Origin of the sequence: Streptomyces sp. NPDC051136, from assembly GCF_044455745.1 — a bacterium.
In the GTDB taxonomy this organism is placed as follows: Bacteria; Actinomycetota; Actinomycetes; order Streptomycetales; family Streptomycetaceae; genus Streptomyces.
Genome location: NZ_JBITFE010000003.1, coordinates 491,964 through 718,022 on the forward strand (window position 1 = coordinate 491,964; position 226,059 = coordinate 718,022).

The window sequence follows — 226,059 nt, forward strand, 5'->3', positions numbered from 1 at the left end:
GGGCTGGGGACGGGAGGGCGGGGTCTGGGGTGCCTGCGGGGCGGGTCCCGCGGGTTCGCCCACGGTGTCGTCGACGGTGATCGCGATGCGGATCGGGCGGCCGCATTCGCGGCTCAGGGTCTCGCTGACGACGGGGGCGAGACGGCCCTCCAGTACGCCCTTCGCAAATTCGTTCGGTACGGCGAGCAGGGCGGTGTCGGCGACCAGCGCGAGCGGCTGACAGCGCCGGATCCAGTGCTCGTCCTTCGACTCGACGCCCTGCCCGCGTCCGTCTCCGAGGAGTTGCTCCAGTACGCGTGGCCACACTGCGGCAAGATCGGCAGGTACGTCAGCCACAGGGCACGCTCTCTCACGAGTCCCTCGAAGGTGTGATTCGGGGACGGGTCGGGATGAAACTCGGGTGGGGCAGGGATAAGGGAACGAATCGGAGTCCAGTCACGGTAGTCAGCGCGACGGGTAGGGTTCAAGTTGTTGTCCCCAGCCTGTGGACAAGTGTCTCCCGGTCACCGCTGGTTTGACCGAATGGCGCAGTCGCACGTACCGTAACCAGGTCGAGTTGTCGATGGCTGCTGCCGCCTGCCTCCGATGGGCACAGGTCACGTCCAAGGTGATCGAAAAGCGGTGCACTCGGGCGTAACGCGAGCTACTCGTGGGCGCACGGTGACAGCCAGGACGGCACCCCGCCAACACCCGAATCTTTCTGGAGCCCCCGAGTGAGCAAGCGCACCTTCCAGCCGAACAACCGTCGCCGCGCGAAGACCCACGGCTTCCGGCTGCGTATGCGTACCCGTGCCGGCCGCGCGATTCTCGCGACCCGCCGCAGCAAGGGTCGCGCCCGTCTGTCCGCCTGATCCCGGTCAGGTCATGACATCGTGCTGCCCACCGAGAACCGGCTGAGGCGGCGCGAAGACTTCGCGACCGCGGTACGACGGGGCCGCCGGGCAGGCCGCCCGGCCCTCGTCGTCCACCTTCGAAGCGGTGCCACGGACCCGCACGCGCCTGGGGAGAGCGCTCCCCGGACACGTGCGGGTTTCGTCGTGAGCAAAGCCGTCGGTGGCGCGGTCGTGCGCAACAAGGTGAAGCGCAGACTTCGTCACCTGATGCGCGACCGGATCGACCTGTTGCCCCCCGGTAGCCTGGTAGTCGTACGAGCGCTGCCCGGTGCGGGTGACGCCGACCATGCACAGCTGGCCCGAGACCTGGACGCCGCCCTGGCGCGGCTACTGGGAGGGGGCGCGCGATGAAGTACCCGCTGCTGGCTCTGATCAAGCTCTACCAGTGGACGATCAGTCCGCTGCTGGGGCCGGTGTGCAAGTACTACCCGTCGTGTTCCCACTACGGCTACACGGCCATCGACCGGCACGGAGCCATCAAGGGCACGGCACTCACCGCCTGGCGCATCCTGCGGTGCAATCCGTGGTCGCTGGGCGGTGTGGACCATGTTCCGTCGCGCAAGCGCCCGCGGTGGCACGAAATGCTGCGGGCCGCCTGGCGGGCACGCAAGGGCGGGACCTCCGCCGCCGAACCGGCCACCGAAGGACGGCCTGCTCATCCGAGCCCGTCCGAGCCTTCGGGCCCGGCCGCAGAGACCTCGCCCCATGCCCAAGGAGCATGATTAGTGGACACGATTGCCAGCCTCTTCAGCTTCATCACCTGGCCCGTCTCCTGGGTCATCGTCCAGTTCCACACGGTGTACGGGGCGATCTTCGGACCTGACACCGGATGGGCCTGGGGCCTGTCCATCGTGTCCCTGGTGATCCTCATCCGTATCTGCCTGATCCCGCTCTTCGTGAAGCAGATCAAGGCGACGCGCGGGATGCAGACGCTCCAGCCGGAGATGAAGAAGATCCAGGAGCGCTACAAGAACGACAAGCAGCGTCAGTCCGAAGAGATGATGAAGCTGTACAAGGAGACGGGTACCAACCCGCTCTCCTCGTGCCTTCCCATCCTGGCGCAGTCCCCGTTCTTCTTCGCCCTGTACCACGTGCTCAACGGCATCGCCTCCGGCGACACCATCGGCGCGGTCAACCAGGACCTGCTGGAAAGCGCCCAGAAGGCGCACATCTTCGGGGCCCCGCTGGCCTCCAAGTTCTTCAGCAGCGAGAGCGAGGTCGCCGCCCTCAGCGCCTCCCTGACCGACGTCCGGGTCGTCACCGCGATCATGATCGTGCTGATGTCGGCCTCGCAGTTCTTCACCCAGCGCCAGCTGATGACGAAGAACGTCGACACCACGGTGAAGACGCCGTTCATGCAGCAGCAGAAGATGCTGATGTACGTCTTCCCCGTCATGTTCGCCGTCTTCGGTGTGAACTTCCCCGTCGGTGTCCTCGTCTACTGGCTGACCACGAACGTGTGGACCATGGGCCAGCAGATGTACGTCATCCGGAACAACCCGACGCCCGGCTCCAAGGCGCAGGCCGCCTACCTGGAGCGTCTGCACAAGAGCGTCACCGAGCACGGCAGGACTCGCCGCCGGGGCGAGAAGGCCATCGTGAAGGCCATCGTCGCCAAGGGCCGGGACCGCAACGAGGCCGAGCGCAAGTTCATCAACGGTCTGAACAAGGCGGGCATGGCGGCGCAGGCCGACGGCACCGTGGTCAAGAACGACGCCGCGGTCGCCGCCCAGAGCGCGGACGGCTCGACCGTGACGACCACGGGCCAGCCCAAGCGCCAGCAGCCGAAGCGGCAGAGCAAGTCCCAGCGCCAGGCCAAGCCCGCGGGTGAGGCCGAGCCGAAGACGTCGCTGACCAAGTCGGACGAGCCGGACCAGCCGGAGGACGCCAAGCCGGCCGGCAAGCAGGACACCAAGCCTGCCGCCGGTGCCAAGAAGCCGCCTCAGAAGTCCGGTGGCGGCGGCCGCAGCAAGGCCCAGTCCGGACAGCGCAAGGGCCCGCAGCGGCCCAAGTCCCCGTCGAAGAAGTAAGAAGGAGTCCATCCCGTGACGGAAGGCACCACCTCCGCCGCTGCCGAGGGTGCAGACACCCTCACTCGCCTCGAGCAGGAGGGCGAGATCGCCGCGGACTACCTGGAGGGTCTGCTCGACATCGCCGACCTCGACGGCGACATCGACATGGACGTCGAGGCCGACCGTGCCTCCGTCTCGATCATCAGCGACAGCAAGAGCAGGGACCTGCAGAAGCTGGTCGGCCGGGACGGCGAGGTGCTGGAGGCTCTGCAGGAGCTGACGCGCCTGGCCGTGCACCGGGAGACCGGCGACCGCAGCCGGCTGATGCTCGACATCGCGGGTTACCGGGCGAGCAAGCGCGCCGAGCTGTCCGAGCTGGGTGCCAAGGCCGCGGCCGAGGTCAGGAGCAGCGGCGAGTCCGTGCGCCTGAAGCCCATGACGCCCTTCGAGCGCAAGGTCGTGCACGACGCGGTCAAGGCCGCTGGACTGCGCAGCGAGTCCGAGGGCGAGGAGCCGGAGCGCTTCGTCGTCGTACTTCCCGCCTGATCGGTCCCCTCTCGTTCTCCGGCCCCGTCTGTTGCGCAGGCGGGGCCGAGTTTTTGTCAGCCTGATAGTTCTGGTGGTTCTGGTACCGGCGCCCGGTGCGCCGGCGCCGTACGGAAGGACGGTCCCCCGTGTCGGAGGCAGCGGAGCTCCCCCCTGTACCCGAGCAGGCGCGTGATGTGTTCGGTGATCGCTACGCGGACGCGGTCCGCTATGCGGAACTGCTCGCCGATGCGGGGGTGAAGCGCGGTCTGATCGGCCCGCGCGAAGTGCCCCGGCTCTGGGAGCGGCACCTGCTGAACTGCGCGGTGCTCTCGGAGGTCGTGCCCGAGGGAGTGACGGTGTGCGACGTCGGCTCGGGAGCCGGCCTGCCCGGCATCCCGCTCGCGCTGGTGCGGGAAGACCTGAAGATCACTCTCCTTGAGCCGCTGCTGCGCCGCACCAATTTCCTGACCGAGGTCGTGGAGCTGCTGGGGCTGGACCATGTCACCGTGGTGCGTGGTCGGGCCGAGGAGGTCATGGGCAAGCTGCCACCGGTGCACGTGGTGACGGCGCGCGCCGTGGCGCCGCTGGACCGTCTCGCCACCTGGGGCATCCCGCTGCTGCGCCCGTACGGGGAGATGCTCGCACTCAAGGGGGACGCGGCCGAGGAAGAGCTGAAGGGCGCGACCGCGGCGCTGAGCAAGCTCGGGGCCGAGGAGACGTCCATCCTCCACGTCGGCGAGGGTGTGGTGGACCCCATGTCCACTGTGGTGCGGGTCGAGGTCGGTGAGAGCCCCGGTGGCGTGCGCTTCGCTGCCAAGCGGGCCAAGGCCGCGCGGACCGGACGGACGCGCCGGCGTCGCGGATAGCGGTCCGAGACGGTTCACGGCGGCGGTGATGGTCCGTCGTGCTTCGGGCCGTCGTGCTTCGGGTCGTCGTACTCCACACAAGCTGCCCTGCCTGTGCGTGCCGGAGTGTCGCGGCAGTTCGGCATAGGCTGCTGTGCATCGTGTTTCACGTGAAACGTCGCTCACTGCTGCACGGCATCATCAGCCGCGGCCGCGCCGCGGCCGATCCCCGCGACCGAAAGCCTCTCGGGTCGCTCGGAGAGGGAACGGAGTTGTCCACAGAGGTGGATTTCTCCACAGAAGACCAGGCCTCACTGGTTCATGACCCCGAAGGCATGGGAGGCTCTGTTCATAGCGAGCCTGAAGTCGAGGAGAGTGAATCCTTGCGGTCCGACGCCAATATCGCGGGACCGATGACCGATCCGGTCCCCGGCCCCCGTACCGAGTCGATGGGGGCGGATGTTTCACGTGAAACACCGCCTCCGATGGACGACACTCCGATCGGTCGAGCTGCTCAACTGGCGGTGGAGGCTCTGGGCCGCGCCGGCGAGGGGCTGCCACGGCCCGAGCAGACCCGGGTCATGGTCGTGGCGAACCAGAAGGGCGGTGTGGGCAAGACGACGACGACCGTCAACCTTGCCGCATCACTCGCACTGCACGGTGCGAGAGTCCTGGTCGTCGACCTCGACCCGCAGGGCAACGCCTCCACCGCTCTCGGTATCGACCATCACGCCGATGTTCCCTCCATCTACGACGTGCTGGTCGAAAGCCGCCCGCTCTCGGAAGTGGTCCAGCCGGTTCCCGACGTCGAGGGACTGTTCTGCGCGCCCGCCACGATCGATCTCGCCGGTGCGGAGATCGAGCTGGTCTCCCTGGTGGCGCGCGAGAGTCGGCTCCAGCGGGCGATCGCGGCATACGAACAGCCGCTGGACTACATCCTCATCGACTGCCCGCCCTCTCTCGGTCTGCTGACGGTCAACGCGCTCGTCGCGGGCCAGGAGGTACTGATCCCGATCCAGTGCGAGTACTACGCGCTGGAAGGACTGGGACAGCTGCTGCGTAACGTCGACCTGGTTCGGGGACACCTCAACCCCACGCTGCATGTCTCGACGATCCTGCTCACCATGTACGACGGCCGGACGCGGCTCGCGTCGCAGGTCGCGGACGAGGTGCGCAGCCACTTCGGCGAGGAGGTGCTGCGGACGAGTATTCCTCGCTCCGTCCGTATCTCCGAGGCCCCGAGTTACGGGCAGACGGTACTGACCTACGATCCAGGATCAAGTGGAGCCCTCTCCTACCTGGAGGCGGCCCGTGAGATCGCGCTGAAGGGCGTGGGCGTCGCCTACGACGCGACCCATGCCCATATCGGCGCTCAGAATGATCCGAGCATGGTGGAGGGGATCCAGTGAGTGAGCGACGGAGGGGGCTGGGTCGTGGACTGGGCGCACTGATCCCCAACGCCCCGACGGAGAAGTCGGTTGCCTCGGCGGCATTGGGAAGTGCGGCCGCCGCGTCCACTGCGGCAGTGCCCCCGCTGCCGAGCGAGCGAGGAGTGGCGGCCGCGAAGGTGGCCACGCTGCCGCATGTTTCACGTGAAACAGAAGCGTCGGCGACCTCTCACGGTGCTGAAGGGCTTCGACCCCCCATGGGGGCGCACTTCGCCGAGGTGCCTCTCGACGCCATCACGCCGAACCCGAAGCAGCCGCGCAAGGACTTCGACGACGACGCACTGGCCGAGCTTGTCACGTCCATCAGGGAGGTCGGCCTCCTCCAGCCTGTGGTCGTGCGGCCGACGGAGCCCGGGCGCTATGAGCTCATCATGGGTGAGCGCCGCTTCCGTGCCTGCCGAGAGCTGGAACTGGACGTCATTCCGGCGATCGTGCGGGCGACGGAGGACGAGAAGCTCCTCCTCGACGCACTCCTGGAGAACCTGCACCGCGCACAGCTGAACCCGCTGGAGGAGGCGTTCGCCTACGACCAGCTGCTGAAGGACTTCAACTGCACGCACGACCAGCTGGCGGATCGCATCGGTCGCTCCCGTCCGCAGGTGTCCAACACGCTGCGGCTGCTGAAGCTTTCCCCGAAGGTGCAGAACCGCGTAGCGGCGGGAGTGCTCTCCGCGGGGCACGCGCGGGCGCTGCTGTCCGTGGACGACCCGGAGGAGCAGGACCGCCTGGCCCATCGCATCGTGGCCGAAGGGCTCTCGGTGCGGTCGGTCGAGGAGATTGTGACCCTGATGGGTTCCCGGCCCCAGAAGCCGCAGCGAGCCAAGGGGCCGCGAGCCGGATCGCTGGTGTCCCCGGCGCTGTCGGACCTCGCGACGCGACTCTCGGACCGCTTCGAGACGCGGGTGAAAGTCGATCTGGGACAGAAGAAGGGCAAGATCACCGTGGAGTTCGCCTCCATGGAGGACCTGGAGCGGATCCTCGGCAGCCTCGCCCCCGGTGAGGGCCCCGTGCTGCAGAAGAGCCTCGTCGAGGACGAAGACGAGGACGTCACGTCCTGATGCCCAGCTAGCGAAACCTCGGGGTGTGCTTTGGCTCCCTTCAGGGCGGGCCGTGTTCCGGTGCTTACCGGAACACGGCCCGCCCTTTGCTTTGCGCCGGTGTCTAGGCCACGGCATCGTGGATACGATGCGGTCAGGCTTTGTCACCTGGCAGTACCTCTGAGAGGAAGGCAGGGGCCATGCGCATGATGAGCCGCACCGAACTGGTGAGCGCCGGCTTGGGGCTGGGCGCGGTCGGCGGCTTCATCGGCAGTCTGCTCAGGGAACGGAGCGCTCTGACAGCCGCCCGAGATGCGGCAGGCGAAGGAAGCGAGGAACAGCCTTCATGGGGCGCCGGCTCGTACCGCTCACGCTGGACAACCTTCAGGACCTTCCCCAGCGCTGTCGCTCGTGCGTCTTCTGGGAGCTGGACCCCGTCAGCGGCGAGGCCGCGGTAGAGGCGGGCAGGCCCGCCCTGGAGAAGGAGTCCTGGATCTCCGCCGTCCTGCTGGACTGGGGGTCGTGCGGCCGGGTGGTCTACGTCGACGATGTGCCGGTGGGCTTTGTGCTCTACGCCCCGCCCGCGTATGTGCCGCGTTCGGCGGCATTCCCCACCAGCCCGGTCTCACCGGACGCGGTCCAGTTGATGACCGCGATGGTGATGCCGGGGTATCAGGGTCAGGGTTTGGGCCGGGTGATGGTCCAGACGGTCGCCAAGGATCTGCTGCGGCGGGGCTTCAAGGCGATCGAGGCGTTCGGGGACGCCCGCTGGAAGGAGCCCGCCTGTGTTCTGCCGGCGGAGCATCTGCTGGCGGTGGGCTTCAAGACGGTCCGGCCGCATCCCAGACATCCGCGCCTGAGACTGGATCTCCGGTCCACGCTGTCCTGGAAGGAAGACGTGGAGATGGCACTGGACCGCCTGCTCGGCGCGGTGCCGAAAGAACCGGTGTTGCGTCCGCTGTAGCGGCGGACCGGAAGCGGTGCACATATGAAGGGGCCGACCCGTTCGGGTCGGCCCCTTCATGTTTCACGTGAAACGTCAGTCGCGCTCGTCAGTCGGCGATGAAGGCCTCGAGGTCGCGGACGATCGCGGCCTTCGGCTTGGCGCCGACGATGGTCTTGGCGACCTCGCCGCCCTGGTAGACGTTCAGGGTCGGGATGGACATGACGCCGTACTTGGCAGCCGTACCCGGGTTCTCGTCGATGTTCAGCTTGACGATCTCGATCTTGTCGCCGTACTCGGCGGCGATCGCCTCGAGGGACGGCGCGATCTGGCGGCACGGACCGCACCAGGCGGCCCAGAAGTCCACCAGGACGGGCTTGTCGTTCTTGAGGACGTCCTGCTCGAAGGAGTCGTCGGTCACATGCTTCAGGGTGCCGGCCACGGCGGGCTCCTTAAGTGGTTGGTGCGGGGGATGGATGGTCAGACGGCGGTCTTCTCGGGCTCCGCCTTGTCCTCGTCGCTGAGGGCGGCGAGGAAGCGCTCGGCGTCGAGAGCGGCGGAGCAGCCGGTGCCCGCGGCGGTGATCGCCTGGCGGTAGGTGTGGTCGACCACGTCACCGGCGCCGAAGACTCCCGTCAGGTTGGTGCGGGTCGAGGGCGCGTCGACCTTCAGGTAGCCCTCCGGGTCCAGGTCGAGCTGCCCCTTGAAGAGCTCGGTGCGCGGGTCGTGGCCGATCGCAATGAACAGGCCGGTCACCGGCAGGTCCGAGAGTTCGCCGGTCTTCACGTTGCGCAGCTTCAGACCGGCGAGCTTCTGGTCACCCTGGACCTCGGCGACCTCGCTGTCCCAGACGAACGTGATCTTGGGGTCGGCGAAGGCGCGCTCCTGCATCGCCTTCGAAGCCCGCAGGGTGTCCCGGCGGTGGACGATCGTCACGGACTTCGCGAAGCGGGAGAGGAACGTCGCCTCCTCCATCGCGGTGTCGCCGCCGCCGATCACGGCGATGTCCTGGTCCTTGAAGAAGAAGCCGTCACAGGTCGCGCACCAGGAGACACCGCGGCCGGACAGGGCGTCCTCGTTGGGCAGCCCGAGCTTGCGGTGCTGGGAGCCCGTGGTGACGATGACGGCCTTGGCCCGGTGGACCGTTCCCGCGGTGTCGGTGACGGTCTTGATCTCGCCGCCGAGGTCGACGGCCACGACGTCGTCCGGGATCAGCTCGGCACCGAAGCGCTCGGCCTGGGCTCGCATGTTGTCCATGAGCTCGGGGCCCATGATGCCGTCCTGGAAGCCGGGGAAGTTCTCCACCTCGGTGGTGTTCATCAGGGCTCCGCCCGCGGTGACGGCACCCTCGAACACCAGCGGCTTCAGCGACGCGCGCGCGGTGTAGAGCGCCGCCGTGTAGCCGGCGGGCCCGGAGCCGATGATGATCACGTTACGGACGTCGCTCACGGCTTCATTCCTCGTCTCTGGACTGCTTCTTCAAGGCCGGGTGGAGCTGCACTCGGAACTCTCACCCCACCTAACGGATCCTACGGGGCTCGCATTCCCACTGTGCCCGGGCACACGGGGCCAGGGCCGCTCCCCCTGGCAGGGGAGAAGGCAGGGCCGCTACGAACGCGCGTAGGAGTGCTTCAGGAGGATCTTGGCCTTGCCGACCGAGGGGTCCTCCACGCATGCGGAATCGACGATGTAGGCGGTGACCTTGGTGTCGTCGGCGGCGTCGGGCAGGACAACCAGCATCGCTTCCTTGCCCTGGTACACGCCCGGCTCCGTGGCGATCGCCGCGTCGCCGCGGCCGATGCCCCGCTGAATGCACTCGGGGACGGTCGGCTGCTTGAAGACGTGGTTCTCGGGGGTCTCGCCACCGTTCTCGGACTCCAGGTCGAAGCTGCGCGGCGTACGGGACCCGTTCTGAGCGCCGCCGTCCTCGACGAGGCCGGTGACCTTCGCCTTGAGCTGTCCCTCGGAAAAGGTGTCCGCGAGCGCGGTCTGCTGCTCGTGAGCCGTGTCGTCGGACGGGCTTCCCCCGGCCAGGGAGGACACGACGACCGATCCGAGTCCGATGGCGGCGGCAGCCACGGCTCCGAGTACGGCGATCCTTCGCCGTCCGCCTCGACGGCGGTCCTTGCGCCCGGGGCCGGTGGAGGAGGACCGGGCATGTCCTGCGGGCCGGTCGGCCGGGGTCGATGTTTCACGTGAAACAGGCGTGCCATCGGCGGTGCCGACCACGGACTCGGCTGCCAGGGCGGCCTCGATACGAGCGGCCACGTCATCCGGCATGGGGCCCGGGGCAGGAAGGGTACCGAGCAGACCGCGGATCTCCTCCAACGAGGCGCGGACGTCGGCGCAGGAAGCGCAGATCTCCAGATGCCGTCCTACGTCCGAGGCCCGGGTGGACGGCAGGACGCCCTCGGCGAGGTCGGAGATCTCCGCGACGTCCGGGTGCCCGGTCATGTCTGTCGTCGACGACGTCACGTTCGTCCACCTCCGCCCTTCACTACGGCTGGATCGCTCGGTCCCGATTCCGGCGGGCCCGCTCGCTGCGGTCCCGCTGCGGGTGGGACGGATGCCCCCTGCGTCCGGTTCCGCCCCGCGGCCGGTTCCGTCTTTCCCACGCTGCCGTCGGGCCGGAGGTGGGTGAGCAGCGGCAGGAGCCTGGCTCGGCCCCGGGCGCATCTGCTCTTGATCGTCCCGGCCGGTACGTCCAGGACGCGAGCGGCCTCCGCGACGGGGTAGCCCTGCATGTCCACCAGCACGAGAGCGGCCCGCTGGTCGGCGGGCAGGGTGCCCAGGGCTTCCAGGAGCTGGCGGTGCAGATCGTTGCGCTCGGCGGGAGCGGAGGCCGACTCGTGCGGCTCGAGCAGTTGCTCCAGGCGCTCCGTGTCGTCGACGGGTGCGGTCTTGTGCGAGGCGGCCTTGCGGGCACGGTCCAGGCAGGCGTTCACCGTGATCCGGTGCAGCCAGGTCGTGACGGCTGCCTGGCCGCGGAAGGTGTGGGCGGCCCGGTAGGCGGAGACGAGTGCGTCCTGGACGGCGTCGGCGGCCTCCTCACGGTCCCCCAGCGTCCGCAGGGCCACCGCCCAGAGCCGGTCGCGGTGACGCCGCACGAGCTCGCCGAAGGCATCGGGGTCGCCCTCGACGTGGCGGGCGAGGAGGTCCTGGTCGGTCACTCCGTCGTACCCGGCGCCCTCCGCCATCGGACCCTCCCCTCTGCGGCAGACGACCTCAGCTGGTCACCTTGATGTCGGCGACGCGGCCCCGGAACTGCCCCTCCGTCAGCGGAAGCTCGGTCAACCAGACCAGAAGGTAGCGGGTCCGCAGCTCCTTGTCCGGCTTGAGCTCCACAGTCGTGCCGTTTCCGCCGGCGACCTTCGTGTAGCCCTCGAACGACTGCGGTTCCGAGCCCGAGGCCCCGCCGGAACGGAGCTCCACCGAGGTGTCCCCGCCGAACGTGACGGTCACCTTGCCGACCTGCTGGACCTTGCCCAGGTCGACCACGAGGCCGACGCCCTGCTTCAGCCGCCCGAAGTCGGCGCTCGCGTAGTGGCTCGTCTGCCAGTAGGTGCCGGGGTCACCGTCGTAGGCCTTGCCGACGTTCTCCGGGTATTCGGACCCGTCGGAGCCGAACGGGTCGTAGTCGTGCGCCCCCGCGATGGCGATCGGCTGGCTGGCCGGCTTCTTCGGACCCTTGTCGTTGTCTCCGTCCACCGTCTGGGTCTGGTTCGGGTCGTCCGCCTTGCCACCGCGCTCCATGAGGGCGTCCGCGAGCTGCCAGCTGCCGAGACCGAGGGCGGCGATCAGCAGAGCCGAGACGCTCCACTTCAGGGCCTTGCCGGTACGGCTCTGCAACGGGGGCGGCGGAGCGGGCAGGGGCTGGGTGACACCGGGGTGCGGTGCCGGCCGCCCGTACGCGCCCTGCTGGTAGGCCGTGCGCTGGTACTGGGGCGGGGCGGTGTACGCGGGCTCCGGCGGGCGGATGCGCGGCATCTCGCCGATCGCCTTCACCAGTTCCTCCGGCGTGGTGCACGGGGACTCGTGACGGGACGCGGTGGCGCCGTCGTTGGCCAGTGCCCGCATCGCCAGCTCGGACAGGCCGCGGTGGACGCCGGCCCGTACCTGGTCCGGCGGGATCAGCCCGATGTCCTTGGGCAGCCCGGCCAGGCCGTGGGCGTCGCTCTCGTACGGCCAGCGCTGGGTGAGCGTGGCGTACAGAAGCGCGCCGATGGCCTCGGTGTCGGTGCGCTGCGGAGTGTCGGAACTGATGCCGCGCAGCGCGGCGTTCACGGCGAGCCCGCGGATCCGCCACTGGCCCGTGGACGTACGCAGGACCGCGTTGGGGTTCAGGCGCAGATGGGCGAGGCCCTCACGGTGGGCGGCAGCCATCGCCGAGGCGACCTGGCTGACCATCTGGTAGGCGTCGTAGACCTCCAGCGGCCCGGAGGCGAGGAGGGCGGTCAGCTCGGTGGCGTCGGGGAGCCATTCGTGCACGACGTAGACGAGGTCGTTGTCCTCGACGGCGTCCAGGACCTGGACGAACCGGGGGTCGCCGAGCAGGGCGGAGGAGCGTGCCGAGGCCAGAACGGAACGGGCCCTCGGGTGGTTCGCCGGGAGGAGGTGGACTCCCACGGCCCGGCGCAGCTTCTCGTCCACGGCCCGCCAACTGCTGAAACCGTCCAGGCGGGTGACGCACTCCTCGAGGCGGTAGCGTCTGGCGAGCTTGTGCCCGCTGTGCAGTTCGGGAGGCGAGGTCGTGCCGGCTTCCTCGCTCGTGGGGCTCCCCTGTGCCTCGTCGCTGTCCGTGTCCCGCTCCCGGTTGTTGGCCACCCCGTCGGCCGTGGACTGGTCCGCCTCCGCGGTCAGCGGCTCTTCACCGCTGTTGTCTGCCACGTCGACGGCAGCTGTGCTCCGTTCCGCCACCGTCGTTCCTGCCTCCCCAATCCGTGCGCGTCGGCCGACCCCGATCCGCGCGTCCGACGCCGAACCCCAATTGTGCCCACAGTCCGCCGCTATGCACGACACACGGCAGCGGGCGATGGTTGTGCGCCTACCCCGGGTCTCAACGTCCCAGGCGTCCGCGCACCATGCCGACCAGAGAGTTGACCTCCTCGATGCGCATGCGACGGGCGGCGACGAAGAAGACACCGAACAGGAGGAACCCGCCGGCCAGCAGCGCGGCGAACGATCCCACGACGCCCTGGCCGAGGGTGCGGCTGATCGCGTAGCAGGCGGCGCCACCGACCAGGGCGGCCGGTACGGACGCGATGCACAGCCGAGCGTACGTGCGCAGCACCCGGGCGCCGTCCAGGTCACCGCCCAGCCGTTTGCGCAGCCTGCGCCAGGCGACACCCACGCCGATCACGTAGGCCAGACCGTAGGAGGCCGCCATGCCGACGACGGCCCAGCGGGACGGAAGCAGGAGGTAACACAGGCCCGAGGCGGCGGCATTGACCACGGCCACGATGACGGTGTTGTAGAAGGGCGTCCGGGTGTCCTCGTAGGCGTAGAACGCGCGCAGGACGACGTACTGCACGGAGTACGGGATGAGACCGAGGCCGAAGGCCATCAGCATGTAGCCCATGTTGGTGGCCTCGCTGGTGCCGGAGGAGCCGAACATGAGCGTGCACATCGGGATGCCGAGCGCGACGAACGCGAAGGACACGGGAACGATGGCCACGGCAGTGGTGCGCAGCCCCTGGGAGATGTCGTCCCTGACTGCTCCCCCGTCCTCCTCGGCGGCCGAGCGGGAGATGCGGGGCAGCAGGGCGGCCATCAGGGAGACGGTGATGATGGCCTGCGGCAGACCCCAGATGAGCTGGGCGTTGGCGTAGGCGGCGAAGCCTGTGCCGTCGACGGGTGATGCCTTGCCCGCCGCGGTCGACAGCTGAATGACGATCATGGCGCCCGCCTGGTTGGCGAGGACGAACAGGACCGTCCACTTGGCGAGGGTGATGGCCTTGCCGAGGCCGTGACCTCTCCAGTCGAAGCGCAGCCGCAGCCGGAAACCCGTCTCCCGCAGGTACGGAATCATGGCCAGCGACTGCACGATGAGTCCGAGCAGCACCCCGATGCCGAGCAGGCGCTCGCCCTCCGGGGGGATGCTCGTGACCTTCATCCCCGAGCTTTCCGCGGTGCCGTAGACCCAGATGAACATGCCCAGGGTCACGATGATGACGATGTTGTTCAGGACCGGGGTCCACATCATCGCGCCGAACCGGCCACGGGCGTTGAGGACCTGCCCCATCACCACGTGCAGACCCATGAAGAAGATGGATGGCAGGAAGTAGCGGACGAAGGTGATTCCGACCTCGTTCGCCGCGGGGTCACTGGCGACGGGGTTGGACAGGAGCCGGATCAGCAGGGGCGCGGCCAGGACCGTGATCAACGTCAGCGCGCCCAGCGCCACCATGACGAGGGTCAGCAGGCGGTTGGCGTACGCCTCGCCACCGTCCTCGTCGTCCTTCATGGCGCGCACGAGCTGCGGTACGAACACCGAGTTGAGACCGCCGCCGACGGTGAGGATGTAGATCATCGTGGGCAGCTGGTAGGCGACCTGGAACGTGTCGCCGAGCAGGCCGACACCCAATGCCGAGACGATCAGCGCCGAGCGGACGAACCCGGTCAGCCGCGACACCATCGTGCCCGCCGCCATCACGGCGCTCGACTTCAGCAGGCCCCCGGCGCGCCCGCCCTTCTTGGGCGCGGCGGCCGACGGAGCCGCAGCGGCCGGCTCGGCCTCCTGGACGGGTGCCTCGGCCGCTTCGGGGGTGGGTGCCACCGCGTACTGGCCAGGTGCGGGCGCCGCGTACTGGCCGGGCGCCGGCGCGGGGCCGCCGTACGGACCGGGTGCCGGAGCGTTCCCGTAGGGCTGGGGCCCCTGGTGCCCGCCGTACTGTCCCGGAGCCGGTGGCGTGCCGTACTGGTCCGGTCCAGCCGCCGACCCGCCGTACGGGCCGGGCGCCGGGGCGGGCACGGCCGCCTGGTCGTCGTAGGAGGGGTGGCCCCCGCCCTGCTGCTGGTCGCGGAACAGGTGGGCGAACGCGTCCGGCTCGTGACGCTGGTCACCGGCCTGGCCGACCAGGTCGTCCACACCGACGAACTGGGTCGTCCGGGGATCGTCGCCGTACGGCAGGTACTGCGTCGGGCCCTCCGGCTCGGGGGCCGGGGTCTGGGCCCAGATGCGGGGGTCGGGGGCGTAGGGCGACTGCGCGGGCTGGGAGTACAGCGGCTGCTGCGGCGGGTACGTCCCCGGAGGCGGAGGCGGGTGGGCGGCGCGGTCGTAGAGCGCCTCGGAGACCGGGTCCTGGGCGGAGAGGTCCTGCGCCCGGTAGGGGTCCTGGTCGTAGGCGTCCTGGAGGTACATGTCCGCGGGTGGCTGCGGCGGCGTCCGGTCGGAGTCCGGCGGCGGACCCTCGGGGTGACCCGAGCCGTCCACGGCCTGACCGCGGTCACCGTCGTACGGCGCGTTCATGGTTACCCCACCTCATCGTCCCGGGCCGACCGGCCACGACATCCTCAACGGTCCACTCTCTCACCCGTGCCGGACGGGTCGGCGCTTTCCGCTGCGGTGTCCGGTGTCGGGTCACTCGGCTGCTCCGGGTCGCCTGTCCGGGCCTGTGCGCCGGACTCCTGGGTGAGACGTCCTCCGGGGGCTTCGGGGTTCTCCGGGTCGCCCTCGGAGTTCTCCGACGCCTCCGACTCCCCGGAGCCGCTCTCCTCGCCCGCCTCGGCCTGCTCGGCGGCACGCGCCGCGGCGCGCTTGCGCTGCGTGTACATCCGGAAACCGGCGAGAACGAGCAGCAGGACGCCACCACCGATGACCAGCATCACGGTGGCCGTGATCTCGGTGACCTTCACGTCGAAGGTGACGGGCTGGCCGTAGGGCCGCCCGTCCTTCGTGTAGAGCTGGGCGATCACCGTCGCCCGGCCGTTGGCCTTCGCGGACGTGGTGAACTTCACCGACTGGCTGTGGCCGCCGGAGACCGAGATCGGCTGCTCCTCGTAGTCCGCGCCGTCGATCTCGAGTCGCGTCGGGTTCGTGGAGGAGAGCCGCAGGACCAGGGGGCCGACGTCCTGCACCAGGTTGTTCTGCACCGTCACCGGGATCGTGGCGCTGCGGCCGGAGAGTTTCGTCTCCGACTTGTCGATCAGTCGGACCCGGCCGGACAGCCCGTCGAGGTATTTCTTCACTCCGTCACGGAAGGACTGTGCCTCGGCGGCCCGGCCCCGCCACGACACGGACATCTCCCGGTTCAGGGCGCGTCCGAACGGGGTCACCACCCGGGACGGGTCCGAGAGCACGACCTTGAAGCTGTCCAGGGCGTCCTGCGTCCGCGCGCTCTCCACGAAGGCCGACCGGGGCAGTTCCTTCCTGCGCAGGGCCGACGGGTAGGAGGAGGTTCCGGGAACCGCTGTGGCGGCGTCCGGGTCCGGCTTGGCGGCGGAGGCCTGCGTCAGCTTCTGGGACTCGGACCAGGTGCCGCCCTGGAGGGCCCGCAGCGCCTCGGCCATCGCACGGGCCTGACTGCCGGAGGGCATCCGCTGGGGAGCGATGACGACACTGCGCTGCTTGTCGGTCTGGAGTCCCAGGCCGAGACTCTGGGCGAGGAAACGCTGCACGGCGAGGGTGGAGGCGGAGGCCGTCGCCAGGTCGCCCTCGAACGCCGTCGACAGCCGGTCGTCCGCCACGACGGCCGTGGTGCCGCCCCCGATGGGGCGGGCTGCGGACGGCGTGTAGGGCAGACCGTTGGTCTCCTGGAGGCTGTCGCTGCGCGCGATCACCTTGTCGGCACCCGCGGAGGTGGCGACCTTGACGATCGAGCGGTCGACGGCACCTTCCACGGGCCACGCGAAGTCGGTGTTCGGCTTCACGTGGAGGATCGTCTCGACGGTGTTGTCGACGACGTCCGTGGCCTCCTTGAGCTGACTCAGGGAACCGGCGACGTCCGTGCCGTTGTGGGCCAGGGAAGCCACGTCGGGGTCGGCGAAGGGGAGGGCGACGACCTCCTTGTCGGCGACCGCGTCCTGCAGGTCGGCGAGCCACTGCTTCGCGATCGCCTGGTGGGTGCCCGCGGTGGTCCGGTCCCCGTCCCGGACGCGGTAGCTGCCCGTCATCGCGTCGACGGAGGCCAGCAGGTCCGGATCGACCACCCAGGTGACGTCGAGGTCCTTTCCGAGCGTCACCATCTGGTTCAGGCGGCCACCGGGGGAGATCTCCTTCGCCAGGTCGTCGTTGAGAAAGACCGGCGTCTGCTCCTCGTTCGGCCCCGTCTCGGCGGCCATGTGCGTCGTCGACACGAGCGGCCACAGCGCCGTGGTCCTGGTGCTGGTGCCGGCCTCGTCGGGCTGCCACGGCAGGAAGGTCCGCTGGATGCCGAGCATCCGCTCCCAGGGCTGTGCGGAGGTCTCCCCGGACAACGAGACGGCGAATTCGTAGACGCCGTCGTCGCCGAGGTGCAGGTCGTCGACCGGGACGGAGATGTTGAAGTGCTCGGCGACGCCCGGAGTGAGCTTGGAGAACTTCTCGGTGTACTTGTCGTCGATCTCCGGGGAGACGGACCCCTGGAGATCGTCGCTGTCCTTGGCGATCGCGTCGACGGAGGAGCGGGTGTCGAGCTGCGGGCCCACCCGCAGACCCACGTGAGCGTCGGTGACGGCCTGCCGGCCGTTGTTGGTCACGGTGCCCGACACGGTCACCGTGTCGCCGTCCGTGGGCGCGGACGGGGTGAGCGAGTCCACGGCCACGGCCACCGGACCCGCGCCGGTGTCGGCCCGGGCGGCGGCTTCCTCCGCGTGCGCCGTACCGGCAGCGGGCAGCTGGACCAGGCCGGCCAGCAGCGGCGCCCCGGCGAGCAGTGCCGCGGTGCGCCGGAGCCACCGGCGGGCAGGTGAGGCACTGGTCCCCTGGAAGTCTGCCGCCTCGGCCACGCGCTCGCCCGTCCCTCGTCGTGATCAGTGGTCGTCGGAATGTGCGTCCACGCATGGTAACGATGCGCGCCGAGGGGAAGTGCCGCGGTGTACGCCACAAGATCCGCGACCGGGCCGGGCTTCCCCGTATGTGCGCCTATAGAGGGAACGAGCCGGAAGTGGGGGTTTCTGGGCGTGATCAATGGAGGCGCCTGTCTCCGCCCGGGCCACGTACCCTGTTCTGTTGTGCCGAACGCCAACGAAGCCAGCCCCAGTGTCCTGCGTCAGGAGCAGCACCGCGCGGTGAGTGAGCCGCTGCGGATCGCCCCTGCCGCCGACGATCTCGCCCGACGATTCCAGGAGGCCGGGTTCTCGCTCGCCCTGGTCGGCGGCTCGGTCCGGGACGCCTTGCTCGGGCGGCTCGGAAACGACCTGGACTTCACGACGGACGCCCGCCCTCAGGACGTACTGAAGATCATGCGTCCCTGGGCGGACGCGATCTGGGAGGTCGGGATCGCCTTCGGCACCGTCGGGGGGCAGAAGGACGGCTGGCAGATCGAGGTGACCACCTACCGGTCGGAGGCGTACGACCGCACCTCGCGCAAGCCCGAGGTGTCCTACGGCGACTCCATCGAGGAGGATCTCGTCCGCCGTGACTTCACGGTGAACGCGATGGCCGTAGCGCTCCCGGAGAAGGTGTTCATCGACCCGCACGGCGGGCTCGACGACCTCGCGGCCGGCGTGCTGCGCACTCCGGGGACTCCTGAGGACTCCTTCTCGGACGACCCGCTCCGGATGATGAGGGCGGCACGCTTCGCCGCGCAGCTCGACTTCGAGGTGGCTCCCGAGGTCGTCAAGGCCATGCAGGACATGGCCGGGCGCATCGACATCGTCTCGGCCGAACGGGTCAGGGACGAGCTGAACAAGCTCGTCCTGTCCTCCCACCCGCGCAAGGGACTGACGCTGCTGGTGGAGACCGGTCTGGCCGATCGGGTCCTGCCCGAGCTGCCGGCCCTGCGGCTGGAGCGTGACGAGCACCACCGGCACAAGGATGTCTACGACCACACGCTCATCGTTCTGGAGCAGGCGATGGCGTTGGAGAAGGAGGGGCCCGACCTGACCCTCCGCCTGGCCGCCCTGCTGCACGACATCGGCAAGCCGCGCACGCGTCGCTTCGAACAGGACGGCAGGGTCTCCTTCCACCACCACGAGGTGGTGGGGGCCAAGATGACGAAGAAGCGCATGATCGCGCTCAAGTACTCCAACGATCTGGTGAGGGACGTCTCACGCCTGGTCGAACTGCACCTGCGCTTCCACGGCTACGGCACGGGCGAGTGGACGGACTCCGCCGTCCGCCGCTATGTCCGGGACGCCGGACCGCTGCTCGACCGGCTCCACAAGCTGACGCGGTCGGACTGCACGACGCGCAACAAGCGCAAGGCGTCGGCCCTCTCCCGGGCCTATGACGGCCTGGAGGAGCGGATCGCGCAGCTTCAGGAGCAGGAGGAGCTGGACGCCATCCGGCCGGATCTGGACGGCAACCAGATCATGGAGATCCTCGGAGTCCGGCCCGGTCCGGCCGTCGGGCAGGCGTACAAGCATCTGCTGGAGCTTCGCCTGGAGAACGGGCCGATGGAACACGACGCGGCGGTGGCGGCCCTGCGGGAGTGGTGGGCCCGGCACCCGGAGAACTCATGAGAACGGGCGGCACGTTTCACGTGAAACGTGCCGCCCGTCGGGTCATGTTTCACGTGAAACATGACCCGTGCAGCAAACGCGGAGGGGGAGATCCCGCTCAGACGTCACCGAGGCAGAGCAGGAACTCCTCGCCGTCACCGGTCTCGGCGTAGAAGCCGGTGGCTCCGTCGACCTTCCGGCACTCCGTCTCGGCGGTCACCGACGTGAAGTGGCCCTTCACCTTGGACAGAACCTTGCCCTCGGCGTCCGTGGCGGAGCAGTCCACGACCTCCATGCGGTCCGAGGACGACGACGCGGACTTCAGGCAGTCGCCCACGCCGGCCTGGTCGGCGTCGTCCCGGCTGGCGATGTAACCACCGACCGCCACACCCACCACGACCACCGCGATGACGATGTTCTTGATCGTCTTGAAGCTCATCTTGCGACGGGCCGGCTGCGGCGGGACCGGGGCGTACGGCACACCCTGCTGCGGGAAACCGGGCTGACCGGGCTGGCCGGCCTGCTGCGGGAAGCCCTGCTGCCCCTGGGCGTAGGGGTTCTGCCCCTGGGGCTGCTGCGGAGCCTGCGGCTGGTTCTGCGCGAACGGGTTGCCCTGAGGCGGCGGCTGGGTGGTCACTGGGGGTCCCCCTGAAATAGGTGCGTGTCGCGAACATGGCGCGAGATAAGACGCACGTAAGCTACCGGGTCGCACTGACAACTCTGTAGTCCGGTAGGGCTCTGTGTCACTGATGTGACACTGACCGGCTCTCAAACCGGGCCATAGCTGCCGCAACCCCTCCGTAGATGAGGGACACCGTCACCACCAGCGGCACCGATCGGCCGTCCGGCGGCAGCATGAGCGCGGCCACCCCCGCCGCGCCGACGAAGGCAACGTTGAAGAGCACGTCGTAGACGGAGAAGATCCGGCCGCGGAAGGTGTCCTCGACCGAGGACTGCACGACCGTGTCGGTGGCGATCTTCGCCCCCTGTGTGATCAGACCCAGCACGAACGCGACAGCGAGCAGGGGGGCCGTGGCGAACGGCAGACCCAGGGCGGGCACCAGCACGGTGGCGACCGTCGCACAGACGGCCATCCAGCGACCGGGGCCCAGTCCTCCCGCCGCCCAGGGCGTGACCACCGCGGCCGCGAAGAAGCCCGCCCCGGAGACCCCGAGCGCCAGTCCCAGCAGGGCGAGACCTTCGTCCGTGTCCGAACTCAGGGAGTACCGGCACAGCATCAGCAGCATGACCAGCAGGGCGCCGTAGCAGAACCGCATCAGTGTCATGCCCGCGAGCGCCCAGGCCGCCTCGCGGCGGGCCGGGGCGGCGAGATGGCGTACGCCCGCCACCAGGTCCCGGGCAGTGCCGGTGAGCGCCGAACTCAGCCTCGGCCGTACGAGTGCCAGGTCGGGGCCCAGCAGTTCCACTGCGATGCGCAGCGACGCCAGCGCCCCGCACAGGTAGAGGCCGGCGCCGAGCAGCACCACCGCGGCGTCGGAGTCCGAGACCACGAGACGGACGGCGAACGCGAGGCCACCGCCGGCCGTGGCGGCCAGGGTGCCGGCCGTCGGGGAGAGCGAGTTGGCGATCACCAGACGCTCGGCGTCGACGACCCGGGGCAGGGCGGCGGACAGCCCCGCGAGAACGAAGCGGTTGACCGCCGTGACGCAGAGCGCTGAGACATAGAAGAGCCAGTCGGGGACGGAGGCGATCATCAGCGCCGCCGTCACCGAGGCCAGCGCGGCGCGCAGCAGATTGCCGTACAGGAAGACCTGGCGGCGGCGCCAGCGGTCCAGGAGGACACCGGCGAAGGGGCCCACCAGGGAGTACGGGAGCAGCAGGACCGCCATCGCGGAGGCGATCGCGGCGGCCGAGGTCTGCTTCTCCGGGGAGAAGACGACATAGGTGGCGAGCGCGACCTGGTAGACGCCGTCGGCCCCCTGGGAGAGAAGGCGAACGGCGAGCAGGCGCCGGAACCCCTTCAGGCGCAGGAGGACGCGCAGGTCACGGACGACGGCCATGGGGCACAGCCTCACATACGGGAAGGGTCCCCGGGTCATGCGACCCGGGGACCCTCGGCAGACCGGGGTCAGCGGCTTCTCAGCGCTCGACCTCGCCCGCGATGAACTTCTCGACGTTGGCGCGGGCCTCGTCGTCGAAGTACTGGACCGGCGGGGACTTCATGAAGTAGCTCGACGCCGACAGGATCGGGCCGCCGATGCCGCGGTCCTTGGCGATCTTCGCGGCGCGCAGGGCGTCGATGATGACACCGGCCGAGTTCGGGGAGTCCCAGACCTCGAGCTTGTACTCCAGGTTCAGCGGGACGTCACCGAAGGCGCGGCCCTCGAGGCGGACGTAGGCCCACTTGCGGTCGTCCAGCCAGGCGACGTAGTCGGACGGGCCGATGTGGACGTTGTCCGCACCCAGGTCGCGGTCGGGGATCTGGGAGGTCACGGCCTGCGTCTTGGAGATCTTCTTGGACTCCAGGCGCTCGCGCTCGAGCATGTTCTTGAAGTCCATGTTGCCGCCGACGTTCAGCTGCATCGTGCGGTCCAGGACGACGCCGCGGTCCTCGAACAGCTTCGCCATGACGCGGTGCGTGATGGTGGCGCCGACCTGCGACTTGATGTCGTCACCGACGATCGGGACGCCCGCCTCGGTGAACTTGTCCGCCCACTCCTTGGTGCCGGCGATGAAGACCGGGAGGGCGTTGACGAACGCGACCTTGGCGTCGATGGCGCACTGGGCGTAGTACTTCGCCGCGTCCTCGGAACCGACGGGCAGGTAGCAGACGAGGACGTCGACCTGCTTGTCCTTGAGGACCTGGACGATGTCGACCGGCGCCTCGGCGGACTCCTCGATGGTCTGGCGGTAGTACTTGCCGAGACCGTCGTACGTGTGGCCGCGCTGGACCTGGACGCCGCTGTTCGGCACGTCGCAGATCTTGATGGTGTTGTTCTCGGAGGCGCCGATGGCGTCCGCCAGGTCCAGACCGACCTTCTTGGCGTCCACGTCGAAGGCGGCGACGAACTCGATGTCGCTGACGTGGTAGTCGCCGAACTGGACGTGCATCAGGCCGGGGACCTTGGCCGCCGGGTCGGCGTCCTTGTAGTACTCGACGCCCTGCACCAGCGATGCGGCGCAGTTGCCCACACCGACGATGGCTACGCGAACCGAACCCATTCCGGTTGCTCCCTGTGTGTACGAGTGAGGCCCTGACTGGGCGCTCACGTGGCGGTGTCGCCGGGCGTATCCGGCCGGGAGTCGTCTCCCGGCCGGGGCAGGCCGCCCGTCGCTCCAGATGTCGTGTCCTGTTGAGCGGTCCCCTCGGCGGCGGAACCCCTCAGGTCCCGTCCCGCCCGCTCACTCTCGATGAGCTCGTTCAGCCAGCGCACTTCGCGCTCCACGGACTCCATTCCGTGGCGCTGGAGCTCAAGCGTGTAGTCGTCGAGTCGCTCCCGGGTGCGGGCCAGGGAGGCCCCCATCTTCTCCAGGCGCTCCTCCAGCCGGCTGCGCCGGCCCTCGAGCACGCGCATGCGCACGTCACGCGACGTCTGCCCGAAGAACGCGAACCGAGCGGCGAAGGTCTCGTCGTCGTACGCGTCCGGGCCCGTCTGGGAGAGGAGCTGCTCGAAATGTTCCTTACCATCGGCCGTCAACCGGTAGACGATCTTGGCGCGGCGTCCGGTGAGGGACGCGGCGGCCTCGTCGACGTTACCGGGCTCCTCGATCAACCAGCCGTTGGTGACCAGCGTCTTGAGGCAGGGGTAGAGCGTCCCGTAGCTGAAGGCCCGGAACACTCCCAGTGACGTGTTGAGCCGTTTACGCAGCTCGTAGCCGTGCATCGGGGACTCGCGGAGCAGGCCGAGTACGGCGAACTCGAGGATGCCGGATCTCCGGCTCATCGTCGCCTCCTCTCGCCTTTATGCCGCGCTGATGTATCGACTCGATACATCAGCACGATAGAACGAGCTTCGGCGTGCGACAAGAGGTGAACTGGTGAACGGGATCACATCAGGGATTCATCGCGAGCAAGTTGCCTGATTTGAGGTGAACTTCGAGCCTCGGGGGTTTTGACGGTGCGTAGTGTGTGCGCCATGCGAACCACCGGGAACCGAGTGACGTCTGGGAGCGTCCCTGTCCCCGGTGCAGTACGGGTGAATGCGGAAGGGGCCGCATCCGTACTTCGGGGGGACCGGAAACCAGCCGCCTTTACCAGGCGCGCAAAGGTGCGCCTGCCCGAGGAGTAGTCGTTCGATGAGCGAGCACCGTCGCAAACCGCCGCCGCCGCAGGGAGGCGGACGTGCCGCGGCCCGACGCGGTCAGTCCGGCTCGTCCTCCGGCCGCCGTGCGGCACCGCGAGGCGCCACAGAGTCTCCGTCTGCCTCCTACGGTGCGCAGGACGAGGAGCGTCCGTACGGCAGCCGCGCCGAAGCGCGGCGCGCGGCGCAGCGGAGCGGGGGCGGCCGTCGCAGAGCGGCCGAGCCGGGCCGCGGTGGCCGGCGAGGGGCCCCCGGAGGCGCGACGGGGCCGGGGCGCGGCCGGGCGGCCTCGCCCGGCAAGAAGCGGATGATCGACTACCCGCGCCACGACAAGGACGGGTGGCGCCGCTGGATGCCCTCCTGGAGGCTCGCCTCCGGGCTGTGCATCGCGTTCTTCGGTTGCCTGGTCGGCGCCGCAGGCCTCGCGTACGCCATGGTGAGCGTCCCCGTCGTCGACGATTCCGCCGTGGCGCAGAACAACGTCTACTACTGGGCCGACAACACCCAGATGGTGGCCACGGGCGGTGACCGCAACCGCCAGAACGTCAACCTCTCGCAGATCCCCAAGGAGATGCGTTACGCCGTCATCTCCCAGGAGAACAAGACGTTCTACTCGGACAGCGGCATCGACCCCAAGGGCATCGCCCGCGCCGTGTTCAACATGGCCAAGGGCGGAGAGACCCAAGGTGGGTCCACCATCACCCAGCAGTACGTGAAGAACGCGATGCTGAACGACCAGTCGCAGACGGTCTCCCGCAAGGTCAAGGAGATCTTCGTCTCGATCAAGGTCGGGGCCGAAGAGCCCAAGGACAAGATCCTCGCGGGCTACCTGAACTCCGCCTACTACGGCCGCGGCGCCTACGGCATCCAGGCCGCCGCCCGCGCGTACTTCAACGTCGACGCCGTCGACCTCAACCCGGGGCAGTGCGCCTTCCTCTCGGCGATGCTCAAGGGCGCCACCTACTTCGACCCGGCGGGTTCGGTCTCGATCGACCCGGTGGGGGCCACGCCCCAGGCCAACCAGAAGCGGGCTCACTCCCAGATGCAGGACACCCTCGACAAGATGGTGGAGTACGGGCATCTGAGTCAGTCGGAACGGGCCAAGTACACCGAACTCCCCAGCACGCAGAACCCGCAGTCGAACGCGAAGCTGGGCGGCCAGATCGGCTACCTCGTCAGGCTCGCCAAGGCCTCCGTGCTCAAGAGCGGCAAGGTGTCGGAGCAGCAGCTGGAGAAGGGCGGCTACTCGATCTACACGACCTTCGACAAGAAGAAGGTCGACGAGCTCGAGAAGTCGGTGCAGAAGGTCTACAAGGACAAGATCGACCCCAAGAAGCGTCCCGAGAAGGACACGCACGTCCAGTTCGGCGGGGCGTCCATCGACACCAAGACCGGGGCGATCAAGGCCATCTACGGTGGCGAGGACGCCACCAAGCACTTCACCAACAACGCCGATGTCACCGGCGCCCAGGTCGGTTCCACGTTCAAGCCGTTCGTGCTCGCCGCGGCGATGAAGTGGGGTGTGCGCGACCCGGACCTCGGTGAGGTCCAGGCCCAGGACGAGCGCACCGTCGTCTCCCCGAAGAGCCTCTACAGCGGCAAGAACAACCTCAAGATCAACAACTATGACGGGTCGATCTGGGAGAACGAGAAGGGCGAGCAGTGGCGCCAGGAGAATGACGGCAAGGACAGCGTCGGTTCCCCGCCGGACTACAAGATCGATCTCCGTGAGGCGATGCGGGAGTCGGTGAACTCCGCCTTCGTGCAGCTCGGCATGGATGTCGGCCTGGACAAGGTGAAAGAGTCCGCCGTCGACGCGGGGCTTCTGGAGGACAGCCTGGCCGGCTCCGGCTACCCGTCCTTCTCCATCGGTGTCTCGGACCCGAGCGCCATCCGCATGGCGGGCGCGTACGCCACCTTCGCCGACAGCGGCAAGCAGCGCGAGCCGTACTCCGTCACGAAGGTGACGAACAAGGACGGTCCGATCTACACGCACAAGGTCGAGGAGAAGCAGGCCTTCACCGCGAAGGTCGCGGACAACGTCACGGACGTCCTGAAGACCGTCGTCGAGAAGGGAACGGGCACCAACGCCCAGCTGCCCGGCCGGGAGGTGGCCGGCAAGACCGGTACCACGGACGGCAACAAGTCCGCCTGGTTCGTCGGGTACACCCCGCAGCTGTCGACCGCGATCAGCATGTACCGGTACCCGGACGACGAGACCATCAAGAACCGCACGTTCCTGGAGATGTACGGAACGGGTGGTGAGGAGAAGATCCACGGCGCCTCGTTCCCGTCCACGATCTGGCAGGACTACATGTCGGACGCGATGAAGGGCATGAAGGTGGAGAAGTTCCCGGAGCCGGAGCCCATCGGCGAGGTCATCAACGACACCCCGTCGCCGACTCCCACGCCCTCCCCCTCCCCCTCGGCTTCCGAGACCGAAGAGGCCAGCCCGTCGCCGACGCCGACGCCGAGCGACACGCAGACCGCTCCCTCGCCTTCCGCGCCGACCAATACGTGCGGGGTCTTCGAGTGGAACTGCGACGACGGGGAGAACGCCGGCAACGGCAACGGGGGCAACGGCCCAGGCGGCTCGGAGGGCAGCGGATCACCCTCACCCACAACCAGCGAAACAGGGGAAGAGGGCGACAACGGAACAAGTCGCGGAAACAGCATCTGGGGCGCGAACGGTTAGCCGCACCGCCGCAAGCAGGGGTGTTTCACGTGAAACACCCGCAAGTTTCACGTGAAACAGGGGCCGCCGTATCCACGAGGGTGCGGCGGCCCCGGCCTGTCCCCAGGTGCGTACGGCAGGATGTGCCCCATGCCCAGTGCAGAATCGACGCCAGCGAGCGTGCACGAGCCGGACCCGGTGCGGCCGACCAGAGAGGACTCGGTCGCCGCGGCCGGCAGCGAGCTGATCGGCGGCCCGGTGGGTCGGCGTGCCCTGCTGGGCACGTCCTGGTGGACCCCCGTGCGGGTGATCGCACTCGTGGCGATCGGCATGTTCGTCCTCGGACTGGTCCAGAAGGCCCCGTGTTACAACGGTGCCTGGTTCTTCGGCGCCAGCTCCCAGTACACGCACGCGTGCTACTCGGACATCCCGCACCTCTATCAGGGACGCGGATTCGTCGACGGGCTCGTGCCGTACTTCGAGAAGCTCCCCGGCGACATGGAGTACCTGGAGTACCCCGTGCTGACCGGCCTGTTCATGGAGATCGCGTCCTGGCTCACGCCGGGCAGCGGCACCATCCAGGACCAGGAGCAGTGGTACTGGATGGTCAATGCCGGAATGCTGATGGTCTGTGCGGCCGTCATCGCCGTCTGCGTGGCCCGTACGCATACCCGGCGCCCCTGGGACGGTCTGCTGGTCGCCCTGGCGCCCGCCTTCGCGTTGACGGCCACCGTCAACTGGGACCTGCTGGCGGTCGCCCTGACGGCCGCCGCCCTCCTCATGTGGTCCCGGGAGCGCCCGCTGGCCTTCGGCGTGCTGCTGGGCCTGGCCACGGCCGCCAAGCTCTACCCCTTCCTGATCCTCGGCCCCCTCCTCGTCCTGTGCTGGCGTGCGGGCAAGTGGCGGGCGTTCGGAACGGCACTGGTAGGCGCGGTCGTCGCCTGGCTCGTGGTGAACCTTCCGGTGATGCTCTACGCCTTCGACGGCTGGTCGAAGTTCTACACGTTCAGCCAGGAGAGGGGCGTGGACTTCGGGTCCCTCTGGCTGCTCCTGGCCCAGAACTCCGACAACCCGCTCAGCACCGAAACCGTCAACACCCTCGCCACGCTTCTGATGCTGCTGTGCTGCGGTGCCGTCGCGGCGCTGACGCTGACCGCTCCGCGGCGGCCGCGGCTCGCGCAGCTCGCCTTCCTGATCGTCGCGGCGTTCATCCTCACCAACAAGGTCTACTCACCGCAGTACGTGCTCTGGCTGGTGCCGCTCGCCGCCCTGGCCCGGCCCAAGTGGCGGGACTTCCTGATCTGGCAGGCGTGCGAGGTGGCCTACTTCCTCGGCATCTGGATGTATCTCGCCTACACCACCAGCGGCGACGCCCACAAGGGACTGCCGACGGACGGCTACCACTGGGCCATCGGCCTGCACCTGTTGGGGACGCTGTTCCTCTGTGCCATGGTCGTGCGCGACATCCTGAGGCCGGACCGGGACCCGGTGCGGCGGACGGGCGACGACGACCCGTCGGGCGGGGTGCTGGACGGCGCGGAGGACGTCTTCGTCCTGGGCCCGGCGGCCCGGACCGAGCCGCCCGCGGCCCATCACGAGGAGACACGGGTGCACTGGGGCAGGAGCCGGCAGCCGGGCAGTTCGCTCTGAGTGAACGCGCGAAAGGCCGTACCCGAGGGCCACAGGACCCCGGGTACGGCCTTTCGCGTCCTGCGGACGCTCGCTAGCGGTCGAGGATGCGGTCGAACTGCGTGGTGGTGTGCCGCAGATGCGCCACCAGCTCGTCCCCCACCTTGGGCTCCGCCGCGTCCGAGGGAACGAACAGGATCGACACCTGCATGTGCGGCGGCTCAGCGAACCAGCGCTGCTTGCCGCTCCAGACGAACGGGGAGAGGTTGCGGTTGACCGTGGCGAGACCGGCCCGGGCGACGCCCTTGGCGCGCGGCATCACGCCGTGCAGCGCCTTCGGGGCCTCCAGCCCCACCCCGTGCGACGTACCGCCCGCCACGACCACCAGAAAGCCGTCGGAGGCCGCCTTCTGCTGCCGGTAGCCGAAACGCTCCCCCTTGGCGACGCGCGTGACGTCCAGGACGGCGCCGCGGTACTCGGTGGCCTCGTGGTCCCCCAACCACAGCCGGGTGCCGATGCGGGCGCGGAAGCGGGTCTGCGGGAACTGCTGCTGGAGCCGGGCCAGCTCGTCGGCCTTGAGATGGCTGACGAACATGGTGTGCAGCGGGAGCCGGGCGGCGCGCAGCCGGTCCATCCAGCCGATGACCTCCTCGACGGCGTCCGAGCCGTCGGTGCGGTCCAGGGGCAGGTGGATGGCGAAGCCCTCCAGCCGGACGTTCTCTATGGCGGCGTGCAGCTGCGGCAGGTCCTGCTCGCTGATGCCGTGCCGCTTCATCGAGGACATCACCTCGATGACCACGCGCGCGCCCACCAGGCCGTACACGCCGTCGATGGACGACACCGAACGCACCACCCGGTCGGGCAGCGGAACGGGTTCCTCACCGCGGCGGTACGGGGTGAGGACCAGCAGGTCACCCCCGAAGAAGTCCTTGATGCGAGCGGCCTCGTAGGTGGTGCCGACGGCCAGTACGTCCGAGCCCAGCCGCGTGGCCTCCTCCGCCAGCCGCTCGTGACCGAATCCGTAGCCGTTGCCCTTGCAGACCGGGACCAGCCCGGGGAACTGCTCCTGCACGTGCTTGTGGTGCGCCCGCCAGCGCGCGGTGTCGACGTAGAGCGTGAGCGCCATGGCCGGACCTGGAACCTTTCTCGTGGCTGTCAGAGGTGCGGATCGGGGAGGGGCTGTCGGTCAGCGGCGCGACATGTAGATGTCGAGCGCCTTGTGGAGCAGCTTGTTCAGCGGGAAGTCCCACTCGCCGAGGTATTCGGCCGCCTGACCGCCCGTGCCCACCTTGAACTGGATCAGCCCGAAGAGGTGGTCGCTCTCGTCCAGTGAGTCGGAGATGCCGCGCAGGTCGTAGACGGTGGCGCCGAGCGCGTAGGAGTCGCGGAGCATGGCCCACTGCATGGCGTTCGACGGCCGGACCTCGCGGCCGATGTTGTCGGAGGCGCCGTAGGAGTACCAGACGTGCCCGCCGACGACCAGCATGGTCGCCGCCGACAGGTTCACCCCGTTGTGCCGGGCGAAGTACAGCCGCATGCGGTTGGGGTCCTCGTTGTTGAGGGCGGCCCACATGCGCTGGAAGTACGACAGCGGGCGCGGCCGGAAGCGGTCGCGCACGGCCGTGATCTCGTACAGGCGCTGCCACTCCTCGAGGTCGTGGTAGCCGCCCTGGACGACCTCGACACCGGCCTTCTCGGCCTTCTTGATGTTGCGGCGCCACAGCTGGTTGAAGTTCTTGTGGACCTCTTCCAGGGAGCGGTTGGCCAGCGGCACCTGGAAGACGTAACGGGGCTGGACGTCACCGAAGCCGGCGCCGCCGTCCTCGCCCTGCTGCCAGCCCATCCGGCGCAGCTTGTCGGCCACCTCGAAGGCGCGCGGCTCGATGTGGTCCGCCTCTATGTCCCGCAGGCGCTTGACGTCGGGGTCCTGGATGCCCTTCTTGATGGACGTCGCGTCCCAGCGCCGGATGATCACCGGCGGGCCCATCTTCACGGAGAAGGCGCCCTGCTGCTTCAGGTGCGCCAGCATCGGCTCCATCCAGTCCTGGAGGTTCGGCGCGAACCAGTTGATGACCGGGCCCTCGGGGAGGTAGGCGAGGTAGCGCTTAATCTTGGGCAGCTGCCGGTAGAGGACGAGGCCCACGCCGACCAGCTCACCGGTCCGCTCGTCGAACCAGCCGAGGTTCTCCGAGCGCCATTCCGCCTTCACGTCCGCCCACGCCGGGACCTGCATGTGACTGGCCGCCGGCAGGCTCTGGATGTAGGCCAGATGCTGCTCGCGGCTGATGGTCCTCAGGGTCAGGCTCATTCGGGGCGCTCCTCGGGCTGGTGTGTCCCCATGGGTACAGGGGCTCCGGCTCTCGCGCGAAGCCTACTGCGCCCTGTGAGCGCCCCGTCCGGCGTACGGCCGCAAGGGGTGTCCGGCGGGCGGTCGCCGGACGGGTTCAGCCGACGAGCCCGCCGTGGTAGATGCCGAAGAACAGACCGAGCGCGCAGGCGCCGAGACCCAGCACCAGGCCGAAGCGCTCTCGGGTCGTCACGGAGACGTACTGGCCGTATCCGCCGGTCAGCACACCGAGCAGGCCCGCCCAGGAGGTCAGGACGTGCAGCCCCCGGAAACTCGCGGTGGCGAGGGCGAGCACCCCGAGCACCAGCGTCACGGCCAGCAGGGTGTCCTGGAGGGGGTGCGATTTGCCGTCGGTGGCCAGCAGGCCGGTCCGGGGCTTGGCGGGTCGCATGATCTGTGCCATGGGGAACCTCCTGCCGAAGGCAGTGTGTCGTCGCCCTCACATCCGCTGAGTACCGATTGTGTCCCCTCACAGCCGGATTTCAACCGCAAGCCGGTCGCCGGGTACTCTGTACGTTCTGCACTGGTGTCTTCTGCCATCCACGGCCGGGCCTCCTCCCTGGAGGCGGTCCGATTGTCAGTGGGTCCTGGTTTACTCGTTGATGCCGGTGCGAACGCATCGCAACCCTCCTGCCACGGAACGACCGTGGCCGCTGAGTCCAAAGGAGGTGGGTTCCACATGCGTCACTACGAGGTGATGGTCATCCTCGACCCCGATCTCGAGGAGCGCTCTGTCTCCCCGCTGATCGAGAACTTCCTCTCTGTCGTCCGTGACGGCGGCGGAAAGGTCGAGAAGGTCGACACCTGGGGCCGTCGTCGTCTCTCGTACGAGATCAAGAAGAAGCCCGAGGGCATCTACTCGGTCATCGACCTGCAGGCCGAGCCTGCGGTCGTCAAGGAGCTCGACCGCCAGATGAACCTGAACGAGTCGGTCCTCCGGACCAAGGTCCTCCGTCCCGAGACCCACTGAGCCATCCCGCTCAGCTGATCCCGGGATTCGAGTAGCAGCAACCAAGCAGCCAGAGCAGCAAACCCGCCGAGAGGTTCCCCATGGCAGGCGAGACCGTCATCACGGTCGTCGGCAATCTTGTCGACGACCCCGAGCTGCGCTTCACCCCGTCCGGTGCGGCCGTCGCGAAGTTCCGCGTCGCGTCGACTCCCCGCACCTTCGACCGCCAGACCAACGAGTGGAAGGACGGCGAGAGCCTGTTCCTCACCTGCTCGGTCTGGCGCCAGGCGGCGGAGAACGTCGCCGAGTCGCTCCAGCGAGGCATGCGCGTCATCGTGCAGGGCCGGCTGAAGCAGCGGTCCTACGAGGACCGTGAGGGCGTCAAGCGCACGGTCTACGAGCTGGACGTCGACGAGGTCGGCGCCAGCCTTCGCAGCGCCACGGCCAAGGTCACCAAGACCTCGGGCCAGGGCCGCGGAGGCCAGGGCGGCTACGGCGGCGGTGGCGGTGGCGGCCAGGGTGGCGGCGGCTGGGGCGGCGGCCCCGGCGGCGGCCAGCAGGGCGGCGGCGCTCCCGCCGACGACCCCTGGGCGACCGGCGCTCCCGCCGGTGGCCAGCAGGGCGGCGGTCAGCAGGGCGGCGGCGGCTGGGGCGGCGGCTCCGGCGGCGGTGGCGGCTACTCGGACGAGCCCCCCTTCTAGGCGGGCTCCACCCACACTTCTTGATCACACAGGAGAAACATCATGGCTAAGCCGCCTGTGCGCAAGCCGAAGAAGAAGGTCTGCGCATTCTGCAAGGACAAGGTCACGTACGTGGACTACAAGGACACGAACATGCTGCGGAAGTTCATTTCCGACCGCGGCAAGATCCGTGCCCGCCGCGTGACCGGCAACTGCACTCAGCACCAGCGTGACGTCGCCACGGCCGTGAAGAACAGCCGTGAGATGGCGCTGCTGCCCTACACCTCCACCGCGCGATAAGGGAAGGGTGACCGAAACATGAAGATCATCCTTACCCACGAGGTCTCCGGCCTCGGTGCCGCGGGCGACGTCGTCGACGTCAAGGACGGCTACGCTCGCAACTACCTGATCCCGCGGAAGTTCGCGATCCGCTGGACCAAGGGTGGCGAGAAGGACGTCGAGCAGATCCGTCGTGCTCGCAAGATCCACGAGATCCAGACCATCGAGCAGGCCAACCAGGTGAAGGCCCAGCTCGAGGGTGTGAAGGTCCGTCTGGCCGTCCGCTCCGGCGACGCCGGTCGTCTCTTCGGCTCCGTCACCCCGGCCGACGTCGCTTCGGCGATCAAGGCCGCCGGTGGCCCCGAGGTCGACAAGCGCCGCATCGAGCTGGGCTCGCCGATCAAGACCCTGGGCGCTCACGAGACGTCCGTGCGTCTGCACCCCGAGGTTGACGCCAAGGTCAGCATCGAGGTTGTCGCTGCCTGAGCACTGCTCTCGCTGAAGCGATGAGAGGGGCCGCACTCCCGAAAGGGAATGCGGCCCTTCTTCGTGTCCGTATCCGAAGCCGTGCTCAACGCGGAACGTCGTGTTTCACGTGAAACGGGTCAGCGCGTCGCGCCCGTGACGATCCAGCGTCCCGATCGTGTACGCAGCCACAGCGTCGCCAGACGCATCACCATCATCAGCGTCATCGCCGCCCACAGGGCGGTGAGTCCGCCGCCGAGCACAGGGACGAGCAGCGCCGCGGGTGTGTAGATCGCCAGGGTCAGCAGCATGGCCCAGGCAAGATAAGGGCCGTCGCCCGCACCCATGAGGACACCGTCCAGGACATAGACCACTCCGCAGATCGGCTGGGCGACAGCCACGATCACCAGTGCGGGCAGTGCGGTGTCCTTGACCACGGAGTCGCCGGTGAACAGGGGAAGGAAAACCGGCCGGGACAGCACCACGAGCAGACCCAGTACGACCCCGACCGCGACGCCCCACTCCACCATCCTGCGACAGGCGTCGCGCGCCCCCTGGGCGTCGTCCGCTCCGAGATACCGGCCGATGATGGCCTGCCCGGCGATCGCGATGGCATCGAGGGCGAAGGCGAGCAGGCTCCACAGGGACAGGATGATCTGATGTGCCGCGATGTCGGCGTCGCCGAGGCGGGCCGCCACCGCCGTAGCGATCATGAGGATCGCCCGCAGGGAGAGCGTGCGGACGAGCAGCGGCATGCCGGCCTGGGCGGAGGCCCCGATGCCGACCAGGTCCGGCCGCAGGGAGGCGCCGTGGCGGCGGGCTCCGCGAATGACCACCCACAGGTAGACCGCGGCCATGCCGCGACGACGGTGCCCCAGGCGGAGCCCGCGATGCCGAGTCCGGCACCGTAGACGAGTGCGACATTGAGCACGGCGTTGGCGACGAAACCGGCCACGGCCACGTAGAGCGGGGTCCTGGTGTTCTGCAGACCCCGCAGGACACCGGTCGAGGCCAGCACGACGAGCATGGCCGGGATACCGAGGGACGAGATACGCAGATAGGTGGTGGCGAAGGGAGCCGCGGTGTCGGAGGCGCCGAAGAGTTCCACGAGGGAGGGGGCCGTGGGCAGAACGACCGCGATGACGGCCGTGCCGAGCAGCAGGGCCAGCCAGATACCGTCCATGCCCTGGCGGATCGCCGCCTGCAGATCGCCCGCGCCGACGCGCCGGGAGACGGCGGCCGTGGTGGCGTAGGCGAGGAAGACGAAGATGCTGACGGCCGTGGTGAGCAGGGCCGAGGCGATGCCGAGTCCGGCGAGCTGAGCGGTGCCGAGATGGCCGACGATGGCACTGTCGGCCATGACGAACAGAGGCTCGGCGACGAGCGCGCCGAAGGCCGGGACGGCCAGCGCGACGATCTCTCGGTCGTGCCGGCGCCGGGCGGTCCGCGTACGCGCAGGGGCCTGTGTCATGAGCACCAATCTAATCTTCCACAGGTAAGAGATGCAAAGCCTCAGTAACCCTTACGGCCTGTCTCGCGCCGTGCACTTCTGGGCAGGGCTCGCATCGATCTTGGTCTGACCGGCCAAGTTTTTCTTCTGCACAGGCAGTGGACGGTAAACGTGCAGCTCAGACTAGCTCCGTGGGTGATTCTGCGGGCTTGTTCACAGGGCTGTCCACCGGGTCGTGCACAGGTTTGGCGCGGTTCTCCACAGCATCTGGCCGGTCGTCCACATGCCCTGTGGATAACCAGATTGGCTGACGGTGCCCGCGGGCCTACGGTTGTCCGGCGCCCACTCCGTCCGTCGGCTGGTGAACCATCACAAAACCGACGCGCCAGAACCGGAGTTGGGCGTCCTATTTGTCAGTGCCGTGCCGTAGAAATGACAGGCACGGCGAGGTCCGCCGGGCGGACGGGAGGAGGTGGCTCGGTGAGCATTTCCGAGCCCTTGGACGACCCGTGGGCCGACAGCGGCCCAAGTGATCGTCTGCCTGCTTCCCGCCGCCGCGGCGAGGGGGGCCGCAGCCGTGACGAGCAGCACGAGCGCGGATCCGACAGCGGCGGGTGGGACGGCGGCGGCCCGTCGTTCGAGCGGGTGCCGCCCCAGGACCTGGATGCCGAGCAGTCGGTCCTCGGCGGCATGCTCCTGTCCAAGGACGCCATCGCCGACGTCGTCGAAATCCTCAAGGGACACGACTTCTACAAGCCGGCCCACGAGACGGTCTACCAGGCCATCCTCGACGTCTACGCCAAGGGCGAGCCCGCCGACCCCATCACCATCGCCGCCGAACTCACCAAACGCGGTGAGATCAACAAGGTCGGCGGTGCCTCGTACCTGCACACCCTCGTCCAGACCGTGCCGACTGCCGCGAACGCCGCGTACTACGCGGAGATCGTGCACGAGCGGGCAGTCCTGCGCCGCCTGGTGGAAGCCGGCACCCGGATCACCCAGATGGGATACGCGGCCGACGACGACGTCGACGAGATCGTCAACCGCGCCCAGGCCGAGATCTACGCCGTCACCGAGCAGCGCACCAGTGAGGACTACCTGCCGCTCGGCGACATCATGGAGGGCGCCCTCGACGAGATCGAGGCGATCGGTTCGCGCAGCGGCGAGATGACCGGTGTGCCGACGGGTTTCACGGACTTCGATTCGTTGACCAACGGACTGCACCCCGGCCAGATGGTCGTCATCGCCGCCCGCCCCGCGATGGGCAAGTCGACCCTCGCACTCGACTTCGCACGGGCCGCGTCGATCAAGAACAACCTGCCCAGCGTGATCTTCTCGCTCGAGATGGGCCGCAACGAGATCGCGATGCGTCTGCTGTCCGCCGAGGCCCGTGTCGCGTTGCACCACATGCGGTCGGGCACGATGACGGACGACGACTGGACCCGGCTCGCACGCCGGATGCCCGACGTGTCCGCCGCCCCGCTCTACATCGACGACTCCCCGAACCTGTCGATGATGGAGATCCGTGCCAAGTGCCGCCGCCTCAAGCAGCGCAACGACCTCAAGCTGGTCGTCATCGACTACCTCCAGCTGATGCAGTCCGGCGGGTCCAAGCGCGCCGAGAGCCGGCAGCAGGAGGTCTCGGACATGTCCCGTAACCTCAAGCTCCTCGCCAAGGAGCTGGAAATCCCGGTCATCGCGCTCTCCCAGCTGAACCGAGGTCCCGAACAGCGCACCGACAAGAAGCCCATGGTCTCCGACCTGCGTGAGTCCGGTTCGATCGAGCAGGACGCCGACATGGTCATCCTGCTGCACCGCGAGGACGCCTACGAGAAGGAGTCGCCGCGCGCGGGTGAGGCGGACCTGATCGTGGCCAAGCACCGTAACGGCCCGACGGCGACGATCACGGTCGCCTTCCAGGGCCACTACTCGCGCTTCGTCGACATGGCACAGACCTGACGGTCGGCCGGACCGGTTCTCGCCGGGGGACGTCGGGTGGGACGAAGGATCCCGCTCTTTCTTGACTCGCAGGTCCAAAAGGATGCTAGGTTCGACCCATGGGAAGGCCCAAGCAGTTCGATCCGGACGTCGCCGTCGAGCAAGCCATGGACGTGTTCTGGCGCAAGGGATACGCGGGCACCACTCCTCAGGACCTCGTCGACGCGCTCGGCATCGGCAAGGGCAGTCTCTACAACACCTTCGGGAGCAAGCACGCCCTGTACGAGCGGGCGCTCCGCCGCTACCGGGACAGTCAGGCCGCTGCTCTGGTGGCGCTGATCGGGGAGGGGGGCCCGGTCAAGGCGCGGCTGCGCGGCGCGCTTGAGTTCCTCGTGGACATGGACCTCGCCGACCCGGACCGCCGGGGCTGCATGGCGGTGAACGCGGCGGCGGAACTCGCCGCGACGGACGAAGTGGCGACCGAACTCGTCCGGCGCATGCTCGACCGAACCGAGGACGCCTTCCGTGCGCTGATCGAGGAAGGCCGGCGCTCCGGCGAGATCGCGCCCGACCGCGATCCCGTCGCCGTGGGGAGCATGCTGCTCAACACGGTGGTGGGCCTGCGGCTCATGGCGCGCGTCGCCGAGGGTCCCGACCGGCTCGTCCGGGTGATCGACGCGACGGTCGACTCTCTCTGATCCGGCCGGCAGAACCGCTGTGCACGTAGTTTTCCGTACCCACATTTTGTACCCACAGTTCAAGAACTGGAGCGTCGTGGATCTCAACCTCACTTCCAAGTCAGCCGTCGTCACCGGGGCCGGCCGAGGCATCGGCCTGGCCACCGTCCGGGCCCTGACCGCCGAGGGCGTCCGCGTCGTGGGCGCTGCCCGCACCATCACGTCGGAGCTGAAGGAAACCGGCGCGTACACGGTGTCGGCCGACCTCAGCACAGCCCGCGGCGTCGCCGATCTCATGGAGAGCGCCCTCGTCGAACTGGGCGGGATCGATCTCCTGGTGAACAACGTCGGTGGCGGTGACGACGTGGAACCCGTCGGTTTCCTCGACACCGACGACACGCAGTGGACCCGTGTCTTCGACATCAACCTGCTCAGTGCCGTCCGGGCCACCCGCGCGGCCCTGCCCAGCCTGATCGAACGCCGAGGATCGATCGTGAACGTCTCGTCCATCAACTCCCGCTTGCCTGCTGCCGGTCCGGTCGCCTACAGCGCGGCCAAGGCGGCTCTGGCCGCGCTGGGCAAGTCCCTGGCAGAGGAGTTCGGGCCTCAGGGCGTCCGGGTGAACAGCGTCTCTCCCGGAGTGGTGCGCACCTCCATCTGGGAGGACCCCGAGGGCTTCGGCGGCAAGGTGGCGGCCGGAGCCGGCGTGGAACACGCCACGTTCCTCCAGCAGATTCCCCAAGCGTTCGGGATCACCACCGGTCGCATCACCGAGCCCGACGAGGTGGCGGCCCTGATCGTGTTCCTCCTCTCCGACGTCGCGGGGAACATCACGGGCGCCGACCACGTCATCGACGGAGGTACGGTCAAGACTCTCTGACCCGGTTGGGCGCCACGGGGAAATCGGCTCGACGTGAGCTGCCCCGGCCGGTGGACTGGTCGCATGACGACACCTCAGGAAGAGCTGCTGCCCGGCACCCGCCGGGCGCTGACGCACCGGATCGCCGTGGCCCAGGCCGAAGGGCGGACGCCGTCGCTCGTCGCGGCGGTGGTCCGGGGCGGGCGGACCGTGTGGCACGGTGCGCGGAGCTCGGTCGACGGACACGGCCCGGACGAGAACGTGCAGTACCGGATCGGCTCGATCACCAAGACGTTCACCGCGGTCCTCGTCCTGCGGTTGCGCGACGAGGGCGTGCTCGACCTCGGGGACCCGCTGGAGAAGCACCTGCCGGGCACCGGGGCCGGGGAGGCCACGATCGCCCACCTGCTCGCGCACGCGGGCGGGCTGGCGGCCGAGTCGCCCGGGCCCTGGTGGGAGCGGACACCGGGCTCGCTGCGGCCCGAGCTGGCAGACGTACTGGGTGAGCGGCCGCTCCTGCACCCGGTGGGCCGTCGGCACCACTACTCCAACCCCGGGTACACCCTGCTCGGCGCGCTGATCGAGAAGGTGCGCGGTGCGGCGTGGGAGGACGTCCTGCGGCGGGAGGTGCTGGAACCGCTGGGGTTGGAGCGTACGGCCACCAGGCCCAGCGCCCCGCATGCCGGAGGCTGGGCGGTGCATCCATGGGCCGATGTGATGCTGGCCGAGCCCGTGGAGGATCTCGGCAGGATGGCTCCGGCCGGTCAGCTCTGGTCCACCACCGGGGACCTGGCGCGGTTCGCGGTCTTTCTCACGCAGGGAGACGACAGGGTGCTCGGCGCGGAGACCGTGCGGGAGATGCGGGCGCCCGCCGCGCCGGCCGAGGCCTCGGACGTCGTGGACGGTGCGGCGTACGGACTGGGGCTGCAGCTGCAGCACCGGGACGGGCGGCTGCTCGTGGGGCACTCCGGGTCACTTCCGGGCTTCCTGGCGAACCTCACCATCGGCGTGGAGGACGACGTGGCCGCGGTGGTGCTGACCAACTGCACCTCGGGGCCGTTGATCGGCGGGCTCGGGGCCGACCTGGTGCGCATCGTCGCCGAGGCGGAACCCCGGATCCCCGCACCGTGGCGTCCGTTGCCCGAGGTCGATCCGTCGGTACTGGAGTTGGCGGGGCAGTGGTACTGGGGCACGCAGGCTTTCGCCCTGCGGCTGACGTCGGACGGCGGGGTCTCGCTGGGGCCACTGTCGGGCCAGGGTCGCCGGTCACGTTTCCGGGTGAACGGGGACGGCACCTGGACAGGTCTGGAGGGGTATTACGCAGGTGAGCTGCTGCGAGCGGTGAGGCGTCCCGACGGAACGGTGAGCCATCTGGACCTCGGGTCCTTCGTCTTCACGCGCCAGCCGTACGAAGAGGGCGATGCGGTGCCCGGCGGAGTGCACCCGGAGGGCTGGCGGGGGATCGGCTGACGGTCCTCAGGCCGTACGTGACCCTGTTTCACGTGAAACAGGGTCACGTACCTGTTGCCGCTGTGCCAGGGAGCCGTTGCTCAGAGCTGGAGCTTGAAGCCCGTGTGCGAGGCCGAGAACCCCAGGCGCTCGTAGAAGCGGTGGGCGTCGGTACGGGTCTTGTCGGACGTGAGCTGCACCAGGTGGCATCCCTGCCGCCGGGACTCGTCGACCGCCCACTCGATGAGCTGCGTACCCAGTCCACTGCCGCGTTCGTCGCCGTGGATACGTACGCCTTCGATGATCGAACGGGTCGCGCCGCGCCGGGACAGTCCGGGGACGATCGTCAGCTGGAGCGTCCCGACGACACGGCCGTCGCGGACGGCCACCACCAGGTGCTGGTTCGGGTCGGAGCTGAGGCGTTCGAAAGCGGTCCGGTACGGAGCCAGATCATCCGGTGACTCACGCTGCGCGCCCAGCGGATCGTCGGCGAGCATCGCGACGACCGCCGGAATGTCCTCGACGGTGGTGGGCCGTATCTCAAGATCTTCCATGCCCGCACTCTAGAACCGCTCAAGCGGGCACCGGCGCCTTCAGGGTCTCCACGGCCCGGACCAGCGGGGCCAGGTCGGGGTTCACGGCCGCCGCGTCGAGAGCCTCGCGCAGCGCGGTGTCGTTGGTGGGCCGTGCCTCGTTCAGCAGCTGCAGGCCCGACGCGGTGACGTTGGTGTAGATGCCGCGCCGGTCGGTGGGGCACAGGTAGCGCTCCAGCAGGCCCCGGTCCTCGAGCCGGGTGACCAGCCTGGTGGTCGCGCTCTGGCTGAGGACGACGGCGTCGGCGACCTGCTTCATCTGCAGATGTCCCCCGTCGCCGTCGTGCTGTCGGCTGAGCACGTCGAGCAGGGAGTACTCACGGACGCTCAGGTCGTGCCCGGTCTGCAGCGCGCGCTCGATGTGCGCCTCGATCCTCCCGTGCAGCAGGGAGAGGGCGCACCAGCCCTGGGAGAGAGCGGTGAGCGCGGGATCCGTCGCTGTCATGTGATTCCTCCGTCCAGGAGCGCCTCAGACCAGGGTAGACCAGCTGCGCAATTGCCCTCGTTTGCAAGTATCCCGCGTGTGCAATTATTGTGGGCGAACGCAAAGCGCTCCTGCAATCTTCTGGGAAGGTGTCACCCTCCATGCCTCTCGCGCTTCTGGCCCTCGCGATCGGGGCCTTCGGGATCGGAACGACGGAATTCGTGATCATGGGCCTGCTGCCCGAGGTCGCGAGCGACTACGGGGTCTCCATCCCCACCGCCGGCTATCTGGTGACCGGCTACGCGCTCGGCGTGATGGCCGGCGCCCCGCTGATGACCGTGCTCGGCACCAAGGTCCCGCGCAAGCGGATGCTGATGCTGCTGATGGGTCTGTTCATCGTCGGCAACCTGCTCTCCGCCGTCGCCCCCGTGTTCTCCGTCATGCTGATCGGCCGCGTGGTCGCCTCACTCGCCCACGGCGCCTTCTTCGGCATCGGTTCCGTCGTCGCGGCCGGTCTGGTCGCCCCGCACAAGAAGGCCGGCGCGATCGCGATGATGTTCACCGGCCTGACCGTCGCCAATGTCGTCGGAGTCCCGCTGGGAACGCTGATCGGGCAGTCCGCCGGCTGGCGCGTCACCTTCGCGGTCGTCGCCGCGCTCGGGGTCGTCGGCCTGGCCGGAGTCGCCAAGCTGGTCCCCGATGTGCCCAGGGCCGAGGGAGTGCGGCTGCGTGACGAAATGGCGGCGTTCAAGAACGCCCAGGTCCTGCTCGCGATGGCCATGACCGTTCTCGGCTTCGGCGGAGTCTTCGCGGCCATCACCTACATCGCGCCGATGATGACCCACGTCGCGGGCTTCGCCGACGGCTCGGTCACCTGGCTGCTCGTCCTCTTCGGCCTCGGCATGGTCGGCGGCAACCTCGTCGGCGGCAGGTTCGCCGACCGCGCCCTGATGCCCATGCTGTACATCTCCCTGGGTGCGCTGGCCGTCGTCCTCGCCCTCTTCACCCTCACCGCGCACGACAAGATCGCGTCTGCCGTGACCGTCGTCCTGATCGGCGCCCTGGGCTTCGCCACCGTCCCGCCGCTGCAGAAGCGCGTCCTGGACCACGCACACGGCGCCCCGACGCTGGCCTCCGCGGTGAACATCGGTGCCTTCAACCTCGGCAACGCGCTCTCCGCCTGGCTCGGGGGCGTCGTCATCGCCGCGGGCTTCGGCTACACCGCCCCCAACTGGGTCGGCGCCGCTCTCGCCGCCGCCGCCCTCGTCCTCGCCGTCTTCTCCGCCGCCCTGGAACGGCGCGCGAGCACACCCGGCTCGGTCGTCGTCGGTTCCGTGCCCGCCGAGCAGCGAGCCACCGCCGTCCACCACTGAAAGAACCCGCCAGGGCCCAGGGACGGGATCAGAGCCCGTCCCTCACCCCATGCCCTGGTCCACCGACGCCTCGGCGATCACCGAGGCACCGCACCACTCAGCACAACCAAGGAGAAGGACCCATGAGCACCACCGCCGTCGCCCCGCTGACGATCCACGACGCCGAAGCCCTCGTCACCGCCGCTCACGACGCCGCCGAGGCGGCCGGTGTCACCGTCAGCGTCACGGTCCTCGATGCCGGCGGTCACCTGCTGGCCTTCCGGCGTGACGACCGTGCCGTGCTGATCTCCGGGGAGACCAGCGGACGCAAGGCCTACACGGCGCTCCAGCTGAACGCTCCCACGGCGGACCTCGTCGACGCCGTGCAGCCCGGGGGCCCCTTCCACACCCTGCCCACGGCGCTCGACCGGCCGCTGCTGTTCATCGCCGGCGGTGTACCCGTGCACCGTGAAGGACGGCTGATCGGCGCGATCGGAGTGGGCGGCGGCGCGCCCGAGCAGGACCATTCCTTCGCCTCGGCCGCACTGCAGAGCATCGCCTGACGGCAGCGGCATGCAGCGGCCGCCCGTCCGATCGCCGGTCCCGGGCCGCCCGGGACCGGCGATCGCCGGTCCCGCACGGGCGCGGAAGTCAGCCCGCGGCCACCGTCAGCGGCGCGAACCGCCGGGCCCAGTCCCCGGGCAGCTCGGTGATTCCGTACGTCATGACCGCGTTGGGCGCGATCGTGGAGAGGCCACGCTCCTTCACCCACGCCAGCAACTCCTCGTGCCGCACGTCGATGTCCGTGCGCAGGGGGCGGTCGGTACGGGCGGCGAGGGAGCCGATCAGCGCCTTGGCCGTCTCGGTGTCACGGGCGATCAGCGGACCCACGACGTGGGTGTCCATGTTCGGCCAGGCCGCGGCGTACCCGACGACCCGGCCGTCCGCCTCGGCGACGCGCAGTTGGTCGGCGAACGCGGGCAGCCGCGCCACGATGTGGGTGCGATCGGCGCCGAAGACCTCCTCGTCGAGCCGGAGGATCGCGCCGAGGTCCTCAGCGGTGGCCGCGCGAGTGGCGGTCCTCGGTTCCGGTCCGCCGGGGACGAAACGGCCACGCAGCATCTCCGCCCCGCCCGTCACCTTGAAGCCGAGCTCCTCGTAGAGCGGCCGGCCGTACGGGGTCGCGTGCAGAGTCAGCGGAACGGTGCCCAGAGCGGAGACGACGTGACGCATCAGCCGGCGGCCCACGCCCTGGCGGGCGTGCCGCTCGGCGACGAGCACCATGCCGATGGCGGCGAGGGTGGGACGCTCCGGCGGTCCGTACTCGGTGACGGTGCAGGCGGCGACGAGACCGCCGTCGGGGTCGTCGATGCCGTACCCCTTTCCGGCCGTGAGGAGGAACCCCCATTTGTGCTCCTCGCGGAGCCACCCCCGGTCCTCGGAGAGGTCGGCGCAGGCGGTGAGGTCGCGGAGCGTCAGACGGCGGATCGGAGCGGAGGCGAGGAAAGGTGTCGGCACGCAGGTCAGGCTGTCCGACGGCGGTCGTCCGCGTCCACCGCTTTGCGGCAGATCACACGAGCTTTCGGCCACGCCGTTCTCTTCAGCCGAGGTCGGGGGCGTGCATTGCGCGCACACCCTCGATGTTGCCGTCCAGGTAGTGGCGCAACGACAGCGGCACGAGGTGGACCGAGGCGATCCCGACCCGGGTGAACGGCACTCTGACGATCTCGTACTCACCGGCGGGCTCGTCGACCTCGGGGCCGTGCCGCAGGGAGGGGTCCATGGATTCCAGGTGGCAGACGAAGAAGTGCTGCACCTTCACACCGGTCGCGCCACCGTCCTCGCCGATGTGCTCCACGGTGTCCACGAAGCAGGGCACCACATCACTGATCTTCGCGCCGAGTTCCTCGTACACCTCACGGTGCAGAGCATCCACGACGGTGGTGTCGTCCGGCTCGACCCCGCCGCCGGGAGTGACCCAGTACGGGTCGACTCCGGGCTTGGTCCGCTTGATCAGGATCAGGTGGTCGCCGTCCAGCAGGACGGCGCGAGCGGTGCGCTTGACCACGGGTCGGACGGTCATGGGAGAAATGTGGCCCGGCTGGTTCCACGTGAAACATCGTGACGCGCGCCCGGTTCATGAGCCCGCCGACTCAGTCCCAGCCGTTGGCCGCGCGCAGCGACACGCGTGAGCCCGGCGATGTGCCGCATCGTCTGCGTGCCCTGCGCGCCGACAGGAAGTACGTCCGCACCGGTGGAACCGGTGGATGGCCGGATCGGGATGCCCGGCGGCCGGCCCTTCCCCGGGTCTTCGGGGTGAAGGACCGGCCGGCGACGGTACGGAGGGACGGCGCGGCGCCGTCAGTCCGCCGTCTCGTCCAGTGCCCGCAGCAGGTCCGCCACCAGGTCGTCGGGGTCCTCCGCGCCGACCGAGAGCCGGATGAAGCCCTCCGGCACCGCGTCGCCGCCCCAGCGCCCGCGCCGCTCCGCGGTGGACCGCACCCCGCCGAAACTCGTCGCGCCCTCGACCAGGCGCAGCGCCTCGAGGAAACGATCGGCACGCGCGCGCGAGGGCAGCGTGAACGAGACGACGCAGCCGTAGCGCAGCATCTGCTGAGAGGCGACCTTGTGGGACGGGTCGTCGGGAAGTCCGGGGTACCGCAGCCCGGTGATCTCGGGCCGGGCCCGCAGCGCCTCGGCCACCCTGAGCGCGGTGGCGTTCTGCCGGTCCACGCGCAGTTGGAGCGTGGCGATCGAGCGGTGCGCCAGCCAGGCCTCCATGGGCCCGGGGATCGCGCCGACGATCTTGCGCCAGCGCCGTACGGCGGCCATCGCGGCGGCGTCGCGCCCGGCCACGTAGCCGAGGAGGACGTCACCGTGGCCGGTGAGCTGCTTGGTGCCACTGGCCACCGAGAAGTCGGCGCCGAGCTCCAGCGGGCGCTGCCCCAGCGGTGAGGCGAGGGTGTTGTCGACGGCGACCAGGGCGCCGCACGCGTGTGCCGCCTCGACCAGCCGCCGCACGTCGCACACGTCGAGCCCCGGATTGGACGGCGTCTCCAGCCACAGCAGCTTCGCCCCGTCCAGGACGTCGAGCTGGGCGTCCCCGCCGGTCGGCGCGGTGCGCACCTCGATGCCGTACGCCTCCAGCTGTGCGCGGGCCAGCGGCAGCACCTGGTAGCCGTCGTCGGGCAGGACGACCGTGTCACCGGCGCGCAGCTGCGAGAAGAGCACCGAGGAGATCGCGGCCATGCCCGAGGCGAAGACGAGGGTCTCCACCCCGTCCTGTCCCGGATCCTCCAGCTCGCCGATGGCGCGCTCGAGGTGGGTCCAGGTCGGGTTCTCGTCGCGGCCGTAGGTGTACGGGCCGGTCGGGTCGCCCGGGAGGTGGAAGTGGGCGGCGAACACCGGGCCGGGCAGGGTGGGCTCGTGCTTGACGGGTTCGGGCAGTCCGGCCCGCACTGCGCGCGTACCGTCACCGGGGCCGGAGGCGGGGCCCGCCCTGCCCGTACCGGTGCTGTCGTTCGTGGCGGAATCGCTCATGCCGCCCGTCCTTCCACTTGTTCGCGTACCGCGGCGAGCAGTCCGTCGCTCGCCGCCTCCACCATCTCAAGGCATTCCTCGAAACCGTCCTGACCCCCGTAGTACGGGTCCGGAACGTCGAGGTCACCACCGTCGGCGGCGGGGTCGTACGACCGCAGCAGACGCACCTTGGCCGCGTCCTGCTCGGTGGGGGCGAGCCGCCGCAGGGCCCTCAGGTGCCCGGCGTCGAGGGCGACGACGAGGTCGAGGCGGGAGAACCAGGACTGCTGGAACTGGCGTGCCGTGTGGTCGAGACCGTAGCCGCTCTCGGTCAGGACGGCCACGGTGCGCGGGTCGGCGCCCTCGCCCTCGTGCCAGCCCCCGGTGCCGGCGCTGTCGGCCTCGACCAGGTCGTCGAGTCCCGCGTCCGCCACGCGCGCGCGGAAGACGGCTTCGGCCATCGGGGACCGGCAGATGTTGCCCGTGCAGACGAAACAGACGCGGTAGGTCATCCGGATCAGTCCCCGTCGGGCAGGAAGGCGTTGAGGGCCCAGGAGACGATCGAGATGATCAGCGCGCCCAGGACGGCGGTCCAGAACCCGTCGACGTGGAAGCTCAGGTCGAGCTTGTCCGCCATCCAGGAGGTGAGCAACAGCATCAACGCGTTGACCACGAGCGTGAACAGGCCCAGGGTCAGGATGAACAGCGGGAAGGTCAGCACCTGGACGATCGGCTTCACCACCATGTTGACCAGGCCGAAGACCAGGGCGACCACGATCAGGGTGACGGCCTTCTCCCCGGTGCTGCCCCCGGTGAGGGTGATCTTGTCGAGCAGCCACACGGCGACCGCGAGGGCGCCCGCGTTGGCGATCGTCTTGACTAGGAAATTCTTCATGTGTCTGATCGTGGCAGACGTGATCGGACCCGAACGGTGAGGCAGGGGCGGACGAGGCGATGAAGGCATTCCGGCTGGACGAACTGGAGGCGGAGCGCGCCGCCAACGACGGTGCCTACCTGCAGTTCCTGCGGGAGCGGAACATGTCGGTCGGCCTGTACGCCCTCGACGCGGGCACGAGCGACCCGCAGCAGCCGCACGCACAGGACGAGGTGTACTTCGTGGTGAGCGGGCGGGCCGCGATCACCGTGGGCATAGAGACCACCCAGGTCGCCCGCGGCAGCGTGGTCTACGTGCCGGCCGGGGTGGCCCACAAGTTCCATCACATCAGCGAGGACCTGCGGGTTCTGGTGGTGTTCTCTCCGCCGGAGAGCTGAGGACCACCTCGGGGTTCCCTAGGGGATCGGTCAGGGGGAGACAAGGGATGCGAGGCCCCTGCCGTGGCGCTCGCGGCCCTAGCATCGGGTGCAGGACGTCAGAGGACTCCCAGGATTCCCCCGAAAGGTAAGGGCAACGGCGATGCGAGAGATCTTCACGGGACTGCCGTGGTGGGTGAAGTGGGTCGCGGTGCCGGTCATCGCCCTGGTCGTGTTCGGCGGGCTGATCGCCAGCGTGGTCGGATTCGTGATCGGTCTGCTGTTCAAGCTGCTGATCTTCGTCGCGCTCGTCGGCGGACTGATCTACGTCGTACGCAAGTTCATGTCCAGCTCCTCGTCGCGCAGCGACTGGTGAGCCAAGCGGGGCACCGGTGGCGGTAACAGAAACCACCGGTTCCCTCGGGCGAGGGAAGTTTCCCGGGCGGGCCGGTGGTGAGCGGTGACCGGCGATTAGAGTCCGGAACTCCACGCGGGGGCCACCCCGCGGACGGCGTACACCCCCACCCGTGTTCTCCGCACGGACCGCCACCTCGCGTCCCGGAAGTGACCCTTGGCCACGGCTGACACCGCATTCGCTCAGCTGCACGCCCTCCCCGTGCAGCCCCGATCGACGCCACGGACATCCCCCGCGCCGTCCTCGGCCGACCCGCCTTCCGTGACCCTGATCGGCTCCGTACAGCGAGCGATGCGACTGCTCGAGTGCGTCGCCGAGCACCCGTACGGAGCCCCCGCCAAACAACTGGCCCGCGAGACGGGACTGGCGCTGCCCACGGCCTACCACCTCCTGCGCACGCTGGTGCACGAGGGCTATCTGCGCCGGGAGAAGGGGCTGTTCTTCCTCGGCGAGGCCGCCGAGCGGCTGAGCAGCAACGGGGCCGAGCAGAAACGTCGCAGCACCGTGGTCGACACCATGGCGCACTGGCGTGACGCGATCGGCGTTCCCGTGTACTACGCCATGTACCGGGACGGCGAGATCGACGTCATGTGCGTCTCCGACACCCCGGGCAATCCGGCGGTCGAGGAGTGGGCGGACTTCCGCGAGACGGGACACGCGCACGCCATCGGGCAGTGTCTGCTCTCCCAGCTCGACGAGGAGGCCCGCCGCGACCACCTCGACCGCTACCCGGTGCAGCCGCTCACGCCGTACACGGTGCGCGACAGCCACAGCCTGATGAGGCGACTGGAGCGCATGCGCCGGATGACGCCGGTGACCGAGCGTCAGGAGTACGCGCTGGGGACGGTCTGCGCGGCGATTCCGATCACCGTCGGCACCACGGCCGCGACGATGGCCATCTCACTGCCGCTTCAGCAGGCCGGCCGGTTGCTGCCCGCGGCACAGCGGCTGCAGACCGAGGTGGGCCGGCGTCTGGGCTCGCTCGCCCTCTCTATCAGTATCTGAAAACTCACTCCTTGTGATCTGGTGTGTACGTTGAGCAAGATGCCACCAGTGTTAGAGGTTTGATTCCCGGACAGGTCGACGGCGAATGACGGGGTAGGCGAATGGGCGAGTCCGTACAGGCAGAGGTCATGATGAGCTTTCTCGTGTCCGAGGAGCTCTCTTTCCGCATTCCGGTGGAGCTGCGCTACGAGAGCCATGATCCCTATGCCGTGCGCCTGACCTTCCATCTGCCCGGTGACGCGCCGGTGACCTGGGCCTTCGGCCGGGAGTTGCTGGTCGACGGGGTCGGCCGACCGTGCGGTGACGGGGACGTGCGCATCGCGCCGGTCGATCCGGAACCGCTGGCCGAGGTGCTGATCCGGCTTCAGGTCGGCAGCGACCAAGCCCTGTTCCGCTCCTCGGCCGCGCCCCTCGTGGCCTTCCTCGACCGCACCGACAAGCTGGTGCCGCTGGGACAGGAAGGGGCACTCGCCGACTTCGACAGTCACCTCGACGAGGCCCTGGACCGCATCCTGGCCGAGGAGCAGAGCGCGGGCTGAACCGTTACGTCACCCGGCGGTGGTGGCGTAACGCTTCGCCGGGCGGGTCAGCGCTTTCGACGACGGCCCCGCCCGCCCCGCACCGGGGCACTACCACCCGCTCCCGCCACCGCTCCCGCCGCCCGGGCCGGCCGGTCCGCCGAGACGACCAGGGCGGCGAGGGCCGTGGTGACCGGCACGGACGCCACCAGGCCGATCGAGCCGACCAGCGTCCGCACGATCTCCTCGGCGACCAGCTCGCTGTTGGCGACGGTCCCCACCCCGCTCTGCGCGATCGAGAACAGCAGCAGCAGGGGCAGCGCGGCGCCCGCGTAGGCGAGGACGAGCGTGTTCACCACCGAGGCGATGTGGTCGCGGCCGATGCGGATGCCCGCGCGGTACAGACCGCGCCAGCCCATGGCCGGGTTGGCTTCGTGCAGCTCCCAGACCGCGGACGTCTGGGTGACCGTCACGTCGTCGAGGACGCCGAGCGATCCGATGATGACCCCGGCCAGCAGCAGGCCGCTCATGTCGATCGACGGGTACAGGCCGTGGATGAGGCCGGTGTTGTCGTCCGTGTTGCCGGTGAGCGCGGCCCAGCCGATGAACAGGGAGCCGAGCACGCCGATCAGCAACAGCGAGATCAGGGTGCCCAGCACCGCCACCGACGTGCGGGCCGACAGCCCGTGGCACAGGTACAGCGCGATCAGCATGATCGCGCTGGAGCCGATCACCGCCACGACCAAGGGGTTCGAGCCTTGGAGGACGGCGGGCAGGATGAAGAAGTTCAGCAGGAGGAAGCTGATGGCCAGCGACACGAGCGCCATGAGGCCGCGCATCCGTCCGACGGCCACGACGGCGAGCGCGAAGATGCCGGCGAGCAGCGCCAGGGGGAGGCGGCGGTTGACGTCCGTCACCGAGTACTGAAGATCCTTGGGCGCGGAGGGCTCGTAGGCGACCACCACCTCCTGGCCCTCGTGCAACTGCCGTGTCTGGTCAGGCTGCACGATCTCCTCGAACGTACGGCCCTTGTCGTCGCCGGTGTCGACACGGACGGTCGCCCGTTTGCACTCGCCCTTCGCCTGCTGCACCGCCGAGGAACCCTCGGCGGTGGACGTGTCGCCGGTCGGGGTGCCGCCCGAAGCGTTGGCGGACTGGCAGCTCAGTGCGACCACCTTGGTGACGGTGGCCTGCTGCGTCTGCCGGTCGAAACCGACCCCCGTGCGCTCGTGCGGCGGTGCGCCGCCCGGCCACAGCACCGCGAGCCCGACCAGTACGGCGGCGGCGAAGGGGATCAGGATCGCGGCGATGACCTTGCGCAGGTGCCGCGAGACGGGCGCCGCGGGTCCATGACTGTGCGCGTGCGAGTGCCCGTGCCCACCGCCCGCGCCGTGTCCACCGCCCGCGCCAAGTCCACCAGCACCGTGGCCGCTGTCCTCGGCCTCGTGCCCATGCACCTGCCCGTGCCCGTGCCCCTGACCGGCGACCTGTCTGCCGTCGTTCGCACCGTGGGTGACGACGGGGACGGGCCCGGTTGCCTGGCCGTCGCCCTCTGCGGCGTTCGGTCCGCGGCGGGGCCGGCGCGGCGGAAAGGGGGGTCGCTGCGGTGTGGTCACCGCCCGATCATCGCAAGAACGAGGGGGGCCCTCTGTTCACCGCGCCCGAATGGGCGCTAGCGTGGGGGCACCTTTGTACACGCGGGAGCTCGGAGCACCGGGCTGAGAGGGCGCTGACCTCCGTCCCAGCGATGTTTCACGGGAAACGTCACCGAAGCCGGGTGACGTATCCCACGAAGCGTCGACAGACGGAAGCCGCTGCGTCGACCGCCGAACCTGTTACCGGGTAATGCCGGCGTAGGGAGTAGGTCTCATGACCATCAAGGACGCACGCACGCCTGCCTCCGCACAGAGCTCCACGCAGAACTCCGTCCAGAAGGACGCCGTGGAGACCACGGAGGCCGGGAAGTCCATCGGCTGGCACAAGGCGTATGTCGAGGGTTCGCGCCCCGACCTGCGGGTGCCGGTCCGTCAGGTGCACCTCACCAACGGGCAGTCGGTCACGCTGTACGACACCTCGGGCCCGTACACCGATCCACTCGTCGACACCGATGTCCGCAGGGGACTGGCGCCGCTGCGGGAGAACTGGATCATCGCCCGCGGCGACACCGAGGAGTACGCGGGCCGTCCCGTACGTCCCGAGGACGACGGGATCAAGCACACGTCGCCGCGCGGCGGCCTGCGCAACCTCGACGCCGTCTTCCCGGGCCGCCCGCGTCAGCCGCGCCGGGGCCGGGACGGCAACGCCGTGACGCAGCTCGCGTACGCACGACGGGGCGAGATCACCCCGGAGATGGAGTACGTGGCCGTCCGGGAGAACGTGTCGCCGGAAGTGGTCCGCGAGGAGATCGCCGCGGGACGCGCCGTACTGCCCGCCAACGTCAACCACCCCGAGATCGAGCCGATGATCATCGGCAAGCGGTTCCTGGTGAAGGTGAACGCCAACATCGGCAACTCGGCGGTCACCTCCTCCATCGAGGAGGAGGTCGACAAGATGACCTGGGCGACCCGGTGGGGCGCCGACACGGTCATGGACCTCTCCACCGGCCGCAACATCCACACCACCCGAGAGTGGGTCCTGCGCAACTCCCCCGTCCCCATCGGGACCGTGCCGCTCTACCAGGCCCTGGAGAAGGTCGACGGCCGCGCCGAGGAGCTGACCTGGGAGATCTACAAGGACACCGTGATCGAACAGGCCGAGCAGGGCGTGGACTACATGACGGTCCACGCGGGCGTGCGCCTGCCGTACGTACCCCTGACCGCGAACCGCAAGACCGGCATCGTCTCGCGCGGCGGGTCGATCATGGCGGCGTGGTGCCTGGCGCACCACAAGGAGTCCTTCCTGTACGAGAACTTCGAGGAACTCTGCGAGATCCTCGCCGCGTACGACGTCACGTACTCCCTCGGCGACGGCCTGCGTCCGGGGTCGATCGCGGACGCCAACGACGAAGCGCAGTTCGCCGAGTTGCGCACCCTCGGGGAACTCAACCGGATCGCCAAGCGTTGCAACGTACAGACCATGATCGAGGGCCCGGGACATGTCCCGATGCACAAGATCAAGGAGAACATCGACCTTCAGCAGGAGATCTGCGATGAAGCTCCGTTCTATACGCTCGGCCCGCTGACGACGGACGTCGCGCCGGCGTACGACCACATCACCTCCGGCATCGGTGCCGCGATGATCGCCTGGTGGGGCACGGCCATGCTCTGCTACGTCACGCCCAAGGAACATCTGGGCCTGCCCAACCGTGACGACGTCAAGACCGGCGTCATCACCTACAAGATCGCCGCCCATGCCGCCGACCTCGCCAAGGGTCACCCAGGTGCACAGGAGTGGGACGACGCGCTGTCCGACGCCCGGTTCGAGTTCCGGTGGGAGGACCAGTTCAACCTGGCCCTCGACCCGGACACGGCACGGGAGTTCCACGACGAGACGCTGCCGGCCGAGCCCGCGAAGACGGCCCATTTCTGCTCGATGTGCGGGCCCAAGTTCTGCTCGATGAAGATCTCGCAGGACATTCGCCGGGAGCACGGGAGCAGCCGGGGCGAGATCGAGGAGGGCATGGAACAGAAGTCGAAGGAGTTCGCGGCCGCGGGCAACCGCGTGTACCTGCCGATCGCGGACTGATACCCGGGCGCGGAGAGGGGGCAGACGGCAGGGTCGGCCCTCTCCCCGTCGAGGGTCCCGCTCGGCAGACTGGACGCATGACAGCCACCTCACTGAGCAAGGGTGCCAACGTCGCCGTCGACTCCCCCGCGGTGCGCGTCGCACTGGTGTGGTCCGCCGGGGCGGGTGTTCCCGAGGTCGACGCCTCCGCGTTGCTGCTCACCTCGGCCGGACGGGTGCGGGACGACGGGGACTTCGTCTTCTACAACCAGCCCCGTCACACGTCCGGCTCCGTGCGGCACCTGGGCAGGTACGGCGGCCCCGGCGCGGATGCGGGGACCACGGGCGACGCCGTCGAGGTGAACCTGCGCGCGGTGGAGAGGGCCGTCGAGCGCATCGTCGTGTGCGCCTCGGCGGACGGCGGGACGTTCGGCCGGGTTCCCGGGCTGTCGCTGCGACTGCTGGACGCCGGGACGGGCACCGAGCTGGCCCGGTTCGACATCACCGCCGGGCCGGAGACCGCGCTGGTCGCAGGGGAGCTGTACCGGCGCCAGGGGGCGTGGAAGTTCCGCGCGGTCGGGCAGGGGTACGCCGCCGGGCTCGCGGGGCTGGCCACCGACTTCGGCATCACCGTGGACGACGCTCCCCCGGCGGCGGCCTCCGCTCCGACCCCGGCCTCCGTCCCGCCGGCCGCGGCGGCTCCCCTGCCGCCGACGCCACCCGCCCCGCTCGTACCGCCCTCCGTTCCGTCGCGGCCCCCCGTACCGCCGCCCGTACCGCCGCCTGTACCGTCGGCCGCGCCGTCGGCTTCCGGCGGCCCTCGTTTCACCAAGGGCGAGGACCGTCTTCCCGTGGACATGCGCAAGCGGCTGTCCCTGCGCAAGGAGCAGGTCGCGGTCAGCCTGAACAAGCACGGGGCGGCCGGGGTCACCGCGCGGGTCGTCCTCGTCCTGGACGCCTCCGGCTCCATGTCGTTCCTCTACTCCAAGGGTGTCGTCGCGGACGTGGTGGAGCGGATGGCCGCCGTCGCCGCGCAGTTGGACGACGACGGGGAGATGCAGGCGTGGACCTTCGCCTCGAACCCGGCCCGGCTGCCCGACCTGCGCCTGGGCGAGCTGCCCGAGTGGCTGCGGCTGCACGTGCGGGTGGGGGAGATCAGCCTGTTCCGCCGGGGCAGGAAGAAGGGACTGCACCCCGAGCAGGTGGACATGCGGGCGGTCGGCATCCAGAACGAGGAGCAGAAGGTGATCGCCGAGGTCCGCGCCTTCGTCCGGGAGCATCCGGCGCCGGTCCCGACGCTGGTGCTGTTCTTCTCCGACGGCGGTGTCTACCGCGACGCCGAGATCGAGCGGGAGCTGCGGGAGGCCGTGGAGGAACCCGTCTTCTGGCAGTTCGTGGGGCTCGGTCGCTCCAACTACGGGGTGCTGGAGCGGTTCGACACCCTGCCGGGCCGTCGCGTCGACAACGTGGGCTTCTTCGCCGTCGACGACATCGGCACCGTACCGGACCCGGAGCTGTACGACCGGCTGCTGTCCGAGTTCCCGTCCTGGATCACTGCCGCCGGCCGGGCGGGCATCCTCTGAACCGCTGCCCGCCCGTGCCGGTGGCTACTCGGGCCGGTGATCCGGGCCGCCGAAGTCCGGACTGCTGTAGTCCGGGCTCGAGTAACTCGGACGCGGACCGGCGTCGGGGCCGCCGTCGGGGCTGGTGAAACCGGGGCGACCGTAGCCGAGGTGCGGCATGCGGCTGCGCGGAGCAGCCGGACCGGCTCGATCCAGGGCCGCCGCGCCCGGGTCGGCGAGTGCCTCCTGCAGGAAGGGCAGGATGCCGCGCTCCAGCAGAGCCTCGTGCCATGCGGCCCTGGCCCGGGCCACCTCCTCGTCGCGCGCGGTGTAGAAACCGGACTCGGCGGAGGGACGGTTGCGCAGCGCGGTGAGCAGGAGCCCCACCGCGGCGACCAGGATCGCCACCGCGGTGACGGCGCCGAACACCCATCCTGTGGTGAGCATGGTCCGGGCGAAGGCCTGCCCCGGGTCGAGCATCCTCAGGATGTATCCGACCAGCAGGAAGATCGCCGCGGCGGTGCCGGCCAGGACCGGCGCCAGGACGGCGACGACGGCGACGGCCCCCGCCCCGGTCGCCTCGGCCATCTCGCCCACGGTGGCGGCGAGCCCCACCGCTCCCGAGTCCTGCTCCTGGGAGCCGGGTTCGTGCGGGGCGGACGCGGCGTCCGCGGGCGCCGGGCGGCGCAGCTCCTCGCGGACCTTCACGTAGTGCTGGTACTCGGTCGTGGCCGCCGCCGTGATGAGGGCGGTGGCGTTGAGGGCCATGGTGCGCAGTTGTTCGGAGTTGAGCCGCTGACCGACGGCGGCCAGCTCCGGGCGGTGTGGTGCGGAGCGCAGCGCCTCGTCGAGGATCCGCACGTACTCTTGGCGGTCCTCGTTCGACAGGTGCTGCGGAACGCTGTTCATGTGCATCCCCCGATGCTCCGTAGGGCTTGGGGCTCGCATGCCAACGAGCCGTCGGGCAGAAACGGAGGGGAGCCTGCTACGGATAAGCCGATGGTAGAGCGGTGACGGTGGAGGGTGACAGGGGGTTTCCGGAAATTGGGTGCCGCTGTGTACGGACGGCGCAGCCCCGGAGCCCGACGGACGAACGGTCAGGCGTCCAGCGGAAGTTGCTGGACCAGCAGCTTTCCGGCCATGGTGACGCCGCCGTCCATCGCGATGGCCAGGCCGTCCGCGTAGACGTGCGGTCCCTCGACCACCGTGCGGGTGTCGTCCTCGCCGTCCTCGGAGCCGACTTCACCCAGCAGATAGGGGATGGGGCTGTGGCCGTGAACGATCCGGGTGCCGCCGTACGTATCCAGCAGTGAGCGCACGGCGTCGGCGCCACCCTCGTCCCGGAAGGAGAAGCGCTTGGTGAGCTTGCGGAACAGGTCCCACACCTCTTCCGCGTCGTTGCGCGTGAGCGTCTCGCGGACGGTGTCGTTGACCTCTTCGATGGAGCGGCCGTAGTCGAGGTAGGTGGTGGCGTCCGAGTGGACCAGCAGGTGGTCGTCGACCTCTTCCATGGCGTCGAGACGGGCCATCCACTGCAGGTGGTGGTCCTGGAGACGGTCCATGTCGGTCTTCTGCCCGCCGTTCAGCAGCCAGGCGGCCTGGAAGGTGGCGGTGCCCGCGCCGGAGTTGACGGGGGTGTCGCCGAACCGCTTGGCGCCGAGCAGCAGCAGCTCGTGGTTGCCCATCAGCGCCTTGCAGTAGCCGCCGGCCGCGGCGGCCTCCGCGGACAGCCGCATCACCAGGTCGATGACGCCGATGCCGTCCGGGCCACGGTCGGTGAAGTCGCCGAGGAACCACAGCCGGGAGGTGCCCGCGCACCACTGGCCGGCGTCGTCGACGAGGCCCTTCTCCCGTAGAGCGGCCAACAGTTCGTCGAGGTAGCCGTGCACGTCGCCGACGACGAACAGGGGGCCCTGGCCGGTGGCCGGCGGCTGCACGGTGATCGGCTCGGGATCGACCGCGACCTGGACCGTGTCGCCCCGACGGATGACGGGCAGGTCGCGCTGGGTGGGCGTGTAGCCCTCGGGCATGGCCGCTTCGAGCCGCTCCTCGGAGGGTGGGGCGGACTCGCCCGTGTGCATGCCGGGGGCAGCGTACGGAGCGGTCTCGTGGACGTACGCGGGTACCCGGAAGTCGCGCACCGTCGCCGTCCGCTCCACCTCGGGTCCCTGACCGGCCCCCTGAGTCATCGACCCCTCCACCATCGCGCCGCATCTGCACCGCTTCGGACTGCCTGGTCGCAGCGGCCCGCGGTGTGTGGGCCCATCATAGGAATGCGGATCGCGCTGTGTGATGACCCAGGGGTGGTGAATCAGGACAGGACTCCGGTTCGCCGCGGCTTTCGCCCCGTTTGGGCCTGGCTTCGCCCGCCCGACACCACGGTCCGATGCCGTGACGGACGTGTCGGGTGTGGCCTTCGCCGCCCTGTTTCGCCGTCTCGGCCGTCACTCCGCCGTGCCGTCACTCCGGCCGTGCCGTCGCTGAGCGCAGGCCGCCCCTCGTGCATGGCGTCCTTCGGTACGTGCCGTTCCGGTCGGGCCACGACATGCGCGGTTCGCGGCCGGCCCCGGGGTGCCTCCGTCGACCGGGCCCGAGCGCACGGCGCCGTTGTCGGCCGCCGGCCTCGCGTCCTGCTCCCCGCCTCTCGCACCCTGGCGATCGGGACTCGTGCCGGATCCCGGAGTCCCGGAGTCCCGGAGTCCCGGAGTCCCGGAGTCCCGGAGTCCCGGGGGCCCGGGGTCCCGGGGTCCCAAGGTCCCGGAGCCGGCCTTCGCGCATCCGCGTCCCACCCGTCCGGTGCCGGGCTGCCGCGTGCCGCGTTTCGCTGGACCGGGCGCCCCTACTCACCCTCCGGCGACCGCGGAGGGCTGACCGTCGTACGCGGTGGCCGCCGCTGCGACGACGTACGCACGATCAGTTCGGTCGGTATCACCTGCTCGACCGGCTGGTCGGAGTGCAGCCCCTCGATCGCGTCGATGAGGACCTGGATCACGGCGGTGCCGATGCGGCGGGGTTTGAGCGACAGGGTGGTGATCGGCGGCTCGGTACTCGCGTAGCCGGTGGACTCGCTGCAGCAGACCAGCAGCAGGTCCTCGGGGACGCGCAGCCCGTACCGGCGGGCGGCGGCGAGCAGGTCGGTGCCGTTCGGGTCGAACAGGCCGTAGACGGCGTCGGGCCGGTCGGGCCGGGCGAGCAGCCGGTCGGCGGCGACCGCTCCGGCGCACGGATCGTGCGCTGGGTAGGCCTCGTAGACCGGATCCTGGCCGACCCGCTCGCACCAGCGCAGGTAGGCGGTGGTCGACAGGTGGGTGTACGTGTCGGTCGTGGTGCCGGTGAGCAGGCCGATCCTGCGGGCGCCGGCGTCGGCGAGGTGGTCGAGGATGCCGAGCACCGCCGCCTCGTGATCGTTGTCGACCCAGGCGGTGACCGGCAGCGAGCCGGCCGGGCGGCCGTCGGACACGACGGGCAGTCCCTGCCGGACCAGTTCGCTGACAACCGGATCGTGGTCCGAGGGGTCGATGACGACCGTGCCGTCGAGCGCGACGTTGGACCACACGTCGTGACGGGAGGTCGCCGGGAGAATGACGAGGGCATACCCGCGGGCGAGCGCGGCGGACGTGGCGGCGCGCGCCATCTCCGCGAAGTACGCGAACTCGGTGAAGGTGAAAGGTTCATCCCCGTACGTCGTGACGGTCAGGCCGATCAGTCCGGACTTGCCGGTGCGGAGCGTGCGGGCGGCGGCCGAGGGCCGGTAGCCCAGACGGTCGGCGACCTCGCGCACATGGCGCCGGGTGGCATCCGGGAGTCGGCCCTTGCCGTTGAGGGCGTCGGAGACGGTAGTGATGGATACTCCGGCGGCGGCGGCCACGTCCCTGATGCCCGCCCGACCCGGCCGGCTGCCTCGACGTGAGGTTTCCGCGCGGCTCACCTGGTGCTTCCCTGCTGCTGTCATGGCGAGCCGATAGTAGGGCTCATGGGGTGGGGTAGCGCGGACGCATATGCACGCGTTGACAGTCACGTTTCTGCATGATCATTAAGCTCTAACGTCCTTGGAATGAAAGCTAGTTGATGGCTCCCACCCCATTACCTGACGCGTTGACCAGTGAGGGCCTGCGGGGTGGCGGATGTTGCGAAGAGGTCTCAACTCACCTGCACGAGGGATGCGCGCCACGGCGCGAGCCACCGGCGCGTAGATATATGTACGGCGCGCCCCCCGAATCGTGCGCCTTCATGTGCTGATGCCCCTGATGCCCCTGATACCGGTGTGACGGACGAGGCCTGGTCGCATCCGGACGAGGTCCGGTCCACCTATACGCAGCGGCGGCGAATCCTCTTAAGGTGAGGAGTATTCGATGCCGGTGGTGGTCACGAGGAGGACTGCGGTGAGCGAGAAGAACCCCAGGCTGCGCGCCGAGCTGGAGGGGATTCCCACCTACAGGCCGGGCAAGCCCGCCGCGGCCGACGGTCCGGTGGCCTACAAGCTGTCCTCCAACGAGAACCCGTATCCGCCCCTGCCGGGGGTGATGGAGACGGTGACGGCCGCTGCCTCCTCCTTCAACCGGTACCCCGACATGGCCTGCACGGCGCTGATGGCCGAGCTGTCGGACCGCTTCGGCGTGCCGCTGTCCCATCTGGCCACCGGCACCGGTTCGGTCGGAGTGGCCCAGCAGCTGATCCAGGCGACCTCGGGCCCCGGCGACGAGGTGATCTACGCCTGGCGCTCCTTCGAGGCGTACCCGATCATCACGCAGATCAGCGGTGCGACGTCCGTACAGGTGCCGCTGACGCCGGGCGAGGTGCACGACCTGGACGCGATGGCGGACGCGATCACCGACCGGACCCGGCTGATCTTCGTCTGCAACCCCAACAACCCGACGGGCACGGTGGTACGGCGGGCCGAACTGGAGCGGTTCCTGGACCGGGTGCCGAGCGATGTGCTGGTGGTCCTGGACGAGGCCTACCGCGAGTTCATCCGCGACCCCGAGGTCCCGGACGGCGTCGAGTTCTACCGTGAGCGGCCCAACGTCTGCGTGCTGCGCACCTTCTCCAAGGCCTACGGGTTGGCCGGCCTGCGCGTCGGGTTCGCGATCGCGCACGAACCGGTGGCTGCGGCGCTGCGCAAGACGGCGGTGCCCTTCGGCGTCAGTCAGATCGCCCAGGAGGCGGCGATCGCCTCGCTGCGCGCCGAGGACGAGCTGATCGGGCGGGTCGGCTCGCTGGTGTGCGAGCGCACCCGGGTGGCCGACGCGCTGCGTGCGCAGGGCTGGACGGTGCCGGAGAGCCAGGCCAACTTCGTCTGGCTGCGGTTGGGGGAGCGCACGCTCGCCTTCGCGAACGCCTGCGAACAGGCCGGCGTGGTCGTCCGGCCCTTCGCGGGTGAGGGCGTACGCGTGACGGTCGGGGAGAGCGAGGCGAACGACATCTTCCTGAAGGTGTCGGCGGAGTTCCGCAAGGAGCTGTAGGCCGGCAAGGAGCCGTGGTCAGCCGTCGACGCGTTCGACGCGGACCGGGTCGCCGTCGCGCACCGTAGCCAGGAGGCGCGGGTCGCCTTCGAGACGCCCCATGACGTTGCACGGACTCGCGAGGCGGCACTCGTCGCCCCGCGAGATGGGCGTCGGGCCGTAGGGGAGGGCCAGGGCGTCCCCGTCGGTCCAGAAGGCGACCGTGCCCGGCTCGACGACCTGACGGGCGTCCGTTTCACGTGGAACGGACATGCCCGTGTCGAAGTACACCTCCTCGCCCCAGGTGTGGGCGGAGGCGGTGAGTGGCAGCGCCTTGAGCAGCATCTGTGTGGTCGGGGTGTCGTCGAGTGCCGCGGTGAGGTGTCCCGCAGGCCATGAGATCCGTATCCGCATGCCGTGGATTCAACAATATGTTGAAGGCCGTGCCAAGGGGTTGACGTCACAGGGGACCCCCCTTCCGGTGTCGAAAAGCAGTAGGTCATAATTGCTTGTGAATGTGAACGCGTTCACAAGCGTGTCCCGGTTGCGCCCGCGATGGGTGTGACAAACACGTTCAAAGCGCCGCTGACCACGGCGATGTGGCGAGGGTAAGGAGAGTGACGACGTGGACATGGCTCTGGCGCCGGAGACGCTGGCGCGATGGCAGTTCGGCATCACGACCGTCTACCACTTCCTGTTCGTCCCGTTGACGATCTCGCTGGCCGCCCTCACGGCCGGACTGCAGACCGCCTGGGTCCGCACGGAGAAGGAGAAGTACCTCAAGGCGACCAAGTTCTGGGGCAAGCTCTTCCTGATCAACATCGCGATGGGTGTCGTCACCGGCATCGTGCAGGAGTTCCAGTTCGGCATGAACTGGTCGGACTACTCCCGCTTCGTCGGTGACGTCTTCGGTGCTCCGCTCGCCTTCGAAGCGCTGATCGCCTTCTTCTTCGAGTCCACCTTCATCGGTCTGTGGATCTTCGGCTGGGACAAGCTGCCCAAGAAGATCCACCTGGCCTGCATCTGGATGGTCTCGATCGGCACCCTGCTGTCCGCGTACTTCATCCTCGCGGCCAACTCCTGGATGCAGCATCCCGTCGGCTACCGGATCAACGAGGAGAAGGGCCGCGCCGAACTCACCGACTTCTGGCAGGTCCTCACCCAGAACACCACGCTCAACCAGGTCTTCCACAGCTTCTCGGCGGCCTTCCTCACGGGCGGCGCCTTCATGGTCGGCATCGCCGCCTTCCACCTGATGCGCAAGCGGCACATCACGGTGATGCGGACCTCGCTCCGGCTCGGTCTGGTGACCCTGGCGGTCGGCGGACTGCTCACCGCGGTCAGCGGAGACACCCTCGGCAAGGTCATGTACGAGCAGCAGCCGATGAAGATGGCCGCCGCCGAGGCCCTGTGGGACGGCGAGCAGCCCGCGCCGTTCTCCGTCTTCGCCTACGGGGACGTGGACAAGGGGCACAACACGGTCGCCCTGGAGATCCCCGGCCTGCTGTCCTTCCTCGCGCACAGCGACTTCGAGTCCTACGTGCCCGGTATCCACGACACCAACAAGGTGCTCCAGGAGAAGTTCGGGCCCGGCGACTACAAGCCCATCGTCCCCGTCGCCTACTGGGGCTTCCGCTGGATGATCGGCTTCGGCATGGCGTCCTTCTCGCTGGGTCTGCTGGGCCTGTGGCTGACACGGAAGAGGTTCCTGCTGCCACCGGCGCTGCGGACCGGGGAGGACGAGGTCCCGCGTCTGGTGCTGCTGAAGAAGCCGCTCGGGTCGAGGCTCTCCCGGATGTACTGGCTGCTGGCGGTGTGGACGATGGCGTTCCCGCTGATCGCCAATTCGTGGGGCTGGATCTTCACGGAGATGGGCCGCCAGCCCTGGGTGGTCTACGGCGTGATGCAGACCCGCGACGCGGTCTCCCCCGGCGTCTCCACCGCCGAGGTCGTCATCTCGATGTCCGTCTTCACCCTGCTGTACGCCGTCCTGGCCGTCATCGAGGTCAAGCTCCTCGCGAAGTACGTGAAGGCGGGACCGCCCGAGCTGAGCGAGGCCGACCTCAATCCGCCCACGAAGGTCGGCGGCGATCGCAGTGACGCCGACAAGCCGATGGCCTTCTCGTACTAGGCCGAGGGAGCTGCACAGTCATGGAACTGCACGACGTCTGGTTCGTCCTGATCGCCGTCCTGTGGACCGGCTACTTCTTCCTGGAGGGCTTCGACTTCGGGGTCGGTGTGCTCACCAAGCTGCTGGCCCGCGACCGCGCCGAGAAGCGGGTGCTGATCAACACCATCGGCCCCGTGTGGGACGGCAACGAGGTCTGGCTGCTCACGGCCGGTGGTGCCACCTTCGCCGCCTTCCCCGAGTGGTACGCCACCCTCTTCTCCGGGTTCTACCTGCCCCTGCTGGTCATCCTGGTCTGCCTGATCGTCCGGGGAGTCGCTTTCGAGTACCGCGTGAAGCGGCCCGAGGAGAGGTGGCAGCGCAACTGGGAGACCGCGATCTTCTGGACCTCGCTGATCCCCGCGTTCCTGTGGGGCGTCGCCTTCGGCAACATCGTCCACGGGGTGAAGATCGACCGTGACCTGGAGTACGTCGGTTCGCTCTGGGACCTGCTCAACCCGTACGCCCTCCTCGGCGGCCTGGTGACGCTGACGCTGTTCACCTTCCACGGGACGGTGTTCACCGCGCTCAAGACCGTCGGTGCGATCCGTGAGCGCGCCCGGACCCTGGCGCTGCGGGTCGGCCTGGTCGCGGCCGTGCTGGCCCTGGCCTTCCTGACCTGGACGCAGGCCGACAGCGGAGACGCCAAGAGCCTGGTCGCCCTCGTGGTGGCCGTCGCCGCTCTGGTCGCCGCGCTGACGGCGAACCAGGCCGGGCGAGAGGGCTGGTCGTTCGCGCTGTCCGGCGTCACCATCGTGGCCGCGGTGGCGATGCTCTTCCTGACACTCTTCCCGAACGTCATGCCGTCCACGCTGAACGCGGACTGGAGCCTCACCGTCACCAACGCCTCGTCCAGTGCCTACACGCTGAAGATCATGACCTGGCTGGCGGTGATCGCCACTCCGGTCGTCCTGCTCTACCAGGGCTGGACGTACTGGGTGTTCCGCAAGCGCATCGGCACCCAGCACCTCGCCGACGCCGCGCACTGAGTCCGTCGGGGTGCGTTTCACGTGAAACGCACCCCTGGGGCAGGGAGGCCTGTTTCACGTGAAACCCATCGACCCACGTCTACTGAGGTACGCGCGCGCCACCCGCTTCTTCCTGGCGGCGGTCGTCGCCCTGGGCGCCGTCGGGGCCGGCCTCCTCGTCGCGCAGGCGATGCTGATCGCCGAGGTGGTGGTGGGCGCCTTCCAGCACGGCACGTCGGTCACCGGTCTGCGTACTCCGCTGCTGCTGCTGGTGGCCGTGGCCTGCGGTCGGGCCCTGGTCGGCTGGCTCACCGAACTGGCAGCGCACCGGGCGAGCGCGGCGGTGAAGTCGGAACTGCGGGGCCGACTGCTGGACCGTGCCGGCGCGCTCGGACCCGGCTGGCTGAGCGGTCAGCGCACCGGCTCGCTGGTCGCTCTGGCCACCCGGGGGGTCGACGCCCTCGACGACTACTTTTCGCGCTATCTGCCTCAGCTGGGCCTCGCGGTGGTCGTGCCCGTGGCCGTACTGGCCCGCATCGTCACCGAGGACTGGGTCTCGGCGGCCATCATCGTCGGCACCCTGCCGCTCATCCCGATCTTCATGATGCTGATCGGCTGGGCCACCCAGTCCAGGATGGACCGCCAGTGGCGCCTGCTGTCCCGCCTGTCCGGGCACTTCCTCGACGTGGTCGCCGGCCTGCCCACGCTGAAGGTCTTCGGCCGGGCCAGGGCACAGGCCGAGTCGATCAAACGCATCACCGGCGAGTACCGCCAGGCGACCATGCGGACGCTGCGGATCGCCTTCCTGTCGTCGTTCGCACTGGAGCTGCTGGCCACGCTGTCCGTGGCGCTCGTCGCCGTCACCATCGGGATGCGCCTGGTCCACGGTGACATGGCCCTGTACGACGGCCTGGTCGTGCTGGTCCTCGCGCCCGAGGCCTATCTGCCGTTGCGACAGGTGGGGGCGCAGTACCACGCGGCGGCCGAGGGACTGGCCGCCGCCGAGGACATCTTCTCGGTGCTGGAACGCCCCGTACCGGCGTCGGGGACCGGCCCGGTTCCGGCGGACGGTTCCCTGACCTTCGAGGACGTGACGGTCCGCTACCCCGGACGCGGCACGGACGCCGTCACGGGCGTGAACCTCACGGTTCAACCCGGGGAGACGGTCGCGCTCGTCGGCCCCAGCGGAGCGGGCAAGTCGACGCTTCTCCACGCCCTCCTCGGATTCGTCTCCCCCACCCGGGGACACCTCCGGATCGGGGGAGCCGACCTCGCCACCCTCGACGTGGCCGAGTGGCACGCCCGCGTCTCCTGGGTGCCGCAGCACCCCCACCTGTACGCCGGCACCATCGCCGAGAACGTACGGCTGGCCCGGCCCGACGCGGACGACGCCGCGGTACGGCGGGCACTGCGGGACGCGGGCGCGCTGGAGTTCGTGGACGCGCTGCCCGAGGGCACGGGGACCGTCCTCGGGGAGGGCGGGGCCGGGCTGTCCGCCGGCCAGCGACAGCGGCTCGCGCTGGCCCGGGCGTTTCTCGCGGACCGGCCGGTGCTGCTGCTCGACGAGCCGACGGCGGCCCTGGACGGGGCCACCGAGGCCGAGGTCGTGGACGCCGTACGCAGACTGTCGGCGGGGCGGACGGTCCTGCTGGTCGTCCACCGCCCGGCGCTGCTGGAGGTGGCCGACCGGGTGGTGCGGCTGGACGAGCCGGAAGCGGCCGCCGCGTCCGGCGGCACCCGCGGGCTGCCGGGCCCCGTGGAAGGGAACCCGCGTCCCTCGGCCCCGGTCTCCTTCGAGGTCCCGGAGCCTGCCGGGCGTGCCGCGGACACCCGTCACGGTGTCCTCGCCAGGGTTCGTGCCCTGTCCGGCGCCCGGCGCGGGCGGCTCGGTCTGGCCCTGCTGCTCGGCAGTCTGGCGCTCGGCAGCGCCGTGGGTCTCATGGCGACCTCCGGCTACCTCATCTCGCGGGCTTCGGAGCAGCCGCCGGTGCTGTACCTGATGGTGGCGGTGACGGCCACGCGCGCCTTCGGCATCGGGCGGGCCGTGTTCCGCTACGCGGAGCGGCTCGTGTCGCACGACGCCGTGCTGCGGATGCTGGCGGACACACGGGTCGCCGTGTACCGGAGGCTGGAGCGGCTGGCGCCCGCGGGCCTGCGGCACAGCCGTCGGGGCGACCTGCTGTCCCGGCTCGTCTCCGACGTCGACGCCCTGCAGGACTACTGGCTGCGCTGGCTGCTGCCCGCCGGCAGCGCGCTCGTCGTCTCCGCCGCGTCGGTGGGCTTCACGACCTGGCTGCTGCCGGAGGCGGGCCTGGTCCTCGCGGCCGGCCTGCTCGCGGCCGGTGCCGGCGTCCCGCTGGTCACGGCGACCGTGGCTCGCCGCGCCGAGCGCAGGCTCGCCCCCGCCCGGGGCGTGCTCGCCACCCGGGTGACGGACCTGCTGACCGGCACCGCCGAGCTGACCGTCGCCGGAGCCCTGCCCGGGCGGACCACCGAGGCGCGGAAGGCCGACGCCACCCTCACGCGGATCGCCTCGCGCGCCGCCACCGCCACGGCGCTGGGTGACGGACTCACCGCGCTCGTCTCCGGTCTGACCGTCGCGGGCGCCGCCCTCGTCGGGGTGCAGGCGGCCGCCGACGGCCGGCTCGCCGGAGTCGCCGTGGCCGTCGTCGTGCTCACCCCGCTGGCCGCCTTCGAGGCCGTGCTCGGGATGCCGCTCGCCGTGCGGTACCGGCAGCGCGTGCGCAGGAGCGCCGAGCGCGTGCACGAGGTGCTCGACGCCCCGGAGCCGGTGCGCGAGCCGGAGGTGCCGCGGCCGGCGCCCGCCTCGCCGTTCCCGGTGGTGCTCAAGGGGCTGGCCGCGCGCCACGCCGGGCAGGACCGGGACGCGCTGACGGCGCTGGACCTGACGCTGGCGGAAGGACGCCGTGTCGCCGTGGTCGGACCGTCCGGGTCCGGCAAGACGACCCTGGCCCACGTCCTGCTGCGCTTCCTCGACGCGGACGCGGGCTCCTTCACGCTCGCCGGTGTCGACGCCCGCGCCCTGGCCGGCGACGACGTACGGCGGCTGGTCGGGCTGTGCGCCCAGGACGCACACCTCTTCGACAGCTCGGTCCGCGAGAACCTGCTGCTGGCCAGGAAGGACGCCACCGAGGACGAGCTGCGGGACGCGCTGGCGCGAGCCCGGCTGCTGGAGTGGGCCGAGACCCTGCCCGACGGTCTGGACACGCTGGTCGGTGAGCACGGGGCCCGGCTGTCCGGTGGCCAGCGTCAGCGGCTCGCCCTGGCCCGGGCGCTGCTCGCCGACTTCCCCGTCCTCGTGCTCGACGAGCCCGCCGAGCACCTCGACCTGCCGACCGCCGACGCGCTCACCGCTGATCTGCTGGCCGCCACCGAGGGCCGTACGACCCTGCTGATCACGCACCGGCTCGCGGGGCTGCGGGCCGTGGACGAGGTCATCGTCCTGGACCGGGGCCGGGTCGTACAGCGCGGCCCGTACGCGGAGCTGGCCGCGGTGCCGGGGCCGCTGCGGGAGATGGCCGGACGGGAGGCGGCGGCGGAACTGCTGGTGGCGGCGCGGTGACCGGTCGGCCGGCAGTCTCTCGAAGTTTTTCAGGATTCCGACTTTCCTGAACAAAACGGTCTCATTAGGCTCGGGGCATGTCCCCAGCACCACCTCCCGGCTTCCCACCGTCCCCTCGGGAAGCCCCGGCCGAACTACTGGCGCGGGTGCCGAAGCTGCTGGACGCGATGCGGTCCGTCGGCAGCGGGCTGGAGCTGCACTCCACGCTGCACCGGATCTGCGAGACGGCCGCCGACCTGGCACACGCCCGGTACGCGGCCCTCGGCGTCGTCGACGAGGACGGTTACGGCCTCGCCGACTTCGTGCACCACGGCCTCGACGAGGCGACCGTCCGGCGGGTCGGCCACCTCCCCGACGGTCGCAAGGGACTGCTCGGCGCGCTCATCAGCCATCCCGAGCCGGTCCGGCTGACCGACCTGACCCGGGACCCTCGCGCGTGCGGCTTCCCCGAGCACCATCCCCCGATGCGCAGCTTCCTGGGAGTACCCATCCGTGTGCAGGGCGAGATCTTCGGCAACCTCTACCTGACCGACAAGCACGGGGGTGAGCCCTTCGGCGACTACGACCTCGCCATGGTCCGGGTCCTGGCCACGGAGGCCGGCATCGCCATCGGCAACGCGCGACTGCACGAGGCCGCCCAGCAGCGGGAGCGCTGGATCGACGGATCGGTCGCCGTCACCACCGCCCTGCTGGCCGGCGGCGACACCGACGACGCCCTGCAGATCGTCGCCGAGCAGGCCCGCCGCCTGTCCGGAGCGGCCGCGGGGATCGTGCTGCTGCCCGCCGACGGGGGCGGCCTGGAGATCGTGGCCGTCGACGCGCCGCACCCGACGAACGCCCTCGGAGCGGTCATCCCGCCGGAGAACGGCATCGTGGCGGAACTCCTCGCCGGGCGGCCCGTGTTCGTGGACGACGCCGCCACCGACCCCCGCCTGGCGGCAGGACCGGCGCGTTCCTACGGGCCGGTCATGCTGTTGCCGCTGAGCAGGGACGGGAACATCCTCGGGGGTCTCGTCATGCCCCGTGCGCGGGGGGAACGCCCGTTCACCAGGACGGAGCGGGCGCTGGGCGACCGGTTCGCCTCGCAGGCGGCCCTGGCGCTCACGATGGCCGAGGCCCAGCGCGACCGGGAACGGCTCGCCGTGTACGAGGACCGGGACCGGATCGCCCGGGACCTGCACGATCTCGTCATCCAGCGGCTGTTCGCCACCGGGATGATGCTGGAGAACGCCCAGCGCGGAACGGTCGTGCCCGAAGTGCGCGCCGGGGTCGCCGGGGCCGTCGACGAGCTCGACGTCACCATCCAGGAGATCCGCTCCGCGATCTTCGCGCTCCAGCAGCCTGCCGACGCGCCGACGGGACTGCGCACCCGAGTCCTGCGCGAGATCGCCATGGCCGCGGTTCCGCTGGGCTTCACGCCCGCGCACCGCTTCGTCGGGCCGGTGGACACCGCCGTCGGCGACCTGACCGGCAAGAACCTCATCGCCGCGCTGCGCGAGACCCTGTCCAACGCCTTCCGGCACGCCCACGCCGACCGGATCGAGGTGGTCGTGGACGCGACGGCGACCCTGCCGGACGGCCGGCCGGGCGTGCGGCTGACCGTCGCGGACGACGGGGTCGGCATCCCCGAGGGCGGGCGGCGCAGCGGCCTGCACAACCTGGAGCGTCGCGCCGAGACCGTGGGCGGCGCCAGCCGGATCGGACCGGGCATCGGGGCGGGTGGCGCCGGTGCGACGGTGCTGTGGGAGGCCCCGTACTGAGCGCCGCCGCTCAGGTGCTGACCCGTGTGCAGCAGCGGCATTGAGCCGAGTGCAGCAACGGGTCCCCCACATGCGCGACCCGAACGAGACCGCGGCCCCCGCGGCGGTCCACGATCGCTGACATGCGCTCATCCCGTCGGTCTCCGTTGCTCGTTGCGGTGCTGCTGTGCGCACTCCCGCTGCTCGCGGCCCGCCCCGTCGAGGGCATGGACGGGGACGGCGGATCCGGGGCCGCACTCGGCCCGCAGGTGGCGCGACTGTACGAGGAAGCGGCGACGGCCACCCGGCAGTACGAGGAGGGACGGCGGGCCGCCGAGGCGCAACGGGCACGAGCCATGGACTACGAGCGGTTGCTCGACGGACAGCGGCAGAAGATCGACGCCATGCACGAGGACCTGGGTCGCATCGCCCGCGCCCAGTACCGCGACGGCGGTGGGCTCCCGCTCACCGCCCGCATGCTGCTCGCCGACGATCCCGACGGGCTGATGCGCGGTCAGCGGGCGGTCGCGCGAGCGAATCTGGCCGTCGACCGGGCCATCGGCCGGAACCTGCGGGCCGAGGCCCGGTTCGCCGCCGACGAGGCCAAGGCGCAGGCTGCCTGGCAGGTGCTCGAAAAGCGCAACACCGACCTGGTGGAGCTGAAGAAGAAGATCGAGAACCGGCTGGAGGCGGCGCGGTCACGACTGGAGGGACAGGCCGACTCCTCCGTCGCGGCCGGGGCGTGCCCCGGGGCGGTCCGCCTGGACCAGCAGGACGTCGGCGTCGGAGCGTCCTGGGTGGCACCCGTCGAGACCTACGAGCTGTCGGCGTCCTTCGGCAGCGGCGGATCGAGGTGGGCGAACCGGCACACCGGCCAGGACTTCGCGGTGCCGGTCGGGACACCGGTCCGCTCGGTCGGCACGGGCCGGGTTCTGAAGGTGTCCTGTGGCGGAGCCTTCGGCATCCAGCTCGTCGTCCAGCACGCGGACGGTTACTACACGCAGTACGCCCACCTCGCCGCCGTGGCCGTCGACCAGGGCGACCGGGTCGAGGCCGGGCAGTGGATCGGTCAGTCCGGCAGCACCGGCAACTCCACCGGACCCCACCTGCACTTCGAGGTACGGGTCACCCCGGAGACGGGCTCGGCGCTGGATCCGGTGCCGTGGCTGTCACAGCGCGGGGTGCCGCTGCCGTGACGGCACCGGGCGTTCTGCGGGGACCACACGTCAGTGCAGGTCGGCCAGCATCCGCTCGATCACGACCGCCACGCCGTCGTCGTTGTTGGCGACCGTCCGCCCCGAGGCTGCGGCGATCACGTCCGGGTGCGCGTTGCCCATCGCGTAGGACCGTCCCGCCCAGGTGAGCATCTCCACGTCGTTCGGCATGTCGCCGAAGGCGACGACCTCCTCGTGGGAGATGCCGCGCTCGGCGCAGCACAGAGCGAGCGTGCTCGCCTTGGAGACCTCCGGGCCGCTGATCTCCAGCAGGGCGCTGGGGCTGGACCGGGTGACGTTGGCGCGGTCGCCGATGGCGAGGCGGGCCAGCGTGAGGAAACCGTCGGGGTCCAGCTCCGGGTGGAAGGCCAGGATCTTGAGGACAGGCTCGGCGGCGGCGCGACCGCCCGGCGCCAGGATCTCCTCGGCGGGCACGAGGCCGTCGGGTACCTCCATGTGCAGCTTGGGGTACGCCGGCTCCTGATGGAACCCGTACGTCTGCTCGACCGCGTACACCGTGCCGGGAGCCGCCTCGCGCAGCAGCCGTACGGCGTCCAGCGCGTTCTCCTGCGGCAGCTCGCGGACTTTCACGAAGCGGTGCTTGCCGGGGCCGCCGTGCAGGTCCACGACGGCGGCGCCGTTGCCGCAGATGGCGAGCCCGTGCCCGTGGACGTGGGCGCTGACGACGTCCATCCAGCGGGCGGGGCGGCCGGTGACGAAGAAGACCTCGATGCCCGCCTGCTCCGCGGCGGCCAGCGCGGTGACCGTGCGCGGGGAGACCGACTTGTCGTCACGCAGCAGGGTGCCGTCGAGGTCGGTGGCGATGAGCCGCGGGCGAGTGGCGGCGGCCGGGGGCTCGGGCTGTCGGGTCGCTGAGGTCACCCGGTCATTGTCACGCATGTGCTTGCACGCCCGTGCGCCGGTGCGCACATATGTGAGCTACGGCTCTCATGTCTGGCCCTCGCTTGCCCGCCATCACTCCTTCAACTGAGCGGGTGCCTCCATCGCGATCCGCTCGAAGACCTTCTCGTCCGCGGCGAAGTCCGAGTCGGCGATCGGCCAGTGGACGACGAGCTCGGTGAAGCCCAGGTCCCGGTGGCGTCCGGCGAAGTCCACGAACGCGTCCACGGACTCCAGCGGACGGCTGCGCTCCGGGGTGAAGCCGGTGAGCAGGATCCGGTCCAGCTCATCCGCATCGCGACCGATGGCGGCACAGGCGTCGGCCAGCCGGTCGCTCTGCTGCCGCAGTGCCCGGTCCGACTGCTCGGCGGTGCCGCTCTCGAACAGTTTCGGGTCACCGGTGGTCACCCACGCCTGCCCGTGCCGCGCGGCGAGCGCCAGCCCCCGCGGGCCGGTCGCGGCCACTGCGAAGGGCAGCCGGGGCCGCTGTACACAGCCCGGGATGTTGCGCGCCTCGTGCGCCGAGTAGAAGTCGCCCTCGTACGACACGGCGTCCTCGGTCAGCAGACGGTCGAGCAACGGCAGGAATTCGCCGAGCCGGTCCGCCCGCTCACGCGGCGTCCACGGCTCCTGGCCCATCGCCGTGGCGTCGAAGCCGGTGCCGCCCGCTCCTATACCGAGCGTGATCCGGCCGCCGGAGATGTCGTCGAGGGTGATCAGCTCCTTGGCGAGCGTCACCGGGTGCCGGAAGTTCGGCGAGGTGACCAGGGTGCCCAGACGCAACCGCTCGGTGACGGCCGCGGCGGCGGTGAGGGTCGGCACGGCACCGAACCAGGGGCCGTCCCGGAAACTGCGCCAGGAGAGGTGGTCGTAGGTGTACGCGGTGTGGAAGCCGAGCTGCTCGGCCCGCGTCCAGGTCGAACGGCCGCCTTCGTGCCAGCGGCGGTACGGAAGGATCACGGTGCTCAGGCGCAGACTCATACTTCCGAGCCTATGCGTCCGGTCGTGGTTTCACGTGAAACAGCGATCGGCGTCACTGTACGCGGCTGCTCAGCCACGGGCTGAGGAAGATCATCGGGACGTACTCCCGGTGGGTGCGGTCTCCGGGCAGGGGCACGATCAGGTGGTACCCGGGCGGAAAACGGCGCCCCTTGACGAAGGCACGGTCACCGAAGACGGAGCGGAGGAACGCGGGCACCTCGTCGCACGGGATGTCGGGGCACTCCACGTTCTCCACGGTGATCAGGGCATCGTCCTCGGGGAAGAGCCGGACGCTCACCCGGGGGACGCCGCCGAACTCGACGAAGGCCTCGTGCGGAAGGGAGCCGTCGGCGTCGGTCGTCACCCCCACGCCCGCGGCGCTGCGGCGGGAGGTCCGGTCGGCGCCGATGTCGTCGGTGACCTCGATCTCCAACGCGTACTCCTCGGCGATGGCGCGGAGGGCGGTGACGGCGGACTGGGTGGTGGGAAGGTGCTCCATGCCTTCGATCATGCTGGGTCAGTGCGCGGCGGGAAAGCGCAGGTAGCGGGCCGGTACGTGTTTCGTCAGCCAGACACCGTTGGCACTGACGTGGAAGATGTGGCCGTCGCGGTGCATGGCGGCGGCGTCCACCGAGAGCACGACCGGCCGGCCGCGGCGGGATCCGACCCGGGTCGCGGTGTCGCGATCCGGTGAGAGGTGCACGTCGTGCCGGTTCATCGGACGCAGGCCCTCGGCACGAATGGCCTCCAGATGCCGGGAGACGGTCCCGTGGTAGAGGTACGGCGGCGGGGTCGCCGGGGGGAGACCGAGATCCACACTGACGCTGTGGCCCTGGCTGGCGCGGACACGGGTGCCCTCGACGGCGAAGCGCCGCTTGTCGTTGGTGGCGACGACGTGGTCGAGCTCCGCACGGGTGAAGCGGAAGCCGTGCGCGGCCGCCGCGGAGATCAGTGTGTCGATCTCCACCCAGCCGCCCGCGTCGAGCGTGAGCCCGATCCTTTCCGGCTGGTGGCGCAGGTGCTTCGACAGATACTTGGACACCTTCACTGTGCGTCTGTCGTCGTGTGCGCCTTCATCTCTGTCGTCCGAACGTTCCTGTTGCATGGCGCCAGCCTGCCCGGTGAGATGCGCGTCACGCGATCGATTTACCCGCCGCAGGTTTGATCCACAGCCAAGTCGAGTTATCCACAGTCTGGTTGGGGATTTCTGTGGACACTACAGAGGCGGTTCGACCCGAGCGAGACGCCTCAGCACCCGAGGGGCGAGGCGGGACAGGAGGTGAGCGCCTCGCGCCTCCGGCGTCACCGGGACCACCGCCTTGTTGTGCACGACCGCTTCCAGCACGGCGTCGGCCACCTTCTCCGGCGGGTAGTTGCGCATTCCGTAGAGGCGGGCGGTGCGCTGCTGTCGCCGTTTCTCCTCCTCCGCGTCGACACCCGCGAAGTGCGCCGTGGACGTGATGTTGGTGTTGACGAGGCCGGGGCAGATCGCCGTGACGCCGATCCCCTGATCAGCCAGTTCGGCGCGCAGGCACTCGCTCAGCATCAGCACGGCCGCCTTCGAGGTGCCGTAGGCGGGCAGTGCCCGGGAGGGCTGGAAGGCCGCAGCGGACGCGGTGTTGACGATGTGACCGCCCTGCCCGCGCTCGGCCATCTGCCGGCCGAACAGACGGCAGCCGTGGATCACGCCCCACAGGTTGACGTCGAGAACCTGCTTCCAGTCCTCCGGCGTGGTGTCGAAGAAGGAACCCGACAGTCCGATCCCGGCGTTGTTCACGAGCACGTCCACCACGCCGTAGTCGGCGGCGACCTTCGCCGCCAGCTTCTCCATGGCCTGCCCGTCGGACACGTCGACGGTCTCCGCCCAGGCGGCCGGCGCACCGATCAGCCGCGACAGCTCCGCGGTGCGGGCAGCGGACTCGGCGTCCCGGTCGACGGCCACGACGCGCGCACCGGCCTCGGCGAACGCCAACGCCGTCGCCCGCCCGATGCCGTTTCCCGCACCGGTGACCAGGACCAGCTGTCCGCCGAAGCGGTCGGCGTGCTTCCCGTTCGCCCCGGACTCGGTCCGCCCGTCCTCGACGGCGGTGACGAACTCCGTGATCCAGTCCGCCAGCCGGTCGGGCCGGGTGCGCGGCACCCAGTGCTTCGCGGGCAGTGTGCGCCGGGTGAGCCGAGGCGCCCACAGCTCCAACTCGTCGTAGAGCCGCTCCGACAGGAACGCGTCACCGAGCGGAGTGATCAGCTGCACGGGAGCGTGCGCGTAGGCGTCCTCGCGCGGCCTGCGCAGCCGGGGCCGGACGTTGTCCCGGTACAGCCACGCCCCGTGTGCCGCGTCCGACGGCAGGGACGCGGTCGGATAGTCGCCGCCGGGCACCTTCTCGGCGCGCTCCAGGATGCCCGGCCAGCGCTTGCCGAGAGGGCCGCGCCAGGCCAGTTCGGGGAGCACGGGGGTGTGCAGCAGATAGACGTACCAGGACTTGGCGCCCTGGCCGAGCAGCTGCCCGATCCGGCGCGGGGTGGGTCGCCTGAGGCGTTTGTTGATCCAGTGTCCGAAGTGGTCGAGGGACGGGCCGGACATCGAGGTGAAGGAGGCGATACGGCCCTCGGTGCGCCTGACGGTGACGAACTCCCAGGACTGCACGGAGCCCCAGTCGTGGCCCACCAGGTGTACCGGGCGGTCCGGACTGACCGCGTCGGCCACGGCCAGGAAGTCGTCCGTCAGCTTCGCCAGGGTGAATCCGCCCCGCAGCGGCCTCGGTGCGGTGGAGCGGCCGTGGCCGCGGACGTCGTAGAGGACCACGTGGAAGCGGCCGGCCAGGCGGGCGGCGACCTCGGACCAGACCTCCTTGCTGTCCGGGTAGCCGTGCACCAGGACGATCGTCGGCTGCCGCGGATCGCCCAGTTCCGTCACGCACAGCTCGACCCCGCCCGTGCTCACCCAGCGCTCCCGCGCACCGTCCAGCACCGTCATTCCTCCTCCGCCCAGCGCCGCACGTGCGGCAGATCGTCGTGCAGTCGGAAAGGTGTCCTCACCCAAGCGGTACGGCGTCCTCCGAGGGGCCGGCCTTCCCGCGGGACCCGTCCGCCGGGCGCCGCCGGGTCGGCCGTCGTCGTCTCCATGCCGCCCCCGTTCCACCGTCCCGGCGCGCTCCGCCCCGACCGTGCTACTGGCCCGTAACGTGACGACGCCGAATCTCCCAGTTGTTAGACCAGTCGTCAATAGGGTGGGTGCGCGGCCTCGGACAGCCGTGTCGTGGCTCTCAGGTACGGCAACCCCTACGGGCCCGTACTACTGGAGTCTGACGCTAAAACGGCTCTGCGGTCTGACGACCGCGGTGGCGCCCGTCACTACTGTCGTGGATGTGACTGTGATCGCGACCGAAAGCCTGAGCAAGCGGTTCCCCCGGGTGACCGCGCTCGACCGGCTCTCCGTGGATGTCGGACCCGGTGTGACCGGACTCGTCGGTGCCAACGGCGCCGGCAAGTCCACTCTGATCAAGATCCTGCTGGGTCTGTCTCCCGCCACCGAGGGCCGGGCCGAAGTGCTCGGACTCGATGTCGCCACCAAGGGCGCCGACATCCGTGAGCGGGTCGGCTACATGCCGGAGCACGACTGCCTGCCGCCCGACGTCTCGGCCACCGAGTTCGTCGTCCACATGGCGCGCATGTCCGGCCTCCCGCCCACCGCCGCCCGCGAGCGCACCGCCGACACCCTGCGCCACGTCGGGCTGTACGAGGAGCGCTACCGCCCGATAGGCGGCTACTCGACGGGCATGAAGCAGCGCGTCAAGCTCGCGCAGGCACTCGTCCACGACCCTCAGCTGGTCTTCCTCGACGAGCCGACCAACGGCCTCGACCCGGTCGGCCGCGACGAGATGCTCGGCCTGATCCGTCGCATCCACACCGACTTCGGCATCTCCGTCCTGGTCACCTCGCACCTGCTGGGCGAGCTGGAACGCACCTGCGACCACGTCGTCGTCGTGGACGGCGGCAAGCTGCTGCGCTCCAGCTCCACCACGGACTTCACCCAGACCACCACGACCCTCGCGATCGAGGTCACGGACACCGACGCGCACCCCGACGGCACCCGCGCGGTGCGCGACGCGCTGGACGCGCGCGGGGTGAGCGTCCAGGACGGCAGCGGCCTGCCCGGCGCCGGGCACGTCCTGCTGCTCACCTCGGCGGGCGAGGAGACCTACGACCTGGTCCGCGACGTCATAGCCGACCTCGGCCTCGGCCTGGTCCGCATGGAGCAGCGCCGGCACCACATCTCGGAGGTCTTCACCGACAGCGACGCAGCAAGGAAGGAGGCGGTCGGCCATGGCAGCTGAGCAGCCCACAGCCACGGTCCCGGGCGACCAGACCCGCATCCACAACATCGGGTACCGCAACTACGACGGCCCCCGCCTCGGCCGTGCCTACGCCCGCCGCTCGCTGTACTCGCAGTCCCTGCGCGGTGCCTACGGTCTCGGCCGCTCGGCCAAGTCCAAGGTGCTGCCGATGCTGCTGTTCGTGGTGATGTGCCTGCCGGCGGCCATCATGGTCGCCGTCGCCGTCGCCACCAAGGCCGACGAGCTGCCCGTGGAGTACACGCGCTACGCGATCGTCCTGCAGGCCGTCATCAGCCTCTACGTCGCGGCCCAGGCCCCGCAGTCCGTCTCGCGCGACCTGCGCTTCAAGACCGTGCCGCTGTACTTCTCCCGGCCGATCGAGACCTCCGACTACGTCCGCGCCAAGTACGCCTCGCTGGCCTCGGCCCTCTTCATCCTCACCGCCGCGCCCCTGCTGGTGCTCTACGTGGGCGCGCTGCTCGCCAAACTCGACTTCGCGGACCAGACCAAGGGGTTCGCGCAGGGGCTGGTCTCCGTGGCACTCCTCTCCCTGCTCTTCGCCGGTCTCGGCCTGGTCGTCGCCTCGGTCACCCCGCGCCGCGGCTTCGGCATCGCCGCCGTCATCGCCGTCCTCACCATCACGTACGGCGCGGTCTCCACCCTGCAGGCCATCGCGGACGTCCAGGGCAGCTCCGGGGCCGTCGCCTGGATAGGCCTGTTCTCGCCGATCACCCTCATCGACGGAGTGCAGTCCGCCTTCCTGGGCGCCACCTCGGCCTCCCCGGGCGGGATCGGCCCGAGCAACGGCGAGGGCGCGGTCTACGTCCTCGTCACCCTGGGCCTGATCGCCGGCGCGTACGGACTGCTGATGCGCCGCTACAAGAAGGTGGGACTGTGACCACGCTGAACATCGACCACGTCTCCCGCTGGTTCGGCAACGTGGTCGCCGTCAACGACATCACCATGACGATCGGCCCCGGCGTCACCGGCCTGCTCGGCCCGAACGGCGCGGGGAAGTCCACCCTCATCAACATGATGGGCGGCTTCCTCGCCCCCTCCACCGGCAGCGTCACCCTCGACGGCCAGCCGGTCTGGCGCAACGAGAACATCTACAAACACATCGGCGTCGTCCCCGAGCGGGAGGCGATGTACGACTTCCTCACCGGCCGCGAGTTCGTCCTCGCCAACGCCGAGCTGCACGGCCTGGGCGCCAAGGCGGCCGACGAGGCCCTCGCCACCGTGGAGATGGCCTACGCCCAGGACCGGAAGATCGCCACGTACTCCAAGGGCATGCGCCAGCGCGTGAAGATGGCCTCGGCCCTGGTGCACCAGCCCTCACTGCTCCTGCTCGACGAGCCGTTCAACGGCATGGATCCGCGCCAGCGCATGCAGTTGATGGACCTGCTGCGGCGCATGGGCGACGAGGGCCGCACGGTGCTGTTCTCCTCGCACATCCTCGAGGAGGTCGAACAGCTCGCCTGGCACATCGAGGTCATCGTCGCCGGACGCCACGCGGCCAGCGGCGACTTCCGCAAGATCCGTCGCCTGATGACCGACCGGCCGCACCGCTACCTGGTGCGCTCCAGCGACGACCGGGCCCTGGCGGCGGCGCTGATCGCCGACCCGTCGACGTCCGGCATCGAGGTCGACCTGGCCGAGGGCGCGTTGCGCATCCAGGCCGTGGACTTCGGCCGCTTCACGGCGCTGTTGCCCAAGGTCGCCCGCGACCAGGGCATCCGGCTGCTCACGGTCTCGCCGTCCGACGAGTCCCTCGAGTCCGTCTTCTCGTACCTCGTCGCGGCGTAGGAGGCCGAAGAATGTACGACCCCACAGTCGCCCGGCTCACCTACCGGGCCCTGCTCGGCCGCCGCCGGGCCCTCATCCTCGGCGCGCTCCCCCTGCTGCTGCTCGTGATCGCCGTCGCGGTCCGTGCACTCGCCGGAGCCGACGACCAGACCACGACGGACGTGCTGGGCGGATTCGCCCTCGCCACCATGGTGCCGATCATCGGTGTCATCGCCGGCACCGGCGCCATCGGTCCCGAGATCGACGACGGCTCCGTGGTGTACCTGCTGTCCAAGCCGATCAAGCGACCGACGATCATCTTCACCAAGCTGATCGTCGCCATAGCCGTGACGATGGTCTTCTCCGCCGTGCCCACGCTGCTCGCCGGCCTGATCCTCAACGGCAACGGCCAGCAGGTCGCCGTCGCCTACACGATCGCCGCGCTGGTCGCCTCCATCGCCTACGCCGCTCTGTTCCTGCTCCTGGGCACGGTGTCCCGGCACGCGGTGGTCTTCGGCCTCGTCTACGCCCTCGTGTGGGAGGCCCTGTTCGGTTCCCTGGTGCCGGGCGCCCGCACGCTGAGCGTCCAGCAGTGGTCGCTGGCCGTGGCCCAGAAAGTCGCCGACGGCAACCTGGTGACCTCCGACGTCGGCCTGCCCACCGCGACGGTGCTGCTGGCCGGGGTGACCGTGCTCGCCACCTGGTACGCGGGCCAGAAACTGCGGTCGCTGACGCTCGCCGGGGAGGAGTGACCGGGCCGCGGCAGCCCTGACGGCGTCTTCACCGGCGCCCGGGCACCCTGGCCCGGAAGCCCGGAAGCCCGGAAGCCCGGAAGCCCGGAAGCCCGGAAGCCCGGAAGCCCGGAAGCCCGGAAGCCCGGAAGCCCGGAAGCCCGGAAGCCACGGACACGGCCCGGCGCGAGCCACCGACATGGAGCGGCGGGCCCACCGGCGTACGCAGGCATCGGACCGCACGCGCACGGAGAGGCATGGCTGGGAGGAATCGGATGGCGAGCCGCACACCTCAACGGGACGGACACGGAAACCCCGGGGACGACCCGGGGGACCAGCCCGAGGAAGCCACCGGGGACGGTCTTGTGCTGGACGAGTAGTCCATACGCGAGGCCGGAACCTCCGAGCCGTCAGCCAGAGCCCGGATGCCGGCCGCCCGCTGGCGCCGTGAACAGCCGGAGTCGCGGCCGTGGCGTTCCGACGGACCGCCCACCGGTTGGTTCTTCGGCAAGGTCCGCCGGCGGCGCGGGTGGCGTCGAGGCGTCGAGGCTGACGCGGTGAGGGTCCGCCGACCCGGTACCGCCCACCTGTGGGTGACGGGTCGTGCGGCGCGTTCTGGGATCCCGCCGAGCCGCACACCCTCGGTGTACGTGTACGTCCGCATTTAATCGGTGGCGCCCGGCTTTCCGTCGCGGCACTGTGGGGGATGCACGAGGCCGGACGGCGCCGGCGCAACGGGAGGCCGCTTCGAGCACGCGAGATGCCTCGCGTGGGCCGACCGACGGGGACGTCGACGCCGTCCGGACCGTGCGCGCGGTCGTGTCACAGCCCCGGAGACGGGGACCGGCCCGCCAGACGCTCCGGCCGCAGGACCTGAGGGCGGGGATCAGCCCGCCAGACGCTCCAGCACCACCGCGATGCCGTCCTCGTCGTTGGAGGACGTCACCTCGTCGGCCACCGCCTTCAGCTCCTCGTGGGCGTTGGCCATCGCCACGCCCCTGGCCGCCCAGCCGAACATCGGCACGTCGTTGGGCATGTCGCCGAACGCGATCGTGTCCGCGGCCTTGAGACCGAGCCGGCGTGCCGCCAGCGACAGGCCGGTCGCCTTGGACAGGCCGAGGGGGAGCAGCTCGACGACTCCCGCGCCGGCCATGACGACCGTGACGAAGCCGCCCGCGGCGTGCCGGGCCACTTCGGCCAGCTCGTCGTCCGAGAGGGTCGGGTGCTGGATGTAGATCTTGTTCAGCGGCGCCGACCACAGATCCGAGGCGTCGGTGAACGGCACGGCCGGCAGGTCGCCCCCGACCGCGTAGCCCGGGCCGACCAGCACGTCGCCCTCCAGACCGTCCCGGCTCGCCGCCAGGTACAGCGGGCCGGTCTCCGCCTCGATCTTGGCCAGTGCCACCCCGGCCAGCTGCCGGTCCAGGGTCACGGAGGTCAGCAGCCGGTGCTCCCCGGCGTGGTAGACCTGCGCGCCCTGACCGCAGACGGCCAGCCCGTCGTAGCCGAGGTCGTCCAGGATGTGCCGGGTCCACGGCACCGCCCGCCCGGTGACCACGATGTGGGCCGCGCCCGCCGCGGTGGCCGCACGGAGCGCGTCACGGGTGCGCTGCGAGATCGTGTCGTCGCCGCGCAGCAGCGTGCCGTCGAGGTCGGTCGCGATCAGCCGGTACGGGAAGCCGCCGGCGGGGCCGGTGCCGGGGATCGTGGCGGTGCCGGTGTCCGTCACTTGGCCACCGGCTCCAGGACCTCCCGGCCGCCCAGGTACGGGCGCAGCACCTCGGGCACGCGGACCGAGCCGTCGGCCTGCTGGTGGTTCTCCAGGATCGCCACGATCGTGCGCGGTACGGCGCACAGCGTGCCGTTGAGCGTGGCCAGCGGGCGCACCTTCTTGCCCTCGCGGACGCGGATCGACAGCCGGCGGGACTGGAACTCGGTGCAGTCCGAGGTCGAGGTCAGCTCGCGGTACTTGCCCTGGGTCGGGATCCACGCCTCGCAGTCGTACTTGCGCGCGGCCGAGGAGCCGAGGTCGGCCGAGGCCACGTCGATCACCCGGAACGGCAGCTCCAGCGACGTCAGCCACTGCTTCTCCCACTCCAGCAGGCGCTGGTGCTCGGCCTGCGAGTCCTCGGGGAGGACGTAGGAGAACATCTCGACCTTGTCGAACTGGTGCACGCGGAAGATGCCCCGGGTGTCCTTGCCGTGCGAGCCCGCCTCGCGGCGGAAGCAGGGCGAGAAGCCGGCGTAGCGCAGCGGCAGGCGGTCGGCGTCCAGGATCTCGTCCATGTGGTACGCCGCGAGCGGCACCTCGGACGTGCCGACCAGGTAGAGGTCGTCCTTGTCCAGGTGGTAGACGTCCTGGGCGGCCTGGCCGAGGAAGCCCGTGCCGGCCATCGACTGCGGGCGCACCAGCGCCGGGGTCAGCATCGGCGTGAAGCCGGCCGCGGTGGCCTGCGCGATCGCCGCGTTGACCAGGGCGAGCTCCAGGAGGGCGCCCACGCCGGTCAGGAAGTAGAAGCGCGATCCGGAGACCTTGGCGCCGCGCTCCACGTCGATGGCGCCGAGCAGCTGGCCCAGCTCCAGGTGGTCCCTGGGCTCGAAGCCCTCGGCGGCGAAGTCGCGGTGCGTGCCGTGCGTCTCCAGCGTGACGAAGTCCTCCTCGCCGCCGACGGGCACGTCGGGGTGGACGAGGTTGCCGAGGCGCTGGAGCAGCTCCTGGGTCTCGGTGTCGGCCGCGTCGCGTTCGGTGTCGGCGGCCTTGACGTCGGTCTTCAGCTGCTCGGCGCGCTTGAGCAGCTCCGCCTTCTCGTCCCCGGAGGCCTTGCCGATCAGCTTGCCGAGGCCCTTCTGCTCGGCACGCAGCTCGTCGAAGCGGACGCCGGACGACCTGCGCCGTTCGTCGGCGGACAGGAGGGAGTCGACGAGCGCGACGTCCTCTCCACGGGCGCGCTGCGAGGCGCGCACACGGTCGGGGTCCTCACGGAGCAGGCGAAGGTCAATCACGCGGTCAAGGCTACCGGTGCGCGAGGCCGGGTCTCGACCCACTATGGCCGGAGGGGGTTGTGCCCGTGGTTCGTCCGGTCAATGAAGAGACGCGGCATCCCTGGAACGGGGTGCCGTACGGCTGGGGAGTTGACCGGATTTGCCTGTGGAGAAAGGGAGTTGGGAGGTGTCTGTCCACAGGAATCCACAGCCCGGGAAAGTTATCCACAGGCTGTGCGAAAGATCTGTGGACTCACGGAGGCGATCATTCCAAAATCCTGGGCACGGACTGCTCAAACCTGCCCCGCCCCCACTTTCGAGTGGAAACCGGGCACTGCGTGTCACTCCGGAGAATGGGGTGCGGGAAACAGGTGGACGAAGGGTGGCTTGAGCCCCTGTGGGCGAAGGGGCCGGCCGTAGGGGGATATGTCGACTGAATGCCCCTTCGTTGTCGACTTGTCCCCAGGTCGAGAAGAGGACCTGTGGATAACTTCTGTGGACAACGAAAATCAGCAGGTAGGACCGGCGGTCAGAACCGGCCGTCCTGGCACCGCGCCACCCAGTCCGCCGCCGCCACGAACGCCTCGTCCGAGGTTCCCGGCCGCAGTGCGTCCACGTCCGCCGGATCGACCTCGGCGCGCGGGTAGGAACCGAGGTAGCGCACCTGGAGGCAGGACCGCTTCAGACCCATCAGCGCGTCGGCCACCCGGCGGTCGGAGATGTGCCCCTCGGCGTCGATGCAGAAGCAGTAGTTGCCGATCCCGGCCCCCGTCGGCCGGGACTGGAGCAGCATCAGGTTGACGCCCCGGGTGGCGAACTCGCCCAGCAGGTCGCGCAGGCCGCCGGGGTGGTCGTCGCGCTGCCAGAGCACGACGGACGTCTTGTCCGCGCCGGTCGGTGCCGCGGGCCGGGCCGGGCGGCCCACCAGCACGAAGCGCGTCTGGGCGTTCTCCGCGTCGTGGATGTCGGCCTCCAGGACCTCCAGGCCGTACCGCTCGGCGGCGAACTCACCCGCGAAGGCCGCGTCGTACCGCCCCTCCTGCACCAGGCGGGCGCCGTCCGCGTTGGAGGCGGCCGACTCCCAGGCGACGTCCGGGAGGTGTGCCTTGAGCCAGTTGCGGACCTGGGGCTGGGCGGCCGGGTGGGCGGTGACCGTCTTGATGTCCGACAGCTTCGTGCCGGGGCGGACCAGCAGGGCGAAGGTGATGGACAGCAGCACCTCGCGGTAGATCATCAGGGGCTGGCCGGCGACCAGCTCGTCGAGGGTGGTGGTGATGCCGCCCTCGACGGAGTTCTCGATCGGCACGAACGCGGCCTCGGCCTCGCCGGTGCGCACCGCGTCGAGCGCGGACTGGACGGAGACGTACGGGACCAGTTCCCGGGTCGCCGTCTCCGGGAGGGTGCGCAGGGCGACTTCGGTGAAGGTGCCTTCAGGGCCGAGATACGCGTAACTGGCTGGCATGTCCTCACCCTAATGCGCCCGGGCGGGACCCGGTTCACGCATCTCGCCCCGCCCGCTCAGGGGGGTGATGCGCCGCCGGTTCACCCTTCGAGCAGCCGCTGCCCCACGTACTCTCCCTCCGCCGCCCCGCCCGGTACCGCGAACAGGCCGCTCGCCTCGTGCCGGATGAACGGCGACAGTGCGTCGCCCCGGTCCAGCTTGCGCTGCACGGGCACGAAGCCCCGCAGGGGGTCGGCCTGCCAGCAGACGAAGAGCAGTCCGGCGTCCGGGACTCCGTCGGCGTCGAAGCCGTCGTGGTACGAGAAGGGACGGCGGAGCATGGCCGCGCCGCCGTTCTGGTCGGGGCGGGTGATCCGGGCGTGGGCGTTGATCGGGACGACGAGTTTTCCGGAGCCGTCCGTCTTCTCCAGGTCCATTTCGGTCGTCTCGGTGGCCTCACCGCCCCCGGACAGCGGCGCCCCGTCGGACTTGCGGCGCCCGATGACGTCCTCCTGGGCCTTGGGCGACAGCTGCTCCCAGTCGTCGAGCAGCATGCGGATGCGGCGTACGACGACGTAGGAGCCGTTCGCCATCCAGGCCGGACCGGCCGTCGCGGACGCGGCCGACTCCGGGACGAAGATCCGCTGGTCGAAGTCGGCCTCGGCGGGCTTCGGGTTGCGGGTGCCGTCGACCTGACCCATGAGATTGCGGGTCGTCATGGGGCGGTCGGTGGCGCCCGGCGAGCGGTTGAAGCCGTTCATCTGCCAGCGGACGCGGGCGGCCGTCCCGGCGTCCCGCTGGATCGCGCGCAGGGCGTGGAAGGCCACCAGTGCGTCGTCGGCGCCGATCTGGACCCACAGGTCGCCGTTGCTGCGGTTCTTGTCGAGATGGTCGGAGGAGAAGTCGGGGAGCGGGTCGAGGGCGTCCGGACGCTGCCCGTCCAGGCCGGTACGGCCGAAGAAGCTGTGACCGAAGCCGAAGGTGAAGGTCAGCGAGGAGGGTCCGGCGTCCCGGGCCACGTCGGTGTCACGGGTGCCGGCCGGCTCGCCCGCCATCAGCCGCCGGGCCGTGTCGGACCAGCGGCGCAGCAGCGCGGCGGCCTCCTTGCGGCCCGCGCCCGCCGCGAGGTCGAAGGCGACGAGGTGGCCGCAGGCCTGCATCGGGGTGGTGATGCCGGGCTGATGTTTCCCGTGAAACATCGCCTGCTCGCTGCCGAGCGAGGTGAGGGGAGTGGCGGCGGCGGAGGGCGCGGCGGCGTAGCCCGCGGCGGCCCCCGCCGCGCCGAGGACGAGCCCGGTGGCGCCGGCGGTGCCGAGCAGTCGCCGGCGTGAGATGCCCCCGGGAGCGGCGATCGCCTCGGTGTCCTCGATCGCCTCGGTGTCCCTGGGGGCCCTGCGGTTCTTGGCGCTCTCGGAGCGTGAGGTCTTCCCGGAGTTCCCGGAGTTCCCGGAGTTGCCGAAGTCCCCGGAGTTCCCGCGGTTCCCGGAGTTCCGGGAGGCGAGCGGCCCGGGACCGCCGGGCGTTCCGCGGGTGGCCTCGGAGCTGCGGGTCTCCGGGATGGACTGGTCAGCCATGGTGCGGTTCAGCCGATCTGCGCGTTCTTGGAGAGGGTGACCTGGTCGATGTCGGAGGTCCGTATGGTCACGGAGACTTCCCAGTCTCCGGCCATCGGGATCTGTACTCCGCTCGCCGACCAGTGGCCGGTGGTGATGTGGTCGGGGGCGACGGGCAGGGGCCCGATGTCCTTGGCCTTCTGGGTGAGGGCCACCTTCACCTCCGGGACGTCGAAGGCGGTCCCGTCCGAGCGCTCGACGTAGAGGTGCATGTCGTTGGCGCCGACCCGGGCCGGGTCGAGTTCGATCCGGAGGACGCCCTTGCCGTTCTGGCCGCCGGTGTCGAAGGGCATGTCCAGCGTCACCGCGCCGGTGGCGGGGACGGAGGCGGCGGAGGACGCGCCGGCGGCCTTGGCCTCCTCCTCGGTGCGCCCAGGCTCGGTCTGGGTCAGGACGGTGGTCACCGCGAGCAGGACGACGGCGACACCTGCCTCGGCGAGCACGGAGCGGCGCAGACCGAAGCGGTGCGGGTCCGCGTCCCGTTGCCGTTTCTGCCGGGCGGCGTCGACGGCCGCGCGCTGCCGGGCGAGCTGGGCGGCGCGCTGGGAACCACCGGAGCCCTTCCCCGCGGCCTCGGCTTTCCCCGCGGCCTTCCCCGAGGCCGCGATCTTCCCCGAGGCCCCGGCCTTCCCCAGGGCTGCGGCCTTCCCCGACGCCCCGGCCTTCCCCAGGGCCCGGTCCTTCGCACCCCCGCCCTGCTCCGCAGCCGCCGACTTCGCGGCCCCGGTCTTCTCCGCGCCCTTCGCCCCGCCGTTCTTCCGGCCGCCCGACGCGGCCACGCGTTCCTTGTCCCGCTGCCCGGGCAGGGCGGTCGCCGACTGTGCCAGCTGCGCCGTCCACCGTCGGGAGAAGTAGGCGACGCCGACGAGCACCGCCACGAGCCCGATCTTGACGAGAAGCAGCTGCCCGTACCGGGTGTCGGTGAAGGCCGTCCAGGAGCCGAGCTGGCGCCAGGACTGGTAGGTGCCGGTCGCCACCAGCGCGACGACGCTGCCGAAGGCGACGCGCGAGAACCGGCGTACGGCGTCGGCGGGGACCGGTGTGTCCGCCGGGCCGCGGTACAGGGCGACGAGCAGCGCGGTGAGTCCGCCGAGCCAGGTGGCGACGGCGATCAGGTGGACGACGTCGACCGGCATGGCGAGGCCGGCCTGGAGGCCGACGGAGGCGTGCTCGGACATGGCCCAGGTCGCCGCGAGGCCCGCCGCCACGACGCTCCCGCCGATCGCGAGCCCGAAGGTGAGGTCCCGCCTCTCCTCGTCCTCCCGTTTGTCGTACGCGCCGAAGAGCACGGCGATGAACAGCGCGGCCGCCGCGAGCAGCAGCAGCCGGGAGACCAGTGCTGCGCCCGCCTTGGTCTGCAGCACCTCGCCCACCAGGCTCAGGTCGAAGACGTCGGCGACCTTCCCGGAGCCGGTGTAGGAGCCGCGCAGCAGAAGGAGCAGCAGGGTGGCGGCGGTCAGCGCGAGCCAGCCGGAGACGACGAGCCGCTGCAGGACGCGCACCCCGGAGCCGCGCGGCCAGCAGGCGAGCACGAAGGCGGCGCCGCCCACCAGGACGGCGAAGGCGGCGTACGACACGTACCGCCCGACGCCGTACAGCCCGCCGACGAATCCGCCGCCCGCCTCCTGCCCGGAGACGGAGACCGAGGTGTCGGAGGGGGCGCCGACGGAGAAGGTGTAGGCGCCGGCGACCGGGTGGCTGTCGGCGGAGACGACCTGGTAGGACACCGTGTACGTGCCGTCGGGCAGCCCGGCGTGCAGTTTCACGGAGTACGTCGTGCCACCGGTGCCGGCGGGCTTCCCGTCGTCGACCCGCTTGCCCTTGGGGTCGAGGACGCGCAGCGAGTCGTCGTCCATGGAGACCGACTCGGAGAAGGTGAGCGACACCTGGGCCGGAGCCCTGTCGACCACCGCCCCCTCCCGGGGGTCGCTGCCGGTCAGCGCGGCGTGCGCGGAGACCGGTCCGGCACCGGCCAGCAGCGCGCAGGCCGCGGCCAGGAGCAGCAGCACCAGGGTCCGGACGCGCGGGGCGATGGTCTGCGTCAAGGTGGTCCCTCCCTCAGTGTCCGGACTCGTCGGAGTGGCCGGAGTGTCCATCGGTGGGCTGGTAGGTGGCCGCCTTCACGGGCAGCTCGACCGTGACGGGGCCGGAGTGGGCGAAGTGCAGTTCGACGGCGACCGACTGTCCCTGCTTCGGCTGTTGCTTCAGCTTCTCGAACATCAGATGGTTTCCGCCGCTCTTGAACACGAGTTGACCGTGGGCGGGGACCTCGATGCGGTCGACCTCCTTCATGGTCCCGCCGACGGTCTCGTGCACGGTGACCTCGCCGGCCCCGCTGGTGACGGAGGTCAGTTCGTCCGCGGCGTCGCCCTCGTTGGTGATCGTGAGGAAGCCGGCCGCCATCGAGTCGGAGACGGGCTGCGGTATGTAGGCGGCGCCGACGGAGAGTTCGGCGCCGGAGGGCGCGAGGGACGCGTCGGAGTCCTGGCCGCCGCAGCCCGCGAGGGCCAGGGCGCCGATCACCGCGACGGCGGCGAGGCCGGGGCGGTGCCGCGAGGACCCTCCCGCGGGACGCCTCACGGGTTCTCCCCCTTGATGAGCTCGGGGAGGTCCTTGGTGTAGTCGTCGACCGTCGCGTCCTCGCCGTACAGGACGTAGCCGGCGTCGGACTTCGGGGAGAAGGCGACGACCTGGGTCCCGTGGGTCGAGACGATCTTGCCTTCCTTGTCCTTGGTCGGCGGGTCGATCGAGATGCCGAGGGTGCGGGCGCCGGCCTGGATGGTGTCGAAGTCGCCGGTCAGGCCGACGATCTGCGGGTCGATGCCCTTGAGCCACTCGCCGAGCGCGGCCGGGGTGTCCCGTTCGGGGTCGGTGCTGACGAACACGACGCGGAGCTCGTCCTGCTGCGCCTGGGAGAGCTGCTTCTTCGCCACGGCGATGTTGTTCATGGTCAGCGGGCAGACGTCGGGGCAGTGGGTGTAGCCGAAGTAGATCAGCGTGGGCTTGCCGGCGGTCTGCCGGCGCAGGTCGTACTTCTCGCCCCGGGTGTCGGTGAGGACCAGGTCGGGCTTCTCGAAGGGCTTGTCGAGAACGGTGGCGGCCTGTCGGCTGTTGTCCTCGGAGACCATGGTCACGGGCTTGTCGCTGTCGCCGCCGCTGCCGCAGGCGGACAGGGTCAGACAGGCGGCGGCCAGCACGGCGGCCATGGCGAACTTCTTCTTGTGCATAGCGAAATGTCCCAGATGTGAGGTGCTCCGGCGCGCGCCGGGGCCCGTCGGACGAACCGACGGACCGTGCCCGGCACGCACCGGACGAGAGGATGCGCCGACGAGGTGGTGCCGACGCACCGGTACGGGCGCTGTTACGCCGCCGCGCCGGAGTTGCGCCGGCGGCCGGCCAGCACGCCGTACGCGACACCCGCCGCACCCACGACGATGCCGACGATGCCGAGGACGCGGGCGGTGGTGTCGCTGTCGTCGCCGGAGCCGGAGTCCGACGAGGAGGCGTCGGCGGCGGTGTTCCGCGCGTCCGCCCCGGTGTCGTCGCCCTTGGCGTCCGAGGCGCTCGCGGCGCCGTGGGCGTCCTCCTCGGCAGCGGACAGCTTGAGCACGGGCGCCGGGGTGTCGGGCTCGTCCTGGCCCTCCTGCGGCACCTCGATCCAGCGCACGACCTCCTTGTTGGAGTACGTCTGGATCGCCTTGAACACCAGCTCGTCGGCGTCCTCGGGCAGCGCGCCGATGGAGACCGGGAACTTCTGGAAGTAGCCGGGCTCGACGCCCTTGCCGTCGGCGGTCCAGGTCACCTTGGTGACGACCTCGGTGATCTGCTTGCCGTGCGACTCCAGCGGCTTGGCCGGCTTGGACTTGGTGACCTCGGCCTTCCAGCCCGGGATCGGCTGCGGCATCACGGACGCCAGCGGGTGGTCGGTGGGGAAGTTGACCTCCAGCTTGGTGGTGGAGGCGTTGTCCCGCTCGTTGGGGACCTTGAAGTCGACGACCGCGTAGCCGCCCTTGGCGGCCGCGCCCTCCGGCTGCACGCTGACGTGCGCGAAGGCGGGGGCGGACAGGGCGAGGACGGCGATGCCGGACACGGCGCCGACGGCGGCGATACGGGAAGCCTTCATGGACGGAGTACTCCGCTTCGTGTGGACACCGGGGCTGAGCCGGTGCCGGGTGACAGGAGGGGTGCGCGCACGCGCGCGTGCCGCACGACGGCGGCCCCTCCCGGGAAGCGGGGACGGTGGTCGCGTCGTGTCAGGCGGCGAGGGCGAACGCGTCCGTCGGCGGACCGCGCCTGACGACCGTGTGCTGGAGCGCGGTGGTACGGGGACGCGGCGCCACCCACAGGGCGGGGCGCGGCGGGCGCGGGCCGGTCCCGGGCGCGCCGGCGAGCCCGGCGTGCAGGGCGCGCACCAGGGAGAGCGCGGCGCGCAGGGCGCGTACGAACGCCGCCTCGGCCATGGCGTGGGCCGAGTGTGCCGACAGTTCGACGAGCCGGGCCAGGGCGAGGTCCCCGCGCCGCAGCAGCCAGCCGGCGGCCAGGGCCGCGAGGACGTGACCGAGCAGCATCGGCAGGGACGGCAGCAGCGAGGCGGACGTACCGGCGGTGGACAGGGCGTCGGCCGGGTGGTGCGCCGCACCGGCGGAGGCGTCGGAGGCAATCCGCGCGTCGGTGAGGATGCGCTGGGCCTGGGCCGGGCTGATCGCCGCCGCGGTGGTCCCGCAGACCAGCCGGGCGGCCTGCTGGACCAGGGAGGCGTCGGACAGCGCACCCGCACCGCCACCGGACGCCGGGGCCGGGGCGGCGGCCATGGTGGTGCCGTGCTGGCCGAGCCCGAACAGGGTGTGCAGCGCGGTCTGTCCGACGGCGAGCAGCATCGCGATGCCGGCCAGCGAACGCAGGCGTCCGGCGAGCGGCACGGCGACCAGGACCGCCCCGAGGAAACCCGCGCCCAGCGACCACAGCGGCACCGTGGCGCAGGAAGCGAGGGTGTGCCCCGCCGCGGCCAGCACGACGCAGACCGCGGCGAACACCGCGGCCCGCAGAATCCGGAGATCGTTCCCGGAGCGCGCCGTTGGCGGGTGGGGGGCAGTCATGGCGGCCTCATCATCGCACCCACGGCCCACACGCCGTACGGCAGGTCCACAAGATGCCGTACGACCGGAAGGCCGGGAACGGTACTGAAGATCACCTTCTGTCACGGGCGGCCCCGCATACACCCGGCGGCGGCGGCCCCGCATCCGCCAGACGGGCGGTCACTCGGCTGCGGGGCGCTTACGCAGGGGTGTGAGGGGCAATACGTAACGGTATGTCGAGCCGCGGCCGGGAGGCTGGAGCATGAGCATCTGGTGGTCACTCCATTTGCGGCGCGAGGCTGCGAGCGTGCCCCTGGCCCGCCGCCTGCTGATCGGCACCATGGAGACCGCGGGCGTCGACCCCGACATCTCCTTCGACCTCTCCGTCGCGCTGAGCGAGGCCTGCGCCAACGCCGTCGAGCACGGCGGGGACATGGGGCCCGGCGGCCCGGGCGAGGCGTACCGCGTCACGGCCTACCTGGACGGCGAACTGTGCCGCATCGAGGTCTCCGACACCGGCCCCGGCTTCCCCGCCGCCGTCCCGGGCGGACCGCACGGCACGGCCCGGCAGGTGCCGGTGGAGGCGGAGAGCGGCCGCGGTCTGTGCCTCATCCGGGAGCTCGCCGACCACGTCCACATCGGCACGACGCCGGGGCACGCCGGTGCCGTGGTGAGCTTCGACAAGATCCTCAAGTGGCGGGAGAACGCCCCGCTGGTGGCGGTCTGACGGAGCACACCTGACGTCCGCGGAGCACCTCTGGAAGAGACATCCCGGAAGAACAGCGACGGCCGGGCACCCCGCACGGGGTGCCCGGCCGTCGGACGGCGGGTCAGCCCTTGAGCGCGGCCATCCACTCCTCGACCTCGTCCGACCGGCGCGGCAGCCCGGCGGACAGGTTCCGGTTGCCGTCGGCGGTGACGAGGATGTCGTCCTCGATGCGCACGCCGATGCCCCGGTACTCCTCCGGCACGGTCAGGTCGTCGGCCTGGAAGTACAGGCCCGGCTCGACGGTGAGCACCATGCCGGGCTCCAGCGTGCCGTCGACGTACGTCTCCACGCGCGCGACGGCGCAGTCGTGGACGTCCATGCCGAGCATGTGACCGGTGCCGTGCAGCGTCCAGCGGCGCTGCAGGCCCAGCTCCAGCACCCGCTCGACCGGGCCCTCGACCAGACCCCACTCGACGAGCCGCTCGGCCAGCACCCGCTGGGAGGCGTCGTGGAAGTCGCGGTACGCGGCGCCCGGCTTGACCGCCGCGATGCCGGCCTCCTGGGCGTCGTACACGGCGTCGTAGATCTTCTTCTGCAGTTCGCTGTAGCGGCCGTTGATCGGCAGCGTGCGGGTGACGTCGGCCGTGTAGTAGGTGTGCGTCTCCACGCCCGCGTCGAGCAGCAGCAGGTCGCCGGAGCGCACCGGGCCGTCGTTGCGGACCCAGTGCAGGGTGCAGGCGTGCGGGCCGGCGGCGCAGATGGAGCCGTAGCCGATGTCGTTGCCCTCCACGCGGGCGCGGAGGAAGAAGGTGCCCTCGATGTAGCGCTCGCTGGTCGCCTCGGCCTTGTCGAGCACCTTCACGACGTCCTCGAAGCCGCGCACGGTGGAATCGACGGCCTTCTGCAGCTCGCCGATCTCGAACTCGTCCTTGACCAGGCGGGCCTCGGACAGGAAGACGCGCAGTTCCTCGTCGCGCTCGGCGGTGACCTTGTCGGTGAGGGCCGCCTCGATGCCGGCGTCGTGGCCGCGCACGACGCGCACCGGGCCGGTGGCCTCGCGCAGGCTGCCGGCGAGCTCGCGGACGTCGGAGGCGGGGATGCCGTACAGCTTGCCGGCCTCGGTGAGGGAGTGGCGGCGGCCGACCCACAGCTCGCCCTGGCCGCTCAGCCAGAACTCGCCGTTCTCACGGTCGGAGCGGGGCAGGAGGTAGATCGTCGCGGTGTGCCCGTCGCCCTCGGGCTCCAGGACCAGGACGCCGTCCTCGGTCTGGTTGCCGGTCAGGTAGGCGTACTCGACCGAGGCGCGGAAGGAGTACTCCGTGTCGTTGGAGCGGGTCTTGAGGTTGCCCGCGGGGATGACGAGGCGCTCGCCGGGGAAGCGGGCGGACAGCGCGGCACGGCGGGCGGCGGTCTCGGCGGCCTGGGCGATGGGCTCCAGGTCGTGCAGCTCCGTGTCGGCCCAGCCGGACTTCATGTTCTCGGCCAGCTCGTCGGACACGGCCGGGTACAGGCCGTTCTTGCGCTGCTTGATCGGCTCCTCGGTCTCGTCCGGGTTCTCCGGGGTGAGCTCCTCCGCCACGGTCATCCTCCTAGGTACGGCACTGGACCACCCCCATCGTACGGTCGTTCGGAAGGGGGCCCAGGGCCGAAGGGCCTGTTACGCGGCGGCGCTACCGTCCGTTATGCGGGACGTGCGGGGCGTCAGAGCGGTCCCGGCGTCCGTTATTCGAACCGGACCGCCAGCAGGACGACGTCCTCCGCGGAGTCCTCGTCCGCCTTTCCGCCGGGCAGCGCGGTGCGCAGGACGTGCTCGACGACCGCGTCCGGGTCGTGGCGTGCGGCCCGGGGGACCCCGGCCGCCGCCGCGTGCAGCCGGGCGAAGGCGCGGTCGGCCGGGTCGCCGGTGCGGTGCAGCAGCCCGTCGGTGTAGAGCAGAACCGTCTCTCCGGGCTCGGCCTGCAGCTCCACGCTGGGCGCCTCCCAGCAGGCCAGCATGCCGAGCGGGGCGGACACGGAGGTCTCGACGAACTCCGTGCGCCGCTCCCCGATCAGCAGGGGCGGGCTGTGCCCGGCGCCGGCGAGGGTGATCCGGCGCAGCGCGGGCTCGCAGTAGCCGAACAGGGCGGTGGCCGAGCGGGCCGGCTCGGTGAGCCGCAGCAGCAGCTCCAGGTCGGACAGGACGGCGACCGGGTCCTCGCCCTCCATCACGGCGTACGCCCGCAGCGAGGCGCGCAGCCGCCCCATCGCCGCGACCGCGCTGGGACCGGAACCGGTGACGGACCCGACGGCGAGTCCGAGGGCCGCGTCCGGCAGCGGCAGCGCGTCGTACCAGTCGCCGCCGCCGCGCGGGCCGGTGCGGTGCCGGGCGGCGAGCTGCACGCCGGGCACCCGGGGGAGGCGGGAGGGCAGCAGTTCCTCGGCCATCGTCGCCATGGTGGCGCGGGTGCGCTCGACCTCCGCGAGGCGGGCCAGGTGCTGGGCGGCGTAGCGGACGTACAGGCCGGCGAGGTGGCGCTGCCGCTCACCCGGCTCGGCGGGCTCGTCGTAGAGCCACACGGCGGCGCCGAGCCGCCCGGTGCGCCCCGTGGACGGCCCGGTGCACAGGGGGAGGGTGTAGCTCGCGGCGTAACCGAGGCGGGCGGCGACCTCGCGGTGGCGTGGGTCGAGGCTCTTCTCGGCGAGCAGGTCGGGCTCGGCGACGCCGTCCTCGTCGACCGGCAGTCCGTCCAGGACCCGCCCGTACGGCAGGGAACCGCGCGGCACGGTCTCGATGTGGCCGAGGTCGGCGCGGCCGAGGCCGAGGCCGACGGTGGTGTCGGGGCCGAGTCCGTCGGCCGGTTCCAGCACGACCAGGCCGCGCCGGGCGCCGACCAGGGCGGCTCCGGCGTGCAGCAGTTCCTGGAGGCCGTCGGCGAGGGTGTCCGTCCGCACCAGGCGTTCGGTCAGCTCGTGCAGGGTCGTGAGGTCCGAGACCCAGCCGGCCAGCCGGTCCTGGAGCAGGGCCCCGGGGGCACACGCGGTGCCCGCGGCGTCCGCGGTGGGGGACCCGGCCGTCGGAGAGGTGCCCGCGGCGGCGGACGCGACAGTGTGTGCGGGGGACGGAACCGTTGAATCGATTCCAGCCACTTTCGCTGGGTGCGGGGCGTTCATGGCGTCCGGCCTTTGGACCGGTGCTTACTGCTCAAAAGCATCGCAAACCCCCATGTCATTCTGCGCCGCCAGCAGTGTCTCCACATGTACACGCACTCGTAAGGAGATGTCCAGCATTGTCCTGCCGGGATTCCTGGTGTCCACGGGGTGCGAGCGACCTCCTTCCCGACCCCTTGCGGAAAAGCGAATTTGGCTTGAAACTGCCCCGGAGGACGCCTTGTTGCGGTCGACTGGGGCTGCTTCACGGAGCGTCACAGCGGTCGTGATGGGTACGTACTCGGAGAAGGCCAGGGGTGGTTGGGGACCACCTGGAACCTGGCGACGGACCCGGGCGTCCTATCCACCGACGACCGTGCCCCATCCTCCCGTGGCGGAGGCGGAGAGAAATACGCGCGACGGCAAAACGCCAGACTTCGCCACCCCCGCGCCACGCCCATGCTTTTGCCAGACGCAGTGGTCGGAACCGTCACGGACGCAGTCAGTGCTCGACCCACAGGGGTTTCCCTTGCCCTTGGCGGAGGCGTTCCCGGGTAGTCCCGTGAGCGTCCCCCGGCGGGGGTGTGATGCGCCACCAGCAACGCACAGCGAAGTGATCGACACATGGTGTGAAGTGACCACGGTGTTGCCAGGCGTGCAACGGAAAGGAACGAGCGCTCATGCGCGAGATCCTCGGAAGGCGACGCAGGCTCCTGTCCCCGCACGACGACGGACGGCCTGAGCTGATCGGCGCGGCCCTGACCTACGCGGCACAATGGCGGTGGCCCGTACTCCCGGGCGCGGCGGCGGACCCGCGGGCGCGGTCACGCTGCACCTGCCCCGACCCCGAGTGCGCGGTGCCGGGCGCGCATCCCTTCGACCCCGGGCTCCTCACCGCGACCACCGACGCCCGCATGGTGCGCTGGTGGTGGACGAACCGGCCGACCGCCCCGATCGTCCTGGCCACCGGGGGAAGCGCCCCGTGCGCCGTCTCCCTGCCCGCACTCCCGGCCGCCCACGCCCTCGCCGCGCTCGACCGCGCCGGGCTGCGGGTCGGCCCGGTCGTCGCCTCGCCCGCCCGCTGGGCGCTGCTGGTCCGGCCGTACTCCATGGAGCAACTGGGCGAGCTGCTCTACGCCAAGGACTTCGTCCCCGGCTCCCTGCGCTTCCACGGCGAGGGCGGCTACCTCCCGCTGCCCCCGTCCGAGACCGGTGCCGGCGCCGTCCGCTGGGAGCGGGCGCCGCTGCCCGGCTCCGCCGCGCCCTGGGTGCCCGATGTCGAGGCCGTGGTGGACGCGGTGGTCGACGCCCTCACTCGTACGGGTGTGAGCGCGCCCGAGTTGTAGGGGTGTCCCGGCGCGCGCCCGGTCCGCGCCCGCCGTCGGTCGTTATCGTCCGCCCCATGCCGCTTCATGCAGGGGAGCACCGCGCCGTCGGGCCGTACCGCACCGGGTCACGCCGTGGCGGGCCGGACCGCCGGCGGATCCGTCTGTACGGGCTCGCGGCCGTCGTGGCGTGCGCGGTCGTACTGCCGTTCGCCGTGGCGTCCGCGGGGCCCCCGGGCGACGGGGACGACAAGGCCCCGGTGACCGTGCCGCTCCTCGCGCGGGGCGGTGACGGCGAGGTGCCCGCGTCCGGGGCGGAGCCGAAGACCGCGTCCGGGGCCGGGCCGGGAACCGGGGCCGGCTTCGAGTCCGGGGCCGGGTCCCGTACCGAACCGGGGGCCGGAGGGGCCGAGCGCGCCGGGGCGGGGGGCGCGCCCGCCCGTCCGCCGCTGCCGCCCGGGCCCGCGCTGGCCGCGCGCTGCGGCCCCGAACTCACCTCGCCCGCGGGCGTCGAGGCGCAGACCTGTGTCCTGACCCGGGGGACGGAGACCTGGGCGCGCACCTACTACCGCAACGCCACCGGCGGACCGGTGGAGGCCATGCTGAGCCTCATGGGACCCGACGGCCGCAGTGTGCGGACGCACTGCGCGGTGAGCGCCGACGACGCGCCGGGCACCTGCGAGACGCCCCCGGACCACTCCCGTGGTGCGGCCGGGGGCGGACTGGCGGGGTACAGCGCGATCGCCGAGTTCGCCGGCCGGGCCGGGTACGGACCGCTCCTGCTGCGTGCCGGGAGCAGCGGCGGAAGTGACGGCGAGAGCAGTGACGCCAGCGACAGCGACTGACGCGACGGTGAGAGGGACGGCGACGCACCGGCGGGATCGGGTGGTTGACGGCCGATCGGCGGACGGGTGCGGACTCGCGCATGGAAAGACCCGGTTGCTGGCGACGGGGGATGCACCAGCAACCGGGCTACTCGAACGGTAACAAGAGATCGGCTGTTAGCAAATTCGATCTCTTGGTTTCCGGTCACCGACTGGCTTGTCCGCACCGGGAGTTATGACTGGTACGACCGCCGGGGAGCCGCCGCTCCGGCTGACCGGTCGGTCAGCCGGGGGCGGCCCGCGCGGTTGTGTGTCAGCTGAGCGTGACCTGTCGGTTGGTCAGGCCGCCGCGCGCCCGGCGCTCGTCGTGCGTGAGCGGAGCGTCCGTGGCCAGGGCCTCGGCGAGCCGCTCGGCGAACTCCGCGGCCGGCTTCTCGATGTCCTGCGCGGTGATCTCGCTCGGCAGGTCCCACACCGGCACGGTGAGGCCGTGGGCACGGAAGGAGCCGACGAGCCGGGTGCCCTCGCCGAGCGACGACCGGCCCGCGGCGTGCAGCCGGGCGAGAGCGTCCAGAAGCCGCTCCTCCTCGTGCGGCATGACCCAGCGCAGGTGGTTCTTGTCCGGCGTCTCGCACCAGTAGGCGGCGTCGACACCCTCCAGCCGAACGGTCGGGATGGCCGCGGCGTTGGCCCGCTCCAGGGACGCGGTGACGTCCGGCGTGGCGTTCTCCGGGTCCGGCACCCAGAACTCGAAACCCGAGTGCACCTGCGGCTCGAACGCGCCCTCGGGTGCGAGCAGGTCCTGCAGCCGCGGGCCGTCGGCCGGCGCGCGGCGGCCCTGCACCGGGGTGCCCGGCGCGGCGGTCAGCGCCCGCGCGAGGGTGTCGGCGAGGTCGCGGCTGATGTCGCCCGACGCCGTGTCGTTCTGCAGGCCGAGCAGGACCGAGCCGTCGTCGCGGCGCAGGGCGGGCCAGGCCATCGGCAGCACCGTGGCCAGCGTGACCGACGGGACGCCCTCGGGCAGGCCGTCGCGCAGGGTCAGCCCGACCGTGGCCGCCGGCACCAGCTCCCGCAGCGCCACCCAGTCGCACTCGCCGGGCAGCCCCTCGAACGGGCGCTGCACCAGCGCGGTCGTGGCCTGCGCGGCGGTCCGGCCGTGGCAGGCCTTGTACCGGCGGCCGCTGCCGCAGGGGCAGGGCTCGCGGGCACCGACGACCGGGACCTCGGCATCGTCGAGCTGGGGCCGCTTGGCCTTCGTCTGGGGTCGCTTCTTGGCCATCGTGGGTGTCTCCCGGTTACGGCTCTACTCGTACGGCGCGAGCCTAGCCGTTCCCGCCCCGGCGGACGGGACCTGTGGACAACGGACCGTCTGTGGGCAACTCGCCCCGGCCGTAGCCGTAGCCGTAGCCGTAGCCACGCGACCGACGGGCCGGCCCAAGTCGCCGTACGGCCCGCCCAGCTCCTCGTGCGAGTCGCGCCCGGCCTCGTGCGGGCCCGGGCCGTGCCTCGGAGGGACCGGCCCGGGTGCTTGTGCGACTCGGTCCAGCCTCCTCGTGCGACTCGGTCCGGGCCCCTCGTGCGACTAGGTCCGGGCCCCTCGTGCGATTCGCCCCAGGCCTCGTACGGCTCGGTCGGGCCGCAGGCCGGAGAGCGGCCGTGGCGGGGGACGGGGTCAGGCCAGGTCCTCGAAGGCGTCCGCGAAGTCCAGGCCGGGGATCTCGGACACCGCCGGAGCCGAGATGCGGGTGGCGAAGTCCTCGCGCCGATGTGCGGCACCCGGGTCGCGCACGTCGTCGTGGACGACGACCCAGACGGTGACCTCCCCGCACGCGCTGTCCCGCACGCCCCAGTCGTCGGCGAGCGCCGTGATGATGTTCAGCCCGCGTCCACCGTGCGCGGTGACCGACGGGGTGGCCGGAGCCGGACGGGTCGGACCGCCGCCGTCCGTGACCTCCACCAGCAGTCGTCCGCGCGCGTCCACCTGCCACGCGGCACGGACGTCGCCGTCCCCGGCCAGGGCGTCGCCCAGCGGCCGGCCGTGCTTGCAGGCATTGCTCAACAGTTCGGAAAGGATCAGTACGGCGTCGTCGATGACCGAATCCGCTACACCGCCCCTGCGCAACTGATCACGCATGCGGTGCCTTGCTTCCCCCACGCCCGCAGGGCCATGGGGCACGGCCATGCTCGACCACGTGGGCACCTCCTGTGCCACCACCAACGCCACCCCCGAGACCTCCTTCGCCCCACGCCACCGAGTGGATGCCCCATCGCTCTGAGCCGGAAACCGGCCGATCGCCCCGCGGTGACGCATTCGACACGGTCGAACACGCACCGAACGCGCCGGAGCACTCCCCGTAGTCACGTGGCCGGATTTCGCCGGTGTGGCCGAGATCGGAGAATGGGGCAGCCGGGCCGCCGGGTCAAGAGGTGCGGCCGAATCAGCGGCCCAGGTGGTCCAGGACCGCGCGCGGCCGGTTGGTGATGATGGCGTCGACGCCCAGGTCGACGCAGTGATCCACGTCGGCGGTCTCGTTCACCGTCCATACGTGCACCTGGTGACCGGCCGCCTTCAGGCGCTCGATGTACGCGGGGTGGTTGCGCACGATCCGGATCGAGGGGCCGGCGATCCGGACGCCCGCGGGCAGCCGCCCGTCGCGCAGCCGGGGCGAGACGAACTGCATGAGGGAGACCGTCGGCAGCGTCGGCGACGCGGCCCGCACCCGGTGCAGTGAGCGGGCCGAGAAGCTCATCACCCGCACCGGCGACTCCTCGGCCGAGGCCGGGGCGTCGAGCCCGAAGCGCTTCAGGAGCTGCAGCAGCCGCTCCTCCACCTGGCCCGCCCAGCGGGTGGGGTGCTTGGTCTCGATGGCCAGTTCCACGCGCCGACCCGAGTCGGCGACCAGCTGCAGCAGCCGTTCCAGGGTCAGGACGGACGTCTCCTCCCGGTCCTCGGGCCGGTGCTCCCAGTCGGGCTGCTCGTCGCGCGTGCGCCAGAACTCCCGGGTCCGCCGGGTGCCGAAGTCCAGGGCCGCGAGATCGGCGAGCTCCAGCGCCGAGACCGCGCCCCGCCCGTTGGACGTACGGTTGACGCGCCAGTCGTGGACGCAGACGAGGTGGCCGTCGGCGGTCAGGCGTACATCGCACTCCAGGGCGTCCGCCCCGTCCTCGATCGCCTTCCGGTACGCGGCCAGCGTGTGCTCGGGTGCCTCCTCGGAGGCGCCACGGTGGGCGACGACCTGAATCCGGTGCTGTCGTGCGTGGGTCACCGCGTCATGGTGCCACCGCGGGCGGGTAGACGTGCCACCGGGCGGAATCGGCAACGCGTCCGTTTAGTCTTTGATGACCGATGTAAAGGACAGTCGGGGACCCACAGCTACGGCTTATGGTGCTCTGACGGCCCGTGGGAAAAGCTGATGGCATACAGAATCACCGGCACATCCACACCGCGCCGGACCGTGGAGCAGCGCGTGAGCGAGGCTGAGCGCGACCAGGGTGAGCGACCAACAGCCGTGGAACGAGGAGAGAAGCTGTGAGCACCGAGAACGAGGGCACCGCGGTACCCCCGGCCCCGTCCGCACCTCCCGTGCCGGTGGATGCTCCCGCTGCCTCCGCCCAGCCTCCCGCGCCGCCCGCCCCCCACCAGGACCGCACCACCACCCCGGAGGCTCCGGCGGCTCCCCCCGCCCCAGCCCCGGCCGGGGTGCCCGGGGACCACCGGGCACCCCAGGCTCAGTCGGGGCCGCAGGGCGGCGAGGTCCCGCAGGGGCACTCGGCTCCCGACGCCGCGTGGCCCCCGCCCCCGCCGCCGGGCACCGGGGCCCACACCCCGGCGTACGGCGGAGGCGGCGACGGCGGCTACGGAGGCGGTTTCGGCGACGGGGCCGGTGGCGGCGCCGGCGGCTGGGGTGCCTCGTACCAGCAGCCCGCCCCGAAGCCCGGACGCGGCCGTGGCGGTCTGGTCGCCGGCGTCCTGATCGCCGCGCTCGTCGCGGGCGGCCTGGGCGGCGGTCTCGGCTACACCCTCGCCAAGAACAACGACGGGAACGGCTCCACCACGGTCTCCGCCTCCGACACCGGCGGCTCCGTCAAGCGCGACGCGGGCACCGTGGCCGGCGTGGCCGCCAAGGCGCTGCCCAGCACCGTCACCATCCAGGCCGAGGGGAGCAACGGCGAGGGCGGCACCGGCACCGGGTTCGTCTTCGACAAGGAAGGCCACATCGTCACCAACAACCACGTGGTGGCGGAGGCGGTCGACGGCGGCAAGCTCAGTGCGACCTTCCCCGACGGCAAGAAGTACGACGCCGAGGTGGTCGGCCACGCCCAGGGCTACGACGTCGCCGTCGTCAAGCTGGAGAACGCCCCCTCGGACCTGAACCCGCTCCCCCTGGGTGACTCCGACAAGGTCGCCGTGGGCGACTCGACGATCGCCATCGGCGCGCCCTTCGGCCTGTCCAACACGGTGACCACGGGCATCATCAGCGCCAAGAACCGCCCCGTGGCCTCCAGCGACGGCAGCGCCGACAGCAAGGCCTCCTACATGAGCGCCCTGCAGACCGACGCGTCGATCAACCCGGGCAACTCCGGCGGCCCGCTGCTGGACGCGCAGGGCAACGTCATCGGCATCAACTCCGCGATCCAGTCCTCCAGCAACGGCAGCTTCGGCACCGGCCAGGCCGGCTCCATCGGCCTGGGCTTCGCGATCCCCATCAACCAGGCCGAGTTCGTCGCCCAGCAGCTGATCAAGAACGGCAAGCCGGTGTACGCGAAGATCGGTGCCTCCGTCTCCCTGGAGGAGGCCACGGGCGGCGCCAAGCTCACCGAGCAGGGCGTGGGCGGAGCCGACCCCGTCGAGAAGGGCGGCCCGGCCGACGACGCGGGCCTCAAGCCCGGTGACGTCATCACCAAGCTCGACGACCGGGTGATCGACAGCGGCCCGACCCTGATCGGCGAGATCTGGACCCACGCGCCCGGCGACGAGGTCACGGTCACCTACGAGCGCGGCGGCAAGCAGCACACGACCGAGGTCACCCTGGGCTCGAAGGTCGGCGACGACTGACCCGCCGTACCGCCACGACCCACCGAGACCCACCCACTTCGCCACCGGGCTGCATCCGCCCCGGTGGCGAAGTGCGTCACCCGGAAACCCGCGTGCTCGGCGACCCGGACCGCCCTGGAGCGGAGGCGACCCGAGCGACCCGGGCCCAAGGCGGCCCCGGGACCGAGGCACCCCGGGCAACTCCACTCAACGCCACTCCACTCAACGCAACTCCACTCCACTCACACGATGATGACCCGTCGTCCGCGCGTGTGGCCGGCCTGGCTGTCGACGTGCGCCGCCGCGGCCTCGGCGAGCGAGTACGTCTTCTCGACCGGTATGTGGAGCCTGCCCCGCGCGATGAGGCCGACGGTCTCGGCGAGCGCCGCCGGCACGCTTCCGGCCACGCCGGAGAACCGCACGCCGAACTCGGGTGCGCCGAGGTCGGCGATGGTGACGACCTTCTCCGGATCCCCGGTCAGTCCGACGAGTTCGCGAAGCACACCCGAGCCGGCCAGGTCGAGTGCCGCGTCGACTCCGCCGAGCCGCCGCACCCGCTCCACCCAGCCCTCGCCGTACGTCGTGGGGACGGCACCGAGATCGCGCAGGTACGCCTGGTTGGCGGCACCGGCCGTACCGATCACCCTGATGCCGCGATCGCGGGCGATCTGCAGCACCGCCGACCCGACTCCCCCGGACGCGCCGCTGACCAGGAGCGTCTGGCCGGGCCGCACCCCGACTTCCCGGACGACGCGCAGCGCCGTCTCCATCACCGAGGGGTACCCGGCCGCCTCTTCGAACGTCAGGCCCTCGGGCATCCGGGCCCAGGCTCCGAGCACGGCGAACTCGGCGTAGGTGTCGGTGCCCTCGCCGAACACCCGGTCACCGACCTCGACGCCCTCGACCCCCTCTCCGACCTCGTCCACGATCCCGGCGGCGTCGAGCCCGACCCCCGAGGGCAGCGTGACCGGATGGGCCCCCAGTACCTGCCCTTCCCTGATCCGCCAGTCGACGGGGTTCACGCCGGCCGCCCGCACGGCGATGCGTATGCGACCGGGCCCCGCGTGGGGCTCCTCGGCGTCGACGAGGCGCAGGACGTCGGGACCGCCGAACTCGGCGAAGCTCACTTTCTTCATGCCGCCGACCGTAGCACTAACGGTTAGTGTTTCCTAACAACTCCATTTCCGTACCTGCTAGCCTTCCGGTCATGACCGTGCAGCAGTCCGGACGCCGTGAGCGCAAGAAGGCCGCGACCCGCCAGAAGATCGCCGACACCGCGCTGCGGCTCTTCCTGGAGCGCGGGTACGACGCGGTGGGCATCCGCGACGTGGCCGCCGAGGCCGACGTGGCCGTCACCACGGTCTTCTCCCACTTCGCCTCGAAGGAGGCTCTGGTCTTCGAACAGGACGAGGACTTCGAGCAACGCCTCACCCGTGCGGTCACCGACCGGGCGCCGGACGAGCCGATCGTCCCCGCGCTGCGCCGCGAGATCCTGGCCCTGGTGCGGCACTGCACCGCGGACGGCGCTGCTCCGGTCTGGCGCATGATCGACGCGTCCGACGCCCTGCGCAGGTACGACGAGTCGATGCGCCTGCGCCACGCGGACGCCCTGGCCCGCGCCATCGCCGCCGAGCCCGGCCTGACCCGCAGCGAAACCGCGGCCCGCACCCTCGCGCGCTTCGCGATCGACGCCTACTCGCTGGCCCGCGAGGCGCCCGATCCGGAGGCCGCTCTGGACGAGATCTTCCCGATGATCGAGGCCGCCTGGGAGGCAGCCCGCCCTCCCCGCCACACGTGAGCCCCGCACGACGAACGGTCACGGCGTGAGAGCGTCACCATGGGTTCGAATCCCACCGCTTCCAGGGCAGGGACGTTCTAGTCAAGGTTGCTTGCGGGAGAACTGGTCGCCGCGCCTCGTCAACACATCGACGAGTGCGGCCGGAAGCAACCGTCGAGCGTCTCCTGGCGCCTACTCGATGTCGGCTGTTGGGTATACCTCAACTGTTGTGTCGGGGCTGGGCGTTACTGGCGTGGCCTGGGTGGGCTGCTCCAACCTCCGCGCGACGCATTCGGAGACCGGCGGTAGCAGTGGGGGTGCTCAGCACGGTGGCAGACGATCGAATTGATGCGAACACACCTGGCCAGGGCGGCAACCATGCGGACGGTACTCAGGTGCCCGCATCGCCGCCCCCACCGCCGGCGGACCCGCCAACGCCGGACGGGGCGCAAGGTGACGGTCCGGGCGGAGGCTGGTTCAGCAGACATCAGCAGGCAGCCTGGATCGCTGCCGGGGCGACGGTTCTCGCCGCCCTGGTCACGGCCGTGGTGCCTGTTCTCGGCTCCTCCGGTGACGACAAGGCCGACGGTGCTCCGACCGTCGTGCCAGCTTCATCGCCTGTCACTTCGGCGCCCGAATCCTCACCTGCCTCCGGCTCGCCGTCGAAGGAGACCGAGACGTCCGCGCCGGGTGACAGTCCTTCGCCCGCAGGAAGCGAACTCTGGCGGGGCTCGCTGTTGCTCGATCACGAGCCCAAGGACCTGGACGCCGGACAACCCGTCGCTGTCGGCTACGCCGACGAAGGCGATGTGTACACGCTGCCGGGGAACGAGATCGAAGGGTGGCACGGCACCGTGATCTCTCTCTGGTCAGGACGCACGACCAGTCTGCCGGGCTACGAGGAGTGCTCGAACACGGTTACTGCGGCAGGAACCGAGAAACAACAACTCACCAAGAACACGGTGCTATGCATACGCACCAGCGCCGGGAACATCGCCCGCCTTGAGCTCACCGCACTCGGGTCCGACAGCATCGCTAGCGATAACCGCAATATGTTCGACGTGGTCATATGGGACGCGAGCTGACCCGGCCGCCTGGCCGGATCCCTTCAACGTCGGCGTCGCTGATCGCGGGGCGCTGCAATGTGTCGCCACTCGGCAGACGGATTCGAGTGCCCCGCCACAACCGGGGGCGCGTGACAGGGGGCTCGAGTCTGGGAAGGCGTAGTCGGCACCCGGGCCATGTGCTGCGTGGAGTGCTCTCCAGGTCACGAAGTGCCCGGCAACGGTGCCAGTGGGGCCCGTGTGGACCACGGAGCCCGCGCGGTGCAGGAGCCCGGTACTCTGTAGCCGTTCCGCCGCTGGTAGGCGGGGCGGAGGTGGGTTGCCCGAGCGGCCTAAGGGAACGGTCTTGAAAACCGTCGTGGCGCAAGTCACCGTGGGTTCAAATCCCACACCCACCGCGGTGATTGACGGCCCCTGACCAGGTATGACGGTCGGGGGCCGTTGCCGTGTGCGCTATCCGCCGGACGCCGCTGTTTCCCCGCGGCGTCCGGGTTCGGTCGCGGACACGGCAAGCCTCTCCTCCTGGAAACACGATCGGTCGGCTCTTGACCGGGGCGTTGAGATCGGTCGGTAGGGTCGTGAGCATGGGGGATCGGAAGACTCGTAAGTGCGTCTGGTGCGACAGGCAATTCACGCGGCGTTCCCGGTGGCGGGCGAAGCGTTACTGCAAGCGGTGGCATCAATGCGTGCACTACGGCGCGGTGCTGGTGGGGGCCTTGTTCTCTTGAGCCTCCCCTGACCAGGCACGACGGTCTGGGGTCGTCGTCGTTCTGTGGTACGGACTCCCGCGCGGGCGCGGACTCATCGGCCGCGCGGGGCGGACCGGCTACGGCTCCCGGAGTGCGTAGTCCCGTGCCAGGGACGGCCAGTCGACGGTCCGCAGGGCCGGGTCCGACTCGTACGCGTCGGGGGCGCGGGGTGTGGGCTGGAACCAGATGACGGTCAGGCCGGAACGGTAGGCGAACGGGTCGCTGGCCGGGGTCACGGGTGCGGAGGAGAAGCGGCCCACGCAGGCCACGCGCGGGAGTGTCTCGACGGGGCCGAAGGCGCCCGCGTACTGGTCCGGGTACGCGCGCGGGGGCGGGATCAGGTGCACCGGTGTGGGTGGGGACATCCGGGCGGCGGTGCGCAGGAGTTCCGCGATGCGCAGGTCGTTGACGGGGCGGCACGGGTAGCCCTCCGGCATGCCGCCGCCGTAGGTGGCCGTGAGGCGCAGTTCGGCCAGGTCGACGCTGCGGCCGGAGGCCAGGACGATCCTGGCCAGTGACATGGCCGGCTCGCGGAGATGGTCGCTGAGGCGGTCGTGGGGGCGGGCCGCCTGGGGACGGTCGGGCAGGCGGTCGTAGGAGTGCTGGTGGGGGCGGTCGTGCATCGGGGGCTTTCCGGTCGTGCCGCGGGGAGGGCCGCGTGGAGGGGGGGGAGGGTGCGTGAGGGTGGCCGGAAACGGCGCCCCGTCAGGGTGGGAGGGGTCAGGGGTGGTGGCCGGTCATGCGGGCCGCCGATGTGATCGTCGCGCGGGCCTCGCGATCGGTCAGGCCGGTGGCGCGGGCGGCTTCGAGCAGGGGGGCCAGCAGGGCGGGGCCGATACCGTTCTCGTAGGCGCGGCAGGCCGCCCAGAAGAGACGTGTGTTGCGCTGGCCCTCGTGTGCGGCGAGGACGAACTGGACGAGGCCGCGGCCGTCGTTCACCGTCCCGCCGCGGCCGCCGCTCACTGCCTCACCGCGGCCGTCGGTCATCTTTCCCCCGCGGCCCCCACTCACTCCCGGGCCGCCCTCGCCGCGCCGCACGGGCGGCGGCAGCAGCAGGCGCAGGAGTGCGGGCGGGCACGGTGCGGGTGACAGGTGGGACGTGCCGGGGACGGTCGTGTACGTGCCGTGGTGGGTGCGGGAGCCGGGGCCGACCAGGTAGCCGCCGGCTCCCCGGATGTCGATGCCGGGAGCGAGGCGTCCGGCCGAGTTGGGGACGACGTGGTCGGGCGGGCCGGTCAGCCAGAGGTGGCGGCCTCCGCTGGGGGTCAGGACCACCACCGTGGGCGGGATCGTGAACAGGTGGCGCAGGGCGAGTTCGCGCAGGGCGGTCGAGGAGTCCGGCTCCGCGTCGTCGCGCCTGATGTCCAGGTCGACGCCGATCAGACGGTGGGGCGGCAGTCCGCAGGCGATGCCGTAGCCCGTGGCCCAGGGGGCGGCGGCGAACAGCGCGCGGACGCGGGCCGGGTCGGTGGAGGCGTCGTGGACACCGTGGCCGAAGCGGCCGCACTCGCCGCGGCAGGTGAACGGCTGCGGGGTCGAGGCGCCGCGGTGGGGGGAGCGCAGCGCCGGGAGCTTGGTCCGGGCCAGCGGGATGACGGCCAGCCCGCGCTCCGCGGCTGACAGGGCGTGGGCGAGGGCCAGCGTCGTGGCCTGCCGGTCGGTGGTGGCCATGGGTCTATGTTCGTACGTATGTTCGAGAAAGGGAAGGGCGGGAGTGCGACACGCCGTGGGGACGGGCTGACGAGGGAAAAAGTGACGGAACGCTTCCCCTCTTGTGGCGCTTGACGTGGAGTCGTCCCCACTGTCCCGTACCGGGACGGAAGGGGGCCATGAGGGTTTATCGACATGTCCTCACGCTTGAGGGCGAATCGCGTCTTCCGGGGTGGTTCGCCGGGAGCCGGTGGGCAACTCTGATCATGCGACGTCGTGCACAGCGTCGAGGCGGTCGGCCAACTGCCTTGATATGAGCCCTAGTTCACGTACTTCTCGCGTTGTCGGCTGGAAGCCGGTGCGCACTTGTTCTGGAGGAAAAACATGGCAAGCATCCGTACCGCCCGTGTCGTCGCCGCCCTCGCCGCCCTTCCGCTCGCCGCCGCTCTGCTCGGCGGGATCGCGACGGCGGACAACGGCGCCCTCGCGGACGACGGATCGAGCGCGACCGCCGCCAGTGCCAACGCCGGCATCCTCGGCAGCGGCGTCGGCGGGAGCAACAACGGCAACTCGTCCACCACGCAGCAGCAGGCGGTCGGCTCGGGGGCCTCGAACCAGAGCAACACCGCGCAGGTCGACGGCTCCGCGTTCACGGCGATCAATCAGGGCAACGAGAACGTGGCCGTCAGCTTCACCCCGCTGTGGTGGTGAGCTGAGGGGCCGGCGCGGGTGCGTTGCCGCGCCGGCCCCTCGGGTCGTCGTGCGGGTGTGCTTCATGGGGTCGCAGGGCGTCCGGGCGACGGTACTCCGGTACCGGCGCCCGGACGTTCTCGTGCCCGGCCGCCGCCCTCCGTCCTCGTGGCCGCCCCGCCCCCTACCTCCCCCGGCCCCCGGCCCCTGTCTTCGCCCCTGCACCCGTCCCCGTGCCGTCCGCGTGCCCGGTTTCGGGGTGGTGCTCGTGGCCCGGCCGGGCCCGCCGGGACGCTTGTCCCGCGCGGTCCCTAAGGGATCGACCCGCACTCCCTCTCCTCCCCCACTCCACCTACAGGAGGTGGGGCCAACACCACCCCTACAACCTGAGGCGGACTCGGCTTCGGGACCTGCGGCCGATCCGCAGGCCGCCGCCCGCTCCTAGCGTGGAGCCATGACCACACCCGTCTGCACCAGCGCTTCGAACGCCGCCACCGCCGTGGCGCCGGCCACGAGGTCGACGATGACGACGCAGACCTTCCCGTACCCGTCGTTCGCGTCGTACGTGAAGGCCCGCCAGCCGGTGCTGCTGCGTACCGCCCGGTCCCTCACCGCGAACCCGAGCGATGCGGAGGACCTGCTGCAGACCGCGCTCACCAAGACGTACGTGGCCTGGGAGCGCATCGAGGACCACCGTGCCCTGGACGGCTATGTGCGCCGGGCGCTGCTGAACACCCGGACCTCGCAGTGGCGCAAGCGCAAGGTCGACGAGTTCGCCTGCGACGAGCTGCCCGAGCCGGAGCCCGCGTCCGGCGGCGACGACCAGGCGGAGCGGCAGGCCCTGCACGACGCGATGTGGCGGGCGATCATGAAGCTGCCCGCGCGGCAGCGGGCGATGGTCGTCCTCAGGTACTACGAGGACCTCAGCGAGGCCCGGACGGCCGAAGTCCTCGGGGTTTCCGTGGGTACGGTGAAGTCGGCGGTCTCCCGGGCCCTCGGCAAGCTCCGCGAGGACCCTGAGCTGGGCTTTGTTCACTCCTGAGCCGTCCTGAGGGACCCCGGTGGGCGCCCCTGTCGCGCGCCGCTCGCTGATCGATCATCCGGGGCTAGTGACATACCACGCGGTATGTGCGCAGAATCAGCGCAACCCTTACCGCCGCGTAGGCAATGTCGCCCCGGGAGGACACCGTGCTGAGCACGATGCAGGACGTACCGCTGCTGATATCGAGAATCCTGACCCACGGGTCGACCATCCACGGCAGCTCGCAGGTGACCACCTGGACCGGTGAGGACGAACCGCACCGCCGCTCCTTCGCCGAGATCGGAGCCCGCGCCGCCCAGCTGGCGCACGCCCTGCGCGAGGACCTCGGGGTCCGGGACGACGAACGGGTGGCGACGCTCGCCTGGAACAACGCCGAGCACGTCGAGGCCTACTTCGCGATCCCCTCCATGGGCGCGATCCTGCACACCCTCAACCTCCGCCTCCCGCCCGAGCAGCTGGCCTGGATCGTCAACCACGCCGCCGACCGGGTCGTGATCGCGAACGGTTCGCTGCTGCCGCTGCTCGCCCCGCTGCTGCCGCACCTCAAGACCGTCGAGCACGTCGTCGTCACGGGGCCGGGCGACCGCTCGCTGCTGGACGGGGCCGCCGCCGTACAGGTGCACGAGTACGAGGACCTAATCGCCCCGAAGCCCACGGCGTACGACTGGCCCGAGCTGGACGAGCGGGCCGCGGCCGCCATGTGCTACACCTCCGGCACCACCGGCGATCCGAAGGGCGTGGTCTACAGCCACCGCTCCATCTACCTGCACTCCATGCAGGTCAACATGACCCAGTCGATGGGCCTGACCGACCAGGACACCTCGCTGGTCGTGGTCCCGCAGTTCCACGTCAACGCCTGGGGCCTGCCGCACGCCACCTTCATGACCGGCGTCAACATGCTGATGCCGGACCGCTTCCTCCAGCCCGCGCCCCTCGCCGCGATGATCGAGGGCGAACGGCCGACGCACGCCGCCGCCGTCCCCACCATCTGGCAGGGCCTGCTCGCCGAGCTGACCGCCAAGCCCCGGGACGTCTCCTCCCTCACCCAGGTCACCATCGGCGGCTCCGCCTGTCCCCCCTCCCTGATGGAGGCGTTCGACGCGCTCGGCATGCGGGTCTGCCACGCCTGGGGCATGACGGAGACCTCGCCGCTCGGCACGGTCGCCCGGCCGCCGGCCCACGCGATCGGTACGGAGCAGGAGTTCGGCTACCGCCTCACCCAGGGCCGTTTCCCGGCCGGCGTCGAGGCCCGCCTCACCGGTCCCGGCGGCGAGCGCCTGCCCTGGGACGGCGAGTCCGCCGGTGAGCTGGAGGTGCGTGGCAACTGGATCGCCGGCGCCTACTACAACGGTCCGGGCGCCGAGCCGCTGCGCCCCGACGACAAGTTCAGCGAGGACGGCTGGCTGAAGACGGGTGACGTCGGCACGATCTCCCCGGACGGCTTCCTCACCCTCACCGACCGGGCCAAGGACGTCATCAAGTCCGGCGGCGAGTGGATCTCCTCCGTCGAGCTGGAGAACGCGCTGATGTCCCACCCGGACGTCGCCGAGGCCGCCGTGGTCGCCGTCCCGGACGACAAGTGGGGTGAGCGCCCGCTGGCCACGGTGGTCCTCAGGGAGGGCGCCACCACCGACTTCGCCGCCCTGCGCACCTTCCTCGCCGAGGACGGCAAGATCGCCAAGTGGCAGCTGCCGGAACGCTGGACGGTCATCGAGACGGTGCCCAAGACGAGCGTCGGCAAGTTCGACAAGAAGGTGCTGCGCAGACAGTACGCCGAGGGGGGCCTGGACGTCACCCGGCTCTGAATCGCCGGACATTCCGGTGACTGGTCACGGTCTCCCGTTTCCGGTGACTGGTCACCGGCCTCCTGTCTCCGGCCGGCGGCCGGTCTACGAGTGGCGGCCGGTCTACGGGTGGGGTCCACGGCCACGGCCCCGCCCCGAGGCACGTCCTCACCGCGCCGCCCGCGCGGGGCGTACGACCGTGGCCGTCCACCCCAGCACCAGCCAGGCCCCCGCCACCGCGCAGACGCCGCCCCAGCCCCACTGGCCGAACGCCGGTCCCGCGAGCGCCGAGGCCAGCGCGCCGCCCGCGAAGCCCGCGACGACGTACGCCGTGTTGGCGGTGGCCGGGGCCGAGGTGGTGGTCAGGGCGAGGGTCTGGTTGGCGACGTGCGAGGCGACCAGGGCGGCGTGCACCAGGACGGCGGCCGCGCACAGCGCCGCCATCGTCCGCCCGCCCAGCCAGAACAGCGGTACCGACAGGGCGGCCAGCGCGTACGCGGAGCGTACGACCCTGGCGGCGCCGAACCGGTCGACCAGGCCGCCCGCGAGCGGCGCGACGACACTCGCCGCCAGCCCGAAGAGGCCGAACAGACCGGCCGCCGCGGTGGTCATGCCGTACCCCTCGTCCCCGGTGAGCAGCAGGGCGAGCGACGTCCACAGGGCGCTCCAGGCGCCGTACATGCCGGCCTGGCGCACGCACGCGCGCCACAGGTCGGGGGAGCGGCGCACCACGCCCGGTATCGCGACGAGCCCGGCGAACAGCGGGCCCCGCCGCAGCGGTCGCTCCACGGGCAGGATGTACGCCGTCGCCAGCCCCAGCACGGCGGTCAGGACGGCGGCGCCCACGAACACCGTGCGCCAGCCGAAGGCCTGCCCGGCGAGACCGCCGAGCACCCGGGCCGCGACGACGCCGGTGAACAGGCCCGCGATGACGGCGGCGACGTGCCGGGCCCGGCGGTCGGCGGGGGCGCGCTCGGCGACCAGGGGGACGAGCAGCTGCGGTACGACGGTCGCGGCCGAGGCGACCAGGACGGCCCCCGCCAGCGCGCCGGTCCCGGCCGAGACGGCGGCGCCGAGCAGGGCGGCCGTGGCGACCAGCGAGAGGACGGCGACCAGGCGGCGCCGGTTCACGCTGTCGCCGAGCGGGGCGAAGAAGAGCAGGCCCGCCGCGTAGCCCAGCTGGGCGACCGAGGCGAGCCAGGCGACCGCCGACGGGGTCGAGCCCATGTCGTGGGCGATGAGGGGCAGCAGCGGCGCCGCGAGGTAGATGTTGGCGGCCGTGACGGCGGTGCACAGGGCGATCAGGGGGAGGAAGAGCCGGGCGGCGGCCGTGGAGGGAGCGGCTCCGCCCGGACCGTCGCCGGCCGGGGACCCGGCGGGCCGGCGCCCGGGGGCGGGTTCGGCCCCGGGCGGTGCGGTTGCGGAGGTGGACGGCGATGACGTCATGAGCGGAGCGGTCCCTTCGGGTACGCAGTCGTAACCAACTGGTTGGTTGGAAGTAACCAGGGGAGTCTCACGCGCATTCCCGGATGCTGTCAACCAAATAGTTGGTTGCCCGGCCCGCCCCGCATACCCTGACCCTCATGGCAGCAAGGGACCCCGAGGCCACGAAGGCCCGGATCTTCGAGGCGGCGGTGGCGGAGTTCGCCCGTCACGGCATCGCCGGCGCACGCATCGACCGCATCGCGGCCGAGGCGAAGGCCAACAAGCAGCTGATCTACGCCTACTACGGCAACAAGGGCGAGCTGTTCGCGTCCGTCCTCGAGAAGAAGATGCTCGACCTCGCGATCTCCGTCCCCGTCGACCCGGACGACATCGAGGGCTGGATCGACCGCCTGCTGGACTACCACGCCGCCCATCCCGAGCTGCTGCGCCTGCTCTTCTGGGAAGGCATGGAGTACGGCACCGCCGAGCTGCCCCACGAGGCCGAACGCCAGGCCCACTACGCCCGCAAGGTCGACGCCCTGCGGGACGCCCAGGAGCGCGGCGTGGTCACCGGCGCCATCCCGGCGACGGACCTGCTCTTCCTGCTCGTCGCGATGGCCAACTGGGCGGTCGTCGTACCGCAGATGAAGCGCATCCTCGTCGGCGGCGGGGAGGACGACGCCGACCGCCTGCGCGACTCGATCAAGAAGGCGGCCCGCCGCATCGTCGACGACCGGTGACGCGCGGCGCGCCGTGGGCCGGTGGCGGCGAGGACGCCGTCGGCCGTGACGCGCGGCGCCGTCGGCCGTGACCGCGCGGCGCACCGTGGGATGGTGACGCGCGGAGCACCGTGGGCCGTGACCGCGCGGGGCACCGTGGGCCGGTGACGCGAGCGTGCCCTCGGCCGTGCGAGGCCGAGGGCGCCCTCAGTTGGTCCCGATCCGCGCGAGCAGCTCGACGATCCGGGACTGCACCTCACCGCTGGTGGAACGCTCCGCCAGGAACAGCACCGTCTCGCCCGAGGCCAGCCGCGGCAGGTCGGCCTGGTCGACGGCGGCGGTGTAGACGACCAGCGGGGTGCGGGTGAGCTGTCCGTTGGCGCGCAGCCAGTCGATGATCCCGGCGTGGCCCGCCTGACGCCGCTCGATCTGCATCAGGTCCATCACGACCAGGTTGGGCCGGAACTGCCCGGCCAGCGTCACCGCGTCGGCGTCGCTCGCCGCCCGCGCCACCTGCATCCCCCGTCGTTCCAGCGTCGAGGTCAGCGCCAGCGCGATCTCCGCGTGCTCCTCGATCAGCAGCACGCGGGGCGGGTGCTGTTCGCTGTCCCGCGGGGCGAGCGCCTTCAGCAGTACGGCGGGGTCGGCGCCGTAGGCGGCGTCGCGCGATGCCTGTCCCAGCCCGGCCGTGACCAGCACCGGCACCTCGGCGGCCACCGCCGCCTGGCGCAGCGACTGGAGCGCCGTACGCGTGATCGGCCCGGTCAGCGGATCCACGAACAGTGCGGCGGGGAACGCCGCGATCTGCGCGTCGACCTCCTCGCGCGAGTTCACGATCACCGGCCGGTAGCCGCGGTCACTGAGCGCCTGCTGCGTGGACACGTCCGGCGCGGGCCACACCAGCAGCCGGCGCGGGTTGTCCAGCGGCTCCGGCGGCAGTTCGTCGTCCATCGGCTGCGGACGCGGCGGGTCGGCGACCTCGACGGCCCCGCCGGGACCGTCCAGCGGCTCGGGCCCCTCGGCCGCGTTGCGGTCCGGTGCTCCTATGGCGTACGACCGTCCGGCGCCCTCGGTGACCGGCGCCGGCCGTCCCTGACCGCCGACGGACGACTGCTCCTGGGGCGGCTTCGGAGGCGGGGCCTGCGGTTGCTGCTGCTTCGGCTGCCCGGCGGCGGGCTGCGCTCCCGGCGGCTGCTCGGCGGACGGGTGCGGACGGGCGGACGGCTCGGACCGTGTGGTGGCCGGGTCGGGCGGCGTGCCCAGCTTGCGGCGCCGTCCGCCGCCGGGCTGGTGCGGGGCGGGCGTGGCCGACGGCTGCTGCACCTGGACCGCCTGCCGGTTGAACGGCACGCCCTGCCCCAGCGTCCGCACGCTGAACGCCCGTCCCTGCGTCGAGTTCGGGTCGAAGGGCGCGGACGCCTCGGCGGGCAACGGCTGCGCCGCACGCGGCGCGGGCGCGTTCTCGGGCGGCAGGGGGGTGCCCCGGCTCGGCGTGGTGGCGGGAACGCCCTGCGGAGCCGCGGGTGCGGCAGGCGCGGCGGGGGCCGCCGGGGCCGCGGGACCGGCAGCGGCACCAGGGGGTACGGGCGTACCGGCGTCGCCCTCGGTGTCCCCGGCCGCCGGCCACGGCTGCGGCGCGGGACCCGGCCGACCAGGGACCGTGCCGGCAGCGCGGGCAGCGCGGGCAGCGGGGGCAGGGGCAGCCGGGGCACCCGCGGCAGCGGGAGCTGCGGGGGTCGGGGTGCCGGCCTGCGCGGTGCCGGCGCCGGGCTCGGCGGGCGGGGGCACCTGGGCCCCGGCGCCCGCGGCGGGCACGGGTGCTCCGTGCACCGGCGGTGCCCCTTGTACCGGGATGCTCGGCGCGGCACCGTCCCGAGTCGGGACCGGCGCCTGCTCCTCGGCCGGGCGGGCCGCTCCGGCCCGGCGGCGGCGTCCCGTCGGGGCCTCGGCGGGGTGCGGCTGCGGCGGAGTGTGGTCGTCGGCCGGGTCGTGCGGTACGGCGTCGTGCCGGCCGTCGGCGGGCAGGGCGTCACCGGGCGCGGCCGGCCCGGGCACCGGCACCCGGCCGGCCTGCCCCTGCGCCCGTTCCTGCCCCGGTGCCTGCGGGTGGCCCGGCAGTTCCTCCGCCGTCTGCGCGGTCCCGTCGGACGGACGGTCGGCGTCGGCGGGCGGCAGGGCGAAGACCTGGCGGGGAGCGGCCTCCTGCGCCGCGGCCCGCTCGTTCGCGGAAGCCAGCGCACGGCGTCGCCGCCCCGTCGGCCGGTCGGAGCCAGCCGGGTCCCCCGCGTCCGCCGGGTCCGACGCGCCGGCCTGCACGGGCAACGCCCGGGGCAGCGCGTGCTGCTCAGCACCGTCCTGTCCGCCTCGCCTGCCGGTGGGCGCGGGCACACCCTGCGGCGGTACCGTCCCGCCCAGCCCGGTGTTGGACGCGGCGGACCCCCCGCCGTGCTCGCCGGCCATGACGACGGCACCCTCGGACACCCCGGCGGGCACCCCCTGGGGCACCCCGGCGGCCTGCGCGCCCTCGGCTCCGGAGCCCTCGGCGGGCCGCCCGCGCCGACGCCCGGTCCCCCCGGACCCGGCACCCTCGGCGGGTCCCGCCTGCGCGGGCACGGGAACAGGGACCGGCACGCCGTCCGACGCCCGCTCCGGCGCCTCGACCTGGTCCTCCGCCGCAGCCGCCGCGCGCCGCCTGCGCCGACCGGTGGGGGTGGCCTTCTCCGCCTCGGCACCCGCACCGGCCTCGTCGGGCGTCCCGGCGACCTCGCTCTCCAGGAACGCGTCGACGGAAGCCCGGCGCGCACGCCGCCGCCCGCCTCCGGGAGCCGGTTCCCGGACCGCCAGGGCGACCTCCGCGCCCACGGCACCGGCATCTGCGGCCGGGACGGACGCCCCGGAGGCCGCGGGGTCGGCCGGGTCGATCTCGACGCCGCCCTGGGCCCCGACGGCCCCGGCCCCGCCCCCGATCGGCACCTCCAGCACGTAGGCGCTGCCGCTCATGCCCGGCACCTCGTGGGTCTGCAACACGCCGCCGTGCGCCCGCACGATCCCGCGCACGATCGGCTCGTGCACCGGGTCTCCCCCGGCGTACGGCCCGCGCACCTCGATGCGTACGACCTCGCCGCGCTGCGCCGCCGCGACCACGACGGTGTTGTCCAGGTATCCGCCCGTGGCCGACACGGGCGAGTTGCCGGTGGCGTCGACGCCCGCGACGTCGGCGACGAGATGGGCGAGCGCGGTGGCCAGCAGCCGGGCGTCGACCTCGGCCTCGATCGGAGGTGCGTGCACGGCGAACTGCACGCGCCCGGGACCGATCAGCTCCACCGCCCCGTCGACACCCGCGGCGACGACGGCGTCGAGCATCACCTTCGTGCGGGCGACCTGCTCGCCGCCCGCGTCGAGACGCTGGTAGCCGAGGACGTTGTCGATGAGCGTGGTGATGCGCGAGTAACCGGCCGACAGGTGGTGCAGCACCTGGTTGGCCTCGGGCCACAACTGCCCGGCGTCGTCCGAGGCCAGCGCGGCCAGCTCCCGGCGCAGCTCGTCCAGCGGCCCGCGCAGCGAGTCGCCGAGGAGGGTGAGCAGCTGCTCGTGCCGCCCCGCGATCGCCTCGTAGCGGTCCTTCTCCCGCTCGCCGAGGGCGGCGTAGCGGTCGGCGTCCGCGGCGATCTCCTCCGCGTGCTTCTCCCGCAGCTCCGCCAGCTCGGCGACGTGCTTCTCCCGCAGCTCGGTCAGCTCGGCCGCGTGCTCCTCGGCGAGCCGCTCCAGTTCCTCGGCGTGCCGCTGCTCCGCCTCCTCGTGCTCCTTGACGAGGGCGTCGTAGGGGCGCCGGTCGGTGAAGGTCATCACGGCGCCGACGAGCTGGTCGCCGTCGCGCACGGGCGCGGTCGTCAGGTCGACCGGCAGCTGGTCCCCGCTCTTGGCGAACAGCACCTGCCCGCGCACCCGGTGCTTGCGCCCGGAACGCAGGGTGTCCGCGAGCGGCGACTCGTCGTACGGGAAGGGTGAGCCGTCGGCACGCGAGTGCAGGACGAGGGTGTGCAGCTCGCGGCCGCCGAGTTCACCGGCCCGGTAGCCCAGGATCTGGGCGGCGGCCGGGTTGACGAGGACGATCCGGCCGTCGGTGTCGGTGCCCACCACGCCCTCGGAGGCGGCCCGCAGGATCATCTCGGTCTGCCGCTGCGAACGGGCCAGCTCGGCCTCGGTGTCGACGGTGCCGGAGAGGTCGCGGACGACGAGCATCAGCAGCTCGTCACCGGTGTAGCCGTAGGTGTCGTAGGCCTGCTGGCCGGTCTCCAGGTTGGCGCTGGTGACCTCGACGGGGAACTCCGCGCCGTCGGTGCGCCGCGCGACCATCCGGGTCGGCTTGGTGCGCGCCCGCGGGTCGATGTGGTCGGGGCGGCGCATGGAGCCGGGGATGAGCCGCGAGTCGAACTGCGGCAGCAGATCCAGCAGGCCGCGCCCGACCAGCGCGGTGCCCGGCGCCTCGAACGCCTCCAGCGCGATGGTGTTCGCGTTGACCACGGTGCCGTTGGCGTTGACCAGGACCAACGCGTCAGGCAGCGCGTCCAGTATGGCTGCGAGGCGAGCAGCGCCTCGGGATGGCCTGCTGCTCACGAGACGCTTCCCTCCTGTTACCGCACTTGCCGACCGCCTGGGCCATCTTGCCAATCGGCCCGCAGCGTGTCACGCGAGGGAGTCTAAGGGTTGGGGCCCGGCGGGCGGCGTGGGATGGGACGGAGGTCGCACGAGGAAGTGACGTAGAACGTGTGACCGGTGACCGCCGGGGCCCGCCCGGCCCCTACGACCGGCCCGCGCCCGCGATCTCCGGCAGCAGCGGCACCATGCGGTCCCAGCGGGAGATCTCGCACCCATCGCGGCGGTCGTACGTCGCGTCGACCGGACGTCCCGCCCAGATGCCGGTGACGCGCGCGGTGGCGGGGCCGCCGTACTGCATGGTGCAGACACTCCCCTCGGCCACCGGCGCGAAGGTGTCCCGGCCCCACCGGGTGTCCTGCTCGACGGCGGCGCAGGCGCCCTCCGGGTCGGGGTGGTCGCCGTCGGTGGGGTGGCAGTACAGCTCGTACGTGCCGTCGAAACCCGGGCCGGCGTCGCGGACGGTGACCGTCAGGTGGTCGCCCTCCGCGGTGCCGGGACCGGCGGCCGACGCGGCGGCCGGGTGCGCGGCGCAGACGGAGGCGAGGGCGGCGGCGGACAGGGCGGCGGCGCCGAGGAGGCGGGCCGCGGGGGTGCGGGAGATCCGGTACATGACCTGCCCAACGCGCCGGCCGTCCGGACGTTGCGCGCGCGGCCGCGGCGTACACCGTGCGGACGCCCCCGGCAGGCCGTAAGGGCTTTGCCCCGCGGCCCGCCCGCCTAGTACCGTAGGGGTCGATTGGTGACAGCGCGCTCAACTGTGTCATCATCGGCACGCGCCACTCGCGCTCGCACGCGAAGTGGTGATGTTGTCTGGAGGCGTCGCCTAGTCCGGTCTATGGCGCCGCACTGCTAATGCGGTTTGGGGCTTACACCCCATCGAGGGTTCAAATCCCTCCGCCTCCGCACCGACCACCGAAGCCCCGGCCCGCACCGCCGGGGCTTCGGTGTTGTCACCGGCCGGTGCCGGGCAGACCCAGGAAGGCCCCGGACAGGCGTTTGTGCAGGTCACAAGGGGTGCGGCCAATGGATTTCACATGACGGCGGCAGTCATGTAATGTTCTTCCTGTCGCCGCGAACGGGCCGGAAGGAACGGGAGCGGCGGTAAAACTGAACAAGACAAGCACTCGTAGCTTAACGGATAGAGCATCTGACTACGGATCAGAAGGTTGCAGGTTCGAATCCTGCCGAGTGCACACAGGTCAAAGGCCCCGCCGGGAAATCCGGCGGGGCCTTTGACATCAACGGCTGACATCAGTGCGTCCGGAAAGGCGCCCTCAGTCGTCCGTCTGCTCTCCATCTGACCCCTCGTCGGGACCATCGAGATTGAGCGCGTCGTCCATACGCTCCGCAGCAGCCCGCAGCGTCGTGTCCATCACGTGCGCGTAGGTGTCGAGCGTCATCGTGATGGTGCTGTGGCCCAGTGTCTCCATGATCGTGCGCGCGTCCACCCCTCGCGAGAGGAGCAGGGAGGCGCAGGTGTGGCGGAGATCGTGGACCCTTACGCGCCGCACTTTCGCGTCCCTGCACAGGATCGTCAGCATCCTGTTGAGGCCGCGCGGATCGAGGACTCGCCCCGCCTGCGCGGTGAAGATCAGTCCCTCAGGCTGACCCGGCGCCGGCTGCCACTTCTTGCCCGAGACCTTGCGCTCTCGCTCTTGCTGCTCGCGGTGGTGGGTGAGGGCGCGCACGAGATGCTGTGGCAGGGACACCGTACGGATGGACCGCGTGGTCTTCGGCGTCCCGAAGAGGAGTTCCCGCCGGATGCGCTGCACGTTCCGGCGTACTCGGAGCTGCCGGTTCGCGAGATCGACGTCCGACCACGTCAGGGCGAGCGCTTCCCCGCGCCGTAGCCCGGTCGACACGAGCAGCAGCCACAGGGCGTACAGCCGGTGCGTGCGGGCGGTCTTGAGCAGGATGCGCACCTCGGCGCCGTCCAAGGGGCGCACCTCCTTGGGTGTGACGGTCGGCGTCTCAACGATCCGGGCGACGTTCCGTGCGATCAGTTCCTCGCGCATCGCTTGCTGTAGGGCCGACCGCAGCACGGCGTGTACGTACTGGACGGTCCGGGCGGACGGAAGCCGCTTGCAGCACTTGCCCACGGCGCAGCAGCCGCGCTTCCCCTCCGGACGCTCGTAGTCGGCGCCACGCAGGCAGCAGAGGCACGATGCCTTGAACTCGGTGAGGAATCGGCGTACGTCCGCCGGGGAGAGGCGGTTGAGCCGCTTCTTGCCGAGCGCCGGCCGGATGTAGAGCCGGGTCAGCCCCTCGTAGCTGTTGAGCGTGGCCGGCTTAAGCCGTTCCGGGGCGATGGTGGCGAGCCAGTACGTCAGGTAGTCGCCGAACCCCATGGTTGAGGACGCTGCCGGGATGCCCTGCCGGGTCTTCTCCTGCAACTCCGTGAGCTTGTCGGCCACCTCGTCACGGGTCTTGCCGTAGACGAACTTCCGCGTGCGCGTCCCGTCGGGGCGGAAGACGTACGCGGCGGCGTGATACCGGCCGTCGGTGCGCTTGGTGATCGTTCCTTCGCCGTTGGCGCGTCGCTTGGCCATCAGGCAGCTTCCTCCAATCGGTCGCGCAGGTACGCGCGAACGCTGTCGACCGGGACGCGGCGGGCCCGTCCGATCTTGATGCTGGGGAGTTCGTTGGAGCGGATCAGGTCGTAGACCTTGAAGCGACTGATCCGCAGAGCCTCCATGACCTCCGGGACGGTCAGGGCTTCAGGCGTCGTGGGTACGGCGGTGAGCACGGCAGACCTCCGTGGGCAGTTGGGGCCGTCGGCCCCCTTCTGGGAAGTCCGCTACTTCCGCTACCGCCGCTACCGTGCAGGTCAGGGGCCTGTCGGAGGTAGCGGGAAGGGGTAGCGGTAGCGGATGGGTAGCGGATGGGTAGCGGGGCGGTAGCGGCAACCGACCCCGGTTGCCGCTACCGCATCAGTGCTGGTCAGACCACGTTTTCAGTGCCGGGTAGCGGAGGTAGCGGACTTTCGGGGGGTGGGGGGCAGTAGCGGGCCCACGCGTCCCAGAGATCGGCGCTGTAGTAGCCCTTGAGGACGCTCCCGGCGGTCTTGATGTTGCGGGAGGCGATGGGCTCGTTGTCCGCCGTCATGTACTCCGCGAGCATCTTGCCCAGGCGCCGGTTGTCGAGCGGCTTGCCGTGCAGGTCCGCCCACGGCGCATCGTCCAGGGCGTTCAGCCGGTCCAGGATCGCGACCGTGGGAAGCCGGTCGATGCCGACCATGACGTGATCGCGCAGGTCGGACAGCAGCCGGACACCGAGGCTGCCTTTGTCGTTGGCTTTGGAGGCGGCGACCAGCGTCACGCACGCCTCCCGGGCCCGGACGGGCCAGTCGCCGCCGGCCGCGTCCGCGATGGCGAGCAGGGGTTCCCACACGTCCGCCGGCCGGTCGGTCACGCCGTCGGGCATCTCGGGCCACGCCCCCATGACCTGGTCGCGGGCCTGCTCGGTCCACTGCGCGAGCCGGTCACGGAGCTTGTGGCCCTCTGCTTCGTGGAGGCGGGCGCGGAAGGATTCCACGGTCTCGTTGCGGGCCCGGCGCCGCATCCGGATCACGACGGAGCGCGTCATGATCGTGTCGGGCAGTGCTCCGAGGCCGGCGACCGCGACCGCGCAGTACGACGGGAAGGCTTGCACGGTCTGGTTACCGCCGTCGCCGATGCACCGGTACGTCACCCCGGTGCGGCGGTGGCCGGCGTTGAGGAAGCCGCGCAACTCCTCGTTGTCCCCCGCCTTCGGGCCGAAGATCGTGTCGATCTCGTCGAACAGGATCGTGGGCCGTCCGCTGGGGTTGGACACGGACCGGAACAGGGCGGCGGCGGACGCGTTGACCGCCGTCATGGGCTGGGGCACGAGGGTTTCCACGACCTCCAGCGCACGCGACTTCCCCGACCCCGGCTCGGGAGAGAGGAACGCGAGCCGCGGTGTGGAGTCGAAGCAGTCGAGCAGGTGGGCGTGGGCGTCCCACAACGCTACGGCGACGTAGGCGGCCTCGTGGGGGAAGACGTTGAACCGGCGGTGGAAGGCTTCCACCTCGTTGAGCAGCGCGGCCCCGTCGATGGTGGGGGTCATGCGGCGGCCCTCCCTTCCAGGGATGCGGCGGGCTTGCCGGTGCAGAAGTGCTGGTGGGCGTCGTACTCGTTGACCAGCGCGGCCACGGCGTCCTGTCCCCGGGCGGTGCGGGTCTCTCCGCAGGGGCAGGCGTAGGCGGCGGTGGGGGTGGCGCCGTGGCGCTTGGACCAGCGGGCGCCGTCGTAGTGGTGCCGGTAGACGGGCGGCGCGTAGACGCGCAGTCCGGGCCGGTCCGGTGTCGGGTCCGGGCTGGCGGCGGGCGGTCCGCCGGCCGGGGGCCGGTTCGAGCGGGGAAGAGCAGTCAGGACGCCCTGTCGGGCGACGCCTTTCGGCTCGCCCACCGCCGCCGGGTCCACAGGCAGTGGAGCGGCGTGCGGACCGGCCGGGGCGGTGGTGATGCTCTTCAGGGAGGGGCGGCGGGGCGTGCTCATGCCGCCCTCCTGCGCTGGTTGTGGGCGATGGACCAGTTGAGAGCGCTGCGCAGGGTGGAGTGGCACTCGGCAGCGGTGAGTCCGGTCGACTCCCCAGCCTCCTGAAGAGCCTGTTCGACCACGTGCCGGGGGAGGTCGCCCCACGCGACGAACCGCCCCAGAGCGCGCGCCGCCCGGAACAACGCGGCCTCCCGCCCGCCATGCTGCGAACGGGCCACATTCCAGGCCTCGTTGGTCAGTGCTACGTCCGCGTATCGGCGGGATTGCCCCACGGCGGCCGTTGACGGCGCCTCAGGCGGCTTGGGGGCGGGACGGAGGATGCTCAGCAGCCATCCGGGCACCGGAACCGTCTCAGGGCCGCACAGGGCCTCGTACGGTCCGGTGGGGGTGGTGCTGCCCGCGGCGACGACGTAGCCGCCCCATGCCCGGGTGTCGACCGACGGGGCCACGGTGCGGGCGGTGTTGGCCAGCCGGACGCCGGGCGGTGCGGTGAAGTAGAGGTGCTGTCCGCCGCTCGCGGTCCGCACCCGGTAGGTGGCGGGGACGGCGTGCCCGGCGCGCTCGCAGAGCGCCCTGAAGGTCGTCGCGCCGCAAGGCGCGTCCCCACTGCTCTTGTCCTTGGGCACGTCGAGGTCGACGACGACCAGCCCGGACGGGCCGGTCGCGATCCCGACGTTGAACGGGACCGTCGACCAGGTCGCGCGGATGCGGTCCGGGTCGGTGGTGGCCCGCTGCTCCCACTTGAGGTGCCCGCCGGCGCACGGCCCGGTCCCGGGGCAGCGCTGCTCCCCGTGGAAGGCGGGCCGCTTGGTGCCGGGACGCAGGGGGAAGACGTGCCAGCCGCGGGCGGCGGCTTCGAGTGCTGCGCAGAGCAGCGCGGACGGGGGCTGATGGGTCATGCTGGAGGTCTCCAGTTCCCTTGATGGTGCTGGCTGGCAGGGGCGGCCCCGTGTTCTTGGCGGAATCGGGGGGCCGCCCCTGGCGTACTCAGGCGATGTCGAGGGCGAGCTGTGCCGGTCCGGGGTCGACTACTTCGAGCCCGGGGGCGGCGAGCAGGGCGCGGTAGGCGATGGCGGCCTGGCGGATGACGACGCCGTTGCCGAGGATCTTGAGCTGGTCCGAGCGGGACAGTCCGAGGTCGGTGCCGGTGACCCAACCGGGATCGGCGCCCATCATCCATTCCACGAACGCGGGGGCCAGGCGGCGGTTGCCCTTGGTGCCCGGCTCGGTCGGCTCCGGCGCGGGACGGCCCAGCACCTGTTCCCAGCGGCGGATGGCGGGGCCGTAGTCGGTGCCGTTGGTGGCCACCCACCGCCGGTCTAGCAGTACGGCCTGGCCGGGCAGGCAGTAGTGGCCGACCGTGTCGCGCTGGTTGGGGCCGCCGTGCCGCCCATCCGACACCTTCGAGGTCGACAGCAGGTTCACTACCACCTCGTTGAGCGGGCGGGAGTTGACGCCGATCAGGTTCGAGGCGCCGGACTTCCAGTCCCGGGCCGCGGGAGTGGGCAGCAGCGTGACGGCGGTGCGCAGGTTCATCCCGCCCCTGCGCTTGGGCGAGATGCCGGGGCCGCCGGTGCCGTCGGCGGCCGCCGGGGTGGGCAGCAGCCTCAGGCCTCGGTCGGGGGCAGCAAGAACACCACTTCGTCCTCCAGCGTCGGCCCGTGCCCACCCGCCTTGCGCTTGTCCGGATGCTGCGGTCCCCCGTTCCTGCCGAGCTGTGAGGTGGGGGTCTTCAGCAGCGGGATACGCGACGGCGAACCAGCGGTCGCGCCGGTGGCAGGCTCCGACGACGGGATCTCCAGCGCGAAGGCACATCCACCGCGCGTCGTACCCGATCGCGGCCAGGTCGGCGGCGACGACGTCGAGTCCCCGGGAGCGGATGGCGGCGACGTTTTCCAGGAACACGAGGCGGGGTCGAAGTACGCGAATGGCGTGGGCGACGGTTTTCCAGAGTCCGGAGCGGTCACCGGCGATCCCTCCCCGAGGTCCGGCGTTGGAGATGTCCTGGCAGGGGAAGCCGGCGGTCAGCGCCGCCGGACGGTCCATGGACGCGGCCACGGCCGACCAGTCGACAGCGGTGACGTCCCCGAGGTTGCGAGCGTGGGGCATGCGGGCGGCCAGCAGCCGGGAGGCGGCCGGGTCCTTCTCCGCGACCGCGACCGTGGGCAGGCCGGTGACGGCTTCCACGGCCTGGTCGAGCGCGGCGGACCCGGTGCACAGGCTGACGTTGCCACCCTCCGGCGGCACAGCGGACAGATGGGTCATGCTGGAGGTCTCCAGTTCCCTTGATGGTGCTGGCTGACAGGGGCGGCCCCGTGTTCTTGGCGGAATCGGGGGGCCGCCCCTGGCGTAGCTAGCTGTAGAACTTGTTGCGCTTGATCACGGCCTTGCGGATGTTCACGGTCGTGCCGCCCTGGTGGCCGCTCGCGCTGAAGATCTGCACGGCGATCCATCCGCCGAAGATCACGGCCGCGAGGGTGATCAGTTGGGTGATGAACGCGGTGAGTGCGGCGATGAACGAGGTGAGCAGGAGCAGCCCGCCGCACACCGCGAGGAACCCGACGCCCCCGAGGGCGACGTTCACGGCCGTCCGCGAGACGGCCGGCTTGGCGACGACCGGTTCTGAGTGCGCGGGGTTGATTGCGTAGCCGGTGACGACGCGGCCGTCGGGCAGGACGATGCTTGCCACCGCCGGAACGGCCCCCGGCTGCACCGGCACGACCGGTGCCGACGCGGCCACGGCGGGCGGGTACGGGGTGGGCTGGTGGACTTCCACGGCCCGCTGCACGGGCACGTGCGGGGTGTGGTCGGGGTACATGCGGAATCCCTTCCGAACGTGGATCAGGGAGGCAGCGATACCCCCTTGGAGGGGCGCTGTGGAGGGGGGTTTCGGGGGTCTGACCTGCGTGCCTCCCTACCTCCCTGAACGATCATTCGCGCAGGTCAGGGCCAGGGAGGCGGGTCAGGGAGGCGGTCAGGGAGTTCTCCCTGCCTCCCTGCCCCGTCGGTCGCTTGCTCCCTGCTCTCATTCGGCGGAAGCGGAACCCTCGCCGTCGCGGTTGGCGAGGGCGCGGACGATGCGGTCACGGGAGACGACCATGACGCCGTCGGACTTGCGCGGGGCGGCGTCGGAGTCGTCCAGGACGCGCTTGAGGTCGATGAACGACCAGTCGCCGTAGGCGTCCGCGTTGCGCGCGGCGAGCCGGGCGAGCACGTCCTTGGTGCGCACGCGGGGGGCGTCGCCGATGACGGCGGCGATGTCGGCGAGCGGGTCGTGTTCCACGGTGCGGTCGATGGCGTGCAGGGTGGTGACGCCGTCGCGCAGGGCCTTGGCCCGGTCGGTGATGGCCACGGCCGCGTCGTCATCGATGTAGTGCGTGCGCACCGTGATGGACGACTGGCCGGCCGGGATGCTGATGCCGTCGGAGGCGACGACCAGGGTTCCCCGGTCCAGGCCGGGCCGCAGGAGGTTGGGGGCGGCGCCGCCGTCGACGGCCTTGTCCCCCAGGGCCATGCGGGCCTGTGACTCCGTGCCCAGGGCGAGGGAGGCGCGGGTGTGGGCGCCCTCGCGCACGAGCTTGGGCAGGTTCTCGTTGGTGGGGTCCTGCGTGCCCTGCCACATCAGCACGTTGACCGCACGGCCCTGGTTGTGGATCTTGCGGACGGCCATGAAGTAGCGGGAGTTGGCCTTCGAGCCGCCGTAGGGGCGCTTGTCGGCGTCCTTGGCCGGGCACATGAACGCCACCTGCGCCTCGTCGACCAGCACGATCAGCGGCGGGAACACGGTGCCGGGCGGGGCCTGAATGCGGCGGTTCATCTCGTCGACGGCGCCCTCAACCATCTCGGTCACCTGGATGACGTGCTCATCCGTCGGACCCTGGATCAGCGTCTCCGCGAGGCCGTCGAACATGGCCCAGTCGCCCACGCCCTTGAGGTCGCCCATGAGGAACTGCACCGACCGGTCCAGCGACAGCCACAGGGCCAGCGACCGCAGGGCCACGGTCTTGCCCTGGTTCGACAGACCGGTGATCAACAGGTGGCGCTGGTACAGGCTCAGGGCGGCGGCATCGCCGCGCAGATCCTGACCCCACGGCGCCTTTCCCTTGGCGTAGTCGGCGGTCATCGTGTCGTCGGTGACCAGCGGGGACGGGCCGATCGGCTCGTCCAGCGCCCCGGAGTCGGCGACCCACAAGCGCACCGTCCGCGCGGCCTGCGGGATCGTAATGAACACCTCGTGCTCGTGCCGGGTCAGGTTCTCCGCAAGCTTCCGCCGCCGGTTCTGCACCTCGATCGTGGACACCCCGGACGGCAGTGTCACGTCGACTTCCACGCCGCATCCGGCGATGGTGATCGGCCCGAGCATGGACGCGCCGGCGTCGCCCATCTCCTTGATGGCGTTGCGCAGGGCGGGGACTCCGAGGTCGCGCAGGGCCTTGACCACGATGGACGGGGTGATCGGCTCGCCCTCGCCGTTGCGGACGTTGGCGGGCAGGGTCCAGGCGGGGGCGGCGTGCTGCTTGCGGCCGACCGACCACAGGGCCAGCAGGGCGAGGAAGGGGCCGATGGTGAGGGCCGGACCCCAGACGACCTGCACGATCCGGATCAGCAGCGCGATGAAGTCGACCGTGGCCGACAGCGGCGTGACCACGTCACTGACCTGGCCCGTGTTGATGGCCATCACGACTCCGAGGGCGACCAGGACGCCGACGCTCATGCCGGCGCCGACGGCGACGCCCTTGGCGGCGTCGACCGGGGAGTGGAGGAGGTCCATGCGGCGGTGGTGGCGGGCGGCGCGGAAGCGCTGCAACCGGTCCTCCCACTCCTCAGCGGCTTCGAGGTTCCCCGCGGCTTCCGCCGCGCGGATCATCCGCTCGTACCGCGATCCGGTGCGGCCGTCCCAGGCCCGACGGGCGGCGATCCGGCCGCCGTTGAGGGTGTAGAGGCTGTGCCGGGCGGCCGCGCGGGCGGCGGCCCGGGTCGACTCGTGCGTGGCCACGGCCTTGACCGCGCGGCCCGAGCGCACCCACAGCGGCACCGGCCGGACGGGCGGCGCGTAGGGGACGACGGCCAGCGTGGTCACGTTGTCGGCGGGCGGGTCGGTGGGCTTGTGGAGGTGAACGACGTTCTTAGACATGCGGGGAGTGCTCCTGACTACCCCTGGAAGGGGCGGGAGATGAGGGAAGGCGCCGGGGCCCCGCCGGCACTTGCGGGCGGGGGCCGTGGGGCCGTCAGCGGCGGGAGCGGGTGCGGTTCTCCGCGCGGCTGAGCTGCGAGGGCCGCGTGCGCGGGCCGTCGACCCAGCAGAACGGGCGCAGGCCGTCAGCGGCCTTGAAGGTGCGGATCGCGGCGCCCTCGGGGGCGTGCGGCAGGGCGTAGACGCGGCCACCGGCCAGGGAGGCGAGCAGGCGGGCGCCGTGGTGCTCGCACCCGTCGGCGCCCGCGTTCGTGGCGTCGAGCACGGTCACGGAGACCGGCCCGGCGCACGGGGTCGGGTCCTCGGGGTGCGCGGCGGGACACCGCCGGGCGGTGTGCTGCACGCTCACCACCACCCCGACGACTTCTTGGCCGCCTTCGCCTTCGCGGCCTCGCTCACGATCCGCTGCCGCTCGGTGGTGAGCGCGGCGATCTCGGCGACGAGGCGGGTTTCGGCGGAGTTCCAGGCGGTCTCCAGCTTGCGTTCCGCGCGGGCGGGGTCCTTGCCCCGGCTGACGCGGTAGCCGCCGCCGGCCAGACCGGCGAGGATCGCGCGGCGCTCGCGGCCGTCCAGTGGCCACAGCTCCCGGTTCTGCACAGCAGCCAGCTTGCGGTTCGCCTGCGCGATGGCACGGTCCAGGCGGCGGGTGTCGGGCTTGCCCATGTCAGGCACTCCTCGGGCAGTCGGAGGATTCGGGGAAGGCGCAGGCCACGCACGTGCCGAGGGTCGGCGGGATGACGTAGCCCGCATCCCGCCGGCACGTGGGGCAGGTCCGCCGGGCCGTGTTCGCCGCCGCGAGGGCGGCCCACCGGCCCGGCGTCATCGGCCGGACCGGCTTGGCCAGGTCGACGCGGTAGAGGTGGGCGACCAGCGGGCCCCGGCGGCGGCGCGGCCGTTCGAGGGTCGCGGCCACCGCCTGACCGCCGGGGCGGAGTCCGGCGGCGCGGAGCTGTCGGCGGGTGGCGTAGCCGTCCGGGGCCAGGTGCCACCGGTAGACCGGCAGCGCCGCCATCAGCCGGCCTTGGTCGGTGCGGCGGCGCGTTCGGCGAGGAGCGTGTCCCGCAGGGAGCGGGCGTTCGCGGGCGAGGTGCGGATGGCACGCCGGATGCCCTCACCGGTCACCTTCGCGTCCGACCAATCGGCCGTCGCCGCGCGTGCTTCGGCGAGCAACTGATCCGGCGTCCGCTTCGGCCGGGTCGGCCTGGCCGCGTCCGGGACACGGCCCGTGGCGCGGCGCGGGCGGGTCGACTCGGCGGCCACCGCACGCGGCTCGATCGGCTTGGCGGGGGCCGGTGCGATCGAGGGGTACGGCTTGGCCGGCAGGGTCGACTTGAGGAAGCCGACGGCCACCGGACGAGGCAGTGCCGCCGCGTTCGGGGTGATCGGCGCGGGGGTCGATACCGGCAGGTCAGCCGTAGACCGTTTACTCACGGTCTCGGTGGATTCCTCCGCATTCGCGCTCGCGGCCGGAATCGGGGCGGGGCGGTGGTGCAGCACCTTGGCCACGAGGTCGGAACCGAAGTAGATCGACCCGACCGGCAGCGACGTGGCGAGCAGGACCAGGGCCCAGTTCGCCGGGTCCCAGTCGGCCAGCCGCCCCCAGTCGACCGTGCGGCCGTGCAGCTCAGGGACCAGACCGTGCACGTAGTTGAGGACCAGCGACGCGACCGTGTAGGCCCCCAGCACGCGCAGGGCGAACGTGCGGTCGCGGTCGGCCAGGACCAGGGTGGCGATCAGGGCGAGCGCCATGAGGCCGTCGACCACGAACGGGTACAGCATCGCGGCCGTGTCGTCCGCGCCGACCGCGCCGGCGATGTCCCGCAGCGCGTTCCACGAGACGCGGAAGGCCATGGCGACCACGGCGACCAGGGCGAGGACGAGGGCGGCGCGGCCCTTGCGGTGAAGGTTCATGCCGCGCCCCCGGCGGTGAGCAGGGCGGCGAGGATGAGCAGGGCGCCGCCGGTCATGGTGAGGTCGACCGCGCGGCGCAGGCACGTGAACTTGGCGACCGCGATCCGGGACAGTCCGGCGATGTCGGCGGCCAGGTCACTGGCCACGGCGGCGCCGATCTCGTCGGCGGTCAGGGTGGCCCACAGGGGGAAGCCGTGCCGACCGCCCAGGTTCGGGCGCACCGACCGCAGCAGCAGACCGGCCGCGGCGACCAGCAGCGCCAGACCGAGGCCGCCCGCGATGAGGGCGGGCACGGTCAGGGGCAGGTCGCGGGCGACGGTCCAGGTACCGGCGAGCAGGGCGCCGACGAACGCCAGCAGCAGGGCCGTCTTGGTGTCCGTCCGCGTGATCTCCGCCTTCACCTCGGCGTGCGCGGCACCCAGGTTCCGGTCGGTGGCGCTCACGCGGCACCACCGGACAGGCCCGTCGTTCCGGCCGTGCGGTTGACCAGCGCGGCGCGGGCGGCGAGCGCGCGGCGGCGGGCCCGGCGGGTGCGGCGGTCGTCCAGCTCGGTCGGCGTGCGGTCGAGGGTGACGATGTACGCGTCCAGCAGGTCAACGTCCGCGAGGATCACGGGCATCTCCTGCTCGATCGCGTCCAGCTCCGCCTTCGTCGGCTCCATGTAGTCGGCGAACGCGGTAACAGCGTCCTGAACAGTAACGATGTGGTCCATTGGGTCTTGTTCCTTCCAGAGAGGAACGGCCCGAACGCGGCTCCCGGGGTGCCACCCGGGAGCCGCTTGCCGTTGGAGTCGGTTCCGGCTCCCCGCGCTCCCGTCCGTACGTCCTCACGCAGTGCGCGGGACGGACGGGCGGGAGAGGCAGCCGGCCGCAGCGTGACGCGCTGCGTGCCGTGGTGGACCGTGCTTGCTGTCCAGGCGCCGCCGACCGGTCCGTAACGGTGGCGCTCAGGGTTTTCGTCGGTACATCACGAGTCCTTTCGGCCAGGTCAACAGGGGTGAAGCACTGCAAGGGGGATCGCGTCCCCACTCTCCGGCCGTCGCTCGCGGTCGCCGGGCCACCTCGCCAGTACGGGCCGTAGCCCTGTTCCACCTGGCCTTTAGCGGGATTGCAGCGTCCCCGCCCTGTGCATCAGCGCAGGCAAAAGCAACTCAAGGGAATTGCTCCGCTTGCTCAACTTGTTGGTACAAGTTGATGCAGTGATGCTGCACCCACGGACAGTGAGTCGTCAAGAGTTTGGAGCCCACATGTACCAACAAGTTGCGCGAGTGAGCCATGATGGGGGAATGAGCAAGCAGCCGAAGTACCGGCAGGTGGCCGATGCCCTGCGCCGAGAGATCGACAGCGGCACGTACGCGCCGGGCGCGCGGCTGCCGTCCGAGAGCGACCTGATGAAGCGGTTTGACGCCTCCAGGAACACGGTGCGGAACGGACTGAGTCTCCTGGTCAGCCAGGGTCTCGTGTCGTCGAGCCAAGGGCTGGGCTACGAGGTTCGCTCGCACGAGGTGTTCAAGCTCAATGCGTCCCGGTTCGAGAATCTGGACTTCCCGCAGAACGGCGACGCGTACCGCACGGACGTGACGAACGCCGGCCGACGACCGCACCAGACGTTCCGAGTCGAGATGACTCCAGCGTCACCAGACGTTGCGGAGCGGCTGAAGGTCGACGCAGGGTCCACTACGGTTCTGCGGTTCTGCCACCGGTACGTGGATGACGTCCCGTGGTCCACACAAGCCACCTGGTACCCGGGGTGGCTCATGGAGCGGTCCCCACGGCTCGCTGAGCCGGGCGACATCGAAGAGGGAACCACTCGGTATCTCGCGTCGCACGGGATCGAGCAGGTGGGCTACTTCGATGAGATCGCAGCGCGAATGCCGACTCCCGAAGAGGCACGCCTCTTGGAGATCGGCGCAGGGGTGCCGGTGCTGCTCTGGACGCGTACCGGTTACTCAGTGGATCGGCCGATCCGCTGCACGGTCACCACATTCCGGGGGGACCTGAACCAGATGAACTACGAGATCGGCACCCTGTCCGGCCGGGAAGAGAACGAGCCTCAGTGAGAATCTGCTCAGCGCAACCGAACGATCTGGCCAAGCTGCTCGCCTTCCGAGAGGAGGCGGCGGCTTGGCTGTCTCGTCTCGGTACCGACCAGTGGCAGCGCCCGTACCCGGCTGACAAGCTGCTCGCCACCATCGAGGCGGGAGAGGTCTTCATGGTGCGTGATGGTGACGCCACGGCAGCAACGATCACGTTGACCCCGGAAGCGGAGGATGGGCTGTGGACCGCAGAGGAGCTACGGGAACCCTCCCTGTTCATCAACAAGCTGACCGTGGCGCGTACGCATGCCGGTCAGGACCTTGGCGGTCGGCTGCTCGATTGGGCCGGGGACCGTGGCTTCCGTGCCGGCGCCCAGTGGCTTCGTCTCGACGCCTGGACGACGAACTTCGGTTTGCAGGCGTACTACCTGCGCCATGGATTCCAGCATGTCCGGACGGTTCGCCAAGGGGTCGCTGTAAACGGTGGACCAAGGGTGTCAGGGTGGCTCGCGCAGAAGACAACGGGACCCACCGCTCACGGATTCACTGAAGAGACCGCGACTCCCAGGCGGATGGCCTAACCTCAAACTGCTCGACCCGCCGAAGAAAGCACACGCCTAGTTCACTGATCTCTTTTGCGGTCGGTAGGCCGTATCACGAGATCGATCTGCAGTGAGAGGGAAGGCTGGAAGTCATGAGTCGGTTCAGTGCGAACACCAATGCACATCACCTGCACGGTATATTGGAGCGCGTTCGCAACTCCGAAAAAAAGCGACTTCGCGACGGTTGGGCGATAGCACTTGAAACGCCTTATGGTAATGCTGACTTTGCGCGTATGCACTCGGAAGTCGCCAACCTCCTCAGTGCTACTTGTCGAGATGTGGACGCTCTGGGAGGTCGGCAGAGCGATCGGATCTCGCAATATTTCCCTGCATGGTGGACTGCGGTTGTGTACCCGAATGGGGCTTGGGTAGCGGATATGGGATGCCATAACCTGATATCTGAGCAAGCGCTAGATGTGCTGGCGGTAACCGCGGACCTGATCGCCGGGACGCTCGCTGGCAGCTCGGCGGCGCCCCGCGGTGGGGATCTGTCTGACCTCAGGGATAAGTGTGAAGAGTGGTTGACACTCTTGGAAGAGATTCCCTCGGGGAGTATTTCCGATGGAACGCGGGATCAATTGTCAGTTCAGGTGGCGCACCTCATTTGGTTGATTGACAATGTCAATCTTTTCGGAGGGGCCAGGGTTGCGCAGCAGACGGAAGGGCTGGTCGGGTCTCTAACTCAAGCTGTTGGTGGACTTCCAACTGCATCCCCTATTCGTGGAAAACTTGGCGCAGCGGTCGTAGCTCTGATGAGCATTCTATTTGTTTTCAATCAGGGTGCTGAACTAGCGCAAGCTTCCATTGAGAACGCTCAGAGTGTGGTGCGCGAGATCACGCAGGGTTACGAGGACCTCACGGACTGATGGCAGAGTCGGCCCTGGCGCAGGCGGTCGGCACGCCGGGGCAGGGCGCGTCGTTGACATCAGCCGCTGACATCAACACCGGCGTACAGGATCGTACGTTGGCGTACTGCCCGCGATGCCGACAGCACGGCTGATCACCGGCTTCCAGTGAGCTGGGGCACGGTTGCTCTGGGACGCACACGCCTACGGATCAGAAGGTTGCAGGTTCGAATCCTGCCGAGTGCACAGTGAGTCGGAAGCCTCGTGGATTAGTCCACGGGGCTTCCGGCTTTTGTTCCGGCGCGACCGGGTTCCGTACCCCCGCCCTCCCCTTCATGTGGTGGCCCGCCCGGGGTGGACGCGACGGCCCGGGACGAGTGCGCGCAGGTGCGGGCCGCCGCGCAGGCACCACAGGGCGATGACCGGGTCGCAGATCGCGCAGCCCAGTGACGAGTCGTGGGCGAAGGGGAGGATCGGGCTTCCCTTCAGGTGGTGGACGACGTCCCATGCGGTGTGCAGCAGCCAGCCGATGCCGATGAACGTCCAGGACGTCAGGCCCCGGTAGGCGACGTAGAGCAGGAGCGCGCCGAACGGGAGCTCCCAGCCGCCCATGCCGCCGCCCGAGAAGTAGACGCCACCCGCCCCGGCGATCCCGACGGCGTTCAGGGGCCGGCGGTGCGGGTCCGGGACGAGGGAGAGCAGGAGGACGACGAGCAGGCCGATGCCGATCGGCGTGACGTGGGGAAGGAGGCCGGCGAGGTTCATGCGGGCACGTTAAGCAGCGTTCGGGGCAGGTCCCAGTGGCGTGAGTGACAGTTTCCGACCGATTCTCGCCGACGGGATTCGAGGCCAGGGGCGCCGGGAGTCGGACGACACGGCGGTTGTGGCCGGCCGGACGTGATCACAGTGCCCAACTGTGTCTAAGGTGTGCGCATGTTGAGAGGACCAGTCTTCATATCCGACCGGCCGCGTCTCGACGGAGGCCGACGGTGAACAAGCCGCTGAGGGCCGTGGCGATCTTCTGCGGGCTGCTGGTGCTCGGCCTGCTGGTCCGCGCCAACTGGCTGCAGTACGTCCGTGCCCCGGAGCTGGCCTCCGACACCAAGAACCGGCGGGTGCAGATCGAGCAGTTCGCCACCCCGCGCGGCGACATAGTCGTCGGCGGCCGGGCGGTCACCGGCTCCAAGGAGACCGAGAGCACCGACCTCAAGTACAAGCGCACCTACGCCGACGGGCCGATGTACGCGCCCGTGACCGGATACGCCTCGCAGGCGCAGGGCATGACGCTGCTGGAGAAGACCTACGACTCCATCCTCACCGGGAAGGACGACCGGCTGGCCTTCCAGCGGTTCGCCGACGTGGTCAGCGGCGAGGGGCGGCGGCCCGGTTCGGTGGTCACCACCATCGACCCGAAGGCGCAGAAGGCCGCCTGGGACGGGCTGACCGACCTGAAGGGCGCCCGGGGCGCCGTGGTCGCGCTCGACCCGCAGACCGGGAAGGTGCTGGCGCTGGTCTCGGCGCCCTCCTACGACCCGTCGGCGTTCGCGGGCAGCACCTTCAAGGAGTCCGACCGCTTCGTGGCGCTCGACAAGAAGAAGAACAAGCCGCTGGCGAACCGCGCGCTGCGGGAGACCTTCCCGCCGGGCTCCACCTTCAAGATCCTCACGGCGGCCGCCGCGCTGGAGCACGGCATCGTCACCGACGTGGACGCCCGCACGGACGCCGTCTCCCCGTACCCGCTGCCGCAGTCCCGGAACAAGATCGGCAGCGAGGCGGGTGACGCGGTGTGCAGCAAGGCGTCGATGAAGACCGCCATGCAGCACTCCTGCAACAACGTCTTCCTCGACGCCGCCTCCAGGCTGGGCCAGGACAAGCTGCGCGAGACGGCCGAGAAGTTCGGCTTCAACGAGGACGTCTACTCCGACGACTTCGGCGACCTGCTGGCCGCCAAGAGCCTCTACCCCGAGAACCTCGACGCGCCGGGCACCGCGCTCACCGGCATGGGCCAGGGCAGCCTCACCAGCACGCCGATGCAGATGGCCATGGTCACCGCCGGACTCGCCAACGACGGCAAGGTGATGCAGCCCTACATCGTCGACGAGGTCAAGGGCCCGGACCTGGACACTCTGGAGAAGACCGAGCCCGCGGTGATGAGCGAGGCGGTCTCCGCCGAGACCGCGCAGAAGGTCCAGGAGATGATGGAGTTCACCGCCAAGGAGGGCAGCGCCCGCCGCGCCCAGATCGACGGCATCACGGTCGGCGGCAAGACCGGTACCGCCCAGCGCGGTGTCGACGTGAACGACGAGGTGCCGTACGGCTGGTTCGTGTCCTACGGCAAGAAGGACGACGGGTCCTCCGTCGCGGTGGCCGTGTTCATCGACCCGACCGACATGGACATCTCCCGCGGCGACATCTCCGGTGGCGGGCTCGGCGCGCCCATCGCCAAGAGCGTGATGGAGGCCGTGCTGAAGCCGTGACGGCGCAACGCCGTGACGGCGTGGAGCCGGTGCGGACGGCGGTGGGTCAGGGTCTCGCCGCGTCGTAGGCCGCGCGGGCCCGCTCGACCGCCGCCATCCGCCGCTCCGTCCAGCGCGCGAGGTCCCGGACCTGTTCGGCGGCCTCGCGGCCGAGGTCGGTGAGGGAGTAGTCCACGCGGGGCGGGATCACGGGCTTGGCGTCCCGGTGGACCAGGCCGTCGCGCTCCAGCGTCCGCAGGGTCTGGGCCAGCATCTTCTCGCTGACCCGGCCGATCTCCCGGCGCAGTTCGCTGAAGCGGTGGGCGCGCTCCAGCAGGGTGATCAGGACCAGGGTGCCCCAGCGGCTGGTGACGTGCTCCATGACCAGGCGCTCGGGACAGACCGCTTCACTTTCCACCATGACCGTACGGTACGTCCGGGCGGGCGCTCACCAGGAGTGAGTGCCCGCCCGCTTCCGTCGCCGGGCGTTGTCAGTGGGGTCCTCTACTGTCGGCGGGGATGGCACAGGCATGGAAGTGCGCGGGGCTGCGGTGGTCGGCGGACGGCCCCGTGCTGACGTGGGTCGGGGGCCGGCGCAGTGTGCCGGCCCGGGGGAAGCGGATGGCCTTCGGGGTCGCCGAGGGGGGTGTGCGGACCTGTGTGGGGGCTCGCGGGCACGCGTGCCCCGTGCGGGCCGGCGTGCCGGGGCGGAGCACGGGAGCGCGGTGCGAGGAGTGCGCGCGCCTCGACCGGGCCCATTCCGTGGCCGCCGACACCGTGGCGGACGATCCGCGGCCGTACCGCGTCTATCTGGCGTGGTTCGGTCCCGGGCTCGTCAAGGTGGGGATCACCGCGCGGGAGAGGGGAGCCGCCCGGCTGCTGGAGCAGGGAGCCGTCTGCTTCACCTGGCTGGGCTGCGGGCCGCTGATGGCCGCCCGCAGGACCGAGGAGCTGCTGGGCGCCGCGCTGGGCGTGCCCGACCGCATCCCGTACGCCCACAAGCGCGCCGTGCGGGCCCATGTGCCCGAGTCGGAGGCGGAGCGGGCGTCCGAGATCGCCGGCCTGCACGCGCGGGCGGTGGCCCTCGGCGGCTGGCCGGAGGCGCTGACGCCGGAGCCGTTCCGGGGGGTCGATCACGCCGGTGTCTTCGGGATCGGGGGACCGGGGCGCGGGCCGGCCGCCGTGGCGGAAGTGGCCGAGCTGGTGGCGGGCGGCGCGATCGGGGGTGCGCTGGTGGCGGCGGCCGGGCCGGACCTGCATCTGGCGACGGAGCGCGGGGTCGTGGTGCTCGACACCCGGCTGATGACGGGGTGGGAGCTGGTGTCCGCCGAGGGCGAGCCGTGCGCCGTGCCCGTGCGGGAGCTCAAAGGAGCGGCCGGGGTACAGGACGGGCTGTTCTGACCTCGCTTCCCGGGCCACTCCCCGGGGCGCCCCTGTTCCCGACCCCCTTGTCCAGGGGCGCGCGGGGCGCGATCGTGGCCGCATGAGTGATCAGGAGGCCGGGCAGGTCCGCCGGTTCTGGGAGGGGCTCGGGCTGCCCGGGCTGGTCGACGTGCACACGCACTTCATGCCCGAGCGCGTGCTGCGCAAGGTTTGGGCCTACTTCGACGCCCTCGGGCCGCTGACCGGCGGGGTCGAGTGGCCGATCACCTACCGGCAGGAGGAGGACGAACGGGCCCAGCTGCTGCGCGCGTTCGGGGTGCGGGCCTTCACCGCCATGCTCTACCCGCACAAGGCGGGCATGGCCCAGTGGCTGAACGACTGGGCGGTCGGATTCGCCCGCCGGACGCCCGACTGCCTGCACACCTCCACCCTCTTCCCCGAGCCGGGCGTCGAGGCGTACGTCCGGCGGGCCGTCGATGACGGGGCACGGGTCTTCAAGGCGCACGTGCAGGTGGGGGCGTACGACCCGGCCGACGAGCTGCTCGACGCGGCGTGGGGCGTGCTCGCCGAGGCGGGGGTCCCGGTGGTCGTGCACTGCGGTTCGGGCCCGGCGCCCGGCAAGCACACCGGGCCCGAGCCGATCGCCCGGGTCCTGGCCCGCCACCCCCGGCTGCGCCTGGTCGTCGCCCACCTCGGCATGCCCGAGTACGAGGACTTCCTGGACCTCGCCGGGCGGTACGGGGAGGTGCGGCTGGACACCACCATGGTGTTCACCGACTTCAGCGAGCGGCTCGCGCCCTTCCCGCGCCGCGCGCTGCCCCGGCTGGCGGACCTCGGCGACCGCGTCCTGCTCGGCACCGACTTCCCCAACATCCCCTATCCCTACCTGCACCAGCTGCGTGCCCTGGAGCGGCTCGGGCTGGGGGACGCGTGGCTGCGCGGGGTGTGCCACGACAACGCGGCCCGGCTGTTCGGGCTGCCCGGCGGCACCGCGGAGGAGTGAGCGGCGGTTCCGAGGGGGACTGAGCGGCGCCGCCCGAGCGGTATCTGAGCGAGCGGCCCTGTGCGTTTCTCAGAGAAATCACAGGTTGGGGAAAGGGCCCTCTCAGAGCACCCCGCCAGGGTGTCCGGCATGACCACGACCTCGCCCCAGGGGCGCACCGAACTGCTGAGGCCGGACGGGAGCCCCGTCCGGGTGCTTGTAGTGGACGACGAGCTGTCCATCACCGAACTGCTGTCCATGGCCCTGCGCTACGAGGGCTGGCAGATCCGCAGCGCCGGGGACGGCCACGGCGCCGTCCAGGCCGCGCGCGACTTCCGGCCCGACGCCGTCGTACTGGACATGATGCTGCCCGACATGGACGGCCTGAGCGTGCTGGGGCGGCTGCGCCGCGACCTGCCGGACGTGCCGGTGCTCTTCCTGACCGCCAAGGACGCCGTCGAGGACCGGATCGCGGGCCTCACGGCGGGCGGGGACGACTACGTCACCAAGCCGTTCAGCCTGGAGGAGGTCGTCGCCCGGCTGCGCGGACTGATCCGGCGTTCGGGCGCCGCCGACCGGCGCTCCGACTCCGTACTGGTCGTCGGTGACCTGACCCTCGACGAGGACAGTCACGAGGTCACCCGGGGCGGCGACGGCATCCATCTGACCGCCACCGAGTTCGAGCTGCTGCGCTTCCTGATGCGCAACCCGCGGCGGGTGCTGAGCAAGGCGCAGATCCTGGACCGCGTGTGGTCCTACGACTTCGGCGGGCAGGCCAACGTCGTGGAGCTGTACATCTCGTACCTGCGCCGGAAGATCGACGCGGGGCGCGAGCCGATGATCCACACCCGGCGCGGCGCCGGGTACCTGATCAAGCCCGCGGCATGACCCGGCGGCGACGACCGCGGCCGCGGACCCTGCGGACGCGGCTCGTCGTCGCGTCCGTGGCGCTGATCGCGGTGGTGTGCGCGGTGATCGGCACGGTGACGACGGTGGCGCTGCGCTCGCACCTGTACGAGCAGCTGGACGGGCAGGTGGGCGAGGTCGCGAGGCGGGTGTCCGGGTTCGGGCCGCCGGGTGAGCCGGGGCCCGGCGCGGTGAGCCCGCAGCGGGTCGACCTCGACGAGTTCGTCACCCACGGCGGCCCCCAGCCGCGTGACACGATCGTCGCCGAGACCCGGGACGGCGCCGTCGTCGACGCCAAGTACGGCGAGAAGAACGACGAGAGCACGGAGCCCAGCAGGACGACCGCGGTCTCCCTCGACGAGGACCAGCGCGGCGCGCTCGCCTCCGTCCCCCGGGACGGCGACCCGCACACCGTCGCGATCCCCGGTCTCGGCGACTACCGCGTCGAGTACCACGACGGCTACTACGCGGGCCTGCCGACCGCCGAGGCCGACGGCACCATCAGCACCCTGATCCTGGTGGAGGCGAGCGTCACCGCGGCCGGGCTCGTCGCCGCCTCCCTCGCCGGGGCCGTCATCGTCGGCGTGGCCACCCGCCCCCTGCGCCGGGTCGCCGCCACCGCCGGCCGGGTCTCCGAACTTCCGCTGCACGCAGGCGAGGTGAACCTCGACGAACGGGTGGCGGCGTCCGAGTGCGACCCGCACACCGAGGTCGGCCGGGTCGGCTCCGCGCTCAACCGGATGCTCGACCACGTCCACGGAGCCCTGCACGCCCGGCAGCAGAGCGAGATGCGGGTACGGCAGTTCGTCGCCGACGCCAGCCACGAACTGCGCACCCCCCTCGCCTCCATCCGGGGCTACGCCGAACTCACCCGCCGGGGCCGCGAACAGGTCGGGCCCGACACCCGGCACGCGCTGGGCCGCATCGAGTCCGAGGCCGGCCGCATGACCCTGCTGGTCGAGGACCTGCTGCTGCTCGCCCGGCTGGACGCCGGACGACCGCTGGAGTTCGGTCCGACCGACCTCGTACCGCTCGTCGTGGACACCGTCAGCGACGCCCGCGCGGCCGGCCTCGGCCACACCTGGCGGCTCGACCTGCCGGACGAACCGGCGCTGGTGTCGGCGGACGCGGCCCGGCTCCAGCAGGTGCTGGTCAACCTGCTGGGCAACGCCCGCAACCACACCCCGCCGGGCACGACCGTCACCGCGCGTGTGCGGAGCGACGGCCGGTGGCTGTGCGTGGACGTGGCGGACAACGGACCCGGCATCCCCGCCGGCCTGCTCCCGCACGTCTTCGAGCGGTTCGCGCGCGGCGACTCCGCGCGCTCCCGCGTGTCCGGCTCGACCGGCCTCGGGCTGGCGATCGTGCAGGCCGTGACGACCGCGCACGGTGGTGGCGTGACTGTCGACAGCGCGCCGGGGCGCACGGTGTTCACCGTGTGGCTGCCGGCCGCTCAGGACGGCCCCGGCCCGGCGGGGCACTCACAGGCGCAGCACAGTCTCACCACACGGGTGCGACAGGGGAGTTGAGAACAGTCGGTCCCATGCGAACCGACTCTTCTCCCGGCTCCCTGCCGGCGCGGGAGCACCTCCCGGCCGCAGGAGCCGGTACGCCTGTCCTGGACGTAGTGATCCCCGTCTACAACGAGGAGAAGGACCTCGGGCCGTGCGTCCGCCGACTGCACGCTCACCTCACCCGGACGTTCCCCTACGCCTTCCGCGTCACCGTCGCCGACAACGCCTCCACGGACGGCACCCCGCACATCGCGGCCCGTCTGGCGGCCGACCTCCCGGAGGTCAGGTCCGTCCGGCTGGAGCAGAAGGGGCGCGGCCGGGCCCTCAGGACCGTCTGGTCGGCCTCGGAGGCCCCGGTCCTCGCCTACATGGACGTGGACCTCTCCACCGACCTCAACGCGCTGCTGCCGCTGGTGGCCCCGCTGATCTCCGGTCACTCGGACCTCGCGATCGGCTCCCGGCTCGCCCGCAGCTCGCGGGTGGTGCGCGGTGCCAAGCGCGAGTTCATCTCCCGCAGCTACAACCTCATCCTGCGCGGCTCCCTGCAGGCCCGCTTCTCCGACGCCCAGTGCGGCTTCAAGGCGATCCGCCGGGACGTGGCCCAGGTGCTGCTGCCGCTGGTGGAGGACACCGGCTGGTTCTTCGACACCGAGATGCTGGTGCTCGCCGAGCGCGCCGGGTGCCGGATCCACGAGGTGCCGGTCGACTGGGTGGACGATCCCGACTCCACCGTGCACATCGTGCGGACCGCGGCCGACGACCTCAGAGGCGTGTGGCGGGTCGGCAAGGCCCTGGCCACCGGTTCGCTGCCGCTGGACCGGCTGAGCCGCCCCTTCGGCGACGACCCGCGCGACCGCGACCTGACCGGCGTACCGCAGGGGCTGGCCCGGCAACTCGTCGGCTTCTGTGTCGTCGGCGTCCTGTCCACCCTCTTCTACCTCCTCCTCTACAGCGGCTTCCGGCACGTCGCCGGCTCCCAGCTCGCCAACGCGCTCGCGCTGCTGGTCTCCGCGGTCGCCAACACCGCCGCCAACCGGCGGCTGACCTTCGGCGTGCGCGGCCGGGGCGGCGCCGTGCGGCACCAGGCGCAAGGGCTGGTCGTCTTCGGCATCGGCCTCGCGCTGACCAGCGGCTCCCTCGCCGCCCTGAGCGCGGCGACGGCCGACCCGGACCACTCCACCGAACTGGCCGTGCTGATCGCCGCCAACCTCGCCGCCACCGTGCTGCGCTTCCTGCTCTTCCGCGCCTGGGTCTTCCCCGACGCGGCACCCGAGGCCCACCCGCAGATGCCCCGCGTACCGGAGCACCGCCTTCCCGAACCCCACCCCGCCGGCGCGTACCGCGGCCGGAGCGACGCCGCCGTGCGGCGCCGGCCGGTACGCCCCGCCGACACCGACCCGAGGGACGCCCGATGACGACGCACTACGACCCGGCCGCGCCCGCCGACGCCTCGCGCGCCCCCGGCGGCGAGGACGGGGGCCCGCCGTCCGCCGCGCCCGCCCACCGGCAGGTGCGCCCGCCACGGCGGCCCCGGCCCGGACGGCTGTGGCGCGGCCGCCCCGAGGACCCGGCCTGGGTGCGGCCGGCGTTCCTCGGCCTCCTGCTGGCCACCGCCGTCCTCTACCTCTGCAACCTGAGCGCCTCCGGCTACGCCAACTCCTTCTACTCGGCGGCCGTGCAGGCGGGCAGCCAGTCCTGGAAGGCGTTCTTCTTCGGGTCGCTCGACGCGGGCAACGCCATCACCGTCGACAAGCCCCCGGCCGCGCTGTGGCCGATGGCGCTGGCGGTGCGCATCTTCGGCCTCTCCTCCTGGTCGATCCTCGTCCCCGAGGTGCTGATGGGGGTGGGCACCGTCGCCGTCGTGTACGCGGCCGTGCGCCGCCGGTTCAGTCCGGCGGCGGGGCTGATCGCGGGCGCCGTGCTGGCGCTCACCCCGGTCGCGGCGCTGATGTTCCGGTTCAACAACCCGGACGCACTCCTCGCGCTGCTGATGTCCGTCGCCTGCTACCTCGTCGTACGGGCGCTGGAGGACGGCCGGACCAGGTGGCTGGTGTGGGCGGGCGTCGCGATCGGCTTCGCGTTCCTGGCGAAGACCCTCCAGGCCTTCCTGATCCTGCCCCCGCTCGCTCTCGTCCACGGCGTGTGCGCACCGGTCCGGCTCAGGAAGCGGCTCGGGCAGCTCGCGCTGGCGACCGCCGCGATCGTCGTCTCCGGCGGCTGGTGGGTCGCGGTGGTCGAGCTGTGGCCGGCGTCGTCCCGGCCGTACATCGGCGGCTCGCAGAACAACAGCTTCCTGGAGCTGACCTTCGGCTACAACGGCCTCGGCCGGCTCAACGGCGAGGAGAGCGGCAGCGTCGGCGGCGGCGGTGGCCCCGGTGGCGGGGGCGGCGGGCAGTGGGGCGAGACCGGCTGGGACCGGATGTTCAACTCCGAGATCGGCGGCCAGATCTCCTGGCTGCTCCCGGCCGCCCTGATCCTGCTCGTCGCGGGACTGATCGCCGTGCGCCGCGCGGGCCGCACGGACACCGCGCGCGCGTCCTTCCTGGTCTGGGGCGGCTCGCTGCTGATGACCACGGCCGTCTTCAGCTACATGGCAGGCATCTTCCACCAGTACTACACGGTGGCCCTCGCGCCGTACCTGGCGGCGGTCGTCGGCATGGGCGCGGCGACGCTGTGGGAGCGCCGCGAGCGGATCTGGGCCTCGCTCGCCCTGGCCGCCGCCGTCACGGCGAGCGCGGCCTGGGGGTACGTCCTGCTCGACCGGACGCCGGACTACCTGCCCTGGCTGCGGGTGCCTGTCCTGGTCGGCGGTCTGGTCGCCGCGCTCGGGCTGGTCTTCGCCGGCCGGCTGGGGCGGCGGACCGCCCTCGCGGCGGCGGGCCTCGGCCTGGTGGCGTCGCTGGCCGCGCCCACCGCGTACACGCTGAGCACCGTGCGGGAGGGGCACAGCGGCTCCATCGTCACGGCCGGCCCGGCGGGCGCGAGCATGGGCGGCGGCCCGGGCGGCGGCGGCCGGGGCGGTGGCCCCGGCGGAGGCTTCCCGGGCGGCGGCAACGCACCCGGCCAGGGGCAGGGCCAGAACCCGGGGCAGGGTCAGGGCGGTCCGGGGGCCGGCGGCGGCTTCCCCGGTGGCGGCACCGCTCCGGGAACCGGCGGGACCAACCGGAACGGTCCGGCCGGAGGAACGGGCGGCGCCCCCACCGGCGAAGGCGGCCGGACGGGCGCGGGCGACGGCATGGGCGGTGGCATGGGCGGCGGCATGGGCGGCCTCCTCAACGGCGCCGACGTCGGCTCCGAGGCGAAGAAGCTGCTGGAGGCCGACGCCGACGCCTACACCTGGGCCGCGGCCGCGATCGGCTCCCAGAACGCCGCGAGCTACCAGCTCGGCACCGGTGAACCGGTGATGGCGATCGGCGGCTTCAACGGCACGGACCCGTCACCGACCCTGGCGCAGTTCGAGGAGTACGTGGCGGACGGCAGGATCCACTACTTCATCGGCGGCACGGGCGGCGGCATGGGCGGCGACTCCGGCACCGCGTCGCAGATCAGCTCGTGGGTAGAGGCCCACTTCAAGGAGGTCACGGCAGGCTCGGCCACCTTCTACGACCTCACGTCGCCGACGGACTGACCCCTCGGACGTCCGATCGCTGTACAGCGTACAGGACAAGCCCTATACGCTGTACAGCATGACGACATCACCCCGGGAATCCGCCGAGGCACGGGAGACCGCACCCACCGCCCAGGGCCATCCGCAGCGCTGGCTGATCCTCGCCGTCATCAGCCTGGCCCAGCTGACGGTGGTCCTGGACAACACCGTCCTCAACGTCGCCATCCCCTCGCTCACCGACGAGCTGGGAGCGGCCACGTCGGACATCCAGTGGATGATCAACGCCTACTCGCTGGTCCAGTCCGGCCTGCTGCTCACCGCGGGCAGCGCGGCCGACCGGTACGGCCGCAAGAAGATGCTGGCCACCGGCCTCGCCCTGTTCGGGCTCGGCTCGCTGGCGGCCGGACTCGCGGAAAGCACCGGCCAGTTGATCGCGGCGCGGGCCGGCATGGGCGTCGGCGGCGCCCTGTTGCTGACCACCACGCTCGCCGTCGTGATGCAGATCTTCACGCCCGCCGAGCACGTCAAGGCGATCGGCGTCTGGAGCGCGGTCAGCGCGCTCGGCTTCGCCTGCGGGCCGCTGATCGGCGGCTTCGTGCTGGACCACTTCTGGTGGGGGGCGATCTTCCTGATCAACCTGCCGGTCGTGGCGCTCGGTCTGCTCGCGGTCGTGACCCTGGTCCCGGAGTCGAGGAACCGGCAGGGCGAGCGTCCCGACCTGCTCGGCGCCGTCCTCTCCACGATCGGCATGGCCGCACTGGTCTACGCCGTCATCTCCGGCCCCGAGCACGGCTGGACGTCGGCACGGGTCCTGGCCACGGCCGTCGTCGCGGTGGGGGTGCTCGCCCTCTTCGGCCACTGGGAGAGCCGCGTCCCGTACCCGATGCTCGACCTCGGCCTCTTCCGCGACCAGCGGTTCACCGGCGCGGTGGCCGGGCTCGTGCTGATCACCTTCGGCATGGGCGGCGCGCTGTTCCTGCTCACCCAGCACCTGCAGTTCGTCCTCGGCTACGGCCCGCTGGAGGCCGGGCTGCGCACCGCGCCGCTGGCCCTGACGGTGGTGCTGCTCAACTTCTCCGGGGTGGCGGCGAAGTGGCTGGCCCGGCTCGGCACTCCGGTGGCAGTGCTGCTGAGCATGGTGCTGATGGCGGCGGGCCTGGTGGCCATCGCCACGCTGACCGGGCAGGGCTACGCCGGCACGCTGCTGGGGCTGCTGCTGATCGGCGTGGGGTGCGCGCTGGGCAATCCGGCCATGGCGCACGCACTGATGAGCGCGATCCCGCCGGCCAGGGCGGGGGTCGGCGCCGGGGTCAACGGCACGCTGGCGGAGTTCGGCAACGGGCTGGGCGTGGCCGTGCTCGGCGCGGTGCTGAACTCCCGGTTCGCGGCGCTGGCGCCGGTCGCGGCGACGTCGTTGCCGGCCGCGCTGGCCTCGGCGCAGGGGGAGCGGGAGCGCGGACGGGTCATCGACGCCTTCTCCTCGGGGCTGGAGAGCAGTCAGCTGGTGGGAGCGGTGGCCGTGTTGCTGGGCGGGGTGGTGGCCGCGGTGCTGCTGCGGCGGGCGGAGCGGGTGGACGGCTGAGGGCCCGGGAGCGGGGCAGTCGGGTGGACGCGGGATCGTCGTGGCTGGTCGGGCCCGCGGACGGAGCCGCACATGGTCACGCACCGCGCCCCTGAAGAGGCGCCTAGCATGTCCGGCATCGACGGAGTCGAGGGGAAGGTGCGCATGGCGAAAGCAGGGCGTCAGGGGCCGCGGGACAGCGTGTGGCTGTCGGGGGAGGGGCGGCGCAGCGGACGCCGTGGCGGTCAGCCGTCAGGTCTCGACCGGGACCGGATCACCCGGGTCACCGTCCGGCTGCTGGACGCCGAGGGTCTGGCCGGGTTCTCCATGCGCCGCCTGGCCGCCGAGCTGAACGTCACCGCGATGTCCGTCTACTGGTACGTCGACACCAAGGACCAGCTGCTCGAACTCGCCCTGGACGCCGTCTTCGGCGAGCTGCGCCCCCCCGACCCGGGCGCCGGCCTGGACTGGCGCGAGGAACTGCGCGCGCTCGCCCGGGAGAACCGGGCGCTGCTCGGGCGCCACCCCTGGTCGTCCCCGCTGGTCGGCACCTACCTCAACATCGGGCCGCACTCGCTGGCCTTCTCCCGGGCGGTGCAGAACGTCGTGCGCCGCAGCGGGCTGCCCGCGCACCGTCTCTCCGGTGCCATCTCCGCCGTCTTCCAGTTCGTCTACGGCTACGGCACCATCGAGGGCCGCTTCCTCGCCCGGGTGGCGGACACCGGGCTGAGCCCGGAGGAGTACTACCGGGACTCGATGAGCGCCGTGACCGAGGTGCCGGACACCGCCGGCGTCATCGAGAGCGCCCAGGACATCATGGCGGCCCGCGGCGGCGACACCGTCGCGGAGATGCTGGACCGGGACTTCGAGTTCGCCCTCGACCTGCTCGTCGCGGGCATCGACGCCATGGTCGAGCGGGGCTGACCCGGCGCCGGACGGACGCCCCGGCCGGCCCTGGCCGGCCTCGGTCGTCCGGCGCCGGCCGGGCCGGCAAGCGGCCTCGGCCGATCCCGGCCCCCGTCGGCCGATCCCGGCCCCCGTCGGCCGATCCCGGCCCCCGTCGGCCGATCCCGGCCCCCGTCGGCCGATCCCGGCCCCCGTCGGCCGGCCTCAGTCGGCCGCCCTCAGTCGTCCGACGCCAGCCGGGCCGGGAAGCCGCCCGTCGCCACCGGTCCCCACTTCTGCGGGGTCACCCGGACGATGGACTTGCCCTGCGCGACCATGGCCCGCCGGTACTCGTCCCAGTCGGGGTGCTCGCCGGAGATGTTGCGGAAGTACTCCACGAGCGGTTCCACGGAGTCGGGCGAGTCGATGACCTCCGCGGTGCCGTCGACCTGCACCCAGGGGCCGTTCCACTCGTCGCTGAGCACGATGAGGCTGACCCGCGGATCACGGCGCGCGTTGCGGGTCTTGGCCCGCTCGGGGTAGGTCGAGACGACGATCCGCCCGGCGTCGTCGACCCCGCAGGTCAGCGGCGACCCCTGAGGGCTCCCGTCGGCCCGCCGGGTCAGCAGGATCGCCCGGTGCCGGGGGCGCACGAAGTCCAGCAACTCGTCCAGCGAAACACGGGTGTTCGTCGCGATGTTCGGTGCCATGCCGCCAGCCTAGGCCGCCGCGCCGCTCCCCGCCGTCCCGCTCACCGCGCCCAGCGCCTCCGCGAGGTCGTCGTGCACCGGCACGTCGCGGCGCAGGCCGGAGAGTTCCAGGACGCGGCTCGGCAGACCCCTCGGGACGGCCACCACGCGCAGCCGGGCGGCCCCGGGCAGGACGTGGCGCACGGCGGTGAGGAGACGGACCCCCTGGGAGTCCATGAAACGGGTCGTGGAGAGGTCCAGGACGAGCAGGCGCAGGGTGTCGCCGCGCTGCTCCACGACGGCCGTGATCAGGGGCAGCAGCCCCGCGGCGTTGCAGAAGTCGATCTCGTCGGGCATCGCGAGCACGGCGCACCCGGGCGGATCCCGTGGCTCACTCGGCGCACCGGGCTCACCGGGCTCACCGGACTGGGAGAGGAAGGGCACGGCGCTCACCTGACAGACGTCCGTCGGGTTCTCGGCGGGCCGCTTCCTGACCCTGCGCCCATTCCACCACGCGGCGTTGGGGCGCGGAAGGCGTCCGCCCGGTCCGTCGACCGAACGTCACCGGCAGGCAACCGAGCAGCTAAAGTGCTGTTCGTCCTGTGCTCGCAGTCGGGAATGTGCTGCGGAGCTCTCCTGCGCACGGCCGTGAGGCCGCGCATGCCGAAGAGGTTCGTGGTGGCTGCGTCCGAATTTACTGATTTGCCGCGTTTTCCGGCGGGTTTCGAGCTGGCCGAAGCCCTGACGGCGGCGGCCCGGGACCTGCACGGCACGAGCACCCCCGGCGACACCCTGAGCACCGCCGCCGGACTGGCGGTACGCCTGCTGCCCGAAGCCGAGCACGCGGGCATCTCGGAGATCCAGCGCGGCGGCCGGCTGCGCACCCTCGCCTGGACCGACGAGACCGTACGGTTCGACGCCGAGCCCGGACCGGGCGGCCAGGGCGGCCAGGGCGGTCACATCCCGCACCCGGACTGGGAGCGCCTGTGGACCACGCCCGTGGTGCGCACGGACGACAGCGAGGCCGACGGCGGCGGCAACACCCTGTCCCGGCTCGGCCTGCGCTCGGCGCTGTCCCTGCGGCTGCGCACCGACCGGCGCCGGCTGACCGTGCTGACGGCCTACGCCCGCAAGCCGCAGGCCTTCGACGAGGACGCCACCCGCGTCGGGCGGCTGTTCACCGCGCACGTCTCCCTCGCCCTGGAATCGGCGACCGTGCGCGAGCAGCTCACCGAGGCGATGCGTACCCGGGACCTGATCGGCCAGGCCACCGGCATCCTGATGGAGCGCCTGGACATCGACGCGGCCGCCGCCTTCGAGTCGCTGGTGAAGGCGTCGCAGCGGGAGAACGTGAAACTGCGCGACCTGGCCCGCCGCATCGTCGACGCCCACGCGGGCCCGGGCGGCCGAGGCGTGACCGAGCGCTGAGGGGACATCCGTACGGTCATGACGCAGACCACGGACACGGGCACGGAGACGCTGGATCACGCCATCGCGCGCACCCAGGGCCTGGACACCCTGCTGCGCGACCTGACCGACCGGGCGGTCCAGCAGGTGCCCGGTGCGGACGCCTGCTCGGTCACGGTGCGCCGCGCCGGTCGGCTGATGACCCTGGCGGGCAGCACCGGCCTGCCCAGCGGCCTGGACCTGCGCCAGTACGAGAACGGATCGGGGCCCTGCGTGGACGCCGCCGAGACGGGCAGCGCCATGTACTCCCCCGACCTGGCCGCCGAGACCCGCTGGCCCGCCTACACGGAGTACGCGCTGGCCACCGGCGTGCGCTGTGTGCTGGCGCTGCCGCTGACCGTGGAGGGTGCGACGGGCGCCGCGCTCAACCTGTACGGCGTCGAGCCGGACTCCCTGGCCCGCGGACGGGAGGAGGCCCGCACCTTCGCCGAGCGGGTCTCGGACGCGGTCGACGAGGCCCTGCGCATCGAGCGGCGGCAGGCCTCGGCGCCCGACGTGCGCACCGCCCTGCTCTCCCGCAGCGTCATAGACCAGGCGATCGGCATGCTCATGGCCCGGGAGCGCATCGACGCCCACCGGGCCATGGAGCGGCTGCGCCGCATCTCACAGGACCGGAACGTCAAGCTCCGGGACCTGTGCGCCCAGGTGGTGGCCCGGGCGTCCGACGCTGCCTCACACGGCCGGAAGTGACTCCCCCTGGACCGCCTGGATGTCCAGCTCGACCCTGAGCGTCGTGCCGATGGCGGCGATGCCCGCCTGGACGACCTGGTTGTAGTTCATGGCGAAGTCCTCGCGGTGCAGCTCCGCCGTCGCGCGGAAGGCCGCCCGGGTGCCGCCCCAGGGGTCGGCGCCGGTGCCGAGGTAGGCCAGGTCCAGGTCGACCTCGCGGACGACCCCGTGCAGACCCAGTTCGCCGTGGACGGTCCAGCGGTCGGGGCCGGCCTCGCTCACCCCGGTGGAGCGGTAGGTGATCTCCGGGAACCGCTCGACGTCCAGGAAGTCCGCCGAGCGCAGGTGGGTGTCGCGCATGCCGTTGCCCGTGTCGATGGAGGCCGCCCGGATCACCGCCTCCACCCGGGACTTGGCGACGTCGTCCGGCGCGATCTCGACGAGGGCGGCGAAGTCGGTGAAACGGCCCCGCACGCTGGAGATGCCGAGGTGCTGGGCGACGGCGGAGACGGCGGAGTGCGCCGGGTCGACCGTCCACGGTCCCGGCGGCGGCAGTTCGGTGCCGCCCTGGCGGGCCAGCGTCACCGTGCCGACCTCAGCCCGGCCGCTCGCGGTGACGATCGCGCTGGAGGCGGCGGGCGCGTAGCCGACCGCGGTGACGATGACGGTGTACGCCCCGGGCGTGAGCGGGGTGGTGTCCCGCACGGCGCCCTCGGTGTCCGCCTCGGCGCGCAGTACCTGGACGCCGGTCATGTCGGTCACCGTGACGACCGCGTGCGACACGGCCCATCCGTCCCGCGTTCGGATCCTCGCGGTCAGTCCCATCCCGTTTTCTCCCTGCAAAGGCTCAGAAAGTGGTCGTAAAGAAACCGGCCCGTGGGGGCGGGCGCACCTCCGCTCAGAGCGCGCACGCCACCACGGGCCGGGGCCCTGCTACTCGCCGGGGTGGGCGAGCTCGATGTCGTGGCCGTCGGCACCGGAGCCGGCGACCGTCAGGGCGGTGGCGACCGGCGGGTAGCCGGTCGCGATGACGGTGTACTCACCGGCGTCCAGGTCGGTGAAGGCGTACGCCCCGTCCGTGCCGGTGGTGGCCGTGCCGACCACGTTGCCCGCCGCGTCGACCAGGGTGACGCGGGCGTCGGCCAGCGGACCGTGCGGGGCCCGCACGACGCCCTGGACCTGGGCACCGGCCTGGAGGTCGACCTCGACCCGGGTGACGCCCGTGCCGCCGACCTCCAGCGGCAGCGCGCGCGGCCGGTAGCCGGCGGCGTTCACCGCGACGGTCACCGTGCCCGGCACCAGCTCGGTGAAGGCGAACTCGCCCTGCTCACCGGTGGCGGCGCTGGCCAGCAGGTCACCGCGCACGTCGGTGACGATCACCATGGCGTCCTTGACCGGCAGCCCGCTCTCCACGGCCCGCACCAGGCCGGTGAGCCCGCTGGTGCCGCTGAGCAGGATGTCGTAGGCGACCGGCTCGTCGTTGACGACGATCGTCGACGCCTGCGGCTGGAAACCGTCGGCGGAGGCGATCAGCACGTACGATCCGGCGCTCGGCGCGTCGACGGCGTAGGAGCCGTCGGCCTGGGCGACGGACCGGCCGAGCTGGCGGCCGGCCAGCGAGATCAGCGTGACGGCTGCCTGCGGGACCGGGGCGGACTCGGCGCCGCGGACGAAACCGCGGACCGCGATGCCGCCGGACACGGGGGCCTGCGGCTCACCGGAGCCGGCCGTCGTGGCGACGGCGGCCGGCCGCTGCGTGGCGGCCGGGGAGGCCGAGGTGTCCGAGACGACCGAGGCCGGGGCACCCGAGGGCGTTGCCGACGCGGTGGCCACGGCACCGGCCGGAACCGGCTCGTCGGCGACGAGGACGGCCTCCGCGGGGGTGCCCGCCACCGGCGGGGCGACCTCGGCCGAGGACTCCGACGCCTGGGCGAGGGCGCCCTTGGTGCGCAGCGGGACCTCCTTGATGAACAGCGTCACCAGGAAGGCGAGCAGGGCGATCGGGGCGACGATCAGGAAGATGTCGGCGATGCCGTGCCCGTAGGCGCTCTCCAGCCACTCACGGATGCCGGGGGGCAGCAGGTCCATGTCGGGGATCGAGCTGCCGCCGGCGGCCTTGGCCGCCGCCGCCTGCTCCTGCGGGCTGAGCTGGCCGATGGTGTCCGAGGCGTAGTGGCTGATCCGGGTCGACATCACGGAGCCGAGCACCGAGACGCCCACCGCGCCACCGAGGGACCGGAAGAAGGTGACCGTGGAGGACGCCGCACCCAGGTCGCTCGGGGCCACCTGGTTCTGCGTGCAGAGCACCAGGTTCTGCATCATCATGCCGACGCCGAGGCCCATCAGCGCCATGAAGATCGCGATGTGCCAGTAGGGGGTGTCGTAACGCATGGTGCCGAGCAGGCCGAGGCCCGCCGTCAGCAGCACACCGCCGGCCAGCAGCCAGCCCTTCCACTTGCCGGTCTTGGTGATGATCTGACCGGAGACCGTGGACGAGACGAACAGACCGCCGATCATCGGGATGGTCATGACGCCCGACATGGTCGGGGACTTGTCCCGGGCCAGCTGGAAGTACTGGCTGAAGTAGACGGTGCCCGCGAACATCGCGATACCGACGAACAGCGAGGCCAGCGAGGCCAGGGTGATGGTGCGGTTCCTGAACAGGCGCAGCGGGATGATCGGCTCGCTGGCCTTGGACTCGACGAGCAGGAAGAGCAGCGTCAGCACGATCGCGCCGCCGACCATGACGCCGGTCTGCCAGGACATCCAGTCGTACTTGTCGTCCGCGAAGGTGACCCAGACGAGCAGCAGGCAGACGGCCGCGGTGACGAAGAAGGCGCCGGCCCAGTCGACCTTGACCTTCCGCTTCAGCACCGGCAGGTGCAGGGTCTTCTGGAGCACGATCAGCGCGAGGATCGCGAAGGGCACGCCGACGTAGAGGCACCAGCGCCAGCCGAGCCAGCTGGTGTCGGTGATCACGCCGCCGAGCAGCGGGCCGCCGACGGTGGCGACGGCGAAGGTCGCTCCGAGGTAGCCGGAGTAGCGCCCGCGCTCACGCGGGGAGATCATCGCGGCCATGATGATCTGGGCCAGGGCGGACAGACCGCCGGCGCCCAGGCCCTGGATGGCCCGCGCGGTGATCAGCATCGCGGGGTTCTGCGCCAGGCCGGCCACGACGGAACCGACGACGTAGACGATCAGGGCTATCTGGACCAGGGCCTTCTTGCTGAAGAGGTCCGCGAGCTTGCCCCACAGCGGGGTGGACGCGGTCATCGTCAGCAGCGAGGCGGTGACGACCCAGGTGTAGGCGCTCTGGCCGCCACCGAGGTCCCCGATGATCTCGGGCAGGGCGTTGGTGACGATGGTCGAGGACAGGATCGCGCAGAACATGCCGAGCAGCAGCCCGGACAATGCCTCCATGATCTGCCGGTGCGTCATCGGAGCGTCTCCGGTGGAGCCTCCCCCGTGCTTGGCATGAGCCCGCACACCGGCTGGTGTGGTCGTTGCCATGGACTTCCTTTACTTGATGGTGATCGCGGGTGTACGGGTGGACTGTTCGTCCCCGGACAGTGCGGGAGGCCGGGCCGCGGGGGCCCGGCAGTCGTCGAAGCTGGCCCTGAGGCGGGCCATGAGCCGGGAGAGCTGCCCGACCTCGTCGTCGGACCAGTCGCTCAGGCGGTGCGAGAGCAGCTGGGTGGACCGCTCGGCGATCTCGTCGAGCTGGTCCTGCCCGACGGGGGTCAGGCGCAGGATGCGCGAGCGCTTGTCCGCGGGGTCGGGGAAACGTTCGATCCAGCCGCGCTCCGCGGCGTGGGCCACGTGGCGGCTGGTCACCGACATGTCCACCGCGAGCAGCTCCGCGAGCTTGCTCATGCGCATGTCCCCGTGGCGGCCGAGCAGAGTCAGTACGGCGACGGACCCGCCGGGGCAGTCGGACGGCAGCAGCCGTCCCATCTCCCGCTTCACGGCGCCGAAGGCGCTGAACTGGCGGATCAGCTCCTCGTACTGCGCCTTCCCGGCCATGCGCACCTCCCGATTCGTTGCTTAGGGCAACCATAGGATCAGTTGGTTGCTACAGGCAAACAAAAAGGGTCCATGCGGCATAAAAAGTTGGCAAAGGCAAGTATTGCGAAAGTAAATGCGCAGGTGATAAGGGGTGGACCGGGTCAAGAGCACTCGGTGGCCCCGCACTTGGGCCGCACCCGCGGATTCGCTAGTGTCTCGGCCCATGGCTAACACCCAGGGCCCCCAGGGCAATAACGACCCCGCAGGCAGCACCCAGATGTTCCGCGCGTTCGTCGACGACGCCCCGCAGAGCCGGCAGGCGGCCCCGGCCGCCTCCTCCGGGCCCCGCGTCGGCCTGATCGTCGGCATCGTGGCCGCCGTGATCGTCGTCGCGGCCGTGGCCTGGCTGGCGCTCGGCTAGAACGGCACCCGGCCCCCGGGGCCGGTACCGGGACGTACGAAGGCGACCGCCGCGGCACCCCCGAGGTGCCGCGGCGGTCGCCGCGCTGTCCCGTCGGCCGCCGCGGGCCGCGGGCTCAGTCGGAGATGAGCCCCTCGCGCAGCTGCGACAGGGTGCGGGTGAGCAGCCGCGAGACGTGCATCTGCGAGATGCCGACCTCCTCGCCGATCTGCGACTGGGTCATGTTGGCGAAGAAGCGCAGCATGATGATCCGCCGCTCCCGGGGCGGCAGCTTGGCCAGCAGCGGCTTGAGGGACTCGCGGTACTCCACGCCCTCGAGCGCGGTGTCCTCGTAGCCCAGGCGGTCCGCCAGCGAGCCCTCGCCGCCGTCGTCCTCCGGGGCCGGGGAGTCCAGCGAGGAGGCGGTGTACGCGTTGCCCACCGCGAGGCCGTCGACGACGTCCTCCTCGGAGACGCCGAGCACGGCGGCCAGCTCGCCGACCGTCGGGGAGCGGTCCAGCTTCTGGGACAGCTCGTCGCTTGCTTTGGTCAGCGCCAGGCGCAGCTCCTGCAGGCGGCGCGGGACGCGCACCGACCACGAGGTGTCCCGGAAGAACCGCTTGATCTCGCCCACGACGGTCGGCATGGCGAACGTCGGGAACTCGACCCCCCGCTCGCAGTCGAAGCGGTCGATGGCCTTGATCAGGCCGATGGTGCCGACCTGGACGATGTCCTCCATCGGCTCGTTGCGCGAGCGGAAGCGCGCGGCGGCGTAGCGCACCAGCGGGAGGTTGAGCTCGATCAGGGTGTCCCGGACGTAGGCGCGCTCGGGGCTGTCCTCGCCGAGCGCGGCGAGCCGCAGGAACAGGGAGCGGGACAGGGTGCGGGTGTCGATGGCCTCCGTGGCGGGGAGGGCCTGGGCCGGCACGGCATCGAGGTCCGGCACGGCGTCGCCGGCCCGGGGGTCCTCGACCGGGCCGACCGGGCCGACGGAGTCGATGGGTCCGACGGGCTCGACGGCGGCCAGCGCCTCGATCGAGTCGGGCGCGGTCTCGCTCTCCGCGAGCGCGAGCACCTTCGAGCTGCCCTGTTCTGCGGACATGCCACCCCCTTTGGGTCGCGGGACGGTCGCGGCACACGCTCCCACGCCGGGAACGCAGCCTTCACCTGAATACCGGAGCCGAAGCTCCGGCAAACGCGTCTCCGGCAGAATGTCACATGTCGGCAACGCGCTGTAGTGACATGTCGACATCCGAGATGCGAATACCCCCTGGAAACAGGGGGTCTGACGGGCTTTCAGCCCGATTCCGCCCGCAACGGCCCTGGTGAGCGATTCGCTCTTGCCGGTGACCTCTCGCTCGCGCTTTCGACCCTGCGCGGCTCCCTGTCGAGCTTACGCGTCGATCCGGTTCGCGGACCTCAACCGCTGGAAACTACGGGCCAGCAGCCGCGAGACGTGCATCTGCGAGACGCCGAGTTCCGCGCTGATCTGCGACTGGGTCAGGTTGCTGTAGTAGCGCAGCAGCAGGATCCGCTGCTCCCGCTCGGGGAGTTGGACGAGCAGGTGACGCACCAGGTCGCGGTGCTCGACCCCGTCGAGGGCCGGGTCCTCGTAGCCGAGCCGGTCGAGCAGCCCGGGCAGCCCGTCGCCCTCCTGGGCGGCCTCCAGCGAGGTGGCGTGGTAGGACCGCCCCGCCTCGATGCAGGACAGCACCTCCTCCTCGCTGATGCGCAGCCGCTCGGCGATCTCGGCGGTCGTCGGGGAGCGCCCGAAGGCGGTGGTCAGGTCCTCGGTGGCGCTGTTGACCTGCACCCACAGTTCGTGCAGCCGGCGCGGCACGTGCACCGTGCGGACGTTGTCGCGGAAGTACCGCTTGATCTCCCCGACCACCGTGGGCATGGCGAACGTCGGGAACTGCACTCCCCGCTCCGGGTCGAAGCGGTCGATGGCGTTGATGAGCCCGATGGTGCCGACCTGGACGACGTCCTCCATCGGCTCGTTGCGGGAGCGGAACCGGGCCGCGGCGTAGCGCACCAGCGGGAGGTTGGCCTCGATGAGCGCGGCGCGCACCCGGTCGTGCTCCGGCGTGCCCGGGGTGAGGTCCTTCAGTTCGCCGAAGAGCACCTGGGTCAGGGCCCGGGTGTCGGCGCCCCGGCTGCGCTGCGGCGCGGGTGCCTCCTGGGCCTGGGCGGGCGGTGCGGGCGGTGCTTGAGGCGCAGTACTGGCCGGCACGGTCAACTCCACCTCGTGATCTGTCAACTTCTCCGTCAACTCATCCGTCAAAAGCGGTCATAGCATCACAAGACATGTCCACTGTGTGCAAGCACCGCATAACGTCGTGTTGAGTGAACGCGGAACGGCCCCGCACCGAGCAGGTGCGGGGCCGGGGCACGGTCCGGAGCGCCGTGGGGGCCTGCGGTCGTACTAGAACTCGTAGTCGGCGATCACCCAGGTGGCGAACTCGCGCCACAGCGCGACGCCCGCCTGGTGCGCCGGGTGTTCGAGGTAGCGCTTCAGGGCGTCGGCGTCGTCCACGGCCGAGTTGATGGCGAAGTCGTAGGCGATGGGCCGGTCGCTGACGTTCCAGGCGCACTCCCAGAAGCGGAGGTCCTCGATCTGGCCGCCGAGCGCCCGGAAGGCCTCGACGCCCTCCACGACGCGCGGGTCGTCGCGCTCGACGCCGTCGTTCAGCTTGAACAGCACGAGATGGCGGATCATCACTCTCCTCCGTTGGCGGCCCAGGTCATGAAGTCGCCCACGGCGCCCGCCGCGTCGGATATGCCCTGGAAACCTATCTGCACGTAGTCGGCTGCCTTGGCCGGATCAGTGATGATCACGTACAGCACGAAGACCACGAGCACATAGACGGCGATCTTCTTCGAGTTCACCGCCACCGCGGCCTCCCCTGTCCCTTTCGACCCATGCCTGTCGGTCGCTCATGATCGCACGAAGGGCCCCGTCTTTCGACGGGGCCCTTCAAGAGCGGTAGCGGAGGGATTTGAACCCTCGGTGACTTGCGCCACACTCGCTTTCGAGGCGAGCTCCTTCGGCCGCTCGGACACGCTACCGAGAGAGACCTTACAGCACGGGGCGGCCTGCTCCGAAATCGGTATTGCGCCCGACGGACACCCGTCCGGGCACTCGTCGGGACACCCGGCCGGGCACTCGTCCGGGCACTCGTCCGGGCCCGGTCCGGACGGCGGCCCGCACCCTCGTGCGGCCCGGGTCAGCGGTCGCGGAAGAAGTCCGTGAGCAGGTGGGCGCAGTCGTCCGCGAGCACGCCCTCGATCACCTCGGGACGGTGGTTGAGCCGACGGTCGCGGACCAGGTCCCACAGGGAGCCGGCCGCGCCCGCCTTGTCGTCGCGGGCGCCGTAGACCACCCGGTCCACCCGGGACTGCACGAGCGCGCCCGCGCACATCGTGCAGGGCTCCAGGGTGACGACGAGCGTGCAGCCGGTCAGCCGCCACTCGCCCAGGACCGCGGCGGCCCGCCGGACGGCGAGGACCTCCGCGTGGGCCGTCGGGTCGCCGGTGGCCTCCCGCTCGTTGTACCCCGCGGAGAGCACGGTCCGGCCGTCCGGCGCCAGGACGACGGCGCCGACCGGTACGTCCCCGCCCTCGGCGGCCCGCCCGGCCTCGGCCAGGGCGAGCCGCATCGCGGCCCGCCACGGGTCGCGCACCGGGTCGGGCGGGGTGTCCTCGGGGTCCTCCTCGGCCGGCGCGGTCAGCGGACGGTCTCCAGGACGTCCGAGGCCCCGAGCGCCTCGGCGATCTCCCCGACCGCGTCCCCGGACATCGAGCGCAGCTCCTTCTCGCTCACGCCGAGGTCCTCCAGGACCTCCGCGTCGCCGACCGGCCCGTGCGGCACGGCCTCACCCGAACCGGCGGCCGCGGAGCCGTCGCTGCCACCGTCGCCGTCGTCCTCGTCGTCGTCGGACTCGCCGTCCTCCGTGCCGTCGAGGTCGAGGGCGTCGAGGTCGTCGCCGTCCTCACCGGGTTCCCGGCCGAGCAGCTCGTCGGTGAGCAGGATCTCGCCGTAGCTGCTGCGGGCGGCCGCGGCCGCGTCCGAGACGTAGATACGGGGGTCCTCCTCGCCGTCCACCCGGACGACTCCGAACCACGCGTCCTCCTGCTCGATCAGCACGAGCACCGTGTCCTCGTCGGGAGAGGCCTCCCGGGCCAGGTCGGCAAGATCCGACAGGGTTTCCACATCGTCGAGCTCTGTGTCGCTCGCTTCCCACCCGTCTTCGGTGCGCGCGAGCAGTGCGGCGAAGTACACCGTGACTCTCCCACTGGTCCTAGGCGTGCCGGTTGGGGATCCCCCCGGCGGAGGCTACGGGCGGGGGAGCGGTGCTCCGAGCCCCACCCACTCGGAATCGTGGCAGAAACAAGGCACTCAGGGGACGTCTTCGGCGCCCTGTGTCCGGCTGTTTTGACCGGCTTCCCGGATGGTGCGCACCCGGACAGCCGCCCAGCAGCGCCCTCGTCGCCACCACGTGCGGATCGTACGCGGATTCTCGCGGTCCCCGGGTACGTCCGTCACCACCAACATCGGCGCGGCGCACGATCTTCCCCGCCCGGCGCACGAAGTTCTCGGCGGTGCCGGGGAAAGAGAGCCGCGGCTACCAGCGGAAGGTGCGCATGCGCATCGCGTGCCGCAGCCGGGCGGTCTTGGCGCGGCGCGGCTGCACGCGGTCGCGCAGCTGGCGGGCCTCCGCCAGGTCGCGCAGGAACTGGGCCCGGCGCCGACGCCGTTCCGCCTCGCGTTCCAGCTCGCGCTCGCGCGGCGTGCCGCGGTCCGGCCCGCGCTCCGGCACCGCACTCGGTTCGGCCCCGCGTCCCGTCCTCCGGTCCGTCCCGGAGGACCGTGTGTCGTGGAAGTCCCGGTCAGGCACAGTCTCACCACCCAGCGTCCGTCCCTCCCGCCTTCCCCCACTCGGGCGGTTTGACGCCCGCGAACGAGTGGAGCCGGGTCCGGGGCCTTGCCCGCCGCGGGGACGCCGCCCCCACGGGGCCCGGTTACTGTGGGGGACATGCGTCTCCACGTCGTCGACCACCCCCTGGTCGCCCACAAGCTCACCACGCTGCGCGACCAGCGCACCGACTCCGCGACCTTCCGCCGTCTCGCCGACGAGCTGGTCACCCTGCTCGCCTACGAGGCCACGCGCGACGTGCGCACCGAACAGGTCGACATCCAGACGCCGGTCACGCAGACCACCGGCGTCAAGCTGTCCCACCCGCGCCCGCTGGTGGTGCCGATCCTGCGCGCCGGTCTCGGCATGCTCGACGGCATGGTCCGGCTGCTGCCGACCGCCGAGGTGGGCTTCCTCGGCATGGTGCGCAACGAGGAGACGCTGCAGGCCTCCACCTACGCCACCCGCATGCCGGACGACCTCTCGGGGCGCCAGGTGTACGTCCTGGACCCGATGCTGGCCACCGGCGGCACGCTGGTCGCCGCCATCCAGGAGCTGATCAGGCGCGGCGCCGACGACGTCACGGCCGTGGTGCTGCTGGCCGCCCCCGAGGGCGTCGAGGTGATGGAGCGCGAGCTGGCCGGCACCCCGGTGACGGTCGTGACGGCCTCGGTCGACGAGCGTCTCAACGAGCAGGGCTACATCGTGCCGGGTCTCGGCGACGCGGGCGACCGGATGTACGGAGCGGCCGAGTAGGACCCCGGGCCGGACCCGGGGCCGCTGCTCAGCAGCTCTTCTTCTTCGCGGCGGGCGCCGGCCGCGGCGCGGTCAGCTCGGCCAGCGCCGTGTCGGCGTCCGCCTTCTTCGCCAGCCCCTTGAAGCCGTTGCCGATGATCAGGTCGACGGCGGCACCCTTGCGGGCCGCGTCGGTGCGGCGCTCGGCGCCGGACAGCTGGGTGCCGAGCACGGTCAGCGAACTCTTCAGGGCGGCGTCCGGGCCGAGCAGGAGGCCCGTGCCGTCGACCTTCTTGTCGTACTCCTTGGGCGCGTTGCTCACCTCGCCCACGCGGAAGCCGCGCTTCTTCAGCTCGTCGGCGGTCTTCTGCGCCAGACCGCTGCGGGTGGTCGCGTTGAGCACGTTGACGGTGATCTGACCGGGGGCCGGCAGCACCGCGGCGGCCGGCGAGGCGCTCGCCCGCGCCGTGGTGACACAGCCCGCGGCGCCGGCCGCCGAGGCCTTGTCGCCGCCGGTGAAGACGTCGATGAGCTGCAGCGTCCCCCAGCCGAGCACCCCGAGGACGGTGACGCAGGCGACGCCCACGAAGGCGAGACGGCCGCGTCGGCGGGCCGGGCGCATCCGCGGGTACTTGTCCCCCGTGATCTTGTACTGGCCACCCATGCCGGGAGGAGTCAGCATGCTCATGGGCGCAGCGTAATGCGCGGGAGCGGCGATGCCTATTAGATGATCAGTCGACGTTCCGCAGTTCGGTGGCAAGGCAACCCGAAAGGGTCAAGCGCGGCCTCGCCGGAAGGCCGCGAGAGCCCGGTCAGTCGAGTTCGAGGACGCGGGCGTGCAGCACCTGACGCTGCTGCAGCGCGGCCCGCACCGCCCGGTGCAGGCCGTCCTCCAGGTACAGGTCCCCCTGCCACTTCACGACGTGCGCGAAGAGGTCGCCGTAGAAGGTGGAGTCCTCGGCCAGAAGGGTTTCCAGGTCGAGCTGGCCCTTGGTCGTCACGAGCTGATCGAGGCGGACCGGGCGCGGAGCGACGTCCGCCCACTGCCGGGTGCTTTCCCGGCCGTGGTCGGGGTACGGCCGGCCGTTTCCGATGCGCTTGAAGATCACACGGAAAGCCTACCGGCCCGGACGATGCGGGCGCAGCCATGGCGCCGGAGTGCGGCGCCGGAAAAGACGCCGTAAACGGGACCAATGTGCCAACCGGCCCGGGAGGCCGGCGTCGTCGAGGCCTCCGGCGGCGGAGGCGGTGCGTGTCCTGCCTCCGCCGCCCCTGGACGGGTGGGTGTCAGCCGCGCCCCGATTCCCGCGACGGGAGCCGCTGTTCGCCGGGCGCCCGCGGCGCGGTGCCGGGTTTGGGAGCGCGGCGGGCGGCCTCGGCGCGCAGGAGGGCGCGCAGGACGGCGTAGGGGTCGTTGGGCATGGGGGTTCCTCGTTCCTGGTGCTCCGGGTGTCCGTTCCTGTTCGCGGCGGACCGGCGGGCGGGCCGGCCGGGACCGGTCAGCAGCGCAGGACCACGGAGCGCGGGCCGCGGGAGAGGGCGGCCCGCTCGGCAGGAGCGTCGGGGCGTGGGAGGAACCGGTGGTCGGTCCCGAAGGAGGGCGGGAGGGGCCGGATCACGGCCGCCCGCCGGACGCCTCGGACCGGAGCGCGCAGGGCGGTGTCGAGGTGGTCGTACTCCCCCGCCGCGCCGCCCGCGCCGGCCACCGCCGCGACCGGCACCGCCCGCTCCGCCACCGGCGCGCACGGCACGACCAGGACGAGCAGCAGCACCAGGGCCCGCAGACACGCGCCCCGGGCGCGGACGGCGGTGACGGCGTGCGGTGCGGGTCTCACCTCAGTCGTGTCCCCGCCCGGCGTGCACCGGCCACCGCACCGGGGACGAGAACCGCCCGCTCGGCGTACGGAGCGGTGGGCGGGCGCCGGTCACAGGGTGCGGGGCGTCCGGCCGGCGAGCCCGCGCAGCCGTACGGCGGTGACGATCTCGACGACGCCGACGACGACCAGCCACCAGCCGCCGACCAGCATCAGGACGGTGGCCGACTCGACCGGCGAGTCGATCAGGACGATGCCGGCGACGACGGTGACGACGCCGAGGACGACGTGCCAGCCGCGCGCGGGCATCGCCGGGTCGTGCGCGGCGGCCACGATCTGCGTGACGCCGCGGAACAGCCAGCCGATGCCGATCCACAGCGCGAGCAGCAGCACCGACTGGAGGAGGCCGCGGAAGCAGAACAGGCCCAGCAGGATCGACACGGCGCCGCTGATGAAGGCCAGCACCCGCAGCGAGGTCCTGCGGTGCGTGCCGAAGGCGGCGGCCAGTTGCAGAACGCCGCTGATGACGAGGTAGAGGCCGAAGAGCACGCCGGCCGCGCGCAGCGAGGCCTCCGGCCAGACCAGGACGAGCACGCCCAGCACCAGCGAGGCGGCACCGGTGAACAGCACCGTCTGCCAGGCGGCGCGGGACAGGGCGTGCAGGGGGCCCTCGAAGGCGGGCTCGGGCTCGTGCTCCTGCCGTCCGGCGCCCGGATCGCGGGTCCCGTGCCGGGAGTGCACCCCGCGATCGTCGTACGGCGTCCCGCCGGGGGAGCGGCTCGGTGGTTCGGTCATGCCCCATGCTGCGAGCGGCGCCGGCGCCCGCGCCACCGGAGCGGGTCCACGGGGCTGACGTGCTACGTGCCGGAGGTCTTCGCGGCCTTGGCCGCCTTGGCCGCCGCCTTCATCTCCTGTTTGTGCGCCCGCACCTTGGTCAGCGACTCCGGCCCCCTGATGTCCGCGACCGACCGGAAGGAGTCGGGCTCCCCGTACGCCCCCGCGGCCTCGCGCCACCCCTCGGGACGGACGCCGAGCTGCTTGCCGAGCAGCGCGAGGAAGATCTGGGCCTTCTGCTTGCCGAAGCCCGGCAGTTCCTGGAGCCGCTTCAGCAGCTCCTTGCCGGTGGACACCCCGCGCCACACGCCCTCGGCGTCACCGTCGTACGTCTCGACCAGGTACCGGCACAGCTGCTGCACCCGCCCCGCCATCGAACCGGGATAGCGGTGCACGGCCGGCTTCTCGGAGAGCAGCGCGGCGAACGCCTCGGGGTCGTGGGCCGCGATGTCGTGCGCGTCCAGGTCCTCCGCGCCCATCCGCCGGGCGATGGTCGACGGTCCCTTGAACGCCCACTCCATGGGCACTTGCTGGTCGAGCAGCATGCCGACCAGCGCGGCGAGCGGACTGCGCCCGAGGAGTTCGTCGGCCTCGGGGTCCTGGGCGAGGTGAAGTGTGACGTCCATGGTCACGATGATCGCGTGTCGGAGCTCAGGTCGCGCGCCAGTACCCCAGCGCGTTCACCCGCTGCTTCGGTACGCCCAGCTCCTTGCGGGCGTACGAGGCCAGCGTCCGCGTGGTCGCCGTGTCGCAGGCGATCCAGACGTACGGCTCGGAGGCGGCCCGCAGCAGCTCCGGCAGCTCCTCCTTCACCCGCGCCGCCAGCAGCGCCCCCGCGTCCCGGCGGGGCACCGCGCGGACCTCGTGCCGCCCGGGGACGGTGCGCAAGGGCAGGCCGTCGGCCGGGTCGCCCTCGAACCAGACGGTCGCGGGCACGGGGCCCAGCGCGTCCAGGAGGGAGTTGAGGGCGGGCAGGGAGGCCGGGTCGGCGACCGCGAAGACCCGCGACGGGAGGGGCTGCGGCTCCTCGAAGCCGGTGCCCTGGACGGTCGCCTCGATCGTGTCGCCCGGCTTCGCCGCCCGCGCCCAGTCGCTCGCGCACCCCTCGTGCAGGGCGAACTCCAGGGCGAAGGTGCCGGCCACCGGGTCCGGGTCGACCAGCGTGTACCCGCGCTGGTGCGGCCTGCCCGCGTTGTCGAACCACAGCCGCACCCACATCGTGGGGTGCACCCCGGTCGCCGCCAGCATGCCGCCGTCGGTCAGCCGCAGCCGCCGGTAGTGCGGGGTCACGTCCTCGGTGTCCGTCACGGTGAACGCGAAGTCCTTCGCGCGCATCAGCTTGAGGACCGCGCCCTCCCAGCCCCGCCCCTGCCCCATGGTTCCTTCACCTTTCACGTACTATTCGTCCACGACAAAAACTTAGGTGAGCCTAACCTAAAGGAAGGTAGGGGCACAGGGTGAGCGCCGAGACGTACCGCGACGCCTGGGGAATACCGCACCTGCGCGCGGACGGCGCGGCGGAACTCGCCCGCGCCCAGGGCCGGGTGACCGCCCGGGACCGCGCCTGGCAACTGGAGGTCGAGCGGCACCGCGCCCAGGGCACCTCCGCGTCCTTCCTGGGACCCGAGGCCCTGTCCTGGGACCGCCTCGCCCGCCGCGCCCGGCTCGCGGACACCGCGCGCCGCTGCTTCACCGCCCTGGAGCGGAAGGACCCGGAGACGGCGGCCTGGGTGCAGGCGTACGTCGACGGTGTGAACGAGGGGCTCGCCGAACCCCCGGGAGGCCGGCCCGCGCCGGAGTTCGCCCGTACCGGCCTCGCCCCCGGCCGCTGGGAGCCCTGGACCCCGCTCGGCGTGTGGCTCGCCACGCACATCCTCTTCGCCGGCTTCCCCGCCAAGCTCTGGCGCGAGCACATCACCGCGCACCTCGGCCCGGCGGCCGCCCCCCTGTTCGCCACCGACGGCCCCGGCACCGCGGGCAGCAACGGCTGGCTGGTGAGCGGCGGACGGACCACCACCGGGCACGCGCTCATCGCGGGCGACCCGCACCGCTGGATCGAGGACCCCGGCGTCTACCAGCAGATCCACCTGTCCTGCCCGGAGTTCGACGTCGTCGGCCTCGCCGTGCCCGGTGTTCCCGGCATCGCCCACTTCGGCCACACCGGCACGGTCGCCTGGGCCATCACCAACGCCATGGCCGACTACCAGGACCTGTACCGGGAGCGCCTGCGCCGCACCGGCGCCGGAGTCGAGGCACTCGGTCCGGACGGCGCCTGGCACCGTGCCGTCCGGCACACGGAACGCGTCGACGTCGCCGGGGAGGAGAGCGTCGAGGTCGAGATCATCGAGACCGCCCGCGGCCCGGTGATCGCCGGTGGCCCCGAGGGCCTCGACGACGGCACCCCGGGCGCCCTCAGCCTGCGCTACCCGCCCCGCGTCACCGCCGACCTCGGCTTCGGCGCCCTGCTGCCGCTGCTGCGGGCCCGCAGCGTCGCCGACGTGGACCGCGCCCTGGACGCGTGGGCCGAGCCGGTCAACGTGGTGCAGGCCGCCGACACCGAGGGCGGCCTGCTGCACCGGGTCGCGGGCCGCGTGCCGGTACGGCCGGACGCCAACCGGCGGTGCCCCGTGCCGGCCTGGGAGCCCGGCCACGAGTGGACCGGCTGGCACACCCCGCCCCGCGCCGGACTCACCGACGGCGTCGCCGTGATGGCCAACCAGCGCGGCCCGGCCGCCCCGCTCGGCGTCGAGTTCGCGCCGCCGCACCGCGCCGACCGCATCGCGGCCCTGCTCGCGACCCGGGAGCGCTGGTCCGCGGCCGACCTGCCCGCGATCCACACGGACACCCTGCTGGGCTCGGCGGCACCGCTCCTGGACCACCTCGCCGCCCTGACCGGCCTCACCCCGGCGGCCGCCGCCCTCCGCGACCGCCTCCTCGCCTGGGACCGCCGCATGGACGCCGGCAGCACCGGGGCGGCCGCCTACGCGGCCGTGCGCACGGCGGTGGTCCGCGCCCTCGCGGCCCACCCGGTCCTCGCGCCCGCCTCCGTGCCGCCCGCGTACCCCGCGGTGCTGCAACCGTGGCTCGCCCTGGTGCCGCGCGTCGCGTACGCCCTGGAACACCTCCTGCGCGCGGACGACCTGTACGGCATCGACCGCGCCGCGGCCGTGCGCGCGGCGCTGGAGGAGGTCGCGGCGGACCCGCCCGCCGGCACCTGGGGCGACACCCACCGCCTGGCCCCCTGGCGGGCGCTGCCGGACGCCGCCGCCCCGGCGGACGACCCGGGCCTCTCCGGCGACCACGACTGCGTGCTGTGCACCTCGCCGGTGCCCGGCCTCACCGACCGCGCCGCGCGCGGCCCGGCCGCCCGGTACGTCTGGGACCTGGCCGACCGCGCCGACAGCCGCTGGGTGGTGCCGCACGGAGCCTCCGGCGTCCCCGGCGCGCCCCACCACCGCGACCAGCAGCCCCTGTGGCTCGCCGGGGAACTCGCCCCGGTGATCACCGACTTCGCCCGGCTCACGAAGGAATCCGATGACTGACCCGCACCCCGTCCGGTACGCCGACCGGACCGCCGTCCACGAGCAGCGCCTGGGCGGTTTCGGAACCGTCCGCATCCTCCCCCTGGACCCGGCCGCCGACACCGCGGTGGTGCACGGCTGGGTGAGCGAGGAGCGGGCCGCGTTCTGGGGCATGAACGGCCTGACGGCCGACCAGGTCGCGGACGTCTACGCGCACATGGACACCCTCGACACCCACCACGCCTTCCTGGTCGTCAAGGACGGCGAACCGGTCGCCCTGCTCCAGACCTACGACCCCGCGGCCGACCGGGTGGGCGAGTGCTACGCCGCCCAGCCGGGCGACATCGGCGTCCACCTGCTCCTCGCCCCCGCCGGAGCCGAGGGCGCGCGTCCGGGCTGGACCGCCGCCCTCTCGGGAGCCCTCATGGCGTACGTCCTGCTGGGCCTGGACCGGACGCGGATCGTGGTCGACCCGGACGTGGCCAACGAGAAGGCCGTCGCCCGCTTCCTCAAGCAGGGCTTCACCGCCGGTCCCGCGGTCGTCCTGCCCGAGGTCGACCTGCCGGACGTGTACCTGCCCGAGAAGAAGGCGCAACTCGCGTTCCTCCGCCGGGAGGTAGCGTTCCCCGGGTGACGTCCGCGCCGACCGCCGAAGACCTGATCGCGCACTACGGTCTGGAGCCGATCCCCCGTGAGGGCGGACTGTTCCGGCGCACCTGGGCCGGACCCGGCCGCCCGGACGGCCGCCCCGCCGGGACGGCCATCCTCGCGCTGCTCACCGCCCGCCCGGGCGACTACTCGGCGCTGCACCGGCTGCCCACCGACGAGGTCTGGCACTTCTACCTCGGCGACCCGCTCGAACTGCTGCTCCTCGCCCCGGACGGCGGCGTGCGCACGGCCGTCCTCGGCCCGGACGTCCTGGGCGGGCAGCACGTGCAGTTCACCGTGCCCGCCGGCACCTGGATGGGCGGCCGGGTCCGCACGGGCGGCGCCTGGTCGCTGTTCGGCTGCACGATGGCCCCCGGATTCACCTACGGGGACTACGAGCACGGCGACGCCGCCGACCTCACGGCCCGCTACCCGGCCGAGGCGGCCCGGATCGTGTCCCTGTGCCGCCCTTGACCCCGGGTCAGGCGGGCCCGGGGGGTGGCCGCACGGTGAACCGCGCCGGCTTCCGCCCGTCCTGATGAGGAGCCGCCCGGCACGCGGCTGAGCGGGGCGGCCTCCGCGTCCGTACGTATCGGCGAGGCAGTGGGTCCCGACGACGGAGATGCGACGTGAGGTGTGGCGGCGGTGCGCGCGCTGGAGGCCGGGGACGAAGGAGCGACGACGGACGGGACCGCGAACGGCGGCGGGCCCGACGGGGACGCGGGCGGACATCCGGACGCCCCGGCCCGCGGGAAGCCCGGCGACGGGTCCCGGGCGGGTGCGGACCGGTCCCTCGGGCGTCCGGACGACGAGCCATGAGGGAGTCCGGAGGACCGGCCCCGCGGGCATACGGTCGACGAGCCACGCGGGAGTCCGGAGGACGAGCCACGCGGGAATCCGAAGTACGAGCCATGGGGGAGTCCGAAGTACGAGCCATGGCGGAATCCGAAGGACCGGCCCCCCGGAAAACCGGACGACGAGCCCCCCGGGGAACCGGACGACCCGCCCCCCGGGCATGCGGGCGACCGGCCCTCCAGGCCCCCAGGGTCTCCAAGGCTTCCGGACGACTCCTCCCGCGGGAAGTCCGACGACGGGACGCCGGGGCGGTCCGGCGGCTGGTGCTGCTGGGCGCCCTGCTGGTCCTGCTCCTCCTCGGCGGTGCCGGACCGGCGTCCGCCCACGCCGCCCTCACCTCCACCGACCCCGGGGACGGAACCGTCCTGCGGCGGGCCCCCGCCCGCGTCACCCTGACCTTCAGCGAGTCCGTCGGCCTGCGCGACGACTCCTTCCGCGTCCTGGACCCGGACGGCCACCGCGTCCGCACCGGGGAGAGCGGGCACGCGGACGGCCGGTCCGAGACGGCCCGGGTCACGCTGCCGGGCGAGCTGGGGGAGGGCACGTACACCGTGGCCTGGCGGGTGGTGTCCGCCGACAGCCACCCCGTCTCGGGCGCCTTCACCTTCTCGGTCGGCAAGCCGTCGCAGGCGACCGCGCCCGTGGACACCGGCCCCGCCGAGGACCCGCTCACCGCGGCCCTCCACAAGATCGCCCGCTATCTCTCCTACCTCGCCGCGGCCCTGCTCGTCGGCACCGCCGCCTTCGCAGCCCTGTGCCGCCCGCCGGACCCCGCCCCGCTGCGCCGCCCGCTGATGGCGGCCTGGTGGACCCTGCTGACGTCCACCGTCGCCCTGCTGGTGCTGCGCGCCCCGTACGAGGCGGGGACGGGTCCGTCGACGGCCCTGGACCCGACCGCGCTGGGCGACACCCTCGTCTCCCGCCCCGGCGTCCTGCTCCTGGTCAGGCTGGCGCTGCTGCCGCCGATCGCGCTGTACCTCGCCCGCACGGCGCGCACGACCCGCACGGCGCGCACGACCCGCGCGACGCGCACGACCCGCGCGGCCCGGCTCGGCGGGCGCACCCCGCTCGCCGCCGCGGTGGGCGTCGCCCTGGCCGTCGGCCTCGCCCTGACCTGGGCCGCCGCCGAGCACGCCTCGGCCGGTGCGCAGGTACCGGTCGCGATGACGTCCGCCGTACTGCACCTGCTGGCCACCGCCGTCTGGCTGGGCGGTCTCGCGGCCCTGCTCACCCTCCTGCGCGCCGGGCGCCCGGCGCCGCCCGCCGCCGTGGTCGCCCGCTTCTCCCGGACCGCCTTCGCCGCCGTGACCGTCCTGGTCGTCACCGGCGTCTACCAGTCCTGGCGCGGCCTCGGCTCCTGGCAGGCGCTCACCGGATCGACGTACGGCAGGCTGCTGCTCGCCAAGGTGGTCCTGGTGGCCGTACTGCTGGGCGCGGCGGCCGTGTCCCGGCGGTGGACGTCGGCGCTGCTGTCGGCGCCGGCCGCCGTACCCGCGCCCGGCCGCGTGCCCGAGCGGGTGCCGCAACCGGCGGGCGGCCCACCGCCGGAGGACCCGCCGCCGGCGCGCCCACCGGCCCCCGACGGCGCGTCCGCCCTCCGCCGCGGACTGCGCCGCTCCGTCCTCGCGGAGGCCGTCGTCGCCGCCGTCGTGCTGGCGGTCACCACCGTGCTCACCGCCACCCCGCCGGGCCGGACCGCGGAGGAGACGGTGCGGGCGGCCGGGGCGACGGACGGGGTGCGGCCCGCGTCCGTCACGACGATCCCGTTCGAGATCGGCGGGACGGCCAGGGGCACGGTCCAGATCACCCTGGACCCGGGCCGCACCGGCGACAACGCGGTGCAGGCCGTCGTCTTCGGCCCCGACGGCAGCCTGGCCGCCGTACCGGAGCTGCGCCTCGCCTTCACCCTGCCCGACAAGGACGTGGGCCCCCTCCAGGCGGAGCTGGTCGACCGGGGCGGCTACTGGAGCGCCAACACGCTCACGCTGCCCCTGCCCGGCGTCTGGACCATGAAGGCGACCGTCCGGGTGTCGGAAGTGGACCAGGTGAGCGAGGAGCGGCGGATCCGGATCCTGCCGTGAGGCCCGTCTGGTCCCCGGCGGTCCCTCAGGGCGAGGGCTCCTCCGTGGCGGGCCCCTCCTCGCGCTGGCTCATCCTCGCCTTGAGCACGGGGCTGATGAGCAGGTCGTACACCAGGACCCCGACGACCCCGCCGATCAGCGGGCCGACGATGGGGATCCACCAGTAGCCGCTGAACCACTGGAAGGTGCCCGGCAGGGCGATGCCGCCCCAGCCCTCGAAGAAGGTGAACAGGCGGGGGCCGAAGTCACGGGCCGGGTTGATCGCGTACCCGGCGTTGGTGCCGAAGGCGAGGCCGATCGCGACGACGACGAGCCCGATGATGTACGGGTGGAGGTTGGCCGTCGGCGCCGTGTTGCGGGTGTCGATGAGCGCGCAGATCACCAGCAGCAGGATCCCGGTGCCCACGATCTGGTCGAGCAGGGGACCCCACCAGGAGTCCCCGAAGTACTCGGCGGGGAACGTGGCGAAGATCGAGTACGTCGACAGCGACGTCTTCCGCGTCTCGCCCGCCGCGGCGATGGACGCGTCGATCGCCCACCGGTAGCAGGCGTACACGAGCGCCGCGGCGACGAAGGCGCCCACGACCTGCGCGAGCCAGTAGGGCAGCACCTTGCGCCACGGGAAGTCCCGCCGCACCGCGAAGCCCAGGGTCACCGCGGGATTGAGGTGCGCCCCGCTGATGCCGCCGGCCACGTAGACGCCGAAGACGACGGCGAGGCCCCAGCCCCACGCGATGATGAGCCAGTTGGCGGGCCCGAAGTCCACGACCTGCCGGCCCGATCCCGGCAGCCCGGCGACCGCGACGGCCACCGAACCGATGCCGAACAGGATCAGGACGAACGTCCCCAGGAACTCGGCGCACATCTCACCGCCGAGGCCTTCTCGATAACCGCGTCGGCGCACCATGCGTTCGGCCACCGGCCCTCCTTCATCGGAACGGAACAGACCAATCCGCTCCCTACCCGGAAAAAGGCCACCAGCGTGATCAATCGGGTGATCCCGCCGTCGGACGCCCGAGACTTCCCCTCTACGGAGCAACGGCGGGGCCGTGAGGAGTGGCCTTCCGGTCCGAGCCGGACGGCGCCGCCGACGCGTCGGGCACATACGTCGAAGGGCCCCGCAGCGAACTGCGGGGCCCTTCGACATCGTGCCCGGTGAGGCACTGGCGGAGGATACGAGATTCGAACTCGTGAGGGGTTGCCCCCAACACGCTTTCCAAATGTTCGTCTGGGGGTTCGGGGATGTACGGGAACGTCCTGACCTGCGGCGGAACGGATGTCGGTGAAAGCTCCGGACGGCGCTGAACGGAGGTGAATGCAACCAGAACTGCAACCAGAGAAGGCCGCGTTTCCCCTGGTCAGCGATGGCGCCAAGGTAGTGTCAGGACCGCGTGGGTGATGGACTCTCGCGCGGGGGTCATCCGGCGTCTTCTTCATCGTTCAGGTGCTGCATCGCAAGGGGGAACTCGTCCGGGTGCCGCTTCAGTCGTGCCATCACCCAGGCGGTGCGGGCATCCATGCCCGGCCCGAAATCGGCTGCCAGGCGGCGGGCCTGCCAGGTCGTTTGAGGCGCGAGGGCCCAGCGCCAGAACTGGAGTCGTACACGGCCGGTGCGGGCGGCCACCCTTCCTCCTGGCTCGGGAGCATTCTGCGGAGGAGGGCCGGTTTCACACGCCACGTTTGTTTCTTCGGCCACGGTGCGAGTGTTGCCGCGTATCCCGCGCCTACGGAGTCGATCGGCTCGATGACCACCGGAAAGAGCGATGGAGCAGGCCGTCGTTGACGTCCGGGGTGTTCGAGTCACCCTCGGTGCGTCATCCGATCCGGCCACGGCCGAATCGCGCCCTTCTCGCGCTGCCTCGGTCGGCTCACACTGCGGTACACGGACCTGTGGGGGAGGACTTCGACGATGACGAGGCGTGGGCGGGGTGCGGCTGCTCGTAGACGACGAGCGACGCGGCTGAAGTCGGCGGCGGTCGGCGGTGGCCTGGTGTTGGTCCTGCTCATCGTCTTCTGGTCGGTCGTGTGGCCGTACGTCACGGGGGCTGTGGTCCTCGGCGGCGTCACAGCGGCGGGATGGTGGCTCCGGCGTACGGACCGGCTCGTGCGTGGGCGGGACCGTCTCTGGCGGCAGGAAGAGGCGGTGAAGGCCGGCCACCGGACGCTTGCCGAGGTGGACACGATGACCGGCACCGAGTTCGAGGATCTGGTCGCGAGCCTGTGCCGACGGGACGGATGCACCGACGTCCGGCGCGTGGGTGGCGCCAACGACAACGGCGCCGATGTTGTCGGCCGTCTCCCGGACGGCCGGAGCGTGGTGATTCAGTGCAAGCGCTATACGCCGACCAGCACGATCGCGAGCCGCGAACTGCGCGATCTGCTGGGCGCCAAGGTGCATTTCGGGGCCGACCTGGCCGTGTTCGTGACGACCACGCGGTTCAGCCGTCCCTCCGAGAAGTTCGCGCTGCAGCACGGAATCCTCGCTGTGCACCGGGACCACTTCGGGCTGTGGAACAACGGGGCCTCGCTGCTGTCCCTGAGTGAAGTGAACGGCCGCGGGCAGGGCGACTCCCGGCATCAAGCACGTTGGAAGCGGGCGTACGGGAAGTGATCTTCCCCCTAAGTAGCCGTCTCCGTCGTCGGGTTGCCCGCGCGACAGGCGTGGACAAACAGGGCCCACGAAGTGGCGCGGAAGACGATCACCCGTTCCTGCGGATCCTTCGAGTCACGGACAACGGCCTTGCCCAGCGGGGGGGGGGTGAGGAATTCCATGCAGTTGTTGTCGTGCCCGCTGTAGCTGCTCTTGACCCATATGCGGGTCGGCGCGGTATCCATCAACGCTGCACGTCCTTGTCATGTCCAGTCCGGGGCACTTCGTCATCGTGAAGGCTTGATCCGAAGGCGTCAAGGTGAGCCTGTCGGCAGGCGACTGTGTCGGGATGTTCCTCGCCGAGGACACGGATGCACGCTTCGAGGTTCAGTACGGCCAGGGGTTGCGCCGCTGCCAGATCGCCGGTGCCGGTGAGGATCCGGATCAGCCCCGTGCGCATGGCCAGAGTGTGTGGGTGCTCCGTGCCGAGCACCTCCTCACGGGCGGTGAGGACCGAACGCGCTGCGGCTTCCGCCTCCGACCAACGTTCCTGGGCACACAGGATGCCGGCGAGCAGATCCCGGACGACCAGAGTGCGCGGGTGCTCTGAACCGAGGGAATGCTCCCGCTCCGCGAGCGTGGCGGAGGTGAGGGCCTCGGCCTCATCGAGGCGGCCCAGTCGGTACAGGGCCCAGGCCAGTGTGTGGCGTGCCGCGAGCGTATACGGGCTGGTCGGGCCGTAGGTTGCTTCGCTGGTGGCGAGGTTGGCGCGGGCCAGAGCTTCGGCCTCGCCCCAGCGCTGCTGCTCACCGATGGCTTCGGCCAGGCAGGCGGTACTCATGATCGTGTCGGCGTGCTCGGACCCGAGGACCCGCTTGCGGCCGTCGACGGCGCGGCGCAGGTGCCGCTCGTCCTCAGCCCACTCGCCCAGCCCGTACAGGGCCAGGCCCAGCGCGTGGGCGCTGTCGAGCGTCTGGACGTGGTCGGGACCGAGCTGTGTCTCACGGGTGTGCAGGACTTCGCGGTGCATCTCGGCGGCCTCGGCGTAACGTCCCAAGTCCCCCAAGGAGCAGGCGAGTGCGTATCGGTCGTCGAGCAATTCGGCCTCCGTGGCAGCGGACACGGACGGGGGGACGCGTACGGCGGACTCCGCGAGGAGGTGCGCCGAGGTGTAGTCGCCGCGTTCGCGGCTCTGGTCGCGAAGGTAGCGGACAAGGCCGAGGGCCTTCGGTGTGGCGACCGAGTGGGCGGCGGCAGTGCGGCCCAGCAACGCCAGCGCATGCGGCGTGAAGAGCCGCATCGTCTGGGCGTCGAGGCAGGTGCCCTCGGCTTCACCGTCGTGCAGAAGATGGTCCAACAGTTGGGTGGCGGAGGCCAGCACGCCCTCGCGCTGGTCGAGGGGGATGCGAGCGGCCACGGTGTCCAAGAGGAGCGCGTGGGCCTGGAGGGAGCGGACGCTGGGCAGGCCGACGTCTCCGGGAACGTTGAGGTCCGCCACCATGGACTGCGACATCAGCCCCCGCAGGGCGGCGTCCGCCTTCCGCGTGGGGAGCGGCGGCTCGGCCTGGGCGAGGGTGGTGAGTCGGAGCCGCTGGGCGTGGAACAGGCCGATGGGCAGGGGGTCGGGCGCGTAGCAGGACAGTAGCCACATCAGTGTGGTTGCCTCGGGGACGCCTCGGTCGGCCAGAGCGTCCAGCGAGATCTGCCACGTGGAGCTGATCAGCCGGCGCAGGTCACGTTCGTCCGGGTCGGCGGCTTCGTCCAGGGTGCCGCTCGGATCGTCGCGCAGGCGCTGGAGGAACTCGTCCACGGTGACGGGATCGAGTAGCCGCTGGCCGAGATAGGCGCCGGCGAGGGTGAGCGCGAGTGGATGGCAGCCGAGGCCGTTCGCGAGCTTCTCCAGCGCCGCTTGGTCGTAGTCGCTCACGTTGAGGTCACGCAGGACGCACACGGCGTCGTCCAGGCCGAGGACGTCGAGGTGGCGACGGTCGGCGTCCTGCCACAGGGGCGCGCTGCCGTGCCGCGTCGTGACGAGCACGGTGCCACGCCGAGAGCCGCGCAGCCAGCCGCCGTCGCCGAACACGCTCGGGTCGTCGGCGTTGTCCAGGACGAGCAGCCAGGGTTCGGCGGAGGCATCGAGGCACTGCCAGACGAGATCGGCGGCGGGGCGTTGTCCGACCCGAGCCGCCTCCACCTGGCCCGGGTCGGCGCCACGGTCGAGGGCGACGGCCAGCATGCCGGCACGGAACGCGACCTCGGTGGCCGCGTTCACCCACAATCCCACCACGCCTCGTGCCGCGACCTCGTGGAAGAGCTCCTCGGCGAGGACGGTCTTTCCGCTGCCCGCGGTGCCGTGGAAGACGAACTTCGCGGGCGCATCGTAGGGATGACTGATGGCGTGCAGCACGTCGCGGCGTATGTCGTGACGGTCCCGGACGGGGGAGGGCGATCGCGCGGCGAGCGGCACGCGCACCGAGTCCGGCCCCGACCGGTCGGACGCGGCGGGATCGGGCCTCGCACCGTGGTGGACGACGTACTGTCCGATCTCCCCGATGTACTGGTCCCGCGAGGCGCTGTTCCAGCGGGCGTGATCCCTGATGACGATGTCGCTGTCCGACGGAGCCGGTGTCGTCGGTCTCGATGGTTCGCCCATGGACTACCGCCGCGCCGTGTTGCCCGGAGTCGTGACTGACCGCAGGGAACGGCCCACGCTCATGGGGTGGCTACAGGTCATGGCCAGCGAACTCCCCTTGCTGGAGGGCTTGGACGAAGTACACCCACGAGCGATCCATGAAGTCGATCACTGGACCCTCGGGCACCTTTGAGTCGCGAACCGGAGCTCTCTGCGGCGGGGGGGGGGTCTGTATCTCTACGCAGCCGTTGTCAGCACCGCTGTAGCTGCTCTTGCGCCAAACCCGTATCGGCCCGGTCACGACTCCTCTTCCTCCTGCTCAACTACACCGGAATCAACCGATTTTGTCTGGACTGCTGCACCTGCTGCCTCGCACTCCGCACGGCAGACCAGCGTATCCGGGTGATCGTCTCCGAGCACGCTCACACAGGCGGCCAGAGTACGAGCGGACAGCTCCCCCGCCTCGTCGGCACGCCCGATGCCGCGCAGGATCCGGGACAGCATGATCTCGATGGAGAGGGTGTGCGGATGCTCCGGCCCGAGAATTTGCTGACGCACAGCGCGTACTGACTGCGCCGCTTCCAGTGCCTTGGGCCACTGACCGAGGTGAGACAGGACATCTGCCAGACGCTGTCGCGCGGCGAGCGTGCGTGGGTGGTCCGCCCCGAGCACTCGCTCGCTGCCTGCCAGCGTGGCTCGGGTATGGACTGCCGCCTCTTCCCACTCCCCGGTACCGGCAAGCACCAGGCGAGGGCGATACGACTCAGCAGGGTGTGAGGGTGGTCGTCGCCGAGGGCCCGCTCGCTCACTTCGAGGTTCTCGGCCGCCAGCTGACGGGCTTCGTCCCAGCGCTTCTGCTGGCCTATGGCTTCGGCCAGCCTGCCTCGGCTGTCGATGGTGTCCGGATGCGTGGCCCCCAAGGCGAGGGCACGCCCGTCTGCGGCGCGGCGCATGGACCGTTCGTCCTCCGCCCAGCGGCCGAGGCCGTACAAAGCGATACCGAGGGCGTGCGCGCTGTCCAGGGTCTCCGGGTGCTCGCGGCCGAGCAGGGCCTCTCGTGCTTCGAGCGTGGCTCGGTGAACCGTGGCCGCCTCGTCGAAGTGGCCGAGGGCTGTCAGTACCCGGCCGCGCTCGTGGCGGTCGGTCAGGGCTTCTGGGGTTCCCTGGCCGTCGGTGACGTGGGCAGCGTCGTCTGCGAGAGCGCGGGCCGTGGCGTAGTCGCCGCGCACATACGACTGATCGCGAAGGTCGCGGACGATGGCCAGAGCCGACGAGGTTGCCGCGTCCGCGCGATGCGCGGCGGCGTGCCTCAGCAGGGCGGCGGCATGGGGCGTGAACAGCCGCAAGGTGTGTGGGTCGACATAGCGGCCCGAGTCCGTGGACAGGAGCCGCCGTAACAGAGCGGTGGCCGATTCCAGCAGCAGCGCACGCTGGTCGACCGGAACGCGCGACGCGACCGTCTCCAGGAGCAGCGGGTGAGCCTGCACGCTGGGCACGGCGGCGGTCCCGGCATCAGCCTTGATGAGCGAGACCAGGGAGTGTCTGGCCAGCCCTTCGAGTGCGAGGTTGGCGCTTTCGCCGGTGAGCGGCGGGAGGGCATGAGGCAGCCCTGTGCCCTCCAGGCCGGTCGATGAGAGCACCCCGACAGGCAGGGGTGCCGCACCGAAGTACGACAGCAGCCTGAGCAACGTCGTCGCCTCGGGAAGGCCCTGCTCGGTCAGGGTGTCCAGTGAGATCTGCCATGTACTGGTGATCAGTCGGCGCAGTTCCTGCTCGCCGGGTTCCGCCCCGCGATCGAGCAGCGACGGGTCGGCGTCAAGGCGCTTCAGGTATTCGTCCACTGAGACCGGCTCCAGGAGTTGTCGGCCGAGGTAGGTGCCGGCGAGCGACAGTGCCAGCGGGTGGCCGCCCAGCCGCCGCGCCAGCAGTTCCAGCTTGGCGGTGTCCTCCGCGCTGACCAGGAGATCCCGCAGCACGTCGACAGCGTAGGAGATGTCGAGAACGTCGAGTCGATGCTTGGCGGCCCGGCGCCATACGGCGGCGTCCCGGAGCCGAGTCGTGATCAGTACGATGCCGCGGCTGCTCGATCGCAGCCAGGCGCCATGGCCGAACACGGACGGATCGTCCGCGTTGTCCAGGACGAGCAGCCAGGGCTCGGGCGAGCTGTGCAGATAGTGCCAGACGAAATCCGCGTCCGGACGGCGGCCCTCCCGCGCCGCGTCGACCTCCTGCTGCGAGGCACCCCGGTCGTGTGCCACGGCCAGCATCCCGGACCGGAACGACGAGCGGTCGGAGGCGTTGACCCACAGCCCCACGACTCCATGGTCGGCAACGGCTTCGTCGAACACCGTCTGGGACAACGCGGTCTTTCCGCTGCCCGCCATGCCATGGACGACGTGCAGACCGTTTGCCGCGGTCGCAGGGGCGGCGATCGCTTTGAGGAGTGCCTGTCGCACATCGAGCCGGTCCCGCAGCGGCGAACTCAGCGGAGCAGCCAGGGGAGTACGTACCGACTCGGGGCTCGCCCATCCCAACCCGAATCCTGGAACGGGTGGTTCGGACTGATGGACGGGGTACTCCACGATGATCTGGTTGCCGGCGGCTTGGTACACCCGGCCGTGCCCGTCCGTGACAGCCCGCAGGACGTGGCCCCCGTGAGGAGCGCCCGGGTACCCCGTCACCGCTCGACGATGTGCTGGTCCCGGCCGGCCTGGTAGACCCGCCCGTGTCCGGACGCGTGAGCATGCATCTGCACTGCGGGAACGGGAGGCCGTTCATCCTCGGGCAGGGAGGCACGCGCCTCGGCCAGGATCTCCTCAAGGTCCTGAGCGATGGACGGATCGGCGGCAAGAAGGCGCCTCAGCCTGCGGCGCCAGTCACGCTCCAGGTCCTCGGCGCATTCGGAGTCGCCCTCGTGCCGGGCTGCGAGGAGCTCCTCGCGCGTCTCCTCCAGCGCTGTGCCGATCTCGTCGGCTTGCACAGGGCGTGCCCGACGCCACAGAGCCACCACGCCGTCGCGTGTCCGCTGCCATGCATCGGTGGCCATCAGCCCGACGACGGTGATCCCCGCGGTCTGCGCCAGCACCTCTGGATCCATGACCGACTCCCCCGTACCTCTGGATACTTGACGACGATGATGGGCAGCGGTTCGCCGAGCCAGTAGATGATCTGAGCCATCGTCGCTTGGACAGCGAAGTGTCTGGCCGAAACCCACCCCTGGTGCCCGACGCAACCTCACCGGCCTCAAGCGGGAAGCCCCGCGGCGGACTGCTGTCCAGTCCTGGGATCGATCTGACGCCCGCCCAGGTAAGCCGAACTCCTGTAGCTTTGTCGCGGTTTACCAGTTTCACACGAGGAGGCTCCTCCGTGCCCACATTCGACGTGGACGACGTGACCATCGGAACGATCTCGATCCCTGAGACAAGATTCATATTCGGGGATCACTTCCCGGAAGTTCGGAAGCGACCCATCTGTGAGGGGTGGGGGTTCGACATTGAGTTGTCGGCCGTCCTCGATATCCTAGAGGCGGTGAGCAGTGGGCAGATGTCTGCTGAAGGTGCGCGCAGGGGGCTCCTCGAATCGGTGAGTCGCATGTACGGGCCCAACGGCTGCATCGATTACGAATCGGCTGAGGATCGATGGGCTTGGTGCGAGCGGGACGGAGGCTGCGAAGCGTGCCATCGCCATCGAAGCGACTTCGAACGCCTGGTTGAGGATGCCGAAGAATTCTGGCGAAGGTACCAACAGCCAGAGACGTATCCTTTCACTGCAGGCAAGAAGAGTTTGCATGAAACTGACTGCTCGGTGGTGAAGCGTGCGATGCCAAATCAATTCGTTCGGCCGACGGCAACGAAATTTGACAGCGCTCTACGCGATTACGCCCACGCAGCAAATCCGCTCATGCCAACCGGGAACTACGAGACCTTTGATGGCGGTTGGGATAGGGCGGCAACTTACCCAACCTTTCGTCCTATGGCAGCCTCCGAAGCGCGGGCATGGATTGCCCAGAATACCGGCCCTAAGGGCGGAAGAAACTATAAGCAATGCCGTCTCTGTTCTCCCGCACCATGAGCTTCTGTCTGCTCCCTTCCTAAGCGGCGCTCAGGCGAAACCCTCGTCCGGTGCGCTGACGCGAGGCTTTCGCGCTGCGGCATCGGACGGGGCGACTCCCGGCACCGAACACGCTGGAAGCGAGCGTCCGGCGAGTATCTGGCCTAGTTGGAGGCGCGAGGCCGGTTACTCGCCGGACGTTCGCCGCGCGAGCTCAGGTTGTGCGGACTCGCTCGTAAACGGCGACGGGGTTACACGCGGGCGGGTACGCCGGCCAGACCGTCGTCGCCATCCTCGCCGTCTTCGCTGGGCTTTTTGCGGTCGCGTGCTCCGTCGAGACTGTCGAGGCCCACACGGAGGAAGTCCGCGAGAGTGTTGGCGGTCTCCGCTCCGGCTGAGGCGCCGGGCAGGCCCTCGTCGATACGCAGGCCGGAAGTGGTGTGGGCCACCGAGTACCCCAGTTCCTGGAGGACGCCGGTGAGCGCGTGATGCACGTAAGCGCGTGTACTGCGGTGCAGGAGGCCGGCTCGTCCGTCGGCGAGTCCTTCGGTCTGTTCACGGGCTGAGGCTGAGCGCGCGGTGGTGGAGACGAACCACTCCAGTGACGCGGCCCTCGTTCCGGCTGACGAGATCAGCACACCGACGGCCCGAGTACGGTCGTCCGTGTCCGCGACGGGAAGTCCCATGCCTTTGCACAGGATCTCGATTTCGGTTGCGATGTGGTTGCTGTCGTGACGGTGGGTAGCCATGTGGGAAGCGCTCGTCGGGAATTGCTAGGCGGCGGCTCGGCCGGCTGGCCTCTGCCCCATGTAGTACTCCAAGGTGACCTGCATGCCCTGGAGTGTTTCCACGAGCTGCTCAAGCTGGGACTTGGTCTCCTCCAGCTCGTTTCGGTAGGACTCCGCGCGCCGTTCGGCCGCGACCCTCCCCTGCTTCTCCTTGGCAACGCGACGCAGTGCGGCAGGGGGGAGGGTGCGGTCTCCCCCCTTGGGAGATCCAGGAATCCCGAGCTGTCGCTTGCGCCTCTGCACCCAACCGTTCACGGTCTTGCGTGAGACCTCGTACTCGATGCTCACCTCCAGCACGGTCTTGGTCTCGGCGATCACGAGATCCGCCAGTTCAGCCCGCTTCTCCTGTGGCAACTTTGAATAAAACGTCACTGCGTACCTCTGCCTTTCGATCAAGGACTGTGTCACGCGAAGTAACTACGTCTTGTCAGGAGAGATGCGAATGCAGCTGGAATCCCATCCGATTGTGCGACAAGCAGCGCTGAGGGTGACGCGGTGTCAACAGGATGAGCTACTGGGATTGCTGGGGCCCGGTGAGGGCGTCGGAGTCACTGCTGTCGGTGGCAACCAGAAGTGCACCAGCGAGAGCTCGGTTGCTGTTGATCAGCGCCGGCACCGAGTCGGTGCCAGGGACCCAATTGGCGGCGAGGTCTCGCGTGGGGATCAGCCGGTGTGACAACCCCGTGATCAAGCACGGAGCCAATCAGCTGTAGCCCTTATCCCTTCCTGTAGTGGGGTGGGCGTGATCGTCGAGAAGAGTGCTCGCAGCCGCGTGCCGTCGGCCTGCGAGTGGGGCACGTCACCGACGCGGTGGGCGGTGCGCTCCCAGAGAGCGCGGAACCCGGTGGCGGCCTCGATCTCTGGGATCAGGTCCAGGAGGGGCGTGCGTGTCCCGAACGCCAGGTTGATCGGCTGAGGGCCGACGACCCGGCGAAGGAGGGAGTCAGCGAGGATCCGGCAGACCGTGGCCACGTACGTGAAGTCCCGTGTCTGGGTGCCGTCCCCATGCACGGTCAGGGGCCGTCCGTCGAGCGTGGCGTTGATCCACTTTGGGATGACCGCGGCGTAGGGATGGTCGGCTCGCTGCCCCGGCCCGTAGACGTTGAAAAAGCGGAAGGGTAGGACCGGCAGGTCGAAGCTGTGGTGGTACGCCCCGAGATACGCCTCCGTGGCGAGCTTGGTGACCGCGTACGGACTCATCGGAGCGGTCGAGAGGTCTTCGTGCTTCGGGAGGTGAGCGTTCGCCCCATAAACGGAGGACGAAGAGGCGGCGATCACGTGCAGGTTACCGGCTCGGCGGGCGGCTTCGAGGACCTGGAGGGTTCCGGTCACGTTGGCATGGTGGCTGGCCAGAGGGTCTTTCACGGAACGCGGTACAGAAGGGAGGGCGGCCAGGTGGACGACGGCGTCCGTGCCATGGAACGCCCGGTCAAGGAGGGCCGGGTCCTGGACGTCGCCCTCCAAGAAGTCGAGGTCGAGGCCCGCGACGTTCTCCTTGAAGCCGGTGGAGAGGTTGTCGATCACCCGGATCTGGCTGATCTCGCGGTGCTCTGTCAAGGTCCGGGCCAGGTTGCTGCCGATGAACCCGGCACCGCCGGTAATCACGATCTTCACGTGGCTTCCCTTCAGAGAGATTCGACGTGTGCGCCGGCGAGCCGGTGGCGGCAGTCGAGGATGTACGGGGCGTGGGCGCTGATCAGGGGGTAGTCGAAGGCGTCGTGCTCGGCGAGCAGGACGACGGCGTCGGCAGCCGCGAGGCCGTCGGGGGTTACTTCGACCCGCTGGAGGTTCTCCAGGCCGGCGGCACGTGGGTGAGCGTCGTCGGTGACGTGGGGGTCGGCCGCTTGGACCTCGGCGCCCATGTCGGTGAGCAGTTCGGCGATGCGCGCTGCCGGAGTCTCACGGGCGTCCCCGGTGTTGGCCTTGTAGGCGAGGCCGAGCAGCAGAATCCGGGAACCGTTGAGGGACTTCCTGCGCTCGTTGAGGCCCTCGACGAGGCGGCGGACCACGTAGTCGGGCATGTGGTTGTTGACGTCGTTCGCCAGCTCGACGAAGCGGAAGTTGCGCCCCAGGGTGCGCTGGACGCGCCAGGACAGATACGACGGATCTATGGGCAGGCAGTGGCCTCCCACCCCCGGTCCCGGGGCGAATCGCATGAATCCGAACGGCTTGGTGGAAGCCGCGTTGATCGCCGACCAGACGTCGATGTCCAGCTCGTGGGCGAAGATCGCCAGCTCGTTGGCGAGCGCGATGTTCACGTGTCGGAAGGTGTTCTCCAGCAGCTTGGTCAGTTCGGCTTCCTTGCAGCTGGCGACAGGAACGACCGTGTCGACGAGGGATCCGTAGAAACGGCGGACAGCTTCCTTGGAGGCGGGGTCGATACCGGAGATGACCTTGGGAGTGTTCTCCAGCTTCCACGTGGAGTTGCCGGGGTCTATGCGCTCAGGGCTGTAGCCGATGTGGAAGTCGTGGCCGGCGGTCAGGCCGGAGGCGCGTTCGAGCACAGGGCCGAAGACTTCCTCGGTCGTGCCGGGGTACGTGGTGGACTCCAGGACGACGGTTGCCCCACGCCCGAGATGGCGGCCGAGTATCCGTGCTGCGTCCTCGACGTGGGACAGGTCCGGCACCCCGTCTCGGAGTGGCGTGGGGACCGTGACGATCGCGACGTCGAAGTCCGCGCAGTCGGACGAGTCGAGGGTCGGTCGGTATGCGCCAGTGGACAGGAGCGGTGCCAGCCGTGCGTGGGGGATGTCCTCGACGTATGACTCTCCGAGCACGAGCCGCTTGACGCGCTGGGCGTCCACGTCGAAGCCGACGACCTTGTGCCCGACCTCGGCCGCTCTGACGGCGAGCGGGAGTCCGACGTACCCCTGCCCGACTACGACGACGCGGAGCTGCTGGAACTGGCGATTCTCGATCATGCATCCCACCTCGTTGGCTTCGGCGAAGGGCAGGGGCGAGGGCGGTGTGCGCGCATCCGCGGCTGTGCGGGGGCCCTAAGATGGGAGGCGCCTCGGCCGTACGAGACTCGCTTGGCCGCCTGTCTCGGACGGCCGAGTGCCTTCTCGTCTCGGGGCGGGCGGGTCCCAAAACCCGCAGGAAGGGCAGACCGCTGGTTCGATACGATGGCGTTGGCCTGCAGTGCCGTACCGTCACTGTGCGTGGCACCAAGAAGCGATCCGAGTGATCGAATCGGCTGCAGCTTCCCGACCTGGGCCCGCCGTGGCACTGCCACCGGCGCCGTACGTACGAAATGGAGCATCCAAGGATGGCTCGACACCTGGTCACCAGCGCGCTTCCCTACATCAACGGGATCAAGCACCTGGGCAACATGGTCGGGTCGATGCTTCCCGCGGATGTGTACTCCAGGTACCTCCGCCAGCGCGGTCACGACGTCCTCTACATCTGTGCCACCGACGAGCACGGCACGCCGGCCGAGCTGGCCGCCAAGGAAGCCGGGCTCTCTGTCGCCGAGTTCTGCGCTCAGGCCCACGACGCGCAGAAGGCCGTCTACGACGGGTTCGAGCTGGCCTTCGACTACTTCGGGCGCAGTTCGTCGCAGCAGAACGTCGAGATCACCCAGCACTTCGCACGCAAGCTGAACGAGAACGGCTTCATCGAAGAGCGCGCCATCCGTCAGGTGTACTCGCCCGTCGACGGCCGATTCCTGCCGGACCGATACGTCGAGGGCACCTGCCCCCACTGTGGCTACGACAAGGCTCGCGGTGACCAGTGCGAGAACTGCACGCGTGTCCTCGACCCCACCGACCTGATCAATCCGCGTTCGGCGATCAGCGGCTCCACGGAGCTTGAGGTCCGCGAGACCAAGCACCTCTTCCTTCTGCAGTCCAAGCTCCAGCACGAGGTCGAAGCGTGGATCGACGCTGTCAGCGAGGAGTGGCCGCAGCTCTCCTCGTCCATCGCCCGCAAGTGGCTGACCGAGGGCCTGCACGACCGGGCGATCACCCGCGACCTCGACTGGGGCGTTCCGGTCCCGGCCGACACCTGGCCCGATCTCGCGGCCGAGGGCAAGGTCTTCTACGTCTGGTTCGACGCCCCGATCGAGTACATCGGCGCGACGAAGGAGTGGGCGGACGCCGCCGCGGACGGCGAGCTTCGTGACTGGAAGACCTGGTGGTACGAGGCTGACGACACCGTCCGCTACACCCAGTTCATGGCGAAGGACAACGTCCCCTTCCACACAGTGATGTTCCCGGCCACCGAGCTGGGAGTGCGCGAGCCGTGGAAGAAGGTCGACTTCGTCAAGGGGTTCAACTGGCTGACGTACTACGGTGGCAAGTTCTCCACGTCTCAGAAGCGTGGCGTCTTCACGGACGCGGCCCTGGAGACCCTTCCCGGTGACTACTGGCGCTACTTCCTGATCGCCAACGCCCCGGAGTCGGACGACTCTTCGTTTACCTGGGAGCACTTCGCCGCCACGGTCAACAAGGACCTGGCCGACACCCTGGGGAACTTCGTCAACCGCGTGCTGTCCTTCTCCCGCAAGCGGTTCGGCGACGAGGTCCCGGCGGGCCACGCGGGCGGCGAGGCGGAGGCGAAACTCGGCGACGAGATCGCACGGCTCCTCGCCGAGTACGAAGAGCATATGGAGGCCCTCCAGTTCCGTAAGGCCGCTGCCGCTCTCCGTGCTCTGTGGTCCGCGGGCAACTCTTACCTGGAGGAGAAGGCTCCGTGGCTGGAGATCAAGACCGACCCGGACGGTGCCGCGCTGACCCTGCGTACCGCGATGAATCTGATCCACCTGTACGCGGTTGTCTCCGAGCCGTTCATTCCGGCCAGCGCCGCTGCCATGCGCGGGGCCTTTGCGCTGGAGGGTGACACCGCGACCTGGGTGACCGCCGAGCAGGCCACGACCCTGGGCGTCGTCCCGGCCGGGACGACGTTCACCGTTCCGCCGGTGCTGTTCGCGAAGATCACTGACGAGGATCTGGAGTCCTACCGCGTGCGCTTCGGCGGTGCCGAGGACGCCTGAGTGTAGCTCTCGCACCTGTACCGCTCGCGCTCTCATCGGGCGGTGCGGGGGCTGAGGCGGCCGGGCAGGTCCGCGACCGGTACGTTCATCAGCCGGACGCAAGGGGCCTGGTCGTCGATTTCGACCCATGTGACGCCTGCGGATCCGGGAACGTGATCGAGGTAGCGGTCGAAGCCGTTACCCGTCAGCCGCAGCAGCAGGCAGGCGATTCCCCCACCGTGCCCGATGAGGACGGTCGTACGGTGTGGCCCCGCACAGACTTCGTCCCAGAGCTGCATGTAGCGGCTTTGGACATCCTCGGACGACTCGCCGCCCGGCGTGCGGAGCTGGTGGATGGGGATGCCTTGGCGGGCGGCTTCGGCTGCTGCGACTCCCCTGGGGCGGCCTCCGAGGTAGCCGCTGTTCTTGGCGGCCAGGCGTTCGTCCACTCGTACGTCGGCGGGGGTGAGCGTGGCGGTCAGCAGCGCGGCGGACTCGCGGCAGCGGGACATCGGGCTGACGAGCATCCGGTCTACGGTGACGCCGGCTGCGGCGAGGCTGTCGCCGACCTTGCGAATGTCATCGCTCCCGCGCTTGCTGAGCCTGCCGCCGACAGCCTGACCTTGGTGGATGCCCCGCAGGTTCTCTTCTGTCTCACCGTGCTTGATCAGGTAGATGTGCTTCGAGCGCATGATGGTGTCCTCTTCTTCGGGTCAGTCCCATTCGCGGACGTCGACACATGCGGATACCGCGTTGGCGACCTGGTCGTGGTCGGCCCGGCTCATGGCGGGGAAGCGGTCGTAGTGCCACTCGATGTAGAGGACGGAGATGAGGTTGATCGTCCCGTCGGCGAGCAGTTTGGTGAGGACGGGATACTCAGCGCCCTCGATGTCCATCTTCACGACGATGTGATCGTCCGTGGTGACGGTCCGGCGCAGCCATGAGCTGAAGTCGGTCGCGGGCACGGCGATGGGTGAGCTGTAGTCGATCTGCTGGTCGTACATGGGCGGCACGACCTTGCCGGGCAACACGGTCGAGCTCTCGTGGTGGCCGAGGAAGAGGTCGATCGTCCCGTCGTGGATCCATACCGCGCTGGAGGAGATCGCCACACGCGGGTGGTGAGGAGCCTGCTCGACTTGCCGACGGATGGAAGGAAGCAGGTCCTTGTTGGGCTCGAACGCGTAGAAGTCGTGATCGGGAAGCTCGCGGATGAAGCGGTTCAGGACGACTCCGAGGTTGGTGCCGCAGTCGATGAAAACCTTGCGCATCAGGTACTCCCGTGGTCGGTGCCGGGTGCGAGGAGGTCGATCTCCTGCACGGTGCGGTTGGTGAGCAGGAGGAAGTCGCCGGTAGCTGGGCGGTAGCAGCGCTCCTCGTAGCGGATCGTGATACGGCGGACAGGTTCCTGACCGCGGTAGGGAGGAAGGTCGCCCCACCTGTAGAGCTGGCCGCCCGGGGCCTTGAGGTGGCGCAGTGACCAGGGCAAGGGGCTTTTCCGGGCGCCGGCGTTGAGACGAGTGAACATCCTGGTCAGGAACGCGATGTGCTCGCGCGCCTGTCGCTCGTCGGTCTGTGTATGGCCGTAGGTCTGTTTGAGCGCGTGCAGCTGATTTCGGTCGCCTTCCGCCTGGACGAGAAGGTCGCGGAGTTTTCGGTCCCAGACGATGCCGAGGTGGCCGTGGAGGACAGGCTCGTCGGTGAGGAAGTAGCCCAGGACGCGGCCGTACTCGCGCTCGTGCGGGCACATGAAGTCGTTGTAGAGACCCAGCTTCGCCCCCGAGATGGTCTCCACCTGCCAATGGACGCGTGCTGTGAAGGGGGAGTCCCACCAGCCCAGGTGCCACGGCTGCCACAGCAGATCGGCGGCACTGAGCAGGAGCACGACGAGCGCAATCAGTGCGGCGGGCCAGCCGAACGCCGAGGCGTACTCCGTACCGGGCAGCAGCGTGACCGTGATCGCGAGGGCGACGTTTGTGCCGATGTTCTCCCAGAAGAGGATCCCGGAGGCGAGGGCCACGACGACGTTGAAAAGGGCGGTTGCCAGCAGGGCAGCGATCAGTAGTCGGCGATCGAGGAACGCGACGGTGCCGGCGACCTCGACGACCAGCGCGAGAAAGTTGACCGGGCGATCGAGGCCGCGTGCACGGCGCAGCACGTGCGACACGGTCTCGGCACGAAGGAAGCGCGCCCAGCCCCAGGAATATGCGGAGGCCATGAGGTAGTGGGTGCGGTTGTGCCAGACCCATGACCAGGGGTACGGCCCCAGGCGAGCCTTGCTCCAGGCCGGTTTGACGTAGTGGGAGAGCGAGACACAGCCGAGGACCAGCGGAAGTACCGCTGCGGAACACGAGGCGCCGAGGAGCATCGCCACGAAGAACCAGGCGAGGTACGCCTTGAGCAGACGCAGGGGCATCATCGCGTGGTGCTTCCAGCCGCGCAGCCTGCCGCAGTACACGGCCAGCCACGGTAGGAGGGCCGTCGGCCACAGGCATGAGGCGGCTGCGAAGAGGAGCAGCAACCGTTTGTCGAGGCGCTGGGGTTCGATGGGCTCCGTGACGTCGTAGTCGCTGGTCGCCCCCTGCCAGGTGAGCAACACGATCACGAAGACGACGAACCAGCGCAGTGGGCCTGGATCGAGCGACGGCCGGAAGACGGCCAGGACCGTGGGGGTGACGCCCACGATCACGGCCGGCAGGAGCGAGCGCCGGCGAGCGAGGGCTCGTACGGTCGGAGAGATCGCGAAGCGATAGCAGACCACTACGGCGGCCACGGATACCCCGATGTTCACCTCTGCGGGGAGTGGAGGAGTCGCCATGACCGTCTACCGCGCGGATCGTGTGAGGGTCCGCTGACTGGCTGCGGACAGGCTCTCCAGGTAGGAGGCGATCCGCTCACGGGGGTCGGACACGAGGTGCTGGTCCCGATGGCGCACGACGTTGTTGCGAAGTTCCCGGCTCCGGCCGAGGAAGTCGAGTACCGCTCCCCGGTTGATGTGCGGTAATGCGGTGCCGAGTTTCGCCTCATCGACGACCCTGGCGCACCAGTGCTGGTCGTATGTGGGCAGCGGAATCAGACAGACCGGTTTACCGAGGACGAAGGCTTCGCTGATGAGGTTGAAGCCGGCGTTGGAGAAGACTGCCTCGGACCGTGCCATGTCGGCGATGAACGCCTCGCGGTCGAAGGTACAGACCTCGATCTTGCCGTCGGTGTACTGGCTCAGCTTACCGAGCTCGTCGGCCTGCGCGTAGATACGCAGGGCGCGGTCTGGTGCGTGGTTCCGGAAGACCTCGGCGAGGTTACGGACGGACTCCTCGGGGCCGTGGTCGAAGTAGCGCGAGAAGTAGGCCGTGGCGAGCGGCTCGGTGGTGACCGGTGCGGAGCGGACCAAGTCCGGGACGACAGGGGCGATGAACTCCACCTGTCCGTCGTCGCCTTCCAACGGGACGTAGGAGCAGATGAAGGACCGGTCGACGTGGGGTGCGAAGTAGCGCAGCCGCTGCTCGTCGGCGGTACGGGCGTACCTTCCAACAGGGGGAAGGTCGAGGTGCCGGTACTTGCTCTGCTGGTCGACGGATATCAGCGGCCTACTGAAGTGGTAGGCGAGTCGCGGAGTGTTGGGCTCGTAGTCGGTGATGAACACGTCCGGGACACCGGTGTCCCGGATGATCCGGCGGAGCCGCAGGTGCTTACCGACGCCGGCGGGTGCCTGCCAGAAGTTGGCGCGTACTGCGTCGCTCGCGTGTATGCGGTCACCCCGGGCCAGCAGGGTCGGCATCCACCCGTCCCACGCGGGGAAGCCGAGGTCCCGGAAGTACTCCACGCGGGCCGAACCGTTGGTGATGATCCGTACTTCGTGGCCGCGGTCGCGGAGGTACTGGGCGATCACGCTCTGCCTGACGGAGTGCCCCATGCCGATGCCGTTGACGCCGATGACCACGCTGAGCGGGCGTGTGTACCCAGACATGTTGATCCCTTCGTCAGGAGAGCCGAGTGATGACGTTGCGGGTGATGGCGGCGACCTGGGGGTCGGTGGCGAGCAGACGAGCCCAGTCGGTGGTCGCGGCGGTGAAGACGGTGCCGGCTGCGGAGTAGAGGCCGAGAGTGGCCGCGCGGGGGCTGGCCATCGGCTCCCGGGCCGCGAAGTTCCAGTCGGAGGGCAGCTGCGCGAGGCCGAGGATCTGGAAGTCCTTCGGCGTTCCGTCCTGGCCTGTTGGACGGGGCCGGCCAGTTGTGTCGAGCTCGTACGCTGCGCCGTCGCATTCGTAGCCGATCAGGGCAGCCTCGCGTCCGAGGACGTCGCCGGTCTTCAACCCGGTCCCGGAGAAGATCCAGTGGTTCCCGTCGGTCACGGTGAACCCGAGTGGTGCTCGCGGGCCGTCCCAGTGGCCACCGCCGTTGCGGTAGCTCACTCCGAGCAGGGTGTTCTCGGGCTCCGACTCCCACCAGTGGTCCGGGCAGCCGTACGAGCTGTCCGGGTCCGTGCCGGCGGCCGATCCGGGAGGAAACTTTGCGCAGCTCAGCCCGGTGCCGTCCGGTGCAACATCGACCCGCCACCAACACGTGTTGGCACCGAAGTTGGCGATGTTGCCGCCGGCGTCCCGGAAGGCGGCGATGTGCCGGCGCGCATCGGCACTCCAGTACTCGTCGTGCCCGGCGGAGACCAGAAGGCGGTATCCGCCGTCCAGGTACCGGCCTTCGTGAAGGTCCAGGTCGGTGCAGAAGTCGCTTTCTATCCCGTTCTCACCCATCCACGCGATGAACGGGGCGTCCCAGTGTGCGAACGTCTGCCGGGGAGAAACGGAGTCGTAGGGGTCGGGCAGTCCCTTGACCGGGCCTCCCACCCCGCCTCCCGGGCGACGCAATGTCACCTTGGAGGCGCTGTACAGACTGCCGCCACCTGCGGTGTTGTACGCCTGGTAGGTGAAGGTCGGGATCTTGTAGAGGACCTTTCGGCCCGAGGGGGTGGCGGGGGTGACGACCAGCAGGATCCGCGCCTCGCGAGAATCCATCGTCGGTGTGCCGGAGTTCGATTCCGTGCTCAGCACCGCGATGTAGACGCCCGACATCCAGTCAGGCGGTACAGCGAAGTCGTAGGCAGGCCACTGCCAGTCCCTGTCGAACGTTCCGGGATCGGTGGCGCGGCCCGGCCACACGGCGTGCCCTGCGTATTGAGGAGTCGTGCCCCAGCGATAGAAGTCGACGCGGAACCGAGGGGCCGATGTGGCGATGTGCAGCTGGATCACCTCGCCGGCGCGGACGCTCGGTCGAGCCGCATAGCCGTTGATACTGGTCATTCGCTGCCCCGGGGGCGAGCGATGCCGGCGAAGTGATAAGCATCGATCGGCTCGACGTGGGCCTCCCAGCCCAGGTCATTCAGTTGCGAGGTGAGGCCGGGGGCGTCATACAGCACCTTCACGGCGAGATGCTGAGATCCGTCAGCGAGCCTGCGTCGCACGGTCGGCACCCGCGTCTCGGCGACGAATTCTTCGATCTCCGCCTTCGCGGTTGAGTCGTCGAGAAAGACAATGCAGCCGCCCGGCCTCAGCGCCCAGCGCATCAGGTTCCAGAAGGCTTCCATCTCCACGGGCGGCACGTGGCTGAGCCAGAAGGCGAGGAAGACCGTGTCGTACTGGCGGTCCGGCTCCCAGGTGAAGATGTCCGCCTCGATGAAGCGAGTCGTCGTGCCCCGCATGCGGTCCCGGGCGATACGGAGCATCTCCGGAGCGGCGTCCAGCGCGGTCAGGCTGCGTGCGCGGTCGACGAGCAGCTGGGTCCACTGGCCCGTACCGCAGGCCACCTCCAGGACGTCACCGCTGACGGGCAAGTCGTCGAGGGCTCTCACGAGCCGGGGCATGTGCGTGCGTTCGTTGTGGGCCTTGTCGTATTCGGCGGCCCTTGCCCGGTAGTAGCCGATCTGCCGCTGTGACCAGTCAGGTTCTTCGGGAACCTGCTCTCTCGTGCCGTGCACGGTGACCTCTCATTCCACATCGCGGTGCTGCCGCGTTGTCGGCCGCTTCGGGCGCGCAACGCGGCCGAGACTCCCGGAAACCGTTCATGAGGCCGCAACATCAATCCGCGTCGTTCGACTCGGACAGCCGGCCTGCTCTGCGGTGATCCAACTGTCGCCATGGAGGGGCGACGTCGGGAGCGTGCACTTGGGGGTGCACTCGTGCACTCCTACGTGCGAACCCCCTGCGCCCTGGCCCTGACCTGCGTAGGGTGACAGCGCGTCAAGCTGGCACTACGGCCGTTCTCTGGGGGTCCCAATGGCAGACCGAAACGCCAGATTGGCCGCACTCATGCAGGAAGGGGACTTTTCTCACAAGTCGCTTGCCCGCGCGGTCGTCGCCGCAGCGGCTCGCTCGGGCGAAGACATCACCTGCGATCACACCTACGTCACCCGATGGCTCAAGGGCTCGATACCGCGCGGGAACATGCCGCAGCTCATTGGCGACGCCATCGGGCGCAAGCTGGGATGCCGCATCACCATTGACGACATCGGTATGGGTGACGCGGCGGTGTCTGCTGTACAGCCTGATCTGGGGCTCGAATTCGCGGACCATCATGAGGCCACGGTCAAGACCGTGACTGACTTGTGGCGCGCTGACCTTGCCGAGGCTGATCTGTTGGTCCGAGCACAGCCGGACTCGGCCGCGTGGAACACCGCTGCCCTGCGCTGGCTCGTCGCCCCTCCGGACAGAGAGCTGGCGCGCACGGGTAACCGAGCGATCGGCGTCGTGGACGTGGAAATGGTGCGCTCGACGTCAGATGCATTCAGCATGCTGGACGGGAAGTTCGGCGGTGGTCACGCCCGGCGTGCGCTGATCCAGTACCTGCACACCGATGTTCGACCGATGCTCGATGGAAAGTACTCCGACGCCGTGGGCAAGCAACTGCACTCGGCTGTAGCTGAAGCCCTCTTGCTGGCCGGATGGATGTCGTACGACAGCGGCCTGCATGGCGTCGCCCAGCGGTACTTCATACAGGCTCTGCGTATGACGCGGGCGGCTGGTGACAGGCTCCTGGGTGGAAGCGTTCTGTCCGCGATGAGCCATCAGGCCACGTTCGTGGGGCGGTACCAGGAGGCCGTGGCTCTTGCCCGAGCCGCGTACATGGGGCCGGCCGCAAGCCTGGGGCCAACGATGGCGGCCCAGTTCCGTGCAATGGAGGCGCGGGCTCTGGCCCGTCTCGGTGACGAGCGAGGCTGTGACCTGGCCTTGGCGGAGGCGGAAAGCAGGATTTGCCAGAGGACAGCCGACAGCGACCCGCTGTACATCGCGTACTTCGACGAGGTGGAGTTAGCGGCCGAGTTCGGTCACTGCTTTCGCGACCTGGGACGCTCTGTCGAAGCCACGGAGCGGGGCGCAGGCTCCATCTTCGGCGACGGCATGAACAACCGAAGCGACTTCTTCGCGACCATGGTGCAGGCCGAGGCGTACATCAACCAGGGTGAGATCGGCCGCGGCTTCGAGATCGCCTTGAGCGCGCTGAACCTTGGTGAGGGCCTGAAGTCAGCACGCTGCCTGCAGTACGTGCGGGAGTTCCAGGGCCGTGTCACGGACGGCATGAGGCGGGCCGCGGAGTTCCGTGACTTCGCGGAACAAGCCGGCCGCTTCCGACTCTGGCTGCAAGCCGGACTCGCCTAGAACGGTGCCCAAGCCCGGCGCGAGCCACCTGACCTCAGCGTCTCGACACGCTTCTCCACTTCTTCGGCGGCGCGCGGGTTCGTGCCGGAGTTCTGCGCGAGCCAGGTGACCATCAGCAGTTCGCGAACGCTCCGGAGGACGGTGTACCCGGACCACTGCCTAACGTCGAAGCAGTAGCCGTCCGCGAAGTCGGCATACTCGGCTTCCGTGTGCCAGCCGAAGCTGTCGTAGTACATGGCCGTCTGGATGAGGTCCCACTCACGGGGGCCGGTCGCGAAGCCGTCCAGGTCGATGACCTTCGGGTCCCCTTCGGAGTCGTGCAGGACGTTGCCGACGTTGAAGTCACCGTGCAGATGCCCAGGCGGAAGGGCGAACTCCAGCTGCTCATACTGGGCTGCCAGCTCCTCGGCCAGGCCGGCTAGATACGCGCGGGTCTCGGCGCGGATCACGGCACGCTCCAGACGTTGCTCGACCTTGTCGAAGGGACGGAGGTCGGGCAGGGAGAAGCACGGCGCCTCCAGTCCGTGAAGCCGCCGCAGGAGTTCGCCCATCTCATGTGTGCTGGCGTACTGCTCGCCGTCGGCCAGCCCTTCCCAGAAGGTCACGGGATGTCCGTCGACGACGACAGGCTGTTCGGCCTCCGTGACGAGCCGTGCCGACGGGTAGCCTTCAGCATCGAGCCATCGCGCAACAGCGACCTCTCGGCGCACGGACGGTAGACGATCCGCGTGGCGGCCGACGCGAGAGACGACCTGTCCGTCGTCGATGCGGAACACCGCGTGGTCACCGAGCCGCAGCATTTCGACTTCGTCGGGATGCAGCCCCACCAGCCGGCAAGCCTGAAGCAGAATGTTCTCTGCCACCGCGAAGTCGAACGCGGTGTGCTCGCTCGTCGTCATGCCGTCTGACCCTTCCTGTGCAGCAGGCAGAGCGAGGATGATCCACCCCCGCGTACGAGGGTAGATGCGCCCGCGTTTCTCCAGTTCGCCCGGGGCAGACAGGAAAGCCCCGCAAAGGACTGGTGCCCGGTGGCAGGCCATGTCAACGTACAACGCCTGCCAGAGCACCCACGCCCGAACCCACGGAGGCGCCCCTGTACCCGCACCACTCCAGTGACTCCCACCGCCCCGACTCACAAAATCCGTTGTACTGGGTCGCCCCTCGCCACCTGGCCGGTGACGACGGACGCCTGTACGACACCGTCACCGACACACTCACCGAGCTGGGCTGGAACAGCTTGGCGATCGTCCGCGGGCGACGGGTACCGGACGAGGCGCCGGAGGAACGTCAGGTTCTGCGCAGCATCGTCCTGCACATCAGCCCCGACACCCTCCGCTGGGCCCAATGGGTCCTGCCGGATGAGCCGTTTCACCTGGGGAGTCTGCCGATCGCCTGGCAGGTCTCCGCTCGTACGGACACGAGCAGCCCGCTAGCCCAGTGGTCTGCCTACTTCACCCCCGACGTCCCCGGAGAGGTCCTCGCCGACTTCCTCTGCGCACTCGACGCCCGCGACAAGCCCGCCGTTTCACTCGGCGGCCCCGAGCTGGTCCTCGACGCCGTTACGGCGCACGGCTGGCTGAGCGACATCGACGCGCCCCGTGCAGGCGCGGTGGACCCGACCTTCGCCTCCCAGGTCCACCTCGGCGAGGTGCCGCCCCTCATTCAGGATGCCGACCCGCTCGCCCTGGTGGCCGAGCATGATGAGCCGGTCCGGGTCGGATGGCAGGCGTGGGCTGAGCCGATGCCTGGCGCAGGCTATCTGTGGGCCGCTTCGTTCGGCGCCAGCGTTCCGCAGGACCTCGTCGCCGCGTTCGCCGGTTCCTTGAGCTCTACGGCACCTGTCCTGCGCCGGGTGCTGCCCGAAAGCACTCAGGAACGGCTGCTGCGGGCTCCAGCCAGCTGACGACGGGCTGTTCTCTTGCCGACGCGACAAGCCCGGCCCACCTCGAATGAGGCGGGCCGGGCTTGTCACATGCGTCCACGGCCGGTCGCGCCGCCACCCGGAAACCGGTTGAGCGTTTTGAGGTTGTAGCCGTCCCCGCCCGAGGTGTCGGTGGCGGCGAACAGCTCGGCGGACCAGCTCACGGCGGTCGGCGGTGGTGCTGGCTGGGACAGGTGGTCTCGCGGTATGGCTTGAGCGGGGCCGCACTTCCGAGCATCGGCCCGCCGGTTCCTGACGGGGCCGTGCCTGTGTGCTCAGTCCTTGTGCGGGCCGAGGAGGTGGGCGCCCTCCGTGATGAGGGTCTCCAACCGGCCGTACTCGAGCATGTCCTCGTGGGTCATGAAGGGGATGAGGGCTTCACGGTGCGGGACGGCGTACTTGAACAGGAGCTCGGCCATTTGGTACGCGGCGACCTGAGCTTCGGCTCCGGCCTCGGGGTTGTGGACGTGGATGCCGGCGGCCTGGAATTCTTCGAGGGTGGCGTCATCGGCGAGGGCCTGTTCCTCGTCGGTGAAGGGGCGTCCGTCGAGGTGGCGGAAGGTGCAGGTACCCGAGGGTCGGTTGAAGTCCGAGTCGAAGAGAAGGGCCATGACGTGGGGGCGAGGGGTGGATGCGGGCAAAAGGGTTCTCCTTGGTGGGGCGGTGGTGGGTGTCGATGTACCCATGGTCTGGAGAATCCCCGGTTGGGCTAACCGGGGATCGTCGGCTACTTTCGTCGGCGCGGTCCTGCGGTTCAGCGTCGCCGAGGGGAGCTGTTCGAGGGCCTGGTCCCGATTTGCGCTTTCCGTTCCGGTGACGAGGCAGAGCGGTTCCCGCTGGCTCGCCGGCCTTGGGTGTTCTGGGGATCAGCGGGGAGGTCGACCATTCGCCGTAGCCGCCACACGAGCACGTCGCTCATGCCTTCCGCCGTGTCCAGTTCCCGTCGGGCGGCTGCCTGGGTGAGCAGGGTGGTGGGATTGTGGCCGGCGGCCTGGGCTTCGTTGAGGGTGGCTGCGAGGGCGGGCCAGCCGGGTTCGGCGAGGATGCGGTCGACAAGTTCGGGCAGGGCTTTGCGTACGGCGGCGGTATGGCGGCGTTGCAAGGCTGGGGCCAAGCGGATTCCCCGCTGGCGGAGCAACGCCATGGGGTGCCCGGCGGCGGCTTTGTAGGCGGCGCGGAGGTGTGCGGCGGCCTGGTGGGCGGCCTCGGCCTGCTGGGCATGCTGCTTCTTGGCGTGCCAGTTCGCGGCGGCGACGGCGAGGAAGATCAGCATGTCGAGCGCCATGGCCGTCGTGGCGCCGTCCTCTCCGCGGCCGAGGGCCGAGCCACTGTGGACGAGGTCGCGGGCGGCCTGGCGAAGGGCGCGGTCGTGACCGCGTGCGGCGCGGACGTGGGAGCGGGAGGCGCGTTCGAACGCGGTGGCGGCGACCTGTAGTTCGTGGCGGGTGTGGGCGGCGGAGGTCTGGGCGAGGGCGTCGAGGACTTCCCCGGTGGCGGCGATCTGCGCGGCGACCATGCTGTCGTCGCCCTGATCGATGACGAGCAGTGCCTGCCACGCGGCGCTGGTGACGCGTCGGCGTGCGGACGCGGGCCCGGTTACTGGCGGCAGGGCCGGCTGCTGGGCGGCGTCCTCCGAGGGAGTGGTCCAGCGTTCGCGGATACGGGGCAGGGAGAGGTCCGGGGCGAGCTTGGAGCCGGAGTAGAAGACGGGCTCGCCCTTGACATTGCGGTCGCCGGGGAGGGCAACCGTGTAGCCGAGGGTGTCGCCCGATGGCGCGATGCGGCGCCGGATGAGCAGGCCGGCGGAGGCGAGGCGGTCGAAGAACTCCTCCTCGCTCACCGCGCCGGCCACCGAGCGGCGGATCGTCTCGCGGAGCTCCTCCCGCGAGGTGCGCTGCTGGCCCCGGCGGTCGGCTTTGTGGCGTTCGGCGCTGGTGGGGCGCTTGGCGGCGGTGCCATCGCCCGGGGTTACCCGGCGCAGGCCGTAGTCGGCCTCGATGGCGCGGGCCTCGGCCTGGGCGCGGCGGGCCTCGTTGTGCAGCCGTGGCCGTCGGCCGTCGTCGCGGACCAGGGTGGCGACGATGTGGATGTGGTCGTCGGCGTGCCGGACGGCCGCCCACCGGCAGGCGGCGTCGTCTCCATCAGGGGCGATGCCGGTGGCGGCGACCATGCGACGGGCGATCGCGGCCCAGTCGTCGTCGGACAGGATCGGGTCTTCGGGGCTGGCGCGTACGGACAGATGCCACACGTGCTTCTTGGGGCGCCGGCCGACGCGCAGCGCGTTCACTGGCTGGTTGAGCAGGCCCTGCAACTGCTTGTAGGTGGCGCTGGGATCGCGGCCGGGGTCGGGGGTGAGCGGGTCGAAAGCGGCAACCAGGTGAGGGTCGACGTGTTCCTCGTGGGTGCCGGGGCCGTACAGGTAGCGGACCAGCCCGATCGTCTCGCTGCCGCGCTTGTGGATGCGGGGGATCACGCCGAGGCACCACCGTCCCGGTGGGCGATCAGGGCATCGGCGGCGTCCTCCATGCGACGGGCCGCGCCCAGGACGGCCTGAGCGGTGGCGTCGAGGTGAGGTGCGTCGGCGCCGGAGTTGAGGGCTTTGGCGACCTGGTTGAACAGACCGTGGATGCGGCCCAGATGCCGGCGGGCGGCGAAGATCTCGTCTATGACTTCGCGTTCGGTGGCGATTTCGGCGGCGGTACGGGTCAGATCGCGGGCTGCCTTGTCCACGGCGTAGGCGAGGAAGGCGGCGTTGCTCATGGCGCACTGGTCGGCCGCCTTGGTGAAGCGCGCGAACTCCGCGTCGTTCATACGGCAGCTGGGCTGGTGCAGGCGCTTGTGGGGCTTCAGTTGTCGAGCGCGCTGACGCTTGCGCGAGAGGGACTCGGCCGGCCGTCCCCCTCCAGGCTGCGGTCCGCCCTCGGCCGCTGCGTGCAGACCCGGCGCCTTCTGGCGCTGGGACGCTCCCGCCACCCCCGGGGCGGGAACTCCGGGAGCATTGCTCCCGGGACAACTTGCTGTGCCGTTTGGGGCTGGGGTGGTGGTTGTCGCCTGCTGGGCGGTGGGGGTTTCGTGGTGCGGGTCGTGCATGGATCAGTTCTCCGTTGGGGTGTTGGTGTCGGTGCCTCGCTGTGCGCGGCCTCGTGCCCGTGCTGTTCTGCGCGGGGCAGGGGGGCCGGAGGGGTGAGGCGATCGGTGCGTTTTGTGGGGGTCAGCCGGTGCCAGCAGGGGCTGTGTCGAGCTCCCTCTGCCGCTGCGAGGGGGCTTCTTCGAGTCCGTCGAGAGGTTCGGCCTGGCCAGTGCGCTCGGCCTGCAGCTGGTCGCGCAGGGCGCGGGCGCGCTTCTGGCCGATCCGTAGTGCGCTGCGCAGACGCTCGGCGCTCAGCCGGTCGTCGCTCCAGTCGGCGGTCAGGCGCCGGGCCTCGTCGAGGACTTCGGCGTTGGTGCGGGTGCGGTCGGCGGTCGATTTGGCGGTGGCGGGGACCCGACCGGTCGCCCGACGCGGGGCGGCTCCGGTCGACTCCGCCGCGGTGGCCGGCCGGGGCGGTCGGGGAGCTGGGATCGACTCGTCGGTAGCAGTCGGCCTCGTCACGGGCGCCTCGGCGCTCTTCACGGGGGTCGACTCGGTCAGATGCTCGGGGGCCGATGCGGCCTGGTCAGACCTCGACCGTGCGGCCTGCCTGTCAGCTTGCTGACTCCCCGACTCGGCGCAGGTTGCCTCGGCGGAGTCGGCCGACTCGGGGTTGTGGTGCAGCACCTTCGCCACGAGGTCCGACCCGAAGTAGATCGACCCGACCGGCAGCGACGTCGCCAGCAGCACGAGAGCCCAGTTCGCCGGGGCCCAGTCGGCAAGTCGGCCCCACTGGGTCGACGTGGTGTGCAGGGCGGGGATGAGGCCGTGTACGTAGTTCAGCAGGAGGCTGGCGATCGTGTAGGTCGCCAGGACCCGAAGCGCGAACGTCCGGTCGGTACCGGTCAGCACGAGCGTGGCGATCAGCGCGAGGGCCATCAGCCCGTCGACCACGATCGGGTAGAAGAAGGCGGCGGTGGAGTCGGCGCCGATGGCGCGGGCCACGTCGGACAGCGCGTTCCACGAGACCCGGAAGGCCATGAGGACGACGGCCAGCAGTCCGACGACGAGGGTGATGCGTCCCAGGCGGTTCACGCGATGACCCCCAGCGGGTGTGAGCGCACGGTGGCCGTGGCGGGCGGGAGCAGAGCAATGCCGGAGCGGATGTTGCGGCTGCCGCGTATGGCTGTCGGCGCGCTCGGGGCAGGGGAGTGCAAGGGCGGGCTCCAGGGTGGGGAAGTGAGGCTTGTGGTGCTGAGGTGAGGGGCGTTCACGGAGGGGGCGTTCACGCGGGCCCCCTTCTAAAGGGGGCCCCGCGCGTGATCGCCTGGGCGCGTGTATGGCGTGGACGCTCGCGTGATCGTTTGACCTGCGGTTTTGCGGCGAGCGTGGACGCCGTGAGCGGTTCACGGCGGGGTGTTCGCGTGAGGGCCGCGTGTACGGTCGCGTGATCGCTTCGCGCCGACTGGCAGGGGGTTCAGCCGACGGCGGTGAGGTGGCGTGCGGAGGCGTAGTAGCGGGTCTGCTGCCCGCCTCCGGCTCCTCCGGCGGCGCCGTCGGCCCTGGTGGCCAGGCCGCTGTCGACGAGGCGGGCGAGGTGGCGCCGTGCCTTCTCGACGTCGGCGCGCTCGGGGTCGCCTCCGCCGATCAAGATGGCCGCCAGATCGCGCGCGGTCAGGCCGCCTGGGGCGTTGCACAGCAGGACGGCAGGATCCTTGGTCGGGTCGACCGTGGTGGTGCCGCGCTTGTGGTCGTGAGTGACGTCCAGCGGGCCAACCTCACCGGTGGGGGTCTTGAGGTGGTGCAGGGTGACGGCAGGGTCGCCTGCCCTGCCGGTGACGAACAGGACGCTGCCCGCGCCGGCGGTGATCCAGGTGGAGCCGTAGACCTGGTCCAGGCTGGGGCGCTGGCCGCGCGGGGCGTCGGCGGTGGCCTTGCGCTGGTGGTGCAGCTCCAGGATCTCCACGCCGCCTCGCAGGGCGCGCATGCGGGCGTTGTGGAAGGCGACCGCGAGACTGTCGTCGACCATCGTGCTGACGGCGTCCTTGAGGCTGTCGACCACGATCGTGTCGGCCTGGTGCGCGGCGGCGAGGTCGGCGAGGAGGTCGGGTTCCTTGTCGAGGGTGGCGGGCAGTGGCCCCTCCCAGACGACGAGTCGCTCGCGCAGGATCGCTTCGTCGGTGTCGAAGACGCGGCGGTTCATGGCCTTGGCGATCTGCTTGGGCCGGTCCATGGCCAGATAGAGCACCCGCCTGCTGGGCGCGACCGGCATCTCCAGGACCGTCTCCGACAGGCCGAGGCGGGCGAAGATCACCTGGTGGGCCAGGGTGGTCTTGCCGACCCCGGGTGCGCCGACGATCATCAGGCTCTCGCCAGGCGCCCAGACCGTCTTCTCACGCGTGCCCCACAGGGGCTCGGCGTCCGCGCCGGTCTCCTTGACGAAGGACCACCCGTCCCTGGCGAAGCGGTTCAGGCGCCCCTGGCCCGAGGCCAGCGCCCGCTCACGCTCGGCCCGCATCTCCGCCTCGACCTCGCTGCGTATCGCCTCGGGATCGGCGCCCGGCTCCTGGGCGCGTTGGGCAGTGCGTATGGCGGAGGCGAGCAGCCGGCGCAGGTTGGCCTTCTCGCGGATGATCTCCGCGTGATGCTCTGCGCCGCCGGTGCCGTAGTGCAGGTCGGCGAGCTGGAACACGTAGGTGTTGCCGCCGACTCGCTGCAGATCACCCTGCCGTTGGAGGAGTTCGGTGAGGGCGATTGGGTCGGTCGGCTTGTCCTCGCGGTGCTGGGCAAGCAGTGCACGCCAGATGGTCTCGTGCGAGGGCCGGTAGAAGGCGGCGTCGCCGAGTATGGGCCGGACAGTGTCGATCACGTCGGCGCGGTGCATACAGGCGCCCAGGATCGCACGCTCGGCGTCGATGTTGAACGGTGCGTGGAGCATGTCCGTTGACGGCTCGGCGTCGGCCGAGACTGCGGGGGATGGCGGCTGCGGGGTCAGGGGCGTACCCTGGGGCATGAAGCTCCTCTCCTGCGGGGCCATATGGGACGGCAATCCCGGCCAGGCAGGTTGATCGCTAGGGATGGCGGTTGCAGAGGTTTGCGCTTTGAACCCCTCGGTGTCGCGCCGAGGGGTTTTTGCGCGTCGGGTCTCCGGTCGGTGTCTGGGCAGGACTACCAGGATGCCACACGATCTGCGAAATGCAATGCTTCTATGCCTGATGCAGAGAGTGTCGATGATCACTAGCTATGCCTAACGCATTGGATCCCTGCAAAAGGCAGAGCTCGTGGTACAGTTGTGTTCCCTGCGTATTACAGGGGTGTCCTGCGACAGGAAGGAGGGTGTATGGCGGACGACGAGACCCCTCAGGGGATCTTGCTCAGCGGCGAGGAGAACGCCGCTGTACGGATCAAGCTCGAACGCGAGCGGCGCGGCTGGAGCACGACCGCCCTGTCCGACCGCCTGAACGAGGCCGGCTTCGAAATGAACCCGTCCGCGGTCTGGCGGATCGAGAACCGCAAGCGACGCATCAATCTCGATGAGGCGATCGGCTTCGCCGAGATCTTCGGCGTCGACCTCCGAAACCTTGCTGGCCCTCCGCAGCTCGCTGCGAAGGGCCGCGCCATGGAACTCATCGACAAGGTCGTCGCCGCCCACCAGGAGACCCAGCGCGCCCAGCACATGTTCACCCGCGCTCGTGACGACTTCGACGCCTACATCGCTGAACACCCCGACATCCGCGAAGAGGCGGACGTGATGGTCTCCAACGCCATCGCCGAAAGCGTCATGAAGATGAACGCGGAGATCTACGGGCCCGCGCCCGGCACGCAATCCGACTCTGAGCAGGCGGACTCCGCTCCCAACGCGTAGCGCCTCCGCCACCTGACCTGGGCCCGCAAACCCCCAGGCACGGAACCCACCGCACACATCCCGAGATCAACCGGCCAGGCCGGGGTTGCCGCCCCATCACCTGCCAGGAAACGGACTTCTCCTTGCCCGAAAACGCCCTGCCCATCACTCAGATCGCCCAGCTCCTCGGCGTCGCCGAGACTGAGCTGCGCGCTCTGATGAACCAGCGCGACGCCTCCCACGGCGATGCCACTCTCGTCGGCCTCACCGTCACCGAAGCCGCACGGCGGATCGGCATCGGCCGCACCAAGCTGTACGAGTACGTCTCCTCCGGCGAGATCTCCTCCGTGAAGATCGGCCGGCTGCGCCGCATACCCGCCGAGGCGCTGAACGACTTCCTAGCCAGGCGCCCCGACTCGGCGGACTACACGACCGCGGCCTGAAGGGGGCGGAATGACCAAGTCCTCGAAGTCCCGCCAGCCCAATGGTGCCTCCACCATCTTCCTCGGCAAGGACGGCCGCTGGCACGGCTACGTCACCGTCGGCGTCAAGGACGACGGCAGCCCGGATCGTCGTCACGTCGGCCGCAAGACGCGCACCGCGGTCACCAAGGCCGTACGCGACCTGGAGAAGCAGCGCGACTCCACTGGCGTCCGCAAGGCCGGTCAGACCTGGACGGTCGAGACCTGGCTGACCCACTGGGTGGAGAACATCGCCGCACCCAACGTCGGTGAGAACACCATCGACGGCTACCGCGTGGCGGTCTACCACCACCTCATCCCCGGGCTGGGCGCCCACCGCCTGGAGAAGCTGGAGCCGGAGCACCTGGAGCGCCTGTACCGCAAGATGCAGACGAACGGTAGCGCCGCCGGCACCGCCCACCAGGTGCATCGCACGGTCAAAACGGCGCTCAACGAGGCCGTACGCCGTCGCCACCTCACTATCAACCCGGCGTCCGTCGCCAAGGCACCCAAGGTCGAAGAGGAGGAGGTCGAGCCGTACACGCTCGAAGAGGTCCAGCGTCTCCTCGCCGAGGCCACCAAAGTGCGCAACACCGCCCGCTGGGTGATCGCGCTCGCGCTCGGCCTGCGCCAGGGCGAGGCCCTGGGCCTGCAGTGGGAGGACGTTGACTTCGAGGCGGGTGTGATCCTCGTACGCCGGGGCCGCCTGCGGCCACGCTACCAGCACGGATGCGGCGACAAATGCGGGCGCAAGCCCGGCTACTGCCCACAGAAGATCAATGTGCGGCGCGAGACGAAGGACACCAAGACCCGCGCGGGCAAGCGCCCGATCGGTGTGCCGGACGAGCTGCTGGGGCTCCTGCGACAGCACAAGGAGAAGCAGGACCGCGAGCGGGCCGTGGCCCGCGACCTGTGGGTGGAGAAGGGGTACGTGTTCACCTCGCCGACGGGCGAGCCGCTCAACCCCAACACCGACTACCACCGGTGGAAGGACCTGCTGAAGGTCGCCGGCGTACGTGACGGCCGTCTCCACGACGCCCGCCACACTGCCGCCACTGTGCTGCTGATCCTCGGCGTCCCCGAAGCGGTCGTCGACCGCATCATGGGATGGGAACCCGGCAAGTCCGCCCGGATGCGCCGGCGCTATCAGCACCTCACCGGCCAGGTGCTCCAGCAGACGGCCGCGAAGATTGGCGGCCTGCTGTGGGGTCCGAAGCCACACGTGCTCGAACCGGCGCCTGGAGGCCCAGTGCCTGGCCCGAGGGAAACCTCCGTTCCGGCGGAGCCCAGGGTGTATGTGGCTCTCCTTGGCGAGCGCCGCATCCCGTTCCTGCACCGCGAGCACGCTGACGCAGTGGCCTCACAGTGGGGTGCTGACCATCCCGGCCATCCGGCGGAGAACGAGGAATGGGACCGGGAGAAGTGGGAGGACAAGGGCCAGGGCGGCATACGGGCCATCCGCGACCGCATGCCCGACCGTCGGATCGTCCATCACGCCCAAGCCGTGTTCCTGCCCGGCGGCGAGCGGCTCAACATCGGCCGCGATGACCAGTGGTCCGTCACGGCCTGGGAATTCGAGACCGACCTCTACACCGACCTCCCGGTGCGCTGGCACACCACTCGCCGTCCAGGCCAGGAGGTCGAGGCCCAGGTCCGTGGCACGGACCAGAAGGCCGTGGCCGCCGCATTTGCAGAGGCTTGTGCACAGGCTGTGGACCGTGCGAAGAATCCAGGAGAGTACGGCGATCTAGCTGGCTGAAGGCTGCCTGGGGATCCCCAAATCCATGGGGATCCCCAGGCAGCTGAGGAGCTTCGCTGAGGGCTGACCCGGTCAGTGTGCTTCAGTCAGTTGGGTCGACCTACTACTGGCCGAAGCCCTTCAGGAACTCCCAGGACCCTTGTGCGTCCTCGACGTCCTGCTCTCCAACGAGCAAGTACTTCCAGTTGATGTCGACATCGGGCGAGGAGTTTGCGGTGTTGGCCCACCTTCGTGCTGCCCGGCGTTTGCCGACTACCTCCTCGGAGGTCATGTCCTTGTCGGCCTTCGTCTCCACCAGCCAGCCGACGCGCTGGCCATCCACTTCTTCGATCACGACGAAGTCGGGGTTGTAATTCCTTCCCTCCGACGTCCAGGTGATGGGCACGTCGTTGATGTGCAGCCGTGCCCACACGGCTACGTTCTTCCCGCTGTCGATGGCGTTGGCTGCCTTGAACTCCGGCTCGGTGTCGAACCAGGCGTGGCTGTAGAGGTTCTTGGTCCAGCCGTTGAACGCCATCGTCTTGCTGAACGCACCGTCAGCATGGCCGGCCACCTGGCGCTTGCGTGCCACGCGGGTCTTGCTCAGCGCGAGGATCTCCACGTCATCGGTGTAGGAGACCTGGGCCTGAGTCGTAGCTCGGAGAGTTCTGGCGACCTCGGTAGCGAGACGCTGACCGCAGCGGTCGACGAAGGCCGCAAGGTGCTCGGTCGCCTTGTCGCCCATGGCCTCGATGAGGTGATCAACGATGCGCTGAGCGGCGCCAACCTCCAGCTGCCGGTTCGGAACCCCCTTGACGGACATGACCCGCTGAACCAAGGCGTTCTTCGTCACCGAGAGGGGGATGTCGAGCGGTAGCGCGGAGACCACCGTGTCAGCGGCCGTCTCGGTGCCCACTATGACTTTGCGGCCGTCATGACTGGCAACGAGCTTGGTTCGCTTCAGCTCATCAGAGTAATCCGCAGTGAGCGTGCGGCCGAGCCGCTCGAACGGTCCGTAGTCGGTGATGTCATTCAGGCTGACCGCGACGAACTGCGGCACTGAGATCAACCGGGGGATCAAGATGGGGTCCCGGTCCGGCAGCGGGTCGTATTGGATGGCTCCGGACGTATTGTTCGCGGCTTCTGCTGCCTCACGCGTACGGGTCTCAACGTCCACAACACCAGGTCTACTGAAGGTGGCCGGCGAAGGGGGCGTCGCGCCGGTCCCCGCGGGCGGAGCCTCCTCGGTAGCCTGCCCGGCGTCGTCAGCTCCGGGCGGGGTACTTGCGGATCCGTCGCCGGCGCCAGCTCCTGCCGAGTTACTCCCAGGTACGTTGCCGTCGCCAGGTCTTGTGGGGGTGGCCCCGCCAGGCAGACCGATGACGTCCGCATCGCTCTCGACCGTCTTCTGGCGGACCACAGAGCTGCCGTCGGCGAGTCGCCGAATTTCGGCGTAGGTGGCGTAGTCGATGAACGCCTCGTTGAGGACCTTCCGCTTTGCGAGCAGCTCGCCGTACTTCTCGTGGGCCAGGATCTCGAGCGTGTCGAGGATCTCGACGTTCGTGTACTCGCCGAACGGAAGACGCATACCGCGGCCGAGGGTCTGCTCGGTCATGACCTCCGAGACTGACGCCCTCATGGAGGCGATCACGTAGACGTTCTTGACGTCCCAGCCTTCCTTGAGCATGCCGACGCTGATGATGATGCGGATCGACGACTCGGGGTCCTCGACGGCCTGGAGGTCGGCCAGTGCCTTCTCCTTGGCGTCTCCCGTCAACTTCGAGTGGATCAGCAGCGTCTTCCCGACCCACGAACCGCCATCGAAGGAGGCCGTGTCGAGAACATTCCGAAACTCCTCGGCCTCGTCAATGCTCTGGGCAATGACCAACATGACCGGGTTGACCCGGGGCAGGTCGTTCTCGTCGCAGTAGGCATCGGCTGCCTGCCCCTTGTAGCGCAGCAGGTTGACGCCATCGAGAAGCTTCGTCTCGATGTCAGAGCGGTCGTCGCGGCGAGCCACCATCACCGGGATCTTCACGAGCCGGTCGGCGATAGCGGCCGCCAGCGGGTAGCGGAACGCGACGAGAGACTCATCCGCTCTCACGGGTGTGGCGGTCATGCCGACCACGAGCTGGGGCTTCAGGTCCCGGATGGTCCGGGAGAACGCCGGTCCGCGGTAGCAGTGATGTTCGTCCGCCAGGATCACGAGGTCATCGAGCCCCGCGAGATAGTCGTAGAAGGACGTGCCGAGATTCTCCAGGGGCACGTGCGTAGCGCGACCTTCGCCCGTGGCGGAGGTCAGCGCCTGAACGGTGAAGATGTAGAGCTTTGTGATCGTCGGGTCGTCGATCGCGGTTCTGGTGGCCGGCGTGTTGAAGTTGTCGGCCGTGATGACGTACGGGTTGGACCGGAGCATGCGCCGCAGCGACTTCGGATTGCCGGCAGTGAAGTTAAGAACCGACTTGTCTCGGATCGTCCTACCAGGTGCCATCAACAGGAAGTTCCGAGCGGGAGTCTCGGCCCCTGCCAGATACTCCACCAGGCCAGCCATGACGTAGGTCTTGCCGACGCCGGTGGCTGAATCCACGATGCATTCGTACGGTTCGCTCTTCTCCTGCACGTCGTAGTGGTCCGAGGTGCGGAGCAACACCGACTCGATCGCCTTGCGATTCGGTTCACGCAGGGTGAGCCTGTGGGCGACCTGGTCCAGGAGCTCAGGCTGGAACTGCAACACGCCCATCAGGCGGTCTCCCTTTCGATTCCGGCGGCAGCCTCAGCCGAGTCGTCCGCATCTCGTGGCGACGGCACAGAACGACCCGCGCCGAACGGCGACTTGCGTGCTGACTTGCGACGGTAGTTGTCGAGGACCTTATCGGGGATCAGTTCGAGTCGAGAGCCGCTGCGGGCCTCCTTCAGGGCTTGGGCCGCATCGTCCTGGATCTGGGTCGCCCACACCTCGACCATCTCGCCCTCAGAGAGGCGGTCGACGATGGAGGCGACTGTTCCCGCGCCGACCATGCCGTCGATGACGACGTACCTGACGCGGCCCTGCTTGCCGGCGAAGATCCCGTCCGGCTCGTAGGGGACTGACAACTGGGCGCACATGACTTCCGCCAGGGCGCCCTGTGCGGCCCAGTCGGCCAGGAGGACCATCCCCGCCATCTCCACGAACATGGACTCACCGACCTGAAGGTGGGTGAAGCTGCCACCTCCGTGCCAGTTGACCGTCGTGGCGTCCTTGGTCTTGGTGGCTGCCTTGAGGGCCTTGATCGTGGCGGCGTCGAGACCCGTGTCGATGGCCTTGGTCACCTTGGTGAGGAGCCGGTTGAATTCCTGGGCCTCCTCAGGGTTCATCCCGTTGGGCAGGCCGCGCTCCTCGTCCTCACCGTCATCAACGGCCGAAATCCGCTCGGTGACAGTGGTGACGCCGCCGGGGTCCTGTCCATTGACGACCTTGGTGAGCCGGGGCAGCGTGTATCGGGCCACGGTTTCAGGCAGGAGCTCGCTGGTGACCCAGCGACGCCCCATCTTGTGGGCGACGGCTGCGGTGGTGCCCGATCCGGCGAAGCAGTCCAGGACGATGTCGCCGGGATTCGATGCGATGTGGATGACGCGCGCCAGAAGGCGTTCCGGTTTCGGCGTCGCAAACGGATGCTCGTCGGGGAAGAGAGCCTTGATCTCGATCTTCCCGCGAAGGCTCCCTCCTACCTCGCTTCCCAGCCAGAGCGTCTCAGGTACCCGGCCGTTGTCCTCCAGGTGCTTCTTGCGCTGGATCCGTTCCCGGAGCCCGAGCATGACGATGTCCGGCCAGTGGCCGGCGTCGTAGCGCGCGCGGGCGTGCTTGGCGGCCTCCTCGACGGACACCGAAAGCATGATCGCCGGTACGCCGGCCTTTACCTTCTCCGGTGTCGTGCCGCAGATGCGGGCGCGCTCAGCTTCGTCGCCGATGTCACGCAGCTCGTAGGGCGCATACTCCGACATCTGCTCCAGCATCCACGACTGCGCCTTGCCCCAGCAGCGGCCTGCTGTCGGATACATCAGGCCCCCTGTGACGGGGTGCTGGATGGCGTAAACCATCAGCTGGTGCGTAGCTGCACCCCCTGCGGTTGCATCCCCGTCACGCCAGGGAACAGGATCCCCGTCCCGTGACTGGTACCGGCTTGTGTTCGATGCGGCGAGCCTGGGCATCTTGTTTGGCACCCAGGACTCGGACTTCCGGTATACCAGGATCGTGTCCTGGGAGGTCGAGAGCAGCTTGGAGTCGTTCCGGGGCGAGTCCGCCTTCTGCCAGGCGACCTCGGCGACGAAGTTGTTCTCCCCGAGCTCCTCGTCGAGGACGACGCGGCATCGGTGCGACTCCATGTGGTCGAGGTGCACCCATACGGAGGCGTCGTCCGCGAGCAGCGGCCTGATCTGGCGGATCCTGTCCCGAAGGAGGGTGAGCCAGATCGAGTGCGTGATGTTGTCCTCGTACTGCGTGAACGCCTGGCCGGTGTTGAAAGGCGGGTCGATGTAGACCAGCTTGACCTTCCCGGCGTACTTCTCGGAGTAGGCCGGGATCTTGGCCAGCGCGTCCAGCGCGTGCATCGCGTCGCCGGTGATCAAGAGGTTGTCGGTGGTCGGCTGAGGCAGTTCCGCCGGGCGGCTCGCAGGTGTCGGCGCTTCGACTCGGCCGGCCTCGTGGAGGAGGCGAACCTCGGAGACCCGGTAGTCCGTCGGGTCGACGAAGGTGTAGTCGTACTTTCCGTCCCCGGTCGACAGGAGCGTCTTGTCCTTGTCGGTCCAGGTCAGTTCGAGACGGCCCTGGTGTCGGGGCGTCGAGTTCGAGGCCATGCGGCGATCCCTTGCGCTGTGGAGATGACGTTGTCCATCTTGTCGGAGTCCCGACGAAAGCGACGGCGAACCACGACACTGACCAGGCACTACGTGCCTGCCTTGCAGGCGCTCCTCCCGGATAGCCATGGTGAAACGCCAAGCCGGCTGCCCGCCGATGGCGGGGCAACTGCAACCAAAACTGCAACCACGGAACGACGAAGGCCCCGGCCGCTGAGCGGTCGGGGCCTTCGTTTGCCCTGCTGGGCGGGTGCGGAGGATACGAGATTCGAACTCGTGAGGGGTTGCCCCCAACACGCTTTCCAAGCGTGCGCCCTAGGCCTCTAGGCGAATCCTCCGCCGAGAACATTACATGACGCGGAGGAGTGCTTGCGAACTCGTTCCGGGGGCCCGACATCGGGTAACGTGTGGGCCAGCCCCTCACGCGGCGCTATCTGACTGAACTCCCCCAGGGCCGGAAGGCAGCAAGGGTAGGTCGGCTCTGGCGGGTGCGTGGGGGGCGTCTCGTTTGCGGGCGGTCCGGTTGTCGGTGGGCGCCTATAACCTCGTATGCGTGTCGTCTCTCGCGCTCTACCGCCGTTACCGCCCGGAGTCCTTCGCCGAGGTCATCGGGCAGGGGCATGTCACCGACCCGCTGCAGCAGGCGCTGCGGAACAACCGGGTCAATCACGCGTACCTGTTCAGCGGTCCGCGCGGATGCGGCAAGACGACCAGCGCCCGGATCCTGGCGCGCTGCCTGAACTGCGAGCAGGGGCCGACGCCGACGCCGTGCGGCGAGTGCCAGTCCTGCCGCGACCTCGCGCGCAACGGTCCGGGGTCCATCGACGTCATCGAGATCGACGCCGCTTCCAACGGTGGTGTGAACGACGCCCGTGACCTGCGGGAGAAGGCGTTCTTCGGGCCCGCCTCCAGCCGGTACAAGATCTACATCATCGACGAGGCCCACATGGTCTCCACGGAGGGCTTCAACGCCCTGCTGAAGGTCGTCGAGGAGCCGCCGCCGCACCTGAAGTTCATCTTCGCGACGACCGAGCCCGAGAAGGTCATCGGGACCGTCCGGTCGCGGACCCACCACTACCCCTTCCGGCTCGTGCCGCCCGGCACCCTGCGCGACTACCTCGCCGAGGTGTGCGGCCGGGAGGGGATCGCGGTCGAGGAGGGTGTGCTCCCGCTCGTGGTGCGGGCCGGTGCGGGCTCCGTGCGTGACTCCATGTCCGTCATGGACCAGCTGCTCGCGGGCGCCGGTGCGGACGGTGTGACGTACGACATGACCACCGCCCTGCTCGGTTACACGGACGGTTCGCTGCTCGACTCGGTCGTCGAGTCGTTCGTCTCGGGGGACGGCTCCGCCGCCTTCGAGGTCGTGGACCGGGTGATCGAGGGCGGCAGCGATCCGCGGCGGTTCGTCACCGACCTGCTGGAGCGTCTCCGCGACCTGGTGATCCTCGCCGCCGTGCCCGACGCCGCGGAGAAGGGGCTCATCGACGCCCCCGCCGACGTCGTCGAGCGGATGCAGGCCCAGGCCCGGTCCTTCGGCGCCGCCGAGCTGAGCCGTGCGGCCGACATCGTCAACGAGGGGCTCACCGAGATGCGCGGGGCCCACTCGCCGCGCCTGCAGCTGGAGCTGATCTGCGCGCGCGTGCTGCTGCCCGCCGCGTACGGCGACGAGCGTTCCCTGATGGCCCGGCTGGACCGGATCGAGCGCGGGGTGCAGTTCTCGGCCGGCGCGGGCGCGCCGGCCATGGGGTACGCGCCCGGCCCCGAGGCGCACGCCGGTGCGGGGGGCGCGGCATCGGCCGTTCCCGGACCGCCCGCCGCGGCTCCGGTGCCGCCGGGCGGCGGGCCCGCCGCGGCCCGAGCGGCGGTGCGGGGGCAGGGCGGGGGCGCTCCGGCGGCCGCGTCGGGCGGCGGCCAGGGCGGTGGGCCGGGGAGCGGTCCGGGCGGTGGTCCGTCCTCCGACGCGAGCGGGTCTCCCGCCGGGTCTCCGGCCGGGCCTTCCGCCGGGCCTCCCGCCGGGCCTTCCGCCGGTGGGGGACATCCGCAGGCGGCACCCACCCCCGCGCCCGCGTCCGCCGAGGCGGCTCCCGGGCCTGCCGCGGCTTCCCCCGCGGCGCCGGCACCCGCGCCTGCGGCCGGTTCCGCCCCGGCGTCCGCGCCCGGGGCCTGGCCGACCGCCGCTCCCGCGGGTGGCGGGCGCCGGCCCGGCGGATGGCCGACGGCGGCCCCCGCGGGCGGTGGGCAGTCCCGTACACCGGCCGCTCCCGGCCCCGGTTCCGGGCCCGCCGCGACACCGGCCCAGGCTCCGGCTCCCGCGGCGGCCGCTCCCGTGCCCGTCAGCCCGCCGCCGGGCGGTTCCGGGGTCGACCCCCGCGCGCTGTGGCCCAACATCCTGGAGGCGGTCAAGAACCGCCGCCGGTTCACCTGGATCCTGCTCAGCCAGAACGCCCAGGTCACCGGCTTCGACGGGACCTCCCTGCAGCTCGGCTTCGTCAACGCGGGCGCCCGCGACAACTTCGTGAGCAGCGGCAGCGAGGACGTGCTGCGGCAGGCCCTGGCCGAGCAGTTCAACGTGGAGTGGAAGATCGACGCGGTCGTCGATCCGTCCGGCGGCGGCTCGGCGCCCCCGCCTGGCCCCGGATCCGGACCCTCCGGCGGCTTCGGCGGGTCCGGTGGCGGCGGCTTCGGCGGTGGTGGCGGAGGCGGCTACGGCGGAGGCGGCTTCGGCGGGAGCGCGCCCGCACAGCGGCCGTCGGCGCCCGCGCCGTCCCCCGCTGCCTCCTCGCCGGCCCAGGCGTCCCCTCCCGCCGCGGCACCCGCGCCCCGGCCCTCCGCGCCCGAGCCGCCCCCGGTCTCCCCCGAGGACGACATCCCCGAGGACGACGACCCGGACCTCGACGAGTCGGCGCTCTCCGGCAAGGAGCTGCTGGTGCGCGAGCTGGGTGCCACGGTGGTCGAGGAGATCACGAACGAGTAGGACGAGCGTCCTGCCGTCCGGCCCCCGTCCGGCCCCTCGGTCTCCGGTCCGCCTGGAGGAAGCCACAACCCCGCGCGGGGCTGTGCTTCGGAAGCCCGCACAAACCGCACCGGCGCGTTCCCATTAGGCTTCACCCCGTGAAGGTCCTTGTCATCGGCGGCGGCGCCCGCGAACACGCCCTGTGCCGTTCCCTGTCCCTCGACCCCGACGTCACCGCGCTGCACTGCGCACCCGGCAACGCCGGTATCGCCGAGGTCGCCGAACTGCACCAGGTCGACGCCCTGGACGGCGCGGCCGTCACCGCGCTGGCCACCCGGCTCGGTGCCGAACTGGTCGTCGTCGGACCCGAGGCGCCGCTGGTCGCCGGGGTCGCCGACGCCGTGCGCGAGGCGGGCATCCCGGTCTTCGGCCCCTCGGGCGAGGCCGCGCGGCTGGAAGGGTCCAAGGCCTTCGCCAAGGATGTGATGGCCGGCGCGGGCGTGCCCACGGCCCGCTCCTACGTCTGCACGAACCCCGACGAGGTCGACGCGGCCCTCGCCGCCTTCGGCGCGCCCTACGTCGTCAAGGACGACGGGCTGGCCGCGGGCAAGGGCGTCGTGGTCACCGACGACGTCGAGGCGGCCCGCGCGCACGCGAACGCCTGCGACCGCGTCGTCGTCGAGGAGTTCCTCGACGGCCCCGAGGTCTCCCTCTTCGCCGTCACCGACGGCGAGAACGTACGGCCGCTCCAGCCCGCCCAGGACTTCAAGCGCGCCCTGGACGGCGACGAGGGTCCGAACACCGGCGGCATGGGCGCCTACTCGCCGCTGCCCTGGGCCGACCCCAAGCTGGTCGACGAGGTCGTGCAGAGCGTGCTCCAGCCGACCGTCGACGAGATGCGCCGGCGCGGCACCCCGTTCTCCGGGCTCCTGTACGCCGGACTCGCGATCACCTCGCGCGGCGTGCGCGTGATCGAGTTCAACGCCCGCTTCGGCGACCCCGAGACCCAGGTCGTGCTGGCCCGCCTGAAGACGCCGCTCGCCGGTCTGCTGATGGCCGCCGCCACCGGCAACCTCGCCGACCTGGAGCCCCTGCGCTGGAGCGACGAGGCGGCCGTCACCGTGGTCGTCGCCTCCCACAACTACCCCGGCACCCCGCGCACCGGCGACCCGATCACCGGCCTGGACGCGGTGGCCGCCGAGGACGCCCCCCACACCTACGTCCTGCACGCCGGCACCCGCACCGAGGGCGACGCCGTCGTCAGCGCCGGGGGCCGGGTGCTGTCCGTCACGGCCACCGGCGCCGACCTCGGCGAGGCCCGCGACCGTGCCTACCGGGCCGTCGCCCGTATCGGCCTCGATGGCTCGCAGCACCGCACCGACATCGCGGCGAAGGCGGCGGGCGCGCACCGCTCCTGACCCCCCGGTCACCGCACCCGGCAGGCCCCGGCTCCGTTCCAGGAGCCGGGGCCTGACCTTTGCTGTCCGTCTCCAGCTTTCCCCAAAGCCATTCCATCGGGTGACCGATGGGCCATACGGCTGACGGGCGCGAGGGCCCCAACTATGGTGCCGCGCAAGCGTTCCGGCACTTGGCCCACCGGCATTGCGATGTCAGTGCCGGGTGCCACAGTGGGTGAGGTGAGCAAGAGCCGAAGCGCAGGGATGCGGCAGGACGGTCCGGGACAGACCGGACGGACAGGTCAGCGATGAGGGGGTGAGGTCCGGCCGTGACCGGTATCGGTGGTGTGGAGATGGGCGCGCTGGCCGCGCGTACCCGGGCGCTGGCGGTGCTGCGGGTCCGCAGCCGCGCGCTGGCCGTGGCCCTGCTGCCCGCTGCCGCGGCCGTGATCCTGCTCGTCGGCGGCTCCACCGGGCACCTCGTGGGCGGGGTCTGGGACGCGCTGCGCTGGCTCGTGTCCGTCCTCGCGCTGTGCGTCCTGGCGGCCGCCGCCGGCGTCGCCCTGGTGGTGGCCCGTTCCCGGCCCGCCGTGACCCCGACGGTCACGGTCGCCGAGGAGTCGGCGCCCGATCTGTACCGGATGGTGCGCGACCTGGCCGACCGGCTCGACGTCCCCGCCCCCTCGGCGATAGCGCTCACCCCGGACTGCGACAGCTGGCTGGAGGACCGCACCCGTACCGCCCACGCTCCGGCGCCCGCGGAGGGGCCCGACGACGACCTCGCCGGCCCGGGCGCGGACGCCCGCCGCCGGAGTGCCGCGGAGGCGCCCGTGCTGGTCATCGGTTCACCGTTCCTGTGGTGGATGCGGGTGGGCGAGCTGCGCGCCGTCCTCGCCCCGGTCGTCGCCGGTACGGGTCCCTCGGCGCACCCCGACATAGCCGCGGCCCGGCGTTTCATACGGGGCCTGGACGCCGCGGTGGCGGTGGCCTCGGCGGACCGGCGCGATCCCCTGTCCCGCGCGGCGGCCGCGGGCCTGGGCTGGGTGACCCGGCTCCTGCTGCGCAGCTGTAGGGGGCACGCGGCCCAGATGGAGCGCGGGGTCGCGACCGCGGCCGCCGAGCGTGCCCAGGCCGTGGACTACGGTCTGCGGATCGTCGCGCAGGAACAGGTCGGGCTCGCCTACGCGGGCTGGGACCGGCTGCTGACCCGGGTGGCGCTGCCCGCCTGGCGGATGGGCCGCTGGCCCTCGCGGCTGGACGTGGGTGTCGTCGCCGCCCTCACGGAGCTGTCCCGCCGTGACCGCCTGGCCGAGGGATTCGCCTCCCGCCTGGGTGAGCGTCCCGCCTGCGACCTGCTGGAGGAGCCCGGGGTGGTGGACGAGGCGGTCTCCCTGCTCGCCGCGCGGCTCTTCCACGGGGGGCCCGCCGAGACCGGCCCGGACTGGGCGCCGGTGGGCTGGGACGAGTACTCCGAGGAGGTCGTCGACCGGACCTGGCGCACGGACGCGGCCCGTCTGCACCGGGTGCTCGACACCCTGGGCGTCCGCCGCGCCGCCGAGGGCACCGCCCCGGGCACGGACGGCCCGACCCTGGCCCGCGTCCTGGACCACCTCACCACCCCGGACGCCGCGCTCACCGGCCCCCCTCCCGCCGGCACCGCCGGCGAGGCCCCGCCCCGGCACAACGGCGACGACGCCCGCCCCGCGTACGGCGACCACGACGCCCCCGCCGACGACGTGGACGACCTCGGCGGCACCACAGACCGCGGCGCCGCCCTGGCCGCCGGGCTCAGTGCGCAGCTGGCCCGCGAGGAGAAGCAGGCGCGTCCCGCCGGGACCACCCCCGCGACCCCCGGGCCGGCCGCCGTGTCGGGAGGCGGAGCCGGTCCCGACGCCGCCCTCTGGGACGCCGGCGCGCTGCCCCTCCTGCCGCTCCAGCCCCCGCGCACCGGCCGCGAGATCCTCACCGCGCACATCACGGCGATGGTGTGCTGCGCGGCGATGGACACCGCCGGCGCGGCCCCCGGCCTCGACTGGCTGGACGGACCGTCGCTCCTGCTCGACGGCGCCCGCACCGCGGACCTGGCGCCCAGCGTGCTCAGCCTCGTCGAGACCGGCGACCCGGGCCCCCTGCGTGCCTGGATGACCGAACTCGGCATACGCCCGGAGAAGCCGGTGCGCCTGGTCTGACCTCGACCGCCCCTGTCCCCACGTGCCCTCCCGTGACCTCGCGCGGCCCGGGTCCGAGGGAATCGGACCCTCCCATTCCTCTTTCGGCCACTTCGCGACGAACAGTGACAGGCCGCGTGCGAAATGTGATGTGCTGGGACCGATCGCGCACATGGCAAGAGCATTCGTCATACGCACGACCACGGGGACGAGGGAGGGGACTGTCCCATGGGACCCGAGCAGATCCGCCGCTGGGAGTCGGGAGCACTCGCGCACGCCGTGACGGACCCCTTCGGACAGGGGCCCGTCCCCTGGCTGCGCGGCGGCGAGACGTACTTCGGCGACACCGGTCAGGTGGTCGCCTGGTACGCGGACCAGGACGGTCCCGGCGCCCGCCCGGGCGCCCGCTCGGGCGCGGGGGCCGGCGGGGGGCCCCGCGCCGCCGACGACGTCCGCCGCCAGATCAAGGGTTTCACCGCGACGGGAGCCGCCGCCCCCGGCGAGGCCATCGACTTCCACATCACCGTCGACCCGCCGCAGGAGTTCAGCGTCGACGTCTACCGGATCGGCCACTACGGCGGTGACGGCGCCTCCAAGATCACCACCAGCCCCCGGCTGTCCGGCATGGTCCAGCTCCCGCCGCTCACGGCCGACCGCACGGTCTCCTGCCACCACTGGTGGCTGTCCTGGCGGCTGCAGATCCCGACGTACTGGACCATCGGCGCGTACGTGGCCGTGCTCACCACCGCCGACGGCTACCGCTCCCACGTCCCCTTCACGGTCCGCGACAGCCACCCGGCCGACCTGCTCCTCCTGCTGCCGGACGTCACCTGGCAGGCGTACAACCTGTATCCGGAGGACGGCCGCACCGGCGCCAGCCTCTACCACGCCTGGGACGAGGAGGGCCGGCTGCTCGGCGAGGCGGACGCCGCGACGACCGTCTCCTTCGACCGCCCGTACGCCGGGGCCGGCCTCCCCCTGCACGTCGGCCACGCCTACGACTTCATCCGCTTCGCCGAGCGCTACGGCTACGACGTCGCCTACGCCGACGCCCGCGACCTGCACGCCGGCCGGGTCGACCCGGCCCGCTACCGGGGCCTGGTCTTCCCCGGCCACGACGAGTACTGGTCCGGCGCCATGCGCCGCACCGCGGAGCTGGCCCGCGACCGGGGCACGTCCCTGGTCTTCCTCTCCGCCAACACCATGTACTGGCAGGTGGAGCTGGCCCCCTCCCCGTCCGGTGCCCCCGACCGCCTGCTCACCTGCCGCAAGCGCAAGGGGCCCGGCCGCCCCGCGCTGTGGCGGGAGGTCGACCGCCCCGAGCAGCAGCTGCTCGGCATCCAGTACGCCGGCCGCGTCCCCGAACCGCACCCGTTGATCGTCCGCAACGCCGGGCACTGGCTCTGGGACGCCACCGGAGCGCACGAGGGCGACGAGATCGAGGACCTGGTGGCGGGCGAGGCGGACCGCTACTTCCCGCGCACCGCCCTGCCCGAGCACGACGAGCGGGTCCTGCTCGCCCACTCCCCGTACACCGACGCGGACGGCGTCCGGCGCCACCAGGAGACCTCGCTGTACCGGGCCCCTTCGGGCGCCTGGGTCTTCGCGTCCGGCACCTTCGCCTGGTCCCCGGCCCTGGACCGCCCCGGCCACGTGGACCCGCGTGTCCAGCGCGCCACCGCCAACCTCCTGGACCGCATCTGCAAACGCGGCTGACCGCGCCCCCCGCCGCCCCGCCCGCCGGCCTCCCCCCGACGTACGGGACAATCGACGTATTGGACAGAACCACGGGGAGGAACCATGTCCGGATTCGTTGAAAAGCCCGAGCCGCTCCAGGTTCCGGGCCTGGTGCATCTGCACACCGGAAAGGTGCGCGAGCTGTACCGGAACGAGGCGGGCGACCTCGTGATGGTCGCCAGCGACCGCATCTCCGCCTACGACTGGGTGCTGCCGACCGAGATCCCCGACAAGGGCCGGGTCCTCACCCAGCTCTCCCTGTGGTGGTTCGAGCAGCTCGCCGACCTGGCCCCCCACCACGTCCTGAGCACCGAGCCGCCCCCCGGCGCCCCCGCCGACTGGGAGGGCCGCGCCCTGGTCTGCAAGTCGCTGCGGATGGTCCCCGTGGAGTGCGTGGCCCGCGGCTACCTCACCGGCTCGGGCCTGGCGGAGTACGAGCAGACCCGCACCGTGTGCGGCCTCGCGCTGCCCGAGGGCCTCGTCGACGGCTCCGAGCTGCCCGCCCCGATCTTCACCCCGGCCACCAAGGCCGAGGTCGGCGAGCACGACGAGAACGTCTCCTACGAGGAGGTCGCCCGCCAGGTCGGCGCGGACACCGCGGCCGCCCTGCGCCAGGCCACCCTCGCCGTGTACTCCCGGGCCCGGGACATCGCCCGCGAGCGCGGCATCGTCCTCGCGGACACGAAGTTCGAGTTCGGCTTCGACGGGGACGGCCTGGTCCTCGCCGACGAGGTCCTCACCCCGGACTCGTCCCGGTTCTGGCCGGCCGACCGGTGGCAGCCGGGCCGCGCGCAGCCGTCGTACGACAAGCAGTTCGTGCGGGACTGGCTGACCTCGGCCGACTCCGGCTGGGACCGGAAGAGCGAGCAGCCCCCGCCGCCGCTGCCGCAGCAGGTGGTGGACGCCACCCGCGCCAAGTACGTGGAGGCCTACGAGCTGCTGACCGGCCAGAGCTGGTCGTAGCGGCCCCGCGCCCGCCGCGTTCGCGCGGCGGGCGCGGTCGCCGGACGCGCGGTCGCGACACGAAGAAGCCCCCGGCTGGAGCCGGGGGCTTCTCCCATGGAGCGAACGACGAGGTTCGAACTCGCGACCTCAACCTTGGCAAGGTTGCGCTCTACCAACTGAGCTACGTTCGCACTGCGCCGTGAGCGGGAGTCGTGGACCGAAGTCGCGGACTTCGCCGTGGCGCGACAGCCACTATACCCAACCCCGCTCCCGTGCGAGACGCACCGCCGCATGCCGGTTCTCGGCGCCGAGCTTCGTCGCGGCCGACGACAGGTAGTTCCGTACGGTCCCCTCGGCGAGCGCGGCGCGTTCGGCGATCTCCGCGACGGGCGCCCCGTCGGCGGCGTGCTCCAGCACCTCGGCCTCCCGGGCGGTCAGCGGCGAGTCCCCGGCGGAGATCGCGTCGGCGGCCAACTCGGGGTCGACGTAACGGTTTCCGGCGTGCACCGTGCGGATCAGCTCGGCCAGCCGCTGGGCGCTGACGGTCTTCGGGACGAACCCGCGCACCCCCGCCGCGAGCGCCCGCTTCAGGTGCCCGGGGCGCCCGTGGCTGGTCACGATCAGCACCTTGCAGGCGGGCAGCTCCGTCCGCAGCGATGTGGCGACCTTCACACCGTCGGCGCCGGGCATCTGGAGGTCCAGCACCGCGACGTCCGGGGCGTGCGCCCGCGCCATCGCCAGCGCCTCCGGCCCGGTGGCCGCCTCGGCGACGACGACCAGGTCGTCCTCCAGGGACAGCAGCGCCGCCAGCGCCCCGCGGATGAGGTGCTCGTCGTCGGCGAGCAGGACCCGCACCGTCGTCGTCACGACGCGACCCCCAGCGCGGTCCCGGCCGCCCCGGAAGGCAGCGGCACCTCGGCCGTGAGCCGGAACACGCCCCTGCCCGCGGCCCCCGCCTCCAGCGTGCCGTCCACCGCGGCGAGCCGCTCCCGCAGTCCGGCGAGCCCGGAACCGCCCGAGCCCTCCGGGAGACCGTCACCGGTCCCGTCCGCCACCCCGTCGTTCTCCACCGTCAGCACCACACGTCCCTCCGCCGTCCGCACCGTCACGGAGACCTTCTTCGCGTCCCCGTGCCGCAACACGTTCGTGGTCGCCTCCCGCACCACCCAGCCGAGCGCCGACTGCACCTCGCCGGGCAGACCGGCCGTCTCGCCGGTGACCTCCGAGGCGATGCCCGCCGCCGAGAGCACCCCGCGGGCTCCGGCCAGTTCGACCTCGAGGGCCGCCTCCCGGTAGCCGCGTACGACGTCCCGGACCTCGCGCTGCGACTCCTGCGCGATGCGCTGCACCTCGATCATCTGCTCCACCGCCTCCGGCCTGCCGCGCCGGGACAGCTGGACGGCCAGCTCGCTCTTGAGCGCGATCACCGCCAGGTTCCGCCCCATCACGTCGTGCAGGTCCCGGCCGAATCGGAGCCGCTCCTCGGCCACGGCGAGCCTGGCCCGGGTCTCCCTGGCCCCGTCGAGCGCGTACACGGCGTTGAGCAGCCAGACGGAGAACACGCAGGCGAAGGCGACGAAGGCGCTGCCCAGCAGCACCACGCACGCGGTGAAGAACCCGGCCCGCACCGGAGCGCCCAGCAGGACCACCAGCACCCCGGCCCCGGCCGCGAACCCGGTGACGAGCGCGACCGTCCGCCGCCGGCTGCGCGCCCCGAGCGCGAGGACGCCGGCGCCGACGGTCACCACACCGCCGAAGGCCGTGCCCGCGACCGCTCCGACGTCGTCACCGTCCGGCCCGCGCTTGGCGACGAGGAGCGCCGCCACCGAGACCACCACGGTCAGGACGGCGAGCGCCCGCAGCAGCCGTACCGGCTTCGCCCGCAGGCCCAGCTCCCAGTCCAGCGCCCGGGAGGCGACCAGCATGAGCACGACGGCGTGCGCGCTCACCGCCAGGAAGAGCACGGCGGCGAGCCGCGCGTCGAGCCGTCCGAACGCGGACAGTCCCATCACGGCGATCTCCACGATGCCGTAGAGGTGGAACGACCAGCGCGTGTACGCCTCCACCTTCTCCGGTGTGCTCTTGAGCCGCCACCATCTGCCCGGCCTGCGCATCCGCCCGTCCGTCCCGCTCGCCGTGTACGCCTCTGACATCGCGTACGTCAGTGCCGTGGCTCCCAGCGGAACCACCGCCGTACAGCAAACACCGCGAGCACGGTCCAGGCCACCGCCGTCGCCACGGCGCCCAGCGCCTCGTACGCCGACAGGTCGCCGGTCCAGCCGCCGCGCACCAGGGTGATCACGGGCGTCAGCGGCAGCAGCTCGCACACGGAGGCCAGCGTGTCGGGGAGCAGGTCCAGCGGGAAGAACAGGCCGGAGCCGGCCATCGAGACGAACATGATCGGCAGCGGCGTCACCTGCGCGCTCTCACCGGTCCTGGTGAAGCTCGCGGTGGCCGCCGCGAGCGCGGCGCACAGCACCAGGCCCAGCAGCAGGCCGACGACGGCGAGATGGGGCGCCGACGGCGCGGACAGGTCCAGCAGGACCGCGCAGCCCACCGCGAGCAGCAGGGACTGCACGAGCCCGCCGAGGACGGCCGGCAGGGCGGAGCCGCCGAGGATCTCCACGTCCCGCAACTCGCCGGTGCGCAGCCGCTTGAGGACGAGTTCCTCGCGCCGGACGACGAAGACGCCGACGAGTGCCGAGTACACGGCGAACAGCAGGGAGAAGCCGACGGCGGCGGGCAGCACGAGGGTGCCGAGGGTCAGCCCGGCCCCGGCGAGGTCCATCTCCTTGGCGCCCGCCCGCACGCTGAACGGCAGCACGAACGGCACGAACAGCGAGGCGAAGACGGTGCCCTTGTTCCGTCCCAGCAGGATCAGTTCGGCGCGGGCGAGCGCGGCCATGCGGCTCGTCGGCGTGGTGGTCGCGGTCCGGGCGGCGCCGCGCTTCGCGCGGGCGGGTGTGTCCGTGGCGCTCATGCCGCGTGCTCCTTCTCGTTCGTGGTGCCGGCCGCCTGCGCGGACACCTCCTTGGCGATGCTCAGGAAGGCCTCCTCCAGGGACGCCGAGCGCACGTCCAGGCGGCGCAGTTCCACCCCGGCCTGCCCGGCCCACACCAGCAGGCCGGTCGCCGCGCGCTGCAGTTCCCGGGTGCGCAGCCGCACGATCCGGCCGTCGGTCTCGTGGTCGTCCACGCCCAGTCCGGTCAGCGGGGGCAGGTCGCCCACGAAGTAGCCCTCGGGCAGTTCGAAGGAGATCCGGGACGGCTGCGCGGCGGTCACCTCGGCCGGCGTTCCGGTGGCGGCGATCCGGCCCTCGTGCATGATCGCGAGCCGGTCCGCGAGGTGCTCGGCCTCCTCCAGGTAGTGCGTGGTCAGCAGCACCGTCGTACCGCCGTCGCGCAGCGCGCTCACCAACTCCCAGGTGTCCCGGCGGCCTTCGGCGTCCAGTCCGGTGCTGGGCTCGTCGAGGAAGAGCACCTCCGGGTCGCCGAGCAGGGCGAGCGCCAGGTCCAGGCGGCGGCGCTGTCCCCCGGACAGCTGCTTGACGCGGGTGCCGGTCTTGGCCCCGAGCCCGACCAGCGCCAGCACCTCGGCGGGCGGCCGGGCGCCGCTGACGCACCCCGCCCACATCCGTGCCGTCTCGGCGACGGTCAACTCGGAGGGAAAGCCGCCCTCCTGGAGCATGACCCCGGTGCGGGGGCGTACGGCGCCCCGCTCGGTGTACGGGTCGTGCCCGAGGACGCGCACCCGCCCGCCGGCCGGAGCGGCGAGCCCTTCCAGCAGCTCGACCGTCGACGTCTTGCCGGCGCCGTTGGTGCCGAGCAGTGCGAAGACCTCACCGCGGCGCACCGAGAAGTCGATCCCGCGCACGGCCTCGAACCCGCCCCCGTACACACGCCGAAGGCCGGTGACCTCAATCACGTGTTCGTGTCCGTTGGTTTGCATGTCTCGAGCATTCCGGCGCCCGGGACCGGGCGACAGTGCGGCCCGTCATCACCGGGCGTGACAAATGTCAGAGCGGATCCCCGAGGGGGTCGGCCGGACACACGAAAAGACCCCGGTCCTGGAGGACCGGGGTCTGATTCCCGAGCGGACGACGAGGCTCGAACTCGCGACCTCAACCTTGGCAAGGTTGCGCTCTACCAACTGAGCTACGTCCGCATGTGCTACCGACTGCGGACCTGAACAGAACGGTCCCGATCGGTGCGAGCACCAGCCTACCTGATCCAATCGGGTCATCGGTACGGCGATGCAGAGCGGGTGACAGGAATTGCACACTGCGCCTTCCCCCTGGAAGGGGGATGTTCTACTACTGAACTACACCCGCGTGTTCCGTGAGCTGGGCCTTTCGGCCTCGCCCCTCGGCGTGCTCCAGACTTTAGCTGATCACCCGGGGTGCCGCGCAAGTCGGTTGCCGCGAGGGGCGGCTGAGCGGCCGTCGGGCGCCCGTGCCGGACGCCCGTGCCGACGCCCGGGCTCACTGCGCCTCGGCGAACGCCTCGTACACCTTCTTCGGGATCCGGCCCCGCGCGGGCACGTCCATCCTGTTCGCCTGGGCCCAGGCGCGGACCGCCGCCGGGTCGGGGGCGACCTCCGTCTGCCGGTAGGCCTTGCCGGACCGGGAGCGCTTGCGGCCGGCCGAGACGTACGGCTCCAGGGCCTTGCGCAGTTTCCGGGCATTGGCTTCGTTCAGGTCGATCTCGTACATCCGGCCGTCGACTCCGAAGGCGACCGTCTCCGCCGCTCGGGAGCCGTCGATGTCGTCAAAGAGAGTGACCACGACACGCTGCGCCACGAATATCGGTCCCTTCGTGCGGCATCTCCGCGATGACGTGCCCGAACGTGCCAAGACGCCGCGATGATGCCGACTGTTCGCCTGTAATTGGGCAAAGTATCGGCTAATGACATTTCATTTGTACAGTGCCCGGCATTGCAATGGGAAGACCGACTAAATCTCTTGGCGTGTCCGTCCCGCAATAGATGTCGGTGCCGCTACCGGGATCTTTCCCGAAGCTTTTCGCCAGTGCCCCCTCCCGATGCCGAATCGTGACTGGGCTCACGTAGTTTCCTCCAAGGCTACGCGCGTAGAAATTTTGTACGGGTAGTCTGAAGGAACCTGCTCAGCACCACACACCGGGAGTGCCAGTGGCACGCGTCGTAGTCGACGTCATGCTCAAGCCGGAGATCCTCGACCCCCAGGGCCAGGCGGTGCAGCGCGCACTGCCGCGACTGGGTTTCGAAGGGATCTCGGACGTCCGCCAGGGAAAGCGATTCGAACTGGAAGTGGACGGGCCGGTCGACGACGCCGCCCTCGCCCGCATCCATGATCTTGCGGAATCCTTCCTCGCCAACACCGTGATCGAGGACTTCACCGTCAAGGTCGAGTCCGAAGACGCGGTCGCGGGGGCCGCGAAGTGACCGCTCGTATTGGCGTCGTCACTTTCCCCGGCAGCCTCGACGACCGCGACACGCAGCGCGCGATCCGCGTCGCCGGCGCCGAACCCGTCGCTCTCTGGCACAAGGACAAGGACCTCAAGCAGGTCGACGCCGTGGTGCTGTGCGGCGGATTCTCCTACGGCGATTACCTGCGGGCCGGCGCCATCGCGCGCTTCTCGCCGGTGATGGACACCCTCATCGACCAGGCCAGGGCCGGCCTCCCGGTGCTGGGCATCTGCAACGGCTTCCAGATCCTCACGGAGGCCCACCTGCTGCCCGGCGGCATGCTGGGCAACGACCACCTGCACTTCATCTGCCGCGACCAGAAGCTGCGGGTGGAGAACGCGGACACCTCCTGGACCAGCGACTACACCGCGGGCCAGGAGATCCACATCCCGCTGAAGAACATGGACGGCCGCTACGTCGCCGACCGGCGCACCCTGGACGAGCTGGAGGCCGAGGGGCGGGTGGCCTTCCGCTACCTGGACATGAACCCCAACGGCTCGCTCAACGACATCGCCGGCATCACCAACGCCGCCGGGAACGTCGTCGGCCTCATGCCGCACCCCGAGCACGCCGTCGAGCCGCTGATCGGTACGGGCCGTACCGACGGCCTGCCGTTCTTCACCTCGATCCTCAAGAAGCTGGTCAACGCATGAGCCGGACCCCTCTGGACACGGTCGAGCACGCGGCCGCGACCCCCGACGTCGAGCTGCCCTGGGCCGAGCTGGGCCTGAAGAAGGACGAGTACGAGAGGGTCGTGGAGATCCTCGGCCGCCGCCCCACCGGCGCGGAGCTGGCCATGTACTCCGTCATGTGGTCCGAGCACTGCTCGTACAAGAGCAGCAAGGTCCACCTGCGCCAGTTCGGCGAGAAGGCCCCCGAGTCCGACGCCATGCTCGTCGGCATCGGCGAGAACGCCGGTGTGGTCGACGTCGGCCAGGGCTACGCGGTCACCTTCAAGGTCGAGTCGCACAACCACCCCTCCTACGTGGAGCCCTACCAGGGCGCGGCCACGGGCGTCGGCGGCATCGTGCGCGACATCATCGCGATGGGCGCGCGTCCGGTCGCGGTCGTGGACCCGCTCCGCTTCGGTGCCGCGGACCACCCCGACACCAAGCGCGTCCTCCCGGGCGTCGTCGCCGGCATCGGCGGCTACGGCAACTGCCTGGGCCTGCCGAACATCGGCGGCGAGGTCGTCTTCGACGCCTGCTACCAGGGCAACCCGCTGGTCAACGCCGGTGCCATCGGCGTCATGCGGCACGAGGACATCCACCTCGCCAAGGCGTCCGGCGCGGGCAACAAGGTCATCCTGTACGGCGCCCGCACCGGCGGCGACGGCATCGGCGGCGCGTCGATCCTGGCCTCCGAGACCTTCGACGACGCCAAGCCGTCCAAGCGCCCCGCCGTGCAGGTCGGCGACCCGTTCCAGGAGAAGCTCCTCATCGAGTGCACCCTGGAGGCGTTCGCCGAGAAGCTGGTCGTCGGCATCCAGGACCTCGGTGCGGCGGGCCTGTCCTGCGCCACCTCCGAGCTGGCGTCGAACGGCTCCGGCGGCATGCGCGTCACCCTGGACGACGTCCCCCTGCGCGACTCGACCCTCTCGCCCGAGGAAATCCTCATGAGCGAGTCGCAGGAACGCATGTGCGCGGTCGTCGAGCCGGGCAAGGTCGAGCGCTTCCTGGAGATCTGCGAGAAGTGGGACGTCATCGCCACCGTCATCGGTGAGGTGACCGACGGCGACCGGCTGGAGATCTACTGGCACGGCGGCAAGATCGTCGACGTGGACCCGCGCACGGTCGCGCACGAGGGCCCGGTCTACGAGCGCCCCTACGCCCGACCCGAGTGGCAGGACGCCCTCCAGGCCGACGACGCGAACAAGCTGCCCAGGCCGCAGACGTCCGAGGAGCTCAAGGACCAGGTCCTGAAGCTGGTCGGCTCGCCCAACCAGGCCTCCAAGCAGTGGATCACCCAGCAGTACGACCACTTCGTGCAGGGCAACACGGTCCTCGCCCAGCCCGAGGACTCGGGCATGATCCGCGTGGACGAGGAGTCCGGCCTCGGCGTCGCCATCGCGACCGACGGCAACGGCCGCTACGCCAAGCTCGACCCGTACACGGGCGCGCAGCTGGCCCTGGCGGAGGCCTACCGCAACGTGGCGACGACCGGCGCGAAGCCGCTGGCCGTCTCCGACTGCCTGAACTTCGGCTCGCCGGAGGACCCGGCGGTCATGTGGCAGTTCTCCGAAGCCGTGCGCGGCCTGGCCGACGGCTGCCTCCAGCTCGGTACCCCGGTCACCGGCGGCAACGTCTCGCTCTACAACCAGACCGGTGAGGCCGCCATCCACCCGACCCCGGTGGTCGCGGTCCTCGGCGTCATCGACGACGTGGCCCGCCGCACGCCGGTCGCCTTCCAGGAGGACGGCCAGCTGCTGTACCTGCTGGGCGACACGCGGGAGGAGTTCGGTGGCTCGGCCTGGTCCCAGGTGGTCCACGACCACCTCGGCGGTCTGCCGCCCAAGGTCGACCTGGAGCGCGAGCGCCTGCTCGGCGAGATCCTGATCTCCGCGTCCCGCGACGGCATGATCGACTCCGCGCACGACCTGTCCGACGGCGGCCTGGTCCAGGCGGTCGTCGAGTCGGCGCTGCTCGGCGGCCGGGGCGCGCGTCTGGTCGTACCGGACGGGCTCGACGCCTTCACCTTCCTGTTCTCGGAGTCGGCGGGCCGCGCGGTCGTCGCCGTCCCGCGCTCGGAAGAGGTCCGTTTCAACGACATGTGCGGCGCCCGCGGCCTGCCCGTGACGCGCATCGGCGTGGTCGACGGGGACGCGGTCGAGGTCCAGGGCGAGTTCACGTTGTCCCTGACCGAGCTGCGCGAGACCCACGAGGCGACGATCCCGGGGCTGCTGGCGTAGCCGCCGGTCCGGGCAGTCCGAGGCCCCGTCCCGGTTGGTTCCGGGCGGGGCCTCGTCGTCTCAGCGCACGTAGTTCTTGAGGATCTCCGTGTCGAGTGTGATGCCGACGGGGTCGGGGAGGACCAGCGTCTCACCGAACTTCGTGACGCGGGCGTCCCGGTAGCCGCCGACCTGGCGGTCCGGGGAGCTGTGCACCGTGACGGTGCAGGAATCCCGGTCGATCAAGAGGTACACGGGAATACCCGCTTCGCCGTAGGCGGCCGGTTTCTCATGACGGTCCCGTCGGTCAGTGTCCGAGTCGTACGAGGTCACCTCGACGACCATGAGCGCGCCATCCGGATCCGCCCACTCCCCGTTTCCGGCGAAGTGGGCTTCGGGTGCGAGGATGGCGTCCGGTTTCGCCCTGCTCCGCCGGTACGCGTCGACGCGCAGGCCCTGGCCCTGCGCCAGGTCCAGGTCGGGCCGGCTCTGCATACAGCGCCGGGTCAGCCAAGACAAGATGGTGGTGTGGTCTCCGTCGGTCACTGCTTTGGTCCCGATCCGTCCGTCAATGAACTCCAACGTGACGGTCTCGGGAGCGGCGGAAGCGATCGTTTCGAACTCGTCCACCGACATCTGAGACGTGTGCTCGGCCATAACCGTCATGTTGCACCTCCTTCCAGGCGTGGACCAGCGTTTCCGAGACGGCGCCTTTCCGGGCCGCCTTCCGCGGCCAGACACACGTACGAGTGACCCTTGCACCGGATTACGTATCTACGTAATCTCGTACGTGTGGAACCACTGGAACAGCGCGTGGCCGACCTCGAGCGGCGCCTGGCCGTCCTGGAAGCCGCCGACCGGCCTGCCCCCGCTCCCGAGGAGGGCGACCTCTGGGCTCTGGAAGGCCTGAAGAAACAACTCGCCGCGTCGGAGGCCGCAGCCGGGGGAGTCCTCTTCACCGGTTCCGTGCGCCTGCCGGCCGGGGAGCGGTACGCCTGGCAGCACGGTGCGCTGACCGAGGGGCTGCTGGACGCCGACTGGGCCGAGTCCGCCGAGGTGTTCGCGGCCCTCGGGCATCCCGTGCGGCTGCGGCTGCTCCGCGAGGTCCTCGGCGGCCGGCGCACCGCGGCAGAGCTGGCCGAGCTGGACGGGATGGGCACGACCGGCCAGATCTACCACCACCTGCGCCAGCTCACCGGCGCCGGCTGGCTGCACACCACCGGCCGGGGCCGCCACGAGGTGCCGGCGGGGCGGGTCGTACCGCTGCTGGTGGCGCTGTCGATCGCGCGGAACTGACCGGGACCGCCGAGACGGCCGGGGCCGCCGAGGCGGCCGGGGCTGTCGGGACGCCGGATCGTCACGAGCAAGGGGGAACGAACGATGTCCGTACGCAAGCTCGCCATGACCGCCTTCCGGGTGCTGCAACTCGCCTTCCTGGCCCTGGTGGCCGTCGGCGTCCTCTTCGACCCGGGGTATCCCTGGTGGTGCGTCTTCCTGCCGCTGGTCCTCGCCTACGTCCTGGTCGCCGTGGTGAACCGGTGGGACGGCGGCGCCCCGGACGCCGCCGGCAAGGCCCGCGAGCCGGTCGAGGTCGCCCCGCCCGTCACCGGCCGCTGGTCCGCGCTGAACAGCCCGGCCGACCGCACCCCGAGCCACGGCGTCCACGCCTACGGCCAGACCTTCGCCATCGACCTCGTCGCCGAACCGGAGCCCGGCGCCCGCCCCGGCTTCCGCGCCCTGTGGCCCCTCGCCCGGCGCGGCCGCGACTTCCCGGCGTTCGGCGCCCCGGTCCTCGCGGTGGCCGACGCCCGGGTCGTACGGGCCGACGACGGCCAGCGCGACCACCTGAGCCGCACCTCCCTGCCCGCGCTGCTGTACCTGATGCTCGTCGAGGGCTCGGTGCGGGAGATGGCGGGCGTCCGCCGCATCGTCGGCAATCACCTGGTGCTGGACCTCGGCGGCGGCACGTACGCCCTGTACGCCCACGTCCAGCGCGGGTCGTTCACCGTCCGCGAGGGCGACCGGGTCCGCGCCGGACAGGTTCTCGCCCGCTGCGGCAACACCGGCAACTCCACCGAGCCGCACGTGCACTTCCAGCTGATGGACGGCCCCGACCCCGACACCGCCCGGGGCGTCCCCTTCACCTGGACCGGCCTCGGCGTCCCGCGCAACGGGGAGATCTTCGAGGCGCCCTCGCCGACCGCCTCGCCCGCATAGGCTCACCCCATGCCCCCGGCCAGGAAACGCCCCCGCGCCCACGACCTCGTCCGCACCCGCGCCGCCGTCCTCGCGCAGTTCGGCAACGTACGGTCGGCCGTCCGCACCCTCGGTCCCGAGCAGCTCGCGCTGCCCACCCGGCTCGGCGACTGGACCGTGCGGGACCTGGTCGCGCACGTCGGGATGGCGCTGACCGCCGTGGACCGGCTGCTCGACGAGCCCCAGCCGATGCGGCAGGACGGGCAGCTGACGGCCTGGCCGTCCGCCATCGCCGCCGACGCGGACGCCATCGCGCGGACCGCCCATCGGCTGGCCGTCGAACACCCCGACCTCGACGCCCACCTGGCCGAGGTCGAGCGGCGCTTCACCGAGCGGCTCGACACCCACCCCGGCGGCAGGCTGCTCCCCACCAACGCGGGCGCCCTGCCGCTGGCCGACTACGTCGTCACCCGCACCGTCGAGCTGATCGTGCACAGCGACGACCTGAACGCCGCCGTCCCCGGTCTGGACATCCCCTACGACCGGCAGGCCCTGGCCGCCGCGACCCGGCTGCTGGCCGACGCGCTCGCCGTGCGGGCACCCGGCGGCTCGACGGAGGTGCGGATCCCGCCGTACGCGGTCGTGCAGTGCGTCGAGGGCCCCCGGCACACCCGGGGCACCCCGCCCAACGTCGTCGAGACCGATCCGCTGACCTGGATCCGGCTCGCCTCCGGGCGGCTGGCCTGGAAGGACGCCCTGGACGGGGCGCAGGTCAGCGCGAGCGGGGAGCGGGCCGACCTGGGCGCCCTGCTGCCGCTGCTCGGCTGAGGGGGCAGTCGGACGAGGACCGGACGGAACCGGATCTTCCCCGTCTCCGTCGAATCGGCATGTACAGGCAGACGAAGCAGCGCACCAGGACCCTGACAGTGGCGGTCGTCGCCGTGCTCCTGCCGCTCGCCGCGGCCTGCGGCAGCGAGCACGCCGACGACGCCGGCAGCGACGCCGTGGGCGCGGGCGGACCGCGCATCACCGGCGTCCGGTGGAGCATCGACAGCGTCACCGTCGACGGCACCACCCACCGGGCACCGGCCGCGGCACACGTGCGGATCGATGAGCGCGGGGAGGCGGCGGGCAGCACCGGCTGCAACAGCTTCAGCGCCCGTGCCGACGTCGACGGCTCCGGCGGACGCGTCCGGCTCAGCGACGCCATGTTCACCGAGAAGGCCTGCGCCAAGACGCCCGCCGGCTTCGAGAAGTCCCTCGGCCGCGCCCTCACCACCGGCTCGCTCACCACGAGGAACGAGGGCGAGCGGCTCGTCCTCACCACCGCCGGCGGCGACATCGTCCGGCTGAGCAGGGCCGAGGACGCGTCCCTGTACGGGACCAGGTGGACCGTGGACGCCCCGGGCCGGAAGGGCGACAAGGGCAGCGCCCACCTCACCTTCGACCGGGACGCGAAGACCGTCTCGGGACGCCTGCCCTGCAACCGCGTCGAGGCCGGGGCCACCGTCAGCGACGGGCGTATCACCCTCGGCGCCCCGTCCACCACCCGAATGATGTGCGAAGGCTCACTCATGGACGCCGAGAAGCGGCTGCTGGGTCTCTTCGACGGCGCGGTCACGTACCGGATCGATCAGGAGACCCTCACGCTGACCAGCGAAGACGGCGCCACGGTCCGGGCCGTCGCCGACCGCTGATCCACACGTGAGCCCCTGTCCCCAATTCGGACCAGTGGTCGACCTCGCCTACACTCGGAGACGTGCCACGTGGTGACGGTCGACTCAATCACGATCTGCTTCCCGGCGAGAAGGGCCCCCAGGACGCTTGCGGCGTCTTCGGTGTCTGGGCTCCGGGCGAAGAGGTCGCAAAGCTCACGTACTTCGGGCTCTACGCCCTCCAGCATCGGGGCCAGGAATCCGCGGGAATCGCGGTCAGCAACGGCTCCCAGATCCTCGTCTTCAAGGACATGGGCCTGG

207 protein-coding genes, 8 tRNA genes, 1 other RNA gene, 2 pseudogenes and 1 riboswitch (2 of these 219 running past the window's edge) are annotated in these 226,059 nt (G+C 70.9%); of the genes and pseudogenes, 93 read left to right on the forward strand and 125 right to left on the reverse strand.

All coding sequences use genetic code 11. The features are described from left to right. A protein-coding gene (gene dnaA / locus ACIBCJ_RS11445; RefSeq protein ID WP_365979494.1) for a chromosomal replication initiator protein DnaA crosses the window boundary here: on the reverse strand, positions 1-336 show its beginning. 1,653 nt of this gene lie to the left of the window's left edge; only the first 336 of its 1,989 coding nucleotides appear in the window; it begins with the start codon at positions 334-336; the stop codon falls past the left edge of the window. Positions 337-713: 377 nt separating this feature from the next. Here dnaA and rpmH point away from each other — a divergent pair, with 377 nt between their 5' ends. The 9 genes from rpmH (at position 714) to ACIBCJ_RS11490 (ending at position 7,727) form a co-directional block, all read left to right on the forward strand. Further along, positions 714-851, forward strand: coding sequence for a 50S ribosomal protein L34 (gene rpmH, locus ACIBCJ_RS11450; RefSeq protein ID WP_003975051.1), 138 nt, complete (start codon positions 714-716; stop codon positions 849-851). Positions 852-872: 21 nt separating this feature from the next. Next, a complete protein-coding gene (gene rnpA, locus ACIBCJ_RS11455; protein ID WP_037922188.1) occupies positions 873-1,244 on the forward strand; it encodes a ribonuclease P protein component in 372 nt (123 codons plus the stop codon). Then, the gene (gene yidD / locus ACIBCJ_RS11460) at positions 1,241-1,615 is read left to right on the forward strand and encodes a membrane protein insertion efficiency factor YidD (RefSeq protein WP_365979495.1); all 375 of its coding nucleotides are present in this window, start codon (positions 1,241-1,243) and stop codon (positions 1,613-1,615) included. Before rnpA ends, yidD begins: the two co-directional genes overlap by 4 nt. 3 nt (positions 1,616-1,618) lie before the next feature. Continuing rightward, complete coding sequence (yidC, locus tag ACIBCJ_RS11465; RefSeq protein WP_362100308.1) at positions 1,619-2,923, forward strand: membrane protein insertase YidC; 1,305 nt, start codon at positions 1,619-1,621, stop codon at positions 2,921-2,923. Positions 2,924-2,938: 15 nt separating this feature from the next. Then, complete coding sequence (locus ACIBCJ_RS11470; RefSeq protein WP_133890007.1) at positions 2,939-3,451, forward strand: R3H domain-containing nucleic acid-binding protein; 513 nt, start codon at positions 2,939-2,941, stop codon at positions 3,449-3,451. Positions 3,452-3,579: 128 nt separating this feature from the next. Next, on the forward strand, positions 3,580-4,299 hold the full coding sequence (rsmG, locus tag ACIBCJ_RS11475; RefSeq protein ID WP_133890006.1) for a 16S rRNA (guanine(527)-N(7))-methyltransferase RsmG: 720 nt from the start codon (positions 3,580-3,582) through the stop codon (positions 4,297-4,299). A 314-nt stretch (positions 4,300-4,613) separates the two neighbouring features. Beyond that, the gene (locus tag ACIBCJ_RS11480) at positions 4,614-5,687 is read left to right on the forward strand and encodes a ParA family protein (RefSeq protein WP_362100471.1); all 1,074 of its coding nucleotides are present in this window, start codon (positions 4,614-4,616) and stop codon (positions 5,685-5,687) included. Then, entirely contained in the window at positions 5,684-6,784 is a 1,101-nt protein-coding gene (locus tag ACIBCJ_RS11485; RefSeq protein ID WP_365979496.1) for a ParB/RepB/Spo0J family partition protein, read from the forward strand. Before ACIBCJ_RS11480 ends, ACIBCJ_RS11485 begins: the two co-directional genes overlap by 4 nt. A 325-nt stretch (positions 6,785-7,109) precedes the next feature. After that, positions 7,110-7,727 (forward strand): GNAT family N-acetyltransferase, encoded by a 618-nt coding sequence (locus ACIBCJ_RS11490; protein ID WP_365979497.1) that lies wholly within the window; start codon positions 7,110-7,112, stop codon positions 7,725-7,727. A gap of 88 nt (positions 7,728-7,815) precedes the next feature. On the opposite strand, the gene trxA is transcribed toward ACIBCJ_RS11490, so the two are convergent. From trxA to ACIBCJ_RS11525, 7 genes are all read right to left on the reverse strand, one after another. After that, positions 7,816-8,148, reverse strand: a complete 333-nt coding sequence (gene trxA / locus ACIBCJ_RS11495) for a thioredoxin (RefSeq protein ID WP_362100296.1) — start codon at positions 8,146-8,148, stop codon at positions 7,816-7,818. 38 nt (positions 8,149-8,186) lie between these two features. Beyond that, entirely contained in the window at positions 8,187-9,155 is a 969-nt protein-coding gene (gene trxB / locus ACIBCJ_RS11500; RefSeq protein ID WP_362100293.1) for a thioredoxin-disulfide reductase, read from the reverse strand. Between the two features lie 159 nt (positions 9,156-9,314). Continuing rightward, positions 9,315-10,160 carry a hypothetical protein gene (locus ACIBCJ_RS11505; RefSeq protein ID WP_365979643.1) on the reverse strand — a complete coding sequence of 282 codons (846 nt, stop codon included), beginning with the start codon at positions 10,158-10,160 and terminating at the stop codon, positions 9,315-9,317. 17 nt (positions 10,161-10,177) lie between these two features. Continuing rightward, complete coding sequence (sigM, locus tag ACIBCJ_RS11510) at positions 10,178-10,903, reverse strand: RNA polymerase sigma factor SigM (RefSeq protein ID WP_365979498.1); 726 nt, start codon at positions 10,901-10,903, stop codon at positions 10,178-10,180. Between the two features lie 28 nt (positions 10,904-10,931). Next, on the reverse strand, positions 10,932-12,623 hold the full coding sequence (locus tag ACIBCJ_RS11515; RefSeq protein ID WP_362100287.1) for a protein kinase family protein: 1,692 nt from the start codon (positions 12,621-12,623) through the stop codon (positions 10,932-10,934). A 139-nt stretch (positions 12,624-12,762) separates the two neighbouring features. After that, complete coding sequence (murJ, locus tag ACIBCJ_RS11520) at positions 12,763-15,174, reverse strand: murein biosynthesis integral membrane protein MurJ (protein ID WP_365979499.1); 2,412 nt, start codon at positions 15,172-15,174, stop codon at positions 12,763-12,765. A gap of 44 nt (positions 15,175-15,218) precedes the next feature. After that, on the reverse strand, positions 15,219-17,630 hold the full coding sequence (locus ACIBCJ_RS11525; RefSeq protein ID WP_365979500.1) for a DUF6049 family protein: 2,412 nt from the start codon (positions 17,628-17,630) through the stop codon (positions 15,219-15,221). A 225-nt stretch (positions 17,631-17,855) separates the two neighbouring features. Here ACIBCJ_RS11525 and ACIBCJ_RS11530 point away from each other — a divergent pair, with 225 nt between their 5' ends. Then, positions 17,856-19,307: a CCA tRNA nucleotidyltransferase gene (locus tag ACIBCJ_RS11530; RefSeq protein WP_365979501.1), complete on the forward strand. Its 1,452-nt coding sequence runs from the start codon at positions 17,856-17,858 to the stop codon at positions 19,305-19,307. A gap of 97 nt (positions 19,308-19,404) precedes the next feature. On the opposite strand, the gene ACIBCJ_RS11535 is transcribed toward ACIBCJ_RS11530, so the two are convergent. The 4 genes from ACIBCJ_RS11535 to ACIBCJ_RS11550 all read right to left on the reverse strand — a co-directional run bounded on the left by ACIBCJ_RS11535 (position 19,405) and on the right by ACIBCJ_RS11550 (position 23,191). After that, on the reverse strand, positions 19,405-19,998 hold the full coding sequence (locus ACIBCJ_RS11535; RefSeq protein WP_133889997.1) for a hypothetical protein: 594 nt from the start codon (positions 19,996-19,998) through the stop codon (positions 19,405-19,407). A 31-nt stretch (positions 19,999-20,029) separates the two neighbouring features. Next, a complete protein-coding gene (locus tag ACIBCJ_RS11540) occupies positions 20,030-21,307 on the reverse strand; it encodes an MFS transporter (protein WP_365979502.1) in 1,278 nt (425 codons plus the stop codon). Positions 21,308-21,386: 79 nt separating this feature from the next. Continuing rightward, on the reverse strand, positions 21,387-22,469 hold the full coding sequence (locus tag ACIBCJ_RS11545; RefSeq protein ID WP_362100270.1) for an inositol-3-phosphate synthase: 1,083 nt from the start codon (positions 22,467-22,469) through the stop codon (positions 21,387-21,389). Positions 22,470-22,513: 44 nt separating this feature from the next. Next, positions 22,514-23,191: a PadR family transcriptional regulator gene (locus tag ACIBCJ_RS11550; protein WP_362100267.1), complete on the reverse strand. Its 678-nt coding sequence runs from the start codon at positions 23,189-23,191 to the stop codon at positions 22,514-22,516. Positions 23,192-23,855: 664 nt separating this feature from the next. Between ACIBCJ_RS11550 and ACIBCJ_RS11555 the strand changes: the two genes are divergently transcribed. Both ACIBCJ_RS11555 and ACIBCJ_RS11560 read left to right on the forward strand, forming a co-directional pair. After that, a complete protein-coding gene (locus ACIBCJ_RS11555) occupies positions 23,856-26,243 on the forward strand; it encodes a transglycosylase domain-containing protein (RefSeq protein WP_362100264.1) in 2,388 nt (795 codons plus the stop codon). Between the two features lie 120 nt (positions 26,244-26,363). Next, positions 26,364-27,872: a glycosyltransferase 87 family protein gene (locus tag ACIBCJ_RS11560; protein WP_365979503.1), complete on the forward strand. Its 1,509-nt coding sequence runs from the start codon at positions 26,364-26,366 to the stop codon at positions 27,870-27,872. Positions 27,873-27,945: 73 nt separating this feature from the next. Here ACIBCJ_RS11560 and ACIBCJ_RS11565 read toward each other — a convergent pair whose 3' ends face one another. The 3 genes from ACIBCJ_RS11565 to ACIBCJ_RS11575 form a co-directional block, all read right to left on the reverse strand. Beyond that, the gene (locus ACIBCJ_RS11565) at positions 27,946-28,977 is read right to left on the reverse strand and encodes an alanine racemase (RefSeq protein ID WP_030180845.1); all 1,032 of its coding nucleotides are present in this window, start codon (positions 28,975-28,977) and stop codon (positions 27,946-27,948) included. Between the two features lie 60 nt (positions 28,978-29,037). Continuing rightward, positions 29,038-30,159, reverse strand: a complete 1,122-nt coding sequence (gene femX, locus ACIBCJ_RS11570; RefSeq protein WP_365979504.1) for a peptidoglycan bridge formation glycyltransferase FemX — start codon at positions 30,157-30,159, stop codon at positions 29,038-29,040. Positions 30,160-30,295: 136 nt separating this feature from the next. Next, on the reverse strand, positions 30,296-30,601 hold the full coding sequence (locus tag ACIBCJ_RS11575; RefSeq protein WP_133889991.1) for a hypothetical protein: 306 nt from the start codon (positions 30,599-30,601) through the stop codon (positions 30,296-30,298). Positions 30,602-30,877: 276 nt separating this feature from the next. On the opposite strand from ACIBCJ_RS11575, the gene rpsF reads away from it, so the two are divergent. From rpsF to rplI, 4 genes are all read left to right on the forward strand, one after another. Continuing rightward, on the forward strand, positions 30,878-31,168 hold the full coding sequence (gene rpsF / locus ACIBCJ_RS11580; RefSeq protein ID WP_019324683.1) for a 30S ribosomal protein S6: 291 nt from the start codon (positions 30,878-30,880) through the stop codon (positions 31,166-31,168). Between the two features lie 80 nt (positions 31,169-31,248). Then, positions 31,249-31,848 carry a single-stranded DNA-binding protein gene (locus ACIBCJ_RS11585; RefSeq protein WP_362100252.1) on the forward strand — a complete coding sequence of 200 codons (600 nt, stop codon included), beginning with the start codon at positions 31,249-31,251 and terminating at the stop codon, positions 31,846-31,848. Between the two features lie 42 nt (positions 31,849-31,890). Next, positions 31,891-32,127: a 30S ribosomal protein S18 gene (gene rpsR, locus ACIBCJ_RS11590; RefSeq protein WP_003949403.1), complete on the forward strand. Its 237-nt coding sequence runs from the start codon at positions 31,891-31,893 to the stop codon at positions 32,125-32,127. Between the two features lie 18 nt (positions 32,128-32,145). Continuing rightward, entirely contained in the window at positions 32,146-32,592 is a 447-nt protein-coding gene (gene rplI / locus ACIBCJ_RS11595) for a 50S ribosomal protein L9 (protein WP_003975023.1), read from the forward strand. A gap of 119 nt (positions 32,593-32,711) precedes the next feature. Here rplI and ACIBCJ_RS11600 read toward each other — a convergent pair. After that, positions 32,712-34,042, reverse strand: a pseudogene (locus tag ACIBCJ_RS11600) (MATE family efflux transporter). A 459-nt stretch (positions 34,043-34,501) separates the two neighbouring features. Between ACIBCJ_RS11600 and dnaB the strand changes: the two are divergent. From dnaB to ACIBCJ_RS11620, 4 genes are all read left to right on the forward strand, one after another. Next, complete coding sequence (gene dnaB / locus ACIBCJ_RS11605; protein WP_133889988.1) at positions 34,502-35,980, forward strand: replicative DNA helicase; 1,479 nt, start codon at positions 34,502-34,504, stop codon at positions 35,978-35,980. Positions 35,981-36,078: 98 nt separating this feature from the next. Continuing rightward, on the forward strand, positions 36,079-36,657 hold the full coding sequence (locus ACIBCJ_RS11610; RefSeq protein WP_362100242.1) for a TetR/AcrR family transcriptional regulator: 579 nt from the start codon (positions 36,079-36,081) through the stop codon (positions 36,655-36,657). Between the two features lie 76 nt (positions 36,658-36,733). Next, positions 36,734-37,516, forward strand: coding sequence for an oxidoreductase (locus tag ACIBCJ_RS11615; protein ID WP_365979505.1), 783 nt, complete (start codon positions 36,734-36,736; stop codon positions 37,514-37,516). Between the two features lie 63 nt (positions 37,517-37,579). After that, on the forward strand, positions 37,580-38,965 hold the full coding sequence (locus tag ACIBCJ_RS11620; protein ID WP_365979506.1) for a serine hydrolase domain-containing protein: 1,386 nt from the start codon (positions 37,580-37,582) through the stop codon (positions 38,963-38,965). A gap of 80 nt (positions 38,966-39,045) precedes the next feature. Here ACIBCJ_RS11620 and ACIBCJ_RS11625 read toward each other — a convergent pair whose 3' ends face one another. Continuing rightward, positions 39,046-39,498, reverse strand: a complete 453-nt coding sequence (locus tag ACIBCJ_RS11625) for a GNAT family N-acetyltransferase (RefSeq protein ID WP_362508334.1) — start codon at positions 39,496-39,498, stop codon at positions 39,046-39,048. A 19-nt stretch (positions 39,499-39,517) separates the two neighbouring features. Further along, positions 39,518-39,982 (reverse strand): MarR family transcriptional regulator, encoded by a 465-nt coding sequence (locus ACIBCJ_RS11630; protein WP_362100231.1) that lies wholly within the window; start codon positions 39,980-39,982, stop codon positions 39,518-39,520. A 140-nt stretch (positions 39,983-40,122) separates the two neighbouring features. On the opposite strand from ACIBCJ_RS11630, the gene ACIBCJ_RS11635 reads away from it, so the two are divergent. Together ACIBCJ_RS11635 and ACIBCJ_RS11640 are read left to right on the forward strand one after the other, a co-directional pair. After that, complete coding sequence (locus tag ACIBCJ_RS11635; RefSeq protein WP_365979507.1) at positions 40,123-41,334, forward strand: MFS transporter; 1,212 nt, start codon at positions 40,123-40,125, stop codon at positions 41,332-41,334. Between the two features lie 122 nt (positions 41,335-41,456). After that, entirely contained in the window at positions 41,457-41,876 is a 420-nt protein-coding gene (locus ACIBCJ_RS11640; RefSeq protein ID WP_133889983.1) for a heme-binding protein, read from the forward strand. A gap of 88 nt (positions 41,877-41,964) precedes the next feature. On the opposite strand, the gene ACIBCJ_RS11645 is transcribed toward ACIBCJ_RS11640, so the two are convergent. The 5 genes from ACIBCJ_RS11645 to ACIBCJ_RS11665 form a co-directional block, all read right to left on the reverse strand. Continuing rightward, positions 41,965-42,831, reverse strand: a complete 867-nt coding sequence (locus ACIBCJ_RS11645) for a GNAT family N-acetyltransferase (RefSeq protein WP_365979508.1) — start codon at positions 42,829-42,831, stop codon at positions 41,965-41,967. Between the two features lie 82 nt (positions 42,832-42,913). Further along, complete coding sequence (locus ACIBCJ_RS11650) at positions 42,914-43,396, reverse strand: NUDIX domain-containing protein (RefSeq protein WP_133889981.1); 483 nt, start codon at positions 43,394-43,396, stop codon at positions 42,914-42,916. A gap of 278 nt (positions 43,397-43,674) precedes the next feature. After that, positions 43,675-44,853, reverse strand: coding sequence for a cystathionine gamma-lyase (locus tag ACIBCJ_RS11655; RefSeq protein ID WP_362100218.1), 1,179 nt, complete (start codon positions 44,851-44,853; stop codon positions 43,675-43,677). Further along, on the reverse strand, positions 44,850-45,344 hold the full coding sequence (locus tag ACIBCJ_RS11660; RefSeq protein ID WP_362508343.1) for a low molecular weight protein-tyrosine-phosphatase: 495 nt from the start codon (positions 45,342-45,344) through the stop codon (positions 44,850-44,852). The genes ACIBCJ_RS11655 and ACIBCJ_RS11660 overlap by 4 nt, the downstream gene beginning before the upstream one ends. Before the next feature lie 5 nt (positions 45,345-45,349). Continuing rightward, entirely contained in the window at positions 45,350-45,727 is a 378-nt protein-coding gene (locus ACIBCJ_RS11665; protein ID WP_365979509.1) for a phage holin family protein, read from the reverse strand. A 59-nt stretch (positions 45,728-45,786) separates the two neighbouring features. Here ACIBCJ_RS11665 and ACIBCJ_RS11670 point away from each other — a divergent pair, with 59 nt between their 5' ends. From ACIBCJ_RS11670 to ACIBCJ_RS11685, 4 genes are all read left to right on the forward strand, one after another. Continuing rightward, positions 45,787-46,104 carry a cupin domain-containing protein gene (locus ACIBCJ_RS11670; RefSeq protein WP_365979510.1) on the forward strand — a complete coding sequence of 106 codons (318 nt, stop codon included), beginning with the start codon at positions 45,787-45,789 and terminating at the stop codon, positions 46,102-46,104. Between the two features lie 142 nt (positions 46,105-46,246). Further along, positions 46,247-46,459, forward strand: a complete 213-nt coding sequence (locus ACIBCJ_RS11675) for a DUF5326 family protein (protein WP_133889977.1) — start codon at positions 46,247-46,249, stop codon at positions 46,457-46,459. 306 nt (positions 46,460-46,765) lie between these two features. Continuing rightward, positions 46,766-47,503, forward strand: a complete 738-nt coding sequence (locus tag ACIBCJ_RS11680) for a helix-turn-helix domain-containing protein (RefSeq protein ID WP_365979644.1) — start codon at positions 46,766-46,768, stop codon at positions 47,501-47,503. Positions 47,504-47,604: 101 nt separating this feature from the next. After that, entirely contained in the window at positions 47,605-48,042 is a 438-nt protein-coding gene (locus ACIBCJ_RS11685; RefSeq protein WP_133889975.1) for an SsgA family sporulation/cell division regulator, read from the forward strand. A gap of 47 nt (positions 48,043-48,089) precedes the next feature. Here ACIBCJ_RS11685 and ACIBCJ_RS11690 read toward each other — a convergent pair whose 3' ends face one another. Beyond that, a complete protein-coding gene (locus ACIBCJ_RS11690) occupies positions 48,090-49,637 on the reverse strand; it encodes a YibE/F family protein (RefSeq protein ID WP_365979511.1) in 1,548 nt (515 codons plus the stop codon). Positions 49,638-49,708: 71 nt separating this feature from the next. Next, a riboswitch (TPP riboswitch) is annotated at positions 49,709-49,898 on the forward strand. Between ACIBCJ_RS11690 and thiC the strand changes: the two genes are divergently transcribed. Together thiC and ACIBCJ_RS11700 are read left to right on the forward strand one after the other, a co-directional pair. Further along, a complete protein-coding gene (gene thiC / locus ACIBCJ_RS11695) occupies positions 49,891-51,705 on the forward strand; it encodes a phosphomethylpyrimidine synthase ThiC (protein WP_362100207.1) in 1,815 nt (604 codons plus the stop codon). (Overlaps the previous riboswitch by 8 nt.) A gap of 77 nt (positions 51,706-51,782) precedes the next feature. Further along, the gene (locus tag ACIBCJ_RS11700; RefSeq protein ID WP_365979512.1) at positions 51,783-53,267 is read left to right on the forward strand and encodes a VWA domain-containing protein; all 1,485 of its coding nucleotides are present in this window, start codon (positions 51,783-51,785) and stop codon (positions 53,265-53,267) included. A 24-nt stretch (positions 53,268-53,291) separates the two neighbouring features. On the opposite strand, the gene ACIBCJ_RS11705 is transcribed toward ACIBCJ_RS11700, so the two are convergent. The 3 genes from ACIBCJ_RS11705 to ACIBCJ_RS11715 all read right to left on the reverse strand — a co-directional run bounded on the left by ACIBCJ_RS11705 (position 53,292) and on the right by ACIBCJ_RS11715 (position 57,198). Further along, positions 53,292-54,161, reverse strand: a complete 870-nt coding sequence (locus ACIBCJ_RS11705) for a hypothetical protein (protein ID WP_362100201.1) — start codon at positions 54,159-54,161, stop codon at positions 53,292-53,294. 182 nt (positions 54,162-54,343) lie between these two features. Continuing rightward, entirely contained in the window at positions 54,344-55,450 is a 1,107-nt protein-coding gene (gene sppA / locus ACIBCJ_RS11710; protein ID WP_365979513.1) for a Ser/Thr/Tyr protein phosphatase SppA, read from the reverse strand. 635 nt (positions 55,451-56,085) lie between these two features. Beyond that, positions 56,086-57,198, reverse strand: a complete 1,113-nt coding sequence (locus tag ACIBCJ_RS11715; protein ID WP_362508355.1) for a LacI family DNA-binding transcriptional regulator — start codon at positions 57,196-57,198, stop codon at positions 56,086-56,088. A 430-nt stretch (positions 57,199-57,628) separates the two neighbouring features. Between ACIBCJ_RS11715 and hisC the strand changes: the two genes are divergently transcribed. Continuing rightward, complete coding sequence (hisC, locus tag ACIBCJ_RS11720; protein WP_362508358.1) at positions 57,629-58,708, forward strand: histidinol-phosphate transaminase; 1,080 nt, start codon at positions 57,629-57,631, stop codon at positions 58,706-58,708. A gap of 18 nt (positions 58,709-58,726) precedes the next feature. On the opposite strand, the gene ACIBCJ_RS11725 is transcribed toward hisC, so the two are convergent. Next, complete coding sequence (locus tag ACIBCJ_RS11725; RefSeq protein ID WP_362100190.1) at positions 58,727-59,101, reverse strand: cyclophilin-like fold protein; 375 nt, start codon at positions 59,099-59,101, stop codon at positions 58,727-58,729. Between the two features lie 211 nt (positions 59,102-59,312). On the opposite strand from ACIBCJ_RS11725, the gene ACIBCJ_RS11730 reads away from it, so the two are divergent. The 5 genes from ACIBCJ_RS11730 (at position 59,313) to ACIBCJ_RS11750 (ending at position 68,340) form a co-directional block, all read left to right on the forward strand. Further along, complete coding sequence (locus ACIBCJ_RS11730) at positions 59,313-60,818, forward strand: cytochrome ubiquinol oxidase subunit I (RefSeq protein WP_362508361.1); 1,506 nt, start codon at positions 59,313-59,315, stop codon at positions 60,816-60,818. Positions 60,819-60,838: 20 nt separating this feature from the next. Further along, entirely contained in the window at positions 60,839-61,843 is a 1,005-nt protein-coding gene (gene cydB, locus ACIBCJ_RS11735; protein ID WP_365979514.1) for a cytochrome d ubiquinol oxidase subunit II, read from the forward strand. A gap of 58 nt (positions 61,844-61,901) precedes the next feature. Next, positions 61,902-65,405, forward strand: a complete 3,504-nt coding sequence (gene cydD, locus ACIBCJ_RS11740) for a thiol reductant ABC exporter subunit CydD (protein ID WP_365979515.1) — start codon at positions 61,902-61,904, stop codon at positions 65,403-65,405. 77 nt (positions 65,406-65,482) lie between these two features. After that, positions 65,483-67,165, forward strand: a complete 1,683-nt coding sequence (locus ACIBCJ_RS11745; RefSeq protein WP_365979516.1) for a GAF domain-containing protein — start codon at positions 65,483-65,485, stop codon at positions 67,163-67,165. Between the two features lie 122 nt (positions 67,166-67,287). Further along, positions 67,288-68,340, forward strand: a complete 1,053-nt coding sequence (locus tag ACIBCJ_RS11750) for a M23 family metallopeptidase (protein WP_365979517.1) — start codon at positions 67,288-67,290, stop codon at positions 68,338-68,340. Between the two features lie 30 nt (positions 68,341-68,370). Here the strand turns inward: ACIBCJ_RS11750 and ACIBCJ_RS11755 are convergent, their stop codons facing one another. From ACIBCJ_RS11755 to ACIBCJ_RS11775, 5 genes are all read right to left on the reverse strand, one after another. Beyond that, positions 68,371-69,258, reverse strand: coding sequence for an HAD family hydrolase (locus tag ACIBCJ_RS11755; RefSeq protein ID WP_362508376.1), 888 nt, complete (start codon positions 69,256-69,258; stop codon positions 68,371-68,373). A gap of 75 nt (positions 69,259-69,333) precedes the next feature. Then, positions 69,334-70,239, reverse strand: coding sequence for an LLM class flavin-dependent oxidoreductase (locus ACIBCJ_RS11760; protein ID WP_365979518.1), 906 nt, complete (start codon positions 70,237-70,239; stop codon positions 69,334-69,336). A 52-nt stretch (positions 70,240-70,291) separates the two neighbouring features. After that, complete coding sequence (locus ACIBCJ_RS11765; protein ID WP_365979519.1) at positions 70,292-70,750, reverse strand: hypothetical protein; 459 nt, start codon at positions 70,748-70,750, stop codon at positions 70,292-70,294. Between the two features lie 6 nt (positions 70,751-70,756). Continuing rightward, the gene (locus ACIBCJ_RS11770; protein ID WP_365979520.1) at positions 70,757-71,344 is read right to left on the reverse strand and encodes an RNA 2'-phosphotransferase; all 588 of its coding nucleotides are present in this window, start codon (positions 71,342-71,344) and stop codon (positions 70,757-70,759) included. A gap of 111 nt (positions 71,345-71,455) precedes the next feature. Then, complete coding sequence (locus ACIBCJ_RS11775; protein ID WP_365979521.1) at positions 71,456-73,213, reverse strand: SDR family oxidoreductase; 1,758 nt, start codon at positions 73,211-73,213, stop codon at positions 71,456-71,458. Positions 73,214-73,610: 397 nt separating this feature from the next. On the opposite strand from ACIBCJ_RS11775, the gene ACIBCJ_RS11780 reads away from it, so the two are divergent. Genes ACIBCJ_RS11780 through ACIBCJ_RS11795 form a run of 4 tightly spaced genes read left to right on the forward strand, consistent with a single transcriptional unit; the run spans position 73,611 to position 77,110 of the window. After that, on the forward strand, positions 73,611-74,573 hold the full coding sequence (locus ACIBCJ_RS11780) for an ABC transporter ATP-binding protein (RefSeq protein ID WP_362100462.1): 963 nt from the start codon (positions 73,611-73,613) through the stop codon (positions 74,571-74,573). Then, complete coding sequence (locus tag ACIBCJ_RS11785; RefSeq protein ID WP_362100157.1) at positions 74,563-75,471, forward strand: ABC transporter permease; 909 nt, start codon at positions 74,563-74,565, stop codon at positions 75,469-75,471. Before ACIBCJ_RS11780 ends, ACIBCJ_RS11785 begins: the two co-directional genes overlap by 11 nt. Then, positions 75,468-76,379: an ABC transporter ATP-binding protein gene (locus ACIBCJ_RS11790; protein ID WP_362100154.1), complete on the forward strand. Its 912-nt coding sequence runs from the start codon at positions 75,468-75,470 to the stop codon at positions 76,377-76,379. The genes ACIBCJ_RS11785 and ACIBCJ_RS11790 overlap by 4 nt, the downstream gene beginning before the upstream one ends. Before the next feature lie 11 nt (positions 76,380-76,390). Continuing rightward, positions 76,391-77,110: an ABC transporter permease gene (locus ACIBCJ_RS11795; protein ID WP_133889953.1), complete on the forward strand. Its 720-nt coding sequence runs from the start codon at positions 76,391-76,393 to the stop codon at positions 77,108-77,110. Between the two features lie 865 nt (positions 77,111-77,975). On the opposite strand, the gene ACIBCJ_RS11800 is transcribed toward ACIBCJ_RS11795, so the two are convergent. The 9 genes from ACIBCJ_RS11800 to ACIBCJ_RS11840 all read right to left on the reverse strand — a co-directional run bounded on the left by ACIBCJ_RS11800 (position 77,976) and on the right by ACIBCJ_RS11840 (position 88,221). Further along, the gene (locus ACIBCJ_RS11800; RefSeq protein ID WP_362508388.1) at positions 77,976-78,818 is read right to left on the reverse strand and encodes an HAD family hydrolase; all 843 of its coding nucleotides are present in this window, start codon (positions 78,816-78,818) and stop codon (positions 77,976-77,978) included. After that, positions 78,815-80,092, reverse strand: a complete 1,278-nt coding sequence (gene serS, locus ACIBCJ_RS11805; protein WP_133889951.1) for a serine--tRNA ligase — start codon at positions 80,090-80,092, stop codon at positions 78,815-78,817. The genes ACIBCJ_RS11800 and serS overlap by 4 nt, the downstream gene beginning before the upstream one ends. A gap of 508 nt (positions 80,093-80,600) precedes the next feature. Continuing rightward, positions 80,601-81,533, reverse strand: a complete 933-nt coding sequence (gene pheA, locus ACIBCJ_RS11810) for a prephenate dehydratase (RefSeq protein ID WP_133889950.1) — start codon at positions 81,531-81,533, stop codon at positions 80,601-80,603. Between the two features lie 80 nt (positions 81,534-81,613). Next, on the reverse strand, positions 81,614-83,086 hold the full coding sequence (gene efeB, locus ACIBCJ_RS11815) for an iron uptake transporter deferrochelatase/peroxidase subunit (RefSeq protein WP_365979522.1): 1,473 nt from the start codon (positions 83,084-83,086) through the stop codon (positions 81,614-81,616). Positions 83,087-83,094: 8 nt separating this feature from the next. After that, the gene (locus ACIBCJ_RS11820) at positions 83,095-85,170 is read right to left on the reverse strand and encodes a copper resistance protein CopC (protein ID WP_365979523.1); all 2,076 of its coding nucleotides are present in this window, start codon (positions 85,168-85,170) and stop codon (positions 83,095-83,097) included. A 13-nt stretch (positions 85,171-85,183) separates the two neighbouring features. Continuing rightward, on the reverse strand, positions 85,184-85,705 hold the full coding sequence (locus ACIBCJ_RS11825) for a copper chaperone PCu(A)C (RefSeq protein ID WP_362508398.1): 522 nt from the start codon (positions 85,703-85,705) through the stop codon (positions 85,184-85,186). Next, positions 85,702-86,352, reverse strand: a complete 651-nt coding sequence (locus ACIBCJ_RS11830) for an SCO family protein (protein ID WP_362100132.1) — start codon at positions 86,350-86,352, stop codon at positions 85,702-85,704. The genes ACIBCJ_RS11825 and ACIBCJ_RS11830 overlap by 4 nt, the downstream gene beginning before the upstream one ends. Before the next feature lie 134 nt (positions 86,353-86,486). Further along, on the reverse strand, positions 86,487-87,248 hold the full coding sequence (locus ACIBCJ_RS11835) for a YcnI family protein (RefSeq protein WP_365979524.1): 762 nt from the start codon (positions 87,246-87,248) through the stop codon (positions 86,487-86,489). Positions 87,249-87,378: 130 nt separating this feature from the next. After that, positions 87,379-88,221, reverse strand: coding sequence for a hypothetical protein (locus ACIBCJ_RS11840; RefSeq protein WP_362100126.1), 843 nt, complete (start codon positions 88,219-88,221; stop codon positions 87,379-87,381). Positions 88,222-88,462: 241 nt separating this feature from the next. Between ACIBCJ_RS11840 and ACIBCJ_RS11845 the strand changes: the two genes are divergently transcribed. Further along, on the forward strand, positions 88,463-88,927 hold the full coding sequence (locus ACIBCJ_RS11845) for an ATP-binding protein (RefSeq protein WP_362100123.1): 465 nt from the start codon (positions 88,463-88,465) through the stop codon (positions 88,925-88,927). A gap of 103 nt (positions 88,928-89,030) precedes the next feature. Here the strand turns inward: ACIBCJ_RS11845 and ACIBCJ_RS11850 are convergent, their stop codons facing one another. Both ACIBCJ_RS11850 and ACIBCJ_RS11855 read right to left on the reverse strand, forming a co-directional pair. Further along, a complete protein-coding gene (locus tag ACIBCJ_RS11850; RefSeq protein ID WP_365979525.1) occupies positions 89,031-90,488 on the reverse strand; it encodes an aminopeptidase P family protein in 1,458 nt (485 codons plus the stop codon). Between the two features lie 143 nt (positions 90,489-90,631). Then, positions 90,632-92,059, reverse strand: coding sequence for a PP2C family protein-serine/threonine phosphatase (locus tag ACIBCJ_RS11855; protein WP_365979526.1), 1,428 nt, complete (start codon positions 92,057-92,059; stop codon positions 90,632-90,634). A 656-nt stretch (positions 92,060-92,715) separates the two neighbouring features. On the opposite strand from ACIBCJ_RS11855, the gene ACIBCJ_RS11860 reads away from it, so the two are divergent. Further along, complete coding sequence (locus tag ACIBCJ_RS11860; RefSeq protein ID WP_362510762.1) at positions 92,716-93,381, forward strand: bifunctional DNA primase/polymerase; 666 nt, start codon at positions 92,716-92,718, stop codon at positions 93,379-93,381. A 56-nt stretch (positions 93,382-93,437) separates the two neighbouring features. Continuing rightward, the gene (locus tag ACIBCJ_RS11865) at positions 93,438-94,205 is read left to right on the forward strand and encodes a hypothetical protein (RefSeq protein WP_365979527.1); all 768 of its coding nucleotides are present in this window, start codon (positions 93,438-93,440) and stop codon (positions 94,203-94,205) included. A 292-nt stretch (positions 94,206-94,497) separates the two neighbouring features. Here ACIBCJ_RS11865 and ACIBCJ_RS11870 read toward each other — a convergent pair whose 3' ends face one another. The 3 genes from ACIBCJ_RS11870 to ACIBCJ_RS11880 form a co-directional block, all read right to left on the reverse strand. Continuing rightward, positions 94,498-95,463: a DUF5926 family protein gene (locus ACIBCJ_RS11870; RefSeq protein WP_362100109.1), complete on the reverse strand. Its 966-nt coding sequence runs from the start codon at positions 95,461-95,463 to the stop codon at positions 94,498-94,500. Between the two features lie 393 nt (positions 95,464-95,856). Next, positions 95,857-96,495 (reverse strand): ATP-binding protein, encoded by a 639-nt coding sequence (locus tag ACIBCJ_RS11875; protein ID WP_362100106.1) that lies wholly within the window; start codon positions 96,493-96,495, stop codon positions 95,857-95,859. A 127-nt stretch (positions 96,496-96,622) separates the two neighbouring features. Next, positions 96,623-97,450: a glycerophosphodiester phosphodiesterase gene (locus tag ACIBCJ_RS11880; protein ID WP_362100103.1), complete on the reverse strand. Its 828-nt coding sequence runs from the start codon at positions 97,448-97,450 to the stop codon at positions 96,623-96,625. 263 nt (positions 97,451-97,713) lie between these two features. On the opposite strand from ACIBCJ_RS11880, the gene ACIBCJ_RS11885 reads away from it, so the two are divergent. Next, positions 97,714-99,240: a trypsin-like peptidase domain-containing protein gene (locus tag ACIBCJ_RS11885; RefSeq protein ID WP_365979529.1), complete on the forward strand. Its 1,527-nt coding sequence runs from the start codon at positions 97,714-97,716 to the stop codon at positions 99,238-99,240. A gap of 221 nt (positions 99,241-99,461) precedes the next feature. Here ACIBCJ_RS11885 and ACIBCJ_RS11890 read toward each other — a convergent pair whose 3' ends face one another. Then, positions 99,462-100,355, reverse strand: a complete 894-nt coding sequence (locus ACIBCJ_RS11890; protein WP_365979530.1) for an NADP-dependent oxidoreductase — start codon at positions 100,353-100,355, stop codon at positions 99,462-99,464. Positions 100,356-100,426: 71 nt separating this feature from the next. On the opposite strand from ACIBCJ_RS11890, the gene ACIBCJ_RS11895 reads away from it, so the two are divergent. The 3 genes from ACIBCJ_RS11895 to ACIBCJ_RS11905 all read left to right on the forward strand — a co-directional run bounded on the left by ACIBCJ_RS11895 (position 100,427) and on the right by ACIBCJ_RS11905 (position 102,458). Next, the gene (locus ACIBCJ_RS11895) at positions 100,427-101,017 is read left to right on the forward strand and encodes a TetR family transcriptional regulator (RefSeq protein WP_362100094.1); all 591 of its coding nucleotides are present in this window, start codon (positions 100,427-100,429) and stop codon (positions 101,015-101,017) included. 308 nt (positions 101,018-101,325) lie between these two features. Next, complete coding sequence (locus ACIBCJ_RS11900; protein WP_365979531.1) at positions 101,326-102,081, forward strand: hypothetical protein; 756 nt, start codon at positions 101,326-101,328, stop codon at positions 102,079-102,081. 292 nt (positions 102,082-102,373) lie between these two features. Then, positions 102,374-102,458, forward strand: a tRNA-Ser gene (locus ACIBCJ_RS11905). Positions 102,459-102,886: 428 nt separating this feature from the next. On the opposite strand, the gene ACIBCJ_RS11910 is transcribed toward ACIBCJ_RS11905, so the two are convergent. Both ACIBCJ_RS11910 and ACIBCJ_RS11915 read right to left on the reverse strand, forming a co-directional pair. Next, positions 102,887-103,330, reverse strand: coding sequence for a hypothetical protein (locus ACIBCJ_RS11910; RefSeq protein WP_365979645.1), 444 nt, complete (start codon positions 103,328-103,330; stop codon positions 102,887-102,889). A 199-nt stretch (positions 103,331-103,529) separates the two neighbouring features. Then, a complete protein-coding gene (locus ACIBCJ_RS11915) occupies positions 103,530-104,480 on the reverse strand; it encodes a bifunctional DNA primase/polymerase (RefSeq protein ID WP_365979532.1) in 951 nt (316 codons plus the stop codon). Between the two features lie 363 nt (positions 104,481-104,843). Between ACIBCJ_RS11915 and ACIBCJ_RS11920 the strand changes: the two genes are divergently transcribed. The 3 genes from ACIBCJ_RS11920 to ACIBCJ_RS11930 all read left to right on the forward strand — a co-directional run bounded on the left by ACIBCJ_RS11920 (position 104,844) and on the right by ACIBCJ_RS11930 (position 107,996). Continuing rightward, positions 104,844-105,170 (forward strand): hypothetical protein, encoded by a 327-nt coding sequence (locus ACIBCJ_RS11920; RefSeq protein ID WP_133889933.1) that lies wholly within the window; start codon positions 104,844-104,846, stop codon positions 105,168-105,170. Between the two features lie 433 nt (positions 105,171-105,603). Further along, entirely contained in the window at positions 105,604-106,191 is a 588-nt protein-coding gene (locus ACIBCJ_RS11925; protein WP_362100087.1) for a SigE family RNA polymerase sigma factor, read from the forward strand. A 125-nt stretch (positions 106,192-106,316) separates the two neighbouring features. Beyond that, the gene (locus ACIBCJ_RS11930; RefSeq protein WP_362100084.1) at positions 106,317-107,996 is read left to right on the forward strand and encodes a long-chain fatty acid--CoA ligase; all 1,680 of its coding nucleotides are present in this window, start codon (positions 106,317-106,319) and stop codon (positions 107,994-107,996) included. 147 nt (positions 107,997-108,143) lie between these two features. Here the strand turns inward: ACIBCJ_RS11930 and ACIBCJ_RS11935 are convergent, their stop codons facing one another. Further along, a complete protein-coding gene (locus ACIBCJ_RS11935; RefSeq protein WP_365979533.1) occupies positions 108,144-109,421 on the reverse strand; it encodes an MFS transporter in 1,278 nt (425 codons plus the stop codon). A gap of 137 nt (positions 109,422-109,558) precedes the next feature. Between ACIBCJ_RS11935 and ACIBCJ_RS11940 the strand changes: the two genes are divergently transcribed. Beyond that, a complete protein-coding gene (locus ACIBCJ_RS11940; protein ID WP_362100078.1) occupies positions 109,559-110,140 on the forward strand; it encodes a TetR family transcriptional regulator in 582 nt (193 codons plus the stop codon). A 186-nt stretch (positions 110,141-110,326) separates the two neighbouring features. Here the strand turns inward: ACIBCJ_RS11940 and ACIBCJ_RS11945 are convergent, their stop codons facing one another. Together ACIBCJ_RS11945 and ACIBCJ_RS11950 are read right to left on the reverse strand one after the other, a co-directional pair. Continuing rightward, positions 110,327-114,736: a PAS domain-containing protein gene (locus ACIBCJ_RS11945; protein ID WP_365979534.1), complete on the reverse strand. Its 4,410-nt coding sequence runs from the start codon at positions 114,734-114,736 to the stop codon at positions 110,327-110,329. Positions 114,737-114,920: 184 nt separating this feature from the next. Continuing rightward, complete coding sequence (locus ACIBCJ_RS11950; protein WP_365979535.1) at positions 114,921-115,388, reverse strand: SSI family serine proteinase inhibitor; 468 nt, start codon at positions 115,386-115,388, stop codon at positions 114,921-114,923. Positions 115,389-115,590: 202 nt separating this feature from the next. On the opposite strand from ACIBCJ_RS11950, the gene ACIBCJ_RS11955 reads away from it, so the two are divergent. Both ACIBCJ_RS11955 and ACIBCJ_RS11960 read left to right on the forward strand, forming a co-directional pair. Further along, positions 115,591-115,681 (forward strand) — tRNA-Ser (locus tag ACIBCJ_RS11955). Between the two features lie 217 nt (positions 115,682-115,898). Further along, positions 115,899-115,971: transfer RNA gene (locus ACIBCJ_RS11960), tRNA-Arg, on the forward strand. 81 nt (positions 115,972-116,052) lie between these two features. Here ACIBCJ_RS11960 and ACIBCJ_RS11965 read toward each other — a convergent pair. The 14 genes from ACIBCJ_RS11965 to ACIBCJ_RS12030 form a co-directional block, all read right to left on the reverse strand. Continuing rightward, positions 116,053-117,327: a tyrosine-type recombinase/integrase gene (locus ACIBCJ_RS11965; protein ID WP_365979536.1), complete on the reverse strand. Its 1,275-nt coding sequence runs from the start codon at positions 117,325-117,327 to the stop codon at positions 116,053-116,055. Beyond that, positions 117,327-117,524: a helix-turn-helix domain-containing protein gene (locus ACIBCJ_RS11970; protein ID WP_040251532.1), complete on the reverse strand. Its 198-nt coding sequence runs from the start codon at positions 117,522-117,524 to the stop codon at positions 117,327-117,329. Before ACIBCJ_RS11970 ends, ACIBCJ_RS11965 begins: the two co-directional genes overlap by 1 nt. Positions 117,525-117,718: 194 nt before the next feature. Further along, positions 117,719-118,864, reverse strand: coding sequence for a DUF3631 domain-containing protein (locus tag ACIBCJ_RS11975; RefSeq protein ID WP_365979537.1), 1,146 nt, complete (start codon positions 118,862-118,864; stop codon positions 117,719-117,721). Further along, positions 118,861-119,295 carry a hypothetical protein gene (locus ACIBCJ_RS11980; protein ID WP_365979538.1) on the reverse strand — a complete coding sequence of 145 codons (435 nt, stop codon included), beginning with the start codon at positions 119,293-119,295 and terminating at the stop codon, positions 118,861-118,863. The genes ACIBCJ_RS11975 and ACIBCJ_RS11980 overlap by 4 nt, the downstream gene beginning before the upstream one ends. Continuing rightward, positions 119,292-120,194 carry a bifunctional DNA primase/polymerase gene (locus ACIBCJ_RS11985; RefSeq protein ID WP_365979539.1) on the reverse strand — a complete coding sequence of 301 codons (903 nt, stop codon included), beginning with the start codon at positions 120,192-120,194 and terminating at the stop codon, positions 119,292-119,294. Before ACIBCJ_RS11985 ends, ACIBCJ_RS11980 begins: the two co-directional genes overlap by 4 nt. An 88-nt stretch (positions 120,195-120,282) precedes the next feature. Next, complete coding sequence (locus ACIBCJ_RS11990; protein ID WP_365979540.1) at positions 120,283-121,560, reverse strand: DNA cytosine methyltransferase; 1,278 nt, start codon at positions 121,558-121,560, stop codon at positions 120,283-120,285. Positions 121,561-121,648: 88 nt separating this feature from the next. Continuing rightward, on the reverse strand, positions 121,649-122,113 hold the full coding sequence (locus tag ACIBCJ_RS11995; protein ID WP_365979541.1) for a hypothetical protein: 465 nt from the start codon (positions 122,111-122,113) through the stop codon (positions 121,649-121,651). A gap of 207 nt (positions 122,114-122,320) precedes the next feature. Beyond that, positions 122,321-124,429, reverse strand: coding sequence for an FtsK/SpoIIIE domain-containing protein (locus ACIBCJ_RS12000; RefSeq protein WP_365979542.1), 2,109 nt, complete (start codon positions 124,427-124,429; stop codon positions 122,321-122,323). A 94-nt stretch (positions 124,430-124,523) separates the two neighbouring features. Next, on the reverse strand, positions 124,524-124,832 hold the full coding sequence (locus ACIBCJ_RS12005; RefSeq protein WP_365979543.1) for a hypothetical protein: 309 nt from the start codon (positions 124,830-124,832) through the stop codon (positions 124,524-124,526). Positions 124,833-124,834: 2 nt separating this feature from the next. Further along, complete coding sequence (locus ACIBCJ_RS12010) at positions 124,835-125,152, reverse strand: hypothetical protein (protein ID WP_365979544.1); 318 nt, start codon at positions 125,150-125,152, stop codon at positions 124,835-124,837. Position 125,153: 1 nt separating this feature from the next. Further along, positions 125,154-125,501, reverse strand: coding sequence for an RRQRL motif-containing zinc-binding protein (locus ACIBCJ_RS12015; RefSeq protein ID WP_365979545.1), 348 nt, complete (start codon positions 125,499-125,501; stop codon positions 125,154-125,156). Beyond that, positions 125,501-126,400: a DUF2637 domain-containing protein gene (locus ACIBCJ_RS12020; RefSeq protein WP_365979546.1), complete on the reverse strand. Its 900-nt coding sequence runs from the start codon at positions 126,398-126,400 to the stop codon at positions 125,501-125,503. Before ACIBCJ_RS12020 ends, ACIBCJ_RS12015 begins: the two co-directional genes overlap by 1 nt. After that, positions 126,397-126,843 carry a Pycsar system effector family protein gene (locus ACIBCJ_RS12025; RefSeq protein WP_365979547.1) on the reverse strand — a complete coding sequence of 149 codons (447 nt, stop codon included), beginning with the start codon at positions 126,841-126,843 and terminating at the stop codon, positions 126,397-126,399. Before ACIBCJ_RS12025 ends, ACIBCJ_RS12020 begins: the two co-directional genes overlap by 4 nt. Then, a complete protein-coding gene (locus tag ACIBCJ_RS12030) occupies positions 126,840-127,112 on the reverse strand; it encodes a DUF6284 family protein (protein WP_365979548.1) in 273 nt (90 codons plus the stop codon). Before ACIBCJ_RS12030 ends, ACIBCJ_RS12025 begins: the two co-directional genes overlap by 4 nt. A gap of 573 nt (positions 127,113-127,685) precedes the next feature. Here ACIBCJ_RS12030 and ACIBCJ_RS12035 point away from each other — a divergent pair. The 3 genes from ACIBCJ_RS12035 to ACIBCJ_RS12045 all read left to right on the forward strand — a co-directional run bounded on the left by ACIBCJ_RS12035 (position 127,686) and on the right by ACIBCJ_RS12045 (position 129,903). After that, on the forward strand, positions 127,686-128,459 hold the full coding sequence (locus ACIBCJ_RS12035; RefSeq protein ID WP_365979549.1) for a GntR family transcriptional regulator: 774 nt from the start codon (positions 127,686-127,688) through the stop codon (positions 128,457-128,459). Beyond that, positions 128,456-129,016, forward strand: coding sequence for a GNAT family N-acetyltransferase (locus ACIBCJ_RS12040; protein WP_365979550.1), 561 nt, complete (start codon positions 128,456-128,458; stop codon positions 129,014-129,016). Before ACIBCJ_RS12035 ends, ACIBCJ_RS12040 begins: the two co-directional genes overlap by 4 nt. 113 nt (positions 129,017-129,129) lie before the next feature. Continuing rightward, complete coding sequence (locus tag ACIBCJ_RS12045) at positions 129,130-129,903, forward strand: hypothetical protein (RefSeq protein ID WP_365979551.1); 774 nt, start codon at positions 129,130-129,132, stop codon at positions 129,901-129,903. A 312-nt stretch (positions 129,904-130,215) separates the two neighbouring features. On the opposite strand, the gene ACIBCJ_RS12050 is transcribed toward ACIBCJ_RS12045, so the two are convergent. Then, a complete protein-coding gene (locus ACIBCJ_RS12050) occupies positions 130,216-130,647 on the reverse strand; it encodes a DUF6010 family protein (protein WP_365979552.1) in 432 nt (143 codons plus the stop codon). A 224-nt stretch (positions 130,648-130,871) separates the two neighbouring features. On the opposite strand from ACIBCJ_RS12050, the gene ACIBCJ_RS12055 reads away from it, so the two are divergent. Next, complete coding sequence (locus tag ACIBCJ_RS12055) at positions 130,872-132,359, forward strand: penicillin-binding protein 2 (protein WP_362100065.1); 1,488 nt, start codon at positions 130,872-130,874, stop codon at positions 132,357-132,359. Between the two features lie 46 nt (positions 132,360-132,405). Here the strand turns inward: ACIBCJ_RS12055 and ACIBCJ_RS12060 are convergent, their stop codons facing one another. Then, on the reverse strand, positions 132,406-132,759 hold the full coding sequence (locus tag ACIBCJ_RS12060; RefSeq protein ID WP_365979553.1) for a helix-turn-helix domain-containing protein: 354 nt from the start codon (positions 132,757-132,759) through the stop codon (positions 132,406-132,408). Between the two features lie 98 nt (positions 132,760-132,857). On the opposite strand from ACIBCJ_RS12060, the gene ACIBCJ_RS12065 reads away from it, so the two are divergent. The 8 genes from ACIBCJ_RS12065 (at position 132,858) to ACIBCJ_RS12100 (ending at position 143,215) form a co-directional block, all read left to right on the forward strand. Further along, positions 132,858-133,739 (forward strand): DUF2797 domain-containing protein, encoded by an 882-nt coding sequence (locus tag ACIBCJ_RS12065; protein WP_365979554.1) that lies wholly within the window; start codon positions 132,858-132,860, stop codon positions 133,737-133,739. Between the two features lie 82 nt (positions 133,740-133,821). After that, positions 133,822-134,724 (forward strand): amidohydrolase family protein, encoded by a 903-nt coding sequence (locus ACIBCJ_RS12070; RefSeq protein ID WP_365979555.1) that lies wholly within the window; start codon positions 133,822-133,824, stop codon positions 134,722-134,724. 129 nt (positions 134,725-134,853) lie between these two features. Next, on the forward strand, positions 134,854-135,591 hold the full coding sequence (locus ACIBCJ_RS12075) for a response regulator transcription factor (RefSeq protein ID WP_362510722.1): 738 nt from the start codon (positions 134,854-134,856) through the stop codon (positions 135,589-135,591). Then, positions 135,588-137,138 carry a HAMP domain-containing sensor histidine kinase gene (locus tag ACIBCJ_RS12080; RefSeq protein WP_362100049.1) on the forward strand — a complete coding sequence of 517 codons (1,551 nt, stop codon included), beginning with the start codon at positions 135,588-135,590 and terminating at the stop codon, positions 137,136-137,138. Before ACIBCJ_RS12075 ends, ACIBCJ_RS12080 begins: the two co-directional genes overlap by 4 nt. A gap of 14 nt (positions 137,139-137,152) precedes the next feature. Further along, entirely contained in the window at positions 137,153-138,538 is a 1,386-nt protein-coding gene (locus tag ACIBCJ_RS12085; RefSeq protein WP_365979556.1) for a bifunctional glycosyltransferase family 2/GtrA family protein, read from the forward strand. Then, the gene (locus ACIBCJ_RS12090) at positions 138,535-140,751 is read left to right on the forward strand and encodes a glycosyltransferase family 39 protein (protein WP_365979557.1); all 2,217 of its coding nucleotides are present in this window, start codon (positions 138,535-138,537) and stop codon (positions 140,749-140,751) included. The genes ACIBCJ_RS12085 and ACIBCJ_RS12090 overlap by 4 nt, the downstream gene beginning before the upstream one ends. 58 nt (positions 140,752-140,809) lie before the next feature. Further along, positions 140,810-142,312, forward strand: a complete 1,503-nt coding sequence (locus tag ACIBCJ_RS12095) for an MFS transporter (RefSeq protein WP_365979558.1) — start codon at positions 140,810-140,812, stop codon at positions 142,310-142,312. 144 nt (positions 142,313-142,456) lie between these two features. Then, positions 142,457-143,215, forward strand: coding sequence for a TetR/AcrR family transcriptional regulator (locus ACIBCJ_RS12100; RefSeq protein ID WP_365979646.1), 759 nt, complete (start codon positions 142,457-142,459; stop codon positions 143,213-143,215). A 200-nt stretch (positions 143,216-143,415) separates the two neighbouring features. Here the strand turns inward: ACIBCJ_RS12100 and ACIBCJ_RS12105 are convergent, their stop codons facing one another. Both ACIBCJ_RS12105 and ACIBCJ_RS12110 read right to left on the reverse strand, forming a co-directional pair. Next, positions 143,416-143,886: a PPOX class F420-dependent oxidoreductase gene (locus ACIBCJ_RS12105; protein WP_133889909.1), complete on the reverse strand. Its 471-nt coding sequence runs from the start codon at positions 143,884-143,886 to the stop codon at positions 143,416-143,418. Positions 143,887-143,895: 9 nt separating this feature from the next. Next, positions 143,896-144,318: an STAS domain-containing protein gene (locus tag ACIBCJ_RS12110; protein WP_362510707.1), complete on the reverse strand. Its 423-nt coding sequence runs from the start codon at positions 144,316-144,318 to the stop codon at positions 143,896-143,898. Positions 144,319-144,525: 207 nt separating this feature from the next. On the opposite strand from ACIBCJ_RS12110, the gene ACIBCJ_RS12115 reads away from it, so the two are divergent. Next, positions 144,526-145,293 carry an ANTAR domain-containing protein gene (locus tag ACIBCJ_RS12115; protein WP_362510704.1) on the forward strand — a complete coding sequence of 256 codons (768 nt, stop codon included), beginning with the start codon at positions 144,526-144,528 and terminating at the stop codon, positions 145,291-145,293. 18 nt (positions 145,294-145,311) lie between these two features. Further along, positions 145,312-146,022: a GAF and ANTAR domain-containing protein gene (locus tag ACIBCJ_RS12120; protein WP_365979559.1), complete on the forward strand. Its 711-nt coding sequence runs from the start codon at positions 145,312-145,314 to the stop codon at positions 146,020-146,022. Here the strand turns inward: ACIBCJ_RS12120 and ACIBCJ_RS12125 are convergent. From ACIBCJ_RS12125 to ACIBCJ_RS12135, 3 genes are all read right to left on the reverse strand, one after another. Further along, the gene (locus ACIBCJ_RS12125) at positions 146,005-146,826 is read right to left on the reverse strand and encodes a YceI family protein (RefSeq protein WP_365979560.1); all 822 of its coding nucleotides are present in this window, start codon (positions 146,824-146,826) and stop codon (positions 146,005-146,007) included. The two genes, ACIBCJ_RS12120 and ACIBCJ_RS12125, sit on opposite strands and share 18 nt — an antisense overlap. A 108-nt stretch (positions 146,827-146,934) precedes the next feature. Next, positions 146,935-149,511 carry an MFS transporter gene (locus ACIBCJ_RS12130; protein ID WP_365979561.1) on the reverse strand — a complete coding sequence of 859 codons (2,577 nt, stop codon included), beginning with the start codon at positions 149,509-149,511 and terminating at the stop codon, positions 146,935-146,937. Positions 149,512-149,520: 9 nt separating this feature from the next. Beyond that, on the reverse strand, positions 149,521-150,024 hold the full coding sequence (locus ACIBCJ_RS12135; protein ID WP_362510692.1) for a MarR family transcriptional regulator: 504 nt from the start codon (positions 150,022-150,024) through the stop codon (positions 149,521-149,523). 205 nt (positions 150,025-150,229) lie between these two features. Here ACIBCJ_RS12135 and ACIBCJ_RS12140 point away from each other — a divergent pair, with 205 nt between their 5' ends. Next, entirely contained in the window at positions 150,230-150,427 is a 198-nt protein-coding gene (locus ACIBCJ_RS12140; RefSeq protein ID WP_052836884.1) for a hypothetical protein, read from the forward strand. Positions 150,428-150,542: 115 nt separating this feature from the next. Here the strand turns inward: ACIBCJ_RS12140 and ACIBCJ_RS12145 are convergent, their stop codons facing one another. From ACIBCJ_RS12145 to ACIBCJ_RS12180, 8 genes are all read right to left on the reverse strand, one after another. Beyond that, positions 150,543-151,508, reverse strand: a complete 966-nt coding sequence (locus ACIBCJ_RS12145; protein WP_362100018.1) for an RNA polymerase sigma factor SigF — start codon at positions 151,506-151,508, stop codon at positions 150,543-150,545. Between the two features lie 291 nt (positions 151,509-151,799). Further along, positions 151,800-152,639 carry an RNA polymerase sigma factor SigF gene (locus tag ACIBCJ_RS12150; RefSeq protein WP_362100016.1) on the reverse strand — a complete coding sequence of 280 codons (840 nt, stop codon included), beginning with the start codon at positions 152,637-152,639 and terminating at the stop codon, positions 151,800-151,802. Between the two features lie 192 nt (positions 152,640-152,831). Then, positions 152,832-153,125 (reverse strand): Dabb family protein, encoded by a 294-nt coding sequence (locus ACIBCJ_RS12155; protein ID WP_365979562.1) that lies wholly within the window; start codon positions 153,123-153,125, stop codon positions 152,832-152,834. Continuing rightward, positions 153,125-153,301, reverse strand: coding sequence for a hypothetical protein (locus tag ACIBCJ_RS12160; RefSeq protein WP_052836888.1), 177 nt, complete (start codon positions 153,299-153,301; stop codon positions 153,125-153,127). The genes ACIBCJ_RS12155 and ACIBCJ_RS12160 overlap by 1 nt, the downstream gene beginning before the upstream one ends. A gap of 89 nt (positions 153,302-153,390) precedes the next feature. Beyond that, positions 153,391-153,475, reverse strand: a tRNA-Ser gene (locus tag ACIBCJ_RS12165). Between the two features lie 158 nt (positions 153,476-153,633). Further along, positions 153,634-154,065 (reverse strand): tRNA adenosine(34) deaminase TadA, encoded by a 432-nt coding sequence (gene tadA / locus ACIBCJ_RS12170; RefSeq protein ID WP_362513780.1) that lies wholly within the window; start codon positions 154,063-154,065, stop codon positions 153,634-153,636. Positions 154,066-154,133: 68 nt separating this feature from the next. Next, positions 154,134-154,688, reverse strand: coding sequence for a hypothetical protein (locus tag ACIBCJ_RS12175; RefSeq protein ID WP_362099963.1), 555 nt, complete (start codon positions 154,686-154,688; stop codon positions 154,134-154,136). A gap of 343 nt (positions 154,689-155,031) precedes the next feature. After that, positions 155,032-155,226 carry a hypothetical protein gene (locus ACIBCJ_RS12180; protein ID WP_362099961.1) on the reverse strand — a complete coding sequence of 65 codons (195 nt, stop codon included), beginning with the start codon at positions 155,224-155,226 and terminating at the stop codon, positions 155,032-155,034. A 216-nt stretch (positions 155,227-155,442) separates the two neighbouring features. On the opposite strand from ACIBCJ_RS12180, the gene upp reads away from it, so the two are divergent. After that, on the forward strand, positions 155,443-156,078 hold the full coding sequence (gene upp / locus ACIBCJ_RS12185; RefSeq protein WP_133889897.1) for a uracil phosphoribosyltransferase: 636 nt from the start codon (positions 155,443-155,445) through the stop codon (positions 156,076-156,078). A 28-nt stretch (positions 156,079-156,106) separates the two neighbouring features. Here the strand turns inward: upp and ACIBCJ_RS12190 are convergent, their stop codons facing one another. From ACIBCJ_RS12190 to ACIBCJ_RS12220, 7 genes are all read right to left on the reverse strand, one after another. Continuing rightward, positions 156,107-156,721, reverse strand: a complete 615-nt coding sequence (locus ACIBCJ_RS12190) for a LytR C-terminal domain-containing protein (RefSeq protein WP_362100450.1) — start codon at positions 156,719-156,721, stop codon at positions 156,107-156,109. 148 nt (positions 156,722-156,869) lie between these two features. Further along, positions 156,870-157,166 (reverse strand): type II toxin-antitoxin system VapB family antitoxin, encoded by a 297-nt coding sequence (locus ACIBCJ_RS12195; protein ID WP_003999914.1) that lies wholly within the window; start codon positions 157,164-157,166, stop codon positions 156,870-156,872. A 178-nt stretch (positions 157,167-157,344) separates the two neighbouring features. Further along, positions 157,345-157,479, reverse strand: a complete 135-nt coding sequence (locus ACIBCJ_RS12200) for a hypothetical protein (protein ID WP_362099956.1) — start codon at positions 157,477-157,479, stop codon at positions 157,345-157,347. A gap of 77 nt (positions 157,480-157,556) precedes the next feature. Continuing rightward, a complete protein-coding gene (locus ACIBCJ_RS12205; protein WP_365979563.1) occupies positions 157,557-157,892 on the reverse strand; it encodes a hypothetical protein in 336 nt (111 codons plus the stop codon). 90 nt (positions 157,893-157,982) lie between these two features. Next, the gene (locus ACIBCJ_RS12210) at positions 157,983-158,666 is read right to left on the reverse strand and encodes a DUF308 domain-containing protein (RefSeq protein WP_362099950.1); all 684 of its coding nucleotides are present in this window, start codon (positions 158,664-158,666) and stop codon (positions 157,983-157,985) included. A gap of 62 nt (positions 158,667-158,728) precedes the next feature. Beyond that, positions 158,729-159,331, reverse strand: coding sequence for an HhH-GPD-type base excision DNA repair protein (locus ACIBCJ_RS12215; protein ID WP_362099947.1), 603 nt, complete (start codon positions 159,329-159,331; stop codon positions 158,729-158,731). A gap of 25 nt (positions 159,332-159,356) precedes the next feature. After that, a complete protein-coding gene (locus ACIBCJ_RS12220) occupies positions 159,357-160,082 on the reverse strand; it encodes a siderophore-interacting protein (RefSeq protein WP_362513766.1) in 726 nt (241 codons plus the stop codon). Between the two features lie 80 nt (positions 160,083-160,162). On the opposite strand from ACIBCJ_RS12220, the gene ACIBCJ_RS12225 reads away from it, so the two are divergent. The 4 genes from ACIBCJ_RS12225 (at position 160,163) to ACIBCJ_RS12240 (ending at position 165,810) form a co-directional block, all read left to right on the forward strand. Next, positions 160,163-162,247, forward strand: coding sequence for a penicillin acylase family protein (locus ACIBCJ_RS12225; RefSeq protein ID WP_365979564.1), 2,085 nt, complete (start codon positions 160,163-160,165; stop codon positions 162,245-162,247). After that, positions 162,240-162,860 carry a GNAT family N-acetyltransferase gene (locus ACIBCJ_RS12230; protein ID WP_365979565.1) on the forward strand — a complete coding sequence of 207 codons (621 nt, stop codon included), beginning with the start codon at positions 162,240-162,242 and terminating at the stop codon, positions 162,858-162,860. The genes ACIBCJ_RS12225 and ACIBCJ_RS12230 overlap by 8 nt, the downstream gene beginning before the upstream one ends. After that, positions 162,857-163,348, forward strand: coding sequence for a cupin domain-containing protein (locus ACIBCJ_RS12235; protein ID WP_365979566.1), 492 nt, complete (start codon positions 162,857-162,859; stop codon positions 163,346-163,348). The genes ACIBCJ_RS12230 and ACIBCJ_RS12235 overlap by 4 nt, the downstream gene beginning before the upstream one ends. A 644-nt stretch (positions 163,349-163,992) precedes the next feature. Beyond that, entirely contained in the window at positions 163,993-165,810 is a 1,818-nt protein-coding gene (locus tag ACIBCJ_RS12240; protein ID WP_365979567.1) for a copper resistance protein CopC, read from the forward strand. A 25-nt stretch (positions 165,811-165,835) separates the two neighbouring features. Here the strand turns inward: ACIBCJ_RS12240 and ACIBCJ_RS12245 are convergent, their stop codons facing one another. Further along, on the reverse strand, positions 165,836-166,675 hold the full coding sequence (locus tag ACIBCJ_RS12245; protein ID WP_362100447.1) for an MIP/aquaporin family protein: 840 nt from the start codon (positions 166,673-166,675) through the stop codon (positions 165,836-165,838). 552 nt (positions 166,676-167,227) lie between these two features. Continuing rightward, positions 167,228-167,434: a hypothetical protein gene (locus tag ACIBCJ_RS12250; protein WP_365979568.1), complete on the reverse strand. Its 207-nt coding sequence runs from the start codon at positions 167,432-167,434 to the stop codon at positions 167,228-167,230. Between the two features lie 519 nt (positions 167,435-167,953). Here ACIBCJ_RS12250 and ACIBCJ_RS12255 point away from each other — a divergent pair. Next, entirely contained in the window at positions 167,954-168,421 is a 468-nt protein-coding gene (locus tag ACIBCJ_RS12255) for a restriction endonuclease (protein WP_365979569.1), read from the forward strand. 8 nt (positions 168,422-168,429) lie between these two features. Here the strand turns inward: ACIBCJ_RS12255 and ACIBCJ_RS12260 are convergent, their stop codons facing one another. The 6 genes and pseudogenes from ACIBCJ_RS12260 to ACIBCJ_RS12285 form a co-directional block, all read right to left on the reverse strand. Beyond that, positions 168,430-168,645, reverse strand: a complete 216-nt coding sequence (locus ACIBCJ_RS12260; protein ID WP_365979570.1) for a DUF397 domain-containing protein — start codon at positions 168,643-168,645, stop codon at positions 168,430-168,432. Next, positions 168,645-171,053, reverse strand: coding sequence for a tetratricopeptide repeat protein (locus ACIBCJ_RS12265; RefSeq protein ID WP_365979571.1), 2,409 nt, complete (start codon positions 171,051-171,053; stop codon positions 168,645-168,647). The genes ACIBCJ_RS12260 and ACIBCJ_RS12265 overlap by 1 nt, the downstream gene beginning before the upstream one ends. 70 nt (positions 171,054-171,123) lie before the next feature. Then, positions 171,124-171,333: a DUF397 domain-containing protein gene (locus ACIBCJ_RS12270; protein WP_365979572.1), complete on the reverse strand. Its 210-nt coding sequence runs from the start codon at positions 171,331-171,333 to the stop codon at positions 171,124-171,126. Beyond that, positions 171,330-171,776, reverse strand: coding sequence for a tetratricopeptide repeat protein (locus tag ACIBCJ_RS12275; RefSeq protein ID WP_365979647.1), 447 nt, complete (start codon positions 171,774-171,776; stop codon positions 171,330-171,332). The genes ACIBCJ_RS12270 and ACIBCJ_RS12275 overlap by 4 nt, the downstream gene beginning before the upstream one ends. 5 nt (positions 171,777-171,781) lie before the next feature. Then, a pseudogene (locus tag ACIBCJ_RS12280) lies at positions 171,782-173,416 on the reverse strand (tetratricopeptide repeat protein); the annotation flags it as partial. A gap of 293 nt (positions 173,417-173,709) precedes the next feature. Then, positions 173,710-174,129 carry a hypothetical protein gene (locus ACIBCJ_RS12285; RefSeq protein ID WP_365979573.1) on the reverse strand — a complete coding sequence of 140 codons (420 nt, stop codon included), beginning with the start codon at positions 174,127-174,129 and terminating at the stop codon, positions 173,710-173,712. Positions 174,130-174,398: 269 nt separating this feature from the next. Between ACIBCJ_RS12285 and ACIBCJ_RS12290 the strand changes: the two genes are divergently transcribed. Then, positions 174,399-175,103, forward strand: a complete 705-nt coding sequence (locus ACIBCJ_RS12290) for a hypothetical protein (RefSeq protein ID WP_365979574.1) — start codon at positions 174,399-174,401, stop codon at positions 175,101-175,103. Positions 175,104-175,333: 230 nt separating this feature from the next. Here the strand turns inward: ACIBCJ_RS12290 and ACIBCJ_RS12295 are convergent, their stop codons facing one another. From ACIBCJ_RS12295 to ACIBCJ_RS12310, 4 genes are all read right to left on the reverse strand, one after another. After that, entirely contained in the window at positions 175,334-175,576 is a 243-nt protein-coding gene (locus ACIBCJ_RS12295; RefSeq protein ID WP_393518665.1) for a hypothetical protein, read from the reverse strand. 279 nt (positions 175,577-175,855) lie between these two features. Next, positions 175,856-176,278 (reverse strand): hypothetical protein, encoded by a 423-nt coding sequence (locus ACIBCJ_RS12300; protein ID WP_365979576.1) that lies wholly within the window; start codon positions 176,276-176,278, stop codon positions 175,856-175,858. 279 nt (positions 176,279-176,557) lie between these two features. Beyond that, complete coding sequence (locus ACIBCJ_RS12305; protein WP_365979577.1) at positions 176,558-177,484, reverse strand: NAD-dependent epimerase/dehydratase family protein; 927 nt, start codon at positions 177,482-177,484, stop codon at positions 176,558-176,560. A gap of 11 nt (positions 177,485-177,495) precedes the next feature. Further along, entirely contained in the window at positions 177,496-178,791 is a 1,296-nt protein-coding gene (locus ACIBCJ_RS12310) for a nucleotide sugar dehydrogenase (RefSeq protein WP_365979578.1), read from the reverse strand. Between the two features lie 347 nt (positions 178,792-179,138). Here ACIBCJ_RS12310 and metG point away from each other — a divergent pair, with 347 nt between their 5' ends. After that, positions 179,139-180,863 (forward strand): methionine--tRNA ligase, encoded by a 1,725-nt coding sequence (gene metG / locus ACIBCJ_RS12315; RefSeq protein ID WP_062780370.1) that lies wholly within the window; start codon positions 179,139-179,141, stop codon positions 180,861-180,863. A 32-nt stretch (positions 180,864-180,895) separates the two neighbouring features. Here metG and ACIBCJ_RS12320 read toward each other — a convergent pair whose 3' ends face one another. The 6 genes from ACIBCJ_RS12320 to ACIBCJ_RS12345 are packed head-to-tail and all read right to left on the reverse strand — an operon-like array spanning position 180,896 to position 186,810. Next, entirely contained in the window at positions 180,896-181,534 is a 639-nt protein-coding gene (locus tag ACIBCJ_RS12320; protein ID WP_062780368.1) for a histidine phosphatase family protein, read from the reverse strand. 21 nt (positions 181,535-181,555) lie between these two features. Continuing rightward, complete coding sequence (locus tag ACIBCJ_RS12325; protein ID WP_365979579.1) at positions 181,556-182,110, reverse strand: FkbM family methyltransferase; 555 nt, start codon at positions 182,108-182,110, stop codon at positions 181,556-181,558. Beyond that, the gene (locus ACIBCJ_RS12330; protein ID WP_365979580.1) at positions 182,110-183,657 is read right to left on the reverse strand and encodes a hypothetical protein; all 1,548 of its coding nucleotides are present in this window, start codon (positions 183,655-183,657) and stop codon (positions 182,110-182,112) included. Before ACIBCJ_RS12330 ends, ACIBCJ_RS12325 begins: the two co-directional genes overlap by 1 nt. A 6-nt stretch (positions 183,658-183,663) precedes the next feature. Then, positions 183,664-184,806, reverse strand: coding sequence for a glycosyltransferase family protein (locus ACIBCJ_RS12335; RefSeq protein ID WP_199837779.1), 1,143 nt, complete (start codon positions 184,804-184,806; stop codon positions 183,664-183,666). Positions 184,807-184,819: 13 nt separating this feature from the next. Then, positions 184,820-186,136, reverse strand: a complete 1,317-nt coding sequence (locus tag ACIBCJ_RS12340; RefSeq protein WP_365979581.1) for a N,N-dimethylformamidase beta subunit family domain-containing protein — start codon at positions 186,134-186,136, stop codon at positions 184,820-184,822. Further along, entirely contained in the window at positions 186,133-186,810 is a 678-nt protein-coding gene (locus ACIBCJ_RS12345) for a class I SAM-dependent methyltransferase (protein ID WP_062780362.1), read from the reverse strand. The genes ACIBCJ_RS12340 and ACIBCJ_RS12345 overlap by 4 nt, the downstream gene beginning before the upstream one ends. Before the next feature lie 331 nt (positions 186,811-187,141). On the opposite strand from ACIBCJ_RS12345, the gene ACIBCJ_RS12350 reads away from it, so the two are divergent. Further along, positions 187,142-188,488, forward strand: a complete 1,347-nt coding sequence (locus ACIBCJ_RS12350; RefSeq protein WP_365979582.1) for a hypothetical protein — start codon at positions 187,142-187,144, stop codon at positions 188,486-188,488. On the opposite strand, the gene ACIBCJ_RS12355 is transcribed toward ACIBCJ_RS12350, so the two are convergent. Further along, positions 188,485-189,387, reverse strand: a complete 903-nt coding sequence (locus ACIBCJ_RS12355; RefSeq protein ID WP_365979583.1) for an aminoglycoside phosphotransferase family protein — start codon at positions 189,385-189,387, stop codon at positions 188,485-188,487. The two genes, ACIBCJ_RS12350 and ACIBCJ_RS12355, sit on opposite strands and share 4 nt — an antisense overlap. A gap of 245 nt (positions 189,388-189,632) precedes the next feature. Between ACIBCJ_RS12355 and ACIBCJ_RS12360 the strand changes: the two genes are divergently transcribed. Further along, positions 189,633-190,391, forward strand: coding sequence for a DUF317 domain-containing protein (locus ACIBCJ_RS12360; RefSeq protein WP_365979584.1), 759 nt, complete (start codon positions 189,633-189,635; stop codon positions 190,389-190,391). 293 nt (positions 190,392-190,684) lie between these two features. Here ACIBCJ_RS12360 and ACIBCJ_RS12365 read toward each other — a convergent pair whose 3' ends face one another. The 5 genes from ACIBCJ_RS12365 to ACIBCJ_RS12385 form a co-directional block, all read right to left on the reverse strand. After that, on the reverse strand, positions 190,685-191,050 hold the full coding sequence (locus tag ACIBCJ_RS12365; RefSeq protein WP_365979585.1) for a hypothetical protein: 366 nt from the start codon (positions 191,048-191,050) through the stop codon (positions 190,685-190,687). A gap of 113 nt (positions 191,051-191,163) precedes the next feature. Further along, positions 191,164-192,882 (reverse strand): relaxase/mobilization nuclease domain-containing protein, encoded by a 1,719-nt coding sequence (locus ACIBCJ_RS12370; RefSeq protein WP_365979586.1) that lies wholly within the window; start codon positions 192,880-192,882, stop codon positions 191,164-191,166. Next, positions 192,879-193,220 carry a plasmid mobilization relaxosome protein MobC gene (locus tag ACIBCJ_RS12375; protein WP_365979587.1) on the reverse strand — a complete coding sequence of 114 codons (342 nt, stop codon included), beginning with the start codon at positions 193,218-193,220 and terminating at the stop codon, positions 192,879-192,881. Before ACIBCJ_RS12375 ends, ACIBCJ_RS12370 begins: the two co-directional genes overlap by 4 nt. A 400-nt stretch (positions 193,221-193,620) precedes the next feature. Then, the gene (locus tag ACIBCJ_RS12380) at positions 193,621-194,574 is read right to left on the reverse strand and encodes a DUF2637 domain-containing protein (RefSeq protein WP_365979588.1); all 954 of its coding nucleotides are present in this window, start codon (positions 194,572-194,574) and stop codon (positions 193,621-193,623) included. A 382-nt stretch (positions 194,575-194,956) separates the two neighbouring features. Next, positions 194,957-196,492: a DnaB-like helicase N-terminal domain-containing protein gene (locus tag ACIBCJ_RS12385; protein WP_365979589.1), complete on the reverse strand. Its 1,536-nt coding sequence runs from the start codon at positions 196,490-196,492 to the stop codon at positions 194,957-194,959. A gap of 327 nt (positions 196,493-196,819) precedes the next feature. On the opposite strand from ACIBCJ_RS12385, the gene ACIBCJ_RS12390 reads away from it, so the two are divergent. The 3 genes from ACIBCJ_RS12390 (at position 196,820) to ACIBCJ_RS12400 (ending at position 199,543) form a co-directional block, all read left to right on the forward strand. After that, the gene (locus ACIBCJ_RS12390; RefSeq protein WP_365979590.1) at positions 196,820-197,344 is read left to right on the forward strand and encodes a helix-turn-helix transcriptional regulator; all 525 of its coding nucleotides are present in this window, start codon (positions 196,820-196,822) and stop codon (positions 197,342-197,344) included. 122 nt (positions 197,345-197,466) lie between these two features. After that, positions 197,467-197,766: a helix-turn-helix domain-containing protein gene (locus tag ACIBCJ_RS12395; RefSeq protein ID WP_365979591.1), complete on the forward strand. Its 300-nt coding sequence runs from the start codon at positions 197,467-197,469 to the stop codon at positions 197,764-197,766. Positions 197,767-197,776: 10 nt separating this feature from the next. Then, a complete protein-coding gene (locus tag ACIBCJ_RS12400) occupies positions 197,777-199,543 on the forward strand; it encodes a tyrosine-type recombinase/integrase (RefSeq protein ID WP_365979592.1) in 1,767 nt (588 codons plus the stop codon). Positions 199,544-199,646: 103 nt separating this feature from the next. Here ACIBCJ_RS12400 and ACIBCJ_RS12405 read toward each other — a convergent pair whose 3' ends face one another. From ACIBCJ_RS12405 to ACIBCJ_RS12415, 3 genes are all read right to left on the reverse strand, one after another. Further along, a complete protein-coding gene (locus tag ACIBCJ_RS12405; RefSeq protein WP_365979593.1) occupies positions 199,647-202,262 on the reverse strand; it encodes a DEAD/DEAH box helicase family protein in 2,616 nt (871 codons plus the stop codon). Continuing rightward, positions 202,262-204,355, reverse strand: coding sequence for a site-specific DNA-methyltransferase (locus ACIBCJ_RS12410; RefSeq protein WP_365979594.1), 2,094 nt, complete (start codon positions 204,353-204,355; stop codon positions 202,262-202,264). Before ACIBCJ_RS12410 ends, ACIBCJ_RS12405 begins: the two co-directional genes overlap by 1 nt. Before the next feature lie 253 nt (positions 204,356-204,608). After that, a tRNA-Ser gene (locus ACIBCJ_RS12415) sits at positions 204,609-204,693 on the reverse strand. A gap of 73 nt (positions 204,694-204,766) precedes the next feature. Here ACIBCJ_RS12415 and ffs point away from each other — a divergent pair. The 6 genes from ffs to ACIBCJ_RS12445 all read left to right on the forward strand — a co-directional run bounded on the left by ffs (position 204,767) and on the right by ACIBCJ_RS12445 (position 213,573). After that, positions 204,767-204,863: signal recognition particle sRNA small type (gene ffs / locus ACIBCJ_RS12420), an RNA gene on the forward strand. A gap of 45 nt (positions 204,864-204,908) precedes the next feature. Beyond that, on the forward strand, positions 204,909-207,329 hold the full coding sequence (locus ACIBCJ_RS12425; protein WP_365979595.1) for a DNA polymerase III subunit gamma and tau: 2,421 nt from the start codon (positions 204,909-204,911) through the stop codon (positions 207,327-207,329). A 137-nt stretch (positions 207,330-207,466) separates the two neighbouring features. Then, a complete protein-coding gene (gene purD / locus ACIBCJ_RS12430; protein WP_365979596.1) occupies positions 207,467-208,726 on the forward strand; it encodes a phosphoribosylamine--glycine ligase in 1,260 nt (419 codons plus the stop codon). A gap of 308 nt (positions 208,727-209,034) precedes the next feature. Then, positions 209,035-210,894 carry a hypothetical protein gene (locus ACIBCJ_RS12435; protein ID WP_365979597.1) on the forward strand — a complete coding sequence of 620 codons (1,860 nt, stop codon included), beginning with the start codon at positions 209,035-209,037 and terminating at the stop codon, positions 210,892-210,894. 207 nt (positions 210,895-211,101) lie between these two features. Further along, positions 211,102-212,589, forward strand: a complete 1,488-nt coding sequence (locus ACIBCJ_RS12440; RefSeq protein WP_365979598.1) for a N,N-dimethylformamidase beta subunit family domain-containing protein — start codon at positions 211,102-211,104, stop codon at positions 212,587-212,589. Positions 212,590-212,673: 84 nt separating this feature from the next. Continuing rightward, on the forward strand, positions 212,674-213,573 hold the full coding sequence (locus tag ACIBCJ_RS12445) for a phosphoribosylaminoimidazolesuccinocarboxamide synthase (protein WP_362106985.1): 900 nt from the start codon (positions 212,674-212,676) through the stop codon (positions 213,571-213,573). Positions 213,574-213,670: 97 nt separating this feature from the next. On the opposite strand, the gene ACIBCJ_RS12450 is transcribed toward ACIBCJ_RS12445, so the two are convergent. From ACIBCJ_RS12450 to ACIBCJ_RS12485, 8 genes are all read right to left on the reverse strand, one after another. Beyond that, positions 213,671-213,746, reverse strand: a tRNA-Gly gene (locus ACIBCJ_RS12450). A gap of 61 nt (positions 213,747-213,807) precedes the next feature. Beyond that, on the reverse strand, positions 213,808-214,422 hold the full coding sequence (locus ACIBCJ_RS12455) for a response regulator transcription factor (protein WP_362106982.1): 615 nt from the start codon (positions 214,420-214,422) through the stop codon (positions 213,808-213,810). Beyond that, on the reverse strand, positions 214,419-215,669 hold the full coding sequence (locus ACIBCJ_RS12460; protein WP_365979648.1) for a histidine kinase: 1,251 nt from the start codon (positions 215,667-215,669) through the stop codon (positions 214,419-214,421). The genes ACIBCJ_RS12455 and ACIBCJ_RS12460 overlap by 4 nt, the downstream gene beginning before the upstream one ends. A gap of 47 nt (positions 215,670-215,716) precedes the next feature. Then, positions 215,717-216,535, reverse strand: a complete 819-nt coding sequence (locus ACIBCJ_RS12465) for an ABC transporter permease (protein ID WP_365979599.1) — start codon at positions 216,533-216,535, stop codon at positions 215,717-215,719. Then, positions 216,532-217,503, reverse strand: a complete 972-nt coding sequence (locus ACIBCJ_RS12470) for an ABC transporter ATP-binding protein (protein WP_362106976.1) — start codon at positions 217,501-217,503, stop codon at positions 216,532-216,534. Before ACIBCJ_RS12470 ends, ACIBCJ_RS12465 begins: the two co-directional genes overlap by 4 nt. 143 nt (positions 217,504-217,646) lie before the next feature. After that, a tRNA-Gly gene (locus tag ACIBCJ_RS12475) sits at positions 217,647-217,719 on the reverse strand. Positions 217,720-217,813: 94 nt separating this feature from the next. After that, positions 217,814-217,885, reverse strand: a tRNA-Gly gene (locus ACIBCJ_RS12480). 150 nt (positions 217,886-218,035) lie between these two features. Beyond that, positions 218,036-218,353 (reverse strand): Lsr2 family protein, encoded by a 318-nt coding sequence (locus ACIBCJ_RS12485; RefSeq protein ID WP_365979601.1) that lies wholly within the window; start codon positions 218,351-218,353, stop codon positions 218,036-218,038. A gap of 350 nt (positions 218,354-218,703) precedes the next feature. On the opposite strand from ACIBCJ_RS12485, the gene purS reads away from it, so the two are divergent. Genes purS through purL form a run of 3 tightly spaced genes read left to right on the forward strand, consistent with a single transcriptional unit; the run spans position 218,704 to position 221,908 of the window. Then, positions 218,704-218,976, forward strand: coding sequence for a phosphoribosylformylglycinamidine synthase subunit PurS (gene purS / locus ACIBCJ_RS12490; RefSeq protein WP_133889879.1), 273 nt, complete (start codon positions 218,704-218,706; stop codon positions 218,974-218,976). Beyond that, a complete protein-coding gene (gene purQ, locus ACIBCJ_RS12495; protein WP_133889878.1) occupies positions 218,973-219,653 on the forward strand; it encodes a phosphoribosylformylglycinamidine synthase subunit PurQ in 681 nt (226 codons plus the stop codon). Before purS ends, purQ begins: the two co-directional genes overlap by 4 nt. Then, entirely contained in the window at positions 219,650-221,908 is a 2,259-nt protein-coding gene (gene purL / locus ACIBCJ_RS12500) for a phosphoribosylformylglycinamidine synthase subunit PurL (protein WP_362106968.1), read from the forward strand. Before purQ ends, purL begins: the two co-directional genes overlap by 4 nt. 60 nt (positions 221,909-221,968) lie before the next feature. Here purL and ACIBCJ_RS12505 read toward each other — a convergent pair whose 3' ends face one another. Continuing rightward, complete coding sequence (locus tag ACIBCJ_RS12505; RefSeq protein WP_362106965.1) at positions 221,969-222,553, reverse strand: Uma2 family endonuclease; 585 nt, start codon at positions 222,551-222,553, stop codon at positions 221,969-221,971. A gap of 147 nt (positions 222,554-222,700) precedes the next feature. Between ACIBCJ_RS12505 and ACIBCJ_RS12510 the strand changes: the two genes are divergently transcribed. From ACIBCJ_RS12510 to purF, 5 genes are all read left to right on the forward strand, one after another. Further along, positions 222,701-223,183, forward strand: coding sequence for a helix-turn-helix domain-containing protein (locus ACIBCJ_RS12510; RefSeq protein ID WP_365979649.1), 483 nt, complete (start codon positions 222,701-222,703; stop codon positions 223,181-223,183). An 84-nt stretch (positions 223,184-223,267) separates the two neighbouring features. After that, positions 223,268-224,104 carry a M23 family metallopeptidase gene (locus tag ACIBCJ_RS12515; RefSeq protein WP_365979602.1) on the forward strand — a complete coding sequence of 279 codons (837 nt, stop codon included), beginning with the start codon at positions 223,268-223,270 and terminating at the stop codon, positions 224,102-224,104. 9 nt (positions 224,105-224,113) lie between these two features. Next, positions 224,114-224,911 carry a sterol carrier family protein gene (locus ACIBCJ_RS12520; protein ID WP_365979603.1) on the forward strand — a complete coding sequence of 266 codons (798 nt, stop codon included), beginning with the start codon at positions 224,114-224,116 and terminating at the stop codon, positions 224,909-224,911. A gap of 59 nt (positions 224,912-224,970) precedes the next feature. Then, positions 224,971-225,780 carry an META domain-containing protein gene (locus tag ACIBCJ_RS12525; RefSeq protein WP_365979604.1) on the forward strand — a complete coding sequence of 270 codons (810 nt, stop codon included), beginning with the start codon at positions 224,971-224,973 and terminating at the stop codon, positions 225,778-225,780. Between the two features lie 62 nt (positions 225,781-225,842). After that, positions 225,843-226,059, forward strand: partial view of an amidophosphoribosyltransferase gene (gene purF / locus ACIBCJ_RS12530; RefSeq protein WP_362106953.1) — the start only. 1,310 nt of this gene lie beyond the right edge of the window; 217 of the gene's 1,527 nt are visible here — the first part of the coding sequence; the start codon lies at positions 225,843-225,845; its stop codon lies beyond the right edge, outside the window.

Bases quoted from the DNA above. Each gene is read 5' to 3' on its own strand.
- ACIBCJ_RS12090 (WP_365979557.1), top strand. From the start codon at position 138,535: ATGACGACGCACTACGACCCGGCCGCGCCCGCCGACGCCTCGCGCGCC.
- sppA (WP_365979513.1), bottom strand. From the start codon at position 55,450: ATGGTGGAGGGGTCGATGACTCAGGGGGCCGGTCAGGGACCCGAGGTG.
- metG (WP_062780370.1), top strand. From the start codon at position 179,139: ATGGCTCGACACCTGGTCACCAGCGCGCTTCCCTACATCAACGGGATC.
- ACIBCJ_RS12190 (WP_362100450.1), bottom strand. From the start codon at position 156,721: ATGGGTGGCCAGTACAAGATCACGGGGGACAAGTACCCGCGGATGCGC.
- ACIBCJ_RS11700 (WP_365979512.1), top strand. From the start codon at position 51,783: ATGACAGCCACCTCACTGAGCAAGGGTGCCAACGTCGCCGTCGACTCC.
- ACIBCJ_RS11980 (WP_365979538.1), bottom strand. From the start codon at position 119,295: ATGAGCACGCCCCGCCGCCCCTCCCTGAAGAGCATCACCACCGCCCCG.
- ACIBCJ_RS11835 (WP_365979524.1), bottom strand. From the start codon at position 87,248: ATGAAGGCTTCCCGTATCGCCGCCGTCGGCGCCGTGTCCGGCATCGCC.
- ACIBCJ_RS11620 (WP_365979506.1), top strand. From the start codon at position 37,580: ATGACGACACCTCAGGAAGAGCTGCTGCCCGGCACCCGCCGGGCGCTG.
- purL (WP_362106968.1), top strand. From the start codon at position 219,650: ATGAGCCGGACCCCTCTGGACACGGTCGAGCACGCGGCCGCGACCCCC.
- ACIBCJ_RS12080 (WP_362100049.1), top strand. From the start codon at position 135,588: ATGACCCGGCGGCGACGACCGCGGCCGCGGACCCTGCGGACGCGGCTC.
- ACIBCJ_RS11855 (WP_365979526.1), bottom strand. From the start codon at position 92,059: ATGAACGCCCCGCACCCAGCGAAAGTGGCTGGAATCGATTCAACGGTT.
- ACIBCJ_RS12310 (WP_365979578.1), bottom strand. From the start codon at position 178,791: ATGATCGAGAATCGCCAGTTCCAGCAGCTCCGCGTCGTCGTAGTCGGG.
- ACIBCJ_RS12140 (WP_052836884.1), top strand. From the start codon at position 150,230: ATGGCTAACACCCAGGGCCCCCAGGGCAATAACGACCCCGCAGGCAGC.
- ACIBCJ_RS12210 (WP_362099950.1), bottom strand. From the start codon at position 158,666: ATGACCGAACCACCGAGCCGCTCCCCCGGCGGGACGCCGTACGACGAT.
- ACIBCJ_RS11950 (WP_365979535.1), bottom strand. From the start codon at position 115,388: ATGTACCGGATCTCCCGCACCCCCGCGGCCCGCCTCCTCGGCGCCGCC.
- ACIBCJ_RS11930 (WP_362100084.1), top strand. From the start codon at position 106,317: ATGTCGCCCCGGGAGGACACCGTGCTGAGCACGATGCAGGACGTACCG.
- ACIBCJ_RS11990 (WP_365979540.1), bottom strand. From the start codon at position 121,560: ATGACCCATCTGTCCGCTGTGCCGCCGGAGGGTGGCAACGTCAGCCTG.
- ACIBCJ_RS12100 (WP_365979646.1), top strand. From the start codon at position 142,457: ATGGCGAAAGCAGGGCGTCAGGGGCCGCGGGACAGCGTGTGGCTGTCG.
- ACIBCJ_RS11925 (WP_362100087.1), top strand. From the start codon at position 105,604: ATGACCACACCCGTCTGCACCAGCGCTTCGAACGCCGCCACCGCCGTG.
- ACIBCJ_RS12340 (WP_365979581.1), bottom strand. From the start codon at position 186,136: ATGACCAGTATCAACGGCTATGCGGCTCGACCGAGCGTCCGCGCCGGC.
- ACIBCJ_RS11715 (WP_362508355.1), bottom strand. From the start codon at position 57,198: ATGACAGCAGCAGGGAAGCACCAGGTGAGCCGCGCGGAAACCTCACGT.
- ACIBCJ_RS11895 (WP_362100094.1), top strand. From the start codon at position 100,427: ATGACCGTGCAGCAGTCCGGACGCCGTGAGCGCAAGAAGGCCGCGACC.
- ACIBCJ_RS11725 (WP_362100190.1), bottom strand. From the start codon at position 59,101: ATGCGGATACGGATCTCATGGCCTGCGGGACACCTCACCGCGGCACTC.
- ACIBCJ_RS11770 (WP_365979520.1), bottom strand. From the start codon at position 71,344: ATGCAACAGGAACGTTCGGACGACAGAGATGAAGGCGCACACGACGAC.
- ACIBCJ_RS11830 (WP_362100132.1), bottom strand. From the start codon at position 86,352: ATGCACAAGAAGAAGTTCGCCATGGCCGCCGTGCTGGCCGCCGCCTGT.
- ACIBCJ_RS12075 (WP_362510722.1), top strand. From the start codon at position 134,854: ATGACCACGACCTCGCCCCAGGGGCGCACCGAACTGCTGAGGCCGGAC.
- ACIBCJ_RS12125 (WP_365979560.1), bottom strand. From the start codon at position 146,826: ATGGGACTGACCGCGAGGATCCGAACGCGGGACGGATGGGCCGTGTCG.
- thiC (WP_362100207.1), top strand. From the start codon at position 49,891: ATGACCATCAAGGACGCACGCACGCCTGCCTCCGCACAGAGCTCCACG.
- ACIBCJ_RS11985 (WP_365979539.1), bottom strand. From the start codon at position 120,194: ATGACCCATCAGCCCCCGTCCGCGCTGCTCTGCGCAGCACTCGAAGCC.
- ACIBCJ_RS12410 (WP_365979594.1), bottom strand. From the start codon at position 204,355: ATGGCCTCGAACTCGACGCCCCGACACCAGGGCCGTCTCGAACTGACC.
- ACIBCJ_RS12095 (WP_365979558.1), top strand. From the start codon at position 140,810: ATGACGACATCACCCCGGGAATCCGCCGAGGCACGGGAGACCGCACCC.
- ACIBCJ_RS11585 (WP_362100252.1), top strand. From the start codon at position 31,249: ATGGCAGGCGAGACCGTCATCACGGTCGTCGGCAATCTTGTCGACGAC.
- ACIBCJ_RS11745 (WP_365979516.1), top strand. From the start codon at position 65,483: ATGTCCCCAGCACCACCTCCCGGCTTCCCACCGTCCCCTCGGGAAGCC.
- rpsF (WP_019324683.1), top strand. From the start codon at position 30,878: ATGCGTCACTACGAGGTGATGGTCATCCTCGACCCCGATCTCGAGGAG.
- ACIBCJ_RS12215 (WP_362099947.1), bottom strand. From the start codon at position 159,331: ATGGACGTCACACTTCACCTCGCCCAGGACCCCGAGGCCGACGAACTC.
- ACIBCJ_RS11625 (WP_362508334.1), bottom strand. From the start codon at position 39,498: ATGGAAGATCTTGAGATACGGCCCACCACCGTCGAGGACATTCCGGCG.
- ACIBCJ_RS11630 (WP_362100231.1), bottom strand. From the start codon at position 39,982: ATGACAGCGACGGATCCCGCGCTCACCGCTCTCTCCCAGGGCTGGTGC.
- ACIBCJ_RS11560 (WP_365979503.1), top strand. From the start codon at position 26,364: ATGTGCCCCATGCCCAGTGCAGAATCGACGCCAGCGAGCGTGCACGAG.
- ACIBCJ_RS12445 (WP_362106985.1), top strand. From the start codon at position 212,674: ATGTCCGGATTCGTTGAAAAGCCCGAGCCGCTCCAGGTTCCGGGCCTG.
- ACIBCJ_RS12515 (WP_365979602.1), top strand. From the start codon at position 223,268: ATGTCCGTACGCAAGCTCGCCATGACCGCCTTCCGGGTGCTGCAACTC.
- ACIBCJ_RS11675 (WP_133889977.1), top strand. From the start codon at position 46,247: ATGCGAGAGATCTTCACGGGACTGCCGTGGTGGGTGAAGTGGGTCGCG.
- ACIBCJ_RS11995 (WP_365979541.1), bottom strand. From the start codon at position 122,113: ATGTACCCCGACCACACCCCGCACGTGCCCGTGCAGCGGGCCGTGGAA.
- ACIBCJ_RS11865 (WP_365979527.1), top strand. From the start codon at position 93,438: ATGCCGCTTCATGCAGGGGAGCACCGCGCCGTCGGGCCGTACCGCACC.
- ACIBCJ_RS11760 (WP_365979518.1), bottom strand. From the start codon at position 70,239: ATGAGTCTGCGCCTGAGCACCGTGATCCTTCCGTACCGCCGCTGGCAC.
- ACIBCJ_RS11650 (WP_133889981.1), bottom strand. From the start codon at position 43,396: ATGACCGTCCGACCCGTGGTCAAGCGCACCGCTCGCGCCGTCCTGCTG.
- tadA (WP_362513780.1), bottom strand. From the start codon at position 154,065: ATGCGGCTCGCCCTGGCCGAGGCCGGGCGGGCCGCCGAGGGCGGGGAC.
- upp (WP_133889897.1), top strand. From the start codon at position 155,443: ATGCGTCTCCACGTCGTCGACCACCCCCTGGTCGCCCACAAGCTCACC.
- ACIBCJ_RS11965 (WP_365979536.1), bottom strand. From the start codon at position 117,327: ATGGCCAAGCGACGCGCCAACGGCGAAGGAACGATCACCAAGCGCACC.
- ACIBCJ_RS12260 (WP_365979570.1), bottom strand. From the start codon at position 168,645: ATGGATACCGCGCCGACCCGCATATGGGTCAAGAGCAGCTACAGCGGG.
- ACIBCJ_RS12320 (WP_062780368.1), bottom strand. From the start codon at position 181,534: ATGCGCTCGAAGCACATCTACCTGATCAAGCACGGTGAGACAGAAGAG.
- ACIBCJ_RS12045 (WP_365979551.1), top strand. From the start codon at position 129,130: ATGAGTCGGTTCAGTGCGAACACCAATGCACATCACCTGCACGGTATA.
- ACIBCJ_RS11550 (WP_362100267.1), bottom strand. From the start codon at position 23,191: ATGAGCCGGAGATCCGGCATCCTCGAGTTCGCCGTACTCGGCCTGCTC.
- ACIBCJ_RS12520 (WP_365979603.1), top strand. From the start codon at position 224,114: ATGCCCCCGGCCAGGAAACGCCCCCGCGCCCACGACCTCGTCCGCACC.
- ACIBCJ_RS12335 (WP_199837779.1), bottom strand. From the start codon at position 184,806: ATGTCTGGGTACACACGCCCGCTCAGCGTGGTCATCGGCGTCAACGGC.
- ACIBCJ_RS11860 (WP_362510762.1), top strand. From the start codon at position 92,716: ATGCGCGAGATCCTCGGAAGGCGACGCAGGCTCCTGTCCCCGCACGAC.
- ACIBCJ_RS11775 (WP_365979521.1), bottom strand. From the start codon at position 73,213: ATGACGGTGCTGGACGGTGCGCGGGAGCGCTGGGTGAGCACGGGCGGG.
- ACIBCJ_RS12285 (WP_365979573.1), bottom strand. From the start codon at position 174,129: ATGGATCCAGAGGTGCTGGCGCAGACCGCGGGGATCACCGTCGTCGGG.
- ACIBCJ_RS11920 (WP_133889933.1), top strand. From the start codon at position 104,844: ATGGCAAGCATCCGTACCGCCCGTGTCGTCGCCGCCCTCGCCGCCCTT.
- sigM (WP_365979498.1), bottom strand. From the start codon at position 10,903: ATGGCGGAGGGCGCCGGGTACGACGGAGTGACCGACCAGGACCTCCTC.
- ACIBCJ_RS11575 (WP_133889991.1), bottom strand. From the start codon at position 30,601: ATGGCACAGATCATGCGACCCGCCAAGCCCCGGACCGGCCTGCTGGCC.
- ACIBCJ_RS12385 (WP_365979589.1), bottom strand. From the start codon at position 196,492: ATGCCCCAGGGTACGCCCCTGACCCCGCAGCCGCCATCCCCCGCAGTC.
- ACIBCJ_RS11660 (WP_362508343.1), bottom strand. From the start codon at position 45,344: ATGACCTACCGCGTCTGTTTCGTCTGCACGGGCAACATCTGCCGGTCC.
- ACIBCJ_RS11915 (WP_365979532.1), bottom strand. From the start codon at position 104,480: ATGGCCACCACCGACCGGCAGGCCACGACGCTGGCCCTCGCCCACGCC.
- ACIBCJ_RS11555 (WP_362100264.1), top strand. From the start codon at position 23,856: ATGATCGACTACCCGCGCCACGACAAGGACGGGTGGCGCCGCTGGATG.
- ACIBCJ_RS11935 (WP_365979533.1), bottom strand. From the start codon at position 109,421: ATGACGTCATCGCCGTCCACCTCCGCAACCGCACCGCCCGGGGCCGAA.
- ACIBCJ_RS12470 (WP_362106976.1), bottom strand. From the start codon at position 217,503: ATGCAAACCAACGGACACGAACACGTGATTGAGGTCACCGGCCTTCGG.
- ACIBCJ_RS11670 (WP_365979510.1), top strand. From the start codon at position 45,787: ATGAAGGCATTCCGGCTGGACGAACTGGAGGCGGAGCGCGCCGCCAAC.
- ACIBCJ_RS12355 (WP_365979583.1), bottom strand. From the start codon at position 189,387: ATGACGACGAGCGAGCACACCGCGTTCGACTTCGCGGTGGCAGAGAAC.
- ACIBCJ_RS11975 (WP_365979537.1), bottom strand. From the start codon at position 118,864: ATGACCCCCACCATCGACGGGGCCGCGCTGCTCAACGAGGTGGAAGCC.
- ACIBCJ_RS11665 (WP_365979509.1), bottom strand. From the start codon at position 45,727: ATGAAGAATTTCCTAGTCAAGACGATCGCCAACGCGGGCGCCCTCGCG.
- ACIBCJ_RS11610 (WP_362100242.1), top strand. From the start codon at position 36,079: ATGGGAAGGCCCAAGCAGTTCGATCCGGACGTCGCCGTCGAGCAAGCC.
- ACIBCJ_RS11785 (WP_362100157.1), top strand. From the start codon at position 74,563: ATGGCAGCTGAGCAGCCCACAGCCACGGTCCCGGGCGACCAGACCCGC.
- ACIBCJ_RS12155 (WP_365979562.1), bottom strand. From the start codon at position 153,125: ATGATCCGCCATCTCGTGCTGTTCAAGCTGAACGACGGCGTCGAGCGC.
- ACIBCJ_RS11795 (WP_133889953.1), top strand. From the start codon at position 76,391: ATGTACGACCCCACAGTCGCCCGGCTCACCTACCGGGCCCTGCTCGGC.
- ACIBCJ_RS11840 (WP_362100126.1), bottom strand. From the start codon at position 88,221: ATGACTGCCCCCCACCCGCCAACGGCGCGCTCCGGGAACGATCTCCGG.
- ACIBCJ_RS12405 (WP_365979593.1), bottom strand. From the start codon at position 202,262: ATGGGCGTGTTGCAGTTCCAGCCTGAGCTCCTGGACCAGGTCGCCCAC.
- murJ (WP_365979499.1), bottom strand. From the start codon at position 15,174: ATGAACGCGCCGTACGACGGTGACCGCGGTCAGGCCGTGGACGGCTCG.
- ACIBCJ_RS11940 (WP_362100078.1), top strand. From the start codon at position 109,559: ATGGCAGCAAGGGACCCCGAGGCCACGAAGGCCCGGATCTTCGAGGCG.
- ACIBCJ_RS12120 (WP_365979559.1), top strand. From the start codon at position 145,312: ATGACGCAGACCACGGACACGGGCACGGAGACGCTGGATCACGCCATC.
- ACIBCJ_RS12020 (WP_365979546.1), bottom strand. From the start codon at position 126,400: ATGAACCTTCACCGCAAGGGCCGCGCCGCCCTCGTCCTCGCCCTGGTC.
- ACIBCJ_RS12325 (WP_365979579.1), bottom strand. From the start codon at position 182,110: ATGCGCAAGGTTTTCATCGACTGCGGCACCAACCTCGGAGTCGTCCTG.
- ACIBCJ_RS12375 (WP_365979587.1), bottom strand. From the start codon at position 193,220: ATGAACGACGCGGAGTTCGCGCGCTTCACCAAGGCGGCCGACCAGTGC.
- ACIBCJ_RS11505 (WP_365979643.1), bottom strand. From the start codon at position 10,160: ATGACCGGGCACCCGGACGTCGCGGAGATCTCCGACCTCGCCGAGGGC.
- ACIBCJ_RS12400 (WP_365979592.1), top strand. From the start codon at position 197,777: ATGACCAAGTCCTCGAAGTCCCGCCAGCCCAATGGTGCCTCCACCATC.
- yidD (WP_365979495.1), top strand. From the start codon at position 1,241: ATGAAGTACCCGCTGCTGGCTCTGATCAAGCTCTACCAGTGGACGATC.
- efeB (WP_365979522.1), bottom strand. From the start codon at position 83,086: ATGGCTGACCAGTCCATCCCGGAGACCCGCAGCTCCGAGGCCACCCGC.
- femX (WP_365979504.1), bottom strand. From the start codon at position 30,159: ATGAGCCTGACCCTGAGGACCATCAGCCGCGAGCAGCATCTGGCCTAC.
- ACIBCJ_RS11565 (WP_030180845.1), bottom strand. From the start codon at position 28,977: ATGGCGCTCACGCTCTACGTCGACACCGCGCGCTGGCGGGCGCACCAC.
- ACIBCJ_RS12105 (WP_133889909.1), bottom strand. From the start codon at position 143,886: ATGGCACCGAACATCGCGACGAACACCCGTGTTTCGCTGGACGAGTTG.
- ACIBCJ_RS11540 (WP_365979502.1), bottom strand. From the start codon at position 21,307: ATGGCCGTCGTCCGTGACCTGCGCGTCCTCCTGCGCCTGAAGGGGTTC.
- ACIBCJ_RS11545 (WP_362100270.1), bottom strand. From the start codon at position 22,469: ATGGGTTCGGTTCGCGTAGCCATCGTCGGTGTGGGCAACTGCGCCGCA.
- ACIBCJ_RS12065 (WP_365979554.1), top strand. From the start codon at position 132,858: ATGGCACAGGCATGGAAGTGCGCGGGGCTGCGGTGGTCGGCGGACGGC.
- cydB (WP_365979514.1), top strand. From the start codon at position 60,839: ATGGAACTGCACGACGTCTGGTTCGTCCTGATCGCCGTCCTGTGGACC.
- ACIBCJ_RS11765 (WP_365979519.1), bottom strand. From the start codon at position 70,750: ATGATCGAAGGCATGGAGCACCTTCCCACCACCCAGTCCGCCGTCACC.
- ACIBCJ_RS12440 (WP_365979598.1), top strand. From the start codon at position 211,102: ATGGGACCCGAGCAGATCCGCCGCTGGGAGTCGGGAGCACTCGCGCAC.
- ACIBCJ_RS12000 (WP_365979542.1), bottom strand. From the start codon at position 124,429: ATGTCTAAGAACGTCGTTCACCTCCACAAGCCCACCGACCCGCCCGCC.
- ACIBCJ_RS12230 (WP_365979565.1), top strand. From the start codon at position 162,240: ATGACTGACCCGCACCCCGTCCGGTACGCCGACCGGACCGCCGTCCAC.
- ACIBCJ_RS12390 (WP_365979590.1), top strand. From the start codon at position 196,820: ATGGCGGACGACGAGACCCCTCAGGGGATCTTGCTCAGCGGCGAGGAG.
- ACIBCJ_RS12200 (WP_362099956.1), bottom strand. From the start codon at position 157,479: ATGCCCAACGACCCCTACGCCGTCCTGCGCGCCCTCCTGCGCGCCGAG.
- ACIBCJ_RS11890 (WP_365979530.1), bottom strand. From the start codon at position 100,355: ATGAAGAAAGTGAGCTTCGCCGAGTTCGGCGGTCCCGACGTCCTGCGC.
- ACIBCJ_RS11685 (WP_133889975.1), top strand. From the start codon at position 47,605: ATGGGCGAGTCCGTACAGGCAGAGGTCATGATGAGCTTTCTCGTGTCC.
- ACIBCJ_RS11655 (WP_362100218.1), bottom strand. From the start codon at position 44,853: ATGAGCGATTCCGCCACGAACGACAGCACCGGTACGGGCAGGGCGGGC.
- ACIBCJ_RS11490 (WP_365979497.1), top strand. From the start codon at position 7,110: ATGGGGCGCCGGCTCGTACCGCTCACGCTGGACAACCTTCAGGACCTT.
- ACIBCJ_RS12030 (WP_365979548.1), bottom strand. From the start codon at position 127,112: ATGGACCACATCGTTACTGTTCAGGACGCTGTTACCGCGTTCGCCGAC.
- ACIBCJ_RS12085 (WP_365979556.1), top strand. From the start codon at position 137,153: ATGCGAACCGACTCTTCTCCCGGCTCCCTGCCGGCGCGGGAGCACCTC.
- ACIBCJ_RS12115 (WP_362510704.1), top strand. From the start codon at position 144,526: ATGCCGAAGAGGTTCGTGGTGGCTGCGTCCGAATTTACTGATTTGCCG.
- ACIBCJ_RS12010 (WP_365979544.1), bottom strand. From the start codon at position 125,152: ATGGGCAAGCCCGACACCCGCCGCCTGGACCGTGCCATCGCGCAGGCG.
- ACIBCJ_RS12265 (WP_365979571.1), bottom strand. From the start codon at position 171,053: ATGGGCGAACCATCGAGACCGACGACACCGGCTCCGTCGGACAGCGAC.
- ACIBCJ_RS12245 (WP_362100447.1), bottom strand. From the start codon at position 166,675: ATGTGCGCCGAGTTCCTGGGGACGTTCGTCCTGATCCTGTTCGGCATC.
- ACIBCJ_RS12505 (WP_362106965.1), bottom strand. From the start codon at position 222,553: ATGACGGTTATGGCCGAGCACACGTCTCAGATGTCGGTGGACGAGTTC.
- rplI (WP_003975023.1), top strand. From the start codon at position 32,146: ATGAAGATCATCCTTACCCACGAGGTCTCCGGCCTCGGTGCCGCGGGC.
- ACIBCJ_RS12460 (WP_365979648.1), bottom strand. From the start codon at position 215,669: ATGCGCAGGCCGGGCAGATGGTGGCGGCTCAAGAGCACACCGGAGAAG.
- ACIBCJ_RS12130 (WP_365979561.1), bottom strand. From the start codon at position 149,511: ATGGCAACGACCACACCAGCCGGTGTGCGGGCTCATGCCAAGCACGGG.
- ACIBCJ_RS11480 (WP_362100471.1), top strand. From the start codon at position 4,614: ATGGGAGGCTCTGTTCATAGCGAGCCTGAAGTCGAGGAGAGTGAATCC.
- ACIBCJ_RS12350 (WP_365979582.1), top strand. From the start codon at position 187,142: ATGCAGGAAGGGGACTTTTCTCACAAGTCGCTTGCCCGCGCGGTCGTC.
- ACIBCJ_RS12145 (WP_362100018.1), bottom strand. From the start codon at position 151,508: ATGTCCGCAGAACAGGGCAGCTCGAAGGTGCTCGCGCTCGCGGAGAGC.
- ACIBCJ_RS11870 (WP_362100109.1), bottom strand. From the start codon at position 95,463: ATGGCCAAGAAGCGACCCCAGACGAAGGCCAAGCGGCCCCAGCTCGAC.
- ACIBCJ_RS11875 (WP_362100106.1), bottom strand. From the start codon at position 96,495: ATGCGTCACCGCGGGGCGATCGGCCGGTTTCCGGCTCAGAGCGATGGG.
- ACIBCJ_RS11845 (WP_362100123.1), top strand. From the start codon at position 88,463: ATGAGCATCTGGTGGTCACTCCATTTGCGGCGCGAGGCTGCGAGCGTG.
- ACIBCJ_RS11705 (WP_362100201.1), bottom strand. From the start codon at position 54,161: ATGCACATGAACAGCGTTCCGCAGCACCTGTCGAACGAGGACCGCCAA.
- ACIBCJ_RS12330 (WP_365979580.1), bottom strand. From the start codon at position 183,657: ATGGCGACTCCTCCACTCCCCGCAGAGGTGAACATCGGGGTATCCGTG.
- rpsR (WP_003949403.1), top strand. From the start codon at position 31,891: ATGGCTAAGCCGCCTGTGCGCAAGCCGAAGAAGAAGGTCTGCGCATTC.
- pheA (WP_133889950.1), bottom strand. From the start codon at position 81,533: ATGCCAGCCAGTTACGCGTATCTCGGCCCTGAAGGCACCTTCACCGAA.
- ACIBCJ_RS12050 (WP_365979552.1), bottom strand. From the start codon at position 130,647: ATGAACCTCGCCGGCCTCCTTCCCCACGTCACGCCGATCGGCATCGGC.
- ACIBCJ_RS11635 (WP_365979507.1), top strand. From the start codon at position 40,123: ATGCCTCTCGCGCTTCTGGCCCTCGCGATCGGGGCCTTCGGGATCGGA.
- ACIBCJ_RS12015 (WP_365979545.1), bottom strand. From the start codon at position 125,501: ATGGCGGCGCTGCCGGTCTACCGGTGGCACCTGGCCCCGGACGGCTAC.
- ACIBCJ_RS12070 (WP_365979555.1), top strand. From the start codon at position 133,822: ATGAGTGATCAGGAGGCCGGGCAGGTCCGCCGGTTCTGGGAGGGGCTC.
- ACIBCJ_RS12525 (WP_365979604.1), top strand. From the start codon at position 224,971: ATGTACAGGCAGACGAAGCAGCGCACCAGGACCCTGACAGTGGCGGTC.
- ACIBCJ_RS12060 (WP_365979553.1), bottom strand. From the start codon at position 132,759: ATGGTGGAAAGTGAAGCGGTCTGTCCCGAGCGCCTGGTCATGGAGCAC.
- ACIBCJ_RS11910 (WP_365979645.1), bottom strand. From the start codon at position 103,330: ATGTCACTGGCCAGGATCGTCCTGGCCTCCGGCCGCAGCGTCGACCTG.
- ACIBCJ_RS12465 (WP_365979599.1), bottom strand. From the start codon at position 216,535: ATGAGCGCCACGGACACACCCGCCCGCGCGAAGCGCGGCGCCGCCCGG.
- ACIBCJ_RS12035 (WP_365979549.1), top strand. From the start codon at position 127,686: ATGAGCAAGCAGCCGAAGTACCGGCAGGTGGCCGATGCCCTGCGCCGA.
- ACIBCJ_RS11755 (WP_362508376.1), bottom strand. From the start codon at position 69,258: ATGCGTGACAATGACCGGGTGACCTCAGCGACCCGACAGCCCGAGCCC.
- ACIBCJ_RS12220 (WP_362513766.1), bottom strand. From the start codon at position 160,082: ATGGGGCAGGGGCGGGGCTGGGAGGGCGCGGTCCTCAAGCTGATGCGC.
- ACIBCJ_RS11750 (WP_365979517.1), top strand. From the start codon at position 67,288: ATGCGCTCATCCCGTCGGTCTCCGTTGCTCGTTGCGGTGCTGCTGTGC.
- ACIBCJ_RS11640 (WP_133889983.1), top strand. From the start codon at position 41,457: ATGAGCACCACCGCCGTCGCCCCGCTGACGATCCACGACGCCGAAGCC.
- ACIBCJ_RS12135 (WP_362510692.1), bottom strand. From the start codon at position 150,024: ATGGCCGGGAAGGCGCAGTACGAGGAGCTGATCCGCCAGTTCAGCGCC.